Here is a 230,686-nt window from a genome sequence, read left to right as displayed (position 1 = left end):
GATCTGCACGATGCGGCCCTTCTGCATCACCGCGATGCGGTCGCTCATGGTCATGGCTTCGACCTGATCGTGGGTGACCAGGATGGTGGTGATGCCCAGCTCGCGCTGAATCGCCCGCAGTTCGATGTGCATCTCTTCGCGCAGCTTGGCGTCGAGGTTGGACATCGGCTCGTCGAGCAACAGCAGGTTCGGGCGGATCGCCAATGCGCGGGCGATCGCCACCCGCTGGCGCTGCCCGCCTGACAAGGCTTTCGGATAACGCTCACCGAGGCCGGCGAGGCGTACCAGATCCAGCGCTTCATCGACGCGCTTGCCGCGCTCGGCCCTGGGCACGCCGCGCATCTCCAGGCCGAAGCTGATGTTCTGCGCCACGGTCATGTGCGGAAACAGCGCATAGCTCTGAAAGACGATGCCCAGCCCGCGCTGTTCGGGGCGCACGTGGGTAATGTCGCGGCCGTCCAGAACGATACGACCTTCCGTGGGCTGCACGAATCCGGCGATGGATTGCAGGGTGGTGGTCTTGCCGCACCCGGACGGGCCGAGCAAGGCGATGAACTCGCCGTGCCGGACTTCCAGGTTCAAACCGTCAATGGCCCTGAACGTGCCGTAGGTCTTGACGATGCCTTCGAGGGTGAGAAATGCCATGGGCGTGCCACGCAGGCGGACCTGCGTCTCCAGAAGGGTGCTGGGGAAGATCGGCGTGTACGTCGATCAGCGACTGTCGATCAGCGAGAGCAATCGGTGACGCTAGCGCTCGACGGTGCGGTTCCAGCGCGTGGTCCACTCGCTGCGCTGCTGGTTGATGGTTTCCCAATCGACCTTGATCAGCGCGTTGACCTTCTCCGGCCCGTACGGCATGCGCGCGGCGACATCATCCGGCAGCTTGACGGTCTGGTTCACCGGCGCGAAGCCGTTCTCCCGCGCCTGGATTTCCTGCACTTCAGGGGACAGCACGTACTGAATGAACGCCTGGGCGAGTTCGGATTGCGCGTTGGGGGTCACGCTGCACGCGGCGACCTGCAAGGCGATGCCGCCTTCCTTCGGGTAGATGAATTTGAGCGGAAAGCCGGTGCCCTGCAACGCCACGGCCCGACCGCTGCCGTACACCGCCATGACGATGTCGCCGTTCTGCATCATCCCGTCCATCTCGCCCGGCGCCGACACCCAAGCGAGCACGTTAGGACCGATTTCGTCCTTCAGCGCCTTGAAGCCGGGGTCGATGTTTTTCTCGCCGCCGCCCCTCAGCCGGGCCATTTCCACCAGCGTGTGCAGGCCATAGGTGTTGGTCACCGGCGGCATGCCGAGCAATTGTTTGAAGCGTGGGTCAGTGAGGTTTTCCCAGGAATCCGGTGCCGCCCAGCCGCGCTTCTTGAACGCCTCTTCGTTGTAGCCGATGCCGGTGGCCACCACGCCGATCCCCGTGGCTTCAGGGCTCAGCCGTGCCAGCGGATAGAGGTCCTTGTAGATCGGCGCATCGCTGAGCTTTTCGCACAGGCCCATCTGCAACGCCTGGTACATCGGGCCGTCGTCCATCATCGCGACGTTGATCTGCTGACGACCTTTCTGCGCCTGGAGCTTGGCCAGGGTTTCCGTGGAGTTGCCGGCGACGTAGACGACTTTGACGTTGTGTTGTTTTTCGAAGGCGGGAATGACGCGGTTCTTGTACATCTGCTCGGTGGAGCCGCCGACGCCGGCCACGTACAGCGTGGTCTCGGCGAAGACGGGTGTGCTGCCAACGGCGGCAAGCGTCAGGGCAACGGCCATGGCACTGCGGTGGAAGGGACGAAACGGTCGTGCTGCTGAGGAAAGGTCGAGGCTATTCACAGACTATCTCCGAAGTGCATGGGGGCAGATCGAACAATGCGTCAGTCGCTTCGGTGTGAACCGAAGCCATGCATGCAGCGTGCATGGTCCCGGCGAATCCATCGCGGGGTGGCGCATCTTCATGTGCGCTATGGGTGGCTGGTTCGAGTATTGCGACGGGGCGTCCATATGGTCAAATACGGATATAGGCCTTAGTTATTCATATTTGATATGGAGCGCGACATGAACCTGAGACAGATCGAAGCCTTCCGCAGCGTCATGCGCCTGGGTTCCATGACCGCTGCCGCCGAGGTGCTGTTTACCTCGCAGCCCAACATCAGCCGGCTGATTGCCCAACTGGAACTCAGCACCGGGTTGACCCTGTTCAAGCGCGCCGGCGTCAGGCTGATGCCGACTCAGGAGGGTCAGGCCTTCTTTCAGGAAGTCGAGCGCGCCTACGTCGGGCTGGACAGCCTCAAGTTGTCGGCGAAGAACATCCGCAATCTGGGCACGGGCCGCTTGCGGGTGGCGGCAGTACCTTCCACCGGCATGAGCATGATGCCCCGGGTGCTCAAGGCGTTTACCGAGACGCGACCGGAGCTGACGGTGTCTCTGCACGTGAACTCCTCGCCCACCGTCGAGCAGTGGGTAAAGTCGCAGTTCTGTGATGTGGGGATTGTGGTGCACCCCGGCGATGTCGACAGTCAGCAGATCGAGTTGCTCAGCGAAGTGGCAGCGGTGTGCGTGTTGCCGGCGTCCCATCCCTTGGCAAGCCGAACGCAGATCACCTTCACCGATCTGGAGGGAGAGACCTTTGTGTCGCTGTGCCACGGCGACGGCACCCGGGCGCTGGTGGACGGTCTGTTCGAGCAGGCCGGCGTGGAGCGGGTTATGACCGTGGAGGCGCAGTACAGCGCCATCAATTGCGAGATGGTGGCGCTGGGCATGGGCATCACCCTCGCCCACCCGCTGGTGGCCCGGGATTATCGCCACCGCGATATCGTCATCCGCCCGTTTGTGCCGCAGATCCTCTTCCCCACCTACGTCATGTGGGCACCGGCCCAAGTGCGGACGAAATTGTCCGAAGAGTTCGTTGACACGCTGAAAGCGTTCTACCGGGACATCGTTTTTTAGGGCTGAATGCGGCTGCATGGCGCGAGCGCCACTGCTCGGTGATGCGACATATGCAGCATGGTAGGACCGCATACCCCTAGTAGGACCGGCTTCAGCCGGGAAAAGGCCAATGTGAGCGGCACATATTCAGCGGTGTGACATCCGCCGCCTTCCCGGCTAAAGCCAGTCCTACAGGGTGACCGCATACCGATAGTGGGACCGGCTTCAGCCGGGAAGACGCCGGTGTGAGCACCCTCGAATGTGCGGGATGCCATCACAAAAAAGGCCGTGACGCACAACGGCGTCACGGCCTTTTCCACACGTCAATCAATCAATCCAGACGGAACGCGATCACGCTGTCGCCCAACGTGGTGCCGAGCGAGCCGTGCCCGCCGGCGGAGATGACGACGTACTGCTTGCCGTCGCTGCCCATGTAGGTCGAAGGCGTCGCCTGACCGCCCGCCGGCAGCTCCTTCTCCCAGAGCACGTCACCGGTGTTGATGTCGTACGCGCGGATGAAGTTGTCCGCCGTGGCGCCATGGAACACCACGCCCCCCGCCGTCACCAGCGGACCGCCGTGGGCGACCATGCCCATCGGGAAGCCGATCGGGAAGCGGCCCGGCAGGAAGCTGGTTTTGAGGTTCTGGGTGGTGCCGGTGCGGCGCATCCACGCGGTTTTGCCGGTGGTCAGGTCCACCCCGACCATGCGGCCCCACGGCGGCGCAATGCACGGCACCCCCAGCGCCGAAGCGAACTGCTTGATCCGAATCGCGTAGTCGCCGTTGAAGTTCTCGTTCCAGTACGGCGTACCGTCCTGGGTGAACAGCCGCTTCTCGGCGGTTTCCGGGGTGCGCTTGATCAGGTGATAGGTGTAGGCCAGGCGTACTGGTGCGGCGATCAGAATCTGGCGATCCGGATCCACCGCCACCGAGCCCCAGTTGAACGCCCCGATGTTGCCGGGGAAAATCAACGAACCCTGCTCGGTGCTCGGCGTCCACGGGTTGCCGTCGTAGCGCAGCGTGTTGTAGGTCGTGCGGCAGGCCATCTGATCGAAGGGCGTCAGGCCCCACATCGATTTCTCGCTCAGGGGTTCCGGGATGAAGTTGATCTTCGACACCGGCTGGGTCGGCGCGAAATGCTCGCCCGGCACGCCGCCCTGGGTCGACACATTGACCTGATCGACCGGGACAATCGGTTCCCCGGTCAGGCGGTTGAGCACGAAAATATTGCCCACTTTGGTTGGCAACAGCAGCGCCGGTTGCTGGATGCCCTCTTTGCCCACGTCCATCAGGGTCGGCTGCGACGGGTTATCGCGGTCCCACAGGTCGTTGTTCGAGGACTGGAATTTCCACTTGAACGCACCGGTGTTCAGGTCCAGCGCCACCAGCGTGTCACGGAATTTTTCCGTGTTGCTGTTCGGGTCGCGGTTGATGCCCAGCTCGTCTGGCGAGGCATTGCCGAACGGCACGAACACCAAGCCGTTTTTCATGTCGGCGCTCAACGTGCCCCACGCCACGGGTGTGTCCTGCGGGTAGGTCTGTTCGGCGGCAATGGGCTGGGTCAAGTCTGGGTTGGCCGGGTCGAAGTTCCACACCAGCGTGCCGGTCACAGCGTTGTAGGCGCGGATCACACCCGACGGGTTGCCATCGTTGTAGCCGTTGTCCATCACCGAACCACCGACGATGACCAGATCACCGGCGATCAGCGGCGCAGCGGTCTGCATCAGCGCATGGGGACGGATCTCGCCCATATTGGTGCTGAGATCGATCACCCCGTTGTCGCCGAAATCGCTGCACAGCGTGCCGGTGTCAGCGTCCAGGGCCACCAGTTTTGCGTCCGCAGTGGCCGTGATGATGCGCTTGGCGCACTGGCTCGATGGGGTGGCTACACCGGTTGCGGCCGGCGCGTAGTAACTGACGCCACGGCAGGTCTGATGCTGCTGCAGGTACGAACGGTTTTTCTCCGGCGCCCACTTCCAGTCCGGCTTGCCGGTTTCGGGGTTCAGCGCGTGCACTTCGTTGTGCGCCGTGCAGACGTACACCCGGTTGTTGACCTTCAACGGCGTGGCTTCGAAGGTGTACTCGCCGGCGTCTTTGGCGGCATCGCGCAGATCGCCGGTGTGGTATTCCCACGCCACGGTCAGTTTCTTCACGTTGCCGGCATTGATCTGGTCAAGGCTGGAGAAACGCTGACCGCTGTTGGTGCCGCCATAGGCCACCCAGTCATTACCGGCTTCACCCGTGCTGCGGGTCGCCAGCGGGGTTTCGATCTTGCCGGCCACCGGGTAAGGGTCGTAGAACATCACCGCCAGCACGATCAGCATCATCACGCCGACGGTGCCGCCCAGAAACGGATGGAAGCGGCGGGTATCGCCCGGGTTCTGCGCCTTGTACAGCGGGCGCACCACCCACGGCAGCGCCAGCCACAGACCCAGCAGCGCGAACAGGTCGCCGCGCGGAATCCACTGCCATTTGTCGAAGCCGACCTCGTAGACGATCCAGATCAGAATCGCCCACATCAGCAGCGCATACACCGTCAGCGCCGACTGCTTTTTCAGGATCAGCAGCACCGCCGAGGCCAATACCGCGAGGGCGATCATCGAGTACGCCGCCGAGCCGCCGGCGGCCACCAGTTGCGCACCCATGTACAGCAGGGCAATGGCGAAAATCGCCATCACCGCCCCAGTCACTCTCAAGATCATTGTTGGTTTTCCGTGTTGGGGCCGGTGATGGCTCCCGAGTGGGAAGTGGGCGAAAGCGGGAGGTCCGAGCCGCCCGTTCGCAAGCGTTCCCGACCATACTAGCGCCCACACCCTGCGCCACAAAAACTTTGTGCCCCCTTTCCGAATGTCTGACGCAGGGCTTTTAGCGTTAGGGGTGGTTGCGGGTGTAAAGGGACGACGGCACTGGCGTGCTTATTAACTCATGAGAGAGGCGCACTTTTACATCGCTCACGGTTCAGCGGTCGCCAGTATTTCTCCAGAGACTCCTGATCAGTTCAAATTAAACTTTGGGCGCAGTCACTCACATAATGAGCGACACATAAGTGCTATTAACCGCCAAAGATGACGAATATGTATCCGCAACTAAGGCGGCTATGCAGTCGTCTGAATGGTCGAGGATTCCTCAGCGCGGAGAGAGCTTACCAGCAACCTAAACCTAATAGCAATTAGGTTTTCGATGCAGCAATTCACGCTATGGTTTTGCTCTGTTATTGGCATTAATCATCTCTTTAATTCGTTTAAAGGGGCGTTTTATTGCCGTGAATCAAGATTATCTGTCTTCAGCTCATCACTGCACCGCCTTCGGAAACCTTCCTGAAAGCCCCTTTTCGATCACCGCTCGTCTAATTAAAAATTAATCTTGCAAACGCTGAACTAATCAGTAGATTCCGCAGACTTAACGTTCGTCCTGTTCTCACAGGGCGGGTTTGCGCGTTCATTTAATTTCCACACCCCATCAATCGAGAAACAATCGATGAATAGAACCATGCTGTCTGTGTGCAGCGTCGTGCTTTTCGGCGCCTGCAGTTTTGCTGCTGTTGCGGCGGACTCCACGTCCACTCAAAACGCAACTTCTGCAGAAACAATTCGCGCCCAAGTTGAGAAACAGCGCGACCAGCTTTCCGGCGTTGACAAGGTTGCCGTGCCAGCTACCCAGACTTCGTCCGCCGTGCTCGATGCGCCGGTCGACACCGGTGACGCGCCGGTACTGGTGCAGAAGCCATGACCGAACCACGCACCCCGCCGTCCGGCCACCGTCAGCAACCCGTGAGCGCATTCCCGATGTCAGCTTTCAAACACACCCTGGCCTTGAGCCTGTTGTCCCTTGGCGTGCTGCAAGCCAACCTGGCCCTGGCGGATGTCACGCCGGCCACCGGCAACGCCGTCGAAGCCCGAGTCAGTTCGATCCTTGACAACATGAGCCAGTCCGAGAAGATCAACTTCACCCGCGTCAACGACGGCCACATGATCCCGTCTTTGCTCAAATGGGGCATCAAGGGCACCGTGGCCTACGACTCCTCCATGGGCGTGCACGTCAACAACGCCACATTCGGCGCGCAGTACCCGTCACAGTCCGCTCTCGCGGCGACCTGGAGCATCAACCGCGCCAAGGAATTCGGCCTGGCAATCGCCTACGAGACGCGGATCTCCGGTGGTCAGCAAATGCTCTCCCCGGGCGTTAACCTGTACCGCACGCCGTACAACGGGCGCTCGGCGGAATACGCCAGCGGCGAAGACCCGTTCATCGGCGCCGTACTGGCGCCGGCCGTGGTCAACGGCATTCAGGCACAGGGCATTCAGGCGAGCGGCAAGCACTACCTGGCCAACGAACAGGAAGCCAACCGTCAGGCGCTGAATGTCGTGGTGGACGAGCGCACCCTGCGTGAGCTGTATCTGCCGGGCTTTGAGTCGATGGTGAAGAACGCCAATGTCGCCTCGATCATGTGCGGCTTCAACAAGATCAATGGCGATTACGCCTGCGAAAACCATCACCTGATTACTGAAGTGCTCAAGGGTGAATGGGGCTATCAGGGCACCGTGATCAGTGACTTCAACGCGATCCATGACGCGTTCAAAGGCGCATGGGCCGGCACCGACATCGACATGCCGTCGGGCCTGCAATTCACTGAAGCCAACCTGATGCCCTATGTCTGGAGCGGCCAGCTGAGCCAGAACGTCATCGACGACAAGGTCAAACGCAACCTGCGCGCCATCGTCAGCTATGACTTCCAGGAAAACCTCAACACCGCCAAGACCCTGGACCACCCCGAGTACGGCCAGCGCGCTTCGCTGAACACGGCGCGTGAGTCGATCGTGCTCCTGCGCAACGAGAACACCGCAGCGGGCAAACCGCTGCTGCCGCTGGCCCGAGACGCCAAGATCGCGGTCATCGGTGACTGGGCCTATCAGGCGCCGGCCTCGCCGTTCGGCACCGCGAACTCGCCGCCCAACAGCTACGTCACCGAGCTGAGCGGCCTGCAGCAACTGGCATCCAGCAGCGCCAACGTCACCTACCTGCCCGAGCTGAGCCTGAACCCCAAAGCCTCGGCCTGGTTTCAGCCCGCGGTGGGCAGCAATAACGTCAACAATGCCGGCGTGAAGGCGGAATACTTCGCCAACACCAGCTTCTCCGGCAGCCCGGCCGTGACCCGCGTCGAACCTGGCGTGAACCTCAACTGGACCACCGGCACCAACGAAACCAACGCCGGCACCACCGCGGTGTCCGGTTTCAGCCCGACCCCAGGCGCATTCTCGGCACGCTACACCGCCACCATCAAGCCGAGCGTTTCCGGCGCCCAGGTGTTCAAGGTGCGTGCGGACGGCCCGTACAAATTGTGGGTCAACGACGAGCTGGTCCTGCAGAGCGACGGCGCGCCGTACTCCGGCGACGTGGTCAACGCGCTGACAACGTCAGGCAAAACCGCCGCGCTGGTGGCCGGCAAGTCGTACTCGGTGAAGCTTGAGTACCAACGCATTCAGGGCAACTTCATCCCTGCGCTGGGTGGCGTGACCGGCGTGCAGATGAGCTGGGCCGCGCTGCGTCCGCCGAAGGACCTGTCCAAGTACGACGCGGTCGTTATTGCAACAGGCTCCAACTACGAGCACGAAGGCGAAGGCTCCGACCACGGTTTCGAACTGCCTGACCAGCAAGCAGAGCTGATCAGCTTCGTCACCAAGGCCAACCCCAACACCATCGTGGTCATGCACGGCGGCGGTTCGGCGGACATGCAGCCGTGGGCGAGCAAGGTCGGCGCATCGCTGCAAGCCTGGTTCCCGGGTCAGCAAGGCGGCCAGGCCCTGGCCGAGATTCTGTTCGGCAAGGTCAACCCGTCGGGCAAGCTGCCGATCACCATCGACAAGAAGATCGAGGACAACCCGAGCTACGCGTCGTACCCGGATCCGGCTGCCTACCGTGGCGACAACGCGCTGACCGAAATGACCTACAGCGAAGGCCTGTACATGGGTTATCGCGGTTATGACAAGAAGCACGCCAAGCCGCTGTATCCGTTCGGTTACGGCCTGTCCTACACCACGTTTGGTTACAGCGACCTGAAGCTGTCGACCAACGTCATGGCGCCGGGCAGCACGGTCGATGTCACCTTCAAAGTGACCAACACCGGTGACAAAGCGGGCTTCGAAGTGGCGCAGCTGTACGTTCACCCGAACAACCCGGCGGTCGACCGTCCCGAGAAAGAGCTGAAGGGCTTCACCAAGGTTTACCTGCAACCGGGTGAAAGCAAGACCGTGAGTATCCCGATCGATTCGCGCTCCCTGGCGTACTACGTCGAGAAGACCGACAGCTGGGATGTGGACGCCGGCAAGTTCAAGATCCTCGTAGGGCCTGATTCCGAAGACCTGCCGCTGGATCGCACCTTGATCACGCTGTTCCCGGAACACCTGACCACCCGAGACAGCAACCCGCTGCCGCTGCCACTGCGCAAGGCAGTGCAGGTCAGCGCGTCGCAAACCTACTGAGTGGGTAACCCGGTCGGGTTTCCGGTCGGGGTTTAAACAGTCACTTCAAGCTCAGGGACGGGCTTGAAGGTCGGCTTTCAAACGGCGCAGGTAGCCCTCGAACACCGCCATCACGTCCACATCTTCCGGGGCCCTGAGCCACTGAATCTGCACACCGTCCATGACCGAGAAGATCTCCTGAGCGAGTGCCTTCACGTCGATGTCCGGCCGCACCTCCCCCGCCTCGATCAACGCCTGCAGATGCCCGCGCGCATGCTCGTGGGTGATGTGAAAGCGCGTCTTGTACCAGTCGAAGGCCGGATGCGCCTCTGACAGGCTTTCCGTATTGAGCACCATCGCCGCCTGACACTCGGCAGCGTCCTGGACGCTGAAACCCATGCTCATCCGCACGAATTTGATGAACCCCTCCAGCGTCATCTCCATGGTCAGTTCACTGAACCGCGACACCACTCGCTGATCTCGCCGCTCCAGCAGCGCATTGAGCAGCGCCTCCTTGTTCGGAAAGTGATGCAGCAGGCCGACGGTGGTGATGCCGGCGAGCTGCGCGACATCTTTCATCGACGCACTGGAATAACCATTGCGGGCGAAGATCAGCGTCGCCGCGTCGAGCAAGGCGGCACGACGCATTTCACCCTTGGGTGCACGCCGCCGCTTCGGCGAGGCCATCTCGGGCGAGTCATTCCCTGATTCGTCGTCTGTCATAAGCCCTTGTCTCGCAGATTCAAATAAAGCCCGACCGAGCACGGCAACTGCCTGCTCACGCCACGGCCTGCGCGGCGCCCCGGCGCTGAAAAAACCGCCTGGCCGTCAGGGACGCGATTGTAATCGAAGTCACGGCAATCAATGCGTTACCGGTGAGCATGGCCGGGAACGCACCGGCCGCACCGAACAGGTGAATCCCGCCCAGCACGAACGGCACGGTCCCCAGCGTTGCCCGCAGCCAGGCGAACAGCGCCACCAGCCACGGCCGGCCCAGGGTCACAAACATCGCGATGGCGACGAAATCCAGCCCGATCAGCGCCCACAGCCCGCCGCCGATGTGGCAGAACGCTAAAAAGATCGCCCGCCCGGCGCCTTCGAGTTCGTAGGTGTCAGCCAGCGGAGTGGCCACCAGCAGCAGCACGGCCCAGACCAGCAGGCCATAGACGATCACCAGCCTGCGGCTGAACACGATGGCTGAGGCGACGCGAGCATCGCGATGGGCGCCGATGTTCTGCCCCAGCACCGGCGCCAGCGCGCTGGGCAGGGAGAAGAACACGCAGTAGGCAAACTGCATCACGCGGTCCATCACCGCCATGGCCGCCAGCGCCGACGTGCCATAGGCGCCGATCGACGAGACCAGATAGGTGAGGCCCACGGGCGTCGCCAGGTTGCCGACCATGGCGGGCAAGCCGACCTGCATGACCTTGCGCGTGTGCAGGCGCAGCAGGCGCCAGCGGAGGGTAAACGGCATCCCCAGCCGCGCCCGCAGCCAGTAAATGCCCAGTCCCAGGGACACCAGCGCCGACAGCGCATAGGAAATCCCCGCGCCTTCGAGCCCGAGGCCAAAGCCGAAAATGAACAAGGGGTCAGCCAGCGCCAGGGTCGCCGCACCTGACAATACGACCCACAGGGCGCGGCGGCTGTCGCCGGCGGTTCGCAGGATTTGCGCCGACATCTGCATGGCCGACTGCAACACGCTGAACGGCAGGGTCAGCCAGATGAAAATTCGCGCGGCTTCGTAGGTGCTGGCGTCCGCGCCGAGCCAATGGGTGAGCGGTACTAGCAGCGCCAGTTGCAACGCCGCCGCTGCGCCCGACGCGATCACCACCATCACCATCAAGTGGGTGACCAGACGCGATGACGCCTTCGCGGCGCGATGGCCGATCCGCTCCGACAGCACCGTTGCGGCGGCAATGATCAGCCCGCTGGACACGGCACTGTTGAGGAAGATCAACACCTTCGCCACCCCCGTCGCGGCGAGCAGCAACGGGTCGTGAAGCATCGAGACGTAGAGCAGCGTGAAGATGTCCACCAGGAACACCGCGAGCAGGCTCAAGGCGCTGGTGCTCGACATCACCAGCACGTGCCGGGCCACCGAGCCTTCGGTGAAAACAGCGCGCGGGTGAGTCATGAACACTCCAGAACTAAACAGTGGCCAGATGCGGCAACGGGTGTGATGGATGGAAGGCGCTGCCGGGACAGCGCGCGCACTTTATACGTTTGTGCCCAGCGCCGCCGTATTTCTCGCCGCCAGCAGCGCGTGAAAGTCCGAGGTGGTCAGCGGGAGACTGAGGAAATAGCCCTGCCCCTCCTCGCACTGCACTGACTTGAGCAATTGCAGATCCTCGGCGGTTTCGATGCCCTCGGCCGTAACCGTGAGTGACAGCGCCCGGCCCAACCCGACGATGGCCTGCACGATGGAGCGATCGCCCTCGCTTTCGCTGAGGCGGGTCAGGAAGCTGCGGTCGATCTTCAGCCCGTCGAAGGGGAAGGTGCGCAAGTAACTCAACGACGAATACCCTGTGCCGAAGTCGTCCATGGCGATGCGCACCCCCAGCTGCTTGAGCGTTTGCATGACATCGAGCGCCCCGACGGCGTCATCGATCATCACCCCTTCGGTGATCTCCAGTTCGACCCGCGACGGCTCGATCCCGGTGGCCTTGAGGGCGGCCTGAATGCGCGCCGGCAGGTTGCCGCGCTTGAATTCGGCCGGCGACAGGTTGATGGAAATGAACAGGTGCTTCGGCCAGCCCGCGGCTTCACTGCAGGCCTGGGCCATGACCCAGTCGCCGAGGGGGATGATCAGCCCGCTTTCCTCGGCGATGGGGATGAAGGTGTCCGGGGGAATCAGGCCGCGCTGGGGATGCTGCCAACGCACCAGCGCTTCGGCGCCGACCATTTCCCCGTCGGAAATACGGAAGCGCGGCTGGAAATGCAGGCGCAGTTCATCGTGTTTGATGGCATAGCGCAGGTCACTCTCCAGCCGACGGCGCTCGATGATCTTCGCGTTCATGTCGCCTGCGTAAAACCGCCAGGTGCCGCGACCGCTGGCCTTGGCCTCGTACAGCGCAATGTCGGCGTACCGCAGCAGCTCGGCGGCCTCGCGCGCATCGGTGGGCGCCATGGCGACGCCGATGCTGGCGCTGACGAATATTTCCTGGTCGTCGATCTGCACCGGGCGTTCGATCGACTCGATCAGCCGTCGGCACAACGCCTCGACTTCGTCCTGGGTCTGGGGGTCGCTGAGGATCAGCACGAATTCGTCGCCGCCCACCCGCGCGACCAGATCGCCGTGGCGCACGCAATCGGACAGCCGACTGGACACGTCGTTGAGCACGCGGTCGCCGGCGGCGTGGCCGAGCAGGTCATTGACCGGTTTGAAGCGGTCCAGGTCAATGCTCAGCATCACCAGTGGCTGATCGAGGGTCGGCAACGCTTTCAGCTTGCCGTCCAGAAACTCCTGCAAGCGGACCCGATTGGGCAGCCCGGTCAGGGCGTCATGCTGGGAGAGAAACTCAATGCGCCGACGGGCTTCCACTTCTTCGGTGACATCGGTGGCCGTACCGCGGAATCCGCCGACCGCCATCGACCGCGCTGACAAGCGGCTGATGCGCTCGCGCCCGCAGGTCTCCAGGTAGCGGCACTGAATGGTGATGTCGGGGCGACGGTTGGGGATCGCCAGCCACTGCGACACCTGGCCGAGCTCGGTTTGCAGCAGATCGTCCATCAAGGCGCCGACCCACTGGGCGCGGTTCAGTCCGGTCACGATTTCAAAGCGGTCCGAAAGGTAAGTGAACCGCCCTGCGCTGTCGATTTCCCAGACCCAGTCCGAGCTGGCTTCCACCACGTCACGAAAGCGCGCTTCACTGGTGGCCAATGCGCTTTCACTTTTTTGCAGGGACGCGTAGCTGTCATCCAGGGAGCGCGCGGCGGCGGTGGCGCGACGCAGGATAGCCCAGGTCATCAGGCACACCAGCGCGGCGGCCAGACCGATCAGCGGCAGGCCGAGGGTCAGCAGGCGCAGGCCTGGCTTGGGGGGCGTCCAGTGCAGGGCGCCGGCAGTACCGCCTTCGCCCAGTGGAAAGATCGAGACTTGGTTGAGCTCGTCGGGCGTTGCAATGTGCAGGCCGTCTACGCCGTATTCCTTGCCCAGAACGGCCAGCTTGGCGTCGTCCAGCACGTCGACGAAGATCAGCACCGAAGGCGCCCGGCCATCGGCGGTCACACCCGGGTCGGTGCCAGGGGTGATAGCGGCTGCGGCAACCAGCGCGGGTGTGCCGTTCAGGTCGACGAAGGCGGTGACCGGCGTGCCTGTCTCGGCCCCTTCCCTAGCCTTGGCCAGCAGCCGGTCCTTGGCCTGTCCCAGCCACGGATCGGCATCGACCTTTTGCATCTGTCCTGCGATCACCGCATACACCGTACGACCGGCGTCATTGATGACGAACAAACCCTTAAACCCGAAATCGCTGTACAGCGTAGGTCCGATGTTCTGGCGGACGAACGCCCATTCCGTGTCCACCTGCAAATGCAGGTAGCGGTAGGCATCGCCCCAGTAGGCGTAGTCCCTGACCGTGACGGACAGCGATTTTTGAAGAGAGCGCATTGCCTTCTCGGTGTAGAACGCGCTTTCGATCTCCTCGTTGTGATCGAGGTCATGGGCGAGGAAGGCCAACAGATAGGCGGCCAGCAGAAAGACGCCTGCCAGCAGGAACACGAACTTGAACAACGAACCCCGCGCCAGGGCGACGGTCGAGGGGCTGGCGGGTTTGATGACATTGGGGATGGGCTGGTGTGACATGGCTTTCCGCAAGCTGAAGACCGGTGGGTCGCTTAGGTCTGTATCGGCGGCGCCGTGGCAATAATGAGCTGCACCTCAGCGCGCAGGCTTTCGTTGTCTTCGCTCAACACAGCCACACGCTGATTGGCCTGTGCCAGTTGCTCGTTGGCCTGTGACACCGCTTTCGCCAGGGATTTACTGTCCGCTTTTATAGCCATCAGTTGCTCTTGAAGCTGCTCACGGGCGCCGTCGGCTTTGGCGGTGGCCATCTGCGCGCTGCGAAGTTCTGTGGTGAGGCGCTGCGCCTGGTCTTGCTGATCGGACAACGCCCGGGCCTGTTGACGCATCTCGCCGAGCAAACGCTCGTTGTCGCGATTCAGGCGCGTGGATTCATCCTGCTTGACCACCAGCGTCTCCTGAAGCTTTCGCTGCTCCAGCTGGATCTGCTGAAGCTGCGCTTCGTGGCGACGCTGATCCTGCTCGCGCTGCTCCTTGATGGCCTCGCGGTAATGCTCCAGCGCGGCGCGGGCGTGCACGTGCTTTTCTTCGAGGGACTGAATTTGCACGTCCTTGTCCTGCACGCGCCTTTCAAGGTCCTGGCACTGCTGGCTCAGACCGGCGTTGCGCGTCAGTTCCGACTGCCAGGAGGAGTGGGTGGTGTGCAACTGGGCGCCCTGTTCGGTCAGCGCGGCGTGTTGCGATTCGCACTGGTGCCGGGCTGACTTCAGCTCCAGCTCAAGGGCTTCCAGCCGGGCTTCCCATGCTGATCGTTGTTGATCGAACGCCGCCTGCGCCTGGGCAACGACCTGCGCGCCCTCCTCCGTCAGCCGATCAAGCAGCCTTTCAACCAGCGCCTTCAGCTCCTCACTCATGCGCTCCCGCGACGACACCTCGGCCGGCGCCTGGGCGTCCAGTTCCTTCAAGTACCGCGCAATCGTGGTTTTCGACCCGGTGTTACCCAGTTCCACCCGTACCGCGTCGATGCTGGGGTAGGCGCCCTTGCTCAGCAACGCCTGTCGTGCGCGTTCTACCACCGCCTTGTTAATGCCTCCGCGTGCCATGTCCACTCCTACTATTTCGTACCGTGTTACGTAACACGTTATTACAGGCTACATTAGCAGCTAAAACCTTGTGTGGAAATGTTTCTGCCAGCAGCCGATAATAGTGCTTTATCGCTTTTCAGACGGGTGAAAGGCGATCCCAGCCAGCAAAGCGCCCGTGTCACGCCGCCGAGGGACGTATGGAAAAGGCAGATCGATACCTGTCAGCAGGCACCCGCGCCAATACGCGGCGGAGCTATCGCGCCGCGATCGAGCATTTCGAAGTGGTCTGGGGCGGTTACTTGCCCACCACAGGCGACGGCATCGTGCGCTACCTCGCCGAGTACGCTGACAAGCACGCCATCAGTACGCTGAAGCAGCGGCTGGCGGCGCTGGCCCAGTGGCACGTCACCCAGGGGTTTCCGGACCCGACCAAAACACCCACCGTGCGGCAACTGCTCAAGGGCATTCGCGTCGTCCACCCGGCGCAGGCCAAACAGGCGGCGCCGTTGCTGTTGCGTCACCTCGAGCAAGCGGTGGCATGGCTGGAGAATGAGGCGAACGCCGCCTGGGCACGGGGCGACCACAAGACACTGATGCGTCATCGTCGCTCCATCGCGCTGGTGCTGATCGGCTTCTGGCGAGGGTTTCGCGGCGACGAACTGGCCCGGCTGGACATCGGCAACACCCAGGCCCAGGCCGGCGAAGGCATCAGCTTTTATCTGCCGTACACCAAAGGCGACCGCCAGCATGAGGGCACCACCTTTCGCACCCCGGCGCTGAAGACCCTCTGCCCGGTCAATGCGTACATCAACTGGATCACCGTGGCCGGGCTGACCCAGGGGCCGGTGTTCCGCCGGATAGACCGCTGGGGCAACCTGTCCATGGACGCCATCAACGCCCACAGCCTGGTGCCGATGTTGCGGCGCATCTTTAAAGACGCCGGGCTGCCCGACGACCTCTACAGCAGTCACTCGATGCGCCGAGGATTTGCAACGTGGGCGTCAGGCAACGGCTGGGATATTAAAAGCCTGATGAATTACGTCGGCTGGAAAGACATTAAATCAGCGCTGCGTTATGTAGACCCGACCACCTCGTTTGGCGGCCTGGCATTGAAACCCGCTTTGAACACAGCGTTGCAGCCTGCAGCGCTCGACAACAGCTGACAGGCGTGCATGTTTTAAACCTCACCACAGCGCGTGAACTGGCAACCTTGCAGTCAAGGCAGAAAAGTTTGCTGTTAGTACTGGCATCCATGCACCCACTCGCACTACAGTGTCCACGGTTACACCAGTAATCACCGTGCGCTCCAATGTTCGCCAGTGCTAACGCCGCACGTCAGTATCAACAAACCGAAACATGGAGTTCCAATGTCTAAACTTGCTGAATACCGCCAACTCGAACGTCACCTTGCCGATCAGCTCGCTGCCCTCGAGGCCATGAAAGGCGATAAAGGCCTGGAACAGGAAATCGAATTCGAAGGCAAATTGCGTACGCTGCTCGGCGAATACAATAAGAGCCTTAAAGATATTATTTCGATTCTGGATCACCCGACCGGATCCAAACAGGGCAAGAACGCCAGCGCCCCCGAGAAAACCACTCGCAAAGCCCGCGCCGTTAAAGTGTATAAAAACCCGCACACCGGTGAAGTCGTTGAAACCAAAGGTGGCAACCACAAAACCTTGAAAGAATGGAAAGCCGAACACGGTTCCGACACGGTCGAATCCTGGGTTTCCTGATCGGCCTGTCTAGGGAGCTGGCTCACTGACCACTGCCCCATTGCCGATCTCCCGATGCATGCGCCCACGGCGCTGCATCGGTGATTCAAACGCTGCTCCCGTATTGATTTACGCTTCGCCGTCGCACACGCTCATCAGATAGATCCTCCCTTATTTCAGCCCGGCATGTCCTCAGGGCTTCGCTACTACCTGTCTGTCGGAGCCATCCCGTGAAGAACATCGTTGCCGGCGTGCTGAATGTTTCATACCGCGACGTGGGCCCCAGCGACGGGCCTGTCGTGATAGTGCTCCACGGATTCCCCTATGACATCCACTCCTATGACGAGGTGTCGGCGCGACTGGTTCAGGCTGGCTGCCGCTGCATCGTGCCTTATCTGAGGGGATACGGTCCCACCCGATTTGTCGATGCCGCCACACCCCGCTCGGGCGAGCAGGCGGCACTGGGCGCCGACCTCCTGGCACTCATGAACGCGCTGAACATTCCTCACGCCATTCTCGCCGGTTACGACTGGGGCGGACGCGCCGCATGTGTGGTCGCTGCGCTGTGGCCGGAACGGGTAACGGGACTGGTCAGTTGCGACCCCGGCTACAACATTCAGGACATCGCTGCTGCAAACACACCCGCCTCCCCCGAAACGGAACGGCGCCTGTGGTACCAGTATTACCTTCACGGCGAGCGCGGACGGGCAGGCCTTGCGGCCAATCGAACGGAGTTCTGCCGTTTGCTGTGGACGCTCTGGTCACCGACATGGGGATTCTCCGAATCCACGTTCACTGACACCGCTCAGTCGTTTGAAAACCCGGACTTTGTCGAGGTCGTGGTGCATTCCTACCGTCATCGGTACGGATTGGTGCCGGGCGATCCCGCCTATGCCTTTATTCAAGAGAAGCTCGCGCAAACGCCACCGATCAGCGTTCCGGCGGTGATCCTCGCTGGGGCAGACGATGGCGTCTCTTCAAAACGTGAGGGCGTTGCGGCGGTGCGGGGATTTGCAGGGCAAGTGCGGCGGCAGGTGATAGAGGGAGTGGGCCACAATGTGCCGCAAGAAGCACCGGCAGAGTTTACCGATGCAATATTGAGCCTCTTGGACGATCATTGAGTGCATATAAACTGAGCCACTACCGACTCAGGACTGCTCGGCATTGCTTAGCTCGACGGCTGACTTGGCCGCTTCAACTTCATCTTCAAAGTACAGTTCGGCGCCCCCCTCATCCTTGACGCGGAAGACGGCGGTTGCACCGGACTGCCGGTGTTCAAGTGGGATGTCTTCACCTTCCAGTCTGACGACGGCCACGGCCATTATGATTCTCCTGCGGGCAACACCGACAATCAACCGAGCTGTTCACACTGGAACCTGCTCACATTGATGATCAGTTTGAACATTCAAAGGCATGGTCATTACGCACGATAATCAGCGTGGAACCGAGTGTTGTGTGTGGGTACGTGGGGTGCTGAAGATTTGTGCACTTTGCAGCGTGACAGGCAGCGGGCTGTATTCAAGGTTGATCAGGCGGACCCCGTTGATGTGAGGCTGCCCACAAGGAAGTGCACCAAAGGCAGTGGCCAGCACCATCTGGTCGTGCTCAAACAAAACGATGGTTTCCGCGGTCACGGCGTCCATGTACAGCGAATAAGGGCACGACGCATCGGGACAAATCTGATGGCGAAGTTCGTTTAACACGCGCAGGCGGCGGTAGACAACGGTGCCTTCACCCAACGATTTGCTGTACCAGGTATTCATTGCGCTGCCCATCTTGTAAGCGTTATCAGTATCGACCCTGCCCTGATCCGATTCGTTCAACGGTAATAACGATCGAGGGAGGCCAACTTATGAACGGGCTTACAGGCGGGCTTGAAACAGAGCGTGGATCTTGCCGATGACCTGATCGATGTCGAAGGGCTTTTCAATCACCTCATCAAACAAATCCGGCCGCTCGGTCCCCATATAGGCCTGCGCGCCACTCATGAGCATGATCGGCGTCGCCATGTGCACTTGACGGGACTTGATTGTCTGGGCAAGTTCCAGACCGGTCATGCCCGGCATCATGAAATCGGTGATGATCAGGTCGGGGCGCTCGCGGTCAAGAATGGCCAGCGCTTTGCTTCCGCTGCCGGCGACGACCGTATGAAAGCCTTCGTCCTCCAGCGCAAAGCTGAGGATGTCGGCAATCAGGTATTCGTCGTCGATGATCAGAATGGTCGGCATCAGAGGGTCACTTCCCACGACGTCGCGAGGGTCTGGCGCCTGGTCAGGCAACTCAACGGCTCTGGCCACCCCCACGTTGCGAATCGCATATCTCAGACCTTCTTCATGGTGATTCCAGCGTTGCTCATCACGACTTCAAGTGGCGAGGGATCGTAGGCATTGTCTCTGATCTTCAGAATAGAAACCTGCCGCTGAAGTTCAGTCCGATGCTGCACGAATTGGACGAGCAGCAGGTTATCCACCACGCCGGAGACATCCGGTGTCGGGAGGTTTGCACGCTCGTCGAACAACCGATGGGCTTCCCATGCCGCCATCACCGTAACGCCCCGGCCGCGAAGTTCGCTGAGCAAGGTGTCCAGAACGTCCAGCACACGACTCTGATCGGCGGCCGTGCGGCTCAGGGCATTCAGGCTGTCGATGAACACACGCTTGATCTGCAGCCGCTCTACCCGGTCGAGCAAGTCGTAACAGACCCGATCAATCAGACCCGAAGAGGCCGGCGTCCAGACGATGTGCAGCGCCCCCGACGCTTCCAGCGCGGCGAAGTCCTTTCCGAGAGAACGCGCTTTGCTCATGGCCCGCTGCGGCGACTCGTGAAAGCCGAAGTACAGCCCGGGCTCCTGTGCCGAGCAGCCGCCCAGAAACTGAATGCCCAGGGACGTCTTTCCCGCGCCAGAAGGGCCCATGATCAGGGTCACCGAAGAGCGGACCAGACCGCCACCGATGTGGGCGTCCAGCCCGTCGATGCCGCTGCTCAGTAGGGAATGGGGATGTTCGGGCATGGCGCCGGTGCGGGTGAGCATGCATTCCAGGCGCGGGTAAATGGAAATGCCCTGCTCGTTGATCTCGAATTCATGGGCACCAGGGATCGCGCCACTGCCCCGGGTCTTGCGCATCTTGATCCGCCGCACCGTGCGCGAGCCGACCATGTCTTCGCCCATCTCGATCACGCCGTCGACCATGGTGTGCTCGGGACTGCCATCGTCGAGTTGCGAACTGGTGAGGAACAGCACCGTGCAACCGGCGAATGCGGCATGCCCCTGCAGCTCGGAGATGAACTGCTTGGTGTCCAGCGGCGTTTCTGCCCTGGAGCGCGCGTTGAGCAGCCCGTCCAGTATCAGCAGGCTGGAATGCTGGCGGCTGATCTCGCGGCGCAGCAACTTGACCACTTCGTGCAGCCCATCGTTCTCGAGGGTGTCGAACGCGCTGACGAACTGGATACTCTGGCCTACCGCGCCGCGATCAAAGAAGCTCAGGGTCGAGAGGAAATGAAACAGCCGGTCGTGGGGTTCGGCGAGCAACGTTGCGAACAGCACGCGGCCGTTTTGGCGGACGTGGTTGAACCCCACCTGGTTGGCGAGAATCGTCTTGCCCGACCCCGGCCGTCCTTGAATGATGTATGACGCGCCCGCAACAAGGCCTCCTTTGAGCACTGCGTCGAAGCCCTTGATCCCGCTTTCAAGGCGTTTTAGCTGATTCAAATCTGCTCCCTCTCCTGATGTGCATCAGGCCTGAAAATACGCATTGCTCACGCGCGAAGGCCAATACAGTGGCGTGTAATCGCGGATCAGTCCAGCCCGTCGCAACGTTGCGGATTGCGCGGCGTGCAGTTGCTGAGCAGGTATCCCATTCGGTCCCCTCGGCAGCGACAAAAAAAAGCCCGCTTTCGCGGGCAAAATCGATGGAGTTATAGCGAGATGGAACCGTCCAGCCAGCGGATGGTTCTGCGAAACCACCCACAGAAACCCCGAGCGTTAATGAAGTCTCTCAACCCCTTTGACGGATTTGGGCAGCAGTCCCGCCTTGAATTGCTGAACAAACAACGCCGTTCTGAACCCGCGCCCCAGCGTTGCCGCTTCTGCTTCAAAACGGGTTACACATGACGTGAAGTCGAGCTTGGCGTTGTCGTTGAACAACTCGCTGGGTTCGTTGAGGGTTGAATCTTCCAATGGCTTGTTCATCAGAGACCTCCATGCTGTACCTGGCATTGATGACACTGTCGGGCGGGGCCGCTACGTACCGGCCCAGCCCGTCTCGGTTTACTCGGCTTTGCCCTGAGCCAGGCCCGACCCGAGGTCAGCACCGGTCATAGGGTCGGCTTCCAGATCGGACTTCAGCCGCTCTTTCATCATGGTCAGCGTCACCGAATCGTCCTCGCTCAACGTGACAGAAGCGGTACCGTCGCCCCCATCGACTGCCGGCTTTGGATTCTCGACGTATTCGAAATCAGCGTCGCTGTTCCACGGCCCACGCACGTTCGGCTCGCCGTTGGACATGCTGAAGTAAGTCCGGGAGAACTCTGGCATGCCTGGCAGCTTGCCTTGGGGGAAGTTCGGCTGAATCGAATGCAACGCTTTCTCGAAGGAAATCTGATGCGCGATTTCACGGGTCATCAGGAAGCCCAGGGCGTCCTTGATGCCTGGATCGGTGGTCACGTTCATCAGGCGTTCGTAGACGATCTTCGCCCGTGCTTCGGCGGCGATGTTCGAACGGAAGTCCGCCGTCGGTTCACCGATGGTATCGATGTAGGCGGCTGTCCATGGCACGCCCGCGGAGTTGACCAGCGGAGCACCACCGCCGTACAGCAGGCTGGTGATGTGCGAATCATTGCCGGCACCGTTGATGTCACGGTACAGCTCGCCTTCGGCTTGCACGCCTTCGGCCAGTTTGCCTTTGGCGCCTTTGTTGAGCATCACGATGATCGAGCCAATGATCTCAAGGTGGCTCAATTCCTCGGTGGCGATGTCCAGCAACAGGTCCTTGCGACCTGGATCTTCTTCGGCCAATGCTTGAGTGAAGTAACGAGTGGCCGCGGCCAGCTCGCCCTGGGCGCCACCGAACTGCTCCAGAAGCAGATTGGCCAGACCCGGGTTAGGCTCGGCGACGCGAACCGTGTATTGGAGACGTTTATTGTGCAGGAACATAGTGTTACTCCCTTCTCAGGCTATTTTGATATCAGGATGTTTAACGACAAGTTCAGCTTTTTTAGTACGGCGATCGGTCAACTAAGCAGAACGCACAGATATAAAGAGAGATCGGGGGTGGTGTAATTCAGGAAAGCGAAAATAGGCCCGACCAATGGTGTGGCGCTTAAAGTTTAATAACGGTGGGCGTGTCCCGACAGGTGGTCTGTTATTTAAACGACAGCGGAACGAATTGAATTTCGCGACCCTAAGCGATCTGAATGGAGAGTTGTCAGGAGTTGGATGGACGGCATTGCACCGTCGATGACCATGAAGATTTTTCGTGGGGACATGGAGCGGGTCGCGCAGGTGGATTATCAGCTGATAACGGCGGCTCTCGGTCCACTGGCGATCAGGGCCGCACCACAGGCGGTCTTCATGCCGTCCAGCGCAACCGGGACTCCATCCACGGCGTACGTGCTGCTGCCTTCGGCGATGGGGAAAATTCCCTTGCATAACGGGCAGCTGACGTTGTGCCCTACCCCAGCGATGGGCTTGCCGTTGAGGTTAGTCTGCGGGAAGGCTTCAAGCACCACGCCGCCGTGAGTGGTGAGGTCGCCTAGGCGGATGATGTCTTTCATAGTTGTGAAGTCTCTCGGTTAGTTTGATTGAGTCACTATCTGTTTACGATGAGTGCTTATAAGCGGCTGGGAACTGCTCACTCCTCGGAAGTGCCTTCGGGTGTAGGAGCTTGTTTGCTGGCGAACGCGCTGTATCAGGCAACAGAATTGTTGTGCCATTTGACGGCCCGCACGACTCAACTGGAAATCGGCGCACATCGAACTTTGGCAGTTGAAATTACCAACTTCCATACGGAATGCCGTGTTGGTCGACGTAGGCTTTGTTCTCAGGTTCGAGATCGATGTACTTGCCCTTGCTTGCGCCACGGTACGGGCCGAGCGGCTCGACTTCGGCTTGGTAGCGGCCAACTTCTTTGAAGCTCAGGCATGGCCCACCGACCCACACTTTGACGATACCTCCCGGAGCCATTCCCAACGTAATCGCGAAACGGTAGTCGTTCATCCATTCTTTTGAACTGCGGCAATACACGCGCTGTGGCGTCACCATCTCATCGCGTACCCACTGCGGTATCCGGATGCTGATTTTGTAAGCCTGAGGCTCCACTAGTGACTGCCAGCGCAGAAGAAGTTGGTCTGGTAAGTCAACGTTGTTGATGGGTTTTCCGCCAGATGTGCCCTTGTGCCAGCCCTCGGGCTTTCGCGTGTAACCGGCGACTCCGGCATGTACGTTAAAAAAAACGTATCCCCGCTGATCGAGCACATCGACGCTTTCAACCCACACTTCCATGTGTTTGGGCGCGGCGAAGCCGATATACCACGCCGGATATGGCAGCTTGACAGGTGGGGGTACTGAGCCACCCGTGGCACAGGCACTCAAGCTGAGTAGGAATCCGACTGCAAAACCCAGGCACCTCATTCCGGATAACCTTCTTGCGGACTATTGAGGTGCACGTTCCTGCGATTCAGCGGCGCCGGCTTGCTGAATAGAAAGGGACCCTCAGGGGTCCAGTGCGCGGACATGTGGATGTAACGCGCTCGCAGCAACGCCTCTTGAGCCGGCTCAAGGCGTACGAGCCGGTCCATCATTATCTGCTGCAAGATTCGATTCGCGATAGGCATGAGCTCATCCGGCATTGCGAGTTCAGGCCGCTCCTCCAGACCCTTGAATGGAACGCCGTGACGTATCCCCAGCTCACGCATGACACGCAATGCAATCAGGCTCAGTTCGCCATGCACGGGGCGTTCGAGCAGCACGGTTATCCAGTAGTCCTGCATGACCGGCTCAGCTTTGCCGCGAGGGTTAGTTGCTGCAGGCCAGGCCTTCACGGCAACGTAGCCATCGCGAGCCACGCCTGATTCGCGCAATACGTTGGCGTCCGCCTCTGCACGGGTCCACGCGGCATGGAATTCAACCTTTTGACCGGTCGGAACGCTGGCCTTGCAGGGCTGCGTCATCCACAACTTTTCTCGTGCTCGTGGGAGATAGCCCCCGCCGACATCGGAGTGAGCGCCGCACTGGATTCTGAGACGTTCATTTGTGCGGTGGCGCGATGGGTGCGGGGCCGCAGCAGCATTACCAGCTGCCATAGGGAATGCCGTGCTGGTCGATGTAGGCTTTGTTTTCAGGTTCGAGTGGGATGTACTTGCCCTTGCTCGCCCCACGATAGGGTCCGAGCGGTTCGATTTCAGCCTGAAAGCGGCCGACCTCCTTATGCTCTAAACACCCCGATCCGACCCAGACCTTTGCGATGCCTCCGGGCGCCATGCCCAGGCTTATGGTGTCCCGATATAGAGTGACAACTTCCTGATCCCAGCTACAAAACTCCCGCTGTGGCTTGATCATTTCATCGCGTACCCATTGGGGTATTTTGATCAAAACTTTATAGGTTTGTGGTTCAACTAAGGATTGCCAGCGCAGAAAAATTTGATCTGGTAAATCGACGTTATTGATGGGCTTGGACTTGCCTCCTCCTTCGTGCCAGCCATCCGGCTGACCCGTGTAGCTGGCGACGCCACCGTGCACGCGAAAAAAAGCAAGGCCGCGCTGATCCAGCACATCAACCGTCTCCACCCACACCTCCATATTTTGGGGCGCTGCCAACCCTACGTACCACGCCGGATACGGCAGCTCGGGCCTCGCTGGAAGTGGAGAGTTCGCTGCACAGGCACTCAGGCTGATTAGCAATCCCAGTGCATACGCCAAGCGCCTCATTCGGGATAACCTTCTTGCGGACGATTGAGGTGCACGTTCCTACGATTCAGCGGTGCCGGTTTGCTAAGTAAGAAGGGACCTTCAGGGGTCCAGTGCGCTGATATGTGGATGTAACGCGATCGTAGCAATGCCTCTTGCGCAGGTTCCAGGCGTACGAGCCGGTCCGTCATTACCTGCTGCAAGATTCGCTTAGCGATAGGCATAAGCTCCTCTGGCACTGCGAGTTCAGGCCGCGCTTCCAGACCCTTGAAGGGAACGCCGTGACGTATCCCCAGTTCACGCATAACACGCAGTGCAATCAAGCTCAGTTCGCCATGTACAGGGCGTTCGAGCAGTACGGTTATCCAGTAGTACTCCATGGCCGACGCAGCTTTGCCGCGAGAGTTAGTTGCTGCAGGCCAGGCTTTCACCGCAACGTAGCCATCGCGAGCCACGCCTGATTCGCGCAATACCTTGGCGTCCGCCTCCGCACGGGCCCAACCGGCATGGGACTCAACTCTTTGACCCGACGGAACGCTGGCCTTGCAGGGCTGCGTCATCCACAACTTTTCTCGTGCTCGTGGGAGATAGCCCCCGCCGACATCCGAATGCGCGCCCGGCAGTCCGATTTGGAGGTGCGTGTGGTGGACGTTATTAAGAGAAAAGTCGGCGCGGTACTCGTCGAGCGCTTGAAGGTGAATGACCTGCCGCGCGCAGTCGGGTGGCAGATAGAGATTGACGCCCTGATTCAGGTCGTTGCCAGGACTGAAGTCCCCATTTAGAGGGTCTGAGATGGCCGCAACCGTATCGAACAGGCCAATCAGATTGATGCAAACATCAGCGGCGTTATCAAAGCTTTTCAGCAGACCGCCCCTCCCCCTTGCGAACATCTCGCTGAATATCCCGCGTCCGGGTTTAAGGACTTCGTTTGCGCAATGTCGTGCAGCAGCAGCTCCACGGCTGAAACCAAAGACGTCAAATTCGACTTTGCTTATCGCCACACTAGGATTTTTGGTAATGAATGCACGCAGGCGCTGCCTGATTGAGTCGGGTGCTTGTCTCACCCGCGCCACCACCCCAGTTTCACCCTGCCCGAGTCCTTGGCCGATCAGTCTGTCATCTTTGCCGCCACTACGTGTGCCGATGCCTTCCATGTAGACGGATAGGTAGGCGATCTTTTGGTCTTTATTAAGCGGCGTGGTGCTGTTATCCGGATACAAGTCATACAAATACGCCACATTGCTCGGCGCATTCCCGTAACTGTTGTTCGGCGCGCTGTTAAACGCACTCCCGTCAAACTCCCCAAACCCATACTGCTTGCACGTCGCTGCAATGCTCTCAAGCTCTTCAGCGCTAAAGCTGTCCAAGTCCTGCCGTCGGCACCGTTCAGTCGCCGCCGCATTGCTCTGGTTATTACCGGTCCCGTCAAAGAACAGCCCGATGCGCAGGGTGATGCCTTCGGTGGTTTCCTCTTCCTCTTCTTCCTCCTCAAGCTCAGGCGTGGGACGCGGTGTCAGCCATTCTTCAGGCTGAGGAAAGTCGATCGCGATGTTTCCAGGCAAAATCGTGTGGACGGGCATGGTCTTGCCGTCCTTGTCGGTCACGCCGTTGAACACTTCGCCGTTCTGCGTGGTGATCCGGTAACGGACGAAACGGGCAGCGGCCTGTTGCGCGTCGACCAGGGTGTACCCCGCCCCATAGCCATAAGGTATTGGCGTCACCGGGGTGGTCAGCGTGGTGGCACCGCCCTTTAGCACGTAAACGGCACGGTGATAGATATTCCCCGGCGCGCCCAGCTCGATCTCGCCATCCTTGATACGGATGAATGCGCCGCCGCAACTGAGGACGAGTTCCTTCGGCGCGCTGATTTCGATCCGGCCGGCCAGGCTTTCAATCTTGATGTCGTCTTGGGCGAGCGCGTGCAGTGCGGCACTTTGGGCGTGAAGCTTGACGTCGCCCTGAACCGCTTTTACTTGCAGACCCTTGGTGACGGCACACAGGCTGATCGCACCTTCGGCGGTGCCGGTGATGTTGCGTCCGGCGCTGAGGTCGGTTGAGCGTGATGAGGTGATGGCGACGCTTTCGCGACCGGAGGAAACGCAGATCGCTTCGGGGCTGACCATGCCGATGCCGGCCGGTGCGTGCAGCAGAAGCCCGGGCTCGCTGAGGTGAGTCAGCGCGTCGTTTAGTTGCGAGTGGCTGCGGGTGTCTGCGGCGATAGCACCCGCACTTCGCGCGGCCTGGGCCATGGTGCGGGCCAAGGAAAGCGCGGTTTCAAGCTGGTCGATCGCCGCGTCCATGTCGAGCTGCTGACCGTGGGCTTTGGTCTGTTCATCCGCACCGATAAACAGCCCGCGCCCCGCCCGAATCGCGCCCCAACGGTCCGTTCGCAACTCGAACCCTTCGCCGCGCTTATCCTTCTCGTTGTCGACCAGATGCCCAAGGTTTAGCTGGCTCTTGCCGCTGTGTTCGGTGCTGAGTTTGATGTGCTCGTTGCCGCGATCATCTTCCATGCGCAGCTTGTTATTGGCTGGCGTGCGCAGGACATTGCGTTTGTAATCGCTGCGCAGCAGCGTCACATGGTCGGGATGGCGACTGTCGTGCAGGGCATGGGCGATGTAAGGCCGATCAGGGTCGCCTTGCTCAAAGGCAATCGCCACTTCGGTCCCGCAGATCAGCGGCAAGTGCAGGCCGTGGGTATCCCCGGCATAGGGGCGGGCCAGCCTCAGCCAAAGGCTTTCTTGACCCAGCTTCCAGCTGTCGCGGTCAAACAGAAAGCTGACCTTGTAACGGCCTTCGCGGTCAATGTGGCTGTATGGATCGTTGGCCAGCGAGCTGGTGACACGGGCCGGAACAGTGCCGGCTATCTTAGGCTTGGCCAGCAACGGCGGCCGAAAGCAAACGCTCTCAGAATAAGGAATCGCCTCGAAGCTCAGCTCGAAACTGCGATCCCGCGCTGCACGCAAATGCAATCGCGTGATCACAGCACCCGGCTCAAATGCCTGCGGCGCACCACCGGAAATCGCCAGCACCTCCGCCAATCCCAACGTAGCGCTGCTGCTCACGCCACTTAAGCGAGTCTGATTATTCAGATACCGCTCATGCCGCAACCGCCCATAGAAAAACCCGCTTTCACCCAGCAGATCCTCATCCTGATCCAGCTTGTCGCCCAATACGCGATACGGCTCGGCATAGTGATACGCCTCACCGTAAGTGGTGGAATCCCCACGCGTCTGATCAACATCCCCATCGAGCCATGCGTTCGCATCCCGATGGTGATAAGCCCGAAAGTGTACGTTCTTCTCCACCACCTCATGACTGACCTGCAGCCCCCAAACCCCGTCCTGACCACTGCTGCCCAACCCCGACCGCGGCCGAAACGGCAAGCTCACACGCGGCCGAACGTAATGCCGCTGGTCATCATGAAACTCAACGACCGCAATCCCCAATCGCTCATCGTTAGTGAAGCGGAACCAGATCCCCACCTCGGCTAATAAGCGTGAAATAAACGCCAGATCGCTCTCGCCGTACTGCATCACCTGCTCGCGCTTGGGATATTCCCGCACCAGCGTGAACAGAAAATCCTGCCCCTCAAAGTCATGGCGAGTACGCAGAATGCTCTCGACAATCTGCGGCACCGATTGATGCTGATAAATCCGGAACTGCCGCCCACGCCTCAGCAACGCAAGGCGCGGCTCAAGCGTCACTTCATAACGCGCCTCGTCAGCCGAACCAGAGAGCCGTTTAAACCCCGTCACAACCCCATGCAAAGTTCGCAACAGTTTAACCGGAGGCACCGGCAAACCACGAATCGCCATCGGCACCGTATGCGCCGCAGCATGCAGACTGAACTGCGCATCCTGCCCCAGCATCCGCTCAGCGCCGATGTCCGGCTCAGCGGAAGTGAATTCCACCCGGTAACGAAACGGCTGACTCAGCTGTTCCTCGCCCTCGAAGGCAAGAACATCGAGTTCAATGGGCAGACGATGAACAACAAGCTTATGGCGACTGTGGTCGAAGAAAGGCGGCAACACGGTGAGCATGAATGAGCGTCCCTGGCAGGAAAAATCCCCCCTGAGCAGCGCGTAAAGATCTGATCAACTCGTCCATGAGAGAGGGCTGAGGCCGGCGAAGATGAGGCATTTCAAAGTGTGACTCCAGAGGGCGAGACACGAAGGAGACGGTTCCAGCGGCATTTACGGACTAATCCTACAATCCGTAAATCGACAGCAAGCCCCCCCGCCAATCTCTGGCACAATCCCCTCTTTTTTTCGAGCAGGACAGGCCAGCACATGGATCTGAATAACGTTTTTCAGCGCTTGAACACCGGCAGCAAAAAGTGGAGCCAGTACCCTGAAGACGTGCTGCCGATGTGGGTGGCGGACATGGATTTCCCGGTGGCCGCGCCCATTGTGCAGGCGCTGAAGAGCCGTCTGGAGCATCCGCTGCTGGGCTATTCCGTGCCCCAGCAGGCGCTGCGTGAGACCCTGGTCAAGCATCTCGCCGAGCGTTACGGCTGGGAGATCGACGCGCAGGACCTGGTGTTTCTGCCCGGGGTCGAGCCCGGCGTGAACATGGCGCTCCACGCGCTGGTCTCGCCGGCCAGCGCGGTGCTGGTGCAGACGCCCAACTACTCGCCGCTTCTGCACGCGCCGGCCAACTGGAAGCTGCCGCGCATCGATCTGCCCTTCCGTGCCAACGCCCAGGGCGAATACCCCACCGACATTGCGGCGCTGGAACGCGCCCTGCCTGACCATGGCGCGCTGTTGCTGAGCAATCCGCACAACCCGCTGGGCAAGGTCTTCGAACGCGACGAACTGCTCGCCATCGGCGAAGCCTGCGTACGACGGGATGCGCTGATCATTTCCGATGAAATCCACGCCGACCTGCTGTTCGACGGCCGTCAGCACACGCCGATCGCTTCCCTGAGCCCGGAGATCGCGGCGCGCAGCGTGACGCTGATGTCGGCGAGCAAAGCGTGGAACATTGCCGGTCTGAAAACCGCGTTCGCCGTGGTGCAGAACGCCGAACTTCGCCAGCGTTTCAATGCCGGGCGGCTGGGGCTGGTCGACAGCGTGAACGCCCTGGGCCTGGAGGCGACTGAAGTGGCCTATCGCGAGGGCGGCTCGTGGCTGGCACAGGTAGTGGCGTATCTGCAGGACAACCGTGATTACCTCGCCGAGGCGATCAACACCCGTTTTCCGGGGATCACGATGCATTTGCCCCATAGCACGTATCTGGCGTGGCTGGATTGCTCGGGCCTGGGACTAAAAAATCCACAGCAGTTCTTCCTCGAACACGCCAAAGTCGCGCTCAGCGACGGGCTGGAATTCGGCGACGACTGCGGCCAGTTCGTGCGCCTGAACTTCGGCTGCCCGCGAGCGATGCTGGAAGAAGGCCTGGCGCGCATGGAACGCAGCCTGCGCGACGCCTGACGCCTTCCCGGCTAAAGCCGGTCCTACATGGCCTTGCTCAGAAATACTTCAGCCAGGCGATGTCCCGACGTCGCGCCTTGAGCGCCGCGAACCAGCTGACCGCCGGCCATAGCACAACGGTCAGCACCGCAGCGCAACCCCACAGGCCCAGTACCGAGGTGAAGCCGAAGTACTGGCCTTGGGTGGTGCCCCAGATCGCCACCGCGCCGACATACAGCAGCTTCAGCACGTACAAGTGGAGCAGGTAGAAAAACATCGGCGCCGCGCCAAAGGTCACCAGCGGTCGCAGCCATGCCCGCCCCTGTTGACGCTCAAGCCAGGCCAGCACCAGCAAGCCGACGCCCAGGGTCAGACTGATAAACAGCAACGACGGCGGGTACTTGGTGACGTTGAGGACGCTCATCAGCGTCTGCGTGGTGGTGTCACCCTCCACCCACGGCTTCTCGCCATAGCCGTTGATGCCGCGCAACGCGAGAAACAGCGTCAACGCGCCAAAACCCCAGGCAATCAGGTTGATCTCGCGCTTTTCCCCATTCGCGCCTCGCCCAAACCACGGCCCGGCGGCGTAACCCACGGCGATCACGCCGATCCACGGCAGCAGCGGGTACGAGGTGCGCAGGCGCAAACTGTCGCCGACCTCGATCCAGCCGCGGTCATGGAGAATCGCCCACGGGATGTGCAAAGCCGAGCCCGTGGCAAAATGCACGCTGTCCAGCAGGTTGTGCCCGGCGATGATTGCCAGCCCCAGCGCCGCCAATACGCCGCGCGGCAATGCGACCATCGCTGACAGCGCGATCATGCTCAGGCCAATCGCCCAGATGACCTGTAAATAGATCACCGTCGGCGGAAACTGGAACGTCCAGGCGAAATTCACCAGCGTCAGTTCCAGCGCGATCAGCACCAGCCCGCGCTTGAACAGAAAGCCCGCCACCGCGCCCTTGCCCGCATGCCGTTCGCCGTACAGCCAGGCGGAAAGCCCCGTCAGAAACACGAACAGCGGCGCGCAGAAATGCGCGAGGGTGCGGCTGATGAACAGGTCAACGCTGGTGTGAGCGACATCCATCGGGTCGCTGACCTGATGGTGCAGAAAGAAGGTCTCGCGCACGTGATCCAGCAGCATGAAGATGATGATCAGCCCACGCAGGGCATCGATCGATTGCAGGCGGCCGGGATGGGCGATGGGCGTGGCGGGAGATTGCAGAGGGACAGACAGGGTTTGCATACGCGGTGGACTCTCGAAGCGCGATAACCGACAGGCCCGTGATCGACCTGAAAACCGGGTTATAACATAACACTTCAGAGCGCCCTGTGCGCAACCTGAATCACGCGCAGGGGCTGGCTTGGGATGCGCTAAACCCTCCCGTCACCGGACAAGAGCACCCTGCCCCGTCCGATGAAGTCCGCTCCCTGGTGAATCAATAGCCCAAGGACAACCCCGTGCTACGACGCGGATCGTTGGCCCCGTAAAACCGGTTATTGCCCACCGGCTTGCCGCCCAGCGAAGGTGCGCCAACGAGGATCGCGGCCAGGTGGTTGGCGTCCTGGGGACCGGCAAACGTGTGACCCCAGCTTTCCAGGATCTTCCGTGTGTCAGGGCTGACGGCGAAGGCTTCCAGGTTGGTGGTTTCCGGCATCCACTGCTGGTGGAAGCGTGGCGCATCGACCGCTTCCTGAATATTCATGCCGTAGTCGATAACGTTGAGCATGGTCAGCAAGGTCGCGGTGATGATGCGGCTACCGCCAGGCGTGCCGACGACCATTACCGTCTTGCCGTCCTTGGTGACGATGGTCGGACTCATCGATGACAACGGCGACTTGCCCGGTGCGATGGCGTTGGCTTCGCCCTGAATCAGGCCGTACATGTTCGGCACGCCGACCTTGGAGGTGAAGTCGTCCATCTCGTCGTTGAGGATCACGCCGGTGCTGCTCGCCATCACGCCAGCGCCGAACCAGTCGTTGAGGGTGTAGGTGACGGATACGGCGTTGCCCCATTTGTCGACGATGGAATAGTGCGTGGTGTTGTTGCCTTCGTGGGGCGCGACGCCGGGTTTGATATTCTGGGAGATCCCGGCTTTCTGCGGTTCGATGGCGGCGCGCAGCTTGGCCGCGTAGTCGCGGTCGAGCAGATGGCTGATCGGGTTTTTGACGAAATCCGGATCGCCCAGGTAGCTGTTGCGGTCGACGTAGGCGTGACGCATGGCCTCGATCTGGTAATGCAGCCCCTGGGCGGAGTGATAGCCCAGTTCCTGCATCGGGTAGCCTTCGAGGATGTTCATGATCTCGCAAATCACTACCCCGCCGGAACTCGGCGGCGGCGCCGAGACCACGTGGTAGCCGCGGTAATCACACTCGATCGGCGCCAGCTCTCGGGTTGCGTATTTGTCAAGATCCGCCTGGGTGATGATGCCCTTCCCTGCCTGGCTCGAATCGACGATCGCCTTGGCCACCCAGCCTTTGTAGAAGCCGTCGCGGCCTTTGGCGGAGATTTCCTTGAGGGTTTTGGCCAGGTCTTTCTGCACCAGGGTGTCACCCACTTGCAGCGGCTGGCCCTTGTTCAGAAAGATCGTGCCCAGGTCCTTCGCATCTGCCTTGAACTCGTCGGTGGCGGTGCCGAGCAGGTCGACATCGCCTTGCTCCAGGACGAAACCGCTTTCAGCGAGTTTGATCGCCGGCGCAATGACTTCGGCGCGTTTTTGGGTGCCGTATTTGCTGAGCGCCATTTCCATCCCGGACACCGTGCCGGGCACGCCGACGGCCAGGTGCCCCTTGGCACTCAGGTCCGGCACGACGTTGCCGTCCTTGTCCAGGTACATGTTGGCGGTGGCCGCCAGGGGCGCTTTTTCGCGGAAGTCGAGGAAGGTCTTCCGCCCGTCTGCCAGCTGGATCGTCATGAAACCACCGCCGCCCAAGTTGCCGGCGGCCGGATAGACCACGGCCAGCGCGTAGCCCACGGCAACGGCCGCATCCACTGCATTGCCACCGGACTTGAGCACGTCGACACCGACATGGGTCGCCAGGTGCTGGGCGGTAACGACCATGCCGTTTTCAGCGGCGGCCGGGGCCACGGAGGCGGCGTGAGCGCAGGACAGACCAAGGATAAGCGCCGTCGCAACGAGAGGCTGGGCAAAGGGTTCGAACTTCATGGGCGGTTTCTCTTTTTCTTGTGAGGGAGGAACAGCGGCGGGCAGAAGGCGCCCCGCACTAAACTAGCGCATGGGGGGAAAGTTGCCAGTGAGGGTTAAAAACCCGGCATGGAGAATGCCGGGCTCGGTCCGTGTTTAGGCGGACGGCAGAACTGGGTTTGCTTCAGAACCAGCGATCGTTGCGCTTGCGGCCCTTGGTCAGGGACGGCAGGATCAGGCCCAGCAGCAAGCCGGCGCCGGCAATGCTGCCGCCGTACACCATGTAGCGCATCAGCACCTGATTGTTCTCGTCACCCAGCTTTGCCTGGGTGGTGCGCAAATCCGACTGGGCGCTGGCCAACTGCGCGTTCAGGTCCTTGGTCCGGGCTTCGAGCTCGTCGACCAGCTTCTTGCGCGATTCCAGGGTTTCCTGCATGCCCTGAACCTTGGTCTTCCAGTCATCGTCGATGGTCTTGAGTTGCGCGCTGAGGTCAGCGGCCTTCTGGGTCAATTGCGGCAAGCGCTCGGCCTGACCGGGCACTTCCTGCAGGTCAGCGGTGGGAATCCACACGTTGTCGCCGGCGCTGCCACGCACTTGGCTGTAATCGCCCTGGGTGTTGATCAGCTCGACCTTCTGGCCGGATTTCAGCGTGCCGACGATGCGGTAGCCATCGGTGGGGCCGCTGCGCACGTAGGTGCTGAGGGTATCGCTGACCCAGCGATCCTTGCTCGTGGTTTCGGCCAGTGCGAAGGGGCTGGCACAGCTCGCGGTTAAGACGGTAGTCAGCAGGCCGGCGTTGAGCAAACGGCGTCGAACGCCCGACACGGGGGTAAAGCGAAGGGAGGCATCGGAGGCAGAAATAGGCATGGATAATCTTCGACAAATTGAAAAGAAGGCCGATGGGCGGGCCGCATGCAAGGGAATCACGCCTGATCGGACAGCGACGAACAACGCGCTGCAACGGCTGGAAAAGGCATCTGGCGCGGGCGAAATTCAGCCGGACGCCGAAGGCCGTGACCCGGGCGTACTGCGCGCGCAGTGGTCAACAGACCGTTGAAAAGAGGTCAGGTTCACTGGGGAGGGATGACATTCGTCCGGGAAAGGTCCCACAACGCTTGTCGAAGTGACTGATACAACTGTGGGAGCGGGTCCGCTGGCGAATGCTTCATCAGGCGACGATGTCGACTGATGGAAAGCTATTCGCGAGCAAGCTCGCTCCCACAGGTTTTCCGCTGAGAGACTACTCGGCGAGTGCACCGCGGCTACGCGCGCACAACGCCAGAGCAGGAGGTATCAGACCTCGTGGTGCAGCTGCTCCACGGTCGGCTTGAGGATCACCACACCCAACGGCGGCAGGTTCAGGGACAGCGAGAACGCCTGGCCATGACTCTTGATCTCGTCGGTGCGCACGCCGCCGCCGTTGCCGAAGTTGGAACCGGCATAGATCCCCGCGTCGCTGTTGAACAGCTCGGCCCACTTGCCGCTGAACGGAACACCGACGCGATAGGCCTCACGCGGCACAGGCGTCAGGTTGGCGACCACCAGCAACGGCTCGCCCTCCTTGCTCCAGCGCAGGTAGGCATAGACGCTGTTGCCGGCATCGTCACCGATGACCCACTGGAAACCCTGGGGCTGGCAGTCTTGCTCGTACAGTGCCTTTTCGGTCCGATACAAACGGTTGAGGTCGCTGACCAGCGTGTGCACACCCTTGTGCTCGGCGTACTGCAGGAAATGCCAGTCCAGCTCGGTGTCGTGGTTCCACTCGCGCCACTGGCCGAACTCGCAGCCCATGAACAGCAGCTTCTTGCCCGGGTGGGTCCACATGAACGACAGGTACGCGCGCAGGTTGGCGAATTTCTGCCAGCGGTCGCCGGGCATCTTGTCGATCAGCGAATGCTTGCCGTGGACCACTTCGTCGTGGGAAATCGGGAGCACGAAACGCTCGGACCAGGCATAGACCAGACCGAAGCTCAGACGATCATGGTAATGCTGGCGATTGATCGGGTCCTGCTCGACGTACTTGAGCGTGTCGTGCATCCAGCCCATGTTCCACTTGTAGGAGAAACCCAGCCCGCCCTGTTGGGTCGGCTGGGAAACGCCAGGCCACGAGGTGGATTCCTCGGCGATGACCAGCGCCCCTGGCGCTTCGATCGCGACCACGTCATTGAGGTGACGCAAGAAGTCGATGGCTTCCAGGTTCTCGCGGCCGCCGTAACGGTTCGGCACCCACTCCCCGGCGTTGCGGGAATAGTCGCGATACAGCATCGACGCCACCGCATCCACGCGCAACGCATCGACGTGGAAGTTCTTCAGCCAGTGCAGCCCGGACGCGATCATGAAACCGTGGACTTCGGTGCGACCCAGGTTGTAGATCAGCGTGTTCCAGTCCTGATGGAAGCCTTCATGGGGGTTGGCGTATTCGTACAGCGCAGTGCCGTCGAATTGGGCCAGACCGTGTGCATCGGTCGGGAAGTGCGCAGGCACCCAGTCAAGAATCACGCCGATGTCGTTGCGGTGGCACGCGTCAACGAATGCGGCGAAATCCTCCGGTTTGCCGTAACGCGCACTTGGGGCGAATTGCGACAACACCTGATAGCCCCACGACCCGCCGAAGGGGTGTTCCATGATCGGCATCAGTTCGATGTGGGTGAAGCCCGTTTCCTTGATGTAAGGAATCAGATGCTCGGCCAGCTCGCGCCAGTTGTAAGGGCGATCGGGCTCATCATCGCCACCGTGGTGCCACTTCCACGACCCTGCGTGCAGCTCGTAGATCGACAGTGGCTGGTGGATGTCATGCTTCTCGCCCCGCGACTGCATCCAGTCGCTGTCCTGCCATTCGAAGGCGAGCGGCGCAGCGACTTTCGACGCCGTGGCCGGCGGCAGCTGGGTCGCCAGGGCCATCGGGTCGGCTTTCAGCGGCAAGACGCCGTGCTGGCCGAGGATCTCGTACTTATAGGCCTCGCCCGGGCCAATGCGCGGAATGAAGATTTCCCACACCCCGGTCGGGTGACGCAGGCGCATCGGATGACGACGGCCATCCCAGCTATTGAAGTCACCCACCACCGAGACGCGGCGGGCGTTCGGTGCCCACACCGAGAAACGCACACCGTCCAAGCCGTCGACGTTCTTCACCTGTGCGCCCAGCGCGCTGCTCAGGTCACGGTGGTTACCCTCGGCGAACAGGTACAAATCCATCTCGCCCAGCTGCTCGCCGAAGCTATACGGGTCTTCGGTGATTTGCTCACCGGTTGCCCAGGAAATTTTGAGCAGATAGGGTTCACGCACCGCAAAGTGCCCGGCAAAGAAGCCCGGCTTGTCGGTCATGCTCAGTTCGCCAAGGTCACGTTCGCCATCGCGAGCGAGCACGCGCACCGCCAGCGCATTGGGCAGATAGGCGCGGATCACCTGGCCTTCAGCGCCATCGCTGTGGGGGCCCAGCATCGAAAACGGGTCGCGGTGCTCCGCACGGATCAACGCGTCCATGTCAACGGCGCTTGGCAATGCTGCGTGGTTGCCATTACCGAATTGGTCAGAGGCACTCATTTTCATTCTCCATCAGACAGGTCTAGAAGCCCGCGCAAGCCTTGAAGCGGAACCGACAACCAAGTCGGCCGATTCTCGGCCTCGTAGGCCACTTCATAAGCGGCTTTTTCCAGGGTGAACAGCGCCAGCGCGGCCGCCTCACCTTTGGCATCTTTCCAGTCGTGACCCACCTCGACGGTGGCCTTGCGGTAGCCCTCCAGGAAGGCTTCCCGCGCCTGCAGCAAATACGTCTCGGCCACTTGCTGGCGGGCGGTGTCGGCCTGCACCGAGGTGTCGGCACTCTGCGCGTTGCGCATGGCCATCGCCGCAGCGTAGTCGAACGAACGCAGCACGCCGCTGACATCTTTGAACGGGCTGTATTTGGCCCGACGCTCCTGCAGGGGGCGCGCCGGCTCGCCTTCGAAGTCGATCAGGTAAGCATCGCCCTTCACCACCAGCATCTGGCCGAGGTGCAGGTCGCCATGGACACGCATTCTCAACCCGCCGACCGACTGCTTCGCCAGGGTTTTGACCTGAGCCAGCAGCGCTTTGCGCTTGCCCAGCAGTTCGGTGATGAGCTGCTGATCCTGGGCTTCCAGAGAGTCACGGTGCTGTTCAAGCAGCTGCAAGGCACGCTCGATCTGCGCCGAAACGCTCTTCGCCGAGGCCTCGCTGTCCTTGACGCTGGTCACTTCGGTCTTGAAGTCGGGGTTGTCCGTCGGCGCACCGAGGATCACGTGCATCTCGCCCAGACGCTGACCCAGCAAGCCGGCGAAGTCTTTCAGCTCGATCAGCGCGTTGGCTTGCTGCTCCAGCGCCGATTGCCCATGGGCCATGTGATCACGCACCGCGCGTTCGAGGTTGTTCTGCGTCCATTCCCACGCATCGCCCTGATTGCTCAGGTAACCTTGGGCGATCATCAGCAGGTTCTTCTCGCCCTGCCCGTCCACGCGCACCACCGCACCCAACAGCGGCGAGATGTGCGGGTAACCGGCTTCGGTGAGGTACGCGCCCATTTCCAGCTCAGGGTGAGTACCGGCCGCGACACGGCGAATCATTTTCAGCACCAGCTTCTTGCCGACCACCACCGAGCTGTTGGACTGCTCGGCCGAGAGGTAACGCACTTCTGCGTCTTCATTCAGGCCCAGCGGTGCCAGTTGCGAGGTGCTCTGGAATTGCAGCTCGCCATCCGGCGTCGCCAGCACGGTGTTTTCCTGCATGCCGCGGATGACGCTGCGAATGAACGGCTCAAGGGTGAAGGCATCGGTAATCAAACCGACCTGACGGCCGCGACGTACGCGGGACAGGGCCAGCTGTTGCGGCAAGGCGCTGCTGATGTCGTCTTCCGGCAACAGGCCGAACGGCAACTGGTAGCGCACCGTTTCGCCGCCGGAAGTGACTTCGATTTCGCTCAGCAACACCGGACGCACCGTGGTGCCGAAGCGCACGGCGTAGGCGATGTGGATGTTGTCGATGGCCGTACCTTTGCCAGCGAACCAGCGGCGTTTCGGCAGATAGACCGACAGTGACTGCTGCTCCATGGTCTGGCGCAGGGGTTCTTCGAGCAGTTCTTCCAGGCGCTGCTTGAGCACCAGGGTCGGGAAGTCCGGCATGCTCTGGGCCGGTTCAACGTGCCAACTGGGCATTTGATTCTCCGCGGCCAGCAAGAACCAGTAGAAGCCATAGGGAGGCAACGTCAGCAGGTAATTGAGCTGGCCAATAGGTGGAAAGGCGCTGCCGCCAAGCATCTCGACCGGAACGGTCCCGGCGTACGGGGCCAGTTCCAGCTCGGCGGCCTGGGAGGCGGCCGAAACGTTGGCGACACACAGGATGATTTCAGTCTTGCCGTCCGGGCCGGTGTACTCGCGGGTGTAGGCCAAGATGCGGCGGTTGCTCGGCGAGAGCATCTTCAGGGTGCCGCGGCCGAAGGCTTTCTGCTGACGACGCACGGCAAGCATGCGGCGGGTCCAGTTAAGCAACGAGTGCGGGTCATGGTCCTGCGCCTCGACGTTGACCGACTGATAACCGTACAGCGGGTCCATGATCGGCGGCAGCACCAGGCTCGCCGGGTTGGCGCGGGAAAAGCCGCCGTTGCGGTCGATCGACCACTGCATCGGCGTGCGCACACCGTCGCGGTCGCCGAGGTAAATGTTGTCGCCCATGCCGATTTCGTCGCCGTAATACAGGGTCGGCGTGCCGGGCATGGACAGCAGCATGCTGTTGAGCAGTTCAACGCGGCGGCGGTCACGTTCCAGCAACGGCGCCAGGCGACGACGGATGCCCAGGTTGATCCGCGCGCGACGGTCCGAAGCGTAGTAATTCCACAGGTAATCACGCTCGCGGTCGGTGACCATCTCCAGCGTCAGTTCATCGTGGTTACGCAGGAAGATCGCCCACTGGCAGTTTTCCGGGATTTCCGGGGTCTGGCGCAGGATGTCGGTAATCGGAAAACGGTCTTCCTGGGCCACCGCCATGTACATGCGCGGCATCAGCGGAAAGTGAAACGCCATGTGGCATTCGTCGCCGTCCTTGCCCTTGCGATCTCCGAAATACAGCTGGGTGTCTTCAGGCCACTGGTTTGCTTCGGCCAGCAGCATGCGATCGGGGTAGTTGGCATCGATTTCAGCGCGAATCTGCTTGAGGACCTGGTGGGTCTCCGGCAGGTTCTCGTTGTTGGTGCCGTCGCGCTCGATCAGATACGGAATTGCGTCCAGGCGCAGGCCGTCGATGCCCATGTCCAGCCAGTAGCGCATGACCTCGATGACCGCCTTCATCACCTGCGGATTGTCGAAGTTCAAGTCCGGCTGGTGGGAATAGAAACGGTGCCAGAAGTACTGCTCGGCGACCGGGTCCCAGGTCCAGTTGGACTTCTCGGTATCGAGAAAGATGATCCGGGTGCCGTCGTATTTCTGCGGGTCATCGGACCAGACGTAGAAATCCCGGGCCTTGGAGCCTTTCTTGGCATGCCGCGCGCGCTGGAACCACGCGTGCTGGTCCGAGGTGTGGTTGATGACCAGTTCGGTGATCACCCGCAGGCCGCGGTTGTGCGCCTCGGCGATGAATTTCTTGGCATCGGCCATGGTGCCGTAGTCGCTGTGCACACCCCGGTATTCGGAGATGTCATAGCCATCGTCGCGGCGGGGCGACGGGTAGAACGGCAGCAGCCAGATGGTGTTGACGCCCAGCTCGGCAATGTAATCGAGCTTGGCAATCAGCCCCGGGAAGTCACCGATGCCATCGTCGTTGGAATCGAAAAACGACTTAACGTGGACCTGGTAAATCACCGCATCCTTGTACCAGAGCGGGTCTTCGATAAAGGCAGCGTTGCGGGGTTTCTTTGCCATGACCACATCCTTTGAATTATTGGTTTGTGGCTTTGATGCGCCAGATGCCGAACGGCTGGTAAGACGGGTCCAGACGCATGAACTGGGTCTTGCCGTACCAGGTCCAGGAATGCCCGGTCATCAAATCTTCCCCCAACGTCGCGGCGTCATCCGACAGGCCCATTTCCCACAGCGGCAGTTCGAAATGCGCTTCCTGCGCGTTGCGCGGGTCAAGGTTCACGGCCACCAGAATGAAGTTGCTGCCATCCGCCGTGCGCTTGCCGAAGTACAGGATGTTGTCGTTGTACGCGGTGTAGATCTTCAGGCCCAAGTGCGTCTGCAGCGCCGGGTTCTGGCGACGGATGCGGTTGAGCTGGGCGATCTCGGCAATGATGTTGCCAGGCGCGGTGAAGTCCCGGGGACGGATCTCGTACTTCTCGGAATCCAGGTATTCCTCTTTGCCCGGTACCGGCGCCGATTCACACAGTTCGAAGCCCGAGTACATGCCCCACAGGCCCGAACCCATGGTCGCCAGCGCCGCGCGGATCAGGAAACCGGGGCGCCCTGAATCGTGCAGGAACGGCGGATTGATGTCCGGCGTGTTGACGAAGAAGTTCGGCCGGTAGCATTCACGCCACGGCGACTCGTTGAGCTGGGTGAAATACTCGCTCAGTTCGGCCTTGTTATTGCGCCAGGTGAAATAGGTGTAGCTCTGGGAATAACCGACCTTGCCCAGGCGCGCCATCATCGCCGGCTTGGTGAAGGCTTCGGCGAGGAACATGACTTCCGGGTGCTGGCTGCGCACGTCGGCAATCATCCACTGCCAGAACGGCAGCGGTTTGGTGTGCGGGTTGTCGACGCGGAAGATCTTCACGCCCTCTTTGACCCAGCCGAGGATCACGTCACGCAACTCGGTCCACAGGCCTGGAATGGCGTCCGGCGCATAGAAATCGACGTTGACGATGTCCTGGTATTTCTTCGGCGGGTTTTCCGCATAGCGGATGGTGCCGTCCGGACGCCAGGAGAACCAGCCCGGGTGCTCCTTGAGCCACAGGTGATCCTGGGAGCACTGGATGGCGAAATCGAGGGCGATTTCAAGGCCATGCTCAGCTGCGGCGGCGACCAGCTCGCGGAAGTCTTCACGGGTGCCCAGTTGCGGGTGAATGGCGTCATGCCCGCCTTCAGCGCTGCCGATGGCGTAAGGGCTGCCCACATCATCCGGGCCTGCGGTGAGGGAGTTGTTCGGGCCTTTGCGGTGCGCGCGGCCGATCGGGTGGATCGGCGGGAAGTACAGCACGTCGAAGCCCATGTCGCGGATCATCGGCAGGCGCGTGTGAACGTCCTTGAAGGTGCCATGGCGCTTTTTGTCATCGGTGATCGAACGCGGAAACAGCTCGTACCAGCTGGCGAACTGGGCCAGCTCACGCTCGACGTCCAGCGGGAATTCCAGGCTCCGACTGAGGAACGCGTGGTTGTCCGCCTTGGCCATGACGGCGGCAGTTTCGCTGTTCAGCAGCAGTGCGACCTTGGCCTCGTTTTCGGTGGCCTCGCCCAGGCGCTTGATCAGGCTGTCGAGCTGACCGCGCAATTCCAGGGTGCTGCGCTCGGCGGCGTGCACCAGGTGCAGGCGCCCTTCTTCCAGCTCCAGGTCGATCGTCACGCCGGCGGCGTACTTCTTTTCCAGCTCGTAGCGGTAGCTGCCGAACTGATCGATCCAGGCTTCGAGGCGGTAGATATAGCGGGTGAAGGTCGGCGGGGTGAATTCGCCAATCCAGCTGTCGTTGCCCAGCTCGCGCATGGGCACGGACTGCCATTGTTCATCGTCAGCGGCCCGGTAGACGATACGTACGGCCATCTTGTCGTGGCCGTCCGCGTAGATTTTGCTGGTGACCGTGACCGGCTGACCGACAACGGCCTTGGCAGCCAGCTGACCGTTATCGATCACCGGTTGGGTGTCCTCGATCACGATCCGCGGAAGCTGCAAGGCTTGGGTCAGGGGGATAGGGTGGATAGAGTGGAGAACATCGTTGGCCAGGGAATCCGGGCCGTACGGCTGATCAGCAGTATCATTCATCGAGCATCACTCCTCACGCCCAGGGACGCCCGCTGTGGGGCGCCCATTGCTTCAGCGTCTTTGTCCATAACATAAGAGAGAGCCACGGGATCAACGCATCCGGACGTGGCAGCATAGGTTCCGAACGCCAGCCTCGGGCAAAAGTTCAAAGAGCTTGCGTGACGGTTGATCAACTCAGCGCACGGCACGCGGACTGGTTTTGCTCAGCACCGGGAAGGCAGCAGCGCAACGGTTGCAGTGAATCATTGGCAACGGGGAGCGGTCGTAACCTGGGAGTGCTGCGGCGTTGATGAACAGCCGCTCGACACGCTTGCCTCGATAACCTCACGCATGCCTCGATAACCAAAGGAAGGTAACACCATGAGCATTCCCGTTCCCGCAGAAACGCCCGATCCGAACATCGATGACCCCGAGCTGCCGGTGCCCAAGCCGGAAGAGCCGCCTTCCCCGCTTATGCCCCCGGTGATCGAACCGCCGGCCGGTGACCCGCCGAGCAGCGAGCCGCCGGCGATTCTGGATGAGAAGTTCCCTGAGTGATTGAATGCCCTCTCCGGAGAAGCCGGTCCCTGCTGACGCAACACGTTTTGTGGGACCGGCTTTAGCCGGGAAGCTTTTAGCGGGCCAGCTGCGATTTTGAGGGTGCGCCGACTGGCCTCTTCCCGGCTGAAGCCGGTCCTACTGCGCGTGTTTTCCGTAGGACCGGCTGCGCATGTTTTCCGTAGCACCGACTGCGCATGTTTTCCGTAGGACCGGCTTCAGCCGGGAACGCGTCAGCAGCCCCACCACCGATGTTGCCGAATGACCCCAGGCTCACGGCTCCTGCGCTTCCCCACCTGTGCTGCGAGCCGGGTCCCTGGCGCGCTCTTCCGGCGATTCAAAGCGCCTCACAATTCGCGGCATCAGACTGAAAATGCCCAACGCAAGCACAGTACTCAGCACCGCCGTCATCTCCCTGCCCATTCCCGCCGCGATACCGATCGCCGCCGTCATCCACAGACCGGCTGCCGTAGTCAGGCCCTTCACTTGCGTCGCGTTGAGCGCATCGCCCTTGAGGATGGTCCCGGCGCCGAGAAAGCCGATCCCCGCCACAATGCCCTGCACCACCCGGCTGAGTGCAGCGTCGTCGGCACCGGCCATACGCGGCACCAGCACAAACAGCGCAGCGCCCATGCACACCAGCATGTGAGTTCGAACCCCGGCCGCCTTGCCTTTGTGTTCCCGCTCGAAGCCCAGAATCCCGCCCAGCAGCGCCGCAATCACCAGGCGTATGGTCACGCGGGTGATCTGCCCGGCATCGGTGATGTCAGAGAACTCGGCCTGCAGTGTTTCCACCACTTCTTCCCACCAGGCATTCATCAGTGCATTCCCCTCATTCAGCGTCAGTGCCGTATGGACCGCAGCAGGGGCCGAGAGTGCGGGAGGAGCCCGACGACCCTCACCCCTGATCCGGTTCTCGGGTGCATATCTGCATCTGTACTAATTCGCAGACGACGCGCATATTCCGCCTGCACCGGGTCACCCGCCCTTCCCGCCGGCCACCCACTGGCGGCTGCGTCCCAGACGCCCCTCAGCACGAGCCCCGCCATGAAGCGTTATGAAAAGTTTGCCGATGACATTGCCGAGCTGATCCGCACCGGGGTGCTTGCTGCGGGGCAGCGTGTGCCGTCGGTGCGCTACGCCAGCCAAACCCACGGCATCAGTCCGTCGACGGTGTTCCAGGCCTACTACTTGCTGGAACGTCGAGGCCTGATCCGGGCGCGGCCGCGCTCCGGCTACTTCGTCAACGACAGCATTCGCCTGCAAGGCCTGAGTGACAACGCCATCGAGCAGGATGCGCGCCCCGCGCCACAGCTGAGCGAATCCACCGAAGTCGACGTCAGCGAACTGGTGTTCTCGGTGCTGGAATCGATCAAGGACCCGAACACCGTGCCATTCGGCTCCGCCTTCCCCAGCGCCGCGCTGTTCCCGTTGCAGCGCCTGGCCCGCTCCCTCGCCAGTGCCACCCGCGACATGGACCCGCGCATGGTCGTCAGCGACCTCTCGCCCGGCAATCCAGCCCTGCGCCGGCAGATCGCCCTGCGTTACATGGTCGCCGGGCAGATGCTGCCCATGGACGAGCTGCTGATCACCAACGGCGCCCTTGAAGCCCTGAACCTATGCCTGCAAGCGGTGACCGAGCCCGGTGATCTGGTGGCCATCGAGGCACCGGCGTTCTACGCCTGCCTGCAGGTGCTCGAACGGCTGAAGCTCAAGGCGGTGGAAATCCCGGTGCACCCGCAACAGGGTATTGACCTGGCGGTGCTTGAGCAGGCGCTCGAGCGTTACCCAATCAAGGCCTGCTGGAGCATGACCAGCTTCCAGAACCCCACCGGCGCGACGGTGCCTGAGGCGCGCAAACGGGAGCTGGTGCAGCTGCTGCGCAAGCATGAGGTGCCGCTGATCGAGGATGACGTGTACGCCGAGCTGTATTACGGCCAGCACGCGCCGAAACCGGCGAAGGCGTTCGACACCGAAGGCCTGGTCTTGCATTGCGGCTCGTTCGCCAAGAGCCTGGCGCCCGGGTATCGGGTGGGCTGGGTCGCTGCCGGGCGTTATGCGCAGAAGGTCGAGCGGCTGAAGATCATGACCTCGCTGTGCGCCTCGATGCCGGCCCAGGCGGCCATTGCTGATTACCTGCAACACGGCGGCTACGACCGGCACCTGCGCAAGTTGCGCCACAGCCTGGAAGATCAGCAGCGTGCCATGCTCGGCGCCATCGCCCGGTATTTCCCCGCGCAGACCCGCGTCAGCCAGCCCACCGGCGGGTACTTCCTGTGGGTGGAGCTGCCGGAACAGATCGATTCGCTGAAAGTGTTCCAGGCCGCCCTCGCTCAGGGCATCAGCATCGCCCCCGGCCCGATGTTTTCGCCAACGCGGCGCTTCCAGCCCTTCATCCGCCTGAACTACGGCAGCCCGTGGGGTGAAGCGCCCGAGCAGGCGATGGAGACACTGGGGAAGATCATTCGCTCGATGATGGGTTAAAAAGTGCCGGGCGAAGGGGCAGCGCTGCAAATCTTAAGTGCCAGGACTGGCCCCTTCCCGGCTAAAGCCGGTCCTACAAGGGACCCCGTGCAGTCAGCGGAATTGACTGTGAACGCGGATGTAGGACCGGCTTCAGCCGGGAAGACGGCGGCACATTCAGCGGTGACTACCGACCGCCGCCCAGGTCAATGAACGACCCCGTCGAATAGGACGCCTTGTCCGACAGCAGCCACAGAATCGCTTCCGCCACTTCATCGGCCAGTCCGCCACGGCCCATGGGGATGGTCGGTTCCAGCTTGCTGACGCGGTGAGGGTCGCCGCTCAGGGCGTGGAATTCGGTGAAGATGTAACCGGGGCGCACGGCGTTGACCCGCACCCCCTCGCCCGCCACTTCCTTGGCCAGCCCGACGGTGAAGGTGTCCAGGGCGCCCTTGGACGCCGCGTAGTCGACGTATTCACCGGGTGATCCGAGCCGTGCCGCCACGGACGAGACATTGACGATGCTGCCGCCGCGCCCGCCATGACGGGGCAACATGCGCAGCAGCGCGTGCTTGCTGCAGAGCATGGGCCCGACTACGTTGCTCATCATGATCTTCAGCAGACGAAACTCGGACATCGTGTCCAGCCGCGAAGCCTCGCCCACCGTGCCGGCGTTGTTGACCAGCGCAGTGATTCGGCCCATGTCGGCATCGATCCGGGCAAAAAGACGAATGATCTCATCCTCGTTGCTGACGTCCGCCTGTACCGCAATGGCATGCCCGCCCGCCTCGCGAATCTGCCCGCACAACCGCTCGGCCGAAGCGTGATCGGACAGATAGTTGATGCACACGCGATATCCCTGCGCTGCGGCCAGCACCGCCGTGGCGGCCCCGATACCCCGGGAGCCGCCGGTGATGAGGAGATTTTTATCCATAAACGTTCCCAGTCGATCAATGCGTGGAGGTGGGGTGGGTGTTAACACTCACTCGGTGATTTCGCGGACACGACGCCGGGCAGCTTCAATGTCAGCCATGAAACCCTCGGCCGGCAATGGAGAACCCAGCAGGTTGCCCTGCAACGCGTCGCAGCCCAGCCGCGTCAGGAAACTCTGTTGGCTGGCGGTCTCGACCCCTTCGGCAACGATGCGCAGGTTCAGCGCCTGACCCAGCGCAACGATCGCCGACACGATGGCCGCATCGTCGCTGTCGGGCTCCAGGTCGCGCACGAAACCGCGGTCGATTTTCAATTCGTTGGCCGGCAGGCGTTTGAGGTACATCAGGCTGGAGTAGCCGGTGCCGAAGTCGTCGATGGACAGGTCCACGTCCATGTCAGAGAGCTTGCGCAGCACGGTCATGCTCGCGTCGGCATCGCTCATGGCGGTGGTTTCGGTGATTTCCAGGGTCAGGCAGTTGGGCGGCAGCCCGTGGGTCGTCAATGCATCCGCGACGGCTTCGATCAGCCCGACATGGCTGAATTGCAATGCCGACAGGTTCACGGCAACGCGCCAGTCAGTGTTGCCGGCGTCGTACCAGCACTTCATCTGCCGGCACGCCTCGCTCATTACCCATTCGCCGACCGGAATGATCAAGCCGGTTTTTTCCGCCAGACCGATGAAGGTATCCGGCATCAGCAGCCCGAGCTGCGGATGGTTCCAGCGCAACAGTGCTTCGGCACCGACCGGCCGGTGGGAGCTTGTGCTGAACTTGGGCTGGTAATGCAGGCAGAATTGCCCGTCACGCAGCGCAAGGCGCAGGTCCTGCTGCAACTGCAGCTTGTTGCGCGCATTGGTGTTCATCGACGCGTCGAAGAAGCTGTAGCCGTTCTTGCCGGCGTTCTTGGCGTGGTACATCGCGGCGTCGGCGTTCATCAGCAATTCCTGCTGGGTTCGGCCGTTCCCCGGGTACAGGCTGATGCCGATGCTCACTGTCACCTGCAGATCGTGTTCCTGCACGCTGAACGGCTGGTTCACCAGCGAGACCTGACGCGACGCCACGCTGACCGCCTCTTCGCCATCGTCGAGTTCGACCAGCAACACGAATTCATCGCCGCCGATGCGCGCCAGGGTGTCATGGCGATGGAAGTTCTCGCGCAATCGGAAGGCCACGGCCCGCAAGAGCTGGTCGCCGACGTGATGGCCGAACGCATCGTTCACCGGTTTGAAGCCATCCAGATCCAGAAACATCAGGGCGAACATGCCGCCCTGGGCATCGACCTTGCGCATGGCCTGATCGATACGATCGGCCAGCAACATGCGGTTGGGGAGCCCGGTCAGGTTGTCGTGCAGGGCCAGTTGCGTGAGCTCGCGGTTGGCCTCTTTCAACGACAGTGACAGTTGGGCGGTACGCGCCGCCATGCGCGCGTCCAGCACCGACGTCAGCAAGGTGATGCCCAGCACCGCCAGACTGGTGACCAGGACCACCTTGTCCAGACCGTCGGTGCGCAGGCCATTGGAAAGCGCGCCGCAGAAACTGCCCTGTGGAAAGTTGGCGGCGGTCATGGCGGTGTAGTGCATGCCCAGGATCGCAAACCCCATGACCACCGCCGCGCCCCCGCGTGCCAGGCGAACGTAAGGGGTTTCCTTGCGCAGCCGCACGGCGATGCTCAGCGCGACGGCGGACGCGGTGACGGCAATGACCAACGACAACCCGAACAAGGTGGGGTCGTAGTCTATGCCCGGCTGCATGCGCATCGCCGCCATGCCGGTGTAATGCATGGCGCAGCTGCCCAGGCCCATGACCAGTGCGCCGAACAGCATATTCGACAACGGGACGCGGTCGTGACTGACCAGCCACAAGGCAAAACCCGAGGAGAAAATGGTCATCAGCAACGAGAGCAGTGTCAGCGGTATGTCGTACGCCAGCTCGATGGGCAGCGTGAACGCAAGCATGCCGATGAAGTGCATCGACCAGATGCCGATGCCCATGGAGAGCGCGCCGCCGCACACCCACAGCATCCTCGCCCGACCGCGGGCCGACGCAATGCGCCCGGCCAGATCAAGGGTCGTGTAAGACGCGAGAATCGCTACGAGGACTGAAATCAGAACCAGCGAATTGGTGTAATGGCCGATCAACATGGCTGGCTCTTGGCTCAACGGAGTGCGGCCTTTCAGCCCTGATCAATTCGGCCGCGATTGTACCGAAATTCCTGTGAAAGTCCCGTCACTCCGTTGCGAAGGTGGCACATCGCTATTTAATTCACATCAGCGGTCGGAGACTTCGGCGCCCGCTTTCAGCCCGGTGGCAGCGTCCCAACCGCCGCCCAATGCCGCGATCAATTGGGCGCTGGCAACCAACCGGCTTTCCAGCACATTCAGCACACTGCGTTCGTTGCTCAGTGCGGTGGTCTGCACGTTGACCACGTCCAGGTAGCCGATCAGCCCTGCCTTGTACTGGTTGTTGGTCAGGCGCAGGGAGTCGCGCGCCGATTGCAGCGCCTCGTCGCGCACCCCGGATTCCTGCTCATAAACGCGCAACTGGGCCATGTAGTCTTCGACTTCCTTGAAGCCGTCGAGCACGGTCTGGCGGTACTGGGCGACGGTCTGGTCGTAGACCGCCTCGGTGCGGTCCACTTCGGCCGCACGCTGGCCACCGTCGAAGAGGGTCATCGCCAATTGCGGGCCGACCGACCAGAAGCGGTTGGGCAGGGAAATCCAGTTGCTGACGGTGCTGCTGCTGTAGCCGCCGCTCATGCTCAGGGTCAGGTCCGGGTAATACGCGGCCTTGGCCACGCCGATATTGGCGTTGGCGGTCATCACCGATCGCTCGGCTGCGGCGATGTCCGGGCGGCGTTCGAGCAATTGCGACGGCAGCTGCGCCGGAATCTGCGGCACCGCCGGAATTGAGGTGGTCGCCGCGAGGCTGAAGTCCGCCGGCGCCTGCCCCATCAGCACGGCAATCGCGTTTTCGAACTGCGCGCGCTGCCATTGCAGGTCGATCAGGTCGGCCTGGGTGCTCTTGAGTTGCGTCTGCGCCTGGGCCGTGGCATCGCGGCCGGAAATCCCGGCGCGGTACTGGTTCTGGGTCATGGTCAGCGAGCGCTGGTAGGCGTCGACGGTCGCTTCGAGCAAACGCTTCTGCTCATCGATCACCCGCAGTTGCAGGTAGTTCTGCACCAGCTGCGATTGCAGGCTCAGGCGCATCGACGCCAGGTCGGCGAGGCTGGCCTGGGCGCTGGCCTTGTCGGCTTCCAGCCCGCGGCGCAACTTGCCCCACACGTCGGCCTCCCAGCTCACGCCCAGTTGCGCGTTGTAGGTGTCGCGAATGCCGCTGCTGGAACTGCTCAGGCTGGAACTGCTGCTGCCGGTGCCCTGGCTCGAGCGGTTCTTGCTGGTGGTCAGGTCCAGCGTCGGGAAAAACGCGCCCCGCGCACTGCGCACCAACGCGGCGGCCTGCCGGTACTGCGCCTCGTACTGCGCCACGGTCTGGTTGGACGTATTGAGTGTTTCCACCAGCGCGTTGAGCTGGGCGTCGCCGTAGATTTCCCACCACGCGCCGCGCGCCATCGCATCGCTCGGGTTGGCCTGGGTCCAGCCTTCGGCCTGCTTGAAGTGCGCCGGGGTCGGCATGTCCGGTGTCTTGTAATCCGGGCCGACGGCGCAGGCACTGAGCAGCAGCGCACACAAGGCAACGCCGAAGGTCCTGTGAAACGGCAACGTCCGCTGTGGGCCAGGCGCTTTCATCGAGTCGTTCATAGCGGAGTGTCTAGGGCAGCATCCGTCTGCACACCGCGCCATTGGTTGAAACGATGGCGCAGACGGTCGAGATAAAGGTAAACCACGGGCGTGGTGTACAGCGTGAGGATCTGGCTGAGGATCAGGCCGCCGATGATGGTCAGGCCCAGTGGGCGACGCATTTCCGCCCCTTCGGCGCTGCTCAGCAGCAACGGCACGGCGCCGAGAATCGCCGCCAGCGTGGTCATCAGGATCGGTCGCAGGCGCTGCAGGCAGGCGTTGCGAATGGATTCCACCGGGGTCATGCCGCCCTGGCGTTCAAGCTGCAAGGCGAGGTCGATCATCAGAATCGCGTTCTTTTTCACCACGCCGATCAGCAGGAACAGCCCCAACAGCGAGATCAGGCTGAATTGCCCGCCGGTGAGGTAGATGCTCAACAGCGCGCCGACCCCCGCCGAGGGCAGCGTCGACAGTATGGTCAGTGGGTGGATGTAGCTTTCGTAGAGAATGCCCAGCACCAGGTACACCGCCACCAGCGCGCCAAGGATCATCCACGGCTGGCTCTTCTGGGTGGCGGCGAAAGCGTCGGAGGTCCCGGCCATCTTGGCGATCACGTCCTCGGGCAGGCCCACCGCCGCGACGGCGCGTTCAATGGCGGCGTTGGCCTGGTCGAGGGTGACGCCGTCGGACAGGTCAAAGGAGATGTTTTCCGAGGCGAACTGACCGTCGTGGCTGACCCGGTCGTCTTCCAGGCTGCGCTCGTAACGGGCAATGGTCGACAGCGGTACCCGCGCGCCGTCGGCAGTGATCACCTGGACCTGCTCCAGGGTGGTTGGGTCGAGGGCGTATTTCGGGTTGACCTCCATGACCACCTGATACTGGTTCAGGGGGTCATAGATGGTCGACACCTGACGCTGGCTGTAGGCGTTGTTCAACACGGTGGTGACCATGTTCATGTCGATGCCCAGGCGCTTGGCCGCATCGCGGTCGACGATCAGCGTCACCTGCTGGGTGCCGCCGCCATCGTTAGCGTCGATGGCAGTCAGCTCCTTGAGCGACTTCAGTGCCGCGACGACCTTCGGATACCACAGGCGCAGGGTTTCCAAGTCGCCACTTTGCAGGATGTACTGGTATTGCGAGGTGGTCTGCTCGCGGCCGCCGCCCAGTTGCAGGTCCTGATCCGGCTGGAGGAACAGGCGCCCGCCCGGCACCAGCGGCATTTCCTTGCGCAGCCGCTCGACCACTTCCATGGCGCCGATGTTGCGTTCCTTGATCGGCTTCAGGCGCACGATGATGAACGCGTTGCCGGTGCCGCCGTTGCCGCCAATGAAGCCCGCGACGCTCTCCACGGCCGGGTCCTTGAGGATCGCCGAGCGAAACGTGTCCATCTTCGGCTGCATCACGGAAAACGACAGGCCGTCATCCCCCCGTACAAACCCCATCAATTGGCCGGTGTCCTGCTGCGGCAGGAAGGTCTTGGGCACCACGACGTACAGGGCGATGTTGCCGACGATGGTCAGCAGCAGCGTCAGCAGGGTCAGGCGCCGATGGCGGAGCACCCAGCGCAGGCTGCGGTCATAACCGGCAACCATGCGGTCGTTGACGCGCTGACTCCAGCGCTGCAGGCGGTTTTCCGAGCCCGGCACATGGGGCTTGAGCCAGCGGGCGCACAGCATCGGCGTCAGGGTCAGCGAAACCACCAGGGAAACGACGATGGACACCGACAAGGTGATGGAGAACTCGCGGAACAGGCTCTCCACCAGCCCGCCCATGAACAGGATCGAGATGAACACCGCCACCAGCGACACGTTCATCGACAGCAGCGTGAAGCCGACTTCCTTGGCGCCGAGATAAGCCGCCTCCATGGGGGGTACGCCGTCGTCGATGTGCCGGGAAATGTTCTCCAGCACCACGATGGCATCGTCGACCACCAGGCCGGTGGCGAGAATCAGCGCCATCAGCGACAGGTTGTTCAGCGAGAACCCGTACAGGTACATGATCGCGAAGGTGCCCACCAGCGACACCGGCACGGCCAGGGTCGGAATCAGCGAGGCACGGAAATTCCCGAGAAACAGGAACACCACCAGAATCACCAGCACCACGGCGATCAGCAGGGTCATTTCGGCTTCGTGCAGGGTGGCCTTGATCACCGGCGAGCGGTCCATGGCCAGGTCGAGCTTGACGCTGGCGGGCAGCACGGCCTGCAACGCTGGCAACTGCGCCTTGATCGCCGCCACGGTTTCGATGATGTTGGCGCCGGCCTGGCGGTTGATCACCAGCAGCACGGCGGCCTTGTCATTGAAGAAGCCGCTGTTGTAGCGGTCTTCCACCGAATCCTTGACCTTGGCCACATCTTTGAGCCGCAACGCCGCGCCATTGGCGTAATGGATGATCAGCGATTCGTAATCCTTGGCCTTCTCCAGCTGGTCATTGGCCTGCACCTGCCAGTTGTGCTCGCTGTTCTCCACCGAGCCTTTCGGGCGGCGCACATTGGAATTGGAAATGGTCGTGCGCACTTCGTCCAGCGACACGCCGTACTGGGACAGCAGCTTGGGCTCCAGCTCCACGCGCACGGCGGGCAGCGAGCTGCCGCCGATCTGCACTTCGCCGACGCCGTTCACCTGGGACAGGCTCTGGGAAAGGATCGTCGACGCCATGTCGTACAGCTCGCCCTTCTCCAGCACGTCGGAGGTAAGCGACAGCACCATGATCGGCGCCTGGGACGGGTTGACCTTCTTGTAGGTCGGCATGCTGCGCATCCCGCTGGGCAGCAGGCTGCGCGACGCATTGATGGCCGCCTGGACTTCCCGGGCAGCACCGTTGATGTCGCGGTCCATGTCGAACTGCAGAATGATCCGCGTCGAGCCCTGACTCGATCGGCTGCTCATGGTATTGACCCCGGCGATCACCCCGAGGGAGCGCTCCAGCGGCGTCGCCACGCTCGACGCCATGATTTCCGGGCTGGCGCCGGGCAACGAAGCGCTGACCACGATCACCGGAAAATCCATGTTCGGCAGCGGCGACACCGGCAGCAGACCGAAGCTCATCCCGCCCAGCAGCATGATTGCCAGGCTCAAGAGCATGGTCGCTACGGGGCGTTTGATGAAGGGCCCGGACAGATTCATGGGCGGGAGCTCCAAGCGGCAAGCTTCAAGCTGCAAGGGAAGGCAAAAGCCCCGGCCTGCGCATGGCTGCTTCTAGCTTGCAGCTTGAAGCTTGAGGCTTGCAGCTGGCCGGTCATACCGCCACCTCGGTTTTCTCGTTGCGCTGGAACCGGCGCCCCAACCGATCAAAGTACAAATAGATGACCGGCGTGGTGAACAGCGTCAGGACCTGGCTGACCAGCAAGCCGCCGACCATCACCAGACCCAGGGGCTGGCGCAGCTCGGCCCCGGAGCCTGAGGCGAACATCAGCGGGATCGCACCGAACAGTGCCGCCAGGGTGGTCATCAGAATCGGGCGGAAACGCAGCAGGGCCGCTTCGTAGATCGCGGTCTCCGGGTCGATGCCGCGGTTGCGTTCGGCGTCGAGGGCGAAGTCGATCATCATGATCGCGTTCTTCTTGACGATGCCGATCAGCAGGATGATGCCGATGATGGCGATCATGCCCAGGTCATTGCCGCTGAGGATCAGCGCCAGCAGCGCACCGATGGCCGCCGACGGCAGGGTGGACAGAATGGTGATCGGGTGGATGTAGCTCTCATAGAGCACGCCCAGCACGATGTACATGGTGATCACCGCCGCCAGCACCAGCAGCAGCGTGCTGGACAGCGAGGCCTGGAAGGCTTCGGCTGCGCCCTGGAATTCCGTCTGCACGCCGATCGGCATGCCGATGTCTTTCTGCACCTGCTCGATGACTTCCACGGCCTTGCCCAGCGCGACGCCCGGCGCCAGGTTGAACGACATCATCACCGCCGGAAACTGGCCGATGTGGGCAATCGCCAACTGCGCCTGACGTTGTTCGACCCGGGCCAGGCTCGACAGCTTGACCTGCCCGCCGTCGGTGGTCTTGACGTGAATCTGTTCCAGCGCCTCGGGCCCCAGCTCACTGCGCGAGTCGGCCTGCAACACCACCCGGTACTGGCTGGCCTGGGTGTAGATGGTGGAAATCTGCCGCTGGCCGAAGGCGTCATACAGCGCGTCGGTGATGTTGGCGACGGTCACGCCCAGCCGACTGGCGGCATCGCGGTCGATGTTGAGAAACACCTGCAGACCCTTGTCCTGCAAGTCGCTGGCGACATCGGTCAACTCCGGCCGCTGAGCCAGCGCCTCCACCAGTTTGCCGCTCCACAGATTGAGCAGGTCGGCGTCCGGCGAGGACATGCTGAACTGGTACTGGGTGCGGCTGACCCGGTCCTCGATGGTGAGGTCCTGCACCGGCTGCATGAACAGGCGGATGTCCGACAGCTGATCGACTTCGGGCTGCAGGCGCTGGATCACTTCGGACGCCGTCACATCCCGCTCGCTATGGGGTTTGAGGTTGATCAGCATCCGACCGCTGTTGAGGGTCGCATTGTCACCGTCGACGCCGATGTACGACGACAGACTGGCGACCGCAGGGTCCTTCAGGATGATTTTCGCCAGGGCCTGCTGGCGCTGGCTCATGGAGGCGAACGACACCGACTGGGGCGCTTCGGAAATGCCCTGAATCACACCGGTGTCCTGCACCGGAAAGAAGCCCTTGGGCACGGCCAGATACAGCAATACCGTGATTCCAAGGGTGGCGATGGCGACCAGCAGGGTCAGCGGCTGATGCTTGAGCACCCACTGCAACTTGCGCCCGTAGGCGGCCACCAGCCAGTCGATCCACGCGCCGCTGGCCCGGTAAAAACGGCCCTGCTCTTCTTCTTTCGGCTCACGCTTGAGCAAGCGCGCGCACATCATCGGCGTCAGCGTCAGGGACACGACGAGGGAAATCAGGATCGCCACGGCCAGGGTGATGGCGAACTCGCGGAACAGCCGCCCGACCACATCGGCCATGAACAGCAGCGGAATAAGCACGGCAATCAGTGAGATGGTCAGCGAGATCAGCGTGAAACCAATCTGCCGGGCGCCCTTGAGCGCCGCCTGCAACGGCGTCTCGCCCTCCTCCAGGTGCCGGGAAATATTCTCCAGCATGACGATGGCGTCATCGACCACGAAACCGGTGGCAATGGTCATCGCCATCAACGTCAGGTTGTTGACCGAAAAGCCGGCCAGGTACATCACGCCGAAGGTGCCGATCAGCGACAGCGGCACGGCCACCGAGGGAATGATCGTCGCGCTGAAGCGCCGCAGAAACAGGAAGGTCACCAGCACCACCAGCACGATGGAAATCATCAACTCGTGCTGCACGTCGCTGACCGACGCGCGAATGGTCTGGGTGCGGTCGGTGAGCACGGTGACGTCAAGCCCGGCGGGCAGATTCTCGGTGATGCTGGGCAGCAGCGCCTTGATCCGGTCGACCACGTCGATCACGTTGGCGCCTGGCTGACGCTGGATGTTCAGCAGCACGGCCTGGTTCTCATTGGCCCACGCGGCAAGGCGATCGTTTTCGGCGCCGTCGACGATCTCGGCGACGTCCTTGAGTCGCAGCGGGCCGCCGTTGTTGTACGCCAGAATCAGGTTGGCGTATTCCTCGGGGGATTTGAGCTGGTCATTGGCGTCGAGCATCGACACCCGCGTCGGGCCGTCGAAATTACCCTTGGGCGTGTTGACGTTGGAGGCGCTGACCAGCGTCCGGACGTCCGCGAGGTTCAGGCCGTTGGCCGCCAGTGCGTCGGCGTTGACCTTGATCCGCACCGCCTGACGCTGGCCGCCGGCGATGGTGACCATGCCCACCCCGCTGATCTGCGCGATCTTCTGCGCCATGCGCGTGTCGACCAGATCATTGAGTTTGGGCAGCAGCATGGTTTTCGACGTAATGGCCAGGGTCAGCACCGGCGTGTCGGCCGGGTTGACCTTGTTATACGTCGGGGGCGCCGGCAGGTCGCTCGGCAGCAGGTTGGTCGCGCCGTTGATAGCCGCCTGCACCTCCTGCTCGGCGACGTCCATGTTGATGTCGAGGCTGAAACGCAGGGTGATGACCGAGGCCCCGCCGGAACTGGTCGAGGCCATCTGGGTCAGGCCCGGCATCTGCCCGAACTGGCGCTCAAGGGGCGCGGTCACGGCACTGGTCATCACTTGCGGACTCGCGCCGGGGTACAGCGTCATCACCCGAATGGTCGGGTAATCCACCTGCGGCAGCGCCGACACCGGCAGCAGCGTGTACGCGATCAGACCGGCCAGCACGATGGCGAGCATGCTCAGCGTGGTGGCGACCGGCCTGAGGATGAACAGGCGTGACAGGTTCATACGTTGCCTTTCTTCGCGGTCTCGGTACCCGCTGACTCACCGGGCTCCTTCGAGGGCTTGCCCTGCAACTGCTGACCCGGCGAGGCCGGCACGTCCTTGCTGTCGTTGACCACGTCCACCGCACTGCCGTCTTTCAGGCGGTCGGTGCCTTCGAGCACCACACGGTCGCCGGCCGCCAGACCTTCGGTAATCACCGTGGCGTTCTCGTCGCTTGGCCCGGTCTTGAGGGCGCGAATGCGCACGGTCTTGTCGCCGTCCATCACGTACACGAAGGTGCCGTTAACGCCGAACTGCACCGCGGCCGACGGCACCAGCACCACGTTTTTCAGGGTATTGGCCAGCAGGCGTGCGTTCACGAACTGATTGGGGAACAGCGCTTCGTTGTCGTTATCAAACCGCGCCTTGAACTTCAACGTGCCGGTGGTGATGTCGATCTGGTTATCGATGCTGGCGAGCACGCCGGTGGCCTGGAGCTTCAGGTCGCCACGGTCCCACGCCTCGACCGGCAACTTGCCGCCGCTGCGGTAACGGCTCAGCACCTCGGCGAGGTCTTTTTCCGGAAGCGTGAAGTTGACAGTGATCGGTTTGGTCTGGGTGATCACCGCCAGGGCGGTGGTGTCGTTGGCAGCGACCAGATTGCCGACGTCCAGCTGGCGCAGGCCGATGCGGCCCGAGATCGGCGCCCGGATCTGCGAGAACTCCAGGTTGAGCTTCGCGTCGCCCACGGCTGCCTGATTGGTCTTGATCGTCCCCTGGTACTGGCCGACCAGGGATTCGGCGGTGTCCAGGGTTTGCTTGGCGATGCTGTCTTCTTTGTACAGGCCCCGATAACGCTGTACGTCGAGTTGAGCATTCTTGAGCAGCGCCTGGTTCTGCATCAGCGTGCCTTCAGCCTGTTGCAGCGCGATCTGGTAGCTGCGCGGGTCGATCACCGCCAGCAAATCGCCGGCCTTGACCTGCTGGCCTTCCTGGAAATTGATCTTCATCAATTCGCCTGCCACGCGGCTGCGCACGTTGATCGTGTTCAGCGCGGTCACAGTGCCAAGGGCTTTGTAGTAAATGGGGAAGTCGCCGGTGTTCGCGACTGCGACCCGCACCGGTACCGGGGCGGTGGAGCCGCCGAACCCGGGACGCTTGGCCACCGCCTTGCCGTTGCCGCCGCTGCGGCTTGCGCTGGCCTGGGCCTGATCGCCTTTCTGCGCCGTGGCGTTCGGTTGCGACGCGGATCCCGGCCAGAAGCGCCAGCACAGGCCAGCGACGATCAACAGAACCAACAGGCTTATCAGCCAGCGACGGGAATTACGGGGGCCAGACAATTGCATGGATAAATCAACCAGTGTGCGCGTGAGCGTCTTCGGGAGGCTGAACAATAAGCATAGAGTCCGGCAAGGCAAAGGGGCTTTACCGGCAATTTACCTAGTGCTTACTCGGAATAAGGTGCTGACGTACCCATAAAAAACGGCCTGAGGGTGTCAGGCCGCCTGGATGTTGCCGGGTAATGCCGTCGACTGATGGCAATACGCCGCTTGCCAGCTTACTTCAATACGGCCAGCGCCGCGTCGTAGTTCGGCTCCTGGCCGATCTCCGGTACCAGTTCGCTGTGCAGCACCGTGTCGTTTTCGTCCAGCACCACGACAGCACGGGTGGTCAGCCCCACCATCGGCCCGTCGGCGATGGCAACGCCATAGTCCTGCATGAACTGCGCGCCGCGCATGGTCGACAGGTTCTTCACGTTTTCCAGACCTTCGGCGCCGCAGAAACGCGCCTGGGCAAACGGCAGGTCGGCGGAGATGCACAGCACAACGGCGTTGTTCAGCTCGTTGGCCTGGGCATTGAACGTGCGGATGGAGGTGGCGCAGGTCGGGGTGTCGACGCTCGGGAAGATGTTCAGCACCTTGCGCTTGCCGGCGAAGGTTTCCAGGGTTGCGTCGGACAGATCGGCCGCCACCAGTTTGAAGGCCGGCGCCTTGCTGCCGACGGTCGGCAGTTCGCCGCTGATCTGTACCGGAGAGCCTCTACGAGTCACTTGTGGCATGAGCTGAGTCCTTGTTTGAGTGGCATTCAAGGGCGGAAGTTAACCATGAAAAAGCGTGGCAACCTACCGCCAGAAACGATTTTATTGTCAGGAAACGGGGTGCATTACCGGTTTGTCCATCAGCCCCGGGCGGGCGCAGACGTCCACTACCCAGTCGACGAATACCCTCACCCGCCGCGACGTCTGCCGGTGTGCCGGGTACAGCGCGGTCAGGGGCAACAGCGGTTGTTCGACATCGCCCAGCACTTCGATCAGCTCGCCGCGGCGCAACGATTCGGCGACGTGGTAGTACGGCGTCTGCACCAGTCCGTACCCTGCTCTGCACGCCGCGAGGTAGCCATCGGCGCTGTTGGTCGCCAGGGCCTTGGGCAGGTCGGGCGCCTGAACTCGGCCATCAATGACGAACTCAAGCCCATAGCGTTTGTGGGTGGTGGAAGAGAAGTATTCGATGATCTGGTGGTGCTGCAGATCGGCCAGGGAGAGCGGCGTGCCCCTGCGCTGCAGATACCCGGGACTGGCGCACACCACCTGGCGCATGTGAGCGAGCGGTCGCGCCACCAGCGACTGATCGAGGGGCTCCCCGCCACGTATCACGCAGTCGTAGCCCTCCCGGATAAGGTCCACGGGACGATCGTTCATGCCCACTTCCATTGCCAGCCGGGGATAACGCTCGGTGAACTCTGGCAGCAGCGGCATGATGATCAGTCGGCCGATGCCCGACGGCATGTCGACTCGCAGCACGCCTTCCGGGTCCCGGGCCACCGAAGAGAACAACGATTCGGCCGCTTCAAGCTCGTTCAGCACGCTGACGCAGCGGTGGTAATAGGCCTGACCGTCCGGCGTCGGCGTCACCTGCCGCGTGGTGCGCATCAACAACTGCACGCCCAACTGTGCCTCCAGCTGCTTGATCAGAATGGTCACCGACGCCCGGGGCATGTGCAGGCTGTCGGCGGCCCTGGCGAAACCGCCCAGCTCGACAATGCGCGTGAAGGCCCGCATCGCGTTGAATTTATCCATGGCTTGTCACGGTTCCGCTGAGAGATTGTTTAGAAATTACCAATAGTGAAAGCACTTTTAGCCGGTTTATCCCGACGCTGTCGAGGCGCAAGAATGGTGGTCCTCTTGATCGACAAGGCATCCATCATGCAAACGCGTCAACTTGGCAAAAACGGCCCGCAGGTCTCGGCCCTGGGCCTGGGCTGCATGGGCATGACCGACTTCTATACGACGGGCGGCAACGCCGACGAAGCCATCGCCACCCTGCACCGGGCGCTGGAGAGGGGCGTCACCCTGCTGGACACCGCCGATATGTACGGCCCCCACACCAATGAGGAACTGCTGGGCAAGGCGCTGGCTGGCAAGCGGGATCAGGCGTTCATCGCCAGCAAGTTCGGCATCGTGCGTACGCCAGGCGACGCCGGCGCGCGCGGGGTCAATGGCAGTCCCGAATACATCCGCGCCGCGATCGATGACACGTTGCAGCGTCTGAAAATCGACACCCTGGATCTGTATTACCAGCACCGCATTGATCCCGGCGTGGCGATCGAAGAGTCCGTTGGCGCCATGGCCGAGCTGGTCAAGGCAGGCAAGGTGCGCTTTCTCGGCTTGAGCGAGGCGTCGGCAAGCACCCTCGAACGCGCGCACAAGGTTCATCCCATTGCCGCCCTGCAGACCGAATATTCACTGTGGAGCCGCGAGCCGGAAGAAAACGGCGCGCTCGACACGTGCCGCCGGCTGGGCATTGCGTTTGTGCCGTACAGCCCGTTGGGGCGCGGTTTTCTGACCGGCGCACTGAAGAGCCCGGACGACTTCGCCGCCGATGACTATCGCCGCAGCAGTCCGAGGTTCCAGGGCGAGAACTTCGCCAAAAACCTGCTGCTGGTGAAGAAGGTGGAACAACTGGCGGCAGAAAAAGGCATTACCGCCGGCCAGCTGGCGTTGGCCTGGGTCCTCGCCCAGGGCAATGACGTCATTCCGATTCCCGGCACCAAGCAGCGCAAATACCTGGAAGAGAACGTCGCTGCGCTGGACGTGACCCTCAGCGCAGCAGAGTTGCAGGCGCTGAAAGACCTGTTCCCGGTTAACGCTGTCGCAGGCGGCCGTTATCCCGATGCGGCGATGAAGCTGGTCAACGGGTAAGCGGGTAACGCTCTCCAATCATCGCTGCGTCTTCGATGAACCCCGGCCTGTTAGCGGCGACACTCCGCCGCCAGCAGGCCCTGTCCCGCCCCGTTTCGCCGGGTTGTCAGAAGTCCCGCTTGTAGAAGATGTCCAGCGAACTCGCCACACCGCCCGCGACCTCCAGGTACACCTTCTTGCTCAGCAGGTAGCGCAAGGTCAGGGTGTTGGCCGGCTCGAACACCCCCACGCCGTAACGCAGGCTGAGCTTGTCGGTGATCTTGCCGCTGGCGACCACCGCCGTTTTGTCGCCGCTGCCCGAGGTGTCCAGATCGAAATCCTGAATCCCCAGCCCGGACGCCAGCTTGCCCGCCGTCGACGAACCGCCCGCCAGGCCCAATGCCAGCGCCGCCTGGGCGACCATGTTGCTGTCTTCGCCGTTGGTGCTCAGCGGACGGCCCAGCACCAGATACGAGAGCGCCTGCTCCTGACTCATGGCCGGTTCGGAGAACACCGTGGTGGTCGGCTGTTCGGCGCTGCCGCTCAGGCGAATGCCGGCGATCACGTCGTCGGTCTGGCGGATGGCTTCGATGTCCAGATACGGCTGGTCGACCGGTCCTGCGAACAGCAGGCGCGCCTTGCGAATGGTCAGGCGCTGGCCGTAAGCGCGGTAGCGGCCTTCGTTGAGGTTCAGCTCGCCGCGGGTGTCCATGTTGTCGCCGATGTGCACGTGGCCGACCAGATTCGCAGTCAAACCGAAGCCGCTGAAACTCAAGGTCTCCTGGCCCACTTCGACGTTCACATCCATGGCGATGGCCAAGGGGGTTTTGCCCTGTTCGGTCTGCTGGCCCACGATCACGGTGTCATCAGAGACTTTCACCGTTGAAGGCGGCAGCTGGCGCACCGTGATCTCGCCTTTCGGGATCAGCACCTTGCCGGATACCGCGAGCCTGTCGCCCTGCAGGGTAATCTTCAGGTCCGGCGCCGCTTCCAGCTTTGCGTACGGTTCAACGGTGATCGGCAGGTGCGTGCCCTTCAGGTCAACGTCGACATCCAGCGCATTGGCCCAGGCCACATGCCCGCCAATGCTGCCTTGACCCGTCGTGCCGCTGCGCCAGTTGCCGGTCAGATCAACGCGCTCGCCGGCAATCAGGGCCTGCACATTGAGCTTTTCAAGACTCACCGGCAATTCGGGACCCGAGACTTCGGCGTCGTTGAGCGTCACGTTGCCGTTGACCTGAGGCGCCAGCAGGCCGCCCGAGATCCGCCCGCTGCCGTTGAGCTTGCCGTTGAGCTTTTCCACCATGGGCACAAACGGCCTTGCGACCGACACGTCCAGGCCGCTGAGGGTGAAGTCGCCGGTCACGGGCTTGTTCCTGGCGATCGGATCGATGCTCAGCCGCGCCAGCAGTTCACCGAGCTTGCCGCCACGAAAATCGAAGCTGGTGTCGACTTTCTTCGGGGTCAGGCTGCTGGTCAGCTTCAGCGTGTCGTAGGGGAAGTCCAGCCACTGGTTCTTGTCCTTGACCCGCAGCGTCCCGCCACTGGCGTCGATGACCACCTGGCCATTGGGGCCGGCAGCGGGAACGTCCAGCTGGATGTCGGCATTCAACGCGCCCTTCCAGGCGAAATCCTTGGGCAGCCACTGCGCCAGGCTTTCCAGCGGGAAGCGCTTGAGGTGGTAGCGCAGGCGCGGTTCGGGCATCAGGCGCTGATCTTCGCCGCACAGGCTCGCAGGCCCCGACACCCAGCAATGGGCACCGAAGTTGACCTTGCCGTCGGCCAGGCGCTCCAGCTTGGCCGGCTGTTGCAGCTTCCAGTCCTGCCCGCCGCTCTGGATGTCGCCGCTGGCAAGACGCCCGCGCCAATTACCTTTGTCCAGATTGCCATCCAGCGCCAGGGCCAGTTTGAGCAGCGGCCCTTTGAGATCGAGTTTGACTTGCTGACGCTTGATGTCGCCCTGGCCATTAACCGTCAGCGCGCCCAGCGCCGTGTCGCCGGCCTGAATGCCGGAGGTCTTCAGGTCGAGGGTGGCGCGCTGGGCGCTGTCGAGCCTGGCGGCCAAGGTCAAGCTCTGCAGCGTGTTCGCCTGGAACGCCAGTTGCGTGCCTTGCAAGGCCAGTTGCCCCTGGGGCGCCTGTACCGTACCGGCGACGTCGAGGCGCCCTTTCATCTGGCCTTGCAGGCCAGGCCATAGCTGACCCAGTCGCGCCAGGTTGATGTCCAGCTGGCCGGCGATTTTCTGCTGAAGGCTTCCTGTGCCCTGAATCCGGTTGTCGCCCAGGCGGATGTCCAGGGCGTTGAGGTTCCATTTGTTGTCGGCGCCATCGGCCTTGGCCTGCAGCACCGCGGGCTGACCGCGCAGGCGCCCCTTCAGGTCCAGATCGGCGTTCAGCGTGAGTTGCTCGTTGCGCATTGAACCCTTGCTGCGCAGCGGACCCGCCAGGGAGCCCGGCAATTCCGCGACCCAGTAAGCGGGATCGATGGCGCTGAGATCCAGTGCCGTGTCCCAGGCGATGCCGTCGGCAAATTGCAGATTCAGGTGACCGCTGGCCTTGCCCTGCCCGGCTGCCAGCTCAAGTTGAGGCAGGAAGATCTCCTGCAGATCGCCGCTGAAGGGGCTCTGCAACGTGAATGGACCCGCCGGGCCCTTGAAGTCGCCGGCGAAATGGCCGAGGTATTTGCCGTCGGTGTAGGACACTTCCCCGGTGAACGTATGCACGCTGACCTGGGGCTCGTCGATCAACGGGTACAGGCGATGCCAGGGAAAGTCGAGCCAGTCGATTTTCGCATCGGCGCGCAGGCCCTGTTGCCAGTCCAGCTTGCCGCTCGCCTTGAGGCGCTGGTTGTCGCTGGCGGTCAGATCGAGCGCCGCAATGTCCGCGCCCTTGGCGTCGACCCGGCCTTGTAATGCCAGCGCCACCGGGCCTTTTTCCGCCGGAAGGCTGGCGTTGCCGGTGATGGCGTAGCCTTGAACAAGATCGCCCTTGGCGTTGAGCATCAGATGATCGAGCTGCAACGTGTCCGGCAGATCAGCGCTGGGCTTGAAGTTGTCGCTGGTGATGGCGATGTCCGCCGGCAGGTTCTCCACCAGCGGTTGCAACTGCCCGACGAGCGTGGCGTCGATGTAGCCCTTGCTCTGCGCGTTGAGGGTCAAAGTCTTGAGCAGGTCCCCTTGAATGTTCAGCGCCAGTGACAACGGCTGACCACTGACGTCGGGTAGCTTCAGCTGTCCTTCGGCGGTCAACGGCCAGTTACCCTCGGGTTTGAGCAGGCCCGACAGGTCAAGGGCGATGTCATCACGACCGGCGTGCAGCCAATCGATCTTCAACCCTTCAGCGGTCCAGTGCGCCGCCAGCCGCACGTCGCGAACCTGTTCGGTGCCGTCCAGATGAAGACTGCCGATCTGCACGCGCCCCAGTTGCAGGGCCAGCGGCAGCTTGAGGTCCGGCAGCGTGATCGGGCCGCTGGCTGCCTCGTCGCTGGAGGGCGGAAACTGCAGCCTGATGTCGCCCGTCTGCAGGTTGTCGATGCACAGCGTCATGCGCGCGAGGCACGCGGGTGACCAGTCGAAAACCGGTGCGTCGACTTCGACCTTGCTCTGGCCTTGCTGCCAGACCAGGTGATCCGCCTGCCACGCGCCGCCCAGACGACCGGAAAACCCTTCGACCGTCAGGCCCGGCACCCACCCGAGGGCCCAACGGCTGCCGCTTTGCGTACCGAGGAGGATGGTGGCCGTCAGCACCATCAAAATGATCAGCGACAGCAGCGTAATCGCCGTGATTGCCGCGGTGCGTTTCAACAAAGCCAGCTTCGTCACAGTTCAGGTCCCATCGAGAAGTGCAGACGAATACCGCCGTCTTCATCCAGCGCGTGGGCGAGGTCGAGGCGCAGCGGCCCCACCGGCGACACCCAGCGCACGCCAATGCCGACGCCGGTTTTCAGGCTCGGCAGGTCCAGTGAATTGAACGAGTTGCCCTGATCGACGAACGCCGCCACCCGCCATTTTTCGGCGATCGAGTATTGGTACTCGGCGCTTCCGGCGATCATGTAACGGCCGCCGATCTTGTCACCGTCGGAGTTCTCCGGGGACAGCGATTGGTAGTCATAGCCGCGCACGCTCTGGTCGCCACCGGCAAAAAAGCGCAGGGATGGCGGGATCGACTTGTAGCCGTTGCTGGCGCTGCCGCCAACCTGCACACGCCCGAGGAAGCGGTGGTTCTGCGCCACGGTGGTCAGCCCTTTGAGCATCACCGTGCCGTGCAGCAGGTTGGCGTCAGAACCCAGCCCTTCCTTGGCGACCTGGGTGTCGAACCGCAGCCGGTAGCCGTTGTGCGGGTCGATGCGGTTGTCGCTGCGCAGGTACGAATAGCTGACGCCGGGCATGAGCAAGGTGCTGAGACCTTCGTCGTTGCCCAGCCGGTATTCTTCGCGTTGCCACTTCAGCGATATCACGCGCTCCCAGCCGCTGGGCAGTTTGCTGTGCCATTCGGGCCCGACGGTCAGCAGTTTGCTGAGGCTGTCGGTGTCGGCGATTTCTTCATATTGATAGCCACCGGCAAAACGCAATTTGTCGGTCAGGGGCGGGTCCAGCGGGATGTCGTAGAACAGGCCGACGTTCTGCCGAGGGGCGGAGATTTCCGCCTCGGCGCCATAACTGTGGCCCTGGGGATTGACCCAGTGGCGCGTCCAGTTGGCCTTTACCCGTGGGCCGACGTCGGTCGAATAGCCGACGCCCAGCCCCATGGTCCGCGGCTTGCGGGTCTGCAACTGCACGTCGACCGGAATGACCTGGGCCTGGGCATCGGTGGGCGATGCGTTGACCCGAACGCCTTCGAAATAGCCGCTCGACTGCATGGCCTGGTTGAGTTCGGCGATCAGTTCGGAGTCGTAGGGCGTGTCTTGTTTGAACGGCACCATGCGCCGCAGCAAGTCTTCATCGAATGGCGCGTCGCCGCTGAAGGTCACTTTGCCAAGGGAGAAACGCGGCCCGCTGTCGTAGACCAGTTCGATGTCGGCGACACCGGCGCGCGGGTCGACGGAAAGGCGCTGGGTCACGAACCGGCCCTTGAAAAAGCCGTAGCGCGCCGCCTGGGTTTCGATCAGGTGCTTGGCGTCCTCGTAGACACCATGGTTGAGCACCGCGCCGGGCTTCAGGGCGTCACCCTTCGGCACCCGGAAGCTTTTAAGCTGGGTCGCCTGCCCGGTCACGCGGATGGAAACGTTGCGCAGGTGCACAGGCTCGCCGGCCTGAACCTTCAACAGCAGTTGCAGGTTGTTGTCGACGTGGCGGACTTCGCTGTCAATCTGCGCCTGATAATAGCCAAGGGCCTGAGCGGCTTTTTGCGCCTGCTCGACGGCCCCGACGCTGAAGCGTTCGAGCGCTGGCTCGTCGCGCTCGCCGAGGCTGCCCACATACCCTTCGATGTTGGACTTGAGCGCGGCATTGGACGGCTTGACCCGGACTTCCAGCTGCGCATCGGCAAACGCCGCGCAACTGGACAACATCAGGAGAAAGCCACTGGTGTATCGATGGGGAAACTTCATAGGCGCGAATGCTACACGAGCGACGCGGGCTGCTGGAACCCGCGGAAATGGAGAAGCGTGCGCGGCTCAGGCCACAGAACCCAATGAAACCTGCGGATTTGGGTGGAAAAAGATGTGTTCGCGGACAGGTCCTACTGCCACCTCACCGATTTCCTCATAACCCTGTCGGTTATAGAACTCCAGATAATCGCCATTGCCGGTGTCGAGGACGATGCCCTGGGAATTTCTGTCCTGGGCACACCAGTCATGCAACGCCAGGAGCAACCGCTCGCCGTAGTGCCGCCCCTGGAAGTCGGGATGGACGCCGAACAACGGCAGGACATGCACCGCTTCCGAAGGCACGCAGGCCAGCACGGCGTGGTAGTACTCCAGATAGCGCTGGGTGCAGCGCAGGCCGGTGGTCATCAACATGCGAATGCGCCAGGCCCAGCTTTCGGTGATGCCCAGCCGCCGCTGCGGAGGCGCAATCAGGACAACGCCGACCAGGCGGTCCGCCACGAACAGCCCCAACGCCGGCAGGTCCTGCAGATAGTGCTGTTTGACCAGCGCACGAATGGTCGCCTTGACCCGATGGTCGTAGCCGGAGCGGCCGGATTCGAAGAGATAAGCAAAACTCGGCTCTTGGCGGTAGGCGAGGTACAGCAGCGCGCGGGTTTCGCGGGAGTAGCCGCTGTCGAGCTGACGGATCTCCGCCGTTTCGCTAGGCAGTTCAGGCATGGTGTGCGTCCTTTTGATGAGCCCCGGGGCGGCCGCTCGGGTGCTTGACTTCAAGGCTTCGAGTCGCCGCCCGCCAGCGCAGTTCCCGCGACGTGGCCGCCGATCAGAAATGCGCACAGCGCAACCGCCATCGCACACAGCGACTCTGACGCTGGCCGCGGCCGGGCAGGTCGGCTAGCATCGCCGTTTGTATTTGTAAGGAGCTGCCAGGAGCGCCGCCCATGAAAATTGTGTCTTTTAATATCAACGGCCTTCGCGCCCGACCGCATCAACTGGCGGCGTTGATCGAGAAACATCAGCCCGACGTCATTGGCCTGCAGGAAACCAAGGTCTCCGACGAGCAGTTTCCCCAGGCCGATATCGAAGCGCTGGGTTACCACGTGCACTTCCACGGTCAGAAAGGTCACTACGGCGTCGCCCTGCTCTCTCGTCAGCCGCCGCTGTCGATCCACAAGGGCTTCGACAACGACGACGAAGAGGCCCAGCGCCGTTTCATCTGGGGCGCATTCGCTGATCGCAACGGCAATCCGGTCACGGTCATGAACGGCTATTTCCCACAAGGCGAAAGCCGTGATCACCCGACCAAGTTCCCGGCCAAGCTGCGCTTCTATGCAGATCTGCAGAACCTGCTGGAAACGAAATTCAGCAACGACCAGCCGCTGGTGGTGATGGGCGACGTCAACATCTCCCCGGAGGACAGCGACATCGGCATTGGCGCCGACAACGCCAAGCGCTGGTTGAAAACCGGCAAGTGCAGCTTCCTTCCGGAAGAGCGCGAGTGGCTCGGCAAGCTGAAGAACTGGGGCCTGGTGGACAGCTTCCGTCACTTGTACCCGGAAGTGGTCGATCAGTTCAGCTGGTTCGACTATCGCAGCCGCGGCTTTGAAGACGAGCCCAAGCGTGGCCTGCGCATCGACCTGATCCTCACGTCCCATGGCCTGCAACCGCGCATCAAGGCGGCGGGCGTGGACTACCATTTGCGGTCGATGGACAAGCCTTCCGACCACGCGCCGATCTGGCTTGAGCTGGAATAATCGAGCCATCACAGGTGAGCCGCGCGGCGCCCTGCCCGCGGCTTCATCGTCCGAGGCGCTATAAGCCGCGGGCTGTCATCTGCGCGTCATTGGCCTGTCTTATTCTCCGGCCACCTCCACTCCTATAAAGATGCCGCACATGCTGCGCACCCGTGTTTTCATTTTGCTCGCTTCACTCTTCGCTTTTTCGGTAAATACACACGCCGCTGCCCTGCCCGCGCCCAGTGACGGCTCGCCGGCCTTGCGCATTCAGGGCTCGAACACGATTGGCGCGCAACTGGGGCCGGCGCTGGTCAAAGGCCTGCTGGCGCAGCAAGGCGCACAGTCCATTCAGGAACAAGCGGGCGCGCACCCCAACGAGCGGCGTATCACCGCCCAGTTGCCGTCCGGCCAGAATGTCAGCATCGACATTGCGGCACACGGATCGAGCACAGGTTTCGTGGCCCTGAAGGACGGCTTGGCAGATGTAGCAGCCTCCTCCCGCCCCATCAAAAACAGCGAAGCCATGGAGCTGTCAGCCTTGGGCGACTTGCGCAGCCATCAGGCCGAGCAGGTCATCGCCATCGACGGCGTTGCGGTGATTCTCCATCCCGGCAACCCGCTGCGAGAGCTGAGCACAGTGCAACTGGCGAAAATCTTTGCCGGGGAGGTCCGCGACTGGGAGCAATTGGGCGGCACTGCCGGGGCCATTCATTTATATGCGCGGGATCAGCAGTCGGGCACCTTCGACACCTTCAACGAGCTGGTGCTGGCCAAGTCCGGCAAGACGTTGTCGAAGGAGTCCCGGCGGTTCGAGTCCAGCGAGGAATTGTCCGATCAGGTCAGCCAGGACCGCCAGGGCATCGGTTTCATCGGCCTGCCCTACGTCCGGCAGGCCAAGGCCGTGGCGATCATCGATGGCGAGTCCAAACCGATGCTGCCCACGGTCAGCCTGATCGCCACCGAAGACTATCCGCTGTCACGCCGTCTGTATTTCTACCTGCCGCCTGAGGCGAAGCAGCGCTGGGCCAAGGCGCTGGTGCGGTTCGCCCAGAGTCCGCAGGGACAGTCCATCGTGGCGCAAAACGGGTTTGTGGCGCAGACGGTGCAGGCGGTAAAAGTGCGGGCGACGACGCAGATGCCGCTGGCGTATCAAAATCTGGCGCGGGAGGCCGAGCGGCTGTCGGTGAATTTCCGTTTCGCCCAGGGCAGCGCGACCCTCGACACCAAGGCCATGCTTGATCTCAAGCGCGTGGTCTACTACCTGAAGGCCCATGACAAGCTGGATCAGAAGGTCACGCTGGTGGGATTTGGCGATGCCAAGAGCGACCCGGCGCGAGCGCAGTTGCTGTCCAGACTGCGCGCGATGGCAGTGCGCCGGGAGTTGCTGAAACATCAGGTGGTGCTGCGTGAAGTGCGCGGCTTCGGCGACGAAATGCCGGTGGCGACCAATGACGGCGATGAAGGCCGGATCAAGAACCGCCGGGTGGAGGTGTGGGTGGAGTGATGCGGTTCAAGCCCGCCAGCACTGTACGGCTTACTGGCGACGTCGTGGTCGGTCACCGATGTTCGCTGCGCATCATCTCCTTGGGCACGTACTTGCCAATCTCGAATTTGCCGATCGCCGCGCGGTGGACTTCGTCCGGGCCGTCGGCCAGGCGCAGGGTGCGCTGCATGGCGTACATGTAGGCCAGCGGGAAATCGCCGGACACCCCCGCACCGCCATGCATCTGGATCGCCCTGTCGATCACCCGCAGAGCGACGTTCGGCGCGACCACTTTGATCTGCGCGATCTCGCTCTTCGCCACCTTGTTGCCTACGGTGTCCATCATGTAGGCCGCTTTCAGGGTCAGCAGCCGGGCCATGTCGATTTCCATGCGCGAGTCGGCGATCTTGTCGATATTGCCCCCCAGTCGCGCCAGCGGCCGGCCAAACGCAGTGCGCTGCACCGAGCGTTTGCACATCAGTTCCAGCGCGCGCTCCGCCATCCCGACCGAGCGCATGCAATGGTGAATTCTGCCCGGGCCAAGGCGACCCTGGGCGATCTCGAAACCACGTCCTTCACCCAGCAGGACGTTTTCGTACGGCACGCGCACGTTTTCGAACAGCACTTCGGCGTGACCGTGGGGCGCATCGTCGTAGCCGAACACCGGCAGCGGCCGCAGGATTTTTACCCCTGGCGTGTCAGTCGGCACCAGGATCATCGAATGCTGCTGATGACGCGGGCCGTCCGGGTTGCTCAGGCCCATGAACACCATGATCTTGCAGCGCGGGTCGCAGGCGCCGGAGGTCCACCATTTGCGGCCGTTGATGACCCACTCATCGCCATCACGCACTGCGGTCGCGGCCATGTTGGTGGCATCCGAGGACGCCACGTCGGGTTCGGTCATCGCAAACGCCGAGCGAATCTCGCCGCGCAGCAAAGGTTCCAGCCACCGTTCCTTCTGCGCCTCACTGGCGTAGCGCACCAGCACCTCCATGTTGCCGGTGTCCGGCGCCGAACAGTTGAACGGCTCCGGGCCGAGCAGCGAGCGGCCCATGATCTCCGCCAGCGGCGCGTACTCGAGATTCGACAGCCCTGCCCCGCATTCGGATTCCGGCAGGAACAGGTTCCACAGCCCCTCGGCCTTTGCCTTCGCCTTGAGCGCCTCCATGATCGCCGTCGGCTGCCAGCGGTCGCCTTCGGCCACTTGGCGCTCGAACACGGGCTCGGCCGGGTACACGTGAGTGTCCATGAAGGCCGTCACGCGCTCGCGCAGTGCCTGAACCTTGGGGGAGTAAGCGAAATCCATGGGGCGGCTGCCTTCTATGAGGTGTTGTCAGGTCGTGAGCCGATGCTAGATCAGCGCCCCCCATTTATCTAACCTATTCTCGGCGTGTATAAACATTCATAACCGATATATGATTCGGCGCATTCCAAACAACAAGAACTGCACGAGGCGCACAGCAATGAACCTGAGCAAGGTCGATCTCAATCTCTTTATTGTGTTTGACGCCATCTACACCGAAGCCAATCTGACCCGCGCCGGTCAGATCGTCGGCATCACCCAGCCTGCGGTGTCCAACGCCCTGTCGCGCCTTCGCGAAACCTTCAACGATCCACTGTTCGTGCGCACCGCCCAGGGCATGGTGCCCACCCCGATGGCGCAGAACATCATCGGCCCGGTGCGCAACGCCCTGTCGCTGCTGCGGGTGTCGGTGCAGGAGAGCCGGATTTTCAATCCGCTGCAGGCCAACAAGAATTACCGCATCAGCATGACCGACCTCACCGAAGCGGTGATTCTGCCGGCACTGTTCCAACGGCTGCGGCGCCTGGCGCCCGCCGTAACCATCGAAAGCTTTCTGTCCAAGCGCCGGGAGACGACCAAGGAACTCGCGGCGGGCCGACTGGATTTCGCCGTAGATGCGCCGTTGAATACCGACCCCCAGGTGCGCCACGTCAAGTTGATGGAAGACCGCTACGTGTGCGCCATGCGCCGTGGCCACCCGCTGGCGAACAAGGAGGCCATCAGCCTGGATGACTACCTCGGCGTCGCGCACATTCATATTTCCAGCCGGCGCAGTGGCTTGGGTTATGTGGATCTGGCGCTCGGAAAAATGGGTATCAAGCGTAAGGTGGCGTTGCGTTCGCAGCATTACCTGATGGCCTCGCAGGTGTTGCAGCAAACCGACATGGTGATGACCGTTCCCGAGCGCTTCGCCCGGCGCAATGACCTGCATTTCGTGCACCTGCCGGTCAACGACGTGCCGACCGTGGAAACCCACCTGTACTGGCACGAAAGCACCGATCAGGACCCCGCCAACCGCTGGATGCGTGAGCAGATCATCGAACTCTGCCAATTGGTGACTGCGCAGGAGCGCAAGTTGGGCAAGACCCTTGAAGCAGTGAAGTGAAGGTTCAGCGGCGCCTGCGGTCAACGTAGGACCGGCTTTAGCCGGGAAGAGGCCCCTGCGGACACCATCCATTGTGCGGTGTGGCTGCTGGCCCTTTCCCGGCTGAAGCCGGTCCTACATTCAAAACGCCGTCCTACGATTGGCAAAAGCTGTCCAGTGTTTGATAACGCCCTTGACGTTAACGTAAAGCCCCACTTACGTTACGCCCAGGCCTTCCGTATCGAGCACTGCCATGACCGCCACCACCTACAGCATTTCCGACCTCGCCCGCGAGCTGGACATCACCACCCGCACCATCCGCTTCTACGAAGAACAAGGCATGCTCAGCCCCGAACGCCGGGGGATGGAGCGGGTGTATTCGGCCCGTGACAAGGTCACCCTCAAACTCATTCTGCGCGGCAAGCGCATCGGCTTCTCTCTCGCCGAATGCCGCGACCTCATCGGTCTGTACGACCCCGACGGCGGCAACCACAAACAATTGAGCACCATGCTGGAAAAAATCGCCGAGCGTCGCGCGCAGCTGGATCAGCAGCTTCTGGACATTCAACAAATGCAACTAGAACTCGACACAGCAGAAGAACGCTGCAAGGCCGCACTGGAAATATCCAGCTGATTCAGTCCCATAGAACAACAACCTAAAGCCAAATCTTTCAGGAACGATGCCGCTATGTCTCTCCCTCAACGTGTGCGTCTGGTTGAAGTCGGCCCTCGGGATGGCCTGCAGAACGAATCCCGCCCGGTCAGCGTCAGCGACAAGCTGCAACTGGTGCACGACCTCGCCGATGCGGGCGTCAGCTATATCGAAGCGGGCAGTTTCGTGTCGCCGAAATGGGTGCCGCAGATGGCCGGCTCCGCTGAACTGTTCGCCGGCATCCAGCCGAAGGAAGGCGTGACCTACGCCGCGCTGGCACCCAACTTGCGCGGATTCGAAGACGCGCTGGCAGCGGGCGTGAAAGAGGTCGCGGTATTCGCCGCCGCCTCGGAATCGTTCTCCCAGCGCAACATCAACTGCTCGATCAGCGAGAGCCTGGACCGGTTTGTGCCGATCATGGAAGCCGCGCGCCTGCACGGCATCAGCGTTCGCGGCTACGTGTCGTGCGTACTGGGTTGCCCCTATGAAGGTGACATTTCACCGAAGCAAGTGGCGTCAGTCGCCAACGAGCTGTTCGCCATGGGCTGCTACGAGGTCTCCCTGGGCGACACCATCGGCACCGGCACGCCGGGCGCCACCCGCACGCTGTTCGACGTGGTCGCCGGACAAATCCCCCGGGGCAAGCTGGCCGGGCATTTCCACGACACCTACGGCCAGGCGTTGGCCAACCTCTACGCCAGCCTGCTGGAAGGCATTCACGTGTTCGACAGCTCCGTGGCCGGCCTCGGCGGGTGCCCCTACGCCAAAGGCGCGACCGGCAACGTGGCCAGCGAGGACGTGGTTTACCTGCTGAGCGGCCTCGGCATTGAGACGGGTATCGATCTGGACAAGCTGATTGCAGCCGGTCAGCGCATCAGCGACACCCTCGGTCGGGCAAATGGGTCACGGGTGGCGAAGGCACGCCTGTCGGCCTGATGTGCGACAACTTGTCACACAGTGTTACCCTGCCCGCCATCGTGTTCAGGGAAACGGGTAACACGGAAACACCTGGCGACAGATTCAGCAGTGAATCAAGGCCGGTGAAATCCGCAAAGCCCCGCAAACCGGGAACTCTGAAAAGTTGGCATGGCTTCTGCTATGTCTTACGTACAACAAAAATAACAAATGCAATGACCCAATAAAAACAAGACGTATCGGCTCTGACATAACAAGAACAACACGGACAGAGACGCAGCTAACTGATTTTTTTGGAGTGGATCGCTCTACTTGAGGCCTTGGCCTCACGACCGGACTGAGAACAATAAAACTGCGTTCAGGCAGCTACCAGACGAGTCGGATCAAAAGATCGAAGCGGATCAGCGCTCAAAAAAATACGTTTGCTCTTGGCCCCGCTTGGGGGTCGCTCAGAAAAGCAAAAGAAGCTGGCTGCCAAAAACAACAACAGGCCACTTACTAATAAAAACGAGCATGCAATCGAACTTGAAGGGGAGCCCAGGCTCCCCTTCGTGCTATTCGTCATTCGTAAACCTCCCCTCCCGATTATCCCCAGCGATAGCACTTCATCGTCGTTGACATCACCACGACTGCAGGCTTACGTTAACGTAAAGGTGACGCAGTTTCTTTTCCCCCTGTCAGCCCTCCAATAACAACACGGGATGCAGTCCATGAATTACCCCACGCTCAATTTCGGCCTCGGCGAAACCCTCGACATGCTGCGCGACCAGGTGCGCGCCTTCGTGGCCGCCGAGCTTGCCCCGCGTGCCGCACAGATCGACAAAGACAACCTCTTTCCCGCCGACATGTGGCGCAAGTTCGGCGACATGGGCCTGCTGGGCATCACCGTCGATGAGCAGTACGGCGGCGCAGGCCTGGGCTACCTGGCCCATGTCATCGCCATGGAAGAAATCAGCCGGGGTTCTGCCTCAGCGGCACTGTCCTACGGCGCGCATTCCAATCTCTGCGTCAACCAGATCAACCGCAACGGCACCCCCGAACAGAAAGCCCGCTACCTGCCCAAGCTGATCAGCGGCGAGCACGTGGGCGCCCTGGCGATGAGCGAACCCAACGCCGGCTCCGACGTGGTCTCGATGAAGCTGCGCGCCGACCGTCGGGGCGACCGCTTCGTGCTCAACGGCAGCAAGACCTGGATCACCAACGGCCCTGACGCCAACACTTACGTGATCTACGCCAAGACCGACCTGGAAAAAGGCGCCCACGGCATCAGCGCGTTCATCGTCGAACGCGACTGGCACGGCTTCTCCCGAGGCAACAAATTCGACAAGCTCGGCATGCGCGGCTCCAATACCTGCGAGCTGTTCTTCGATGACGTCGAAGTGCCGGAAGAAAACCTGCTCGGCGCGCTCAACGGCGGCGTGAAGGTGCTGATGAGCGGCCTGGATTACGAACGAGTCGTGCTCTCGGGCGGGCCGGTCGGGATCATGCAGGCGTGCATGGACGTCGTCCTGCCTTACATTCACGACCGCAAACAATTCGGCCAGAGCATCGGCGAGTTCCAGCTGATCCAGGGCAAGGTCGCCGACATGTACACCCAGCTCAACGCCAGCCGCGCCTACCTGTATGCGGTGGCCCAGGCCTGCGAGCGCGGCGAGACCACGCGCAAGGACGCCGCCGGGGTGATCCTCTACGCCGCCGAGCGCGCCACGCAATTTGCCCTGGACACCATCCAGATTCTCGGCGGCAACGGCTACATCAACGAATTCCCCGCCGGACGACTGCTGCGCGACGCCAAGCTCTACGAGATCGGCGCCGGGACCAGCGAAATCCGCCGCATGCTGATCGGGCGTGAGCTGTTCAACGAAACCCGCTGACAGCGCCGGAGGCCCCATGACCACTCTGCACACCCAGATCAACCCGCGTTCGCCGGAATTCGCCGCCAACAGCGAGGCCATGCGCAAGCAGCTCGACGCTCTGCACAACCTGCTCGACCACGTTCAGCGCGGCGGCGGTGCCAAGGCGCAGGAACGCCACACCTCCCGGGGCAAACTGCTGCCCCGGGAGCGGATCAACCGCCTGCTGGATCTCGGCTCGCCCTTCCTCGAACTCAGCCAGCTCGCCGCCCATGACGTGTACGGCGAAGACGTCCCGGCTGCTGGGCTGATCGCCGGGATCGGTCGGGTCGAAGGCGTCGAATGCATGATCATCGCCAACGACGCCACGGTGAAAGGCGGCACCTACTACCCGCTGACCGTGAAAAAACACCTGCGCGCCCAGACCATCGCCCAACAGAATCGCTTGCCGTGCATTTACCTGGTGGACTCCGGCGGCGCCAACCTGCCCCGCCAGGACGAGGTGTTCCCCGATCGCGAGCACTTCGGCAGGATCTTCTTCAATCAGGCCAACCTGAGCGCCGAGGGCATCGCCCAGATCGCCGTGGTCATGGGTTCCTGCACCGCCGGCGGCGCCTATGTGCCGGCCATGGCCGACGAAACCATCATGGTCCGCGAACAAGCGACCATCTTTCTCGCCGGGCCGCCGCTGGTGAAAGCCGCCACAGGCGAAGTGGTCAGCGCCGAAGACCTTGGCGGGGCCGATGTGCACTGCAAGGTCTCCGGGGTGGCCGATCACTACGCCGACAGCGATGACCACGCCTTGGCGCTGGCCCGGCGCTGCGTGGCCAACCTGAACTGGCGCAAGCTCGGCCAGTTGCAGACCCGCCAACCCCAGGCGCCGTTATATGGGGATGACGAGCTGTACGGCGTGATCCCGGCAGACGCCAAGCAGCCGTTCGACGTGCGCGAAGTCATCGCGCGGCTGGTGGACGGTTCGGTGTTCGATGAATTCAAGGCGCTGTTCGGCACCACGCTGGTGTGCGGCTTCGCCCATCTGCACGGCTACCCGATCGCCATCCTCGCCAACAACGGCATTCTCTTCGCTGAAGCCGCGCAGAAAGGCGCGCACTTCATCGAACTGGCCTGCCAGCGCGGCATTCCGCTGTTGTTTCTGCAGAACATCACCGGCTTCATGGTCGGCCAGAAGTACGAAGCCGGGGGCATCGCCAAGCACGGCGCCAAGTTGGTGACTGCCGTGGCGTGCGCGAACGTGCCGAAGTTTACGGTGATCATCGGCGGCAGTTTTGGCGCGGGCAACTACGGCATGTGCGGCCGCGCTTATGACCCGCGCTTTCTGTGGATGTGGCCCAACGCGCGGATCGGCGTCATGGGCGGCGAACAGGCCGCAGGCGTGCTGGTGCAGGTCAAGCGTGAACAGGCCGAACGCAGCGGCCAGACGTTCAGCGCCGAGGAGGAAGCGGCGTTGCGCCAGCCGATCCTCGATCAGTACGAGCATCAGGGCCATCCCTGGTATTCCAGCGCCCGGCTGTGGGACGACGGTGTCATTGACCCCGCCCAGACCCGCGACATTCTCGGCCTGGCCATCAGCGCCTCGCTCAACGCCGCCATCGAACCGACCCGCTTCGGCGTGTTCCGGATGTGACCCGAGAGAATCGCCCCATGAATGATTTCGCCACCCTCGACATCGCCCTCGACCCACGCGGGTTCGCCACGCTCTGGCTCAACCGGCCGGAGAAAAACAACGCCTTCAACGCGCAGATGATTCGCGAACTGATCATTGCCCTGGATCAGCTGCAGCGGGACGACAGCCTGCGGTTTCTGCTGGTGCGCGGACGCGGCCGACACTTCAGCGCCGGTGCCGATCTGGCCTGGATGCAGGAGTCCGCCAACCTCGACTACAACACCAACCTGGGCGACGCCCGCGAACTGGGCGAGTTGATGTACAACCTCGCCAAGTTCAAGGCGCCGACCCTCGCCGTCGTGCAAGGCGCGGCCTATGGCGGCGCACTGGGCCTGATCAGTTGCTGCGACATGGCCATCGGCGCCGATGACGCGCAGTTCTGCCTCTCGGAAGTGAAGATCGGCCTTGCTCCGGCGGTGATCAGCCCGTTCGTGGTGCAGGCGATTGGCGAACGTCACGCGCGACGCTACGCGCTGACCGCCGAACGTTTCGACGGCACCCGGGCGCGGCAGATCGGCCTGTTGGCCGAGTGTTACCCCGCTGCCGAGCTGGAACAGCACCTGGAACACTGGATCGCCAACCTGATGCTCAACAGCCCCCAGGCCATGCGCGTCAGCAAAGACCTGCTGCGCGAAGTCGCCGACGGTGAGCTGACCCCTGCCCTGCGCCGCTATTGCGAGAACGCCATTGCCCGCATTCGCGTCAGCGCCGAAGGCCAGGAAGGTCTGCGCGCGTTTCTGCAAAAGCGCGAACCGGCCTGGCGCGGCGAGCCGCGCACGCTATCCCAACCGCTGCAAGGCCCGCGGCCCCCACAAGGAGAGTCGCACTGATGAGCGTCCCGCACATGCAACCACTGAATTCGGTGCTGATCGCCAACCGTGGCGAAATCGCCTGCCGCGTCATGCGCACGGCCAAGGCCATGGGCCTGACCACCGTCGCCGTCCACAGCGCCACCGACAGCAACGCGCGGCACGTCCGTGAGGCGGACATCGCGGTGAACCTCGGGGGCAGCAAGCCCAGCGAAAGCTATCTGCAAATCGACAAGCTGATCGAAGCAGCCAAAGCCAGCGGCGCCCAGGCCATCCATCCCGGTTATGGGTTTCTCTCGGAAAACGCAGGTTTTGCCCGCGCGGTGGAACAGGCCGGCCTGATTTTCCTTGGCCCGCCCGCCTCGGCCATTGACGCCATGGGCAGCAAATCAGCGGCCAAGTCGCTGATGGAAACCGCTGGCGTGCCACTGGTGCCCGGCTATCACGGCGATGCTCAGGACGCCGCGACCTTCCGCGAAGCCGCCGCCCGGATCGGTTACCCGGTGCTGCTCAAGGCCACCGCCGGCGGTGGCGGCAAGGGCATGAAGGTGGTCGAGCGCGACGAGGATCTGGCCGAAGCGCTGGCGTCCGCGCAACGTGAGGCGCAGTCGTCGTTCGGCGACTCGCGCATGCTCGTCGAAAAGTACGTGCTCAAGCCGCGCCATGTGGAGATTCAGGTCTTTGCCGACCAGCACGGCCACTGCCTGTACCTCAACGAGCGCGACTGCTCGATTCAGCGCCGTCACCAGAAGGTCGTCGAAGAAGCCCCGGCGCCGGGCCTGACACCGCACATGCGTCAGGCGATGGGCGAAGCGGCGGTGCGCGCGGCACAGGCGATCGGCTACGTCGGCGCCGGCACGGTGGAGTTTCTGCTGGACGCCCGGGGCGATTTCTTCTTCATGGAAATGAACACGCGCCTGCAGGTCGAGCACCCGGTGACCGAGGCAATTACCGGGCTGGACCTGGTGGCCTGGCAGATTCGCGTGGCCCAGGGTGAGCCGCTGCCGATCACCCAGGCCGAAGTGCCGCTGAACGGCCACGCGATTGAGGTGCGGCTGTATGCGGAAGATCCGGCCAACGACTTTTTGCCCGCCACCGGGACGCTGACGCTGTATCGCGAATCATCTGCGGGGCCGGGGCGTCGCGTCGACAGCGGCGTGGCAGAAGGCGACGAGGTCTCGCCCTTCTATGACCCGATGCTCGGCAAACTGATCGCCTGGGGCCAGACCCGTGAACAAGCGCGCTTGCGATTGCTGGCGATGCTCGACGAATTTGCCATCGGCGGTTTGCGTACCAACCTCGGGTTTTTGCGCCGCATCATCGCCCACCCGGCCTTCGCCGACGCGGAACTGGACACCGGCTTTATCCCTCGCTATCAAGAGGATCTGCTGCCAGCGGCCGAGGGTTTGACAGAGGAATTCTGGCAGGTGGCGGCGCAGGCATACCTGAGCACCGCGCCAGTGACGGTCAGAGCCGACGACGCCCATTCGCCCTGGTCGGCCCGCACCGGGCTGCGCCTGGGCGGCCCAAGCGAAGTGACGTTGCACCTGGCGTGTGGCGCAGAGTCTCGAAGCATGGTGTTGCGAAGTGACTCCCAGCAGGGCGTTCGGCTGAACGGCGAGCATTTGCTGATCGAGCAGGACGGCGTGCGCCGGCAGACCCTTGCGATCCGCCGGGCTGACACGCTTTACCTGCAATGGCAGGGCGATGTGCATGGGATCCGCCCGGTTGACCCGATTGCCGACGTGGATTCAAACCACGGCCACCACGGCGGCCTCACCGCCCCCATGAACGGCAGCATCGTTCGGGTGTTGGTCGGCGTGGGCGAACAGGTGCAGGTCGGCACTCCGCTTGTGGTCCTGGAAGCGATGAAAATGGAACACAGCATCCGCGCGAACACCGCCGGCACCGTGACAGCGCTGTATTGCAGCGAAGGTGAGATGGTCAAGGAAGGGACAGTGCTGGTGGAGTTGGCCGCTGAATAAATGTCAAAACCCCGGTGGGATCGGGCGTGAACTCGAATGTAGGACCGGCTTCAGCCGGGGAGACGTCAGGTGGCGCACCGCAAAATCGATGGCGTTCACAATGGCCTCTTCCCGGCTAAAGCCGGTCCTACTGTTGCACCGCGTGCAGCCAGTGAGATTGTGTGGGTTTCACCCACGCATAGCGTGGCATGCAATGAGATCGAGCGTGAACTCGAATGTAGGACCGGCTTCAGCCGGGAAAGCGTCGGTCGTCACGCCGCGAAATCGAGCGTGGCAATTCCGGCCTCTTCCCGGCTAAAGCCGGTCCTACTATTGCACCGCGTGCAGCCAGTGAGATTGTGTGGGTTTCACCCACGCATCGCGTGGCATGCAATGAGATCGAGCGTGAACTCGAATGTAGGACCGGCTTTAGCCGGGAAGACGTCAGGTGGCGCACCGCAAAATCGATGGCGTTCACAATGGCCCCTTCCCGGCTAAAGCCGGTCCTACTAAAACAATGCGTCAGTGAGATCGGGTGCGAACTCGAATTGTAGGACCGGCTTCAGCCGGGAAAGCGTCGGTCGTCACGCCGCGAAATCGAGCGTGTCAATACCGGCCTCTTCCCGGCTAAAGCCGGTCCTAAGCGATGCATCCAGTTCGATGAGAGGAGGCCTGACCGGCTGCAGTGGTCTAATTTCCCCGGACACCTCGATAAGTGGAAAATACATTTATCGAGGAGTTCTACATGACCAGAAAACGCAACAGGTTTGATGACAGCTACAAACTGGAAGTCGTAAAGATGGTCAGGGATCAGGGGCTGACCGTTCCGCAGGTTTGCCAGGACCAGAATCTCGGTGAGACGGCCGTACGACGGTGGATCCGCCAATACGACGCCGAGCAGTTGGGCCAGGCCGGGATAGGAAACCCGCTGACGGCTGAGCAACAGCGCATTCGGCAGCTGGAGCAGGAAAACCGGCAGCTCAAGATGGACAACGACATCCTAAAAAAGGCTACCGCCTTCTTTGCCCGCGAACTGAAGTGACGTATCGGCTTGTTCGGCAACTGCAACAGAAGGCTTATCCGGTGGCGCATGTCTGTCGTCTGCTGAACGTCAGTCGATCAGGTTTTTACGAGGCCCGTAAGCGTGCACAAGCACCTGTTCGGCTCAGTTGTCCCATTGTCGCGCAGCTCAAGGCATCGTTTGCCGTGAGCGACGGCTGCTCCGGCAGCCGCTCTTTAACCAAGGCTCTGCGGGCCAAGGGCATGGAAATAGGCCGCTATAAAGTCCGCCGCCTGATGCGAGCCCATGGTTTGCGCTCGGCGTGGAAACCTAAGTTTGTGCATACGACCGACAGCAAGCATGACCTGCCAATCGCTGAAAATGTGTTGAACCGTCAGTTTGAACCGCAGGCTGTGAATACCGCCTGGGTCGCCGACATTACCTACATAGGAACGCGCAGCGGCTGGCTCTATCTGGCCGTGGTGCTGGACTTGTTCTCGCGCAAGATCGTGGGTTGGGCGATGGCCCCAAACATGCCTGCAGAGCTGGTGTGCAGCGCGATGCAGATGGCCGTCGCGCAGCGTCAACCGCCGCCTGGCCTGATCGCTCACTCCGATCGCGGCAGCCAATATGCGAGCGCAATCTACAGATCGCTGCTGGCCAGGCACGGCATGCAGCAAAGCATGAGCCGTAAGGGCAACTGCTGGGACAATGCGGTGATGGAACGCTTCTTCCTGAGCCTGAAAATGGAGCGGGTATGGCGGCGCAATTACGCCAACCATGGCGAAGCGGTACGCGACATCACTCAATATATCGTTGGTTATTACAACAACGAGCGGCTGCACTCAAAACTGGGGTATCTGCCACCGACCGTTTACGAACGGACGGTGGCCTTGAAACAACCTATCGAGGTGTCCGGAATTAGTTGACCACTACAGGCCTCCTCCGTGTCTTTACGCCGCTACTTCATACAACTTCAGCACTTCAACCTCACCACTGACCAGGCTCTGGCGCATCCGTGCCGCCTGCAGTGCCGCCGCTTTCATCGCGCTTTCCTTGACGTGACCATAACCGCGAATCCGCTCCGGCAGGCGCGCCAGATTCAGCGCGGTGTGCCGATTGCCGGCACTCAGGTGGCCAAGGATCAGCTCGATGTCGCCCACATAAGCATCAATCAACTCGCGCTCCTGTCGACGCTCGATGCTGCGGCCGAACGGATCGAGCACCGTGCCACGCAAGAATTTGAAGCGAGCCAGCACGTCGAACGCCTTCAGCATCCACGGCCCGAAACTGCGTTTGCGCGGCACGCCGTTGTTCGGGTCACGCTTGGCGAGCCAAGACGGCGCCAGATGAAACTCGATGCGGTAATCGCCTTCGAACTGCGCTTGCAGCTGACGGGTGAAATCGCCGTTGCTGTACAGCCGCGCCACTTCGTACTCGTCCTTGTAGGCCAGCAGCTTGAAGTAGTTAAACGCCACCGCCTCGGTCAACGCAGGCGGCTGGCCCGGGAACAGCCGCGCTTCGGCCTCCCGCACACGGTTCACCAGCGTCAGGTACCGCTCGCTGAGCGCACCATTCTGATAGGCGATCAAACCGTGAACATTGCGCGTGACACGCTCCTCCAGGGTCAGGTGCTCAGGGTCCGGCGTTGGCTGGGTCTGCGGATTGGCGGCCGCTTGCACCGCCGGGAGGTCAAACGCGGCACGACGCCCCCACAGGAACGCTTGCTGGTTCAGATTGACCGCCACGCCGTTAAGCTCGATGGCCTTTTCGATGGCTGCAGAGGTCAACGGAATCAGTCCCAGCTGGAAGGCATAGCCCAGCATGAAGAGGTTGCTGGCGATACTGTCACCCATCAGTTTGGTCGCCAGATCCGTCGCTTGCACGAAATGCGTTTTATCAGCGCCGACGGCTTCGCGGATGGTCTGCATCATCGCTTCGGCCGGAAATTCAGCGTCGGGATTGCGGGTGAATTCAGCCGTTGGCGTCTGCTGGCTATTGATCACCGCATGGCTTTTCGCGCTGTTGAGCTTGGCGATGGCATCAGGGCCCGACGCCACCAGCAGGTCACAACCCAGCAGCAGATGCGCCTCACCAGCGGCAATGCGCACGGCGAACAGATCTTCCTGCCGCGCGGCGATGCGAATGTGACTGACCACCGGCCCAAACTTCTGCGCCAGGCCGGCCTGGTCGAGGACGCTGCAGCCCTTGCCTTCCAGATTGGCCGCGTAACCCAGCATCGCGCCGACAGTGGTCACGCCCGTTCCGCCCACACCCGGCAGCAGAATGTTGTATGGCTGAGCGAGGCTCGGCAGCGTCGGCTGCGGCAGCTCCGCGAAGGCCTGGGCCTGCTTGGGCAACTGTGGCTTGCGCAGTTTGCCGCCGTGCACCGTCACGAAGCTGGGGCAAAAGCCCTCGACGCAGCTGAAATCCTTGTTGCACGCGCTCTGATCGATTTCGCGCTTGCGCCCTTCCGGTGTTTCCTTCGGCAGCACCGACAGGCAACCCGATTTGACGCCGCAATCGCCACAGCCTTCGCACACGGCCGGGTTGATAATGGCGCGTTTGTCCAGATCGACCATCGTGCCGCGTTTGCGGCGACGGCGTTTTTCCGTGGCGCAGGTCTGGTCGTAGATGATCACCGACACGCCCTTGAACTCACGCAGTTCGCGCTGCACGGCGTCCAGGTCGCTGCGGTGGTGGAAGGTGGTGATCGGTGCAAACTGCTCGCGGCTCGGGTATTTCTCCGGCTCATCCGAGACCAGCGCAATGCGCTGAACGCCTTCGTTGAACACCTGCCGGCTGAGCTGATCCACCCGCAACACGCCATCGATGGGCTGGCCACCGGTCATGGCGACGGCGTCGTTATAGAGAATCTTGTAGGTGATATTGACCTTCGACGCGACGGCCGCCCGCAGCGCCAGGTGCCCGGAGTGGAAGTACGTGCCGTCGCCAAGGTTCTGGAACACGTGGGGCGTTTCAGTGAAAGGCGCCTGGCCTATCCAGGTCACGCCCTCACCGCCCATCTGGGTGAACGTCTCGGTTTCCCGGTCCATCCAGATGGTCATGTAATGGCAGCCGATACCGGCCAGGGCGCGACTGCCCACGGGTACGCGGGTCGAGGTGTTGTGGGGGCAGCCGGAGCAGAAATGCGGGGTGCGCTGGGTGTTGAACAGCGGCGCGGCGAGGGCTTTTTCCTTGTCGGCCAGAAACTGCAGGCGTGCCTCGATTTTCGGGCTGCTGTAGATCGGCGCAAGGCGTTTGGCGATGACGCGGGCGATCATTGCCGGCGTCAGTTCAGCCAGGTTGGGCAACAGCGAGCGGCCTTCTTCATCGAACTCACCGACCACGCGAGGGCGCTGATCCACCGGCCAGTTGTACAGCTGACCGGTGAGCTGATCCTCGATCACGCTGCGTTTTTCCTCGACCACCAGGATTTCGTCCAGCCCTTCCGCGAAGCCGTGCACTGACACCGGTTCCAGCGGCCAGCTCATGCCGACCTTGAGCACGCGAATCCCCACCGAGGCGCAGAGGTCTTCGTCGATGCCCAGCTCTTCCAGGGCCTGACGTACGTCGAGGTACGACTTGCCGGTGGTGATGATGCCCAGCCGCGGCTGCGGCGAATCAATGACCACTTTGTTGAGGTGGTTGGCACGGGCGAACGCACGGGCGGCGTAGATTTTGTAGGTATTGAGCCGCGCCTCTTGAGCCAGCGGCGAGTCGGGCCAGCGAATGTGCAGGCCGCCTTCGGGAATCTGGAAGTCTTCGGGAATCTGGGTCTGGATGCGCAGCGGATCGACTTCGACCACGGCCGACGAATCGACGTTTTCGGCGATGGTTTTCATCGCCACCCAGCAACCGCTGTAGCGCGACAGCTCCCAGCCGATGATGCCGTAGTCGAGGATTTCCTGGACGTTGCTGGGGTTGAGCACCGGGATCATCGAGGCGATGAACGCGTGTTCACTCTGGTGCGCGATGGTCGACGATTTGCAGCCATGGTCGTCGCCAGCGAGGATCAGCACGCCACCCTTTTCGGCGACGCCGGCCGAGTTGCCGTGCTTGAACACGTCGCCGCAGCGGTCAACGCCCGGGCCCTTGCCGTACCAGAGGGCGAAGACGCCATCGTACTTGCCGTGGGGGAACAGATTGACTTGCTGACTGCCCCAGACCGCCGTCGCGGCGAGCTCTTCGTTGACGCCCGGCTGGAAATGAATGGCGTTCTGCTGGAGATAATCCTTGGCGTCCCAGAGGCTCTTGTCGAGGTTGCCCAACGGCGAGCCGCGATAGCCCGAGATAAACCCGGCGGTGTTGAGCCCGCGGGCTTCATCGCGCTGCTTCTGCAGCATCGGCAGGCGGGTCAGCGCCTGGGTTCCGGTCAGGTACAGATTGCCGGTTGCGAGTCGGTACTTATCGTCCAGACGAATATCAGCCAGGGACATTCAGGCACTCCTTTGTTTTTATTAGTGCGTTTTGAATGCGGCGCCAGTGGCGTGTGCAGCCTTGCCAGCGCCTCGCCGTCAGGACGGTTCAGCCCGACGGTCACAGACAAAATACTGCCTGCGCGGCAGAGGCTTTTTCTTCCTAAATCGACGCGAATCTGCTCATATCGTGCATGCCCGTTCCCGTTCAAGAATAAAAAAGGGTCAATTCATGCAGGTCAAGCTCAGCCCCATCGATCGCAAGATCCTCCGTCTGTTGCAGCACGACGCCAATCTGTCCGCCGCCGAGATCGCCGAGCGCGTCGAACTCTCGCAATCGCCCTGCTGGCGGCGCATCAATCGTCTGGAAGAAGAAGGCATCATCGAGCGTAAAGTCGCCCTGCTCAACCCGGCCAAACTCGGGCTGACCATGACCGTGTTCGTCGACGTCAAGCTGTCCGGGCACGGGCGCAAGTACCTGACGGAGTTCGAGGAGGCGATCACCGGGTTTCGAGAGGTGCTGGAGTGCTACACGATGGCCGGCGACATGGATTTCCTGCTCAAGGTGGTGGTGCAGGACATCGCCAGCTACGAGCGTTTTCTGCGCGACCACCTGCTGCAAAGCCCCCATGTGCAGGAAGCGCATTCGAACATCGCGATGAGTGTGGTGAAGCGTACGACAGAACTGCCGATCGACTGAGCTGCCGATTGACTGAGGCGCAGGCAACGAGCGCCCACGCAGAAAAACTCTTTTCACCGGGGCGCGAAAAAAGCATTGACTCTCAAATGGGAATGATTATTATTGAGCGCAACCAGTCGCGAGACTGGCTGGTAACCCAGAAGCCTTAGGTCGGCTTCCGGATTATCTCCTCATCAGGCTAATCACGGTTTTTGACCCGGCTTATAGCCGGGTCTTTTTTTTATGCCCTTTTCGGGTCTGGGTTCGGTCGGGTGTTGCGTCTTCAGGCTAATGAAGAGGGTTCGACAGTGATCTGTCTTTTCGATGGCGCGCATCATAGCAAATGGAGCGAGCAATGCACCGTTGCCGCTGTCAAAAACTGACACATTCAGTAAAAAACACCCGTTAAAGATCCGAACGCACTCCCGTTGTTTTCCGCGACCGCCGCTATTCAAACAGTGAGCAATACGCCATGACTCAGCCGTTCGATTCGTTGATGACCGCCTCCACCGTGCCGCCTGCCCTGGGCGCGAGGGCTGAAACCGACCTGTACCGACGCCGTCTTCAGCGGTTGCCGCGCAGGGTTCAGCAGGTGTTTCTGCTGAGCCGCCTCGACGACTTTTCCTACACCGACATCGCCCAACTGCTTGATATCGACGCCACCGCCGTCGAACGCTGCATGACCGCAGCGCTCGAACGTTGTGTCAGCGAATCCGCCGAACATGACCCGGCCCGAGCCATTTTGCTTCAGGCCCTGCGCTGGTACGTGCACCTGCAAAGCCCCCAGGCCACCGCCAGTCAGCGCATCGAATTCCGTCACTGGCTCGACGCCGATCCCCGACACCTGGCAGCCTTTCAAAACAGTGAGCAGTTCTGGCGCACGCTTCATGCACCCGCTGCGATTCTGGGCGCCAGTGGCTGGCATCGGCGCAAACCCCGCGCCTATGTCGGCTGGTTGCTGATGACGGTGCTGCTGTGCGGTCTGCTGGTGACTGCCGAGGCGTACAGCTGAGTCAGGCTCCGACCCTTTGGCGAACGATTCTGTCGCCGTGCCCCCGCTGGTTGCGTGTAAAGTAATTGTCATAACAGCCCAGTGAGGGAATCAGGCGCGGCCTGCATTACCTCCCGATGGCCCCGTAATGGCAGATCATGCAATCAGGACGCTCCCGTGACTCAAACCGCCCTTAATATCTCCGCCGATTTCGACAGCGGCAACATCGTCGTGCTCGACGCCAGCAACCCGAAAGCGGTGCAACTGGCGATTCGCCCTGACACCAAGAGCGCGCACTTCCAGTGGTTCCATTTCAAGGTCGACGGCCTGCAGATCGGCGAGCCCCACGGTTTCAGCCTGACCAATGCTGGCGAGTCGAGCTACAACGGCGCCTGGACCGGCTATAACGCGGTCGCCTCCTACGATCAGAAAACCTGGTTCCGCGTGCCGAGCCAGTTCGACGGCCGTGCGCTGAACTTCGAGCTGACGCCCAGCGAATCCCAGGTGTGGTTTGCCTACTTCGAACCCTACAGCCGCGAGCGCCACGACTGGCTGGTGAATGAAGCGCTGGACAAGGCCGGCACCGAGCTGCTGGCCACCGGCAAGAGCGTCGAAGGCCGGGACATCCCGCTGCTGCGCAAGGGCGACGGCGCGGCGGGCAAGCGCAACATCTGGATCATTGCGCAACAGCACCCCGGCGAGCACATGGCCGAGTGGTTCATGGAAGGCATTATCGACCGGCTGCAGGAAGACGACCCTGAACTGCAGGCGTTGCTGGCGTCGGCGAACCTGTACCTGGTGCCGCACATGAACCCGGACGGCTCATTCCACGGCCATCTGCGCACCAACGCTCAAGGCAAGGACCTCAACCGCGCCTGGCAGGACACGACCCCCGAGCTCAGCCCGGAAGTGTGCTTCGTCAAAACCCAGATGGAAAAATACGGCGTGGACATGTTCCTCGACGTCCACGGCGATGAAGAAATTCCCTATGTCTTCACCGCCGCCTGCGAAGGCAATCCGGGGTACACCGACCAGCAAGCCCGATTGGAAGCGGATTTCCGCGCCCGGTTGGGCGGCTTGACCCGGGACTTCCAGAGCAAATACGGCTATCCGAAATCGGCGCCGGGCCAGGCCAACATGAACCTGGCGTGCAACAGCGTCGGTGAGCGTTACAAGTGCCTGTCGCTGACGCTGGAAATGCCGTTCAAAGACAACGATGACGCACCGGATGTCATCACCGGCTGGTCGGGCCAGCGCTCGAAACAGCTCGCCCGCGATGTGCTGACCACGCTGGGGCAGATGGTGTCAGTGCTGCGCTGAGGCGTGAGCTGACTTTTATTACGGTCCAGAAACGCCATCGCCAGCGGGTTCGCGCCTGCTGGCGATGGCGTCAATCGCGGTGACGACAGGCATCAATCCCGCGATTTCCCCCTCAGCATGCTGTCCAGCACCTCATCCCTCCTCACCCAGCCGTGAAACAGTGCGGCAGCCAGATGCGCGAGAATCGTCAGGAAGAACAGGTACGCCAGGTAGGCGTGGGCCTTGCGCAGCAGCGCGAAGGTGTCCGGGTTGGCGGCAACGATGGACGGCAGCCGTACTGAACTGCCGAGCATGACCGGATCCCCGGCGGCGGAAATCATCGCCCAGCCAATCAGCGGCATCGCCAGCATCAGCGCATACAGCACGTAATGCGACAGCTTCGCCGCCAGCGCCTGCACGGCCGGCAAGTCAGCCGGTAACGGCGGCGTCACCGTGGTCACACGCACAATGATCCTGACGATGACCAGCAGCAGAATCGCAATGCCCAAAGGCTTATGCAGGTTCAGCAGCCATTCATGGCGCTCGGACACCGACGCGACCATGCCGGCGCCGATGAACAGCATGGCGATGACCATCAGCGCCATCACCCAGTGCAGCAGGCGCGCCAGTGGGGCGAAATGCTTGACGGGCGTGCTCATGGCTGTTTCTCCAGGGCGGGTTCGGCTTTCAACTGATCGACTTCACTGGTGCGGCGCATGTAGGACGCGGCGTAGGCCGCCGATCGCGCGGCGAGCAACGGGTCATCCGAGCCTTCGATGCCACTGGGCAAAATCAGCGGGTCGTAATTGATGTCGCGGCAGTCGCCGTTCAACTGCGAGCTGTCGGCGTTGACCACCAAGGTCCCGGCTTCCACTGTCTTGTGCTCGCCGGACCAGGCTTTGGATGCGTCGTTGGTCGGGTCCTGGGGGTTGGCCAGGGTCAGCACCAGCTTCCAGCGTTGTGGCCCGCTCGCCAGTCTTTCGTTGAGGTCCTTGTCCAGGTACTCCTTGGTATCCGGCGCCGGTGCCGCATCGGTCGCCTCCGGCACCAGACTCCAGCGCACCGGCTGACGCTTGCCATCGGCGTTCACCAGCACGAAGGCGTTGACGCTGTTGTAGGTCTCGGTGACGAAACTGGCCGACGGCTTGGCGGTCTTGACCCACGCCAGAAACGGCTGGGCTTCCGGGTGCGCGGCGAAGAACGCCGGGGGTTTCGCCGGGTCGGGCTTGCCGGTCTTGGGGTCAGGTCCGGTGGCGATTTGCAGATCGATGAAGGCCTCAGGCGTGCCGACCGGGAACACCGGCATGCTGTTCATGCCCGTGCGCCATTGCTGGCCGTTGGGCTGGGTGAACTGCAAGGCGAAACTGCGCAATGGCGCGGCGCTGTCGGGGGAATACGGATTGCCCGTGGGCACGGCCAGGCGGCCGATCACCGGGGTGCGCCCGCTGGCGAAGACTTCGGCTTTGGAGAGGCTGGCAGCGGCGCCGTTGCTCTCGAACACGCCGGCGACGCAGATGCCTTTCGGGTGGTTGCGACGGTAACCGGGATGCACACCGTTGTTGCGTTCGAAGACGTCAACCACCCGCGCCGGTGTCAGTCGCTGTGGGTCGAGGCTGCCATTGACGTAGGCAAACGCGCCGGCGGCGATCAGCACGATCAGGCCAATGCCGGCCAGACGCGCCAGTTTTTCGGGATTACTCAGCGGGGGCTTACGGGGATACGGTGGCTCACGGTCAATCATCGATAACACTCCGGGCTTCTAGCCTCTGGGGACAGCGGATGGTGTAGGACGAGCGCCTCATTGCTCTCCATTGTTTATAGGCAAGTTCTTGGCATCTATCGACGCCAGCGCCTTTTTTCTCAGTACCTCGGTATACCGGTGTGACGGCGGTTTCAGTTCGGTCCGCGTACCGGAAAGCTCTATTACCTCGATCCTGGTCCTACAAAATGAGCAAGGGACGCGCTACCGTTGGATCACAAACGGGAAGGATATTTTGAGCAAGATATAGCGAGCGCTCGGGGCAATGGCCCCACAGGCTAATGGGTGGAATAGTTCGAGAACATTACACTCGAAGTAGCTGAATCAAGCATTTAACAGCATCACCTAATTGCCGATGACACGGTGATCAAACGCCCACGCTGGTACTGAGTCAATCGCCAGCGATACCGGTTTCGACCCAAGTGCGCTACCCACCTGAACGTGGCTTTATTGAGGGGCAGGGCGAAAATATTTCTCTTGAGGGAGACCCCTGAATTCGAGCATACGTGTAAGTCCTCGATATTTGGCGCCCGATAGAAAAGGTTGAATAGGCTCCCCCAGCCGGTTAGCACGAGGCGCGCAGCACGTTTTTTTTGTATTCAGCGACCAGCCATGCGACGCATGTGCTCTTTTCATAAACGACGTCATCAATTTGGCTAACCTCGTTGATTTCCATGGCGGTGCCACATAGAAAGGCGCTGTCAAAGTGGCCCAGTTCCGAGCAGGAGATATCGCGTTGCACAACCTGCAAACCCAGTGCGGGAGACAGTTCTTCGATGATGACGCGACGGGTAATACCTGCCAAGGCCATTTCGGTGGTTGGCGTAATGAGTTGGTTTCCCTTCACAAAAAAGATGTTGGATCCACTCGACTCGCAGACGGTGTCAGTCGTCGAAAGGAACAGCACATCGTCGAATGCGTCACTTTTGTCACGAAAGCTCAAGAAGCTGAGCGCATACGTGGACGAGTTCTTCGCCTGATAGGGGTGACAGTGAGCGGGAGCTCGGCGCCAATTGGCAATCGTCAGACGGTAAGGTGTGGTGGCGGACTTGGGGGCGAATGGCAGGACAAATATCACCACTTTGGTGCGACAGCCACGCCCCATGAAGCTCACGTCGGCGTTGTCATAGAACACGACGATTTTGATATAAGCGTCTACAAGTTCGTTGCGCACCAGAAGTTCATTGCAAACGTCGGTCAGCGTGGCGTTACTGTAGCGCAACTCGTGTTTAAACAACTGCGCCGACTGTTGCAGTCGTTGCAGATGTTCCTCGCATTTGAAAATGTCTGCGCCGTAACTGCGCATGCCCTCGTACACCGATGAGGCATAAGAAAGCGAGTGAGTGTCGGGCGAAAAAGTCATCTGATCCGCCTGGAAGTATTGGCCGTCCAGCCACGCGATCGCCGTAGTCATGGTCCATTCCCTCGTTGATGATTAACGTAGTCTTTATGGCAGCGCGGGGATTCAGTGAGTGACGACTTCACGTGCAGTCAGTGCGTTGTAGAACTCGCCCTTGACCAAGCCTTCGCCTTCGTAACTGTTCGGACGTCCACCTTGAAGCTCAAGTTCTCTGAGGATGGACTCGTAGTCGTCAACGGGGAGAATCCTGAAGTCCATGCTCACGCGCGTCATGTTCTCAGTGTTCTCTGCGGTCCCGTGTAATACCCGAGGATCGAACATCAGACACTGGCCATAACGAAGGTTGACTGGCATTGCGTCCGTCTGAAGAGCTGAGATCAATTGTGGCCGTTGCTTTGCATAATCGAAAAAAGCGACCCGGCTGTCCTTATATTCGTCGTAGCTGTATTCCTGCGTTTGGGCGAAAGATTTCAGGGTGCGGATGCTGGCGTGCTTGGAGCAAACGCTGAGTGCCGCGGTATTCTTGACGTCGCAAAATGGCAACCACATGTTGATTTGCTGGAAGTAGTCACCCAACAGGGTGTCCGAGTGGTGGGTGAATAATTCACCGTCCGGAAGCCTGTAACGATCATCCAGTTTTCCGGGGATGTGGTACCGAACTAACGGGTTATGTTCGAACACGAAATCGAAACCCAGGTGTTGGCTAAGCCAATTAACAAATTTATAGTACGCTTCGATCATGGGCGCACCCAGTGTTTGTAGTGGGTCATGCCAATGGCCGGAGTCCTCCAGGTGCTGAACGATTTGTTCCCGACTAAGGCATTCATGAATCTTGTTCAGCAAAAAATCATTCCTGAGATTGTAGACATCGACCAGCGTCTGCTGAAGTGTGCCGGACAGGTCAAAGTTCGACGTTGGATAATCCAGTATCGTGATGCCATTCTCTATGACATGTTCGCTATCGAGCTGCCGACCTATATCGAAAAAAGACATAATAACTCCTTGTTAGCTGTCTCTCTTGGTTGAAAAATCATGCATTTTTTTTTGCTGACTTGTTCTGATGGGGATTAGCCAGTTTTCCAGGTTGACCACCCGGTTGGAACCCATACGTTTTTTTATATCAATGGCGCCGCGACCCAGACAACTGATTTTATATCCCAATTCGTCAGCCACTCGGTACAGCTGGTAGTAATCGCTGACATACAAGTTAATCCCCTGCGGCACATGGCTTCGATTTTGACCTTGCACCAATTGGGAAAAAACATTGGATCGCTCATCCGCGTAGCTTAGGGAGCCATAGACAGGCACATTGCTCACTTTTTCGTAGTTTATTTTTATGTAGTATTTTGAACCTTCTGTCGAGCGTGCCAACGCCTGCATCGCCTCGAGGGAGTATAAATTCCTGACGTGCTGATATTTTTCCACGTTGAACGACTGCAGCGTTGAAAAAACCTTCAGTACGTTGCTGTCTTCAAGCAACTCGCTAAGGCGATACACTTGCGTATGGCAAAATTCCTCAGCCCTCCGGGTCAGGCGTACCATTTCTTTATACGACTTTCTGCCCATAGTCGCGAGCAGGCAATCGTCAAGTTTCCCCTCAACGCGCAGATACGCGACTTGCATGAAGGGCACCGGAATGATGTCTGTTTCGTATTGCTGGCGCAGCGATCTGCCGGTCTTTTCCAAGGAGGGTACCAATAGCCAGTCGGCGGTATGTGCGTCTTGTATCAATCGGTTCAAGAACTCCGGCTCTGGCTGCGCGGTGACCGGCAGGTAAAAAAAACCGGGCGCCACATAGGCCTGTTCCTGATGCAGGGCGCTATGCTGATCCGCCGTCCCTTTAAGCGTTGCTTCCCAGTGGGCAATCTCGCTCAAGGGCAGTTGTGGGTGAGAGACGCCATAACTGATACAAAATGCATCCCGCTGCGCGTGCAGCTCCATAGTAACGATCCTTATCTAACGGCTTGTGGGGATGTGCTTATGCTATGTTTTCAACCATGCGCTTTTCATGGTTGAAATTGAAGTTCTTGTTTCCCAGCATGGAAAGTTCAGGGTTGTGCGTGATGATGAAAAATAAGGTTTGCGGCAGCGCAGTAATCACTTTCTTGATGAGTTGCAGTTCTTCGGTATTGCTTAGCTCCGATGTCGCCTCGTCGAGAATGGCAATGGTCGGGGTATTGATAGTCAGGTCAAGCAGCGCGAGTCGCTGAAGTTCCGACTTGCTCAGATGTATTTCACCACTCCAGGGAACCTGTTGATTGAAACCATCCGGCAAGCGCTCGATAATATCCGAAAGTCCAAGATACGCCACTCTCTGATCGAGCGCTTCACGTGACGGGCTATTGAAGTGTTCGACCAACAATCCCGGTTTGAATATCGGACTGGATGTCAGTAACTGCACCTCTTCGGTATGTTGTCGTGCCAGATACCCATCAGTGCCACCCAGTGTAGAGACCTCCCCCAGACTTGGCAGCAAGCTGCCCACCACAAGATTGGCAAAGGTTGACTTACCAACGCCGCTCGCCCCCGTGATCACAACCACATCATGCTTCTGAAATACCTGGTCGAATTGTTCGAGCACCGTTGTTCCGCTGCGCGGGTTAATAAAAGTGACGTTTGAAAACGACACCAGTGGCGCTTTTTTACCAGCCTGTTGGCGTTTTGGCGCTGTCGCCGGGAAGGCGCCAACCACCAGGCGATCGGCACTGTCGAGGACTTGCCGCAGTTCCACCGCACATCTGCCCAAGCGGGCAAAAATCGCAATCAGGCTGTAGGAGAGACTCACTGCCAGCACGTTAGCAATGGTGGTTGTGCCGGTGGTGTGAAAGTAAATCGTTGCAACCACGATACCGGACAGGAAAAAAAAACCCATCAGGTCCAGTTTGTAGCTGTACCAGCGCCGCGTTGCGGCGTTGTCCAAGGAAGCGAATGCCCGAGCGGACAGGCTGGCGCTCAACCAGGCGAGAATACTTGAGTTGCTCATGCTGCTTTCAAATCGGCCGCCATCCCAGTTCAGCGCTTGAACGCGTGAAAACAACACGGAGGTCGCGTCGATTTCCCGGATATTTGACCTTTCCAGCAACTCGCCGGAGCGTCTTGCCCCCCGCCAGTAACAAAGGCCGATTAGCGTCAACGGGAACAGTACGTAGATGCTGTTGAGGACGACGTAGCCCGTGGTAATGAAAAGCAAGGTTGCTGCGCTGATGGTTTCCAGTAACAGGACGGGCAACACTTCATCGACGCGCCGCTGGTCCCATGTCAACTTGTTTTGGCTGTCACGATTGATTTCCTGGCTCAGGCACTCATCCAGGCTAGGGTTCATAAGATGAGAAAAGTAGCGGATGCATTGTGCTGACGCCGCCTCAATACCTTTCCTGACCGTCATTAACGCACCGAAAATTGACAGTAATGCACTCGCAACTAAAACGCCGGACAGTCCGATCAACGATGCCTGCAGGTGAGTGCTCAGATGACCGCTGGCGATAAGGTAGTCGCCGGCAATGGTCAACACTTCCTTGAGCGCCAGCAAGGTGAAGGCAATCAGCGTAGTGATCCCGATACCAAAACCAATAAGGCTGCTCATCATTGACGTGGAGCTGACGTGAGGCTGCTCTGTCGGGTCGTTTGCCGTCGAGCTATTTGCCTGCGTCGCCGAACAGACAGAAACAGGAATTTCAGTCGATGCGGCGGCAAGTCGAGAGCACGGGGCCCCATGAGGGATTTGCACGCCCGTGATCATGCCGTCAGAGACAGTCCAGACTTCCTCGGCGGCGTATTTCTCTTCGGGTTTGTCCGTGACGAACATCACATTGGTGTCGCGCCACGGGCCTTGCAGCAGTGAACTCAACAATCCCGCAGCTAGCGCTTCGTCTAGCCCTGAGGTTGGCTGATCAATGTAGATCCAGTCTGGATGTGCCACCAAAGCTCGGACCAGTTCGATGCGTTTCCCCTGACCTCTCGAAACGTCCCAATGGGTATTCCTGCCATGGCTCCGTTCATTGAGGTAATCGAGGTAAAACTGCTCGGGCAAGCGTGCAAAGGCGATGGCGTTTCGTACTTCTTCGTCTGATAAGTCCCGGCGATACAGGCTCAAGTTTTCGCCAAGACCTCCGCCAAATATCCACGGCTCGTCCGGAATGAAGATTGCCTGGCCGGAAACCTCTGGAAAACGTTGCGCATATCTCCTCAGCACAGACGTCTTGCCACTGCCTGCGGCACCGACGATAGCGATATGTTTCGCCGTGGTGGAAGGCATGGTTGGCATTTCGGGAGGGGGTGTACCGGGCTCACTGCCATCAAGGTACTGCTCTATATGCCTGTGACCGACAAACCCTTGAGAGATGCTTTGCACAATGTCCGGGATGATATTGGCGACCGATCTTAGTCCACCGATCAGTGCGATGGCCGCAAGCACCCCTGGCGCATCGACGTGGCCCAGGTAGACCAGTTGCAACAGTGCCGAGCTCAACAGCGCGGCGATAGGCGTCATTGTCGAGATCAGGCTAATCCCTGCCACCAGACGGGCAGCATGTTTTAGCGAGGCTTCTTCAAGGTTTCGTTTGGCGGCATAGTCCCGAATGAGGTCGGCATTCCAGTTTTTCAGCCAGACCTGGCGCCGATTTTTTGTTGCGAATGCCCCTATTTCTATGCGCTGAGTGGAGTTCAACGACAGCTGTTCATAGGTCATGCTCAATCGCTGGGCAATCCAGAAAACGGTCAGTGAACTGCCGGCAATCACGGCCAACGCGGCCACTGCACTGACACCCAAGGCAAAAAAGAAAAACGTGGACGTGAAGATGACCGTTGCGAGCGCGAGGATGATCGTCACCAATCCTGACCATGATGATTCGACACGTGCCGCTTCACGATCAAACAACGTAGTAAGGCTGAGTGGGAAAGCGTCGTTCTGTGCGGCAGTCCTTTTTACTAAAATCCGTTGTTCCACATAAGAACGGCTGCCGACACCGACCAGCTCAGCCAGAAAGAATGTGTGGTTGAGTGCCAGCCAGGCGCAGTAAGTCAGCGCCAGGCAGGTGGCGCCCTGCGTGATGTTCGAAAGAGCCGGCGAGTCACTCTGCATGAGTTGCGTCAGCAGTGATTTGAGGGTGATTGCGGCGCCAAACGCCGCCGCGGTATGCACCCCGATCGCCAACAGTGCCAACATCACTTCCCGTTTGAGGGCTGCAAAAATCCTGGTATGCAGCCGTCCTTTTCTGCTTCCCCGCGCGTCATGTATGACCGCCTTGCACCAGCGTTGCCAGCGGTGAGCGTGAACGGAATGTGCACCTCGATTTAGTTCAGGCTCAGGTGTCCGAAACCACAGGATCGTCTTCAGGATTTCTGCAATCTTCATGAGGATCAGCTATATACCGGCACTGGTTGAAGAGCGGTAGGTGTTGCGCGCATCAGGTGATCCGAACAGGCGATATCGGCGAATCGATCGCACAGCAGGATGATCATGTTCCAACCCTCGCTCAGGGTTTCACGCAGCTCTTCTATTTCCGTTGGCGACGCCTGGTTCAACAGTTCCACGCCCATGCTGACGTGGCTCCCATCATCTTCACCGTGTTCCTGGAAGTGAGGCATGCTGGCGAATACCCTAGCGGCCTCGCTATGAAATATCTCACCGCTGCCTTCCAGCACTACATGCATCAACAGCGTCTTGACCATGTCGCTTTTGTAGAGCATCTGATGCCTGAACCATTCCATGATGGAATGAAAGGCGGCATCCGATACCGGCGAATGGTGGGTATCACGCTGATTGCGCAGGTTGTTGTTATGCCCTAGTTCTTCCACCAAATGTTCAATGGCGATTTTCTTGTGCGCAGGATCACGGGTCATCGCCACTCGGATATGCAGCAGGTCTTGAAACATGTCTGACCAGGTCTGCAGGCAATCGAGAAGTTTTTCGCGCACGTCGGGTTGATCGATCAAAGGCGAATTGACCAGCGACAACAGTCGGCTGATCTTAAAGCGTTCCAGATAAACCTCGTTATCGCGCATCAGCGCATCGGCGGGCTTCGCAGTATCTTTTTCCTGAGGTTTGAAGACGACGTTCGGTCGTGTGGTGTCTTCGTACAGGGCCTTGCCATTAAATTGGATGGACAGCGCCCAGAAACCCTCTAGAGTGCCTTTGAAACCATGCAATGAATGTGGCCGCACCAACACCATATCACCAGCTTCTATACCGCGTTCGGTCGCCCCCAGGGTCATCCCGGTACCGTCACAAATTAGAATCAGGCTCGCTTCGGGATGTTGATGAACCGACAGTTCCTGATCCTTCTCGAGCCGAACCCAACTAATAGCCAGCTCACTTTGGGACGGAATGAACTCAGCAAGCGCAGGATGCTGGGAGAGTATCTTTACAACGCCCAAATCGTGAGAGGTGCCATTCACCATAACGCTGTTGAGGGTTTCGATATCGTTGCGGGAAATGACTTCCATATCTGCTGCTCCATTTGTTAATAGTTAGCGTGCAAAACTTAGTTGATTCAGACGGTCGATAGCGGTGTAAAACTTTTTTCGGTCATGGCTGGCGATAACCACCAGTCCGACTTTGTCATCATTGGTGTGTGGCCTAACCAGCGGTGGATTGGCCTCGCCCATGACCAGCCTGATAATATCCACTTCCCGCAAGCAGTCCTTGAGAAGATCTGTATCCAGCGGCTCGTAAAAAAGATGAGAGCCAGCGAATTCGTAATGTACCGATTGTTCTAAACTGCTTTTTTCTACGGCACGGCTGTGGAACTGCAATGTTTCCCTGAACAGGTCAACGCCTGTCGTGAGTTCAACCAGCAGCCCAATGTAATCGCCACCCACTCGATTATTGATCTCTATCAGATGAAAATGCCCATCCGCGATGGTGACCTCAATATGGCAAGGACCGTGTGTATGGTTGATAGCCGTTAATAAGCGCTCACAATAACGACTCAGTTGCTTGAACGTGTCGCCGTCGAGATTGTCTGGCGAGATAATGTGCTGCTCTTCTGCAAGGGATGTTTGGTACAGCTGTTTGTTGGTGACCGCCAGGACACGGTGTTGCGAATCGATGGTCAGCGTTTCGACGCTCACTTCCCGACCTTTCAGAAACTCTTCCGCCAGCATGACAAAATTTTCTTGAGGCAGTTCTTCTAGCGTACGCCGTAGAGACACTGGGTCTTTAACGATGAAGACGTTTTCGCTCCCGGAACCTTTCGGGTCTTTCAGGACGATTGCGCCTGCGTGGCGGCTGAAAAAACGTTCGACGTCGGCGCGTGTTCGGCAGGTTTCACTATTGACAGCGAATTCGGTATTTTCAAGTCTGGTGCGCATCAAGGCCTTATCGATGCACGTTTCGCATGTGTCGAAATCCATGCCTGCAATCGCATAACGCTGGCTGGCGCGTGCCGCCGGCAGCAAACCGTCTTCGGTAAATGAAAAAATAAAATCAACGGGTTGAGTCGTTAAGATTTCATCCATTTTTTCGAGCACGGTGGCTTCGGAGAAATCACTGACAAGGTGAATCTTATCGGTCAGTGCCTTGAGGTTGGGACCCACGGAGTCAGCCAGTTGCAAGACGGTGAAATCAAAACCTAAGCCACCATAGTGCATAAAGGTTTCATCATGCCCGCCGATCATCACGATATTCTTCATATATACCTTCAATAGATCGCTCGCCCCAGAAGGGTCGAGCGTGCAAGGAATAGTGGTTACGCCCGTTAACGGCGCGCAGTTAATTGATGCGTCGATACAGATTCATATTGGCAAATAACGCCTGCGCGTATCGGCGACGATAACGAACGACTACAGGTACGCGCACAATATGAAAATTATGTGGTAGGTTTTTTTGATTGTATCGAGCGATCATCAGCCGACGAGGAATTGGCAGATGCCGAGGGCATAATGATAAATATCGTTTTAACCGTGTTGAGCGGAAAAAGATGAGGCGAGGAGTGATCTGAATGAAAATGGAGCGGAAAAGTACACGCACTCATAGCGGCGGTATAAAACATGACAATCCTTTGTGCATTTATATTTTATTGCCTGCAATGAGCAGGATCCTACCTGACGACTGATAATTTCACGGTCGTTTCTAAATGTCAACACAGTAAAAGATTTGAAGGTTATTGCTGGGGGGGCCAGACAGGATCAAGCGGTAAGTCGACACATCTGCAAGGATCAATTGCCCGCAGACAAGGAACGTCCCCGTCACGATTCCCAGGTTCAGCGCCTGCAACTCATATACGCCATGTGCAGCAGAACCTCTTGGTCAGGCGGGGCGATCTGAACCGACTGAACCGCGACTATAGCGACTATAGCGACTGGTCACCGAGGCAGAAACGCTACAAAAGGATCCGCCAGCCCCGCGACAGATGCTGCACCAATCACTATATATGCGGAATTTGAATTCTGAACGGTGCTCAGCGCACACTGGCTAATGCGGCTAGAGGTATATTCCCCGACTCTCCTTTATCTCGGCATCCCCTCTAGTGATCAACGGCATCAAAATGCAGGACCGGCTGTAGTGGAACGACCTCGGTAGTCATACTGCAATATTGCGGGTGTTCATGCCGGCCTCTTCCCCGCTGAACCCGGTTTGCCAAGACATCGCGTGCGCTCAGTGAAATGGGTGCGAACTCGACTGCAGGACCGGCTTCAGCCGGGAAAGCGCCGGATGGCGCGCTGCGAAACCGAGGGTGTACCGCTATCAGCCGTTCAGCTTCGACGGATCACTCTGCAACAGGACCTTGGCATGAATCCCGGCCAGGGTGTCTTTCAGGGTCGACGTGCCACGGCCCTGCTTCGCCTCTTTGTCCTGTTGCAAAGCCTGCTGCAGCACGCTGAGGAAATTCTGGGTCTTGGAGGTGGAGATCGGCGTGTGAGTGTCTTTTTCCAGGCGGCCCATCACGTACTTGGCAATGCGCGTCGACTGGCTGGCCGACTGGCTCAGCGTCGCATCGACCAGTTCGCCTTTTTTATAGCCAATGCTGGCTTTGCTGCTGGCCTGATCGCTGACCTGGTAATACAGGTAGTTCTGGCTCGCGGGATCGGTGCTCAACGACAGCTTCTGCCCGCCTGGCAGGGGCTTGTGATAACTGGCGGTGAGCTGAAATTGCTGGTCCTGGACGATGGTCCGGTTCATCTGGTCGCGTCCTTTGGACTGGGTCGTCTGCGACAGGGTGTAGGCGAAGGTGTCCAGTTCGCCGGGGCGTGCCGGGTTGCCTTCGACGCTCTTCTCGCTGACCGAGGCGCTGAAGTCGCCGAGGCCGGTCAACAGGCCGTGGTCGGTGTCGGTCAGTTCGATCGAATTGACCGTCTGCGGCGCTGTAGACACGCGGGTGTCAGGGTAATTGGAGTGCAGCGTTTTGAACGCGTCCTCGAACATCGACAGCAGCTGCGCGTCGCCGTCACCGCGTTTGCGCGCCGACTCGATCTGGCTGACATAGCCGTCCAGCGCTTTCGCCTGCTGAGCACTGTCACCCCGAATGGCCGCGTTTTTCAGATCCACCGACAGCTCAAGATTCCCCAGCGCGCCACTCATGCGCACCGAACGCTGGTCGGCATCGGCGTGCAGTTCAAGGGTCTGGGCGCTGCCGTCTTCGAGTTTCAAACTGGTTTTCAAATCAACGGAGGCAAAGGCCTTCGAATCGAAATGGGTCAAGGCGTCGAGCTTCAGGGTCGGCGGTTTGGCCGTCAGGCCGTCGATGGCCGACTGAAAACCGTCCGCCATGGCATTCAGCGCGTTGAGCTCGTCGTCGCTGAGGTCGCCCCCGCTCACCTGGGCCTGCACCGCCAGACCGTCGTCCTGACTGGAAAGGCTCAGCTCGATGGTTTTACCGCTGGCGGTTTTCAGCGTCAGGCTGATGCTGTTGGCCGGATGACTGTGCAGGCGGTCCTGGGCGGCAGCGAGCTCTGCAGGCTCCAATGCTTTGCCGGTCGTCGAGCGCAGCACCGATTGGGAAATGTTCTGGCCGGTCTGCGCCAATTGACTGAGCAGCGTCGCGCCCAGGCCCTGGAAGCGACCGGCTGTGGCGGAAGTGCTGAAATTGCCCATCATCGCCAGCGAGACCTTGTCCTGCCGGGTGTACTCCCAGGCGGGCGGTACGTTGGCATCAGGCATCAGGCCACGGACGTTGTAGACCAACGGGGCGCTGACCTTGTCGTCCTGGCCGAGCATGACGACGGACGACGGCGTGGCGCTGGTGGTGGCAGCAGCGGCGTTGTCATTCAGCGCGACGGTGGCCGCCGGTTTGACCACTGGCATCAACTGGGCGGATGAGGTGACCGAAGCAATCGCTGACATGGCACTTCCCTGTTCAAGTGAGTAATAGACTTCTTGAACAGGGTGTCGGCGCGGGCTTTTGTAACTTGAGCGATACAAACATGGGGCAGTCCGTTAAAAGCGATTACGGCAAGGGCTGCCATTTCACTATTTTGTTTCCGCTGGTGGGATCTGCGCCGTAACTCGGCCACAATACGCCCCGATCCCAGGCGCCAGGGCTTTATGCCTTTCGGTTCGCCGCACAACCCGCCACCCCAGGACTGAGCAATGCCCCAAGAGCGAATCGCTGCACTTCGGCTTCCCAAACCCATCCAGGGTGCGATTGACGATCTGGTGCGCGCGTTGAATGCCGCCACCACCAAGGAAGACCTCGAACGCGAGGCCTCCATGGAAATCAGTTTCATCCTCAGCCTGGAGACCAGCCGACGTCTTCGCCCGGCCGATGTAGAAACGCTGTACATGATCTTCGACGACGCCGTGCAAGAACGCCTCAGCCAATTGGGTCAAGACTGATCTGCACGCGCGCCGGATTTTTCCGGCGCATAAGCATCCAATGCCGAGACGGCCCCACGGCCCGCACTTCGAATGCTTTCAGCAAAGGACCCCCCATGACGTTTTACATCTTCCTCATCGCTTGCGCCGCGGCGGCCAGCACCGGCATCATTTTCAAACCGGGCAGCTGGTATGAATCGCTGCAAAAGCCACGCTTCACCCCGCCCAACTGGCTGTTTCCGGTGGCCTGGACGACGATTTATCTGCTGCTGGCCTGGGCCGGTTATCGCCTGACCCTGATCCCCGGCAGCGAAACCGTGCTGGCGTTATGGGCCGCTCAGATTGCCTTGAATACCCTGTGGACGCCGGTGTTCTTCGGCGCCCACCGCATCATGGCGGGCCTGATCATCATTTCGCTGCTGTGGCTGGTGGTAGCCGCCATGGTCGTGCTGGGGATCCAGCTGGACCTCATCACCGGGCTGATCCTGTTCCCGTACCTGGTCTGGCTGACCGTCGCTTCGGCGCTGAATTTTTCGATTCTGCGTCATAACCGGTAACACGGCTCAGGCGGCCCTGGCCCGGCCGGCCTGCTGAATCAGCAGACCGGCCAGCGCCGACACCGCCAGCAAGACTACGACCCCGCCGTAGACATTGGTGGTGGTCACCAAGCCCGCCGTCTTGATCGACACGCCGGCCAGCAGCGCCGGAATGCAGAACGCCAGATAACTCAAAGCCAGAAAGGCCGCCATCAATGCGCCCCGTTCGTGGGCTTGGGCCAGGGGCAGCAACAGCCTCAGGGCGCCGAGAAAACTCGCACCGAAGCCGATCCCCGCCACCACCGCGCCGGTGAAGAACAGCCACAACCAGCCCAGATTCACCGCCGCCAGAATCACTGAAACCCCGATTGCCAGAAAACTGCAGCCCACCAACAAGGCCAGCCGGGGCGCGCGCAAACGCAGGTTATGAATCGAAATCGCACCACTGATGGTCAGCGCTGCCACGGCAAAGCCGCCGTTGAGCACTGAGGTCGAGCCGGTCGCAGCAGTCAGCAGCGACGGTGCGAGGGACAGGAAAAATCCGCCCAGCGCCCAGGCGGCGATGTCCGCCGGCAGCACCAGCAGCAATGTCCCCCTGGCCTGTGCAGGTACGGCGAGCCGCGGTCGCAGGGTTTTCAGCACGCCCGGCTGCGGGGTCACCGTTTCAGCGACCCGCAACAGATACACCGCCTGACCCGCGAACGCCGCGAGGAGCAAGCCATAGGCCAGGCCCATGGGCAGCGGCGCGTACTGCACCAACGCACTGGTGCCGAGCGCCCCCAGTGCCATGCCGAACATCGGTGTGATGCTGTTGAGCAACGGCCCCTGCTGCGCATCGCTGTCGAGCATCGCGGCGCCCAACGCGCTGGTGGCAATGCCGGTCGCCACGCCCTGCAGCACCCGCGCAACGATCAGCCAACTGACGTCGGTGGCGGCGATGAACAGCAGCATCGCGACGATCTCCAGCAGCAGCCCGATGAATATCACCGGGCGTCGGCCGAGGTAATCCGACAGCGAGCCGAACACCAGCAGCGTCGCCAGCAGGCTCATGGCGTAAACGGCGAAAATCACCGTCAACAATACCGATGAGAAGCCCCACGCCTGTTGATAGAGGTGGTAAAGCGGCGTGGGCGCGCTGGACGCGGCGAAGAAACACAGCAGCACGAAAGCCAGAAAACCCAAGTGGCTCCGCCCCCGACCATCGACTTGCGGGTTCTGCAAAGAATCAGACACGAGTACACTCTCCCGAAAAAGCACGCCACAAAAGCTATTAATTAGCGTTAGGAGTGTGCGAGCAGCGTCTGCTTAAAGCAAATACTTTGTGTTAGGGTCCGCAGCATGGCTATCAAAGAAGGCATTCGCACCGGCGGCCGCAGTGCCCGGGTGCAGACATCGATTCACGCAGCCGTTCGCGATCTGCTCCAGGAGCAGGAGCGTTCAGCCCTCAGCGTGCCCATGATTGCAGCCCGTGCCGGTGTCACGCCGTCCACCATCTACCGGCGCTGGGGCGACTTGACCTCACTGCTGGCCGATGCCGCTGTCGAGCGTCTGCGCCCCGACGAGCCGGTGGATTGCGGCAACCTGCGCGATGACCTGCGCACCTGGGTCGAGGTCTACCTCGAAGAGACCAACTCGGCGCCCGGCCGCGAGATGATGCGCGACGTGGTCTCCAGCAGCGCGACCCTGTGCTCGGGCAAGTGCCTGAACATGGTTCGCGATCAGCTGCAGATCATCATCGACCGCGCCCGGGACCGCGGCGAACAGAGTCCTTCGGCTGATGAACTGGTGGATGCCGTTGTCGCGCCCATGGTCTACCGCATTCTGTACGCCGAATCGGCGCCGTCCCTTGAGCGCATGCACCAGTTGCTGGATCGCTGCCTGAGCTGAGCCTCTGCCCATGGTGCTTGCGGCCAAGCGAGCACAGGGCGCGACGACTGGGTATCATGGGCGCCCATTGACCACAGGCGCCCTTCCCCCCATGCACACCCTTGCAGACCTGCGTGCCGGCAAACTGGCAGGCATCACGCGGCTCAATCTCAGCGCAGACCTCGGCGAATTCCCTGAGGAGATTTTCAGCCTCGCCGATTCACTGGAAGTGCTGGACCTCAGCGGCAACCGGCTGACCGAATTGCCCGCCGACCTGCACCGGCTCAAGCGCCTGAAAATCCTGTTCTGCTCCAACAACCCGTTTACCCGCCTGCCGGAATGCCTGGGCCAGTGCGAGCAGCTGTTCTTCGTCGGTTTCAAGGCCTGCAAGATCGCTGATGTCCCGGCCATCGCATTGCCGCCCTCGCTGCGCTCGCTGGTGCTGACCGACAACCGCATCGAGACTCTGCCTGAAGCCATCGGCGACTGTGCGCAGCTGCAGAAGCTGATGCTCGCGGGTAACCGGCTGCGGCAATTGCCGGCATCACTGGCCCGCTGTCAGCGCCTGGAGCTGGTACGGATCGCGGTCAACGATTTCCATGAACTGCCGCGCTGGCTGCTGGAAATGCCCGCGCTGGCCTGGTTGGCGTTTGCCGGCAACCCGCTGAACGACATCCATACCGAAGAGCCGATCCGGCAGATTCCGTGGCCGCAACTGGCGCTGCAACAGGTGCTGGGCGAAGGCGCTTCAGGGGTGATTCAACAGGCGCAGTGGCGCGCGGATGCCGACGCGTCGGCGCTGGACGTTGCCGTGAAGCTGTACAAAGGTGATGTCACCAGCGACGGCTCGCCGTTGAACGAGATGCAGGCTTGCATTGCAGCCGGGCGGCATGCTCACCTGATTCCCGTGCTCGGGCAGATTCAGGATCACCCGCAGGGCGCTCGCGGTCTGGTGATGGAGCTGATTTCGCCGTCATTCGTGACCCTAGCGCGTCCTCCGACCCTGGAATCCTGCACCCGTGACACCTATGGCGGCACCCGGCTGAGCGTTTCGACCGTAAAGCGCATGGCCGCCGGGATCGCCGCAGCGTGCGCACATTTGCATGCCCACGGCATCAACCACGGCGATCTGTACGCCCACAACATCCTCTGGAACGAGGGTGGGGACAGCCTCCTGGGGGATTTCGGCGCAGCGGCGTTCTATCCGGATGAAGAAACGGGACAAAGGCTGGAACGCGTTGAAGTGCGGGCGTTCGGGATATTGCTGGGCGAATTGCTGGACGGTTGCGCAGAGAGCGATGCGCAGACTGCCCAGCTGCGAGAGCTGGAGCGGCGTTGCGTGCAGGCGGATGTGATGCAGCGGCCCGGATTTGCCGAGATTGTGCAGCAGTGTTGAACGCTGGCGTTTTGCAGTGCGGCCTCTGACGCATTCCCGGCTAAAGCCGGTCCCACTAAGCCTGCGGTGTGTCAGCGGGACTCAATCCAGAGGACGCCGCACAACTGTAGGACCGGCTTCAGCCGGGAAGAGGCCAGCATGGACACCGTCGATTTAGCGGTACGCCCACCGACGCCTTCCCGGCTAAAGCCGGTCCTACGATGTGCTCGCGATGATTCAGTAGGACCGGTTTCAGCCGGGAAGAGACCAGCATGGACACCGTCGATTTAGCGGTATGCCCACCGACGCCTTCCCGGCTAAAGCCGGTCCTACCATGTGTTCGGGATCATTCAGTGGGACCGAGTTCAGTCAGTTGGCCCAGCCAGCCAGTTGGCCCAGCCAGCGTTAGCCTGCCAAACCCACGTAGACGTTTTGCACGTCATCGTGGCTGTCGATCGCTTCGAGGAAGGCTTCGACCTCGGCCATCTGCTCTTCGCTCAGGCCTTCAACCGGGTTTTTCGGGCGGTAGCCGATCTTGGCGGACTCGACGGTGAAGCCGAACTCAGGCAGCGCCTTGCACACGGCGTCGAGGTCGGTGGTGTCGGTGTAAAACGTTGCAACGCCTTCGTCGCCCTGTTCAACGTCTTGAGCACCGGCTTCGATGGCGGCTTCGTCGGCGTCTGCATCGTCTTTGGCGGCGACGGCGTCAATCATGCCCAGGTGGTCGAAATCCCAGGTGATCGAACCCTCGGCACCCAGCTGGCCCTTGCGGAACAGCACGCGGATCTCGGACACGGTACGGTTGATGTTGTCAGTCAGGCACTCGACGATGACCGGGACTTTGTGCGGGGCGAAGCCTTCGTAGGTCAATTTTTCGAAGTGCACGTGCTCGCCGAGCAAACCGGCGCCTTTCTTGATGGCGCGTTCCAGGGTCTCGCGGGGCATGGAGGCTTTCTTGGCCTGCTCGACCACCAGTCGCAGGCGCGCGTTCATGTCGGGGTCAGGGCCGGAGCGCGCGGCAATCATGATTTCCTTGGACAGCTTGCCGAAAATACGCCCCTTGGCGTTGGCTGCCGCTTCTTTGTGTTTGACCTTCCACTGTGCGCCCATGATTGCTCTCTTGTTCCGGTGGCGATGAATCGCTCGGATCCGACGTGTCTTGCACGCCGGGCCCATGACGATAAACGCTGAAAATAGGGTGATCGATAATGACAGGCCGGGGGGTGAACCGCGGCGACCGGCGCATTTTATACACGCTGGCGCCAGAAGACACCCCTGAGACGCGCCGGCGCCCTGACCTGGATCAGCGATGCTTGAACACCGGCTCGCGCTTCTCGATGAACGCCGCCATGCCTTCCTTCTGGTCCTCGCTGGCAAACGCCGCATGGAACACCCGGCGTTCGAAACGAATCCCTTCGGCCAGGCTGACCTCAAAGGCGCGGTTCACGCTTTCCTTGACCATCATGGCTGCCGGCAGCGACTTCGCCGCGATACCGGCCGCGACGTTCATTGCCTCATCCAGCAGTTGGTCCTGCGGCACGATCCGCGCCACCAACCCGGCCCGCTCCGCTTCGACGGCGTCGATCAGGCGCCCGGTCAGGCACATTTCCATGGCCTTGGCCTTGCCCACCGCCCGGGTCAGACGCTGGGTGCCGCCCATGCCGGGCAGTACGCCCAGCTTGATTTCCGGCTGACCGAAGCGCGCGTTGTCGGCCGCCAGAATGAAGTCGCACATCAGCGCCAGTTCGCAGCCCCCACCGAGGGCAAACCCCGAGACGGCGGCGATGATCGGTTTGCGGCGATTGGCCACCCGATCGCTGTCGCTAAACAGGTCATCCAGATAGATCTGCGGGTATTTCAGCTCGGCCATCTCCTTGATATCAGCCCCGGCGGCAAACGCTTTTGCCGAGCCGGTCAGAACAATGCAGCCGATGCCGTGATCGCCCTCCAGCTCGTCGAGGGCGTGGTTGAGTTCGCTGATGAGCTGCGCATTCAAGGCGTTAAGCGCCTCTGGGCGATTGAGGGTCAAGAGTGCAACCCTACCTCGAACCTCTTTGAAGATAGTCATGTAATTCATTGTTTTATCGACCTTTTGTTATCGCGGAAGACAGTCAGCGGCTATCGTAGATTTAAGATGCGAAGTGCAGTACAAGACTTTGATATTAAAGAATAAGCTCAACGGCCATCGCGGTCGCTTCGCCGCCGCCGATGCAAATGGCTGCGACCCCTCGCTTAAGACCCCGCTGCTTCAACGCCGACAGCAACGTCACCAGAATTCTCGCCCCTGATGCGCCAATGGGATGGCCCAATGCGCAGGCGCCGCCATGCACGTTGACCTTGTGATGGGGCAGTTCCAGGCGGGCCATGGTGACAAGCGCGACGACCGCGAACGCTTCGTTGATCTCGAACAGGTCCACGTCTGCCAGGGACCAGCCGGTCTTGCTCATCAGCTTGTCGATGGCGCCTACCGGTGCGGTCGGAAATAACCCCGGCTCATTGGCATAAGCGGCGTGGCCATGGATGACCGCCAACGGCGTGATCCCACGTCGTTGTGCTTCGGACTGGCGCATCAGGGTCAGGGCTGCAGCGCCGTCGGAGATCGAGCTTGAGTTGGCTGCTGTCACGGTGCCGCCTTCGCGGAACGCCGGTTTGAGCAGCGGGATCTTGTCCAGCTTCGCTTTGGGTGGCTGCTCGTCCTGGCGAATGGTTTTGCGCTCCTTGCCCACCGTGACCTCCACCGGGACGATTTCAGCGTCGAACCCGCCGCGCGTCATGGCTTCCTGCGCCCGGGTCAGCGAGGCGACCGCAAAACCGTCCTGGGCCTCCCGACTGAAATTTTCCAGCCCGGCGCACTCCTCGGCGAAGGTGCCCATCAGTCGACCACGGTCGTAGGCATCTTCAAGGCCGTCGAGAAACATGTGGTCGATGATCTGGCCGTGGCCCATGCGGTAACCGCTGCGGGCCTTCTCCAGCAAATACGGCGCGTTGGACATGCTCTCCATGCCACCGGCGATGACCACATCGGCACTGCCGGCCAGCAGCATGTCGTGGCCGAGGATGGCCGCCTGCATGCCCGACCCGCACATCTTGTTCAAGGTGGTGCAGGTCGTGGCGTCGCTGAGCCCGGCGCCCAATGCCGCCTGACGCGCAGGCGCCTGGCCCAGCCCGGCCGGCAACACACAACCGAACAGCACTTCGTCGACCTGCGCTGCATCAATGCCCGCGCGCTCAACCGCGGCGCGGATTGCAGCGGCGCCCAATTGCGGCGCAGTCAGGCTTTTGAGATCACCCTGAAAGGCGCCCATGGGCGTGCGCGCAGCACTCACGATTACCACAGGGTCGTCGTTCAACGTCTGACGTTTGTTCAAAGACATGATGGAATTTCCTCGATTAGCGAGCCGCCATGCGCAAGGCGCCGTCCAGACGGATCACCTCGCCGTTGAGCATGCTGTTTTCGATGATGTGGCGTGCCAGCGCGGCGTATTCCTCGGGCTTGCCCAGGCGTGGCGGGAATGGCACGCCGGCGGACAGGCTCTCGCGCACCTGGGGGGTCATGCCGGCCATCATCGGCGTTTCGAAAATGCCCGGGGCGATGGTCATGACGCGGATGCCGTAACGCGCCAGTTCACGGGCGGCGGGCAGGGTCAGGCTGACAATGGCGCCCTTGGAGGCCGCATACGCCGCCTGGCCGATCTGGCCGTCATAGGCGGCGACCGATGCGGTGTTGATGATGACGCCACGCTCGCCGCCGGCGTCGGCCGTGCTTTCGGCGATGGCCACGGCAGCGAGGCGCAGCAGGTTGAAGCTGCCGATGAGGTTGACGTTGATCACCCGGCTGAAACTGTCGAGGCCGTGGGGGCCTTCTTTGCCAAGGATTTTCTCGGCGCCGACGATGCCGGCGCAGTTGATGACGCCATTGATCTGGCCAAACGCACTGAGCGCCGCATCCACTGCGGCCTGAACGTCGCTCTCCCGGGTGATGTCGCTGACGCTGGCCCGGGCCTTGCCGCCCAGTTTTTCCACGTGCGCCGCGAGCGCCTCGGCGTTGACGTCCACCAGCATCACGCTGGCCCCGGCGTCGATGAGCATCTGTGCGCTGGCCGCACCCAGCCCGGACGCGCCGCCACTGACCAGGAATACCTTGCCGTCGATCTGCATGATTGTGTCGTCCTTACACTTTTATTGTTGGAGGGGCGAAATACTCCGCTCTGCCGCGTGGATGGGCAATAGTCAAAGCGCGCAGAACGCGTGGTGGTTTTGGCCAGTGGCGATCAGCGCAGACTGGCGTCGCGGCATCGTTCGGGTCTTCAGGCCGGCGTGGCGTTGAACTCGCCCGTCACGGCAGCAGGTAACGCATCACCGAATCACAGATCATCGCTTTCTGCCGCGCCTTGACCCCTTCGTCCTCCAGGTCGATCTGGAAAATCTCGGCAAACGTGTGACGGTTGGACACGCGGTAGAAACAGAACGAGCTCATCAGCATGTGCAGGTCCACGGCCTGTACGCCTGGCCGGAAAACGCCGGCCTGCTCACCGCGCCGCAAGGTTTCGTCCAGCGCCTGCAAGACATTCCGGCTCAGCTCGCGGATGGTCGCGGACTGTTTGACGTTGGCGCCGTTGTGGATGTTTTCGATGCAGACGATGCGCACGAAATCGACGTTGCGGTCGTGGTGATCGAAGGTGAATTCCACCAGCCGCCTGATCGCTGCTTCCGGTGCGAGCACGTCCAGGTCAAGGCTGCTTTCCGTGGTGCGGATGTCGCCGTAAAGTTTCTCCAGCACCTCGGTGTACAGCTGCTCTTTGCTGTTGAAGTAGTAATAGATCATCCGCTTGGAGGTTTGCGTGCGCTCGGCAATCGCATCGACGCGTGCGCCGGAGAGGCCCTGGGCGACGAACTCGGCGACGGCCGCCTGAAGGATGCCGTCACGGGTTTTTTCCGGATTGTTCTTGCGGGACTTGCGCGGCGACTGAGCGCGTTCATCTGGGCGCGCTTCGGCGAGGCTGTCGTCAACGGTTTTCATGCGGGGCTCACGACCACGGTGGAATCGCGGGATTATGGGCCGCACCGGTGCGTTACGGAAGCGGCTCGTCACGAAGCGCCATGGGCGATCACGCCCGTGCCGAGCCGCTGCGGGCCCGGGCCACCGCCGCCAGGCGTACCGCGGCGTTTGCCTCGCCATTACCCGCATAGCCGTTGCTGCGCTGGAGGATTTCAAAGAAAAAACGCTCGTCGAACGCTTGAGTATAGGCGTGAAACAGCTCGCCACCGTCGGCGTCACGGTCATACAGCACGTGGTGCTGCGCCAGTTTGTCGAGGAACCCGTCGTCGAAACCGAAGCGCGCTCCCAGGTCGTCGTAGTAGTTCTGGGGAATATCCAGCCACTGCACGCCTGCCGCTTCGGCGCGGGCGACCTGGACAAAGATGTCGTCGCAGGCAAAGGCGACGTGATCAACGCCTGCGCCGCCGTGGCTCGCCAACCCGCGGGCGATGGCCGTGTCGCCATGATCCGGGGTGTTCAGCGACAGGCGCACGGTGCCGCAACGGCTGCGCAGCGCCCGGGTTTTCACCAGCCCGTAAGGGTCGGGCAGCAGCGCATCGGCATCGGCATCGGCCTCGAAATCCAGCACGGCTTTGTAGAACAGCACCGCGCTGTCGAGCCTGTCGGCAGGCAAGGCCATGGCAACGTGATCGATGCGCTGCAAACCGCTTGGCGTGAAGGGTTGCGGGCTCAGGGTAAAGTCGCTGTCCCAGCTCGATTGCCCCGGTGCGGCGGCCTCAATCAGATACATCAGGCTGCCGTCCGGCGCGCGCACTGCCGGGACCGCTCGACCATCAGGGCCCACCGGGCCGTCATGGGTATCGGCACTGAGCTGACTCGCCCGCTCCAGCGCAGCAGCGCTGTCGTTCACCCGCAACGCCATGGCGCGCAGCGACGCGCCGGGAGTTTCGAGGGCGGAGTTCATGAAAGAAGGGGCAGCGAAAGAAGCCGCAGCGGAAGGCATCGGAGGTGAGGAGAGGCGCTCGGCGTTCAACAGGATCTTGATATCGCCCTGCCCCAGCAGGGTCACGGCTTTGCTGCGGTGCTGACCCAAGGTGCCTAACCCCAGGCCATGCAGCCAGCTGCCCAGCCGTGCACCCTGGGCATCGTCCACGGCGAACTCGATAAACGCCACGCCGTTGCAGGCGCTGGGCGCCGGCGGATGGAACAACAATGACGGTGCAGCGGGTTGAGACTGCTGCTCCAGCAGCGCGCGGGTTTGCTCCTCCAGGTGCAGCAACGAACGCAGGCCATCGGCGGCGTTGGCCCGAGTGGGTGCGGCGCGAAACACGTCATTGAAAATCTCCAGCGACAGCGGGCCGGTGTAACCGCTGCGCAGGACCGCCGCGAGGAAACCCGCGCAATCGAATTCGCCCTGCCCCGGGAAACACCGGAAATGCCGACTCCACTCCAGCACGCCCATGTTCAGCAGCGGCGCGTCGGCCATTTGCACGAAGAAGATCTTGTCGCCGGGAATCTGCGCAATCCCGCTCGGATCTCCCTTGAGCGACAGCGTGTGAAAACTGTCGAGCAGCACACCGAGGGCCGGATGGTCGACCTGCCGGACCAGATCCCAGACCTGCTGCCAGGTGTTGACGTGACGTCCCCATGCCAGGCCCTCATAGCCCACCCGCAGTTGACGCGCACCTGCCCGCTCGGCGATCAACCCAAGGTCATCGAGCAGTACGTTTCGCTCGCCCAGTGAGTCGCTGGCGGTGTTGCTGCAGACCAGCACCAGGTCAGTGCCGAGTGCCTGCATCAGGTCGAATTTGCGTTCGGCGCGGTCGAGGTTGCGCTGCAGGTGCTCGCGGCGACAGCCTTCGAAGTCACTGAACGGTTGAAACAGGGTGATAGCGATGCCCAGATCTGCGCACAGCTGCCGCACCTGACGCGGGCTGCCGTTGTGATTGAGCAAGTCGTTTTCAAAGATTTCTACGCCATCGAAACCTGCTGCAGCAATGGCTTCGAGCTTTTCCGGCAGGGTGCCGCTCAAGGAAACAGTGGCGATCGAGCGCTGCATGCGGGGGGAATCTCCTGAATAATCACATGGCCACCTGGCGTCGATGAGGCTCGAACCTGTCGGGCGTTCGTGGGATTATTCGCGCCGTTGGACACGACATCAAATGAAATGAACCATACGGTTAGTTGTATGACGCTTTGCAGGGCCACTGCCCTGGCCGCGCGGACACCACCATAACAATTTCAAAACAGGCTTGATGCTTATGCGTTCCCCTTCTGCTTCGCCTGCCCCGGTCGCCTCCCGCCCTGCGCCGCCCCATGCCGGCATGAACGACAAGATTCGCGGCGCCCTGGCCGTCGGCAAAACCCGTTGGGGCATGCTGGCACTGGTGTTCTTCGCCACCACCCTGAACTACATCGACCGCGCGGCACTGGGCGTCATGCAGCCGATTCTGGCGGAGCAGATGAGCTGGACGGCGATGGATTACGCCAACATCAACTTCTGGTTTCAGGTCGGTTACGCCATCGGTTTTCTGCTGCAGGGGCGTTTCATTGATCGGGTCGGCGTCAAGCGCGCGTTCTTCCTCGCGGTGCTGCTGTGGAGTCTCGCCACGGGCGCCCACGGTCTGGCGACATCAGCGGCGGGCTTCATGGTCTGCCGGTTTATTCTGGGCCTGACCGAAGCCGCCAATTACCCGGCCTGCGTCAAGGTCACCCGTGTGTGGTTCCCGGCTGGAGAACGCGCCGTGGCCACCGGCATTTTCAACGCCGGCACCAACGTCGGCGCGATGGTCACGCCTGCCTTGTTGCCGCTCATCCTGACCGTGTGGGGCTGGCAGGCGGCGTTTATCTGCATGGGCTCGCTGGGGCTGGTCTGGGTCATCACCTGGCGGCTGACGTATTTCAATCCCCACGACCATCCGACGGTACGTGCCAGCGAGCGAGCCTACATCGACAGCGATGCCGACCCTGAAACGGAGCCTGAAGGGGAAAAGGTACCGCTCTCGCGCATCCTGAAAATGCGCGGCACGTGGGCCTTTGCCCTCGCCTACGCCCTCACCGCGCCGGTGTTCTGGTTTTACCTGTACTGGCTGCCGCCGTTTCTGAATCAGCAATACAACCTCGGCATCAGCGTGACGCAGATGGGCATCCCGCTGATGCTGATCTGGCTGACCGCCGACTTCGGCAGTGTCGGGGGCGGGATCCTGTCTTCGTGGCTGATCGGCCGGGGCATGCGGCCGATGACCGCACGCTTTCTGTCGATGCTGGTGTTCGCGCTGACGATCATTGGCGTGGTGTTCGCCGCCAACGCCAGCGGTCTGTGGGTGGCCGTCACGGCGATCGCCCTGGCGGTGGGTGCGCATCAGGCCTGGACGGCGAACATCTGGAGCCTGGTCATGGATTACACGCCCCGGCACATGATCAGCACGGTGTTCGGCTTCGGCGGCATGTGCGCGGCCATCGGCGGCATGTTCATGACGCAAATCGTCGGCGCGGTCCTCACCGCGACGCACAATAACTACAGCGTGCTGTTCACCCTGATCCCGGTGATGTACTTCATTGCGTTGATCTGGATGTATTTCATGGCGCCGCGCAGGTCATGAACCCGCCGTCGTCAACCGCCCTTCTTGCGCTGCTGCCACGCCGCCGCCAGGCCGCTGAGGCAGATGATCGCGATGCCGGCCTGGGCGACAAGGGATGGCGAATGGTTGAACACGATGTAGCCCCACAAGCCGGCGAAGACGATCTGACAGTACCCGAACGGCGCCAGCATGGCCGGTGCAGCGAAGCGGAAGGCCTGGGTCAGCATCAGGTGCGCAACCATGCCGCAGGTGCCCAGCGCCAGCATGAACGGAATGTGCTTCCACTCCGGTGACTGCCAGAAGAACGGCACGATGGCGCTCATCAACAGGCTGTTGAACAGACCGGCGAAGAAGTTGCTGGTGGTCGGGCTGTCGTGGGCCGCGACCAGACGGGTCAGCAACTGGTAGCAGGCGAAGCAGAACGCCGAGCCCAGCGGCAGTAACACCGCCGGCCGAAACAGCTCGCCGCCGGGGTGCACGATCACCAGTACCCCGCTGAAACCCACCAGCACCGCGATCCATTGACCGCGACTGACCGTCTCTTTGAGCAGCGGCACCGACAAGGCCGTCACCAGCAGCGGCGCGAGAAAGTTGACCGCCGTCGCTTCGGCGATCGGGATGAACATCAGGCCACTGGTGAACAACAAGCTTGTGCCCAGCAGGCACACCGCGCGCAACGCCTGCAGCCCCGGGCGCTTGGTACGTAGCACGCGCAGGCCCGCCGAGGGCATGAAAATGCACGCCATCAGCCCGGTGTGCACCACATAGCGCACCCAGACCACCATCATGATCGGGTAGATGCCGGAGAGGTATTTGGACAGCGTGTCATGACTGGAAAACAGAAAGGTCGCAAACAGAATCAGTGCGATGCCCTTCAATGGCTGGTTGACGCCGGAGAGCGGCGTGCTGGTGGTGCTCATCTGCGTTCCTTTGGCCGTGCGTGAATGCGGGTCTGTCCCTTGCCGTGTCGAGCGCCGGCTTTCGTTCGAGGCGTCCAGCGTCAGCAAGAATATAGAAGGCGTCGCCGGAGCACCAAGCAAACATGACCGCCCGGGTGTTTTTCTGACCGTCTGGATCAGGCCTTTCCGCTTGCCCGGATTTGCCGCAGACTGCCGCTCTCGTTGACTCGGAACGGACGCTCAGTGGACCGCATTCAGGAAATGACCCTTTTCGCCGCCGTTGCCGAAGGCCCCAGCTTCGCGGCGGTGTCGCGCAACCTGAACGTGTCCACGGCCACCGTCACCCGGGCCGTCGCGCAGCTGGAAGCACGGCTCGGCACCTTGCTGATCGTGCGCACCACCCGGCAGCTGCGCCTGACCGAAGCCGGCGTGCGTTTCGCCGACGATTGCCGGCGCTTGCTGGCCGATCTGCAGGAGGCCGAGAGCGCCGCCGCCGGCATCCATGGGACGCCGCGTGGGTTGCTGACCGTTACCGCGCCGCAAGTGTTCGGCGACCTGCACGTCACGCCGGTCATGACCGAGTACCTGAACCAGCATCCCCAGGTGCAGATCCGCGGCCTGTTAATGGACCGAATCGCCGGGCAGCTGGAAGAAGGCATCGACGTCTCGGTGCGCATCGGCGAGTTACCCGACTCGTCGATGACCGCCATTCAGGTCGGCAGCGTCCGGCGCATGGTCTGCGCCTCCCCCGCTTACCTCAAGGCCCATGGCACTCCCCGGCATCCCCACGAGCTCATCGAGCGCGAAACCGTTTCCGTGATGATTACCGGCCGCAGCCCCGCGTGGACCTTCCGCATCGACGGCCAGCACCAGGACGTGAAGGTGCAATCGCGGTTGGCAATGACCTCGTTCACGGCGTCCACTCATGCCGCCCTTGATGGCTGGGGCCTGACTCAGGTGCCGTCCTACCAGATTCGCCGACACCTGCAGGCGGGCACGTTGCGCGCCGTGCTCGAAGACTTCGAGGTCACGCCGATGCCGGTTTACGTGGTCTACGTCGAAGGCCGAAGAGGCTCATCCAAAGTGCGCTCGTTCGTTGATTTCTGCGTTCAGCGTCTGCGCGCGGACCTGGCGTACAGCGCCGGGCGAGTTTGAGTGCGGGCACAGGTCCGCAGCCCAGCCTCGGCCCACCGGCCGAAATAGGGTTAGAGTAGTCACGCTGGCTCCGCCGTCCCTCGCCTGACCGGCAACGGAATCGGGGCGCTTTCCATCAATTGTCTGAAGGAAGATCCGCGTGAATCCATCGTCTCACCCAGCGAACATTGCCCAATTGATCGTCGACGCCATGGGCGCCGGTCAGAAAATCACCGACATCCGCCCGGAGTACGTGCCCGCCGACGTGGCCGGTGCCTACGCGCTGCAACGCGAGATTCTGCGCCTGCGCGAGACCTCAGTGGGCGGCTGGAAGGTCGGCGCCAAATCGCCGACCGGGCCTATCAATGGCGCGCTGCTGCCGGACGACGGTATTTTTGCCAGCGGCAGCCAGGTGGAGTGCATCGACTATCCGTCGCCGATTCTGGAACTGGAGATCGCCTTTCGGCTGGGTCGCGAATTCGCTCCTCGCGATGAGGCGTATTCGGATGACGAAGTGCTGGGCAGCATCCAGACGATGGGCGCGACCATTGAAGTGGTGTCGAGCCGCTTTGACGCCTGGCCGAAGATCGAACCGCTGCTGGCGTTGGGCGACCTGCTCAACCACGGCGCGCTGATTGTTGGCGAATTTGTTGATTACGATGCCAGCTTCCCGTTTGTCGAGCCTGCGCTGAGCTTTACCTATGGCGACGAAGACATCGTGCCGGGGGACGGGGCGAATCCGGCCGGTGACCCTCGGCGCTTGCTGCCGTGGCTGGTCAATCACTACACGCAGAACGGGCTGAGCGTGACGCCGGAGATGGTGATCACGACCGGTTCCTATACCGGGATGTACAAGACCCGCGGGCCGGGTCTGGCGGTGGGCGAGATTCGCGGGCTGCCGGTGGTGTCGGTGGAGTTGATTTAGGTTCCTGGGTCGCCAATGGCAGGACCGGCTTCAGCCGGGAAGACGTCTGTGCATTCAACCTATCTTTAGCGCCAGTTACCGCCCCTTCCCGGCTGAAGCCGGTCCTACCAGAAATTTGCGTTACGGCACCTCGTTGCGTCGGGCGCGGAGTTGTAGGACCGGCTTTAGCCGGGAAGACGTCTGTGCATTCAACCTATCTTTAGCGCTAGTTACGGCCCCTTCCCGGCTGAAGCCGGTCCTACCAGAAATTTGCGTTACGGCACCTCGTTGCGTCGGGCGCGGAGTTGTAGGACCGGCTTCAGCCGGGAAGACGTCTGTGCATTCAACCTGTCTTTAGCGCCGGTTACGGCCCCTTCCCGGCGGAAGCCGGTCCTACCAGAAATTTGCGTTACGGCACCTCGTTGCGTCGGGCGCGGAGTTGTAGGACCGGCTTTAGCCGGGAAGCGTTTGATTGAGGTGCCAGGGGAATGACGGCTCACCCCTGCCGCCAATACCCCGGTCGGTTGTACACCTCTTTCAGAAACGCGATGAAAAACCGCACTTTCGCCGGCAGGTAATGCTGCTGCGGGTAAACGCCCTGGATGTCGTAACTGGGCAAGGCGAATTCATCCAGCACGGTGACCAGCGCGCCGCTCTCCACTGCGTTCTGAATCTCCCACGTCGAGCGCCAGCTCAGGCCCAGCCCGCGCTTGGCCCAGTCATACAACAGCTCGCCATCGTTGCAGTACAGATTGCCCGCGACCTTGATCGCCACCGGCCTGCCCTCGCGCTGGAAGGTCCAGCCGCGATGCTGCCCGCCCTGCAGGTTGAACGACAGGCAATTGTGCTGCGCCAGGTCCTCAAGCACCCGGGGGAATCCGTGCTCCGCGAAATAGGCCGGTGAGCCACAGACCACGCGTTTGTTGGCGTACAGCTTGATGGCGACGTAGTTGGGGTCGAGCACCTCGCCGATGCGGATGCTCATGTCATAACCCTCACGCACCAGATCCACCACGTTGTCAGTCAGGTTGAAGGACAGCTGCAAATCCGGAAACCGCGCCTGAAATTCCGGCGCATGGGGCGCGACGTGCTGGCGGCCAAACCCTGCCGGTGCCGAGACCACCAGATGCCCGCGCACGCTGCTTTCGTTCTCGCTGATGCTGGCGTCCAGTTCCTCGAATGATTGGAGCACCAGCTTGGCGTTCTCCAGGTACGACTCGCCCGCATCGGTCAGGGTCAGGCCCCGGGTCGAGCGATGAATCAGCTTCACGCCCAGCCGATCCTCCAGCGCACTCAGCCGCCGGCCCATGATCACCGGCGTCACGCCCTCCACCAGCGCAGCGGCGGCGAAACTGCCACGGGTGGCCACCAGGACGTAGCTGCGCAATTCCGTGTAGCGATCCATTCGATACTCCAGATACCGATAGAAGGGATAAAAACAGCCATTCACAAAACATCGGATTCAAATCAGGCTGTTTACGTACAAAAACTATCGAGTTCGGGAGACTAACAAATGACCGTCATGAGAGCCATCGAAGCCGCCGTTCTGGTGATGCGGCGCGAAGGCGTCGACACCGCCTTCGGAATTCCCGGCGCCGCGATCAACCCGCTGTACGCCGCCTTCAAGAAACTCGGCAGCATTGACCACGTGCTGGCGCGCCACGTCGAAGGCGCTTCGCACATGGCCGAGGGTTACACCCGTGCCATCGCCGGCAATATCGGCGTGTGCATCGGTACGTCGGGCCCGGCCGGCACCGACATGATCACCGGTCTCTATTCAGCCTCCGCCGACTCGATTCCGATTCTCTGCATCACCGGCCAGGCACCCCGTGCACGGATGCACAAGGAAGACTTCCAGGCCGTGGACATCGCCAGCATCGCAGCCCCGGTGGCCAAATGGGCAACCACCGTCATGGAACCCGGCCAGGTGCCGTATGTGTTCCAGAAAGCCTTCCAGTTGATGCGCAGCGGCCGGCCCGGCCCGGTATTGATCGACCTGCCCTTCGACGTGCAGATGGCCGAGATCGAATTCGACATCGACGCTTACGAACCGCTGCCGGTGGTCAAACCCCAGGCCAGCCGCAAGCAGATCGAAAAAGCCCTGGCGATGCTCAACGCGTCGGAGCGTCCGCTGATCGTCGCCGGTGGCGGCATTATCCACGCCGATGCGTCAGACGCGCTGGTGGAATTCGCCGAGCTGACCGGCATTCCGGTGATCCCGACGCTGATGGGCTGGGGCACGATCCCCGACGATCATCCGCAGATGGCCGGCATGGTCGGGCTGCAGACCTCCCACCGCTATGGCAACGCGACAATGCTGGCGTCCGATCTCGTCCTGGGCATCGGCAACCGCTGGGCCAACCGCCACACCGGCACCGTCTCGGTGTACAGCGAAGGGCGTACCTTCATCCACGTTGACATCGAGCCGACGCAGATCGGCCGCGTGCTGACGCCGGATCTGGGCATCGTTTCCGACGCCGGCGCAGCGCTGGCGATGTTCATCGAAGTGGCGCGCGAGTGGCACACCGCCGGCAAACTGAAGGACCGCAGCCACTGGCTCGCCAGCTGCCAGGAACGCAAGCGCACGCTGCAGCGCAAGACCCATTACGAGAACATCCCGGTCAAGCCCCAGCGCGTGTACGAGGAGATGAATCAGTACTTCGGCAAGGACACCTGCTACATCAGCACCATCGGCCTGTCGCAGATTGCCGGCGCGCAATTCCTCCACGTCTACAAGCCGCGTCACTGGATCAATTGCGGACAAGCCGGCCCCCTGGGCTGGACCCTTCCGGCGGCGCTGGGCGTGGTCAAGGCTGACCCGAATCGCCAGGTTGTCGCGCTGTCAGGGGACTACGACTTCCAGTTCATGATCGAAGAACTGGCCGTCGGTGCGCAGTTCAAGCTGCCGTACATCCATGTGGTGGTGAACAACTCCTACCTGGGCCTCATTCGTCAGGCCCAGCGCAACTTCGACATCGACTACTGCGTTCAGCTGGCGTTCGACAACATCAACGCGCCTGAGCTGGAAGGCTATGGCGTCGATCATGTTGCGGTTGCCGAAGGCCTGGGCTGCAAGGCGATCCGCGTGCTTGACCCGGCGCACCTGCAGGCCGCCTTCGCCGAGGCCACGAGGCTGATGCGGCAGCACCGCGTGCCGGTGGTGGTGGAGATCATTCTCGAGAGGGTCACCAACATTGCGATGGGCACCGAGATCAACGCTATCAACGAATTCGAGTCCCTGGCCGAAACCCGCGCCGACGCCCCTACCGCCATCAGCCTGCTGGATTGATCGCACCCGGTTATTCAAGAAACAGAGCCCAGCACAAGAAGGAGTACGTCATGCCACGTTTATGCGCCAACCTGTCGATGCTGTTCACCGAACTTGAGTTTCTGCACCGCTTCGAAGCCGCCGCCGACGCCGGTTTCAGGGGTGTCGAGTACCTGTTTCCCTATGACTTCAGCTCTGCGCAGATCAAGGCCGAGCTGGACCGCAACCGACTCACCCAAGTGCTGTTCAACCTGCCGGCCGGGGACTGGGGCAAGGGTGAGCGCGGCATCGCCTGTCACCCCGATCGGGTCGAGGAGTTTTACGCCGGCGTTGAGCTGGCGATCGCCTACGCCAAGGTCCTCGGCAACACCCAGATCAACTGCCTGGCGGGGATCAAGCCCCAGGGTTTCGACGACGGGCTGATCGAGAAGACTTTCGTCGACAACCTCAAGTACGCCGCCGACCGCCTGCAAGCCCAGGGCATCGATCTGGTCATGGAAATGATCAACACCCTGGACATCCCGGGGTTCTACCTGAACACCACCGCCCAGGCCCTGGCGATTCGCGAGAAGGTCGGCAGCCGCAATCTGTCGCTGCAATACGACATCTACCACATGCAAATCATGGAGGGCGACCTGGCCCGCACCCTCGAAAACCACCTGCCGGCGATCCGCCACGTGCAACTGGCGGACAACCCGGGCCGGCATGAACCGGGCACCGGCGAAATCAACTACGGCTTTCTGTTCAAGCACCTGGACCGGCTCGGCTATCGCGGCTGGATCGGCTGTGAATACACGCCGCTGACCACCACCGAAGCGGGGCTTGGGTGGCTGAAAACCCATAATTTGATCTGAAGTCAGCGGCAAGCTTCAAGCTTCACGCATTGCCAGCCGGACGAACGCAGTCAGGCTTCTAGCTTGCGGCTTGAAGCTTGCCGCTTGCCGCTTGCTCCCCAACAACAACCAGAGGCACCTTCTATGGCTAACATCGGATTCATCGGCACCGGCATCATGGGCCTGCCCATGGCAGAAAACCTGCAGAAAGCAGGTCATCAACTGATCCTTTCCCGGCATTTCAGTGCCCCGCCCGCGTCACTGGTGGACGGCGGCGCCACGGTGCTGGCCAACCCGCGGGAAGTGGCGCAAGAGGCGGAGTTCGTCATCGTCATGCTGCCGGACACGCCGCAGGTGAATGACGTGCTGTTCGGCGAAAACGGTCTGAGCGAAGGCACCGGAGCCGGCAAGGTGGTCATCGACATGAGTTCGATCTCACCTTCGGCGACCAAAGCGTTTGCCGAGAAAATCAACGCCACCGGCGCGCAGTACCTCGACGCGCCGGTGTCCGGCGGCGAAGTCGGCGCCAGGGCGGCCACGCTGAGTATCATGGTCGGCGGCGAGCAGGCGACCTTCGAACGCGCCCTGCCCCTGTTTCAGGCCATGGGCAAGAACATCACCCTGGTCGGTGGCAACGGTGACGGTCAGACCGCCAAGGTCGCCAACCAGATCATCGTCGCGCTGAACATTCAGGCGGTGGCTGAAGCCCTGCTGTTTGCGTCGAAAAACGGCGCTGATCCGGCCAAGGTGCGCGACGCATTGATGGGGGGCTTTGCCTCGTCGAAGATTCTGGAAGTCCATGGCGAGCGGATGATCAAAGGCACGTTCAACCCGGGTTTCAGGATTGCGTTGCATCAGAAGGATCTGAACCTGGCCCTGGAAGGCGCGCGGGAATTGGGGCTGAACCTGCCCAACACTGCCAATGCCCAGCAAGTGTTCAGCACCTGCGCGGCGCTGGGTGGGAGTGGCTGGGATCACTCGGGGCTGATCAAGGGCCTGGAGCACATGGCGAATTTTTCGATTCGCGGGGATCACAGGCCTGACTGACTGGCATCGAGGGGTGTGTTGGCCATACCGGCCCCTTCCCGGCTAAAGCCGGTCCTACGACGCACACGCCGCTGATTCTCGTACAGACTGTGTGAAAACCTAGCCAACCTGCCTCAGATCTAAGAAAATGCCCCGCATCGAAAGATGCGGGGCATTTTCTTATGGCGTACATCCAGGGCGAATCGCGCAACCAGACCAGCCTGTTTCCGGTTTCAATAGATGAGGTCATTCCCGAAGACCATCTTGTCCGAGTCATTGATGCCTATGTTTCGCGCCTGGATCTCAGGGTTCTGGGGTTCGATAAAGCTATTCCCAAGGGCAACGGACGTCCGCCCTACAACCCCGCCGACCTGCTCAAACTCTACATCTACGGCTACTTCCAGCGCATACGGTCTTCGCGCCGGCTTGAGGCTGAGTGCCAACGCAACATCGAAGTCATGTGGCTGCTCAACCGCCTCGCGCCGGACTTCAAAACCATCGCCGACTTCCGCAAAGATAACGCCACTGCGTTCTCCGCAACGTGCCGCGCGTTTGTTCAGTTCTGCCGTTCGGCAGGCCTGGTAAAAGGTGATCTGGTTGCTATTGATGGCAGCAAATTCAAGGCCGTAGCCTCGGCCCGTCGTCACATCAGCACCAAGCACCTCAAGCGCGATCAGGAAAAACTTGATCGCCGGATAGCGAAATATCTGGAGGATCTGGACAGCGCGGATCGCGACGAAAATGAAGAGGTGGTGGATCGAAGCGCTGTTAAAACGGTACTGGCAAAACTGACCGCCAAGCGGGACGACAACCTGACCTGCCAGGCACTGATGGACGAGCTGCAAATTACGCAATTCATCAGCACCGAAAGCGATGCGCGGATGATGCGAGCCCCGCAGGGCATGGCCGTTGCCTACAACGTGCAGACCGCAGTCGACGCTGAAAACAGCCTGATCGTGCACCACGAAGTCACTCAGGATAGCGACGATCGAAAGCAACTGGAGCCGATGGCAAAAGCGACTCAGGAAGTGCTGGAACAGCCGAATCTGACCGTCACGGCTGATGCTGGATACTCCAGCGGCAAGCACTTCCAAGCCTGCGACGACGCGGGCATCACAGCGTATGTACCGATCAATCGAACCATCAACAGCAAGGTCGAAGAGCCCTCGTTTTTCCGTCGGGAAGACTTCACCTATGATCGTGAAAATGATCGTTATCAATGCCCGACCGGCCATTTGCTGACGCTGGTTCAGTTGAACAAGGGAAAGCGTTTCTACCGCGCCAGCGCTGGCGCTTGTGGATCCTGCGCCCTTAAAAACCAATGCACCAAGACCAAATACCGCTCGATCACACGTCATGCCTATGAAGATGCATTTGAGCGAATGGCGCTGCGAATGCAGGCCCACCCGGAAATCGTCGAGGCTCGACGAAGCATCGTTGAGCACCCGTTTGGCAACCTCAAACAATGGATTTACGGCAATGGCCGGTTCCTGCTTCGCCAGCTCAAAGGTGCGCGAACGGAAATGGCGCTGGCGGTGAACGCCTACAACCTGAAAAGAGCGATCAACGTGCTGGGTGTGCGCCGAATGATGGAGTTACTGGCCTGAGGAAGGTCTTTTTCTTCTCTGTATAAATGGAAAATGCCCCGAGTTGATCGGGGCATTTTTTTTGGTTAGCTGCTGAGTAGCTGGTTTTCACACGGTCTGCGTAGGACCGGCTTTAGCCGGGAAGAGGCCCGCCCTGCTCACACATCCGGCGCGGCAAACACGTCAATAAAAAAAGCCAGGCCTCCTCTCGGACAGCCTGGCTTTCTTCTACAACGGAGCTTCTAAATCATCCTGCAAAGCGATCAGAAAATATTGATCGGATAATCCGCAATCAAACGAAATTCCTTCACGTCGCCATCGGGCTGGTCGCCGTTGGCGGTGTGCCAGGCCTGACGCATGCGCAAGGACAAGTCCTTGGCCGGGCCGGACTGCACGACATACTTCGCCTCCAGGTTGGTTTCGTGGTGGTCGCCGTCATCGCCATAACCGGTGTACGTGCTGTTCGACGGAATGTGGGACCCATCGATGTCATCACCGTGGATATAACGAACCATGAAGCTCAAACCCGGCGCACCGTAACTTGCCATGTTCAGGTCGTAGCGCGCCTGCCAGGACTTTTCACCCGGCCCGTTGAAGTCGGAGTACTGCACCGAGTTGGCCAACAGGATCGAATCGCCAGTGTCGCCCCCGCCGTTATTACCAAAGGCCACATAATCGAATGGTGTGTCGCCATGCACTTTCTGATACGCCAGCGTCACGGTATGAGCGGTCAGGAATGAATAAGCAGCCGCCAGCGACCAGGTCGTGTTGTTGATATCCCCCGCCTTGGCGGCACCGCTGTCGTTGGTGCGGTAGATATTGAAATCGACGTTCAACGACTGCTGATCAGAGATCGGCAAGGTGTAGTTGGCATTGGCGTAGTACTGATGCCAGACGTCCTTGAGGTCCGAACCGTAAAGGCTGACCGAAAGATTATCGCTGAGCGCATATTTACCGCCCGCGTAATCAATGCTGCTGGCTTCAACGTTGGCATACGCCGCCCAGATGCCGTGATCATTGTTGGTCGTGACCGGGCCGTTGCTGCTGGTGAAATGACCGGCATCGAGGTCCAGATTGGCGATATCACTGCTCAGCAGGTTAAAACCGGTCGCGGTCTGCGGGAACAGGCGTGACCCCCCTGCGGCAAACACCGGCGCCTCGGGCTGCAGGTTGCCGTAGCGCAATTCGGTCTTCGAGATGCGCATCTTCAGCGCACCGCCGGCGGTGCCGAATTCATCCTGCGGATTGCCGTGGCTGTCCACGGGCAGGTTGCCGGTGCCGGTGGTCCCGCCACCGCCATCGAGCTTCAGGCCCCAATAACCGTAGGCGTCAACGCCAAAACCAACGGTGCCCTGGGTGAAGCCGGAACTGAAATTACCCAGCACGCCCTGGGTCCAGTCCTTGCTGTCGTCCTTGCCGTTCTTGTTGTCCCGATTGAAATAGTAGTTCTTGAGATGAACAGTCAGACTGCTGTCGTCGACGAAGCCCTTGGCCTCCGATTGATCACTGACAACCGCTGCCGTTGCCAATTGACTGACACCCAGCGAAACCGCCAGCGTCATCAGATTCCATTTTACGAAAGTCATTGTTGTCCCCTGTCTCGATTAAAGCCCAGCGCGGGCGCCGCCTGGATGCGGGTCGCTGTTTGAAATTCATACGGTTCAGCGCTGGAGCGGGCGTTGCGGCAGATGGAAACGAAACACATATGCCAGTGACTGGACGGCTGTTCCAGCCAAAGGAGCACATTGATTATTGTCGACGCACATTCTACACACGGTAAAACACGCACTTGAAGGTCGAAAATCTTGTAGCACTATCCAACCGGCGGGGTTCCCAACCCGTCTTGATAGTCACTATCAACCTTCGTAATAGTCGAAAACTTTGAACGGATGTTACCGTCGTCGGCGATGAAGAACACGACTCGATTGCCGGATGACTCCGCAGCGTCAGGCAATCGAATCATGCTCCGCTTCATCATTCCTTTGGTAAGACTTTTAGCCACCTCACGCCAGTGCGGTGGCTTTTTTTATTCCTGGCGGGTCGAGCGTTCAAACAATTCGCCGGGAACATGAAGCGGTCGAAAAATTCCCTCTGAAAGTACCAACGGACACTATTGATTCGATAGGTAAATTCTCTAGGCAACGTCGTAGAAAGTCCGATATAAAGCGCACCAAGTAATGGCGTTCCAATATCATTAACGCCCCCCATTTCAGGTGCCTTTTATGTTCAAAAATCTTTCGATCGCCAAGCGCCTGGGATTGGGCTTCGGGCTTGTTCTCGCGCTGATGATTCTGGTCACGCTGGTTGGCGTTAACCGGGTCCGGCTAATGGAATCCGCACTGACCGACGTCAGTGAGGACGCCACCATCAAACAGCGCTACGCGATCAATTTCCGGGGCAGCGTCCATGACCGCGCCATTGCCCTGCGCGACGCCGTGCTGGTGCGCAACGACGCCGGGCTGGCCACGCATTTGCGTGACATCGAGCGCCTCGACGGCCTTTATCAGGCCTCCGCGGCGCCCATGGACCGCATCTACCAGACCAAAGGCGCGTCGCCCCGTGAGCAAGAGCTGCTGGCCAACATCAAAGCGGCCGAACGCACCTCCCTGAGCGCCACTGAAAAACTGCTGAAGCTGCGCCAGCAAGGTGAAATCGACCAGGCCCAGACGCTGCTGATGGAGCAAGTATCCGGCGCCTACGAGGACTGGCTCGCCCGCATCAACGCACTGATTGACCTCGAAGAAGCGGCTATCAGTGAACACATCACTTCGGTACGGGCCACCGCCTCGCAATTCGCTTCGCTGATGTTGCTGGCGACCGGCATCGCCGTGGTGTTGGGCATCATTGCCTCGCTGCTGATCATCCGCAGCCTCAAATCGACCCTGGGCGCAGAACCCCATCAAGTGGCGGCTTCGATCCGTCGTCTGGCGGCCGGCGAGCTGACCGACAAGATCGAAACGGCCTACCCCGACAGCGTCATGGGCGCGCTCAAGGCGACCAATGTGCACCTGTCGGCCACCATCACCGAAGTGCGTTCGGCTGCGGCGGCGTTGACCCACTCTTCCGCACAGCTGCTGTCCAGTTCCGACAGCAACAGCGAGCAGATGCGCCTCCAGGCCAGCGAAACCCAGCATATGGCCGCTGCAGTCAATCAGATGGCGACCACCGTAAAAGAAGTGGCGAGCTACGCCAATCAGGCCGCCAATGCTACCCAGACCGCCGATGACGAAGTCGAGAACGGCAAGCGCGTGGTCGAAGGCACCGCCCAGGCAATGGACCAACTGGCGCGCAAGCTGGAAAGCGCCGCTGACTCGGTCGGCCAGGTGTCCAGCGACAGCCGCGCCATCGAGAACGTGGTGGCGGTGATCAACTCTATCGCCGAACGCACCAACCTGCTGGCGCTTAACGCTGCCATCGAGGCCGCCCGCGCCGGTGAGGCAGGCCGCGGGTTTGCAGTGGTCGCCGACGAGGTTCGCTCCCTGGCCAACCGCACCCAGGAATCGACCCAGGAAATCCGCGACATGGTCGGCCAATTGCAAAACGGGGCGGTGAAGACCGCCGACCTGATGCGCGAAAGCCGCGAGATGGCCCAGCGCACGGTCGAGCAGACCCACGAAGCGCAAACCGCGCTGGTCAGGATCCGCCACGAAGTCGGAGCGCTCAACGACATGAACGCGCAGATCGCCAGCGCCGCCGCGCAGCAACAGGCGGTGGCCGACGACGTCAGCGTCAACATCAACCGCATCCACGATGCGGCGCTGGAAACCGCCGTCGGCTCCAATCAGGTGGCCCGCTCCAGCCGCGAGCTGTCGACCCTGGCCGACGTGCTCACCGACCGCGTGAGCTTCTTCAAGGTCTGACCGCCCAGGGCTGCGTCGCGCAGGCGGCGCAGCCCTTTGCTGCATGATCACTGCATCACTCGGCTCCCCTGCCTGCCCCCCTACGGCGTCTCGATCCTGACGGCGCACCCGGCTTAATCGCTGGAGTCCTTCTGCAGTTTCTGGTCTAGTAGCGATCCGATCATCCCGAGTCGACCGTCGTCGATTCCGTCATCCATTCGCTGCAACTGCCACCAAGCAAAGGTCCCGCCGATGTCTGCCCAACGTTTCAAACACGCCCTCTCCTGCCTGTCCCTGCTGGCCTGTCTGACCTCCACTGCAGCCTTCGCCCACGCCCATCTTGAAAGCCAGCAGCCCGCTGCCGACAGCGAAGTGAGCGCGCCCAAAGAGCTGCGCCTGGTCTTCTCCGAAGGCGTCGAAGCCACATTCACCAAAGTGGTCATCAGCCTGGACGCCCCTGATACGCCGACTGAAATCATCCAGACGCGTAACGTCGAAACCGATCCCAATAACCAGAAAGTGCTGATCGTGACCCCCGCCGTGCCGATGGTCCCGGGCAAATACAAGGTGGAATGGCACGCCGTGTCGGTGGACACCCACAAGAGCGAAGGCACCTACCGCTTTCAGGTGACGCCATAACCCCATGCACGAAGGACTGATCCTGTGCCGGTTCATCCACTTCGGCGCAGTGCTGTTGCTGTTCGGGGTCGGCGCGTTCCGCAGCCTGTTGTTTGGCCGGCATTTGCTGCCTTTTGAGGCCAGCCGGGCGGAACCTCGCCTGAGTCGACTGCTCGGCTGGCTCGCGGCCATCGCGCTGGTGAGCGCGATGGCCTGGTTGATGCTGACGGCTGCTTACCTGAGCAGCGACTGGAGCGGCGCGATCAATCCGTCCACCGTCGGGCTGGTGCTGGGCAATACCTGGTTCGGTCATGTGTGGGTCGTTCATCTGCTGCTGAACGTGCTGGTTGTCAGCCTCAATCGCCGGGTGAACCCGGGCGCGCTGCTGGTCCTCAACACGCTGTTGCTGCTAACCCTGGCGCCGGTGGGTCACGGCGCCATGTTCGACGGTCTGAAAGGCCAGCTGCTGATCCTCAACCAAATGCTGCACCTGCTCGGCGTCGGCACCTGGCTCGGCGGTCTGTTGATGCTGGCCCTGCTGCTGAGGGCTGATGGTGGTGTCGATATGGCCTTGGTGTTGCGGCGTTTCAGCGGCATCGGCTACGGGCTGGTGGCGGTGATCATCGCCACGGGCCTGATCAACGTTCGTGCCCTCAGCGGCGGGCTCTGGCCTGAACCGGCGTTTGCCGGGTTCGGCCTGGTGCTGGCCGTTAAAGTCACGATGGTTGCGGGGATGCTGGTGCTGGCAGCGCTGAATCGGCAGTTGGCCCAGGCCGCTGATTTGCCGGTGGCGCGCCTGCGGCTGAGCGTATTGCTGGAAGGCCTGTTTGGCGCGGGTGCGCTGGCGGCGGTCTCATTGCTGGGCACCTTGCCGCCGATGCTGGGCTGATTGAACAGGTTGGCCTGAAGGCAAAAGTTTGAACGCAAGACTCGGAGTGTCGCCTTCCATCACTGCGGCTAACGTACAGTCCAGTGAACCGTCAGAGAGCCGCCGAAATGAGCCCCCAGCCGAGTAATCCGTCCACCCAACCCGTCGAGCTCGACCCGCGCTGGAACGCCGTGGTGTCCCGGGACGTCAGCGCCGACGGGCAGTTCGTCTACGGTGTGCGTACTACGGGGGTGTACTGCCGCCCGAGCAGCAGCGCACGCTTGCCACGCCCGGAAAACGTGGTGTTCTTTGACAGTGCCACCGAGGCCGAAGCCGCCGGGTTTCGCCCCAGCAAGCGCGCCGCCGCCGACCGCACCGGCCTGGCTGAGCAGCACGCCGCCGTGGTCGCTGGCGCCTGTCGTCTGATCGCCGACGCGGAGTTGTTGCCGACCCTCGCCGAGCTCGCTGCCCACGCGTCCATGAGCCCCTGGCATTTCCACCGCGTCTTCAAAGCCGTCACCGGCCTGACACCCAAGGGCTACGCCAACGCCCACCGCGCCGACAAGGTACGCCACAAACTGACCGACAGCGGGCGTATCACCGACGCCCTGTACGATGCCGGTTTCAATTCCAACAGCCGTTTCTACGAGGCCAGCGCCGGACTGCTGGGCATGAGCCCCACCGACTACCGCAAGGGCGGCGCGGCGCTGGAGATCCGTTTTGCCGTCGGCGAGTGCTTTCTCGGTGCGATTCTGGTGGCTCAGAGCGCCAAGGGCGTGTGCGCCATTCTGCTCGGCGATGACCCCAATCGACTGGTGCAAGACCTGCAGGATCAGTTCCACAGCGCCACGCTGATCGGCGGCGACGCGGAGTTCGAGCGGCTGATGGCGGAGGTGGTGGGGTTTATCGAAGCGCCGAAGCTGGGCCTGAACCTGCCGCTGGATTTGCAAGGCACCGCTTTTCAGCAGCGGGTCTGGCAGGCCCTGGCGCAGATCCCGCCGGGCACGACCGCCAGCTACGCGCAGATCGCCCAACGGATCGGCGCGCCGACCGCCAGCCGCGCGGTCGCCCTGGCCTGCGGGGCAAACCGCATTGCCGTGGCGATTCCCTGCCATCGTGTGGTGCGCAGTGATGGCGCGTTGTCGGGCTATCGTTGGGGAGTGGAGCGCAAGCAGGCGTTGCTCACTCGTGAGGGTCAACAAAAGGAATCACAGTATTCACGCTGAGCTGTTTTGATCGGTTTCAGCCCAGCTCAAACGTCAGTTTCGCTGCTTTCGTAATGCTATCGATCCTCGCGGGTGTGCCACAGACGCAGCAAATAGATTGTGGAATTCGCTATCTCGTAGCGCATCTCGTAACAGCCGATCTGGATTCTGCGCACATCCCTCGGCTCAAATTCTTCCAAGCGTTCGCCTATGCGTGGGTTGGCGAGTAACGTAGTCGGTGCTGTCGTGAGTTGCTGCACGGTTCGTGCGGCGGCTGGCTGATTGACCGCTGCAAGAAACTCATACAGTCGGGCAATGTCGGAAAGCGCTTTGCTTGTCCACTTCAATTCCATCAGCGCGGGACCGGCAACGGCGTGTCGGTGCCAAGGCTATCAGCCCAGGCCTGAACGGCTTGGTGATCAATTACCCGGCCAGCATCAACGTCAGCCAATGCCTCGCGAGTCAGGCGACTCCGCTCTTCTTCCTGATCTATCCAGGCGGAAAGAGCCTGTTTGACGATCCAGTTTTTGGAGCGCTCCAGACGCTCTGCCATCAAATCGACTTTCTGTGCCAACGCCTCAGGAACGTGAGCCGTCACCGATCGGGTCTTTGCGGGGTTTGCCATGATGGGAGGGTCCTGACTAAAGAGTGATTCAAAGTTAATCATAGTGAGTCATTAAAAGTCGTCAAGAGTAGAGTCAGGTGTCGGAATGCGCTGTACGCCATCCGCTAGAAGCTTCCCGGCTAAAGCCGGTCCTACCACTGAAGCCGGGCATGCAAACGCCGGTAACAGCTTCTCGCTTGAGAAACCCTGACAGCGGCGTAAGGTCCCTGCACCGGATCTCACAAGGAGCATGGACGTGCCTTCGACTCTTCAAGCAGCGATAACCGACAACGCCCCCTCATTCTGGTTGATCGCCGACCAGCTCAATGCACGCAACGAAACCGAACGACTTGACTACATCCGCTCGGGCTTCCCGCCCGGCTGGGTCAAGGTGCTGCGCAATGCCTTCCGCCTCAGCAACAGTCAGCTCGAAGCCTTGCTGGCGACCTCGGTCTCGACCCTGGAACGCCGCCAGCGTCAGCAACGGCCGCTGGACATCGTCGGCTCCGAGCGCCTCGATCGGGTTGCCGCCCTCGCCACCCACGCCGCCGAACTCTTCGAAGACCAGAACACCGCCCGCCGCTGGATGGTTGCCTCCAACCGCGCACTCAACGGCCAGACACCCATCGCCCTCTGCGAAACCGAGATCGGCGCGCGCCAGGCACGCCGCGTGCTCAGCGCACTGCAGCATGGCGGGGTCGTCTGATGCAGGCCTGGAGGATCAGCAAGGACAGTGCCGCGAACGATCTGTCCGGCCTGGGCGCCGCGCAGTTCGGCGGGCGCTGGAATCACGCCGACCAGCCGACCGTTTACCTGGCGCTGAGCGCGTCAGGCTGCGCCCTGGACACGCTCATTCAATGTGCGAGCCTGCCGCAGCCGGGCTTTCAGCTCGTTCACTTGCAGTTGCCGGATGACCCGGGGCTGTATTGGCAGCCTGCCCTCGCCCAGCTGCCGCCCGGTTGGGACGTCACGCCGGCGGACCGCCCCAGCATGGATTTCGGCAGCGCCTGGCTGGAGCGGCGGGAGCAACTCGGGTTGATCGTGCCGTCCGCGACCATCACCCACACGCGCAACCTGCTGCTCAATCCTCGGCACCCCGCCATGGCGCAGGTCAGGGTGCTCGAGGTGCGCCCCTTCACCTGCGGCTGATCAGCGCTGGGTATCGACCACGATGCGCCCGCGCACCTGACCGTCCATGAGCCGGTGCGCGGCCTCAATCACCTCACCCAAGCCGATCTCGCGGCTGATCAGCGGCAGCAGCGACACATCAAGATCCCGGGCCAGACGCGCCCAGGCGTCAATGCGGTCCTGGCGCGGGCGCATGACGCTGTCGATGCCTGCGAGGGTCACGCCGCGCAGAATGAAGGGCGCCACCGACGCCGGAAAGTCCATCCCTTGGGCCAGACCGCAGGTCGCCACCGTGCCCCAATAGCGGGTGCTGGCGCAGATGTTGGCGAGGGTGTGGCTGCCCACCGAATCGATCGCCCCGGCCCAGCGCTCCTTGGCCAACGGGCGGCCGGGCTCGGCAAGGGTGGCGCGGTCGATGATTTCTGCGGCGCCGAGAGAGGTCAGGTAATCGCTCTCACTCAAGCGGCCGGTAGAAGCCACGACGCGATAGCCGAGTTTTGCCAGCAGCGCGATGGCGAAACTGCCGACACCCCCGTTGGCGCCAGTCACCAGCACATCGCCCTTGTCCGGCGTGACGCCGTTTTTCTCCAGCGCCATGATCGCCAGCATCGCCGTATAGCCCGCCGTGCCGATGGCCATGGCCTGTGCCGGCGTGAAGCCGCTTGGCAGCGGGATCAGCCATTTGCCCTGCAAGCGCGCCCTCTGCGCCAGCCCGCCCCAGTGCCCTTCGCCGACGCCCCAGCCATTGAGCAGCACCTGATCGCCCGGCTTGAAGTCCGGGTCGCTGCTGTCCTCGACCGTGCCGGCCAGGTCCACCCCGGGCACCATCGGAAACTGCCGCACGATCGGCCCTTTGCCGGTGATCGCCAGGCCGTCTTTGTAATTCAGCGTGCTGTGACTGACGCGCACGGTGACGTCGCCTTCAGGCAACTGACTGTCGTCGATGTCCGTCAGCTCGGCGCGGTAGCCGTTGTCGTCTTTATTGATCAGGATGCCTTTGAACATGCCGCACACTCCTATTTAGACCGCTCGTCTATAACCAGACCTGAAGACATCAGCGCGGCAACCCGCGCAGAAATCCGATGATGAAGGTATTGAGCGGCTGCTCGTTCTGCACCAGTCGAGCGCGTAACACGGCGCCCTCCCAGCCGATCCAGAAATACGCCGCCAGCTCTGAACAGTCGGTGCGCGCCGGCAGTTCCCCAGCCGCGATCGCCGCTTTGAAGCACCCTGTCAGGCGCGCCTGCCAGTCGAGGAAAACCTTCTCCAGCGCCTCACGGAAGCCCGCTGGCAGAACGCTCACTTCCTGGCCCATGTTGCCCACAAGGCAGCCCCGCCGAAAATCGTGGCGGGCGATATTGACCTTCGATGCCTGAACGAAGCCGGCCAGCCGTTCGAGCGGCGAGAGCGATTCATCCAGCAGCCAGCGGTCCAGGCGCCGGGCGAAGTAGCCGGCGTAGCTGTCGAGCACTGCGAGGCCGAACACCTCTTTGCTGGCGAAGTAATGATAGAAAGAGCCTTTGGGCACACCGACCCGCTTGAGGATGCCGTCGATGCCCGTGGCCATGAAGCCCTGCTCGGTCAGTACCTCAACGCCGCAACGGATCAGCGCCTCGCGGGTGTCGAAGTCATCGGGGCGTGTCACTTTCGGTGGACGGCCGGGGCGTCTGGGTTTTGCAATGATGTCGTTCATGGGGTTGCATATTAGACCGAGCGTCTATTAAATCAACCGCAACTTTGCATGCGCCGCTGTTCAGCGGCCTTTTCGCTACGGAGACTCTGCCGATGATCGCCTGGCCCGACACCCGCCTGCTCAAACTGCTGGACATCGAACTGCCCATCCTGCAAGCGCCCATGGCCGGTGCATCCGGCTCGGCGATGGCCGTCGCGGTGGGCAAAGCCGGAGGCCTGCCCTCGCTGCCCTGCGCCATGCTCACCCGCGCGCAGATTAGAGAGGAAGTCGCGCGGATACGCGCGGGTACCCATGCGCCGCTCAACCTGAATTTCTTCTGCCACTCGGCCCCGCCCGCCGACCCGCAGGCCGATGCAGACTGGAAACACCTGCTCAAGCCCTACTACGACGAACTGGGCGCCGACTTCGATGCGCCAACGCCCACGTCCAACCGGGCACCCTTCGACGAGGCCGCTTGCGCGCTGGTGGAGGAATTGAAACCTGAGGTGGTCAGCTTCCATTTCGGCCTGCCCGATCTCGCCTTGCTGGCGCGGGTTAAGGCCACCGGTGCGAAGGTGCTCTCCTCGGCGACCACCGTGGAAGAAGCCGTGTGGCTCGAGGCACGGGGTTGCGACGCGATTATCGCCATGGGCTACGAGGCCGGCGGCCATCGCGGGATGTTCCTCACCGATCAGTTGCACACCCAGGTCGGCACGATGGCGCTGGTGCCACAGATCGTCGATGCCGTGACGATTCCGGTCATCGCGGCCGGCGGCATTGCCGACAGTCGCGGGATCGCCGCCGCGTTCATGCTCGGCGCCTCCGCCGTGCTAGTGGGCACCGCCTACCTGTTCACCCCGGAAGCCAAGGCCTCGGCGCTGCATCAGGCGGCATTGAGCCGCGCCCGGGACAGCCAGACCGCCATCACCAACATTTTCACCGGTCGCCCGGCCCGGGGCATCGTCAACCGCATCATGAAAGATATCGGACCCATGGCCGCTGCCGCGCCGGCCTTCCCCACCGCGGGCGGCGCACTGATGCCCCTGCGCAGCAAAGCCGAAGCCCGTGGCGACGACGGCTTCATGAATCTTTGGGCGGGTCAGGCGGTGGGCATCAAGCACTCGCTGTCCGCAGAAGAACTCACCCGGACGCTGGCCATCGGCGCCCTTGAGCGGCTGGCCGGGCGCTGAGCCGATGATATAGACGTCGATTTAAAACGGAGCACGGCACGATCCCGCTTCCGCGCGGAGGAGACTCGCTATATATTTCGCTGCATAGCGTTTGACCGGCGTCCGGTTGGCGTTCCTCCTCATTCCGTTTGCTAGCCCGGAGCCTGTCCATGCGCGCAGTTTCAAACCGCTTCACCGTCACCGCCCTGGTCATCGCCTGTGCCGCGCTGTCATCGGGCACAGCGTTCGCCGATGAGGTCCAAGTGGCCGTTGCCGCCAACTTCACGGCGCCGATCCAGGCCATCGCCCAGGACTTCGAAAAAGACACCGGTCACAAGTTGGTCGCTTCTTTCGGCGCGACCGGCCAGTTCTACACCCAGATCAAAAATGGCGCGCCGTTCGAAGTGTTTCTCGCCGCCGATGACGCCACGCCCGCCAAACTTGAGAGCGAAAACGAGACCGTGAAAGGCTCGCGCTTTACCTACGCGGTGGGCACCTTGGCGCTGTGGTCGGCCAAAGACGGCTATGTGGACGACAAGGGTCAAGTGCTCAAGGACGGCAAATTCGAACACCTGTCCATTGCCAATCCGAAAGCCGCACCCTACGGCCTCGCCGCCACCCAGACACTCGACAAACTGGGCCTGACCGACGCAACCAAAAGCAAGGTCGTCGAAGGCCAGAGCATCGCCCAGGCCTATCAGTTCGTGCAGACTGGCAACGCCCAGCTGGGTTTCGTCGCCCTCTCCCAGGTGTTCAAGGACGGCAAGCTGACCGGTGGCTCGGCGTGGATCGTGCCGGCCAATTTGCATGAGCCGATCAAGCAGGACGCGGTGATCCTCAACAAGGGCAAAGACAACGCCGCCGCCCAGGCGCTGATGGACTACCTCAAAGGCCCGAAAGCCGCCGCCATCATCAAATCCTACGGGTACCAGCTGTAAATGCTGCTGGGCAGTGCAGACCTCGCGGCCATCTGGCTGACGCTGAAACTGGCGTCCCTGACCACTGTGATTCTGCTGATCGTCGGCACGCCCATCGCGCTGTGGTTGTCGCGCACCCGCTCTTGGCTGAAAGGCCCCATCGGCGCGATCGTGGCCCTGCCTCTGGTGCTGCCACCCACGGTGATCGGCTTTTATCTGCTGCTGTTGCTCGGGCCGAACGGCGCGGTCGGGGAGCTGACCCAGAGCCTGGGGCTCGGCACGTTAACCTTCAGTTTCAGCGGGTTGGTGATCGGCTCGGTGCTGTATTCCCTGCCGTTCGTGGTGCAGCCCTTGCAGAACGCCTTCGTCGCCATCGGTCCTCGCCCCCTTGAAGTGGCGGCCACGCTGCGCGCCGGTCCTTGGGACACGTTCTTCTCAGTGATTCTGCCGCTGGCGCGCCCCGGCTTTATCACCGGGGCGATTCTGGGTTTCGCCCACACCGTGGGTGAGTTTGGCGTGGTCCTGATGATTGGCGGCAACATCCCGGAAAGAACCCGGGTCGTGTCCACGCAGATCTACAACCACGTCGAAGCGATGGAGTACGCCCAGGCCCATTGGCTGGCCGGGGCGATGCTGGTGTTTTCCTTTGTGGTGTTGCTGGCGCTGTATTCCAGCGGCAAGGCCCGGTCGGCGTGGAGCGGCGCATGAGTGCGAAGATTGAAGTGCGGCTGCAGGTGAATTACGCCGAGTTCGTTCTCGACGTCGACCTCCACTTGCCCGGTCGCGGCGTCTCGGCGCTGTATGGCCATTCCGGCTCCGGCAAAACCACCTGCCTGCGTTGCATCGCCGGGCTGGAAAAGGCGGCCGACGGCTATATCCGCGTCAACGGCGAGGTCTGGCAGGACAGCGCCAACAACATCTTTCTGCCCCCGCACAAACGTCCATTGGGCTACGTGTTTCAGGAAGCCAGCCTTTTTCCGCACCTCGACGTCGAGGGCAATCTGCGCTTTGGCCTCAAGCGCATCCCCGAGCGCGACAGGCGTATTACGTTGCAGCAGGCGACCTCGCTGCTGGGCATCGATCATTTGCTCCAGCGCGCGCCCGATAGGCTGTCCGGCGGCGAGCGTCAACGGGTCGGGATCGCCCGCGCGTTGCTGACCAGCCCGCGCCTGCTGCTGATGGACGAACCCCTGGCGGCGCTGGATGCGCAACGCAAAAGCGAAATCCTGCCGTACCTAGAGCGCCTCCACGACGAGCTGGATATTCCGGTGATTTACGTGAGTCACGCTCAGGATGAAGTGGCGCGTCTGGCTGATCATCTGGTGCTGCTCAGCGATGGGAAAGCGCTGGCCAGCGGCCCCATCGGCGAAACACTGGCGCGGCTGGATCTGCCGCTGGCGATGGGCGACGACGCGGGCGTGGTGATCGAGGGAAGCGTGCAGGCGTACGATGCGGCCTATCAACTCATCACCGTCCGTTTGCCGCGGAGCGAACTGAGTATCCGCGTCGCCCATTCCGCGTTGCTGCCCGGCAAACCCCTGCGCCTCAAGGTGCAGGCGCGGGACGTGAGCCTGAGCCTGCAACCCGACGCTCAAAGCAGCATCCTCAATCGCCTGCCGGTGACCGTCATCGAAGAGATCGCCGCCGACAACACCGCCCATGTGCTGGTCCGCCTCGATGCCGACGGCTCGCCGCTGCTGGCGCGGATCACCCGCTACTCCAGGGATCAGCTGCAGCTGGCGCCTGGGCAACGACTGTGGGCGCAGATCAAATCAGTCGCGCTGCTGGCGTAGGCGAGCAATCACCCGTCCCATTCATCAGGTATGCAATTAGTCGGCACGACTGCGCAGCGCAACGGTCAATGCAAAAAGACCCGCATTCAGGACTGCCTTTCATGCCGGACACAATCCACAGCGAAGACCTGCCCAAAGATCTGCATTACGTCGACGACAGCCAGCCCGGATTTACCCGCAAGATTCTGCGCGGCAAGTTCGCCTACTTCGACACCGACGGCCAGCGCATCCGCGACGAGAACGTGATCAAACGCATCAACGCGCTGGTGATCCCACCGGCGTACACCGACGTGTGGATCTGTGCCGACCGCCAGGGCCATCTGCAAGCGACAGGCCGTGACGCTCGCGGACGCAAGCAGTACCGCTACCACCCGCGCTGGCGCGAGATTCGTGACGAGAACAAATACTCGCGGATGATTGCCTTCGGCCAGGCGTTGCCCAAGGTGCGCAAGCAGCTGGAAACGCAGCTGGCCAAACCCGGCATGGGCCGCGAGAAGGTCATGGCGGCGGTGCTGTCGTTGCTCGACCAGACGCTGATCCGCATCGGCAACAGCCAGTACGCCCGGGACAACCGCTCCTACGGCCTGACCACGCTGCGCAACAAACACGTCGACGTGAAGGGCAGCAAGATCTACTTCGAGTTTCGTGGCAAGAGCGGCGTCGAGCACCGGCTCAGCGTCACTGACCGGCGCTTGGCGAACATCATCAAGCGCTGCATGGAATTGCCCGGCCAGAACCTGTTCCAGTACCTGGATGACGACGGCCAGCGGCATACCGTGTCCTCCCACGACATCAACCAGTACTTGCACACCCTCACCGGCGCCGATTTCACAGCCAAGGACTACCGCACCTGGGCCGGCAGCGCGATGGCACTGGCGACCCTGCGCAAGCTGCACTGGGAGCCGGAGGCAGACGCGAAGAAACACGTCGTGTCCATGGTCAAGGAGGTCGCGCGGCTGCTGGGCAATACCCCAGCGGTCTGCCGCAAGTGCTACATCCACCCGGCCGTGCTGGAAGCCTTCGCGATGGGCGAACTGTCCAAGCTGCCGCGCATCCGCCAGCGCAAGGGCCTGCGTCTGGAGGAAGTGGCGCTGGCCGGCTTCCTCCAGGGCCTGCAGGCCGCCGAGGTCATTCGTGAAGCATCCGAAGAACTGACAGGAGAAACAGCATGACCACCCACAGCGCGCATATCCCCGGCGAAAAACTCAACGACCCGGACGCACGCCCGGCTGACGTCGCCGATGACCGCGAGCGCACCGACGACGTGCGTGAAGACGAGCCGCTGACCGGCGGTGATCACGACGACGCCGGGCACACCCCCAAAGTGCCCCTCGCCGAGTAAACCGCTCCCGCTTTCCAGGATTCAAAGGCCTCACCCATGACCACACCGCCGCACCTGCCAGACGACGCCCGCCCTTCTTCCTTCACCGTCGACGCCGACCGCCCCGGATTCGTCCGGGTTCGCGGCGCCCGAGAGCACAACCTCAAGGACGTGGACGTCGACATCCCCCGCGACGCACTGGTGGTGTTCACCGGCGTGTCGGGGTCAGGCAAATCATCGCTGGCCTTCTCCACCCTCTACGCCGAAGCCCAACGCCGCTATTTCGAATCCGTCGCGCCCTACGCCCGACGCCTCATCGATCAGGTGGGCGTGCCCGACGTTGACTCCATTGAGGGCCTGCCCCCGGCCGTCGCGCTGCAGCAGCAACGAGGGACGCCGAGTACGCGCTCATCGGTCGGCAGCGTGACCACTCTGTCCAGCCTGATCCGCATGCTCTATTCCCGCGCCGGCACCTATCCGCCGGGGCAACCGATGCTCTATGCCGAAGACTTTTCGCCCAACCTGCCCCAGGGCGCCTGCCCCGAGTGTCACGGCCTGGGCCGGGTCTATGAGATTCCTGAAGAACTGATGGTCCCGGACGACTCTTTGACCATCCGCCAACGCGCGATCGCGGCATGGCCCCTGGCATGGGGCGGCCAGAACCAGCGGGACATCCTCGTCACCCTGGGTTACGACGTCGACACCCCGTGGCGCGACCTGCCGAAAAAGGATCGCGACTGGATTCTGTTCACTGATGAGCAGCCTAACGTGCCGGTCTACGGAGGGCTGACCCCGGAAGAAACCCGTCTGGCGATCAAGCGCAAACTCGAACCCAGTTATCAGGGCACCTTCACCGGTGCCCGCCGCTACGTGCAGCACACCTTTGCCACCACCCAGAGCGCGTTGATGAAAAAACGCGTGTCGCGTTTCATGCGCGGCAGCCCCTGCCCGTTGTGCGATGGCAAACGCCTGAAGCGCGAGGCCCTGTCGGTGACGTTTGCCGGCCTCGATATCGGCGAATTGGCGCAGATGCCGCTGCTGCGGCTGGCTGAAGTCTTGCGTCCAGTGGCTGCGGGCGTTTTTGAAAATGAAGATCGCGGCAGCGCTGTGCTGGATCGCGAGCAGATGGCCAAGGCGAAAAAGAAGCGGGTCACTGCAGGCGGTTCGGCCCACGACGCAGCCCCCGATGTGCGCGCGACACCGAACCTGTCTGTCGAGAAGCGCCTCGCCGCCCAACGCATCGCCCAGGACTTGCTGGCGCGGGTCAGCACCCTCACCGAACTGGGGCTCGGCTACCTGGCGCTGGATCGCAGCACGCCGTCGCTGTCATCCGGTGAACTGCAGCGCCTGCGCCTGGCGACGCAATTGGGCTCGCAACTGTTCGGCGTGATCTACGTGCTGGACGAGCCTTCTGCCGGCTTGCACCCGGCGGACAGCGAAGCGCTGTTCACGGCGTTGCAGCAGCTGAAGGCTTCCGGCAACTCGCTGTTCGTCGTCGAGCATGACCTGGAAACCATGCGCCGCGCCGACTGGCTGATCGACGTCGGCCCTGCTGCCGGCGAGCATGGCGGGCACGTGCTGTACAGCGGCCCTCCCGCAGGTTTGGCCGAGATCGAATCCTCGCAAACGGGCCGTCATCTGTTCGCCGAGCATTCCGCGCTGAGTTCGGCAAGAAGACAGCCGACCGACTGGCTGCGCCTGGAAGGCATTACCCGCAACAACCTCAATTCACTGAGCGCTGAATTTCCGCTGGGCTGCTTCACCTCGGTGACCGGCATCTCCGGTTCGGGCAAATCCAGCCTCGTCAGCCAGGCATTGCTGGAGCTGGTGGGCGCCGAATTGGGACGCCCTGTTGCGGAGGCCGAGGCGGAAGAATCCAGCCTGGAAGACGATGCGCCGCAACCCACCGGCGGGCACATTGCGGGCGGAATGAGCGCGATCAAGCGGCTGGTGCAGGTTGACCAGAAACCCATCGGCCGCACCCCGCGTTCCAACCTGGCGACCTATACCGGCCTGTTCGACAACGTGCGCAAGCTGTTCGCCGCGACGCCCGACGCGCAGAAGGCCGGCTACGACGCCGGACAGTTCTCGTTCAACGTCGCCAAAGGCCGCTGCGCGGTGTGCGAGGGCGAAGGGTTTGTCAGCGTTGAATTGCTGTTCATGCCCAGCGTCTACGCGCCCTGCCCGACCTGCCATGGTGCGCGCTACAACCAGGACACCTTGGCGATCAAGTGGAATGGGTTGAGTATCGCCGACGTGTTGCAGCTGACGGTTGAACAGGCGGTGGATGTATTCGCCGATCAGCCGGGGGTTGTCCGCTCGCTGACGGTGCTGCGTGATATTGGTCTGGGCTATTTGCGTCTGGGTCAGCCTGCGACTGAGTTGTCCGGCGGTGAGGCTCAGCGCATCAAACTGGCGACGGAGCTACAGCGCAGTCAACGCGGCGCCACCTTGTATGTGCTCGATGAGCCGACCACGGGCCTGCACCCCACCGATGTGGATCGCCTGCTGACGCAGTTGAATGCGTTGGTGGATGCGGGGCACAGCGTGGTGGTGGTTGAGCATGAAATGCGCGTGGTGGCGCAGAGTGACTGGGTGATCGACATCGGCCCGGGCGCTGGGGACAAGGGTGGCAATGTTGTGGCGTGTGGGACGCCTGAGCAGGTTGCCGACGTGGAAGAGAGCCGGACGGCACCGTTTTTGCGCAAGGTGTTGCGGGGCTGAGGAAGTTCGGTTACAGCGCTGAAACGAAACAGGCACTTGGGGCTGCCCCAAGTGCCTCTCGCTGGCGCTCATACACTCCGGGCTATTTGTACCAGTGCCACGTAGTAGCGCCATTGAGTTCGTGCATCCTTCAACCCGACAGACACCGTATTAAGTATCTTGTCAGACCTTAAAGTGGCCTACTTGCCGCTGGAGTACGACCCCCAGCTCTGCCAGGTTATTACTCGAACTGGCCGTTCTCTCGCAAGATAAAGCTGAATCATCTGCAATATTACGAACCGACGTCACACTGCGGTTAATCTCCTCAGCGACACAGCTTTGCTCCTCACCGGCGGTTGCGATCTGCCTGACCATCTGCTGGATGTTATCAATCATCTCCACAATGGTTTCAACTGAATGCCCCGTGTTTGAAACCTGTATGACAGTTTCCTCCGTCAAACCACGGCAGACTTCCATCATCCCGGCAGCCTCTTCGGCTATTTTTTGCAGATTGGTGGTCAGCGCGCCAATTTCCAGGGTTGCGCCCTGTGTCCGTTTGGCAAGTGTTCTCACTTCATCCGCCACCACCGCAAATCCTCGACCCGCATCGCCCGCCCTTGCCGCTTCGATAGCAGCATTCAGCGCCAACAAGTTGGTTTGATCTGCAACGGACGTTATGACTTGCAACACCCCACCTATATTTAAGCTCTCTTTTTTTAGTTGTGCCATGGCGGCGGAAGACTTTGACACCTCCGTAGCCAGACGTTTCATTTGGGCTATTGCGTCTTTTGCCATAGTGCCGCCGGTTTTCGCCTGAGCATTAGCGCTGAGTGCCGCATGGGCTGCCTCTTCCGAGTTGCGCGCAACTTCAAGGGTCGTGGCTACCATTTCGTGGATGGCGGTGGCGACCTGGTCGATTTCGACTCTCTGATTGCCTACCCCGATGCGGGTCTGCTCTGTCGCAGCGGAAAGGTCCACTGCAGCAGCAGAGATCACCGCCGATGACGTGTTGACCTGGCTTATAAGCAGGCTCAGACGGGACTGCATCTCACTCAGGGAAGAGAGCACGCTACCGGCCACTGAGGTTTCTGCTCCGGGAATCGGGCGCAGGTCACCACTTGCAACGCGCTGAGCGATGGTTGACAAGAGGATGGGCTCTGCACCCAGGGCGCGTGACAGTCCCCGAACGATAAGAACGGTTAGCGCGACCCCTACGGCAATGGCCAATGCGCATATAAACATCAAGAACTGTTGATTGCTTCTATATTCGACCTGCGATTCATCAACGCTGGCCAGTGCAATCTTTGTATTAAAGCGTTTGTAATCAGTGACGCTGGCCACCAGCTTTTTCAAAAGCGGCAGGCATTCATTGTTCATCATAGTAATTGCGGTACTGCGATCACCACTCATGGCAAGCCGGGTAATCTCCAGGGCAACAGGACCATAGACTTTCTCGATCCCCTCAATCTCGGCAACCAACTTACGGGCATTATCGTTATCGGCGGAGGCTGGCAACGCGCTGACGCCAGCGACCAATGCTGAGAGCAGACTTTTCACCTTCTGATGCTCGGCATTCAAGATGTCCGCTTCAGACTGTCGATCAGTGTCGGAAATGACCAGCACAAGGTTGCGGGCTGAAATAGCGCGCTGCTGCGCGGAAAGCAGCAAACCATTCATCAGCCCCATGCGCTTATTCAACCCTTCGACATAGTTTGAGAAGCGCAGGTTCGACTCATTTAAACTAATAACGGATAACGCAGAAATCAGAAAGATAATTAGCACCATCGCGCCAAAACCCAGTACTAACTTTGCATTTACCGACAAGGAAGCTAACATGCAGAAACCCCTTTGACTTTCAATATTGTGCTGCACGGCCAAGAATGTGGCGCATTGACACTATGCGGCGAGCAACGACAATACTACAAGCAATAAATCACCACTTTTAAAGATATATAGGATCCAACTTACAACGGATTCAATCGAGTTGTTTGCGTAAGTTATTTTAATCTAAACGAATATTTAGGCTTTCGTCGCATACTAACTTTAGAGATGCGATTCTAAACGCGAAGCGTTCTGTACTTATTCCAACAGTCTTTAATCGGTCCGCGAGATGGGAGTTTCAACTGAAGGGAGGATCGGTATTGTGAAAAGCGGAGCTCCCGATAAGGGACACGCGTGCGTATGCTCGTGCCGGCAGTGCGGAAAGCAGCGCGATAGACCGCCGATGAACGACCCGCTTGGGCTTAGCGCTGTCGCCATGGGAGAACAACGCATCTGGGGACGGAGGGGCAAGGACCATTATGAACATCGCTCAACCCGCCATGCAGCTCCTCGTCCAGCAGGGCGCGTTTCTCGACCTGGCAGCCTTTTAGTTCGGTGGCAAGCTGAGCGTGTGCTGGCGCACCGAACATGCCCAGGCGGCGGAGCGTGGTCGGCTTCAGCGGAGGGCGCGGGTGGTATGAGTCAGTGCCAACCCCGCTTCATCTGCTCCCAGCCAGGGGAAACCGGTCGCGCTATCCAGAGCGCCCACCGCGCGCCGCCGACTTACAGAACGCCGCATGACCAAACGCTCACCGCGGATGGCTTCACCTGGAGTCGGGTGAAAGCGGCGTGAGACGAGTTTTCAAGACCCCGCAGCGCAACAAAAAAGCATCCCAACATCAACTCCCACCAAGCGGGCTTCGCGCCCAATCGGAGTAGCACGCACGTCCACTCCAACCGATACCGCCGAATTCCTCGAAAAACTCAACGGCGGCGCGTTCGCCAGCCAGATCGGTCACGCCCTGTCAGAGGTAGCCGCCGGCGTAGTTGACCACGGCAAGGCCGGAAAGGTCGTCATCACCCTCTACTTCAGCCAGATCGGCGAAGGCCAGATGGTGAAGATCAAACACAAGCTCGACTACAAAGTGCCGATCAAGCGCGGCACCCGTAGCGAGAACACCAGCCTCGACACACCGATGCATGTCGGCACCGGCGGCAAGATTTCGCTGTTCCAGGAAAAGCACGATCAGCTGTTCAGTCGTAACGAAGCACCCATCAAGCCCCGCACCTAACACCCCCTTCCCCCATACGAGACCTGTGAAATGTCCCTGAGCAAAGAAGCGATACAACTCATCACCGACACCGCGCTGGAAGCCACCGGCAAGGCACTGCCTACTGATACGCCCACTGCATTGCTGCCGGAAGGCACCAACGTTGTGGATCTGGAGAAATACCAGGCCGGCCGCAGCCGGTTCCGAGGCACCTACGCCACTCACTCGCTGGCGGACTTCAGCGCGTATGTCACCGACCGCGCCGAGGCTGGAGCTCGCGGTTTCATCCATCAGGAAGAGATGAGCTGCGTTCTGTTGTTCAACCTCGGCACCACATCAGCACCTGGCCATGCCGATGACCGCGCGGTGCTGAAGCTCAAGGCAACCGCCGGGTACACCGCCGCGCAGCAAATTCCGGGTAACCGTCTTGCGCAGAAGGACCTGAGCGACTGGATCGAGGACTGGCACCAGCACCTAACGCCGGTCGATGATGCAGGCACCGCGATCCCGATCGCCAAAGCCATTGCGGCGGTACGCACGATCACCATCAAGGCCACAAGCGAGTCGGAGACAACGGTCGGCGACACCAGCGCCAGCCGGAGTGCGATGGACCAGATCGAGGCACGCAGCAAAGAAACGCTGCCGGCGGCTCTGCAGTTCCACGTCGTGCCGTTTGAGGGGTTGACCGAGCAGCAGATCACGCTGCGCATTTCTGTGATTACCAGCGGATCGGTGCCGGTGCTGAAACTGCGCTGGGTTGGTGAGGAGGTGCAGCGCGAGGCCATTGCTCAAGAGTTTAAGTCAGTGCTGGAAGACAAGATTGGCTCGGCGGCGAAACTCGCGCTCGGCAGCTTTTCTTCCTAAAGATAGGCCCGCGCCATATAAGTCTTGGCGCGGGTTCTGTCCATTGATAGCACAGGTAAATTCCGGCGATGCGGCGATACCATTGACCTTAAAAACGCCAGCGGCGCTGTTGCAAACAGCTAGGGCGTAATAGTTCGCTCTTTAATGTCTAGAAATTTCTGAGTTTTCGTGTACCACAAGAACATGCCTACAACGCACAGAAACATGGAAGCGAATCCGAGTGTTCTGTACAGTTTCAGCAGCGAAGAAAGTTCATCTCTAGTCTCCTTAACAAACTCTATATTTTGCACGCTTTTAGCCTGTAACATGTCTATTTCGTCAAAGAGCGGCTGATTAGCTTCCCACCCATCACGGATTCCTTTCCAAGTCTCTAGGTCAGAATTATTCTTTTGTGCCTGGGCCGTTTTTTCGTCTAGACGATCTTGCTTCTTTTTTATTATTTCTATTTTGGCGGCAATTTCTGTAGCTTCCATTCTACGAATGTTAATAGTCTCCATGAGCGAATCGTAGCGTTTGTTATAGTCAAAATAAAAAAATATAGAACATATCAGGCCTGCAATGGCCATAAATTTGTAGAGATTGTCTGTCGGGGCCTGCATCTTTATAACCTACATGATCCGGCCACATGCCGGTCACCACTTATAAACCACCACCAACCTATTCGCCACCGGACTTTCGGAGGGCTTTCGCATGGAGCATCGATATGAGCCACAACTGCGCGGACGTGCGCCAGCACTACAACGTGCCGGCAGACGTCGGGCGCCGTGTCATCGCCAACGGTGAGCCGGGAATCATCCTCGCCGACAGAGGCAACTACATCGGCGTGGTGCTGGACAGCGACCCGAAGAAGCGAATACGCAACTACCATCCCACTTGGGAAGTCCAGTACGGCGACATGTCCGAGAAGCTGCCACTCAAAAAATGGGAGGTGTTGCCCTTCGCGTTCGACTGGGATGAGCTGGACTGGAGCCCCAGGGCGCGCGGCCATCTGACAGAGGTCTGGGCGGCAACTCGCAGCCAAGCGAAATACCTGGCCTACCGTGAGCTGGAAGAATCCTGCGTGGATGCCAGTGCGATGTGCTATTTCAAGGTGCGCCGCGCCTGATCAGTGGATCACCGGCAGCGCATCGCCCGGTGCCTCGATCGGCACTGTCGCCTAAGCCACGTCCGCTGGGTTGTAGAACTGCTCGCCGTACATCGACTGAATAGCCAATTCCGTGAGCTCGTCTATATCAACCCAGCATTCCTGCGCCGCGACCGGCACCGCCTTCAGCGCCATCCGCAGATCCCTTTCCCTGTCTTCACTCATGACCGTATCCCTTCCTGTGGAGCGGTAAGCGTAGGCGACTTTTACTAGCAAGCTAATGAGTCTTCCAACCATCAACCTTACGCGCAACGAAATAACTCTTTCCGAAAATAATTCTCAATAAACTCATTAGAGCCGTACACAACTGCCTGTTTAGTCGGAACACGAAGGACTAAAAATACAATCTCGCGGCAGATATTCATTAGCCCCTCGCTTATCTCTGGCGATGCTTCAATATCTGACTGCCTTATATGAGATCCATGCGTAACCTGAGAACGTATCGCATAGGCCTTTTTCATGAATTGATAGCGCCCCTCCATAGCCTCCGCTGATCCTCCTAGAAAGTGCGCCACCCGCTCTGAAAGCCGATGTGTCAACTCACCAGTGCTAGTAGAAAAGAGGCTTTCCAGTGCACTGCAAACTTGGGCAATCTTCAACGAAGGATAGGCGATCTTTCGCGAAGAAGTCATAAAACTAAGGAACCTATCAAAGCGCGAACTAGCCTTTGACACTGGCGACTGCTTAATGCTGAACCCTTTAGCATGAAGGTGCCCCCTTAGTTCTGAACTCACGTTGTTCCACATCAAAAGTTCAGATGCGTCAAACGTCGTCGGCACTAGGGCTTCACCATTGGCTTTAGACAGCGTGGAGTACAGTCCATTACTGGTCCAAAAAACTTTACCGTCATTTTTTAGATTGCAATGCGCGAGTTCGCATCCGATTGCGTTATCTTTAACTAACCACGAATCTTCAATAAGCCATCCAACCCAGACCAGCCATGCCAGAAGCAGAGGCTCGCTGTGATCATACCGGCTCCAAATCGGAGTGTCCTCCGGCCTGCATACGACCAAGTGATCAGAATCACGAAGATGTTGGTACTCAATCTGGCCCGCAAAATGTTTGAAAGAGACATCCAGCCAACCGTTTACAATTGCAGGCTCATTAACTATAGAAATTCCGGGCATCATTTCATATATACCCGGTTCAGCTTCTACTTTGAGCCAGCGTAAAGTTGAGATGATTTTCACGCTCACGTTCACGCTCACGTTCACTTTTGCTTTCATCGTCATCGTCATCGACTCGTAGCTTTAGTTATCGCCATTTAGCTTATCACCGCACTTACGCGGAATCGCCACAGAAATCGCTGCACCCTATCACAACCGAGCAAGACACCCTCGGGACCAACTCCCCACTCCCTCACACTCTCACGAATCACCCCACTGGCGAGGATCAGCCATGCCATCAGACAAACCACGCATCGTCTGCCAGTTCAGCTGCGGCGCCGCCTCGGCGGTGGCAACCAAGCTGACACTGGCCGACTACGGCAGCACGCATGACGTGCAGATCATCAACGCGTTCCTATCCAACGAGCACGAAGACAACCGGCGATTTCTTGCTAACTGTGAAGCCTGGTTCGGACGGCCCATAACCGTGCTACGTGATTCGAAATACGGGGCCGACATCATCGAAGTCTTCCGGCGCGAGCGTTATGTGAAAAATCAATTTGGAGCGCCCTGCACCAAATTGCTCAAGCGCCGGCTGCTGGACGCGTGGAAACAGCCAGGTGACCTCATGGTGTTCGGCTATACCGCAGAGGAGCAGAATCGACTGGACACCTTCCGAGAGCGCAACCCTGATCGCGCTGTGATAGCGCCGCTGATTGATCGCGGGCTGGGCAAGGAAGACTGCAAGGCGATGGTCGAACGAGCTGGCATCGAGCTGCCCTTCATGTACCGACTTGGCTACGACAATGCCAACTGCGTCGGCTGTGTAAAAGGCGGAGAAGGATATTTCCGAGCCATCCGTGAAGACTTCCCAGAACAGTTCGAATCGCTCTGCCAGGTGCAGGATCTGCTGGGCCCAGGCTCATACCTCCACAGGAACCGCACCACCAACGACCGTTACTCGCTGAGAGACCTGGGCGACGGCCCGGTGCGGCGGAACGAGAAGATCCCTTCCTGCTCGTTCTTCTGCGAGTTGGCTGAGGACGCCTATCGCGTCACGTCACCCGATCTGCCGTTACAGCAAGTTGTCGATGCAGTACGCGATGGCAGTTAGCGCAAAGGCACTGCAAATGGTCTAGCGTGGTCTTTTGGCCAGGGTTCATGTCGGCAATGTGGAAGGCATTGTGGTGAACCTCGATACAAGCATCCGCATAAACCCCGTAGGTCTCGAATGGCTCGAACTTACAGCCTTCGCAAAATAGCCGGCCGTGCTGTTTTCGGAACTCTGCCTTTTTTGCTTTGGCCAACCCCGCTGCACGCTCTCGGCGAAAATGGCTTACTAATCTAGGGGAGCCTTCCGCCCACTCTCGCTGCTCTTGCTCCGCGGGCACATCAATCGGCACCGGATCGCTGTCTTTAGGGACGATTCTGTAGCCGGCGTCTTCGAGGAGCTGAAAACAAACGGTGTTGGCGCCCGCGGTGAAGTGCAATGGCTTCACGCTAAATCCGAGGGCAGCCGATGCGGCAAGACCGAACACTTGCTTTGGAGCCAGTCTTACTCCGTCGTCAACCAGAAGATCGTAGTCAACAGACGCTCCAAAATCTTCGGCCTGACCACCCGCAAGTAAACCTTGGACAGCTTTCCAAATGTAGTCAGCGGTCACCTTCCGAAGCTCCTCCACTGGCAAGCCGCGGTCCCTGGCCGAACGCCCAGCCGGCAGTGTCGACGGTATGTATGCCCCATCAATTACCAGGCCAGTCACATCTTTGGAATTCAGAGAGCGATTGCTACTAGCGCCGCTCGGGAGCAAGCACCTGATGGAACTACCTGACTTGGCATGATGAGCAACATCTTCGTGACTAACTATTTTCAAATCGTTGTTTTTATTATTACCACCGTCTGGATAGACGCGGTATGAACCCTGACCAGTATCCCGATTTTTCTGAAAGATTGGACGAATTTCCGCTTGCCCAGCATCTATAAAATATACGCCGGAAGATACCTGCATTGACCGACCAATATCCATTGTTCGCGGGTGATTACTTGAAGAGTTGAAAAAAGCCGAAAGTTGCTCCGCCACAACAGCGACGTGAGCGATTTTTGAGAAGCCAACCCTGGGCCACTTATTGTTAGGGTCAATGTTCACCGGTTGTCCAGTGGCAGTTCTCATCTCATCCACCAGCGCCCTTGCGGCCGCGCCTGTCGTGGCAGCTCTTGCTGCCATCGACTGAATGTCAAAGGCGAGCTCCGCAAGATTGCCTGATGCGAGCATCTTTGAATAAAGCGTAACTCGACCTTTGGAGTCATTGACGCATCTTACGCCATTGCCGCTGCTCAACTTCTGCATCGCCCCATATATAGGGTAGAGAAGCTCCTGCGCCAAACTGAACAGACCCATATCCCTATCTCCAAAAAACTCGAACGCAATATACCGTTGAGGACTACGCATGTCTGCAATTCAGAAAAGCCACACCTTCGATTTCAAAACGCAGTACGGCCTCGGCTTCGACCCGCAAGACGATGAGCTCGTCGTAGACTTTTTCTGCGGCGGTGGCGGCGCCGGTACGGGCCTGGAAATGGGCCTCGGTCGCAAGGTCAGCGTGGCGAAGAATCACAGCGCTAAAGCGATCAGCATGCACACTATCAACCACCCGGGCGCCAGGCATTTCACCACCGACGTGTTCGACGGAAATCCGGACGCCGAGTGCGACGGAAAGGCGGTCGGCTGGTTTCACATGTCACCGGATTGCACCCACCACAGCCAGGCCGCCGGCGGACAGCCGCGCAAGCGCGAGATCCGCAACCTTTCGTGGATCGGGCTGAAGTGGGCAGGCAAGAAGAAGCCTCGAGTCATCAGCCTGGAAAACGTGAAGCAGATTTTGCAGTGGGGTCCGCTGATCGCCAAGCGCGACAAAGCGACCGGCCGCATCATCAAACTGGTGCCAGGCGTGAACAAAAAGGGCAAAGAAGTCCTGGTGAAGGTGGTTGCCGCGCCCAGCGAGATCGTTCCGGTGGACCAGCAGTTCCTCGTCCCAAACCCAAAGCGCAAAGGCAGCACCTGGAAACGTTTTGTGGAGCTGCTGGAGCAGCACGGTTACGTGGTCGAGTGGCGAGTGATCAAGGCGTGCGACTTCGGCGCGCCCACCAGCCGGGAACGCCTGTTCATGATCGCTCGCTGCGACGGACAGCCAATCGTGTGGCCGGAGCCGACCCACGCGAAGAAGCCCGGCAAGGGCCAGCTGAAGTATCGCACCGCCGCCGAGTGCATCGACTTCAGCGATTTGGGTAAGAGCATTTTCGGCCGCAAGGATGAGCTGGCCGACGCCACCAAACGCCGAATCGCCAAGGGCATGAGGAAGTTCGTCATCGACCACCCTGCCCCGTTTATTGTGCCGATCGCGAACTGGTCGACTGAGACGGTACAGTCGCTGAACGAGCCGCTGCGCACCGTGACGTCTTACCCGAAAGGCGGGGCGTTCTCGGTGGTGAGCCCAATCATCGCACCGGCCACGCATCAGGGCAGTGACCGTATCAACGATCCACTTGAGCCGCTGCCGACTGTGACCTGCGCCAAGCGCGGCGAACTGACATTGATCAGTCCTACGCTGGTTCAGACCGGCTACGGGGAGCGCGCGGGCCAGCAACCGCGCGTGCCGGGATTGGATCAGCCGCTGGGGACCGTCGTCGCTGGAGGCGTAAAGCACGCACTCGCTGCGGCGCACCTGGTGAAGTTCAGATTCAACGACGAGGGCAAATCGCTGGACGAACCGCTGCCAACCATCACTAGCGGCGGCAACTACCAGCGTCCTGCCGGCGCCGCGCACGCCATGGGCATCGCCACCGCGTTCATGGCGCAGATGAACGGCGGATTCAACACCACTGTCGCGAAAAGTCTTGAGGACCCGGTAACCACAGTAACGAACACTGGCAGCCAACAGCAGCTGGTGACGGCAACCCTGGTTACCAACACGACCGGCCACGCCCCGTCAGATATCGAGGGCCCGGTACCGACGCTCACGACAGGGCAACACCAGATGCTCGCCACGGCGCATCTTCTGCACCTGCGCGGCAACTGCGACGCCCGGGCCGCCGCCGATCCACTCCACACGGTCAGCGCCGGCGGGACTCATCACGGGCTCGTCACCGCTTTCATGGAGCGCCAGTTTGGCGCAAGCGTTGGACAGCACCTGGCCGAACCGGCGCCAACCATCACCGCCGGCGGGGGTGGCAAGAGTTCGCTGGTCAGCTTTGAGTTGTCTCCAGAGCATGAAGAAGGCGCGTTGCGTGTTGCTGCATTCCTGATCAGTTACTACGGCACGGAGAACATGAGCAGCTGCCACCAGCCTACTCCGACGATCACCACAAAGGATCGCCTCGGCCTGGTCACCGTGATGGTGAAGGGCATCCCGTACGTGATCGTCGACATCAGGCTGCGGATGCTGCAACCGGCTGAGCTGTACCGGGCGCAGGGCTTTCCAGCGGACTACATCATCACCCACGGCGCAGACGGCAAATGGTTCACGAAGACCGAGCAGGTCCATATGTGCGGCAACAGCGTCAGTCCTCCGCCGATGGCTGCGCTCGCTCGGGCGAATGATCCTTGGAAAATTCGCGAGCAGATGTCAGTCGCAGCGTAGTACGCGTCGCTGCGTCCTACCTCATCAGTCACAGCCTTACAAAGGACCAGCCTTCGTCAGCAGGTACTTGAAAAGCTCGGGGAGGTCTGCGAGGAGAAGGTCGCGAACGTCAGAGCGACACTTTGCTTTATGGCCAGCGGAGAGGTTTTGAGCCAACGCCCCAACGTGGGCCAACAACCGTTCCTTTCTAGGCCATTCGCCAGGGAAAGCTTCCAAGAAACCATCGAGCTGACGTCTCAGCTTTCCGACAATGGGTGACAACTCGTTTGCGTCGAGTACTTCCCACTGATCGAGGATCTCAATCGCTGTCGTGTTCGCCTCGAACCACGCTTCGAAATGACTGCTTCCTATCATTTACTCTCCTTGTAAAACAAGCGGCTTAAAAAGCGATTTAACCACAGCGCCATTTAGCGCTGTATCCCACGGCGGTCCATCGCCTAAGTCTTCGCCTCCCAACTCATCTTCCATAAAACCTAACAGACGCCTGCTGCAGTAAAGCGGGCGGGAGATACCTGCATGCTCATAAGTGCATCAACCAACCTGAGGAAATGCAATTCCCTCGGTGATCAAGTCCGTGTGAAAGCGCTTCGCCTAGGCGGCGGATGGGCCGAGGCCCGCGAGAACCTAGCGAGAGAAGCCGAACGCTGGTTCGGACGAGATCCAGTAGCAAATATTCAGGACTGGAGGGCCGTAACGAATGAAGTATTTAGATCCGACTGATTCATCCACTCAACCCCACATAAACCCCGGACGGAGTAGCCAACATGAACACAGCTCAAAAAGCCGAGCCTATCGAGTACATCCGCTTGCCAGAAGTGCGGCGCATCACCGGGCTTAGCACCGCAACCATTTATCGCATGGCCGTCGGCGGGAGATTCCCCCGCCAGGCAAAGGTCGGCGAACAGGCTGTTGCCTGGATACGCTCAGAGGTCGAGCAGTGGGCGGCGAGCAAGGCTGAGGCGCGCAAGCGCGTGCCTTAAATGGCCTCGACCTTGTCCAGGTAGTCAGCCCAGTTCTGCATCATCTCCCGCCGCTGTTCCACGTACTCGGCATGGTTGTACGTCTTCCGGATCTTGCTTGATCCGGCGTGCGACAGCTGGGCCTCGATCCAATCCTCGTTGTACCCCATCTCGTTCAGGGCAGTCGAAATCGTCGCGCGGATCCCGTGCCCGGTCAGTCGGCCCTCATATCCCATACGCTTCAACGCCATGTTGACCGTTCCGTCGCTTATCGGCTTTGCCGGGTCACTTCGGCCCGGCAGTAGCAGTGTGTAGGCGCCGGTCATTTCCATGACGTTACGTATCTCCTCCACCGCCTGCCGCGACAGCGGCACGAGATATGGCGGCACTTTCGCCCCATCCTTACCTCGTATCAACTTCTGCAACTGCTTCACGCCTGTCGGCGGAATCGTCCACAGACCGCCGTCGAGGTCGAACTGATCGCGGGTGGCGAAGCGAAGCTCGCCAGTGCGAACGCCGGTCAACAACAATATCCTAACCGCGCTGCGCGTGTACTCGGCGCCGGTGAATGTCCGCAGCGCATTGAGAAACTCGGGAAGCTCAGCCAGCCGAAGCATCGGGTTGTGCTTCTCGGGCGGCTCCTTCACCGCGACGATGTCCAGGTCGGACGCAGGGTTGTGCTCTATGTAGCCGGAAGCGATCGCGAACCGGAAGATCTCATTCAGCCATGAGCGGCACTTCCTCGCGACATTCAACGCGCCCCGGGCCTCGACTCTTCGCATGGTCGACAGCACATCGCTGCGACGGATGTCTGATATTGGCAACTTGCCTAGTGATGGAATGAGGTCTTTGTCCAGGTACATGCGCGATTGGGTCGCACCGCCCTTGCGGGCCGCCGTCATGCGCGGTGACTTGAAGGCATGCCATTCTTCAGCGACAACTTCGAAGGTTTTTACCGCACCGTTGCTGGCGGTCAGCTTTTCTTCACGCCGGGCCGATCGCGGGTCTACTCCTTTTGCTATGAGCGAGCGGGCCTGATCCCGGCGTTCGCGTGCTTGCTTGAGGCTGACTTCAGGGTAAGTGCCGAGGGATATGCGCGGTTGGCGGCCGTGCCAGGAGAACCTGAAATGCCACGACTTAGCGCCCTTGGCAGCAACGAAGAGCGACAGCCCGGCCGAGTCAGTGAGGGTGTAATCCTTGTCGCGGGGCTTTGCCTGCCGGACAGCCGTGTCAGTGAGGGGGATTAGTACATCACCAGATTAATCGAATTGAGAATGTGCTGGTAAATGTACTAAAAATGCTGAGCAGGCGTGAGAAGAGTTGCGGTAGCTTAATAACAAAAAACCCCGCGTAGCCTGGGCTAGCGGGGTCTTTTGAGCATGCCTGAGAGGGCATGAGAATCGAATATGGTGCCCCGAGCCGGAGTCGAACCGGCACATCCTTTCGGACGACGGATTTTAAGTCCGGTGTGTCTACCAATTTCACCATCAGGGCGGTAGCACATATCATCCTTGACCTTCGCGCGTCGTATCGCGAGGCCAGCTGACAAGAGTGGGGAATATATACACCCGCAGCCCTTGAGGCAAGTTCAAAGCTTTCGGATTCAATTGGTTACGTTTGTTTACCGTCGCAACCTCGATACCTTGTCTATGCTCTCTCCCTGCGAAGGGTGAAACGCTGTCGCAGCTGTCTTGCCCTTCTTTTGACAAACTGAATGAGGTGTCTATGAAATCCGCTTTGTGGCTGGCCCTGATTGGGGCATTTACGGTGAGCGCTCAAGCGGCGTCGCTTGATGTCCCCATGAACCTGGTGAGCGCTGATGGCGCCCCACAGCCCGTTGGCAACGTGACCATCAGCGAGACCGCTTACGGGCTGGTGTTCACCCCAGATCTGAAATCTTTACCCGCCGGGATTCACGGTTTGCATGTTCACGAAAAGGCGAGTTGCGATTCGGGCATGAAAGACGGCAAAAAAGTCGCGGCACTCGCAGCAGGCGGCCACTTCGACCCAGCGAAAACTGGCAAGCATCTGGGGCCCTATGGCGAAGGCCACTTAGGTGACCTGCCAGCGGTCTACGTCAACGCCGATGGAGTGGCCAATTACCCTGTGCTCGCACCACGCCTGAAGAACATTGCCGACATCAAAGGCCACGCGCTCATGATCCATGTGGGCGGCGACAACCATTCGGATATGCCAATGCCATTGGGCGGCGGCGGTGATCGGATGGCGTGCGGTGTTATCTGACGGCGCGCAAACCTGCCCAGGCTCAGATGAACCGGTGACAGAGATGAGTGGCTTGGTATCTGAGCTCTCGCTTCATCGCGTGTTGCGGAAGCGATAGCCAGAATTGCGGAAGTGATTCATTAAATGCCCCCCACAAAAAAGCCCGTAAGACGTTGATCTTACGGGCTTTAATAGTGGAGGCCGAGGTCGGAATCGAACCGGCGTAAGCGGATTTGCAATCCGCGGCATAACCATTTTGCTACTCGGCCTCAAACGCTCAACGATCCAACCACTACCGCTAAACGCATACAAACTGGAGCGGGAAACGAGACTCGAACTCGCGACCCCGACCTTGGCAAGGTCGTGCTCTACCAACTGAGCTATTCCCGCTTTGTGTGGGCGCCATTCTATACACTCAAATGACCCCGTCAACCCCTTGATTTAAAAATACTTATTTTTCATCTGTGGTCGTGCGCAGATGCGGCCATGCGGCGCGAAGGTATTGCACCATCGACCACAGCGTAAGGCCCGCCGCGATCATCAGCAGCACATAACCCAACACCACCCAGAAGGTAAACGCGGGGGGGTTGGCCAGCAGGATGACCAGCGCGAGCATCTGCGCAGCGGTTTTCCATTTGCCCAGGTTCGAGACGGCGACTTGGGCTCGTGCCCCCAGCTCCGCCATCCACTCGCGCAGCGCCGAGATAACGATCTCTCGACCGATGATTACGGCGGCCGGCAAGGTCAGCCAGAGGTTGGCGTGGGCCTGCACCAGCAACACCAGCGCAACGGCCACCATCAGTTTGTCAGCCACCGGGTCGAGAAAGGCCCCGAACGGTGTGCTTTGCTCCAGGCGTCTTGCCAGATATCCGTCCAGCCAGTCGGTCGCGGCTGCCAGGGCGAACACCGAACTGGCGGCCATGTAGCTCCAGTGGTACGGCAGATAGAACAACAGAATGAAGATCGGAATCAGCAGGACACGTAATACGGTGATCAGATTAGGGATATTCATCGGCACAACTGGCTACGAGGTGAGCGAGCATTCTACTCGCTGTGCAGGTTTGCATAAATCGACTCTGCGAGCTTTTTGCTGATTCCCGGCGCCTTGGCGATTTCTTCGATGCTGGCACGGGACAATTCCTGAAGGCCGCCGAAGTGCTTGAGCAGGTCGCGGCGCCGGGTCGGGCCCACCCCTGCCACCCCTTCCAGGGTTGACGTTCGACGGGTTTTACCGCGTCGCGCACGGTGCCCGGTGATGGCAAACCGGTGGGCTTCGTCGCGGATCTGCTGGATCAGGTGCAGCGCCGGAGAGTCGCCCTTGAGGGTGAACTCATGGGCCGCATCGTTCAAGTACAACGTCTCAAAACCGGCCTTGCGCGTAGCGCCCTTGGCGACGCCCAGCAAAATCAGGTCGGGGATCGCCAACTCGTTCATCACGTCGCGGGCCATGCTCAACTGGCCCTTGCCCCCGTCCACCAGCAAGATGTCCGGCAATTTACCCTCGCCGTCCTTGATTCGGCTGAAGCGACGTGTCAGCGCCTGGTGCATCGCGGCGTAGTCGTCCCCCGCCGTGATGCCTTCGATGTTGTAGCGGCGGTAATCGGACTTGATCGGGCCCTCGGGACCGAACACCACGCACGACGCCACCGTCGCTTCGCCACTGGAATGGCTGATGTCATAGCATTCCAGTCGCTGCGGCGGCTCATCGAGCTTGAGCACTTGCGCCAGCGCTTCAAAGCGCGCGGTAACGTGCTGACGGTTGGCGAGCCGCGCCATCAGTGCCTGCTCGGCATTGGTCACGGCCAGTTGCTGCCAGCGCGCACGGGTGCCACGCACCCGATGGCTTATGATGATTTCGCGGCCGCGTGAAGCATCGATCGCGTCGATCAGCGCGGGGAAATCCTCGCTGACCACGTTAACGATGACCTCCCCCGGCAGTTCGCGCTCGCCCCCGCCCAAAAAGTATTGGGCCAGGAAGGCTGACATGACTTCGCCCACCTCCTCCTCGATCCCGACCTGGGGGAAGAAATTCTTGCTGCCCAATACCCGCCCGCCACGCACGCTGATCAAGTGCACGCACGCGCCGCCCGGATTGACGAACGCCGCCACGACGTCGACGTCGCCAGTGCCGCCGTCCATGCTCTGCTGGTCCTGCACGCGGCGCAGCAGGCCGATCTGATCACGCAACTCGGCGGCGTGCTCGAAATCGAGGTTCATCGCCGACTTTTCCATCAGCGCGTTGAGCTCGTCAGTGAGGGCATTGCTGCGCCCCTCGAGGAACATCACCGAGTGACGCACATCCTCGTTGTAGATCTGCGGCTCGACCAGGTTCACACAGGGCGCCTTGCAGCGCTTGATCTGATACTGCAGGCAAGGCCGAGTGCGGTTTTTGTAGAAGCTGTCTTCGCACTGACGAACGTGGAAGGTCTTCTGCAGGATGCTCAGGCTTTCGCGGATCGCACCGGCGCTGGGGTAAGGCCCGAAATAGCGGCCCTTGGCCTTCTTGGCGCCGCGATGAATGCTCAGCCGGGGAAATTCGCCGTCGGACAGGTGCACATACGGGTAGGACTTGTCGTCGCGCAACAGGATGTTGTACGGCGGACGCGACTCCTTGATCAGGGTTTGCTCCAGCAGCAGCGCCTCGGTTTCATTGGCGGTGATGGTGGTTTCAACCTGAGCGATCCGCGCGACCAGCGCACCGGTTTTCGGTGCATGGCCGGTCTTGCGGAAATAGCTGGCGAGGCGCTTCTTTAAATTCTTGGCCTTGCCGACGTACAGCAGCTTGCCGTCGATATCGAACATCCGATAGACGCCGGGGCGGCCACTGCAGGTGGACAGAAAAGCACTGGGATCAAACGGTTGGGTCATTTATGCGCTGGCGTCGACCATGCCATGACGGACGGCCAGCAGGGCCAGCTCCACGTCACTGCTAATCGACAGCTTCTCGAATATGCGGTACCGGTAGGTATTCACGGTTTTGGGGGACAGGCAAAGCTTGTCGGAAATCGTCTGCACTTTCTGGCAGCCGACAATCATAAGGGCAATCTGGATTTCCCGCTCGGACAACAGGTCGAACGGCGAATTGCTGGTCTGGGGCTGGAAGGATTTGAGCGCCAGTTGCTGGGCGATCTGCGGGCTGATGTAGCGCTGCCCGGCGAACACCAGGCGAATGGCCTGAACCATCTCGGTCAGACCGGCGCCTTTGGTCATGTATCCCGCCGCGCCCGCTTGCAGCAGGCGCGTAGGGAACGGGTCTTCTTCGCACACCGTGACCGCCACCACCTTCATATCGGGATGGCTGCGGATGAGTTTGCGCGTGGCTTCCAGCCCGCCGATGCCAGGCATCTTGACGTCCATCAGCACGACGTCGGGTTTCAGCTCGCGGGCCTTCTGCAACGACTCTTCGCCGGACTCGGCCTGTCCCACCACCTGCAAGCCTTCGATGTCGGCCAACATGCGCGTGATACCTGTCCGAACCAGATCATGGTCATCGACAACCAGCACCCTAATCAAGCAGACACCTCACCGAACAATGCGTGGCGACGACCCGCCACGTTAGCGAAAAGAAAGTAAGCGACCTGCTCTGGAGCACTGCGAGTGCATGTGTACCAGATGATCTACAAAGAGGTTCACACGCTATCATCATCGACCGCAAAACTTGATAAAAATCTTCAAACGCCCGACCGTTGCATCGCCCGGATTGCCTTATAACTTCCTGTCCGGGGCGTAACTGCTCTGATATTCCGCCAGGGTCGTGGTTAACCGGCAGATGGCATCCTGTTCCTCCTTTCCCAGGCTGCGGTAACTCCCCACCATCCATTCTTCGTTCTCGCTCAGGCCGACAATGGGCACCGGAGTGCGGGAACCTGTCAGCACGTACAACACGTCGACACCGCGAGGGGCGACGCGGGCGAGATAATCGGCCTTGGGGGTGCGTTCACCGTTTTCGTACTTGCCCTGCGCGTTGGCTTCCACGCCACCGATCTCACCGAATGCGCGTTGTGAAAGCCCCAAGCGCTCGCGCTCTTCCCTAATTCGGGCACCTATTCCACTCATTTGGATGCATAGCCTTGTTGACATCACTCTTTTGAGTGATAGAATCGAAATAATTTGAACGAACTTGAACGGTTTTGAACTATGCCCGGAATCCGTACCGCCGCACAAGCCAAGGCTTGGCTGGAACAGCAAGGCAAATCGGTTCAAGAGTTTGCCAGGGAGCACAACGTGGACCCGGCGACGACCTATCAAGTGTTGTCCGGGCGAAAGAAGGGACGCCGGGGCGAGTCCCACAGAGTCGCGGTGCTGCTGGGAATGAAGATCGGCGTGATACCGACCGCCGGATCGTCGGAAGCACCCGAAGACTGATTCATTTTTTTGGCCGTGTTGTGGGTTGCTTAAAAGCAAGTTGTCCCCAATCAGCCCGATTGTAATTTCCAATTGAAGAACCCGATCGGTCTGAAGTAAGCTCGGCGGCATTCCACGGAGTCAGACCATGTTGCGTTCCCTTTCCTTACAGTTGTTCAGCGCCGCCGACAGTTCACGTCAGGCTGAGCGTGCGGCTGCCTGGAATGCGAACGCGTCTGCCGCTCCTGCATCTTATTTTTATGGGTATTGGTTTAGCCACTGGCGCGCCTGATACCCAAACGGCGCCCTGAACTTCGGGACGCCCACCAGAGATAACTCTCACCCCCGGTCGGCTTCCCGACCGGGGGTTTTGTTTTTCTGGGCCACACATTTCTGACTGATTGATTCAAGGAGCTGCACATGAACCACCACTATTACCGCCACGACACCGACTTCGCCTGGCGATTTAGCAACCTCCGTTCGGGACAGCCTGCCGCCTCCGATCGGTCACTGACAGGTGGCATCGCCCTGCTCACAGCCAACCCGGCCAATTGTCGAACACCCCAGTAGGTCCGCGCGGGCAAACCCGCCGACCAGGAAGCCAGCACATGAATTCGCCCGTCGTCAGCAACACCCTCATCGACTTGCCCTCCGGCGTCGTCACTCTGAATGACAGCCGCCCTGCCCCGACACGCTTGCCCACGCCCCTCCAGCTGAAACATCAGCTGCCGCTGGACGCTGCCCTGACCGCCCAGGTCGCCGCCCACCGCCAGTCGATTCGCGCCATTCTCAACGGTGAAGATTCGCGCCTGCTGGTCGTTGTCGGCCCGTGCTCGATCCACGATCCCCACGCCGCTGTGGAATACGCCGAACGCCTGGCGCATCTCGCCGCCGAAGTCAGCGACCAGATGCTGCTGGTGATGCGCGCCTACGTCGAGAAGCCGCGCACTACCGTCGGCTGGAAAGGCCTGGCGTACGATCCCGCGCTGGACGGCAGTGACAACATGGCCGAGGGCCTTGCCCTGTCGCGGCAGTTGATGCGTGAGATGGTCCGGCTCGGCTTGCCGATCGCCACGGAGTTGCTGCAGCCGATGGCGGCGAGTTACTTCGATGATGTGTTGAGCTGGGTCGCCATTGGCGCAAGAACCACCGAATCGCAGATCCATCGGGAGATGGCCAGCGGCCTCGGCGTGCCCACGGGTTTCAAGAACGGTACCGACGGCGGCATCTCCGTGGCCTGCGACGCCATTCGCTCGGCGGCCCACGCCCACCGGCATTTCGGTATGGACCCTCAGGGCCACCCGGCGATTATTGAGACGTCGGGCAATCCCGACACCCACATCGTGCTGCGCGGCGGCCACGGAGGGCCCAACTATGACGCCGCCAGCGTTGCAGCGGTGAATGCCAGCCTGGCGAAGCACCGCATGGCCGCGCGCATCATGGTCGATTGCAGTCACGCCAACAGCGGCAAGGATCCGCTGCGTCAGCCCGCCGTTTTCAACGACGTACTGCAGCAACGGCTGGCCGGTGACCGGACACTGATCGGCATGATGCTGGAGAGTCACCTGTTCGAAGGCTGCCAGCCGTTGAGTGCTCCCCTCAAATACGGCGTGTCGGTGACGGACGCGTGCCTGGGCTGGGAGTCAACGGAACGCCTGCTGCGCGATGGCGTGAACAAACTGCGCTACAGGTAACATTTGCAAACGGGAAGCCGGTCGCAGCCATGCGTCCGGCTTCCCGCAGAAGCGTCGTCGCCGTCAACTGCGGCCCGTGGCAGCGAAGACGCCCCTCGTGGGAAAGCGCCCCGCGCCTTCGGCGTATTTGCACCGTAACGCCCGCGTCTTTTCCAGCCTCTGCGGGACACAAGGTCTGGAGCGATGAAACGCTCGCCACGACCTGCACTAACCGGCGCATGGCCATACTCCGCTGCGCCCTCCGCCCATGACCTTCGCTGGTTAAGCTCAATCCTTCTTTTATATCGAAGGAATGATCGACATGTACAAGGAAGTCACCACCAAATACCCCATCTTGCTGGTCCACGGGCTGTTTGGCTTTGACCGGATCGGCAAGGTCGAAATGTTCCACGCCATCCCCCAGGCGCTCGAGCAAGCCGGATGCAGGGTCCACGTGCCGGCGCTGTCCGGCGTCCACGACAACGAAATTCGCGGGGAGCAGTTGATTGATCAGATCGAACGCTTCCTGCGCCGCACCGGTTACCTGAAGGTCAACCTGATCGGGCACAGCCAGGGCGCGCTGACCTCCCGCTATGCCGCTGCGATGCGTTCGGATATCGTGGCGTCGGTCACTTCCGTGAGCGGCCCCAATCACGGATCGGAGGTGGCCGACCGGGTACGTCGGGCGCTGACGCCCGGACAGATGCCTGAAGCGGTGGCGTCGCGGCTGACCGCAGGTTTTGCCCACTTCCTGGCGCTGCTGAGTGGTAACTCGGACCTTCCACAGGATCCGGTTCAGGCACTGGATGCGCTGACGACCGAGGGCGTCGCGGCCTTTAACCGCACGTATTCCCAGGGACTGCCCGCAACATGGGGCGGCGAAGGCGCCGAACGGGTCAACGGCGTTCATTATTACTCGTGGAGCGGGTGCATCGATGGCTCGCTGTTTTCCGAGGGCCGCAATGCCCTGGACCCGCTGCACCTGGCGCTGCGCAGTTATGCACTGCTGTTCGAAAAGGAGGCTGCGTCCAATGACGGCCTGGTCGGCCGCTTCAGCTCTCACCTGGGCAAGGTGATCCGCTCCGACTATCCGATGGACCACGTGGATTCGATCAACCAGAGTGCCGGTCTGGTCCGCAAGCAGGTGGACCCGGTGAAGCTGTACGTGGATCACGCCGCTCTGCTGTTCCGCAAGGGGCTTTGACCGGCGATGTCGTCTGTCACGGGCCGTCAAAGGCGCCTGAACTTTCTCGGGAAACGAGGCCCTTATTCCGGTACGCTTCGTTTCTTTTTTTTAAAGGAGTCACCCAAAATGGCCAAAGCCACTGCCCGCCACATCCTCGTTTCCAGCGAAGACAAGTGCAACGAACTCAAAACGCAGATCGAAGGCGGCGCTGATTTTGCTGAAGTCGCAAAATCCAATTCCAGCTGCCCGTCCAGCCGTCAAGGCGGCGACCTCGGCTCCTTCGGCCCGGGTCAAATGGTCAAGGAATTCGACACCGTGGTGTTCAGCGCGCCGCTGAACGTTGTTCAGGGCCCGGTGAAAACCCAGTTCGGTTATCACCTGCTGGAAGTGACCAGCCGCCAGGACTGATCCTCCGCGCTGCTGCACCAACGGCCCGCCCTTGAAAGCGGGCCGTTTGTTTATCCGATGCCCGCACCGCAATGCATTGTCCGGTTACAAAGACGCCGGCTTTGCGGTACCTTGCCTGCGGGGCAATCAATAAAAAACCGGACCGGCCACCCCGCGCCGTCATGACCTTCAACCCAGATATTGCTCGCCGATGTCAGTCAGGATTCGTGCAATGCGTTTTGTTTTGTCATCGCTGATGGTCGCAACACTCGTCCTCGTTTCTGGTTTTCAGGTTTTATCCGCCGCCCCTCAACACGCATTGACCGTTTACGGCGAGGCGCCGCGTTACCCGGCGAACTTCGGGCATTTCGATTACGTGAATGCCGACGCCCCCAAAGGCGGAAGCATGCGCCGCTCGGCTCAGGAAATCGGTCAGTTCGATCACATCATGCCGTACCTCGACAAAGGCACCGGCGTGGCCCAGGTCAACGGCTTGCTGTACTCGCCCCTGGCGGTCAGGTCGCTGGACGAGCCCTACACCGTTTATGGCCTGATCGCAGAGAAAATGGAACGCGCCCCCGACGGCCTGTCATTGCGTTTCTACCTGAGCCCCAAGGCCAAATTTTCCGACGGCTCGGCCATCACCGCCGAAGACGTGCGCTTCACCTACAACCTGCTGATGACCCAGGGCAGCCTGTCGTACCGCACCGAGTTTCAAGACGTCAAAGGCGTCGAAGTCGAGTCGCCGACGCAGATCCGCTTTGATTTCAAAAGCAGTGAGAGCCGCACTTTGCCCCTGGATCTGGCCTCGCTGCCGGTGTTTCCCGAGCATTGGTGGAAAGACCGCGACTTCGCCAACGGCGGCGGCTTCGAGATTCCGGTGGGCAGCGGCCCGTATCGCATCGGCAAGGTCGACCCCGGGCGCAGCATCACCTTCGAACGCAACCCGGACTGGTGGGGCAAGGACCTGCCGGTCAATCGCGGCCTGTACAACTTCGATCACTTCAGCGTCGAGTATTTCGGCGACACCGACGTCGCCCGCCAAGTGCTGCGCGGTGGCGGTTATGACTACAACCGCGAATATTCCGCCACGGGTTACTCCATCGGCTACGACAGCCCGGCGTTGACCGAAGGCCGCTTGCAGCGGGCGCACCTGGCCAAGGGCGCGGTGCAGAGCTCTCAGGGTTTCATCTTCAATCTGGACCGTCCGAAATTTCAGGATCGCCGCGTGCGTCAGGCGCTGGCGATGCTGTGGGACTTCGAGTGGACCAACAAGCAGATGATGCGCAACGTTTATGTGCGTCAGAACAGCTACTTCTCCAACAGTGATCTGGCGGCGACGGCGTTGCCCACCGCGTCCGAGCTGAAGATCCTCGAGCCGTTGCGCGGTCAGGTGCCGCCGGAAGTCTTCACCACGGTGTTCCAGACCCCGAAAACCGATGGCAGCGGCTTCATTCGCGACAAACAGCTGCAAGCCCTGGCGTTGCTTGAAGAAGCAGGCTGGATGCCCCAGGGTGACAAGCTGGTCAACGCCCAGGGCCAACCGTTGAGTTTTACCTTTCTCAACGGCCAGAGCGGCTTCGAGAAAATCCTGCTGCCGTATAAGCGCAATCTGGCGCAGATCGGCATCGACTTCGAAATCCGCCGCATCGATTCGGCGCAGTACCTGAACCGGGTCATGGCCCGGGATTACGACATGATCGTCACCGGCTACGGCGTCTCGACCTCCCCGGGCATGGAGCTGTACAACAACTTCGGCTCGAAGGTCGCCAACGATCCGGGGTCCAGCAACTACATGGTCTTGCGCGACCCGGCCGTTGACACCCTGATCGAGGGCCTGGCAAAAGCCGACAGCAAGCCGGCGATGATCGATTACGCCCATGCCCTGGACCGGGTGCTGCAGTGGGGCTTCTACTGGATTCCAAACTATTACCCGCCCGGCTCGTCCACGGTGTGGTGGAACCGTTTCGGCATTCCCAAGGTGCAGGCCAGCAACAGCGAAGCCATCGATACCTGGTGGGAAGTCAGCCCCCAGGCACTGACCAACGAACAGTTCGCCCAGCAACGGGGCGCTTCGGCCATTCCCTCGGAGGTCAAGTAATGCTCGGCTACCTGATGAGGCGCCTGCTGCTGATCATTCCGACGCTGCTGTGCATTCTGCTGGTCAACTTCTTCATCGTGCAGGCAGCGCCCGGCGGGCCCGTCGAGCAAGCCATCGCCAAGCTGCAAGGCGTCGCGGGCGGCACCATCGGCGCAGGCCACACCGAAACCATGAACGCCGGGCAGTCCCGGGCCAGTCGCGGGCTCGACCCCAAGCTGATCAAGGAAATCGAGCACCAGTACGGTTTTGACAAGCCTCTGCATGAGCGCCTGTGGCTGATGCTGAAGAACTACGCGCAACTGGATTTCGGCAACAGCTTCTTTCGCGGCGCCAAGGTCACGGACCTGATCCTGCAAAAGATGCCCGTCTCCATCTCGCTGGGGCTGTGGGCGACGCTGATCACCTACCTGGTGTCGATCCCCCTGGGCATCCGCAAGGCGGTCAAGCACGGCAGTCACTTTGATATCTGGAGCAGCACGGCCATCATCATCGGTTACGCGATGCCGGCCTTTCTGTTCGCCATGCTGCTGGTGGTGCTGTTTGCCGGCGGCACGTCGCTGAGCTGGTTCCCGGTCCGCGGGCTGGTGTCCGAGAACTTTGATCAACTGAGCACTCTGGGCAAGATCGCCGACTACTTCTGGCACTTGGTGTTGCCGGTCACGTCGCTGGTCATTGGCGGTTTTGCAACGCTGACCATTCTGACCAAAAACTCCTTCCTGAACGAAGTCACCCGCCAGTACGTGGTGACCGCCCGGGCCAAGGGGCTGAGTGAGCGACGGGTCCTCTACGGCCACGTGTTCCGCAACGCCATGTTGCTGATCGTGGCGGGCATTCCCCAGGCGTTTATCAGTGTGTTCTTTGCCGGTTCGTTGATGATCGAAGTGATCTTCTCCCTCGATGGCCTCGGCCGCATGAGTTACGAAGCCGCGGTGTCGCGGGACTACCCGGTGGTGTTCGGTTCGCTGTTCATCTTCACGCTGTTCGGGTTGCTGATAAAGCTGGTCGGGGACATCTGCTACACCCTGGTCGACCCCCGGATCGACTTCAGCGCGAGGAATGCGTGATGCGCAGACTGTCTCCGGTGGCACGCCGTCGCTTCGAGCGCTTTCGCAATAACCGCCGGGGCTGGTGGTCGCTGTGGCTGTTTTGCGGGCTGTTCGTGCTCAGCCTGTGCGGCGAGCTGATTGCCAACGACAAACCCCTGGTGCTGAGTTATCAGCACGAGCTGTACTTCCCCGCCTTCAAGCGCCACACCGAGCAGGAATTCGGCGGCCAACTGCCCTTTCAGCCGGACTACCGCAGCGACTACGTGCGCCAGTTGATCAGCAAGGGCGATGGCTGGATGCTGTTTCCGCCGATTCCGTTCAGCGATGACACACCCAACTATGACCTGAACAAACCGGCGCCGAGCCCGCCCTCTTCGATCAACTGGCTGGGCACCGACGATCAGGCCCGGGACGTGCTGGCCCGGGTCATTTTCGGCGCGCGGGTATCGATTCTGTTTGCCCTGGCGTTGACGTTCATCAGCGCGCTGATCGGCATCGCAGCCGGCGCGTTACAGGGCTATTACGGCGGCTGGGTGGATTTGATCGGACAGCGCCTGCTGGAAGTCTGGTCTGGCCTCCCGGTGCTGTACCTGCTGATCATCCTGTCGGGCTTCGTCGAGCCAAACTTCTGGTGGCTGCTGGGGATCATGGCGCTGTTTTCATGGCTGGCGCTGGTAGACGTGGTGCGCGCCGAATTCCTGCGCGGGCGCAATCTGGAATACGTCAAAGCGGCGCGGGCGCTGGGGCTGAGTGATCGCAAGGTGATCCTGCGGCACATTCTGCCCAACGCGATGAACGCCACCCTGAGCTATCTGCCGTTCATCCTCACCGGGGCGATTTCCACACTGACCGCGCTCGACTTCCTCGGCTTCGGCATGCCCGCCGGCAGCGCGTCACTGGGCGAGCTGATTGCCCAAGGCAAACAGAACCTGCAAGCGCCATGGCTCGGTTTCACGGCATTTTTCACACTGGCGCTGATACTGTCGCTGCTGGTGTTTATTGGCGAGGCCCTGCGGGATGCCTTCGACCCGAGGTCCTGAGATGTCCGAAAACCTGATCGAAATCCGCGACCTTTCGGTGTCGTTCAACGGGCACACCGTGGTCAAACACCTGAGCCTGGACATCCCGGCCGGCGAGTGCCTGGCACTGGTCGGCGAGTCGGGCTCGGGCAAATCGGTGACCGCCCATTCGATCCTGCAACTGCTGCCCCAGGCCGGCACGCTGAGCACCGGCAGCATTCGTTACCGCGGCAAAGAGTTGCTCGGCGCCGATGGCAACGTCATGCGCGAGCTGCGCGGCAATCAGATCGCGATGATCTTTCAGGAGCCAATGACCTCGCTGAACCCTCTGCAGACGGTGTCCCGGCAGATCGGCGAGACCTTGTTGCTGCACAAGGGCATGGCAGGCAAGGCGGCCCAGGCGCGGATCATCGAGCTGCTGGAGCTGGTCGGCATTCAGCACCCGAAAAAGCGCCTGAAGGCCTATCCCCACGAGTTGTCCGGCGGCCAGCGCCAGCGTGTGATGATCGCCATGGCGCTGGCCTGCGAGCCGGAACTGCTGATTGCCGATGAGCCCACCACGGCGCTGGATGTGACGGTGCAGCGCAAGATCCTGCTGCTGCTCAAACAGCTCCAGCAACGGCTGAACATGTCGCTGTTGCTGATCAGCCACGACCTGAATCTGGTCCACAGCATCGCCCAGCGGGTGTGCGTGATGCGCGCCGGGGAAATCGTCGAGCAGTCCAACTGCCAGTCGCTGTTCAAAAACCCGCAACATGCCTACAGCCGCTTGCTGCTGGACGCCGAACCGGCAGGCGAGCCGTTACCCCGGGACACCCGCGAGAAGGTGCTGGAGGTCGATAACCTGCGCGTCTGGTTCTCCCTCGGCGGCGGGATTTTCAACCGGCACCACGAATACCTGAAAGCGGTCGATGACATCAGCCTCAGCATCGAGCGCGGCAAAACCTTAGGGATCGTTGGCGAATCCGGCTCGGGCAAGTCGACACTCGGTCAGGCCATCCTGCGCTTGCTCGAGTCCCGTGGCAGTATCCGCTTCAAGGGTCACGCGCTGGACAGCCTGAATCAAAAGCAGATGCGCCCATGGCGCAAGCAGATGCAGGTGGTTTTCCAGGACCCTTACGGCAGCCTCAGCCCGCGCATGTCGGTGGCACAGATCATCAGCGAGGGCCTGGAAGTTCACAGCGACCTGGACCAGGCCAGCTGTGAGGCTGAAGTGATTCGCGCGCTGGAGGAAGTCGGCATCGACCCGTCGAGCCGGCACCGTTACCCCCACGAGTTTTCCGGTGGGCAGCGGCAGCGGATCGCCATTGCCCGCGCCCTGGTGCTCAAACCTGCCCTGATACTGCTCGACGAACCGACGTCTGCGCTGGACCGCACGGTGCAGAAGCAGGTCGTCGCGTTGTTGCGGCAATTGCAGGAGCGGCATGGCCTGACCTATCTGTTTATCAGCCACGACCTGGCCGTGGTCAAGGCGCTGGCCCATGACCTGATCGTGGTCAAGGACGGCAAAGTGGTCGAGCGCGGCGCGAGCCACGACGTGTTCGATGCGCCGCAGCACCCTTACACCCGGGAATTGCTGGCGGCGGCCCACCCCGGTTTCAATTGAAGCTCGCCCCAAACAGTAGTCTGTGCGGCCAGATGCCGAGGAACAGGATGGATGGAACCGCACATGAACGACAACGAAAGCCTGAAGGATTACCGGCGCGTTCGGCGGCTGGCGATCCGCTCGCTGTTTGAGATCATCGAGCAGTCCAGCGAGGGCACGGTCATCGTCGACCGCGACGCCCGCATCGTCTGGATCAACGAGCGCTACGCCCGCCGTTTTGGCCTCGAAGACCCCAGCCGCGCGGTGGGTCAGCCCTGTGAACAGGTGATTCCCGGCAGCCTGCTGCGTCAGGTGGCGAGCAACGGCCAACCGATTCTGCTGGACATGATGGACACGGCGAAGGACCCGCTGGTGGTCATGCGCCTGCCGATCCATGACGACGGCGGCGCGGTGATCGGCGCCATCGGCTTCGCACTGTTCGATGAGCTACAGGCCCTGTCGCCGCTGCTCAAGCGCTATTCGAGCATGCAGCAGGAGCTTGCCTCGACCCGCTCGCTGCTGCGCGCCCGGCAAGCTAAATACACCTTTACCCACTTTATCGGCACCAGCGCCGCCAGCCTGGAAGTCAAACGCCGCGCCCGTCGCAGTGCCAGTACCGATTCCCCGGTGTTGCTGCTTGGTGAGACCGGTACCGGCAAGGAGCTTCTGGCCCACGCCGTGCACAACAGTTCGCCACGGGCGCACAAACCCTTCATCAGCATCAACAGCGCTGCGATTCCCGAGGCGTTGCTGGAGGCGGAATTCTTCGGCACGGCCCCGGGCGCGTTTACCGGCGCCGATCGCAAGGGGCGCCACGGCAAATTGCACCTGGCCGAGGGCGGCACGCTGTTTCTCGACGAAATCGGCGACATGCCCCTGCCATTGCAAAGCAAGTTACTGCGGGTGCTGCAGGAGAAAGAATACGAGCCGGTGGGCTCCAACGCGATGATCAAAAGCGATGTGCGCGTGATCGCCGCGACCTCCACCGACCTTGAAGCGGCAATCAAGCGCGGCGAGTTTCGCGCCGACCTGTATTATCGGCTGAGCGTACTGCCCATAAAAGTGCCACCGTTGCGCGAACGTCTGGATGACATCCCAGCGCTGGCCGAGGCGATTCTTGAGGACCTTCACAGCCATCACGAACTGGCCCCCGCGGCCTTGGTGGCCCTCGCGCAGCACGCCTGGCCAGGCAATATCCGCGAGCTGCGCAACGTGCTCGAACGTGCTGCGCTGCTCAGCGACGATCTGCAGCTCAGCCCCGGTGACATTCGCGCCGCCATCGGTACGCTGGTGCCGGTCGCCAGCCCACCGGTGGCAGCGTGGTCCGCGTCCAATGACCAGACCTACAGCGAGGCGCGCCAGCATTTCGACCGGGAGCTGATTCAGGCAAAGCTGGCCCAGTGCGCGGGGGACGTGGTGCTCGCGGCACGGCAGCTAGGGTTGGGCCGTTCGACGCTGTACAAGAAGATGGCCGCGCTGGGCATCGCCGAGTCTCAATAAAGAGACTGGCTGTCTATCTTCCGGGATAACGGGCACGGCTCCCGCACCAGAGCGGCTGCCACCCCGACACGATCGCTTTGGCGGTCCCCGTTCCGGCCTTAACCGTCCCATTATCGGGACGCACAGGCCCCCCGCCATCACCCATTTCAGCTAAACCTCATAATAATCAGGGGCTTAGCGCGATGGCATGAATGTAGCTATACCTCCTGTTGCGCGGCCTCGCCGCACCCAAAACAAAAACAACAGGAGACACTCGATGAGTGTGATCATCGCTTTAGCGGCGCTTACGCTGCTGATGCTGGCTGCCTACCGGGGTTACAGCGTCATCCTCTTTGCCCCCATCGCGGCCCTCGGCGCCGTACTGCTCACCGAGCCGTCAGCCGTGGCCCCCGCCTTCACCGGCGTGTTCATGGACAAGATGGTCGGCTTCGTCAAACTCTACTTTCCGGTGTTTCTGCTCGGTGCCGTGTTCGGCAAGCTCATCGAGCTGTCGGGCTTTTCGCGCTCCATCGTGGCGGCTGCCATTCGCATGCTCGGCACCCGCCAGGCGATGCTGGTGATCGTGCTGGTCTGCGCGCTGCTGACCTACGGCGGCGTGTCGCTGTTCGTCGTGGTGTTTGCGGTGTACCCGTTCGCCGCCGAGATGTTCCGCCAGAGCAACATTCCCAAACGGCTGATTCCGGCGACCATCGCCCTGGGTGCGTTTTCGTTCACCATGGACGCCCTGCCCGGCACGCCGCAAATCCAGAACATCATCCCCTCGACCTTCTTCAACACCACGGCGTGGGCGGCGCCTTGGCTGGGGCTGATCGGCACGGCGTTCGTGTTCAGCGTCGGCATGCTGTTTCTGCAGCGCCAGCGCAACCGGGCCCAGCGTGCTGGTGAAGGCTACGGCACTGAGCTGCGCAATGAGCCGGACACACCGGCCGATATCGCGCTGCCAAACCCGTGGATCGCACTGGCGCCGCTGTTGCTGGTGGGGGTCATGAACCTGCTGTTCACCCAGTGGATTCCCCAGTCGTACGGCAAGACCCACACCCTGGCGCTGCCGGGCATGGCCACACCAGTGCAGACCGACATCGCCAAGATCACCGCGATCTGGGCCGTGGAAGCGGCGTTGCTGGTGGGCATTGTGTTTGTGCTGCTGTTCGCCTTCAGGACGGTGAAATCCAAGCTGGCCGAGGGCAGCAAGGGTGCAGTCAGTGGCGCACTCCTGGCGGCGATGAACACGGCGTCGGAATACGGTTTTGGCGCTGTGATTGCTTCGTTGCCCGGATTCCTCGTGCTGGCCGACGGACTGAAGATTATTCCCAATCCGCTGGTCAACGAAGCGATTACCGTGACGCTGCTGGCCGGGATCACCGGGTCGGCGTCCGGGGGCATGAGCATTGCCCTGGCGGCGATGTCCGATAGCTTTATCACGGCGGCCCATGCGGCGAACATTCCGCTGGAGGTGTTGCACCGCGTCGCGGCCATGGCCAGCGGCGGCATGGACACCCTGCCGCACAACGGCGCGGTCATCACCCTGCTGGCGGTCACCGGCCTGACCCACCGCGAGGCCTACAGGGACATCTTCGGCATCACGATTATCAAGACGCTGGCAGTGTTCGTGGTGATCGGCGTTTTCTATGCAACCGGCATCGTATGAGGAATTGAACATGAGTCTGCAAGGCAAAACCGCACTGGTCACCGGCTCTACCAGCGGCATCGGCCTGGGCATCGCGCTGACGCTGGCCAAGGCCGGCGCACATCTGGTGCTCAACGGCTTCGGCGATGCGTCGGCGGTGATCGAGCAGGTCAAGCAGTACGGCGGTAAGGTCGGCCACCACCCGGCGGACGTCAGCGATGTCGCGCAGATCGCCGACATGATTGCCTACGCCGAGCGCGAATTCGGCGGCGTCGACATTCTGGTCAACAACGCGGGCATTCAGCACGTCGACGCGGTGGAGGATTTCCCCGTCGAGAGCTGGGACAAGATTATCGCCATCAACCTGTCGTCGGTGTTTCACAGCACGCGGTTGTGCCTGCCGGGCATGCGTGCCAAGGGTTGGGGTCGGATCGTGAACATTGCCTCGGTGCATGGCCTTGTGGGTTCGACGGGCAAGGCGGCGTATGTGGCGGCCAAGCACGGCGTGATTGGCTTGACCAAGGTGGTCGGGCTGGAAACCGCGGCAAGCAATGTCACCTGCAACGCCATCTGCCCGGGCTGGGTGCTGACGCCGCTGGTGCAGAAGCAGATCGATGATCGCGCTGCCGTGACCGGTGACCTGGAACAGGCGAAGCATGACCTGCTGGCGGAAAAGCAGCCATCGCTGGAATTCGTGACGCCTTCGCAGTTGGGGGAACTGACGTTGTTTCTGTGCAGCGAAGCCGGGGCGCAGGTGCGTGGCGCGGCGTGGAATATCGATGGCGGGTGGCTGGCGCGATAAGGGCGGCAAGCCCTGTAGGACCGGCTTTAGCCGGGAAGACGTCGGTCGCTACACCTCAAATGTGTGGTGTTCATACCGGCCTCTTCCCGGCTGAAGCCGGTCCTACAAGGGAAAGCGTCAGTGATGACACCGCACAATCATCACTGAGGAAACCTCAATTCCCCGGCTCGTCCCGCTCGTCCACCAGCCCCCAATCCTTCACATTCACCTGCGCGGCAGGCTGGGGCGCACGGGGGGCGCTGGCGATGGTCGATGGCCCGTCCTCGCTGTGCAGTTTCAACCGCAGGCGCACGTTGTTGGCCGAGTCCGCGTTCTTCAGGGCTTCGTCTTCAGTGATTGCGCCTTCCACCGCCAGGTCATACAGCGCGTTGTCGAAGGTCTGCATGCCGAGGTTGGTGGACTTCTCCATGATGCCCTTAAGCTCGGTCAACTCGTTGCGGTGGATCAGGTCGCGAATCGTCGGCGTGCCCAGCATCACCTCCACTGCCGCACGGCGCTTGCCGTCAGTGGTCTTGACCAACCGCTGGGAGACGAACGCCTTGAGGTTGTTGCCCAAGTCATGCAACAGCTGGGGACGGCGTTCTTCAGGGAAGAAGTTGATGATGCGGTCCAGCGCCTGGTTGGCGTTGTTGGCGTGCAGCGTCGAAATCGCCAGGTGGCCGGTGTCGGCAAACGCCAGGGCGTGCTCCATGGTCTCGCGGTCGCGGATCTCGCCGATCAGAATCACGTCCGGCGCCTGACGCAGGGTGTTCTTCAACGCCGCATGGAAGCTGCGCGTGTCGACGCCCACTTCCCGCTGATTGATGATCGAGCGCTTGTGTTTGTGGATGAACTCCACCGGGTCTTCGATGGTGATGATGTGGCCGCTGGCGTGACGGTTGCGGTGGTCGATCAGTGCGGCCAGCGAGGTCGATTTACCCGAACCGGTGGCGCCGACGAACAGCACCAGGCCGTGCTTTTCCATGATCACATCGAGCAGGACCGGCGGCAGGTGCAGGTCTTCGAATTTGGGGATGTCGAGCTTGATGTTGCGCGCCACGATTGACACTTCGTTGCGCTGCTTGAAGATGTTGATTCGGAATCGCCCCACACCGGACAGGGAAAACGCCAGGTTCATTTCCAGGTCGCGTTCGAAATCCACGCGCTGTTCGGCGTCCATGATGCCGTTGGCAATCACCGCGACGTCACCGGGCTTGAACGCTTCGGTGCCCAGCGGCTTGAGCACGCCATTGAACTTGGCGCAGGGGGGCGCGCCCGTGGACAGGTAAAGGTCCGATCCATCCTGGGTGGCAAGCACCTTCAACAACGCCGGAAAATCCATAAGGCAACACCGCACATGAGGTTTGAGGAGACTGCAGGCCTACAGGTTGTGGACCTTCGACCGGTTTTAACGTTCGGGCTGTTTGCTGGCCGGGGCAAGGCACTTGAACAGCCGGGTCGGGGCCGTGTGAACAGCCGGGTCAGGCCTGTCTCAGCGCCGAGCCGCACGTTCGTCCGGTCAAGGTGTGGGAAATTACCCGAAATCGCGCAGCAAAGGCATAATGCGCGGCTTTTTTATCGAGACCTCCGGACCATCATGAAAGCCCACGCCCGCCACATTCTGGTCAAGACCGCTGAAGAAGCCGAGCAACTGAAACAGCGCATTGCCAAGGGCGAGGCGTTTGACGTGCTGGCGAAGAAGTATTCGACGTGCCCCAGCGGCAAGCGCGGCGGGGATCTGGGTGAAGTGCGACCGGGCCAGATGGTCGGCGCGATTGACCAGGTGATTTTCAAAAAACCGTTGCGGACCGTGCATGGTCCGGTCAAAAGCAAATTCGGGTATCACCTGGTGCAGGTGTTTTATCGGGATTGAGGGTTGGGGCCGGAATGTGTAGCGGTCGTTCTGGCCCCTTACCTTAGTAGGACTGGCTTTAGCCGGGAACAGGCCGGATTGAGCACTCTCGATTTTGCGGTGTGTCGCCTGGCCCCTTCCCGGCTGAAGCCGGCCTACAGGGTGTGCGCGGCCCTACGCAGGGTTCTCGGCCCTGCCTCAAATCGGCATCACACTGCGCGGGATCAACGCCCCCGGGTGCTGAATCACCAGGCTCGCCAACTGATGCCCGGCGTTGGCCGCATCTTTCGGACCGCCGCCGCGCAAACGCCGAGCCAGATAGGCCGCGCTGAAGGAATCCCCCGCCGCCGTTGTGTCGATGACTTTCTGCACGGCGTGCGCAGGCACTTCATAACGCCGGTCGTCGACGCTCACGAGACAGCTCTGCGCCCCGCGCTTGACCACCACTTCGCTGACACCCAGGTCGCGGTAGGTCTGCAAAATTTCCTCGCCGTCGGCGTAATCGAACAGCGCCTGCTCGTCCTCCTCGGTCAGCAGGGCCAGATCCACTTCGTGCATGACCGCGCGATACGCCTGCCGCGCTTGCTCGACACTGCGCCACAAGCGCGGCCGATAGTTGTTGTCGAACACCACCCGCGCGCCCCGGTCCCGGGCCTCGCCAAGGGTCGACAGTAGCCGCGCCCTGCCTGTTTCACCGAGCACGGCCAGGGTGATGCCGCTGAAATACAGCACGTCGTAATCCGGCAGCGCGGCCAGCACCGGCTCCGCCGCCGGCGTGGTGAAGCATTCGCGCACCGCCGCCTCGTTGCGCCAGTACAGGAAACGCCGCTCGCCGTTGGCGTCGGTCTGAATGCAATACAGACCCGGCAAACGCCCCGGCAGACGCTGTACCCGACTCAGGCCAATGCCCTCCTCCGTCCAGACCTGGCACATGGCGTCGCTGAAACTGTCATCGCCCAGCGCCGTGACGTAATCCACCTGCGCCGCCGAACCCAGCAGCCGCGACAGGTACACCGCCGTATTCAGCGTGTCGCCGCCGAAGCTCTGCTTGAGCGTGCCGTTGGCGTGCTGTTGCAACTCGATCATGCATTCGCCGATCAGGGCGACGCGCGGGTAGCTGTGACTGACCATTTCACTCATTGCAGACTCCTGTCAGAAGCAGGTATCAAAGGATTCGATGACGCGCAGGTCATCGCCGACCAGGCACCCCGTGCGCCATTTGTCGAAGGTCAGGCACGGGTGCGAGGTGCCAAACGAAACGATATCGCCGACCTTTAACTCGCAGCCCGGCGCGACGGTCATGAACGCATGCTGATCCATCACCGCCGTGACGGTGCAGGCGCTGACGTCCTCGCCAGTCGCCGGTACCGCCCCTGGCGCATAGCGCTTGATCGGGCTGGGCATGCCGGCGTCGAACGCCACGTCGCGCTTGCCCATGGCAATCACCGCAAAACCCGGCTCAGGCATCGACTGCACATGGGCCCAGACTTCCATCGCCGGCCGTAAGCCTTCGCTGAGGTCGTGGCGTCGGTCGAGCACGCAGCACTGCGCGTCTTTGTAGATGCCGTGGTCGTGGACCACGTAACTGCCGGGGCGCAGCACGCTGAGGAAACGCTCGCGCACCTGTTGCTTGTCGAATTCCTCGGCGATCAGGTCGTACCAGGCCGAACCCGAGGCTGTGACGATCGGGCGATCGAGGGCAAACGCGCCCTTGTCCTGCAGGGTCACGGCCAGCCGCACCAGCGATGTGGCGAACGCGCGAATGCCGCTCACCGCCTCGTCGCCATGGATCACGCCTTCGTAGCCCTCGATGCCGGTCAGCTTCAGCGCCGGTTGCGCCGCAATGGCGTCGGCCAGGGCCATGACCTCGGCTTCGCTGCGGCAGCCGCAACGCCCACCGACCACGCCGTACTCGATCATCACATTGAGGGTCAGGCCCTTGGCGGCGAAGAACTCGCCCAGCGCCTTGACGTTGTCCGGGTGGTCGACCATGCAATGAAAGTCGAACATCCCGTCCGTGAGCATCTCGGCGATGAGCGCCATGTTCGGCGCGCCGACCAACTGGTTAGCCATCAGCACCCGACGCACGCCGTGGGCATAGGCCGCGCGGGTCTGCACCGCCGTGGCGAGGGTCATGCCCCAGGCGCCGTGCTGCAACTGCCGCAGAAACAGCGCCGGCACCATGCTGGTCTTGCCGTGGGGCGCCAGTTCAGCGCCACTGTCGCTGACGAACTTCTGCATCCAGCGCAGGTTGTGCTCCAGCGCCGTGTCGTGGATGACCAGCGCGGGCAGGCTGACGTCCCGCACCAGGTGGTCGCCGGGTTGCGTGGCGCCTTTTTCAATCGCGGCAATGCTCATATGTTCTCCTGAATTTTTTGTTCGTGTGTGCGGCGACGCTATTCGATGACGCGCCGGGCCAGGCCGTTGGCGCTGTCGATCAACACGCGCCGGTAATGATCGTAGTGGGCCGTGGCGTCGGCCCGCGGGGCGACGATGCACAGGGTCGCGATGCAGATGCCCTGTCTGTCCCGCACGGGTGCGGCGAAGCAATGGGTGAAGGTGTCGGCGATGCTGTCGAAGGAAAAGAAGCCGTCGTCGTGGGCCTTGCGGATCTCGGCCAGAAACGTCTCGACCGGCAGGCGCGTGCCGTCCGGGAGGATGAAGTCCTCGTCGTCGATCAGGTCGATGATCGCCTGATCCGTGAGGTGCCCGAGCAGCAGGCGTCCCGAGGCGGTCCACGGGATCGGCGCGTCCTCACCGATGTCGGAGGAAATACGAAAATGCCGCGCGCCCTCCTTCATCAGCGCGACGGTGTATTTGCGGCCGTTGAGCAGGCACATCTGCGCGGTTTCCCGGGTCTGCTCGACGATTTCACCCAGGCTGACCTCGGCCTCGCGGGTGAAATCGAAATGGCGCAGATGCGCCTGCCCGAGGAAATACAACTGCCGCCCCAGGTAGACGTGGCCGTCCTTGCCGACGGTCTCGAGGACGCGTCGTTCTAGCAGCGAACTGACCAATTCGTACACCGTCGATTTCGGGCTGCCGATGCCGCTGGCGATCTCGTTGGGCCGCATCGGCGTACCGGTTTCCTTGAGGAAATCGAGAATATCGAACGCTCGGTCTAAACCACGGGCCCGGCGTTTGATGTCTTCGGTCATAAGAGCAACTCCAAGCTAAACGGCGCGGATGCAAAAAGCGCCTTCAGCCATTGAAATGGGGTAGGCAGTTGAGCTGCAAGCTTCAAGCTAAAGGCGCCAACCGTTGGATCACCGCTGTATCGACTTGCAGCTTGTAGCTTGCCGCTCACAGCTCGCCTCACTTCTGTTTATAGGCAATGCAATCGATCTCGACCTTGCAGTCGACCATCATGTTGGCCTGTACACAGGCGCGGGCCGGGGCGTGTTCCGGGGAGAAGTACTCGCCGAAGACCTTGTTGAAGCTCCAGAAATCACGCGGGTCTTCCAGCCACACGCCGACACGCACCACGTCTTCCAGGCCGTAACCGGCCTCGGTCAGGATCGCCACCAGGTTCTGCAGGGTCTTGTGGGTTTGCTCGACGATCCCGCCGTTGACGATCTCACCGTTTTCGGCCGGCACCTGACCCGACACATGCAGCCAGCCATCGGCTTCGACGGCGCGGGCGAATGGACGTGGCTGGCCGCCACCTGCGGTACTGCCGGCGCCGTAACGAGTAATGCTCATGAAAATCTCCTTTGAGTGAGCGTCTTAAAAACGAATGTTCTTGAGGAATTCAGCCAGACGCGCTGACTTGGGTTGTTCGAATAATGTCTTGGGCGGGCCCTGCTCTTCGATGCGGCCCTGATTCATGAACACGATCTGATCGGACACCTCGTAGGCGAAGCGCATCTCGTGGGTCACCAGCAGCATGGTCATGCCCTCTTCGGCCAGGCCCTTGATCACGCTGAGCACCTCGCCCACCAGCTCCGGGTCCAGCGCTGAGGTGACTTCATCGAACAGCATCAGGCTCGGGTTCATCGCAATGGCCCGGGCAATCGCCACGCGCTGCTGCTGACCGCCGGAGAGCTGGCCGGGAAAGTGATTGCGCCGCTCCAGCAGGCCAACGCGGTCCAGCCACTTTTCGGCCAGGGCGATGGCTTGGTCCTTGGGCAGCTTCTTCACTTTGAGCAAGCCGAGGGTGACGTTCTGCAGCGCGGTCAGGTGCGGAAACAGGTTGAACTGCTGAAACGCCATCCCGGTCATCGCGCGGTGCCGGGCGATGAGCTTTTCCGGGTGGCGCACGCGCTTGCCACTGACGTCGCTGTAGCCGATGTCCTGACCTTCGAGACGAATGTGCCCGCCCTGAAACTCTTCCAGCAGATTGACGCAACGCAGCAACGTGGTTTTGCCCGAGCCGCTGGAGCCGATCAGCGTGACCACATTGCCTTTGTTCATTTTCAGGTCAACGCCCTTGAGCACTTCGACCGGGCCATAGGATTTGTGCAGCCCTTCGATGCTCAACAGAGCCGGGGCGGCAGTCGCGGTGTGAGTCTGTGTCATGGCAAGGCCACCCGTTTTTCGATTTGCCGCCCGAGAAGCTCGATGGCGTAGTTGATGACAAAGAAGAGAAACCCCGCGAACAGGTAAAACTCAAGGGTCATGAAATTGCGCGCGATGACCTGCTGGGTGCTGAGCAGCAGCTCGGCCACGCCGATCACCGAGAGCAGGGTCGAGGCCTTGACGATCTCCGTCGACGAATTGACCCAGGTCGGCAAGATCTGCCGCAATGCCTGGGGCAGCAACACATAGCTGAGGGACTGGGGAAACGTCAGGCCGATGGCCTTGCCGGCTTCCAGCTGCCCGCGCGGGATGGCCTGCAAGGCACCGCGCACGATCTCGGCGACGTGGGAGCCGCAAAACAGCGTCAACCCCAGCGCACCGGCCTGAAACGCGCCGATCTGCCAGCCCAACGCTGGCGCCATGTAAAAGCAGGCCAGCACCAGCACAAACACGGGCGTGCCGCGAATCAGATCCACGTAGGCGCGAAACGGGAGGCGCGCCCACCATTTGCCGTAGGTCAGGATCAGCCCGGCAAATACGCCGATCACCGTCCCGAACACGATCGCCAGGCCCGCGCACTGGACACTGGTGAGAAACCCGGCCCACAGCGCTTCCCGCGCGACCCACAATTCATGCAACCAACTGGGTTGTTCGTACATGGTCCGGGCCTCCTAGCGGCGAATCGCCAGACGCTGCTCGAGGTAACGCAGCAGCATGGCAATGAGGTAACAGGCGGCGACGTACAGCGCCGTGGTCACCAGCCAGGTTTCAATCACCCGGTAGCTTTCGACGTTGATCTTGCGCGCGTAATAGGTCAGTTCCGGCACCGCGATGGCAGCGGCCAGCGACGTGTCCTTGAACAGCGAAATGAAGTTGTTCGACAGCGCCGGCAGCACGTTGCGCAACATCACCGGCACGACGATGTACGCGCGCACCTGCCATTCGCCGAGGCCGATCGCCAGCCCCGCTTCGCGCTGGCCCTTGTGGATGCTCAGCAGGCCAGCGCGGAAGACTTCGGTCAGATACGCCCCGGCATACAGCGACAGGGTGACGATGAACGACGGGATCTTGTCCAGACGAATGCCCAGGCTGGGCATGGCAAAGTAAATCAACAGGATCAGCACCAGAATCGGCGTGTTGCGCACCACGGTCACGTAAATCGACGCGACGATCCGCAGGGCGCGGTAGCGGGACAGCATCGCGAATGCTGCCAGCATGCCGATGACGCAACCGATGGCGATGGAAATCAGGGCCAGTTCCAGGCCGAGCCCCAGCCCTGCCAGCAGACTGGGGAAATCCCGCCAGACCGCTGCAAAATTCAGCTGATAATTCATGGTCAGCAGTACCTGGGGCGGGACGGCATCACGGCCGTCCCCGCCCCCTTCAGTGGGCGACGCGAGCGGCGCGGGTTATTTGTATTCCATCGGGAAACCGATCGCCGGGGTCGGCAGGTCCACGCCGAACCACTTCTTGAACGACTCGGCGTACATCGGGAATTCAACACCGGTCATGGCTTCATGCAGGGCGGTGTTGACGAAGTTCAGCCAGTCCTGATCGCCACGTTTGACGGCGCACGCGTAGGTTTGCGGGCTCCAGGCGAACGCGGGCGAACGATAGCGACCGGGGTTCTGCACCATCAGGTATTTCACCGACGACTGATCGGTGGCCGCCGCATCGGCGCGACCGGAGTTGATGGCCTGGTACATCAGGTCGACGCTGTCGTACTGGTCGACCTTCGCCTTGGGCAGCGCCTGATGCACCAGCTCTTCGGCGTAGACGTTCTGCAGCACGGCAACGGTGACGCCATCACCCGCGCCTTTCAGGTCGTCGATTTCCTTGTACTTGCTGTTGGTCGGCAGCAGCAGCGCCACGCCTTCGCGGTAATAAGGCAGCGTGAACGCCACCTGCTGGGCGCGGCTGGCAGTCACCGTGATGAACTGGCAGCTCATGTCGACTTTATCCGTCAGCAGGTTCGGGATTCGCGCGTCGGAGGACTGCACGACAAACTCGACCTTGCTCGGATCATTAAACAAGCCCTTGGCGACGATGCGCGCGATGTCGATATCAAAACCCTGCAACTTGCCGTCCGCACCCTGAAAGTGCCAAGGGGCATTGGTGCTCCCGGTACCCACGATGAGATGGCCGCGCTGCAGGACGTTGTCCAGCTTGCTGTCGGCGGCATATGCCGTCGTTGCCAACGTTGCTGCCGTTATCAGGGCCAATGCAAAAGCTTTCAAAGAAAGGGATCCGCGCCGCATGAGAGAAACTCCGCCGGTTGTATTTATTCCGCTATAGCGGAACCTTGTTTGCCACAACGGAATAGACAGCAGAAAGTGTGCCACAGAGTCAGGCGGTAAAAGAAGCGGCGAGAATCACCGGTGTTTTCAATCACATGGGTTGAAATCCAGGTGCGTGGAGGTCGAAACGCCACGCGGGCTGACCAGACTCCGCGCTACGGATCACCCCACACAGTGCGCAGTGGGCCCCATCGGCGTGCACTCCGCGCCAATAACGCCCATCACGGTTTGCGTGCCAAGACCGTTCATCGCGCCAAGGGCACGATCCGCCCGCCACAGAACCCAACCAGCGCGTTGGTTAAGTAGTGGCATTTTGGTTCATGTTGGCACCCCGCCCATCAGGCTGAACAAGACACCGTCTGGCTGGTTATCCCGACACACCCCTCAATCGAGCTATGGTTTTCTGAATACCGGCCGATTCAGGAGGATGAAGGGAACATTGGCACCGTTACTGCTTCAAACGTCTTTATGAAGCTTTTATGACAGCCGCGTGAATACCCAGGGACGGCGGCACTTTTACGGGTTGTACGGTGGAGGAACCCCCAATGAAACAGCGAGCCACAGTCATCTGCCGCAGGGACAACCAGATCCTTTACGTGCGCAAATCCAACGCCCGGTGGAACCTTCCCGGCGGCAAAGTCGAAGCTGATGAATCGCCTGCGCAGGCCGCTGCGCGCGAATTACGTGAAGAGACCGGTCTGATCCTGGAAGACCTGGCGTACATCACTCGCTATAAGGGCGGTGCCGTGTTGCATCACGTGTTCGAAGTGTCGGTGACGATGATCGCCACCCCTGCCCCCCACAACGAAATTGCCGACTGCAAGTGGTTCACCAGCAAAGAGCTGGGCGACCAGAAAGTCAGCCCAGCGGCGAAGTCCATCGTGAAGGCTTTTCTGACCAACGCCATTTATTAAGTGTTGTTGAGAGGCGTTCACAGGTTTTTCACATCGGGGGCGATACTCTTCACTTGCTCCTCCAAGACTGACTTTAAGCCCGCACCCCCCATCGCGGGCTTTTTCTTGCCCAAAATTCCTCCCGCCCCCCTCCTTTTCTCCCTGCCTGATCTATAAACATTCTGACGACCGGGCTTAATTTCGGCATCCGAACGCCGACAGTTAAGTGAGCATATCCAAGGAGCGGCAGATGTTTAATTCCAGAATCAAAAAGCAAATGTCCACTCTGAGCTCGGAGCTGGTCGCGCTGAAAAATTTTCACGACGCCCTCATGCAGCAAATGCTGTCGCTGACCGTGGATGCCGACCTGCGCATCACGGACGCAAACAGCAAATTCTGCGCAGCCATCGGTTACTCCCATGACGAGCTGGTTGGCCAGCCCATGGCGGCGTTCATTCCGACCTACGTCGCAACCATGCCGTGCTTCCGCGACTTCAAATTAGCGGCCGTCAACGGCACTGCGGTCACTGACGACTACCGCTTCATCAGCAAAGGCGGTTCGCTGATCTGGATTCACGCCACGTGGTCGCCGCTGAAGGATGATCAGGGCCGTGTGGCCGCCCTCAAATGTCTGGCCACCAACGTCACCGCCGAAGTCAACAAGGCCCGGGAAAACGAGTCGTTCATCAACGCCCTGCTGCGCTCGACAGCGGTCATCGAATTCGACCTCGGCGGTCACGTGCTGAAGGCTAACCAGTCCTTCCTCCAGGAAATGGGCTACAGCCAGGATCAGATTCTCGGCAAGCACCACAGCCTGTTCTGTGACCCGAAATTCGCCGCCACCGAAGACTACAAAGCGTTCTGGAAACGCCTGAACAACGGCGACTTCGTGGCCGACCGGTTCAAACGCATCAACAGCCGTGGCGAGGACGTGTGGCTGGAAGCGACCTACAACCCGGTCCACGACACCCAGGGCAAGCTTTACAAGGTGGTGAAATTCGCCACTGTCATTACCGATCAGGTACGTCGCGAAGCCGAAATCAGCGTCGCGGCCGGCACGGCCTTCGAGATCTCCCAGCGCACCGACGTCTCGGCGCAGCGCGGGGCAGCGGTGATCAACAACACCGTGGAAACCATGAACGGCATCGCCGACCAGATGCTCTCTGCCTCCCATGGCATGGAAGCGCTGGGCAAGCAGTCGTTGCTGATCAGCACCATCGTGCAAACCATCGGCGGCATCGCCCAACAGACCAACTTGCTCGCCCTCAACGCCGCCATCGAAGCCGCCCGTGCCGGCGAACAGGGCCGGGGGTTCGCCGTGGTGGCCGATGAAGTGCGTCAGCTGGCCGGACGCACCAGCACGGCGACCGAAGAGATTGTCGCGGTGGTGCAGCAGAACCAGAAACTGGTGGATGATGTGGTCAAGGACATGGGCAGCACCCGCGCCCAGGCGGAGCAAGGCCTGTCGCTGGCCAACCAGGCCGGCAGCGTGATCGTTGAGATCCAGGAAGGCGCGCGTCAGGTGGTGGGTGCCGTCCAGCGGTTCAACCACCAGCTCTGACAGCGGCCGCACCCGCCTTTAACTCGGGGTCCCCCATGACAAATGGTCGCAGCGCGCCGAGCGGGAGATACGCTTGCCCTACAAAATGCTAATCTGCGCCACATATGTGGCCCCATCCGGGTATGCCACCCCACGTTGACATGGAGCCGACAATGGCTTTGGATTCCCTGCTCTGCCCGGATTTGCTGACCATCGCAGAGCGTTCGGCGATCGCCGAGGTTGAAGCGACGACGAATATCCTCAGGCTCGTGACGCGGCTGACCGGCATGCGCTTTGCCGGTATTGCCAAGTTCACCGACTCCGAGTGGGTCGCCTGCGCGGTTTATGACGAGATTCACATCGGCATCCAGGAAGGCGAAGTGCTGGAGCTGGAAACCACGCTGTGCAACGAATTGATCGCAAACCCGAAAGCGCTGATCATCCCCAGCATCAGCCAGAGCGAGCGCTATGCGGGTCGCCCGGTGGTCAAGCAATACGCCATCGAGAGCTACATCGGCGTGCCGATCAGCCTGCCCGACGGCCAGCTGTTCGGCGCCTTGTGCCTGCTCGATTCCAAAGCCAGCACCTTCGAAAGCCCGGACCTCGTCGAAACCCTGGGCCTGTTCTCCCGGCTGATCGGCTGCATCGTGTTCTCCCATTACAGCACGGTGAACAAAGTAAGGACGCAGGTCGAGCACGCCTGATCCGGTGATCCTCACCGGCGAGCGGCGGTAGGTGGATAACCAAGACGGTGTTACACTGCCGCGCCTTGAATTCGCATGCGCCGCTTGAGCCTTTCACGGGGTCGCGGCGCGCGCCCCAGACCTGTGCGTCCTCCGGCGCACAGCAAGCGTGGTCGATGCAGGTCGGTCACCCGCTGAACCCGTATCGGACGCTGCTCCCGTTCACCCATCTTCATCAGGTCATGTCGCCGTCATCGGTGACGTGCAGGCTGCTGGTTGGATCACGAGCAATCGCCACCAGGCGTCGAAGGCCATCGCCAATCAGCCCCTTGTAAACAATCCAGGATAAGCAATTGATTTCCACAGCTAACATCACCATGCAGTTTGGCGCCAAGCCGCTGTTCGAGAACGTTTCGGTCAAATTCGGCGGTGGCAACCGCTATGGCCTCATCGGCGCCAATGGCTGTGGCAAGTCCACCTTCATGAAGATCCTCGGCGGCGATCTGGAGCCGTCCGGCGGCCAGGTGATGCTCGAGCCGAACGTGCGCCTGGGTAAATTGCGTCAGGACCAGTTCGCCTACGAAGACTTCTCTGTCATCGACACCGTGATCATGGGTCACGAAGAGCTGTGGAAGGTCAAGGCCGAGCGCGATCGCATCTATTCGCTGCCGGAAATGACCGAAGAAGACGGCATGGCCGTGGCCGAGCTGGAAACCGAATTTGCTGAAATGGACGGCTACACCGCCGAATCCCGCGCCGGCGAGCTGTTGCTCGGTCTGGGCATCGGCATCGAGCAGCACTTCGGCCCGATGAGCGAGGTCTCCCCTGGCTGGAAGCTGCGCGTATTGCTGGCCCAGGCGCTGTTCTCCGACCCCGAAGTGCTGTTGCTCGACGAACCGACCAACCACCTGGACATCAACACGATTCGCTGGCTGGAAAACATCCTGACCCAGCGCTCCAGCCTGATGATCATCATTTCTCACGACCGTCACTTCCTCAACAGCGTGTGCACCCACATGGCTGACCTGGATTACGGCGAGCTGCGCCTGTTCCCGGGCAACTACGACGAATACATGACCGTGGCGACCCAGTCCCGCGAGCAGTTGCTGTCGGACAACGCCAAGAAGAAAGCCCAGATTTCCGAGCTGCAGTCGTTCGTCAGCCGCTTCTCGGCCAACGCCTCGAAAGCCAAGCAGGCCACCTCCCGTGCCAAGGCGATCGACAAGATCCAGCTGGCCGAGGTCAAGCCTTCGAGTCGCGTCAGCCCGTTCATCCGCTTTGATCAGAACAAGAAGCTGCACCGTCAGGCGGTCATCATTGACCAAATGGCCAAAGGCTTCGACGGCAAGCCACTGTTCAAGAACTTCAGCTTCCAGGTTGAAGCCGGCGAGCGCGTTGCGATCATCGGCCCGAACGGGATCGGTAAAACCACCCTGCTGCGCACCTTGGTCAATGAACTGACCCCGGATGCCGGCACGATCAAGTGGACCGATGCCGCAGAGCTGGGTTACTACGCCCAGGACCACGCCCACGACTTCGAAGACGATGTCACCCTCTTCGACTGGATGGGCCAATGGACTCAAGGTGAACAAGTCATTCGTGGCACCCTGGGCCGGATGCTGTTCTCTAACGACGAGATCCTCAAGTCGGTCAAGGTGATCTCCGGTGGTGAGCAAGGCCGCATGCTGTTCGGCAAGCTGATCCTGCAGAAGCCGAACGTGCTGATCATGGACGAGCCGACCAACCACCTGGACATGGAGTCGATCGAGGCGCTGAACCTGGCGCTGGAGAACTACCCGGGAACGCTGATCTTCGTCAGCCACGACCGCGAGTTCGTATCGTCCCTGGCCACCCGCATCATCGAGTTGAGCCCAAGTGGCGTGACCGACTTCAGCGGCACCTACGACGATTACCTGCGCAGCCAGGGCGTCGCGTTCTGATCAGGGCAATCCGCTGACAGAGTGAAGCTGACACCAAGGAGCCCCGTCCACCGTGACGGGGCTTTTTTGTGACAGTGGGACCGGCGTTGGCCGGGAAGACGCCAGGCCAGGCGCCGCCAATCCTGCGGTGTGACCTCCGACGCGTTCCCGGCTAAAGCCGGTCCTACGAAGGCAAATGCGAACACTCGTAGGACCGGCTTTAGCCGGGAACGGGCAAGTCCGGCCGCCGTCTGACCCCGGATAAAAACCGTTAGCCAGCTTTCATTTCCCGACCCCACGGGCGATGATGCGGCACTCCCACCGCTCCAGCGAAGAGTCCCCATGTCTGCCGCCCAGCCGCCTGTTTCGCCTGTCAACACGCCTGCCAGCGACGCCAGTTCGATGGCGATCACCCTGCAAATCATCTCCATCGTCGTCTACACCTTCATTGCCTTCCTGTGCATCGGTCTGCCCATCGCGGTGATGCCCGGTTACGTGCACAACCAGCTGGGTTTCAGCGCGGTGGTCGCGGGGCTGGTGATCGGTGCGCAGTACCTGGCGACGCTGTTGAGTCGCCCGGTGGCCGGGCGTATCTGCGACACCATCGGCACCAAGCGCGCCATCGTTTACGGGCTGTCCGGCATCGCGTTGAGCGGCGTGCTGACCCTGGCGGCGATCCTCCTGGAGCGTTTCGCAGACGTCAGCCTGACAATCCTGATCATCGCCCGCCTGTTTCTCGGCGCGTCCCAGGGCTTGATCGGCGTGGGCACCATCAGCTGGTGCATCGGCCAGGTCGGTTCGGAGCACACCGCCCGCTCGATTTCCTGGAATGGCATTGCGTCATACGGCGCCATCGCCATTGGCGCTCCCCTTGGCGTGGTGATGGTCGGAGCGCTGGGCTTTGCCAGCCTGGGGTTGGTGCTGTTCGTCCTGGCGGCCGGGGCGTTGCTGTTGATCCGCAACAAAACGGCGATCCCGGTGGTGCGCGGCGAGCGCCTGCCGTTCTTCTCGGTGTTCGGTCGGGTGGCGCCGTTTGGCCTGAGCCTGACCCTGTCCTCCATCGGCTACGGCACGCTGACGACGTTCATCACGTTGTTTTACGTGGCCCGTGGCTGGGAAGGCGCGGCCTGGTGCCTGACGGTGTTCGGCATCTGTTTCATCGTCGCGCGTTTGCTGTTCATCAACGCGATCAACCGCTTTGGCGGCTTTCGCTCGGCGATCGTCTGCATCACCGTGGAAACCCTGGGTCTGTTGCTGCTCTGGCTGGCACCCGACACCACCTTCGCCCTGATCGGCGCAGGGCTGACCGGTTTTGGTCTGTCGCTGGTCTATCCTGCTCTGGGCGTGGAAGCCATCAAGCAGGTGCCCAACAGCAGTCGCGGTGCCGGGCTCAGCGCTTACGCGGTGTTCTTCGACCTCGCGCTGGCCATTGCCGGACCGCTGATGGGTGCCGTGGCGCTGGGCATGGGCTATGGCTGGATTTTTTTCTTCGCGGCGTTGTTGTCGGTGGCGGCATTGGCACTGGCGGTGGTGCTGTCGCGCAGGACGCCGGTCGATACGCGGGTGTAGCGCCCGGGCGGTGTAAAAGCTTCCCGGCTGAAGCCGGTCCCACTGGATCAAGGCATCCCGGCTAAAGCCGGTCCTACAGAGGGAAGCGGCCGGCGATCATGCCACTAAATGTCTGTTGAAATCCCCCGGCTAGAGCCGGTCCCACCTAAAAGCTGAACTGCCGCCTCGCGCCCCGGTCGGAATAGCACATCCCCCGAACAGGAGTGAGGGCGTGACCCACGACCCCTCTGGCTCGAACGCTACCCCTCCGGACCCGGCCACGTTGCGCGAAGTCCACAAACTGCGCGTGCTGACCGTGAACACCCACAAGGGCTTCACTGCACTGAACCGGCGTTTCATCCTGCCGGAATTGCGTGAGGCCGTGCGCAGCACCGGTGCCGATCTGGTGTTTCTCCAGGAAGTCCTCGGCGGCCATGACCGCCATGCCGCCAAGTACGAAGACTGGCCCGACACGCCGCACTACGAATTTCTCGCCGACAGCATGTGGACGGACTTCGCCTATGGCCGCAACGCGGTCTACCCCGACGGTCACCACGGCAACGCGCTGCTGTCCAAATACCCGATCCTCCATTACCGCAATCTGGACATTTCCATCACCGGGCCGGAGCGCCGCGGCCTCTTGCATTGCGTGCTGCAGGTGCCGGGGCATGCGGAAGTCCATGCGATTTGTGTGCACCTCAGCCTGTTGGAGAGCCATCGGCAATTGCAGCTGAACCTGCTCTGCGACCTGCTTGACTCCCTGCCCGAGGACGCCCCGGTGGTCATCGCCGGCGATTTCAACGACTGGCAGCTGCAGGGCAACAAGCGCCTGCAGCGCTGCGGCTACCTCCACGAAGCCTTCGAGCGCAGTCAGGGGCGGTTGGCGAAGACCTATCCGGCGCGCTTCCCGATGCTGCGCCTTGACCGTATCTATTTGCGCAACGCCACCAGCCACCATCCGAAAATCCTCGGCACGCGGCCGTGGACGCATTTGTCCGATCACCTGCCGCTGGCGGTCGAAGTGCATCTGTAATGAGTTGCTTCCTTATTTATCCGGATCAATCAGGGGAACCGTGGCGTCGCGATCAAACTGGGAACCCGGGTCTTCGTTACCCGGATCCATATCGGCATCGAGTTCCGTTTCCGGCTCATCGGGCTGATGCCCAGGGTGCGGTGCAAGCGGTGCAGCATCGGGGGAGTGAGATTGCATGGCAGTTTCCTCGTTTCGGTAGGTTTGCTGAAGACTCTATTCAATGCGTGGAGCTTAGCAGGCGCCTCAGGTGCAACAAGACCGGTCGACACTATCAAGAACACCTATGGCAATCAGCAGTCAGTAAACAAGCCTCGCCGCCTTCGTCGCGCTGTTCCTTATCGGGCGAAGACGGCGTCATGAGCCGCGCATCCAGACACGCCTCACCGCACAGGAAAAAATCCCCATGAGTCTGCACGACAAGATCATCGGCCGCCTCGGCTTTGGCTCCGCGCCCTTGGGCAATATGTTTCGCACCATTGACGAAGACGAAGCGGCAGCCACCGTTCAATCCGCCTGGGACCAGGGCATCCGCTATTTCGACACCGCACCCATCTACGGCGCCGGCCTGTCCGAGCAGCGTGTGGGCAAGGCACTGGCGGGCATCCCCCGCGACCAGTACACCTTGAGCACCAAAGTCGGCCGGCTGATTTCCGATGAGATCGACACCGAAACGCGCAGTGGTCCGTTCGCCGAAGGCCTGAAAAACAAGATTGTCACCGACTACTCCGCCGACGCCACGTTGCGTTCCATTGAAGCGAGCCTGAAACGGCTGAACACTGACCGACTGGATATCGTGTTTGTCCACGACGTCGCCCAGGACGCCCATGGCGATGCCTGGATCGAGCATTTCAACATCGCTCGCACCGGCGCTTTCCGCGCCCTCACCCGCCTGCGCGAGGAAGGGGTGATCAAGGCCTGGGGCCTGGGCGTCAACCGCGTCGAGCCGTGCGAACTGACCCTGGATCTGGAAGAAGCCCAGCCCGACGGCTTCCTGCTCGCCGGCCGTTATTCGCTGCTCGACCATGACCAGCCGCTGCAAAGGCTGTTCGACAAGGCCCGCCAGCACAACGCCGAGTTCGTCGTCGGCGGGCCTTACAGCTCCGGCGTGCTGGTGGGCGGCAAGCATTTCGAGTACCAGGAAGCGTCCCAGGCGATGCTCGACAAGGTCGCGCACATTCAGGAAATCGCTCGGCAGTATCAGGTCGACATCAAGTCCGCAGCGCTGCAGTTCGTTCTCGCCAACCCCCTGGTGGCGGCGGTGATTCCGGGCGCGAGCCGGCCGTCGCGGATCATCGAAGACGTTACTGCGCTCAACGCACAGGTGCCGGATGGTTTCTGGCAAGCCATGCGCGATCAGGGCTTCATTGCCCTGCAGGCGCCGGTCCCCGGCAAAGACTGATATCGTGGCCAATGACGCCGGGCCAGACGCCCGGCTTTGTTCCCTGCGCGAGATCTGTCCATGCGAATTCTGATCGTCAACGTCAACACCACCGCATCCATGACCGAGACCATCGCCGAGCAGGCCCGCAGCGTGGCCTCGCCCGGCACCGAGATCATTGGTCTGACCCCACGCTTCGGCGCCGAGTCGGTGGAAGGCAATTTTGAAAGTTACCTGGCGGCCATCGCAGTGATGGACCGGGTCATGTCCTACGAAGGGCCTTATGACGCGGTGATTCAGGCCGGTTATGGCGAGCATGGCCGCGAAGGTTTGCAGGAGCTGCTCGACGTGCCGGTGGTGGACATCACCGAAGCGGCGGCCAGCCTGGCGATGCTGCTGGGGCACAAATACGCGGTAGTCACCACGCTGGACCGCACCGTGCCGCTGATCGAAGACCGCCTGAAGCTGGCCGGGGTGTACGAGCGCTGCGCCTCGGTGCGGGCCAGCGGCATGAGCGTGCTGGAGCTGGAGGAATCGCCGGAGCGTGCGGTCGAGGCCATCGTCGAGCAGGCCATCGAAGCGGTGAAACGGGACAAGGCCGAGGTGATCTGCCTGGGCTGTGGCGGCATGGCCGGGCTGGATCAACTCATCCGCGAACGCGCGGGCGTGCCGGTGGTGGATGGGGTCACCGCAGCGGTGGCACTGGCGGAATCGCTGGTGCGTCTGGGATTGAAGACCTCCAAAGTGCGGACCTACGCCACGCCACGGCCGAAGAAGATCGTCGGTTGGCCGTTTAAGCTCTAAGCCGGTGGTGTTGAGCTCACGCCGATGGCGCTGCAAACACATACCTTGTGGGAGCGAGCTTGCTCGCGAAGACGGCATTCCAGCCGTTGAAGATCAAGTGAATGTACCGCCTCTTCGTGAGCAAGCTCACTCCCACAGGTGTTGCGTCCGTCCAGTTACTGCGAGGTGCCAATACATCTCCGGCACACCACCGCTGCATTCGCCTCCACCCGCCGAATCGTTTAGTATCCCCGCCGCCGGTTTCCACTCGGAATTAATAGGGAATCCCGGGCGCGTCATCGCGCTTAAACGGAACTGTCCCCGCAACTGTAGGCGCCGAGCCCTGCTTCCTGTTTGCCACTGGGTCACCCCGGGAAGGCCGAAGCATGGCAATGAAGCGCCAGTCAGGAGACCTGCCGGCCAGCATATTCATTCACCGGCGGGGTGTCCGGGGAAGGACTCCCGTTCGTGCGTCGTTTCGCGCACGCTGTGCGCGCCCCCACTTTCAGGGCGCCTGCCGGGATGGACTTTCCAGCGCCTGCTTCGCCAAGCAATCAGGCTTTCTGGAGATCGCTGTTCATGCCGCTGCGCCGCCTCGCCGCCCTGTTCGTCACGCTGACCTTGCCCACCGCCGCGCTCGCGGCGTCGACGGCCTACCCCTTGACCGTGGACAACTGTGGCGAAGCGCTGACGTTCAACCACGCGCCGCAGAAAACCGTGACCATCGGCCAGGCCGCCACCGAAATGCTCTATGCCCTTGGCCTGGGCCCGAAGGTCGTGGGCACGTCACTGTGGTTCAACCCCGTCCTGCCCCAGTACCAAGCCCTCAACGACGGCATCGAGCGCCTGGCCGACAATGCGCCGAGCTTCGAATCGGTGATCGGCAAACGCCCGGATTTCGTCCCGGTGCAGTTTGAGTGGATGGTCGGCCCACAGGGCGCGGTCGGCACCCGCGAGCAGTTTCGCGATTTAGGCATTCCTACCTACATCCTGCCCTCCGATTGCGAGGGCAAGAACAACCGGGTCGGCGCCGACGGCACGCGCCTCGAAGCCTTCCGCATCGAAACGCTGTACAAAAGCCTCGGTCAGCTGGCGCAGATCTTCGATGTGCAAGACCGTGGCGAGCACCTGATCGCGGATTATCAGGGGCGGCTGGCCAAAGCTGTGGCGCAGGCAAAAGCCCATGCCAACCCACCCGTCTCGGCGGTGTTCTGGTTTTCCAGCCCTGACATCAACGTCGATCCGTACGTGGCCGGGCGCAAGGGCATTCCCAACTTCATGCTCGACACCCTCGGCATGCGCAACGTCATCGACTCCGATGAGGAATGGCCGACCGTGGGCTGGGAAACCATCGCCAAGGCCAACCCGACCGTGCTGGTCATCGCGCGCATGGACCGCCGCCGCTTCCCGGCTGACGATCACGAGAAGAAGCTGGCCTTCCTCCGCTCTGATCCGGTCACCCGCAATATGGATGCAGTGAAAAACAATCGCATCGTGATCATGGACGCCAGCGCCATGGAGTCCAGCGTGCGGCTGTTTGACGGTATCGAACAGCTGGCCGGGGCCACTCTCGCGCCATGACGTCTGTCGGCATGCTCCGGTCGAGCGTCGTCCGCATCTTCGGGCATGGCGCTTGGGCCATCGCATTACTGGCGTTGGCGGTGCTCGCGGGCGTGGCGATCGGCGAGACGTCGATCAGCCTGCCGGTGATCATTCAGGTGCTGGCGAACAAGCTGTGGGCCGCGGGTTTTCCTCTGGACCCGATCGATGAGGGCATTGTCTGGAATTACCGGCTGACCCGGGCCATCGTTGCCGCCACCTGCGGCGCAGGGCTGGCGGTGTCGGGCGTGGTTTTGCAATCGCTGCTGCGCAACCCCCTGGCCGATCCCTACTTGCTGGGCATTTCTGCCGGTGCTTCAACCGGCGCGGTCTTGGTGGCGATCATCGGCATCGGTGCCGGGACGATCTCCCTGTCCACCGGCGCCTTTGCCGGGGCGATTGCCGCCTTTGCGCTGGTCGCCCTGCTCGCCCGCTCCTCTCGGGGCCAGACCGCTGCGGGCCAGATCATCCTGGCGGGCATTGCCGGGTCCCAGCTGTTCAACGCCCTGACGTCCTTCCTGATCACCAAGTCGGCCAATGCCGAGCAGGCCCGCGGGATCATGTTCTGGCTGCTGGGCAATCTCAGCGGCGTGCGCTGGTCGTCGGTGGCGCTGTCGGTGCCGGTCGTGGTCCTCGGTTTGCTGGTGTGCCTGTGGCATCGGCGCGCGCTGGATGCGTTCACGTTTGGCAGCGATTCGGCCGCGTCCCTGGGCATTCCGGTGCGCCGGGTGCAGGCGGTGCTGATCCTCACCGCCGCACTGATGACGGCGGTGATGGTGTCGATTGTCGGCTCCATCGGCTTCGTCGGTCTGGTGATTCCCCATGCGGTGCGCCTGGTGGCGGGTGTGCGCCATGCCCGGTTGCTGCCCTTGAGCGCCCTGATCGGCGCGCTGTTCATGATTGCCGCCGATGTGCTGTCGCGCACCTTGATCAAGGGTCAGGTGTTGCCGATCGGGGTCATCACGGCGCTGGTGGGCGCGCCGGTGTTTGCCATGATTCTGGTCCGCGGGAATCGTCCTCGATGAACGCCCGCCAGGAGGTGTCCGGCGCCATGCTCGAAGGCAGCGACCTGAGTTACTCGGTCAAGGGCGCGCCACTGCTCAGCGGGGTGAGCCTGGCGATTCGGCCGGGGGAAAACCTGGGGGTCGTCGGGCCGAATGGCTCGGGGAAGTCGACGCTGCTGAAGTTGCTGGCGGGGATTCAAACGCCGTCCCAGGGCGACGTTCGCCTGGGTGGTCAGCGCTTGTCGGCGTTGAGCCGGCGAGACATTGCGCGGCAGGTGGCGGTGGTGGAGCAGCATGCGCAGACGGGGGATTCGATCAGTCTGTTGCAGGCGGTTGAGCTGGGCCGTACGCCGTGGCTGTCAGCGCTGGCGCCGTGGGGTGAGGTTGATGACCGGATTGTGGCGCAGGCGTTGGCGGATGTGAGTGTGCAGCATCTGGCGCATCGGGCGTGGCATACGTTGTCGGGCGGGGAGCAGCAGCGCGGGCATATTGCGCGGGCGCTGGCGCAGCGGCCGCAGGTGTTGTTGCTGGATGAGCCGACGAATCATTTGGATATTCAGCAGCAGTTGTCGATTTTGCGGTTGGTTCAGCAGTTGCCGGTGACGACGGTGGTGGCGTTGCATGATTTGAATCAGGCGTTGGGGTGTGATCGTCTGGCGGTGATGGACGGGGGGCGTTTGGTGGCGCTGGGTTCGCCGTTTGATGTGTTGTCGCCGGAGCTGTTGGGTGAGGTTTTTGGGGTGCGGGGGCATTGGTTGGTTGATCCGTTTGATGGGGCACACGTGTTGAGGCTGAGGGCGCCAGGATCAACGGCGTCGGCCTAACGGCCTCGTTTTCGCCTTCGGCGAGTTACTTGGAAAAGCACCCCAAGTAACCAAGGGTGCTTGCTCCTGGTTGGGCCCTTCGTTCCTCAGGGTTCCCTCACTCCGGTCTCGCTCCGTGGGCCCGCGCCGAACGGGCATCCATGCCCTGACGGCGCTCTCGCCGCATCCATGCGGCTCGGCCCACTCCGCGAGACCTGCGTTCAGCCTGCACCCAAGTCGCGATTGGCGGTGACTGGGCTTTTTGTGCACGAAGATCACAAGCAGATCAAAAGCAGATCAAGAGCAGATCGAGGGCTTCCCGGCTGAAGCCGCTGCTACGGGCGCGTGCGGTCTGTTAGTGGGACCGGCTTTAGCCGGGAAGAGGCCGGTGACGGCAACGGAAATTTCGCTGCCCAACGCTGATCGTTCCCACGCTCTGCGTGGGGATACATCCGGCACTGGAGGATCTTCGGGTTTTTCCAAAGGGGACTGATTTATTTACAACGCTTTACCGTAAATTAATCTGTCCCCGGTCTGTCTGTGTTTGGTCTCGCTTGCGACCCGCCCTGGTACTGACTCCCTCCAACCTCAATACCGTGGCTTCACCGCCTTCCACTCCGGTTTGTATTTCTGCATCTGCCGGACATCGTCCCGCTGGCGAATGCCGCACGTTAGGTATTGGTCGTTGAGTTTGCCCAGCTGGTCGTAGTCCAGCTCCAGTCCCAACCCGGGCTCGCGGGTGAGGTGGACGCAGCCGTCGATGATGGGGAGTTTGCCGCCTTTGATGACTTCTTCGTCCGGTTCTTGCCACGGGTAGTGGGTGTCGCAGGCGAAGTCGAGGTTGGGGACGGCGGCGGCGACGTGGGTCATGGCCATGAGGCTGATACCCAGGTGGGAGTTGGAGTGCATGGAGACGCCGAGGCCGAAGGTGTCGCACATTTTTGCCAGCGCCTGGGTGTCGCGCAGGCCGCCCCAGTAATGGTGGTCGGCGAGGACGATCTGCACGCTGTTCAGCGCGACGCTGCGGCGGAATTCGTCGAAGTCGGTGACGACCATGTTGGTCGCCAGCGGCAGGCCGGTACGTTTATGCAGTTCGGCCATGCCGTCCAGCCCGGGGGTCGGGTCTTCGTAGTATTGCAGGTCGTCGCCGAGCAGTTCGGCCATGCGGATCGAGGTGTCCAGGGACCAGTTACCGTTGGGGTCGATGCGCAGCGGATAGCCCGGGAATGCCTTTTTCAGCGCCTTGATGCACGCCACTTCGTGTTCCGGGTCCAGCACGCCGGCTTTCAGTTTGATGCTTTTGAAACCGTAGGCGTCGATCATCCGCCGCGCCTGGGCGACGATCTGTTCTTCGCTCAGCGCTTCTCCCCAGCTGTCCGGCGCGTAGGGCGAGTCGGCGTGTTGGGCGTATTTGAAGAACAGGTACGCGCTGAACGGCACGCGGTCGCGAACGGCACCGCCCAGCAGGTCAACCAGCGGCAGATTCATGGAACGTGCCTGCACATCGAGAAACGCCACTTCGAACGCCGAATAGGCATTGCTCACCGCTTTGCTGGCGTGAGAACCCGGCGCCAGCTCGGCACCCGCCATTGAAGCAGGTTTGTTAGCCGCCACCGTAGCGTTGACCACCGCCCGCAAGTGGTTGAGGTTGAACGGGTCCATGCCGACCAACTGGCTTTGCAACTGCTGCTGGATCGCCAGGGCCGGCGCATCGCCGTAGCTTTCGCCGAGGCCGAGGTAGCCGTTGTCGGTTTCGACTTCGATGATCGAGCGCAGGGCGAAGGGCTCGTGGATGCCGCTGGCGTTGAGCAACGGCGGATCGCGGAAGGCAATCGGGGTGACGCTGACGCGTGTGATTTTCAAATGACTTCTCCCGGTCAATCAGGGTTCGAGGCTAGGGTTTAAGACTTGAATGGGGGCTGAGCGCGCTGGCTGCAGGCCGTGGCGCAGCGTCTTCCAGCTTTGGGCGGTATGGGTCGCCCTTCGGCGTGGTACGGGCGAAGAAGATCACCACGGCCGCTACCAGCGAGGTCAGTGCCAGGCCGTACATGCCGCCTTGAATAGAGCCGGTTTTCTGCTCCAGAAAGCCGAACGCGGTGGGCGCCACGAAGCCGCCGAGGTTGCCGATGGAATTGATCAGCGCGATCACGGCCGCAGCGATGCGCGCGTCCAGATAGCCTTGGGGAATGGGCCAGAACAGCGCCGACGCCGCCTTGAAACCGATGGCCGCAAAGCAGATGGCGACGAAGGCGAAAATCGGCCCGCCGACGGTGGACATGAACATCCCGCACGCGGCAATCACCAAGGTGACCGCGACCCACGCCTGTTGATGCTTGAAGCGTGCGGCCAGCGCCGCGAAGCCATACATGGCGACGATCGAGATGATCCACGGAATCGAGTTGAACAGGCCGACTTCGAAATCGCTGAGGCTGCCCATCTTCTTGATCATGCTCGGCAGCCAGAAGGTCGCGCCGTAGATGGTCAGGGCCACGGAAAAGTAGATGAAGCAAAACAGCATGATCTGCCGATCGGCGAGCAGCTTGAAGATCGACGGTTTGATCACTTGTGCCGCTTCCCGGGCGCGCTGTTCGGCGTCGATGGCGCTGATCAGTGCGCCCTTCTCTTCTTCGCTCAGCCACTTGGCGTCGCGGATATGGGACTGCAGCCAGAACCAGACGAAGCCGCACAAGGCGATGGAAGCAAAGCCTTCGATGATGAACATCCACTGCCAGCCGTGCAGGTTCAGACCGCTGACGCCGAGCAATGCACCGGACACCGGCCCGGAAATCACCGACGCAATGGCCGAGCCGCTGAGAAAGATGGCCATGGCCTTGCCGCGTTCGCTGGAAGGCAGCCATTGGGTGAAGTAATAAATGATGCCGGGAAAGAACCCCGCTTCCGCCGCGCCGAGGATGAAGCGCAACACGTAGAAACTGGTTTCGCCACGGACGAAGGCCATGGCCATTGCCGCAGCGCCCCAGGTGAACATGATGCGCGTCAGCCAGGCGCGGGCGCCGAACCGTTGCAGCAGCATGTTCGACGGGACTTCAAACAGCGCGTAGCCGACGAAAAACAGACCGGCGCCGAGCCCGTAGGCGGCGGCGCCGATGCCCAGGTCGGTTTCCATGTGGCTGCGGACGAAGCCGATGTTGACCCGGTCGATGTAGTTGACGATGAACATGATCACGAACAACGGCAACACATGACGCTTCACCTTCGTGGCCGCACGGGCCAGCACGATGGAATCGGCGCTGCTGAGGGGTGCAGGGGTGGGAACGGTGCGGTTCAAGGTGCGACTCCCGGTCTTTGTATTTTTTGTGGGATAGCGTGGAATGAACCGATCATGGACCGAGGCATTGTTCCCGTCTAATCTAGATTGACTGTTGATTGATACCTGGATTAGATCAATGTTCGAGCTCGCCCAGCTGCGCTGCTTCACCACCGTCGCCACCGAACTCAACTTCCGCCGGGCGGCCGAGCGGCTGAACATGACCCAGCCGCCCCTCAGTCGGCAGATCCAGTTGCTAGAGCATTCGCTGGGGGTTCAGCTGTTCAACCGCAACACCCGCAGCGTCGCGTTGACCGCGGCGGGCCGGGCGTTTTTCATCGAAGCGCAGACGCTGCTGGAGCGGGCGCATCAGGCGGCCATCGCGGCGCGGCGCTTTGCCGAAGGCGACATCGGCTCGGTCACTATCAGCTTCGTCGGCAGCGCGGTGTACGAGTTTCTGCCACGGGTCATCGCCGAAGCCCGGCAGAACCAGCCCCACGTGAAAATCTCCCTGACTGAACTCAACACGTACCAGCAACACGAAGCCCTGCGCGCCCGGCGCATCGACCTGGGCATCGTGCGGGCGCCGCTGCTGCAGCCCGGTTACGAGACCGAATGCCTGGTCCGCGAGCCGTTCGTGCTGGCGGTGCCCAGCAGTCATCCGCTGGCGAACGCCCGGAACATCAGCGTGCAGGACCTCGACGCCCAGCCCTTCCTCATGTACTCGCACTCGGCCTACCCGCCGTTCAACGAACTGCTCACCGGCATGTTTCGCTCGGCGCAAGTGGCGCCCGAGTACGTGCAGTGGCTGGGTTCGTCGCTGACCATTCTGGCGCTGGTGAATGCCGGCATGGGCCTGGCGCTGGTGCCGCGCTGCGCCGCCAACGTGGTGTTCAAGGGCGTGACGTTTCGCGACATCGATCTGGGTGAAGGGGTGCAGAGCGAGCTGCATCTGGTGTGGCGCTCGGACAACGACAACCCGGCGTGTCAGATGCTGCTGGAAGCGATTCGCGCCGCGGTGAAAGCCGAAGGGCGCACCGCGCAGTAGGACCGGCTAGAACGCCGACTTGTGGGACCGGCTTTAGCCGGGAAAGCGTCAGTGGGCACCCCGCAGAAGTGGTGCCCGCATCTGTTTCAACATTCAGGTGCGCTGGGCGACCGCCGACGCGTCCAGCGGCGCGGCATCCTCCGGCGTCGTGGAAAACGGCTCGATCTTGCCGACGATGAACAAATAGCTGAACGCCCCCAACAGGGCAAACGCCCCGGCGGTCATCAGCGGCGCGGTGAACGAGCCGTTGCCGATCACCAGCATGAAGCCGGTGAAGGTGGTGATGAAGATCCCGGCGGTGTTCGACGCGAAGTTCTGGATGCCGCCGATCGACGCTACGTGGGCAGGCGACGGCGCCACATCAGCCGGCAGGCACCAGATGCTCGCGCCGGCGAACGCCAGGCTGGCATAGGCCAGACTGAAAAAGCCGAGCATCGCCCAGGTGCTGTCAACGAACACCGACAGCGAAATGCTTGACGACATCAGCATGCCGCCGACGATGCAAGTCTTGCGCGCGGCGGTCAGGCTCCAGCCCCGGCGGTACAGCGCGTCGGACGTCAGTCCGCCGATCCAGCCACCGACGATGGACGCCACCGCCGGGATGGTGCCCAGCGTACCGAGGGATTTCAGCGAGAAACCGCGCTCGGTGACCAGGTAGGTCGGGAACCAGGTGATGAAGAAATAGATCACGAAGTTCAGGCAGAAGAAGCCCAGCATCATCCCCCACAGGGTGCGGTGGCGAAACAGCGACGCCCATTTCACTTTCGGCCGCGCGGCGAGGGTTGCCGCCTTGCCTGCCTCATGCTGCTCGATGGCCGCAACGGCTTGGGGCTCTTTGTAGATCAGAAACCAGCCCACGACCCAGATCAGGCCCACCGCGCCGGTGATGATGAACGACGCGCGCCAGCCCCACAGCTCGATGATCAGCGCCACCAGCGGGATCGACAGCGCCGAGCCGACCCGCGAACCGCTGTCGAAGATGCTGGTGGCAAAGCCGCGCTCCTTGACGTCGAACCACTGGCTGACGATTTTCGCGCAGGACGGATACGCCCCCGCCTCGCCCACGCCGAGCATCAGCCGGCAACCGAACATCGACGCCAGGCTGCTCGCCGCCGCCGTGGCCGCCGTGAACAGCGACCACCAGGCCACCGCGAGGGGCAGCGCGATGCGCGCGCCGACCTTGTCGACGAACCAGCCAAACGGCATTTGCATGAGTGCGTAGGTCCAGAAGAAGCCGCTGAGCAGCAGGCCCATTTGCCCTGAGCCCAAGGCGAGTTCTTTCTGGATGTAAGGGGCGGCAACCGCGAGGTTGGCCCTGTCGATGTAGTTGATGGCCACCGCGAGGAAGCACAGAAAAATTACCAACCAGCGCCCTTTCTGCATGGCGAGTCCTCCTAATTATTTTTATGAGTAAGACGTCGTTTGAGCTTCGCATAGCGCCCTGGCCTTGATTCACACGCTGCTCAACGAGGGATAAAGCACCCGTCGAGAACCGCGGAATTGGCCTGACCAAATATCCGAATGCAGCGGATACTAGACCCGCAAATCGGGTTAGGGAAATCAAAACGGCGATTTATTTGCGGCTTTATGGCTGGACGGTCGGAATTTGCATAATTTGGCCTGACCAATCTATTCTGCTGCGCAAGCCACCTCGGGCCGCTGGCGGCGACGCACTGGCGGTCTTGAGCGGACTGCCCCCCATAACAACAAGGACTGCGCAATGAAGATGACCTTCCGTTGGTACGGCGACAGCGATCCCGTCACCCTGCCCTACATCCGCCAGATCCCCGGCATGACCGGCGTGGTCTCGGCGATCTACGACATCCCGGTGGGCGAGGTCTGGCCGCTGGACAAGATCGCCGCCCTTAAAGCCACGGTGAATGCCCACGGCCTGGAGCTGGAGGTCATCGAGAGCGTGCCGGTCCACGAAGACATAAAGCGTGGCCTACCTTCCCGCGATCAGTTGATCGACAACTACGGCCAGACCCTGCGCAACCTGGCGGCCTGCGGGATCAAGGTGGTTTGCTACAACTTCATGCCGGTGTTCGACTGGACCCGCTCGACCCTGGCCATGGAGCTGCCCGACGGTTCGACCACCCTGGCGTTCGACGTGGCGGTGATCGAGCAGGCGAACCTGGACAACGGCATCAGCCTGCCCGGCTGGGACGTCAGCTATGAGCCGGAGGTCCTGCGCGAGTTGATCAACGAATACGCCCAGGTCGACGAAGCCACCCTGCGCGAACGGCTCGCGTACTTTCTGGAGCGCATCATCCCGGTTGCAAAAGACGCCGGCATCAAGATGGCCCTGCACCCGGACGACCCGCCGCGCTCGATGTTCGGCATGCCGCGGGTGGTGAAGAATCGCGAAGACCTCGCGCACATTTTGGCCATGGTCGATGACCCGGCTAACGGGTTGACCCTGTGTTCAGGCTCCCTCGGCGCCGATCTGGGCAATGACATCCCCTCGCTGGTGCGAGAATTCGGCGGTCAGGGTCGCATTCACTTCGCCCATCTGCGCAATGTGAAGGTCAACGAAGCCGGTGATTTTTTTGAGACCGCACACCGCTCGGAAGACGGCTCGCTGGACATGGCCGAGATCGTCAAGGCTTACGTCGAGACCGGCTTCGAGGGCTATTACCGCCCCGACCACGGACGGATGATCTGGGGCGAAACCGGCAAGCCGGGCTACGGCCTGTACGACCGGGCGCTGGGTGCGGTGTACCTGAATGGCTTGTGGGAAGGGATCCGCAAAACGATGGCGTGAGGCTGAGGATTTTTGAACAGCACCGCCTTGCGGCGGGCGCCTGTTAACGCAGCTCCGCATCCATGCCATCGAGCCAGCGCGCTTCGGAGCGGCGCAGGTGTTCGCGCATGGCGGTCTGGGCGCCAATCAGGTCGCGGGTCTGGACGGCGTGCAGAATGGCTTCGTGTTCGGCCACGGCCATGGCCCAGGTTTCGGTGGTTTCGGAGTGTTCGCTGACATGGGCGGTCAGCGGGCTGTACCGCTCTTCGAACAATGAGGTGATGATGCGCACCAGGGTCGAGTTGCCGCTCATTTTCGCCAGCCGCTGGTGGAACTTGCGGTCGTCGTCCAGCGCCGGCACGCCTTTGAGCGCCCCCTCGCGCATCTTCTCGATGCAACCCTGCAGGTAGCGAAAATCAGCCTTGCTGCCGTGCAGACAGGCCAGCATCACGCTCTCACCTTCGATCAGTGCTCTGGCCTGCATCAGCTCGGACGGGCTCTCGCCCAGCGTGCGGGTTTTGCCTTTGACCCCGAGCAGGTGCTCACAGACGTAGATACCGGAACCCATGCGGATTTCGACGCTGCCTTCGATTTCCAGGGCGATCAGGGCTTCGCGAAGGGATGGCCGGGAGACGCCGAGCAACTGCGCCAGATCGCGCTCGGGAGGCAGGCGCGCGCCAGGGGCGATGCCATGCTTGCGAATGTGCTCGCGCAATCGGTCGGCGGTAATCTGGTACAGGCGGCGTTCGGGTGCGGGGCTTGGCGCGGTCATCAATCACGTTCCATCAGGATGCGCCGGAGGATATCACAGGCGTCGGGGCGCCTTGTGGCGGGACCATGGACGCGGTCATCACTGGATGCACGCGATCTTTTAGTGTGACCGGCTTCAGCCGGGAAGAGGCCAGTGCGTTCACCCTCGATTTTGCGGTGTGCTAATTGACGCCTTCCCGGCTGAAGCCGGTCCCACTATGGAATCTTGGTGTGTCAGGCGGAAATCAATCGGCCAACGCGCCCTTGAGCAGCGGCTGCTCCAATCCCACAATCCCCCGTCCCATTTCAACCACCGGCCAGAACCTGCGGCGTTTCTTCTCTTCGTGGTTTTGCGCGATGTCGGCAATCCGGTGCTGCAGGAACGGGTTGAGAAAACGGTCGCGGACGCTGGCCAGATAGTTGTGCGCCTGATCCCCTTTGCCCTTCGCCGCAAACACGGGCAGCACCTCCCGCTCCCACAGATCCTCCAGGCTCCCGCGCAGCAGCGGGTCGTTCATGGCCTCAAACACCGTCTCGCCCTCAGGCCGGCCATCTTTCGACCAACGTTCGGCCAGCCAGGTGTGCCCCAAATTCAGCATGAACAGCTTGAGCTGCTCGTACTGCTCCAGCTCATCCGTCACCACCACACAAGGATGCCTACACGGCACCACCAGCCCAGGCTGACGCTCAATCGCCCAGATCGCGTACGGCTCGGCAATGGCGCCCACCGGCTGGATGGGCTGCGAGACGATGCGATCCACCAGGGAATTCGCCCAGCGGCAGGTGTCGCGCAGGTAGTGCGCAAACCCGGCGTCGATGCCCCACTCCACCGCCAGTTGAATGATCAGGTCGCGCAGCACATCGCCATTGCGTGACACCAGCTCACAGGGAAACAGCGACAGCGGCGCATCAGGATTCTCCAGCCAGCGGTCATGGAGCAACACCAGCAGTTTCGCCGGAAAACTCCGGGGCGTCGGCGCCTCAGCGGCCAGGCAAGACGCCGTGTCCGCCGCCTCCAGCACATAACCTTTGTCGCCAGTGTTGGAGATCACCACCTGCACGTCGTGCCGAATCGCCTGACGAATCACCGGCCAGTCAGGGCCGGCTTGCAGCGCGCCGGCAATGGAAGTGGACCAAAACTCCTCGTTCACCGTGCGACCGTTTTCTGCGCCCTGAATGCGCACCGGATAACCCGTGCCACCGGCCAGCGCCTGCACCCGCTGCGCGCTGTCGGCGCTGCCAGTGGTTTGCACGACGGTGATTCTGCCCAGCGCTTCGCCCTTCTCCAGGGCCTGGGAAATGAACAGATCGGCATGGGCCTGGAGAAAACGGCTGGTGCCGAACTGCAGGATGGGGGTGAACGGGGTTGCCTGCATGCCCGCGCCTCCTAGCATTCGACGATGGCTTTGACGACCCGCTGCGCAGGGTCGAGCAGCGTGGTGAAGCGCTCGGTCACTTCGCTCAGGGCCATGCGGTGGGTATTGAGCGCGGCGTCCGGGATCAAGCCGTCGCGCAGACATTGCTCGACGTAGCGGAAGTCTTCGACGGTGGCGTTGCGACTGCCCATGAGCGTCGCTTCGCGCTTGTGAAATTCAGGGTCGGAGAAGCTGATGGTGTCGCGGACGATGGACACCAGCACGTATTTGCCGCCGTGGGCGATGAATTCGAAACCGCGCTCCATGGCCTTGGCGTTGCCGGTGGCGTCGTAGACCACATCGAAGAATTCTCCCTGGGTCAGTTGCTCAAGTTGCTGCTTGTCGTCTTCGCCGATCAGCACGGCCGAGTCAATCTGCAGGTGCTGCTTGCAGAACGTCAGGCGGTCCTCGCGGGTGTCGAGCACCGTGACTTTCGCGCCCCGCAGACGTGAGAAAATTGCAACCGCCATGCCAATCGGGCCGGTGCCGACCACCAGCGCGCGCTGGCCGGCTTGCACGTCGGAGCGACGCACCGCATGGGCGCCAATGGACAGAAACTCGATCATGGCCGCCTGATCCAGCGTGACCCCGTCCGCCTTGAGCACGAAGTTGTGGGGCAGGCTCAGGTATTCGGTGAATGCGCCGTCGCGATGGACGCCCAGCACTTGAATGCGCACGCAGCAATTGGTCTTACCCTGGCGGCAGGCAATGCAGTCGCCACAGGATAGGTACGGCATTACATAGACCACGTCGCCCGGCTCAAGCCCGCTGCCCGCCTCGCTTTGCTCGACGATGCCGGAAAATTCGTGGCCCATGACCCGGGGGTATTCGAGGAACGGCTGGTTGCCGTTGAAGATATGCAGATCTGTGCCACAGACCCCGACCCGCTTGATGCGGACCAGCGTCTCGCCGGGTGCCCGTTCGGGTTTCGGACGGTCAAGGGCCAGCAGGGAACCGGGTTTTTCGCAGACGACGGTGAGCATTTTCTCTCTCCAGACCAGACACGCCGGCATCGCTGAAACGGCCAGAGCCGCAGGTTACCGGGCAGTGATCTTGTTGTTGTGAGGTGGCGGATGGATTCTGGAAGCGCGGGCCGCAAGTGCAGTGGCTGCAGCCATGACAAGCGCGGCGCTGCAGGAAAAAATGACACAGCCGCCTGACCATTGGCAAGACCAATTAATCTATTTAGGTATTGGCCTTACCAAATCAGCCATTTGAGTTTTCAGCGCGATCACCAGCGCTACGGCTGTAAATCCCAACAGCCCATGGTTATGATCGGAGCCCATGACTTCCCCATTGCCGATCCGCTCGCCCTGCCCGCCCGGCGCCTGTAAATGCGACCGCGACCGACTGTTGGATCTGGAGGGCGCGGACGTGCGCATCCTTCGCCTGACCCGTCAGGAAGAGAAACGTCTGCTTGAGCGTCTGGAAAATATCGCCACGCTGGAAGATCTGCAGCGCCTGCAAACGCGGATGTTCGACCAGTTGGGCATCCGCCTGGACATCGGCCCCGGCTTCAATGAAGTGCGCAGCATGCGTGGCATGGTCATCGACATCGCCGAACTGCCCGGCATGTGCCGCAAAACCCGCGCCGCCATTCCTGCCGCCATCCGCCGCGGCCTGGAAAAGAATCCCGAAATCGCCTGGCGCCTGCTGGACGCCCACGACTTGTTTCGGGATGCGTGAATGCGGTGAGGACCTGGTATTAGAAATACCAGACTCAGCGCGGCCTTACTCCTCCCAGTCCGCCTTGTCGATCTTCAACCCGTGCAAGCCGTTGTAGGCCGCTCGTTTTGGCTGCTCCCAGCCTTGCAGCAACGCCGCATCAATGTCGTAGATTTCTACACCCAGCGGCCGGCAAACGGTCAGCGGGTCCTGGGCATCCGGGCCCCACATCGGCAGGGAAAGGTCGCCGCCGGGACACGTCGACAGCGCACAGAGCAGGTCGATTTCGGCGAAGAATTCCAGGTAATCCCCCTGTTTGGCCGGGCAGGCTTTCATGAAGTACAGGTCGTCGTGATTCAAGCCGGTGCACTGGAAGATATTCAGCACGTCGTGCACGTCGAATTCGGTCAGGCCATGGGGCAACACGGCGCGAGTCAGATTCGAATGGCAGTGGTGGTGAAAGTCTTCGCCGGTGAGCATCTTGTTCACGTAGGGATCGCAGCGGGTGCCGAGCAGGTCATGCAGCCGACCGCCGTGCTCGTCGATGCCGTAACTGGCGAGGCTGTCGTCGGTGATGGTGATCATCGGCCGCAGGAACGGCAGGTTCGACCACAACCGGTCGTGGGTCGTGACATGGGCGCCCTGCAATTGCCGGGTGCGCGCCGCCCACAGGCGCTCGCGGGGATCATCGGCGCTCCAGACGTTGAAGTCGCCCACTTGCGGGCCCACCGGGGTGGTAACGCGGAACACCTGACCGGCCTTGACCTTCCACGCTCGCCCGGTGCGGATCGGCACTTCGAACTGCTCGACCAAGGTGCGACTGTCCTGCGCCTCGCGGATGCGTTGATAAAACGCCGTGTCGACTTGCAGCGCCGAGCCTTTGCTGACCTGATAAGCAGCGGGATAGTCTTTGAACATGGGTGCTCCTGGCGAATGATGGGGGTCGGACACACTGGTCACAGCACAGCCCGTGCCAAACGCGTTGAGTCGTTGAACACGCAAAACCACAACGCTTATTTGGAATTTAATTTCCATCTGTACAAGCAATAGAACTGCGATTAGCATTGCGACAGCCTCACCGAGGCCCCGAATCGACCTCAACAAGACCTCATCGAGAGGCTTCAGGGGATTCACATGCTCGACCGCGCCAGACGTTTTTCCATCAAGCAGATCGCGACTCAAGCCGGCGTGAGCAAGGCGACGGTCGATCGCGTGCTGCATCAGCGCGGCAGCGTGCATTACCAGACCCACCGCCGCATCCATCAAGCCCTCGAAGAGCTCGAAGCCCAGGAAAAGTCCGGGCCTGCGGTGGGCCGCACCTTTCATATCGACGTCATCCTGCACACGCCCAAGCGTTTCAGCGATGCCGTACAAGAGGCGGTTCTCGCCCAGCTCGGCAGTCTGGCGCCGTTTCGTATCTTTCCGCGCTTTCACCTCCATCAGGCCATCGGCCCGCAGCAGATGCACGACCTGATTCTGCGTTGCGTCGGCAAAGGCAGTCAGGGCCTGATCATCAAGGCCGCGGACGAGTTGCCGATCAACGAAGCGGTGAATCAGGCGACGGGGGCGGGTGTGCCGGTGGTGACGTTTGTTTCCGACCTGCCCCAGAGTGAGCGCATCGGTTACATCGGCATGGACAATCGCACGGCCGGGCAAACGGCGGCGTATCTGATGTCGCGCTGGCTGGCCGACGAGGCGCAAGACGTGGCCGTGGTGATCAGCAGCGAGCTGTTTCGTGGCGAGGAAGAGCGCGAGATGGGTTTTCGCACCTGGCTGCGCAGCCGTGCCGCCCATCTGCGCGTCGTTGACGTCACCGGAGGGTTCGGCGTGCATGAGCCGACCTTTGAAAAAGTGACCCGGGCGCTGCAGGACAATCCGTCGATCAAAGCCATTTACAGCGTTGGCGGCGGTAACCGCGCCATCGTCGAAGCCTTCGCCGCACTGGACCGCCCCCTGGAGGTGTTCATCGGCCACGACCTCGATCAGGAAAACCGGCAACTGCTGGCGGAAGAAAAGATTGCCGCGATCATCGATCACAACCTGCACGTAGATGCCCGCAATGCGTTTCTGCACATCCTGCAGTTCCATCGCCTGTGGAAGGCGGTGCCGATTCCCGTGTCCCACGTGCAGGTCGTCACGCCGTTCAACCTGATGCACTGATGTGCAGCCGCACCCGTTACGCCGATCACCCCATAACAACAATCCCGGAGATCCACCCATGCTAGGCATTGCTGTCCTCGGCGCAGGCCGTATCGCCAACATCCACGCGGCCAACGTGGCCGCCAATCCCGACGTGAAACTGGTGCTGATCGCTGACCCATGGCGCGAAGGCGTCGACGCCCTGGCCGGCAAGCTGGGTTGCGCCGCGGCCTACGATTGCGCCGACGCCATTGCCCGGGACGATGTGGACGCGATTGTCATCGGCACGCCGACCGACACCCACATCGACCTGATGCTGCGGGCGGTGAAACTGGGCAAACCGGTGCTGTGCGAGAAACCCATTGACCTGGATTTCGCCAAAGCCGCCCGCGCGGTGGAAGAGATCGAGCGCCTGAACGGCAAGGTGATGCTTGGGTTCAACCGCCGTTTTGACCCGGACACCCTGCAGATGCGCAAAGCCATTGCCCGTGGGGACGTCGGTGAGGTCCGCCAGGTGGTGATCACCAGCCGCGATCCAGGGCTGGCGCCGGTGGAGTACCTGACCCACTCCGGCGGCATCTTCCGTGACATGACCATCCATGATTTCGACACCGCACGGACGTTGCTCGGCGAAGAACCCATCGAAGTCATCGCCATCGCCAGCCGCCTCGTGGAACCCGCACTGGCGCAGATCGACGACTACGACAGCGTGATGGTGCTGCTGCGCACCGCCTCCGGTAAACAGTGCCACATCAACTGCTGCCGCGAGGCCGTGTACGGCTATGACCAGCGCCTGGAAGTGTTCGGCTCCAAGGGCATGATCCTCAACGACAACCATCGCCCGAGCACCGTGCGCAGCTACAGCGCCACGCAGACCGAAGTGCGCGAGCCGCTGGAGAACTTCTTCCTCGAGCGCTACGCCGCTTCCTACCGCATCGAGCTGAACCAGTTCATTGACGCGGTGCGCGGCAACCAGACCCTGCCGACCAACGCCCGGGATGGCTTGAGAGCGCTGCATCTGGCCAACTGCGCCATCGAGTCGATCAAGACCGGGCGAGCGGTGAAAGTGGACATGTGAATCCTGCGGTGCCCATCGCCCGTACTTGGGTGCGGGCATGATGAACGCCCGGCGGATCATTTGAAATCGCGACTGCGCACGTCGAGCCCGGTGAGCATCGGCGTGAGGTCGAACAATCGCTGGGCGATGACGTGGCGTACGCCCTTCTGGAATTCGAACTTGCCGAACACCTGCATCAACTGCGACCCTACCAGCACCTTGCGTTGACGCTCGGCCAGATCACGCCAGACCACCACGTTGATCATGCCGTGTTCGTCTTCCAGGGTCACGAAGGTCACGCCGCTGGCGGTGCCGGGCCGTTGTCGACCGACGACAAGCCCGGCGACGCTGAAGCTGCGGCCGTGTTCTTCATCCAGCAAATCCTTTGAACTGCGAAAACGCTTCGCCGCCAGCTTATGGCGCAGCAGGGCCAGCGGGTGCGGGCCGAGTGTGGTGCCGAGGGTGTCGTAATCGGCAGCAAGGTCCTGGGCGACACTGGGCAGCGGCAGCGCGACCTGGGCCTCTTCGCCAAAACAGTCGTCGCCGAACAACGGACGCTGCATCTCGACGCCGGCGATCTCCCAGCGCGCCCGGTGCCGATGCCCCACCAGCCCCCGCAGCGCACCGGAATCGGCCAGCGCAGCACGGGCGCGATTGTCCAGCTCGGCGCGGATGCACAGGTCGGCCACGTCCTTGAAAGCACGTACGCCGCGCGCCTGTTCAATACGCTTGGCGTCCTCCTCGCGAAAGCCGCGGATCATGCGCAGACCCATGCGGATCGCCAGGTTCTGGTTGTATTCCCGGCCGGCCACAGGCTCGAGTGAACAGTCCCAGTCGCTGTACCGCACGTCCACCGGGTGCACGTCGATCTGGTGGCGCCGTGCGTCCTGCAGCAGTTGATCCGGGCTGTAAAAGCCCATGGGCCAGCTGTTGATCAGCGCGCAGGTAAAGGCCGCCGGCTCGTGGCATTTCAGCCAGCAACTGGCGTAGGTCAGCAAGGCGAAGCTGGCGGCGTGGGATTCCGGGAAGCCGTAACTGCCGAAGCCCTTGATCTGCTCGAAAATCCGCTGGATGAACTCGTCGGGGTAGCCCTTTTCCTTCATGCGCTCGCTGAGGCGAATGCGATGGGGCTCGAGACCGCCATGGCGTTTCCAGGCCGCCATGGAACGGCGCAGTTGGTCCGCCTCGCCGGGCGAGTAATCCGCGGCGACGATCGCCAGTTGCATGACCTGCTCTTGAAACAGCGGCACACCCAACGTGCGCTCGAACACCGCTTTCAGTTCTTCGGACGGGTACGTCACGGCCTCTTCGCCGTTCTTGCGGCGCAAGTACGGATGCACCATGCCGCCCTGAATGGGCCCGGGCCGGACGATGGCCACCTCAATCACCAGGTCATAGAAAGTGTTGGGCTTCAGGCGCGGGAGCATGGACATCTGCGCCCGGGACTCGATCTGGAACACGCCGATGGTGTCGGCGCGGGTGATCATGTCGTAGGTCGGTTTGTCCTCGGCGGGGATGGTCGCGAGGGTCAGGTCGTAACCGCGATAACCCCTGACCAGGTCGAAGGTCCGGCGCAGTGCGCTGAGCATGCCCAAGGCCAGAATATCGACCTTGAGCAGGCCCACCAGATCGAGGTCATCCTTGTCCCACTGAATGATGGTGCGGTCCACCATGGCGGCGTTTTCCACGGGCACCAGGGTTTCCAGCGGATGCTCGGAAATCACAAAACCGCCGGGGTGCTGGGACAGATGCCGGGGGAAGCCGATCAGTTCGCCGGTCAACGTCAGCACACGTCGCAGAATCGGGCTGTCAGGCTCGAAACCGCATTCCCGGAGCCGTTCGGCGGGCGGCATGTTGTCGCTCCAGCGGCTGAAACAATCGGCCAACGCATTGATCTGGTCGGGCGGCAAACCGAGGACCCGCGCCACATCCCGGACGGCCCCCGCACCGTGGTAGGTACTGGCAACGGCGGTGAGCGCCGCTCTGCCCCGGCCGTATCGACGGAACACGTATTGCAGCACTTCCTCGCGCCGTTCATGCTCGAAATCGACGTCGATGTCCGGGGGCTCGTCTCGCTCTTCCGAGATGAAACGCTCGAACAGCAGGTTGCTTTTTGACGGGTCCAGCTCGGTGATGCCCAGGGCGAAACACACTGTGGAGTTAGCCGCCGAGCCACGGCCCTGGCAGAGGATGTGCTGACCGCGGGCGAAGCTGACGATGTCGTGCACCGTGAGGAAGTAACTCTCGTACCGCTTGGCCGCGATGACCTTCAGCTCTTTTTCGATGTTGCTGCGGGCGACCTCCGGCACGCCCTGAGGCCAGCGCCGACTGGCGCCCTGCTCGGTCAGGTGCCGCAACCAGCTGCTGGGGGACTGGTCAGGCGGCACCAGCTCATGGGGGTATTCGTAGCGCAATTCACTGAGGTCGAAGGTGCAACGCCGGGCGATGTTCAAGGTTTCAATCAGCAGGCTCGCCGGGTAAACCTCGCTCAATACCGAGAGCGGCCGCAGATGCCGCTCGCCGTTGGCAAACAGCCGATGCCCCGCTTCGGCCACGGTGGTGTGATGGCGGACGGCGCTCATGGTGTCCTGCAACGCCCGACGACCGCGGGCGTGCATGTGCACGTCTCCACTGGCGACGGCAGGAATCGCCATGGCACGCGCCATACCGAGCAAGGTGTTGAGGCGCTTTCGGTCATCCGGACCGCAATGCAGTTCGACGCTCAGCCACAGATTCTGCTGAAAGATCCCCCGCAGCCATTCGCCTTGCTCCCGTCGGGTCGGGATGTCCTGATCAAGATCCGGCAGCCACAGCGCCAGAAGCCCTGGGACCGGCTGCTGAAAGTCCGCGTGCAGCAGCCGGTATTCGCCCTTCTTGCTGCGGCGCCGCCCTTGGGTGATCAAGCGACACAAGGCCTGGTAGCCGGCGAGATTCTCCACCAGCAAGACGATTTTCGGCCCGTTCTCGATGGTGATTTCGCTGCCGATGATCAGTGGCAGCTCACATTCCTTTGCGGCCTGCCACCCACGCACGATGCCCGCCAGGGTGCATTCATCGGTGATCGCCAGCGCTTGATACCCATGCAGCTTTGCCCGCTCGAACAGCTCCTTAGCACTCGACGCCCCGCGCTGAAAGCTGAAATTCGACAGGCAATGCAGCTCGGCGTATCCCCCGCTCATGCGAACCAGCCGTGCAGCAACAGACTGATGTCGCCGACGCTGCGGTACGCCCAGCCACGCTGGCCGTTACGGGTTTCAACCAGGTAGTAGTCGCGGCGTACATCGCCGCCGTCCCACCAGCCCGACTCGATGCGCTCCGGCCCCGCCAGCACACGCAGGCCGGGCTCGGTCAGTAACTCGGGCTCCGGCAATAGCCAGCCGGGGCGCGGTACTTTGTGGAGCAGCGCCGGCGGTTTGCCCGGGCACGCGGGCGACGAAGCGCACTCGGGGCGATGGTCGGCTTGAAAGCCCAGACCGGCGACCGCTTCGTCCCCAAGCCGTGCGCGCAGGCGCTCGCGAAGCTGCTCCCAGGGCATGGTCTGCTGCGGACGGTCGTCGAACAGCTCGCGGTGGGTCGGCACGAACGCCGGCAGGTCCTTGGCCTGCAATCGCAACGCGCGGACCGGAGACGGCACTTCAATTTGTTCCAGACGACCCCGTGCCAGCTCGAACAGCATGTTGGCTTCGCGCTCGGCGCTGAGCAGGCCGACGGGAATTTGCGTGTCCGGCGCAACGCTACCCACGCTTGGCACGTGTTCCAGATGAATCACAAAACGTTGCACGCCGCTGTCGCGTCCGGCCAGAAAAACCGCCAGATCGGCAATCATGCGCTTGAGCGGGAACAGCAGCGCCTGATGGGATTCGACGTCGAAGTTGAGCTCGATGCGGGTATCGAAACGGTCAGGCGGCACATAACACTCCAGCCCCATGGGCCTGCGCCCGAACAGCGTATCGAGGTGTTGCAGCACGGCCGCCGGAAAACGCCGGGCCAGGGTGTCACGGGGCAAGCCATGAACCTGGCGCACGCGATGCAGGCCCATGCGCGCCAGTGCAGTGGCGACTTCGGTTGGCAGGCCGATGCGGTTGACCGGCATCTGTGCCAGCACCTCCTGCAGCGTGTCGGCATCGGTCACGGCCAGACCGTCATGGGCGTTGGCGAGCATGCGGGCCGCCAGCGGATTGGGCGCCGCGACGATGCGATGGGTGAAGCCCAGCTCGGTCAGCTCCTGACGCAGTCGCGCCTCGAACACCGGCCACGGACCGAACAGGCCGAAGCTGGATTCCACCTCCATCAACAGCACGCGCGGGTACTTGAGGCTGACATGGGAACTGAAACGGTAGGCCCAGGCCGCCAGCAAACGGTGCCAGCGCTCGGTTTCGTCCGGGTCGTATTCGACGGTGGCGAATTCCCGGGTCATGGCGTGGGCTGCGGTCAGAGACTGGCCGGCACGCAAGCCCATCGCGCGGGCGGCCGGGTTGACCGTCTGCAGCACCCGGCGCTGGGCCGTGCCGCTGATCAGAGCCAGCGGTTCTTCAGGGTTTTCGCGACGGCGCATGACGCCGTCCAGCGCCAGCTGCGGCAGGAGGACACAAGCCCAGAGCATGGCAACCTCAAGCGTCAGCGATGAACGGAACGGGGGAAGAAGGCGCCAGCCCGCCGCGACACTTGAGCACCCGCAACTGACTGGGGCGCGGGTCGATGGCAATGCGCAGCGCGGCCGGAGACGGATTGGCTGCCGCCTCATGCCCACGGCAGGCAAAGGCCAGGGTTTCACCGGTTTCGGCGGCCACCTGCAAACGACGCAAGGCACGGTCGTCGACCTTGGTCGGCCAGCACAGCACCGCGCCGCAACTGCCCGAACGCAGGCATTGCTCCACCGCCCACAGGGCATCGCGCTCGTTGGCGTGGATGATCGACAACTGCTTCAGGTCGATGCCCGCCATCTGCCACGCCTGGGCATAGGGCAAAAAAGGAGGCGCAACCAGCACGATGCGCTCGCCGCTGTCCGCCAGTCGCGCCAGGGTCGGCCACATCAGACGCAACTCGCCGCTGCCGTTGGCCGCCACCAGCACTTCAGTCATTGCTGCAGGCGGCCAGCCTCCCATGGGCAACGCAGCATCGAGGGCGGCATGGCCGGTAGGCTGGGCGGCAACCGAGGCAACGTGCTGACGCCCCTTCCAGACGCGTCGCTCGTCCAGCAGCGCGTCGAGGCTGACCACCGCGCCCATCATTCCCGGCGCACCAGGCCACAGAACACGCCTTCGATGGCGAAGTCCTGGTCGGGCCGCACGATGATCGGTTGATATGCCGGGTTGCGCGGCAGCAAGCGAAGCTGATCATCGCCGCGCTCAAGGCGCTTGATGGTCACTTCGCCGTCCAGCCGGGCGACGATGATCTGACCGTCGCGGGCCTCGGCGCTTTGCAGGATGCCCACCAGATCACCGTCGAAGATGCCGTCGTCGATCATTGAGTCCCCGCTCACCCGCAACAGGTAATCCGGGACGCGCATGAAGGTGCGGCTGTCGAGCGTGAAGGTGTCGTGATTGTCGAGGTCGGGCCCGATGGGCGCGCCGGCGGCCACCCGACCGAGTAGGGGAATGTCGAGCATCTGCGGCCGTGGCCCAGTGTCCAGCAGGCGGATGCCGCGGGCCTGATTGGCGACGACTTCGATCAAGCCGGCGTCGGTCAGGGCCACGATGTGCTTGCGCGCGACACTGCGGGAAGCAAAACCGAAGGCTTCGGAAATTTCAGCCAGGCTGGGAGGCTGGCCATTCTGGGCGATGCGATCTCGTATGAACGTGAGGATGGCAGCGCGTTTGGGGGATAGGGTCGTCATGGAGCACATTTGTACTCTTTTCGACTAATCCTGACCAGCGCCTCCTGTCGATCCCTTGGCAATTTTTGTAACAGAGCGGCGAATCCACAGAATCGCCACCCCTTATTTCATTTATTGCGATGGGTGCTATCTAGCGCTCAAACAACGCCTGGATCTGCGGGTAGGTCAGGCTGCCTTCGGTGACCGCTTCCGATCGCCCTTCCTGCAGAAAGCCCCGCGCCAGTTGCTCGGCCTGTCCCCATAAGGTCTGCGTGATGGTGGACCCGGCGCTCAAACGGTGCACGCCCAGCTGGGCCAGCGCGTCGGCGGCGGGCAGGCCCTGTCGCGCCAACAGATTGATGGGCAGGTCGATGCCTGCAACGACGGTCTTGATGTGCTCGACATCCACCAATGCCGCCACGAACAGGCCGTCTGCACCCGCTTCCCTGTAAAGCTGGCCGCGCTTCAGTGTTTCCTCCAGACGCAACTCTTCAGCGACCAGACTCGCCAGGTAAACGTCGGTGCGGGCGTTGATAAAGACGTCCAGCCCGTTGCGGGCCGCCATGCTTTTGATCGCCTCGATCTTGCGGGCCAGCAGCACCGGCGCGTCGGAAGCGTCCTCGATATTGATGCCGATCGCGCCGACGTCCAGCACCCGCTTGACGTTTTCCGCCACGGTTTGCGGGTCGTCCGAGTAGCCGTTTTCCATGTCCACCGACAGCGGCACGTTGATCAGCCGCGCGATGCTGGCCGCGACGGTTACCGCGATGTCCACCGGAAACACACGGCCATCGGCATAGCCCTGGGCCCAGGCGACCCCGGCGCTGGTGGTCGCGATGGCGGTGGCGCCGAGGCTTTCGAACAGCCGAGCGCTGCCGGCATCCCAGGCATTGGGCAGGCGCAAAACGGTGGACTGGTGGTGCAGTGAGCGAAACGTCTGAGCGGAACCGGGCATGATCATCTCCATTGATTCGGTTTCTGTGCGGGTTTTTACTGACAGGGTGTGCGTGTGTGTGGGGGCCAGTCTAGAACAGTGACGCCTGGGTCAAAGCCGCCGCCGTAATGCCCTTGCCACGCGACGCGGGCTGATACCCCTCAAGCGTCAGGAGCAGGTGCTTGGCGTAGAGGCCACCGGCAAAACCGGTGAGCGCGCCGGAACTGCCGATCACCCGGTGGCACGGGGCGATGATGGAAATCGGGTTCTTGCCATTGGCGGCACCGACGGCGCGCACGGCGGCGGGGTTGCCGATCTGCACGGCAATGTCGAGATAACTGCGGGTTTCGCGGAAAGGAATATTCAACAAGGCCTGCCAGACTTTCTGCTGAAATGCGGTGCCATGGAATTCGAGCTCAAGGTCGAAGCGCTGTCGGCGACCGGCAAAGTATTCGCCGAGCTGGCGCTCGGTCCGGTCCAGCATATCGCTGCCGGCATCTTCGCTCATCGGCCCGAGCAGCACGCGGTTGGGGCGGTCGTTTTCCCAGAGCACGGCGGCCAGACGCGGGCCCTTGGCGATCAACTTCAACTGACCGACCGGGGAATCGATGAAGCGGTAGGTGAAAATCATCGTCTGGCTCCTGCTCTGACTTGTGGCCTGGCTTGCGGTATTGCGCGTGTTGAGGATTTCGCACTGGATCGTGGTGCGCCTTGGTCATCCGCAATGACCCGACATGATCCGTGATCATCCGGCATGACCCAGACCGTCCGGGCGCCGGGTCGAATGCCGACATACTACTCGCGCGCCCGGTTCGAACCACCCGCTTCTTGCGCTCGAACTCACAGGTCAGCCGCCCTTCTGCTTGCCCGCCGCGTCTGCCGCGGAATTCCAGATGTGAATCGCGGCGTAGGCGCGCCAGGGTTTCCAGGCTTCGGCCCGCGCCTTGTGCTGCGGCAGGCGCAGCAGGGTCGGCTCCTGCAGGGTCATCAGATTCATCAGCACCAGATCGGCGGCAGGCCAGGCGTCCGGGTCACGCCAGGCGCGCATGGCGATGTATTCCACGGTCCAGGGGCCGATGCCGGGCATGGCCAGCAACTGTCGCCGTAAATCGCCAATGACGCCATGACGAACGTCAAGGGACAGCTCGCCACTGGCCACCGCCGCCGCGAGACGCTGCAGGGTCTCGACGCGCTTGCCGGGCATGCCGATCTTGTCCAGGTTGGCCTGCGCCAGGGCCTCAGGCGTCGGGAAGCGCCAGGCCAATTGTTCATGCAGCCCATCGTGGACCTGAACCCCGGCGCGCTGCACGAGGCGACCGATAATCGTCGTCGCACCCTTGACGCTGACCTGCTGCCCGACAATCGTGCGCACCGCCAGCTCGAACCCGGAAAACGCCCCCGGCACGCGCAGCCCCGGGCGACGCTGCACCAGCGAGGCCAGCCACGGGTCTTGCGAGAGAGCCTGGTCGATGATGGGCGGTTCGGCGTACAGATCGAACATGTGCGAAACCGGCACGATCAGCTCATCAATGTGCTGGCTGACCTCGCCATGGACGGTCGCCAGCAATTGCTGCCCGTCCGGCGCCAGTGCGACCGACAAGGCACCTTGGCTGCCCTTGAAGTCGATCGTGCGCATGTACACCCCATCGACCACCGCCTCCACGCCCGCCGTCATCCGCGCCGCAAAGAAATCGAGCATGCGCTGCCAGTCGAACGGCGGGTTGAAGGGGATCAGGCGCGAGGCGTGGGGCTGGAGAGGTCGAAGCATGGGGAATCGCCGGCAGTCAGGTCGGCTGACGCTAGCGTAATCGATGAAGGCGTACAAATTTTTTGGGCTCGAACACATCAGGCGGTGTCGACCCCAGGACCGGATCGCGCCCCGACTGTAGGACCGGCTTCAGCCGGTAACATGTCAGGTGTCACACCGCAGAATTGAGAGTGGGTACACCGGCCTCTTCCCGGCTGAAGCCGGTCCCACAATGGCATCGCGTTCTAACCGTAGGACCGGCTTCAGCCGGGAAAGCGTCAGGCGTCACACTGCAGAATTGAGGGTGAGTACACCGGCCTCTTCCCGGCTGAAGCCGGTCCCACAATGGCATCGCCTTCTAACCGTAGGACCGGCTTTAGCCGGGAAAACGTCAGGCGCCACACTGCAGAATTGAGGGTGAGTACACCGGCCTCTTCCCGGCTGAAGCCGGTCCTACAGTGGCATCGCGTTCTAACCGTAGGACCGGCTTTAGCCGGGAAACCATCAGGCGTCACACTGCAAAATGAGGGTGATCACACTGGCCTCTTCCCGGCTGAAGCCGGTCCTACAACGGATCGCGTCCTACGAGGGGATCCCATGCATTCCCGTCAGCTCGGGCAGCCCACTGCGCCGCCGTTGAGGTTCTGCTTGTAGTTTTCGTACTGCAGCGTGGCTTTGCCGTCGTTCCACTTGAGCGTCAGGACCAGCACGGAATCGAAGTCCTCGGCCACCCAGTCGTCGACCAGTTTGAGTTTCTCGCCCGATGCCTCCTCGGCGACTTTGTTGATCAGCTCCGGCAGGTAACCGTGGGACCAAGCCGTGTAGATAGTGGCGTCGTGGTATTTGTCGCGCATCAACTCATCGGCCAGATCACCGGTGTCGTTGGCAGCGAAGTCGATGTTCACCGGCAGGCCCAGCTTGATCGCGCTGGGGCCAACGGTCATGAGCGGGCGAAGGTAACTGTAGGAATGATCATGTTCGCCTTCTTCTACATGACGGCTGGGGTTCGCCGCGAAGATGAAGTCGGCCTTGCCGAAGGTGTTCGGCAGCACTGTGGACAGGTCGATAGCGCGATTAAGACCCTGACAATTGAGCTGACCCAGGCCGGTTTCGGGCTTCTCGGCGTGGCGTAGAAACACCAGCGTCTGAGTGCCGTTCTTGGACTCGGCGTGCACGCCTTTACCGGCGGCGAACCAGAAAATGGCGGACGCGATCAGCAGGGTCGGCAACAGAAAATAGGTCATGCGCTGCATTGCGCGGGACAACAGAGGAGGCGTTGAAAGGCTCATATCGGCATGGAATTCTGATGGTTCGTGATGGGCGTGACGCCCGATGCAACGTCCTTGTCAGCGTGTGGCTCGGCGCAGTATGGCGAGCGAATGTTTCCGTATAACGAATGCCCATCAGATGAGTAAATGCTCAAGAGGTTGCACGCAACCACCTGATTTCCCGAATTAATCGCCGAACGGTCAAATGGCGTTGTTTTGAGTCAACGGTGTGTAGCCGCTGCGGACCACCGCGCTGAGCAGTACAGCGACCTCCGCGGAGGTGCCAATTACCTTTGTTCGCCCAGCAACAGTCAATCAACAGACTGTTGTTTCAGAAACCCCGCTGCCTCTGTTCTACCCCGCAAATACGGCAAAAAGGCGGCCTCTGGCCAATGGCACAAAGCCTGCAATATTCCAATCAAGCAGACCGATTCGCTCCGACTGCTGATTTCGTCATAAGCAGCCGTGCGCAGCTTCCGCCCCTTGATTGGACACTTACCCATGACCCCATTTTCCCGTCTGCCGACTTTTTTCAAACTGCTCGCCGTTGCTCTTGCCCTGACGCTACTGCCGCAGGCCCAGGCTGCCGAGGCGCCACCTGCCGAGGTGCATCTCGATTACGCCTACTACTCGCCGGTCAGTCTGGTGCTCAAGCATTTTGGCTGGCTGGAAAAGGCGCTGCCACAGAGCAACGTCAGCTGGGTGTTCAGCCAGGGCAGCAACCGCTCGCTGGAATACCTCAACAGCGGTGGCGTCGACTTCGCTTCCTCCGCCAGTCTTTCAGCGGTACTGGCGCGGGCCAATGGCAGCCCGATCAAATCGGTTTATGTCTACAGCCGCGCCGAATGGACCGCCCTGGTGGTGCGCAAGGACTCGACGCTGCAGAGCGTTGCCGACCTGAAAGGCAAGAAAATTGCCGCCACCAAAGGCACCGACCCTTACCTGTTCACCCTGCGCGCCTTGCAGCAGGCGAAGCTGACCAAGGACGACGTCGAACTCTTGCATCTGCAGCACCCGGATGGCCGCATTGCGCTGGAGAAAGGCGACGTCGATGCCTGGGCGGGGCTCGATCCGCACATGGCGGCAAGCGAAATTCAGGCCGGCTCGCGCTTGCTGTACCGCAACAAGGACTTCAACAGCTTTGGCGTCGTCAGCGTGACCGAGCGCTATGCGAAGGAGCACCCGGAAGCGATCAAAACCGTCCTTGGCGCGTACGAAAAAGCCCGGGAGTGGTCGCTGAAACATCCGGACGAGCTGGCGCAATTGCTCGCCACCGAGTCAGGCCTGCCGCTGGATGTCGCCAAACTGCAATTGACCCGCACTGACCTCGGCAGCCCCCTGCTGACCGACAAGGACGTCACCGCGTCGAAGGCCGCCGCGCCGATTCTGGTGTCCGAAGCGCTGGTGCGCAAAGGCACGAACGTCGACCAGATCATCGACCAATTGATCGACCCTAGTTTCGGCAACGCGATCGACGTCCAGCCATGAGCAACACGCGGGGCAGCCAAGCCAGTGGCAGCAGTATCGGAAACAGCGTCAGCCCCAGGGCTCAGGCGTTGAAGGACGAGGCATCTGACGCGCCACCGGTTGTGCGGCAAGCCCATGGGAATTGGCGGACCCGCTTGAAGGGCCTTGCCGTGCCGGTGGCTATTTTGCTCTTGCTGGAAGTCGCCGTACGGGTGGGCTGGGTGCAGTCCTACCAGATGCCGGCCCCCAGCGAGATTGCAACGACCCTGACTGATCTGGCCGACGGCGCGCTGTGGAAACACATCGGCGCCAGCCTGACGCGGGTGCTGTCGGGGTTCGCGATCGGCGCGGGGCTGGGGCTGGTGTTTGCGGCGTGGGTCGGACTCAGCCGCGAGGCGGAAGCGTATCTGGAGCCGACGTTCGCCGGCCTGCGCTCCATCCCGAGCCTGGCTTGGGTGCCACTGTTGCTGTTGTGGCTGGGGATTGGTGAGACCTCCAAGATTGTGTTGATTGCCATTGGGGCGTTTTTCCCGGTGTACCTGAACGGCGTTGCGGCCATTCGCAATATTGATCGCAAGCTGGTGGAGGTGGGGAGGATGTATCGCTTCAGTCGGCGGCAGATGATCGTGCATGTGTTTTTGCCCGCCGCGCTGCCCGGTTTGTTCACCGGTTTGCGTTCGGGGTTGAGTCTGGCGTGGATGTTTCTGGTGGCGGCGGAATTGATCGCCGCGACGAAAGGGTTGGGTTATTTACTGAGTGACGGGCGCGAGACGTCACGGCCCGATATTGTGCTGGCGGCGATCATTGTGTTGGCGGTGTTGGGCAAGCTGACCGATGGGGTGCTGGCGATGCTGGAGCGGCGGTTCCTCGCCTGGCGGGATGCTTTTACAGGTTGAGATCAAGATCAAAATCTAAAGCGTCGGCCTAACGGCCTCGGTTTCGCCTTCGGCGAGTTACTTGGAAAAGCACCCCAAGTAACCAAGGGTGCTTGCTCTCGGTTGGGCCCTTCGTTCCTCAGGGTTCCTTCACTCCGGTCTCGCTCCGTGGGCCCGCTGCCATCCGCCATCCATGGCGGGGGGCAGCTCTCGCCGCATCCATGCGGCTAGGCCCACTCCACGAGACCTCCGTTCAGCCTGCACCAAAGTCGCGTTATGCGGTGCCTGAACTATCTCGGTTGAAGATCAAGATCAACAGCTTCCCGGCTGAAGCCGGTCCTACGTTTGGACCGCATACTCTCGCGCAATGAACGTGCCCACGCTCCGCGCGGGTATGCATCCCAGGACGCTCTGCGTCCATTCCCGGCTAAAGCCGGTCCCACTAAAGGCACCGCATACAACCTGTGGAATCGCCTCCAACGGTAGGACCGGCTTCAGCCGGGAAGCCCTTGATCTGCTTTTGATGTGCTTTTGATCTTCGTACACAAAATGCCCAGACACCGCGAATCGCGACTTGGGTGCAGGCTGAACGGAGGTCTCGTGGAGTGGGCCGAGCCGCATGGATGCGGCGAGAGCGCCGTCAGGACATGGATGTCCGTTCGGCGCGGGCCCACGGAGCGAGACCGGAGTGAAGGAACCCTGAGGAACGAAGGGCCAAACCGAGAGCAGGCACCCTTGGTTACTTGGGGTGCTTTTCCAAGTAACTCGCCGAAGGCGAAAAGTCTGCCCCCAGGCAGACGCTCTTGATCTAAAAAACACCAAAGACGAAATATCTGCCGTTAGGCAGATGCCTTTAACAGCGTATTGACGCCAACCCCGAATCTGGTGTCTCCTGAAACCGGTTTCAGAGCCAAAGAGCTCTCCCCATAAGCCTGCTGATAAATCCAATAAGGTCCAGGCCGTGAACAGCATCTCCACCCCGACGCGCACCCGCGTCACCATGAACGACGTCGCCGACCTCGCCGGCGTCTCCAAGGCCAGCGTCTCGCGCTTCATCGGCGATGACCGCCAACTGCTGTCCGACGCCATCGCCAAACGCATCGAACAGGCCATCGACACCCTCGGCTATCGCCCCAACCAAATGGCCCGCGGCCTCAAACGCGGCCGCACCCGCCTGATCGGCATGCTCGTCGCCGACATCCGCAACCCCTACTCCATCGCCGTCATGCACGGCGTCGAAACCGCCTGCCGCAAGCACGGCTACAGCCTCGTCGTCTGCAACACCGACCGCGACGACGAACAGGAACGCCTGCACCTCGCGGCACTGCGCTCCTACAACATCGAAGGCCTGATCGTGAACACCCTCGGCCATCACCTCGACGAACTGCGCGAACTGCACCGCGAACTGCCGATGGTGCTGGTGGACCGCAAAGTCGATGAACTGCGCAGCGATCTCGTCGGCCTCGACAACGTCGCGGCAGTCCGGCAAGCGCTGGATCATCTGCATGAAGCCGGATACCGCGACGTACTCATGGTCACCGAACCCCAGGACGGCACCAGTTCGCGGATCGAGCGGGTCGACGCCTTCAAACACCAAATCACTCAGCGCGCCGGCATGCGTGGCCAGGTCTGCGAAACCGGCGAACCACTGCGCGACCGGTTGCGCGACTTCCTCGCGCAGCAAGGCCCCGGCCCCAAGGCCCTGTTCACTGCCAACGGCGTCGCTACCCTGATCACCACCCGTCAACTGCATGAGCTGGGCTGCCACCTGTTCAACGACATCGGCCTGATCGCCCTCGACGAGCTGGACTGGTACCCACTCGTCGGCAGCGGCATCACCTCCCTGGCGCAGCCCACCCACGAAATGGGCATTACCGCCTTCGAGTGCCTGCTGAACCGACTGCGTGGCGACCAGGAGCCGGTGCGGCTGTACGACTTCCCTGCACAGTTGATCGCCCGCGGCTCGACCCGACGACAGACCTGACCGACCCAAACAGATACCGCAGGTCAACCCCTGCACGCCGACGCGAACTTTTACTCGGTTCGCTCGTTCGAACAAAAATGTAACCGGTTTCAGAGGACAATAATAATGACCCTACCATCCGTTGCCATCAGCCTCGGCGCCTTCGGTGCCGATCATGTACGCGGCCAAGGCCAGGCCAGTTTCATCCCGTTGCTGGTCAACGCTGGCGTCACGCGCATCGAGCTGCGGGAAGAGCTGTTCAGCCCCAGCGTCGACGACCAAGACCTCCCTGCCCTCGCCCGCGCCATCCAGACTCAAGGCCTGGAATGCCTGTACTCCGCTCCCCTTGAGTTGTGGCTCGAAGGCGACAGTCAGCCGAACCAAGAACTCATCCCGACCCTCGAACGCGCCACGGCGTGCGGTGCGTTCTGGCTCAAAGTATCGCTGGGGCATTTTGGCGAGCACTGCGACGTCGCTGCGCTGGCCGATCGTCTTGCACCCTATGACGTTCACTTGCTGGTGGAAAACGATCAGACCGAGCAAGGCGGCCGCATCGAGCCCTTCGTTCGGTTCTTCGCGCAGATCACCGCGCTGCAAATGCCCATCGGCATGACCTTCGACATCGGCAACTGGCGCTGGCAGGAACAGTCCGCCCGCGACGCCGCACAGCAGCTGGGGCGTTACGTCGAGTACCTGCACTGCAAGGCAATCACCCGGAACGGGGCAGACAAGCTCATCGCCGTACCGCCAGCGCCGGCCGATCTGCAAGCGTGGGAACAGCTCATCCAGTACATGCCGGTAAACCTGCCCCGCGCCGTCGAATACCCGCTGCAAGGCGATGACCTGCTGCAAGTGACCCGCGAACAGGTTGCCCTGCTCGGGCGCCTTGGCCTATCGCAGCCCACTCACTCCAACCCGAAGGAAACGGAGGCGCTGAGCCATGTCTGAGATCGATATTCTCTCGTTCGGTGAGACCATGACCATGCTGGTGGCCGAGCAAACCGGTGACTTGGCGCAGGTTCGCCACTTCGAGAAACGCATCGCCGGCGCCGACAGCAATGTGGCGATCGGGCTGTCCCGACTGGGCTTCAAAGTGGCGTGGCTAAGCCGGGTCGGCAACGATTCCATGGGCCGCTTCGTCACCGACAGCCTGCAACAGGAAGGCGTCGATTGCGGCCACGTTACCGTGGACGCCGCGCACTCCACCGGCTTTCAGTTCAAATCCCTGGAGCTGGAAGGCGCCGACCCTGTGGTCGAGTACTTCCGTCGCGGCTCGGCGGCCAGCCATTTGTCGGTCAACGACATCGTCCCCGAGCTGCTCAAGGCCCGGCATCTGCACGCCACGGGCATCCCGGCGGCGCTGTCCGACACCTGTCGGGAGCTTTCCCACGTGCTGATGACGCAAATGCGCGAGGCCGGCCGCAGCGTGTCGTTCGACCCCAATCTGCGGCCTTCGCTGTGGTCGAGCCAGGCGACGATGATCCGCGAAGTCAACCACCTTGCCAGCCACGCCCACTGGGTCATGCCGGGGCTGGCCGAGGGTGAATTGCTCACCGGTTTCGACACACCGGCGGACATCGCCCGTTTCTACCTGGACATGGGCGTCGAGGCGGTGATCATCAAACTCGGCGCCAAGGGTGCGTATTACCGAACCCAACTCAATGAGGCGTTCCTGCCCGGCGTGCCGGTGCCAAAGGTGGTCGACACCGTGGGCGCAGGCGACGGTTTTGCCGTCGGCGTGATCAGCGCGCTGCTGGAAAACCTCGGCTTCGAACAGGCCACTGCCCGGGGCAACTGGGTCGGCAGCCAGGCCGTGCAAAGCCGTGGCGACATGGAAGGCCTGCCTACCCGCGCCGCCCTCGATGCCGCCAACGTCTCGGCAGGCGCGCGACGACAGAGCGCCTGAACCTCGCGTTTACACACACCGAACCTCCATCACCTGCTGCGACAAAAACAACATGCTCAGGGAGCCTGAAATGGACAAGCTGCTCGAATCCGTGAAACACGCCGGCCTCAAACGTCGCTGGCTATTGATCATGCCCATCGTCTTCATCACCTACAGCCTGGCGTACCTGGACCGCGCCAACTATGGCTTCGCCGCTGCTTCGGGGATGGCCGAAGACCTGAATATCACCCCGGGCATGTCGTCCCTGTTGGGTGCGTTGTTTTTCCTCGGCTACTTCTTCTTCCAGGTGCCCGGCGCCATCTATGCCCAGAAAAAAAGCGTCAAGAAACTCATCTTCGTCAGCCTGATTCTGTGGGGCGGCCTGGCCACCCTGACCGGCATCGTCTCCAACGCTTACATGCTGATCGGCATCCGCTTCATGCTCGGTGTGGTCGAAGCGGCCGTCATGCCGGCGATGCTGGTGTACCTCTGCTACTGGTTCACGAAGGCCGAACGCTCGCGGGCCAATACCGTGCTGATTCTCGGCAACCCGGTGACGATGCTGTGGATGTCGGTGGTGTCCGGCTATCTGGTGGCGCACTTCAGCTGGCGCTGGATGTTCATCGTTGAAGGCCTGCCGGCGGTGATCTGGGCGTTTATCTGGTGGCGTCTGGTGGACGAGCGTCCGGCCCAGGCCAAGTGGCTGACCGCTGAAGAAAAGACCGAACTGCAAGCGCGCCTCGACGCCGAACAGGTCGGCATCAAGCCAGTAAAAAACTACGCCGAAGCCTTCCGCTCGCCACGCGTGCTGCTGCTGGCCGCGCAGTATTTCTGCTGGAGCATCGGCGTTTATGGCTTCGTGCTGTGGCTGCCGACGATCATCAAGAAAGGCATGCAGATGGACATGGTTGAAGCCGGCTGGCTTTCTGCCTTGCCGTATCTGGCGGCGGTGATCGGCATGGTGCTGGTGTCGTGGGCGTCCGATAAAACCCAGAAGCGCAAAGCGTTTGTCTGGCCGCCGCTGCTGCTGGCCGCCGTTGCGTTCTACGGCTCGTATGCGCTGGGCACCGAGCATTTCTGGTGGTCGTACTCGCTGCTGGTCATTGCCGGTGCCTGCATGTACGCGCCCTACGGTCCGTTCTTCGCCATCGTCCCGGAAATCCTCCCGGCCAACGTCGCGGGCGGCGCCATGGCCTTGATCAACAGCCTCGGCGCGCTGGGTTCCTTCGCCGGTTCCTACCTCGTCGGCTACCTCAACGGCGTCACCGGCACCTTGAGCGCGTCGTACCTGTTCATGAGCGGCGCGCTGCTGGTGTCGGTGGTGCTGACGCTGCTGCTCAAGCCGGACAGCAAGCCCCGCCCGCTGAGCGACAAGCCCGGCGTTGGTCCCGCGCCTGCCCATTCCTGATCCGGAGCCCTTCGATGACTCACCATGTTGTGCTGTACAAAAAACTCTCGGCGCCTTTGATGGAGCGCCTGCAAGCCCAGGCCGAGGTCACGCTGATCGACGATCCGAAATCCAGCGACGGCCTGGCCCGCCTGCGCGACGCCCTGCCCCGCGCCGATGCCCTGCTGGGCGCGAGCGTGAGGCTGGATGCCGAGCTGCTGGACCTGGCGCCGAAGCTCAAGGCGGTGTCCAGCGTCTCGGTGGGCGTCGACAATTACGATATCGAGTACCTGACCCGGCGCGGCATTCTGCTCACCAACACGCCGGATGTGCTGACCGAAACCACCGCCGACACCGGTTTCGCGCTGATCATGGCCACGGCCCGTCGGGTGGTGGAGCTGACGAATATGGTTCGCGATGGCCAGTGGAAGCAGAACATCGGGCCGAAGCATTTTGGTTCCGATGTGCATGGCAAGACGTTGGGGATCATCGGTATGGGCCGGATTGGCGAAGCGGTCGCGCAACGGGGTCATTTCGGTTTCGCGATGCCGGTGATCTATCACAGCCACTCACCGAAGCCGGCGGTGGAAGCGCGCTTTGAGGCCCGCTATCGCAGCCTGGAGGACCTGTTGCGCGAAGCTGATTTTGTCTGCCTGACCGTGCCGCTGACCGCTGAAACCGAGGGACTGATTGGCACGGAACAATTTGCGCAGATGCGCCCGGAGACGATCTTCATCAACATCGCCCGGGGCAAAGTGGTGGAGGAGCCGGCGCTGATTGCCGCGCTGCACAACGGCCAGATCCGCGCGGCAGGTCTGGACGTCTTTGAACAGGAGCCCGTGAGCCCGGACTCGCCGCTACTGAGGATGGACAACGTGGTGGCAACCCCCCACATGGGCTCGGCGACCCACGAAACCCGCGAGGCCATGGCCCGCTGTGCCGTGGACAACCTGCTGGCGGCCCTGGCAGGCGAGCGACCGAAGGATCTGGTCAATCCTGCTGCGTGGCATGGCTGACATCTACCCGGTGGGATCAGGTAATGCTCGCGAACTCAGCCCGTCGAGCAAGCTCGCTCCCACTCGATTCCGCCAGTCCTTGAGACCTGTGACCCTCACCAAATCAGCCGCTTAGACCACAAACTTCGCCACCATTGCTTTCAGGTCCACCGCCAGTCGTGACAGTTCATGGCTGGCCGCGCTGGTCTGGTTCGCGCCGGCCGCCGTCTGCGCGGCGAGGTCGCGGATGTTGACCAGATTGCGGTCGACTTCCCTGGACACCTGCGCCTGCTCTTCCGATGCGCTGGCGATCACCAGGTTGCGTTCGTTGATCTGGGCAATGGCTTCGGTGATCAGTTCCAGTGCATCACCCGCCGAACTGGCCAGGCTGAGCGTGGTGTGGGTGCTCTCGGTGTTGCGCGACATGGATTGCACAGCGTCGCCGGTGCGGGTCTGAATGCCGGCGACCATCTGTTCGATTTCCGTGGTCGATTGCGCGGTGCGGTGGGCCAGCGCGCGGACTTCGTCGGCGACCACGGCAAACCCGCGACCCGCCTCCCCTGCACGCGCGGCCTCGATGGCCGCGTTGAGGGCCAGCAGGTTGGTCTGCTCGGCAATCGAGCGAATCACGTCCAGCACCTTGCCGATGTCACGCCCCTGGGCAGCCAGGCCTTCGACCAGCCCGGAAGTGGCCTGGATCTGCTGGGCCATGTCCTGAATTGACCTAACCGTCTCGATGACCCGTTCACGGCCCTGACGCGCAGTCTGGTTGGACTGCTGTGACGCTTCGGACGTCGACACCGCGTTGCGCGCGACCTCCTCGACGGCGGCCGTCATCTCGTTGACCGCCGTTGCCGCCTGCTCGATCTCGTTGTTCTGCTGTTGCAAACCGCGCGAGGACTCTTCTGTCACCGCGCTCAGTTCCTCGGCCGCCGAGGCCAGTTGCGTGGACGAGCCGGAAATCAGCTCGATGGTCTGGCGCAGATTGCGCTGCATCGTTGCCAGGGCGCGCAACAGCAGGGTCGCTTCGTCCTTGCCGTCGACTTCGATGGACCGGGTCAGATCGCCCGATGAAATTTCTTCTGCGGCACGAACCGCTCGGCTCATCGGGTTGACGATACTTCGGGTGAGCACCCACGCCAACAGGATGGTGAGCAGGACGGCGACCGCTGACACCGCAATCATGCTCAGGTTGGCGCTTTCATATTCCTGTCTGGAAATCTCTCCCGCTTCCGTGGCGCTCTTCGTGTTCATGGCGATCAACTGGTTGATCTGCGCACCCATGAGATCAGTGGCTTCCTTCATGCGGGTGTTGATCAACGCGCGCATGTCATCAACCTTGTCTTGATGGGACAAATCCAGCACGTTGGCCTGAATGCCAAGGAACGTCGCCAGCGTCGCTTCAAACTGGTTGTAAAGCGCCAGCTCATCCGCCTCGGCCGGCAGTGCGGCGTAGGCTTTTTTGGCAGCCTGCAACTTACCGATCAGTTCAGCGATCCGTGCATCGGTTTCACGCAGCGACGCCGGTTCCCGGTTGACCAGCGTGCGAAACGAGGTGATGCGCAAGCGCAGGCTGTTCTCCAGCATCCCGGTTAAATGGCCGATACTCGGCAGTTGGTTGGACTCCATGTCAATGGTGGCCTGGCGAATCTGCGCCATCCGGTGGACCGAGAAAACGCTCAAGCCAATGACCAGCGCGGCAATGAAAGCGAATCCCAGGAATGCGCGAGGCGCAATGTTCATGTTTCTTATCGACATGGATGATCTCTCTGGAAGGCTGATACTGCATGGCGTCTTTTATTGTCACTCGTCCTGTTATCGGCAGCCCCTTAACTTTCATGCGAAGGCTTTAAACGTTTAGAGAGATATATTTATGGTAGCCAACTTTGTACGAGAGTTTTTAGATAGCTATAACGATTCAGCCTTTGTTTAAACATGCGCCTGGCTATAAACGTCACATGACAAAGATCAACTAAAGATGAAATTCCCCATCGGCCGGGATTTATTTACCGACACGGTCTAAACGCGGTGCTACCTTTACCTGACCCTTGGTCTGGGTGCCGGGCTTGGCCAAGCGACGTGTCGATCGCTACCGAAGCCTGGACAGACCTGCCGTTTTCCTACCCTGCGGAGCTTGTGAAGTGCTCGATAGAACGAGGTGGGTCCATGAACAAAGTCACGTTCCCGAACGCCTGCCAGCTGATGCGCTGGCATTTTCATCCGGTGGGCTTCGAAGCCAACATGGATGCACCCGGCAGTATGGTGGCCCGCCTGTTCGACCGGGCCAGCGGCGAGACGGTGATCGCCATCGCCGCGATCCCCTGCGCCACCGTGATGAATGCGACGGATGTCGAGCGCATCATCGAGGCCATCGAACTGGAGATCGAAACCTTCATTCCGAGACGCTCGCTGTACCTCAATCGGGCCTGAAGGCCTGGGCGTCATGCTCTATTCGACTGAAGTGCCGAGTGACGTGCTCAACGAAGTGCTGAGTGAAGCAGCGCCTCGGCGATCATCGAAAAACGGCTTGTCCCCTGCAACCCGCGCCGACGCGCGCGGGATGTTTGCATCGTCGTTACCTGCGGCGTCGATAAACCAGTAGCAGTGACGAACCGCGCGGGTGATGGCGACATAGGCCAGACGCAACACTTCATCTTTCTGCGCGTTGTCGAACGCTTCCAGATCCCCTTCCCGGCCCAGACCCGCCAGCTGATAGACCTGATTCTTGTACGGCGACTGCGTCAGATGCTGACAATCGCCGAGCAGAAACACGGCGTCGGCCTGCAGGCCCTTGGCGCTGTGGTAGGTCAGTTGCTTCAGGCGACGTTCCTGGGGTGGCAACCGGTAATCGGCATCGGCGAGGGCCTGCAAGGCTTCCGGCAAGCGGCTGCGTTCACTGCCTTTGCGGTACAGCAGCAGCACCGAGTCGCCGGCATTGTAATGTTCCGTCAGGCTGGCGAGCAGCCGGTCATCGTCGCGGTCCAGTACGGTCACCGGCAGCAGCGCCTGCTCGGCGCCGCTGGCGCGGGCCTTCTTGCCGCTGATGGCCGGCGCGGCGCGTACGATGTGTTCGGCGGCGTCGATAATGTGCTGGTGGCTGCGGAAGTTGTCGCTGAGCATGACCTTGGTGGTCGCGGGGGAGGAAAACTCCTTGGCAAACTCCATAAAAAATTTCGGCGAACTGCCGCGCCAGCCGTAGATCGATTGCCAGTCATCGCCCACGCACAGCAGCGATGAACGCTGGGCGCCACGCCCGACATGCAGCGCCGGACCACGACTGCGGATCTCGCGCAGGCTGGCGCGGATCCACGAGACGATCTGCGGCGAGACGTCCTGGAACTCATCGATCATCAAATGCGACAGCGGTCGCAGCCCCGCGTCACTGACCAGCTTGAGGTTTTCGGGCGAGTTTTCACCGAACAGCGAGAACATCCGGTTGTAGGTCATTACCGGCGGCGATTGATCCAGCAGGTGATTCTCGAAGGCCTTCCAGAACAGGCTGAGTGCTTCGAAGAAAAACCGGTCGGGGTCCTGATCCGAGAAGCTCATCTGCGCCACGGCGTCCGGGACGTCCAGCCCGAGGTTCTCGATGAAGCTGGCAGCGGCGACAAAACAGTCCAGCAG

General features: G+C 61.4%; 190 protein-coding genes, 3 tRNA genes, 4 pseudogenes and 1 riboswitch (2 of these 198 running past the window's edge). Of the genes and pseudogenes, 93 read left to right on the top strand and 104 right to left on the bottom strand.

The window, feature by feature from the left end; all coding sequences use genetic code 11:
* Both M1E04_RS12530 and M1E04_RS12525 read right to left on the bottom strand, forming a co-directional pair.
* On the bottom strand, positions 1 to 645 hold the 5' portion of the coding sequence (locus M1E04_RS12530) for an ABC transporter ATP-binding protein (protein ID WP_456293109.1). The gene continues 429 nt to the left of window position 1, outside the view; the window shows 645 of its 1,074 coding nt (coding positions 1-645); its start codon is at positions 643 to 645; its stop codon lies beyond the left edge, outside the window.
* Between the two features lie 102 nt (positions 646 to 747).
* The gene (locus tag M1E04_RS12525; protein WP_410930125.1) at positions 748 to 1,824 is read right to left on the bottom strand and encodes an ABC transporter substrate-binding protein; all 1,077 of its coding nucleotides are present in this window, start codon (positions 1,822 to 1,824) and stop codon (positions 748 to 750) included.
* Positions 1,825 to 2,046: 222 nt separating this feature from the next.
* Here M1E04_RS12525 and M1E04_RS12520 point away from each other — a divergent pair, with 222 nt between their 5' ends.
* Positions 2,047 to 2,937: a LysR substrate-binding domain-containing protein gene (locus M1E04_RS12520; protein WP_065990796.1), complete on the top strand. Its 891-nt coding sequence runs from the start codon at positions 2,047 to 2,049 to the stop codon at positions 2,935 to 2,937.
* Between the two features lie 310 nt (positions 2,938 to 3,247).
* Here M1E04_RS12520 and M1E04_RS12515 read toward each other — a convergent pair whose 3' ends face one another.
* Positions 3,248 to 5,617 (bottom strand): membrane-bound PQQ-dependent dehydrogenase, glucose/quinate/shikimate family, encoded by a 2,370-nt coding sequence (locus tag M1E04_RS12515; RefSeq protein ID WP_456293108.1) that lies wholly within the window; start codon positions 5,615 to 5,617, stop codon positions 3,248 to 3,250.
* Between the two features lie 775 nt (positions 5,618 to 6,392).
* Between M1E04_RS12515 and M1E04_RS12510 the strand changes: the two genes are divergently transcribed.
* Together M1E04_RS12510 and M1E04_RS12505 are read left to right on the top strand one after the other, a co-directional pair.
* On the top strand, positions 6,393 to 6,644 hold the full coding sequence (locus M1E04_RS12510; RefSeq protein ID WP_410930128.1) for a hypothetical protein: 252 nt from the start codon (positions 6,393 to 6,395) through the stop codon (positions 6,642 to 6,644).
* A 56-nt stretch (positions 6,645 to 6,700) separates the two neighbouring features.
* Complete coding sequence (locus M1E04_RS12505; protein ID WP_456293189.1) at positions 6,701 to 9,394, top strand: glycoside hydrolase family 3 protein; 2,694 nt, start codon at positions 6,701 to 6,703, stop codon at positions 9,392 to 9,394.
* A gap of 51 nt (positions 9,395 to 9,445) precedes the next feature.
* On the opposite strand, the gene M1E04_RS12500 is transcribed toward M1E04_RS12505, so the two are convergent.
* From M1E04_RS12500 to M1E04_RS12485, 4 genes are all read right to left on the bottom strand, one after another.
* Entirely contained in the window at positions 9,446 to 10,096 is a 651-nt protein-coding gene (locus M1E04_RS12500) for a TetR/AcrR family transcriptional regulator (protein WP_456293107.1), read from the bottom strand.
* Between the two features lie 55 nt (positions 10,097 to 10,151).
* Positions 10,152 to 11,507: an MATE family efflux transporter gene (locus tag M1E04_RS12495; RefSeq protein ID WP_192131709.1), complete on the bottom strand. Its 1,356-nt coding sequence runs from the start codon at positions 11,505 to 11,507 to the stop codon at positions 10,152 to 10,154.
* An 81-nt stretch (positions 11,508 to 11,588) separates the two neighbouring features.
* Positions 11,589 to 14,174 (bottom strand): bifunctional diguanylate cyclase/phosphodiesterase, encoded by a 2,586-nt coding sequence (locus M1E04_RS12490; RefSeq protein WP_456293106.1) that lies wholly within the window; start codon positions 14,172 to 14,174, stop codon positions 11,589 to 11,591.
* A 32-nt stretch (positions 14,175 to 14,206) separates the two neighbouring features.
* A complete protein-coding gene (locus M1E04_RS12485) occupies positions 14,207 to 15,214 on the bottom strand; it encodes a DNA-binding protein (protein ID WP_456293105.1) in 1,008 nt (335 codons plus the stop codon).
* A gap of 179 nt (positions 15,215 to 15,393) precedes the next feature.
* Between M1E04_RS12485 and M1E04_RS12480 the strand changes: the two genes are divergently transcribed.
* The 3 genes from M1E04_RS12480 (at position 15,394) to M1E04_RS12470 (ending at position 18,032) form a co-directional block, all read left to right on the top strand.
* Positions 15,394 to 16,359, top strand: coding sequence for a tyrosine-type recombinase/integrase (locus M1E04_RS12480; protein WP_369317862.1), 966 nt, complete (start codon positions 15,394 to 15,396; stop codon positions 16,357 to 16,359).
* Between the two features lie 204 nt (positions 16,360 to 16,563).
* Positions 16,564 to 16,932 (top strand): histone-like nucleoid-structuring protein, MvaT/MvaU family, encoded by a 369-nt coding sequence (locus M1E04_RS12475; RefSeq protein WP_065990779.1) that lies wholly within the window; start codon positions 16,564 to 16,566, stop codon positions 16,930 to 16,932.
* Between the two features lie 209 nt (positions 16,933 to 17,141).
* Positions 17,142 to 18,032 carry an alpha/beta fold hydrolase gene (locus M1E04_RS12470; RefSeq protein ID WP_456293104.1) on the top strand — a complete coding sequence of 297 codons (891 nt, stop codon included), beginning with the start codon at positions 17,142 to 17,144 and terminating at the stop codon, positions 18,030 to 18,032.
* Between the two features lie 27 nt (positions 18,033 to 18,059).
* Here the strand turns inward: M1E04_RS12470 and M1E04_RS12465 are convergent, their stop codons facing one another.
* The 12 genes and pseudogenes from M1E04_RS12465 to M1E04_RS12410 all read right to left on the bottom strand — a co-directional run.
* Positions 18,060 to 18,233 (bottom strand): hypothetical protein, encoded by a 174-nt coding sequence (locus M1E04_RS12465; RefSeq protein WP_410930131.1) that lies wholly within the window; start codon positions 18,231 to 18,233, stop codon positions 18,060 to 18,062.
* Positions 18,234 to 18,344: 111 nt separating this feature from the next.
* On the bottom strand, positions 18,345 to 18,674 hold the full coding sequence (locus M1E04_RS12460; RefSeq protein WP_456293103.1) for a hypothetical protein: 330 nt from the start codon (positions 18,672 to 18,674) through the stop codon (positions 18,345 to 18,347).
* Positions 18,675 to 18,773: 99 nt separating this feature from the next.
* Positions 18,774 to 19,139 carry a response regulator transcription factor gene (locus M1E04_RS12455; RefSeq protein WP_065990774.1) on the bottom strand — a complete coding sequence of 122 codons (366 nt, stop codon included), beginning with the start codon at positions 19,137 to 19,139 and terminating at the stop codon, positions 18,774 to 18,776.
* Between the two features lie 92 nt (positions 19,140 to 19,231).
* A complete protein-coding gene (locus tag M1E04_RS12450; protein WP_456293102.1) occupies positions 19,232 to 20,620 on the bottom strand; it encodes an RAD55 family ATPase in 1,389 nt (462 codons plus the stop codon).
* A 273-nt stretch (positions 20,621 to 20,893) separates the two neighbouring features.
* Positions 20,894 to 21,100, bottom strand: a complete 207-nt coding sequence (locus M1E04_RS12445; protein WP_192131723.1) for a hypothetical protein — start codon at positions 21,098 to 21,100, stop codon at positions 20,894 to 20,896.
* A 78-nt stretch (positions 21,101 to 21,178) separates the two neighbouring features.
* Positions 21,179 to 22,063 (bottom strand): manganese catalase family protein, encoded by an 885-nt coding sequence (locus M1E04_RS12440; RefSeq protein WP_192131726.1) that lies wholly within the window; start codon positions 22,061 to 22,063, stop codon positions 21,179 to 21,181.
* Between the two features lie 356 nt (positions 22,064 to 22,419).
* Entirely contained in the window at positions 22,420 to 22,683 is a 264-nt protein-coding gene (locus M1E04_RS12435; protein ID WP_369317858.1) for a PAAR domain-containing protein, read from the bottom strand.
* 217 nt (positions 22,684 to 22,900) lie between these two features.
* Entirely contained in the window at positions 22,901 to 23,410 is a 510-nt protein-coding gene (locus M1E04_RS12430) for a DUF2931 family protein (protein WP_456293101.1), read from the bottom strand.
* Positions 23,411 to 23,535: 125 nt separating this feature from the next.
* Entirely contained in the window at positions 23,536 to 24,078 is a 543-nt protein-coding gene (locus tag M1E04_RS12425) for a hypothetical protein (RefSeq protein ID WP_456293100.1), read from the bottom strand.
* Positions 24,079 to 24,196: 118 nt separating this feature from the next.
* Entirely contained in the window at positions 24,197 to 24,706 is a 510-nt protein-coding gene (locus M1E04_RS12420; protein WP_244160283.1) for a DUF2931 family protein, read from the bottom strand.
* A 125-nt stretch (positions 24,707 to 24,831) separates the two neighbouring features.
* Positions 24,832 to 25,704, bottom strand: a complete 873-nt coding sequence (locus M1E04_RS12415) for a phospholipase effector Tle1 domain-containing protein (protein ID WP_456293188.1) — start codon at positions 25,702 to 25,704, stop codon at positions 24,832 to 24,834.
* Between the two features lie 837 nt (positions 25,705 to 26,541).
* Positions 26,542 to 28,857: pseudogene (locus M1E04_RS12410) on the bottom strand (type VI secretion system Vgr family protein); the annotation flags it as partial.
* 249 nt (positions 28,858 to 29,106) lie between these two features.
* On the opposite strand from M1E04_RS12410, the gene M1E04_RS12405 reads away from it, so the two are divergent.
* Positions 29,107 to 30,249, top strand: coding sequence for a MalY/PatB family protein (locus tag M1E04_RS12405; protein ID WP_456293099.1), 1,143 nt, complete (start codon positions 29,107 to 29,109; stop codon positions 30,247 to 30,249).
* A 37-nt stretch (positions 30,250 to 30,286) separates the two neighbouring features.
* On the opposite strand, the gene M1E04_RS12400 is transcribed toward M1E04_RS12405, so the two are convergent.
* From M1E04_RS12400 to M1E04_RS12390, 3 genes are all read right to left on the bottom strand, one after another.
* On the bottom strand, positions 30,287 to 31,471 hold the full coding sequence (locus tag M1E04_RS12400; protein WP_456293098.1) for a DUF1624 domain-containing protein: 1,185 nt from the start codon (positions 31,469 to 31,471) through the stop codon (positions 30,287 to 30,289).
* A gap of 193 nt (positions 31,472 to 31,664) precedes the next feature.
* Positions 31,665 to 33,392, bottom strand: coding sequence for a gamma-glutamyltransferase (gene ggt, locus M1E04_RS12395; RefSeq protein WP_456293097.1), 1,728 nt, complete (start codon positions 33,390 to 33,392; stop codon positions 31,665 to 31,667).
* A 163-nt stretch (positions 33,393 to 33,555) separates the two neighbouring features.
* On the bottom strand, positions 33,556 to 34,239 hold the full coding sequence (locus tag M1E04_RS12390; RefSeq protein WP_065990627.1) for a TIGR04211 family SH3 domain-containing protein: 684 nt from the start codon (positions 34,237 to 34,239) through the stop codon (positions 33,556 to 33,558).
* Between M1E04_RS12390 and M1E04_RS12385 the strand changes: the two genes are divergently transcribed.
* Positions 34,238 to 34,429: a hypothetical protein gene (locus tag M1E04_RS12385; protein WP_065990625.1), complete on the top strand. Its 192-nt coding sequence runs from the start codon at positions 34,238 to 34,240 to the stop codon at positions 34,427 to 34,429. The two genes, M1E04_RS12390 and M1E04_RS12385, sit on opposite strands and share 2 nt — an antisense overlap.
* A gap of 236 nt (positions 34,430 to 34,665) precedes the next feature.
* Here M1E04_RS12385 and glgB read toward each other — a convergent pair whose 3' ends face one another.
* The 3 genes from glgB to M1E04_RS12370 are packed head-to-tail and all read right to left on the bottom strand — an operon-like array spanning position 34,666 to position 42,291.
* A complete protein-coding gene (gene glgB / locus M1E04_RS12380; protein ID WP_456293096.1) occupies positions 34,666 to 36,915 on the bottom strand; it encodes a 1,4-alpha-glucan branching protein GlgB in 2,250 nt (749 codons plus the stop codon).
* Between the two features lie 2 nt (positions 36,916 to 36,917).
* The gene (gene treS, locus M1E04_RS12375) at positions 36,918 to 40,238 is read right to left on the bottom strand and encodes a maltose alpha-D-glucosyltransferase (protein WP_192131744.1); all 3,321 of its coding nucleotides are present in this window, start codon (positions 40,236 to 40,238) and stop codon (positions 36,918 to 36,920) included.
* A 16-nt stretch (positions 40,239 to 40,254) separates the two neighbouring features.
* Entirely contained in the window at positions 40,255 to 42,291 is a 2,037-nt protein-coding gene (locus M1E04_RS12370) for an alpha-1,4-glucan--maltose-1-phosphate maltosyltransferase (RefSeq protein WP_192131746.1), read from the bottom strand.
* Positions 42,292 to 42,651: 360 nt separating this feature from the next.
* Between M1E04_RS12370 and M1E04_RS12365 the strand changes: the two genes are divergently transcribed.
* Positions 42,652 to 42,828, top strand: coding sequence for a hypothetical protein (locus tag M1E04_RS12365; protein ID WP_167355807.1), 177 nt, complete (start codon positions 42,652 to 42,654; stop codon positions 42,826 to 42,828).
* 273 nt (positions 42,829 to 43,101) lie between these two features.
* Here M1E04_RS12365 and M1E04_RS12360 read toward each other — a convergent pair whose 3' ends face one another.
* On the bottom strand, positions 43,102 to 43,647 hold the full coding sequence (locus tag M1E04_RS12360; RefSeq protein WP_065990617.1) for an MgtC/SapB family protein: 546 nt from the start codon (positions 43,645 to 43,647) through the stop codon (positions 43,102 to 43,104).
* 228 nt (positions 43,648 to 43,875) lie between these two features.
* On the opposite strand from M1E04_RS12360, the gene mapR reads away from it, so the two are divergent.
* Positions 43,876 to 45,312: a GntR family transcriptional regulator MpaR gene (mapR, locus tag M1E04_RS12355; RefSeq protein ID WP_192131748.1), complete on the top strand. Its 1,437-nt coding sequence runs from the start codon at positions 43,876 to 43,878 to the stop codon at positions 45,310 to 45,312.
* Between the two features lie 166 nt (positions 45,313 to 45,478).
* On the opposite strand, the gene M1E04_RS12350 is transcribed toward mapR, so the two are convergent.
* The 8 genes from M1E04_RS12350 to M1E04_RS12315 form a co-directional block, all read right to left on the bottom strand.
* Positions 45,479 to 46,225: an SDR family oxidoreductase gene (locus tag M1E04_RS12350; RefSeq protein WP_410930144.1), complete on the bottom strand. Its 747-nt coding sequence runs from the start codon at positions 46,223 to 46,225 to the stop codon at positions 45,479 to 45,481.
* A 48-nt stretch (positions 46,226 to 46,273) separates the two neighbouring features.
* Positions 46,274 to 48,364, bottom strand: coding sequence for a putative bifunctional diguanylate cyclase/phosphodiesterase (locus M1E04_RS12345; protein WP_456293095.1), 2,091 nt, complete (start codon positions 48,362 to 48,364; stop codon positions 46,274 to 46,276).
* Positions 48,365 to 48,490: 126 nt separating this feature from the next.
* Positions 48,491 to 49,969 carry an efflux transporter outer membrane subunit gene (locus M1E04_RS12340; protein WP_296306357.1) on the bottom strand — a complete coding sequence of 493 codons (1,479 nt, stop codon included), beginning with the start codon at positions 49,967 to 49,969 and terminating at the stop codon, positions 48,491 to 48,493.
* A gap of 8 nt (positions 49,970 to 49,977) precedes the next feature.
* Positions 49,978 to 53,085, bottom strand: a complete 3,108-nt coding sequence (locus M1E04_RS12335; protein ID WP_065990611.1) for an efflux RND transporter permease subunit — start codon at positions 53,083 to 53,085, stop codon at positions 49,978 to 49,980.
* A 112-nt stretch (positions 53,086 to 53,197) separates the two neighbouring features.
* Positions 53,198 to 56,293, bottom strand: a complete 3,096-nt coding sequence (locus tag M1E04_RS12330) for an MdtB/MuxB family multidrug efflux RND transporter permease subunit (protein WP_296306343.1) — start codon at positions 56,291 to 56,293, stop codon at positions 53,198 to 53,200.
* Positions 56,290 to 57,630: an MdtA/MuxA family multidrug efflux RND transporter periplasmic adaptor subunit gene (locus M1E04_RS12325; protein ID WP_192131994.1), complete on the bottom strand. Its 1,341-nt coding sequence runs from the start codon at positions 57,628 to 57,630 to the stop codon at positions 56,290 to 56,292. The genes M1E04_RS12330 and M1E04_RS12325 overlap by 4 nt, the downstream gene beginning before the upstream one ends.
* Positions 57,631 to 57,827: 197 nt before the next feature.
* Entirely contained in the window at positions 57,828 to 58,328 is a 501-nt protein-coding gene (gene tpx, locus M1E04_RS12320; protein ID WP_192131756.1) for a thiol peroxidase, read from the bottom strand.
* 87 nt (positions 58,329 to 58,415) lie between these two features.
* Complete coding sequence (locus M1E04_RS12315; RefSeq protein WP_296306340.1) at positions 58,416 to 59,345, bottom strand: LysR family transcriptional regulator; 930 nt, start codon at positions 59,343 to 59,345, stop codon at positions 58,416 to 58,418.
* Positions 59,346 to 59,471: 126 nt separating this feature from the next.
* Here M1E04_RS12315 and M1E04_RS12310 point away from each other — a divergent pair, with 126 nt between their 5' ends.
* Positions 59,472 to 60,467 (top strand): aldo/keto reductase, encoded by a 996-nt coding sequence (locus tag M1E04_RS12310; RefSeq protein ID WP_296306338.1) that lies wholly within the window; start codon positions 59,472 to 59,474, stop codon positions 60,465 to 60,467.
* A gap of 106 nt (positions 60,468 to 60,573) precedes the next feature.
* On the opposite strand, the gene M1E04_RS12305 is transcribed toward M1E04_RS12310, so the two are convergent.
* The 3 genes from M1E04_RS12305 to M1E04_RS12295 all read right to left on the bottom strand — a co-directional run bounded on the left by M1E04_RS12305 (position 60,574) and on the right by M1E04_RS12295 (position 66,710).
* Entirely contained in the window at positions 60,574 to 64,194 is a 3,621-nt protein-coding gene (locus M1E04_RS12305; protein ID WP_456293187.1) for a translocation/assembly module TamB domain-containing protein, read from the bottom strand.
* Between the two features lie 68 nt (positions 64,195 to 64,262).
* On the bottom strand, positions 64,263 to 65,993 hold the full coding sequence (locus M1E04_RS12300; protein ID WP_192131762.1) for an autotransporter assembly complex protein TamA: 1,731 nt from the start codon (positions 65,991 to 65,993) through the stop codon (positions 64,263 to 64,265).
* 66 nt (positions 65,994 to 66,059) lie between these two features.
* Positions 66,060 to 66,710, bottom strand: a complete 651-nt coding sequence (locus M1E04_RS12295) for a GNAT family N-acetyltransferase (RefSeq protein ID WP_456293094.1) — start codon at positions 66,708 to 66,710, stop codon at positions 66,060 to 66,062.
* Positions 66,711 to 66,931: 221 nt separating this feature from the next.
* Here M1E04_RS12295 and xthA point away from each other — a divergent pair, with 221 nt between their 5' ends.
* Both xthA and M1E04_RS12285 read left to right on the top strand, forming a co-directional pair.
* Positions 66,932 to 67,744: an exodeoxyribonuclease III gene (xthA, locus tag M1E04_RS12290; RefSeq protein ID WP_456293093.1), complete on the top strand. Its 813-nt coding sequence runs from the start codon at positions 66,932 to 66,934 to the stop codon at positions 67,742 to 67,744.
* Positions 67,745 to 67,883: 139 nt separating this feature from the next.
* On the top strand, positions 67,884 to 69,230 hold the full coding sequence (locus M1E04_RS12285) for a substrate-binding domain-containing protein (RefSeq protein WP_456293092.1): 1,347 nt from the start codon (positions 67,884 to 67,886) through the stop codon (positions 69,228 to 69,230).
* Between the two features lie 52 nt (positions 69,231 to 69,282).
* Here the strand turns inward: M1E04_RS12285 and M1E04_RS12280 are convergent, their stop codons facing one another.
* Positions 69,283 to 70,515, bottom strand: a complete 1,233-nt coding sequence (locus M1E04_RS12280; RefSeq protein WP_369317843.1) for an acyl-CoA dehydrogenase — start codon at positions 70,513 to 70,515, stop codon at positions 69,283 to 69,285.
* 157 nt (positions 70,516 to 70,672) lie between these two features.
* On the opposite strand from M1E04_RS12280, the gene M1E04_RS12275 reads away from it, so the two are divergent.
* The 8 genes from M1E04_RS12275 (at position 70,673) to M1E04_RS12240 (ending at position 81,402) form a co-directional block, all read left to right on the top strand.
* Positions 70,673 to 71,617, top strand: coding sequence for a LysR family transcriptional regulator (locus M1E04_RS12275; protein ID WP_456293091.1), 945 nt, complete (start codon positions 70,673 to 70,675; stop codon positions 71,615 to 71,617).
* A 232-nt stretch (positions 71,618 to 71,849) separates the two neighbouring features.
* Entirely contained in the window at positions 71,850 to 72,230 is a 381-nt protein-coding gene (locus M1E04_RS12270; protein ID WP_065990595.1) for a MerR family transcriptional regulator, read from the top strand.
* 54 nt (positions 72,231 to 72,284) lie between these two features.
* The gene (locus M1E04_RS12265) at positions 72,285 to 73,184 is read left to right on the top strand and encodes a hydroxymethylglutaryl-CoA lyase (protein WP_456293090.1); all 900 of its coding nucleotides are present in this window, start codon (positions 72,285 to 72,287) and stop codon (positions 73,182 to 73,184) included.
* A gap of 689 nt (positions 73,185 to 73,873) precedes the next feature.
* Positions 73,874 to 75,037: an isovaleryl-CoA dehydrogenase gene (locus M1E04_RS12260; protein ID WP_065990591.1), complete on the top strand. Its 1,164-nt coding sequence runs from the start codon at positions 73,874 to 73,876 to the stop codon at positions 75,035 to 75,037.
* A gap of 16 nt (positions 75,038 to 75,053) precedes the next feature.
* Positions 75,054 to 76,661: a carboxyl transferase domain-containing protein gene (locus tag M1E04_RS12255; protein ID WP_456293089.1), complete on the top strand. Its 1,608-nt coding sequence runs from the start codon at positions 75,054 to 75,056 to the stop codon at positions 76,659 to 76,661.
* Between the two features lie 17 nt (positions 76,662 to 76,678).
* Complete coding sequence (locus M1E04_RS12250) at positions 76,679 to 77,530, top strand: gamma-carboxygeranoyl-CoA hydratase (RefSeq protein WP_456293088.1); 852 nt, start codon at positions 76,679 to 76,681, stop codon at positions 77,528 to 77,530.
* A complete protein-coding gene (locus M1E04_RS12245) occupies positions 77,530 to 79,494 on the top strand; it encodes an acetyl/propionyl/methylcrotonyl-CoA carboxylase subunit alpha (protein ID WP_456293087.1) in 1,965 nt (654 codons plus the stop codon). Before M1E04_RS12250 ends, M1E04_RS12245 begins: the two co-directional genes overlap by 1 nt.
* Before the next feature lie 724 nt (positions 79,495 to 80,218).
* Positions 80,219 to 81,402 (top strand): IS3 family transposase gene (locus M1E04_RS12240; RefSeq protein WP_456291595.1). Its coding sequence is split into 2 segments (ribosomal slippage): positions 80,219 to 80,483 and positions 80,483 to 81,402, totalling 1,185 coding nucleotides; the frame shifts between segments, so codons are not numbered across the junction.
* Between the two features lie 24 nt (positions 81,403 to 81,426).
* Here the strand turns inward: M1E04_RS12240 and M1E04_RS12235 are convergent.
* Complete coding sequence (locus M1E04_RS12235) at positions 81,427 to 84,912, bottom strand: indolepyruvate ferredoxin oxidoreductase family protein (RefSeq protein WP_456293086.1); 3,486 nt, start codon at positions 84,910 to 84,912, stop codon at positions 81,427 to 81,429.
* 211 nt (positions 84,913 to 85,123) lie between these two features.
* Here M1E04_RS12235 and M1E04_RS12230 point away from each other — a divergent pair, with 211 nt between their 5' ends.
* The 3 genes from M1E04_RS12230 to M1E04_RS12220 all read left to right on the top strand — a co-directional run bounded on the left by M1E04_RS12230 (position 85,124) and on the right by M1E04_RS12220 (position 87,881).
* Positions 85,124 to 85,591 carry an Lrp/AsnC family transcriptional regulator gene (locus M1E04_RS12230; RefSeq protein ID WP_065990584.1) on the top strand — a complete coding sequence of 156 codons (468 nt, stop codon included), beginning with the start codon at positions 85,124 to 85,126 and terminating at the stop codon, positions 85,589 to 85,591.
* 475 nt (positions 85,592 to 86,066) lie between these two features.
* Positions 86,067 to 86,582 (top strand): DUF4880 domain-containing protein, encoded by a 516-nt coding sequence (locus M1E04_RS12225; protein WP_244656954.1) that lies wholly within the window; start codon positions 86,067 to 86,069, stop codon positions 86,580 to 86,582.
* Between the two features lie 156 nt (positions 86,583 to 86,738).
* Positions 86,739 to 87,881, top strand: a complete 1,143-nt coding sequence (locus M1E04_RS12220; RefSeq protein ID WP_456293085.1) for a M14 family metallopeptidase — start codon at positions 86,739 to 86,741, stop codon at positions 87,879 to 87,881.
* A gap of 92 nt (positions 87,882 to 87,973) precedes the next feature.
* On the opposite strand, the gene M1E04_RS12215 is transcribed toward M1E04_RS12220, so the two are convergent.
* From M1E04_RS12215 to M1E04_RS12175, 9 genes are all read right to left on the bottom strand, one after another.
* Positions 87,974 to 88,519 (bottom strand): cytochrome b, encoded by a 546-nt coding sequence (locus M1E04_RS12215; RefSeq protein WP_410933522.1) that lies wholly within the window; start codon positions 88,517 to 88,519, stop codon positions 87,974 to 87,976.
* Positions 88,516 to 89,601 carry a catalase family peroxidase gene (locus tag M1E04_RS12210; RefSeq protein ID WP_456293084.1) on the bottom strand — a complete coding sequence of 362 codons (1,086 nt, stop codon included), beginning with the start codon at positions 89,599 to 89,601 and terminating at the stop codon, positions 88,516 to 88,518. Before M1E04_RS12210 ends, M1E04_RS12215 begins: the two co-directional genes overlap by 4 nt.
* A 583-nt stretch (positions 89,602 to 90,184) precedes the next feature.
* Complete coding sequence (locus tag M1E04_RS12205) at positions 90,185 to 91,033, bottom strand: aminotransferase class IV (protein ID WP_456293083.1); 849 nt, start codon at positions 91,031 to 91,033, stop codon at positions 90,185 to 90,187.
* Between the two features lie 51 nt (positions 91,034 to 91,084).
* Positions 91,085 to 91,972, bottom strand: coding sequence for a phytanoyl-CoA dioxygenase family protein (locus M1E04_RS12200; RefSeq protein WP_456293082.1), 888 nt, complete (start codon positions 91,970 to 91,972; stop codon positions 91,085 to 91,087).
* Positions 91,973 to 91,984: 12 nt separating this feature from the next.
* Positions 91,985 to 92,920 carry a hypothetical protein gene (locus tag M1E04_RS12195; RefSeq protein WP_456293081.1) on the bottom strand — a complete coding sequence of 312 codons (936 nt, stop codon included), beginning with the start codon at positions 92,918 to 92,920 and terminating at the stop codon, positions 91,985 to 91,987.
* Between the two features lie 37 nt (positions 92,921 to 92,957).
* Positions 92,958 to 96,332, bottom strand: a complete 3,375-nt coding sequence (locus M1E04_RS12190) for an ATP-binding cassette domain-containing protein (RefSeq protein ID WP_369319059.1) — start codon at positions 96,330 to 96,332, stop codon at positions 92,958 to 92,960.
* Positions 96,333 to 96,337: 5 nt separating this feature from the next.
* Positions 96,338 to 97,423 (bottom strand): cupin domain-containing protein, encoded by a 1,086-nt coding sequence (locus M1E04_RS12185; RefSeq protein ID WP_456293080.1) that lies wholly within the window; start codon positions 97,421 to 97,423, stop codon positions 96,338 to 96,340.
* A 24-nt stretch (positions 97,424 to 97,447) separates the two neighbouring features.
* A complete protein-coding gene (locus tag M1E04_RS12180) occupies positions 97,448 to 98,611 on the bottom strand; it encodes an ATP-grasp domain-containing protein (RefSeq protein WP_456293079.1) in 1,164 nt (387 codons plus the stop codon).
* Between the two features lie 1,054 nt (positions 98,612 to 99,665).
* Complete coding sequence (locus M1E04_RS12175; protein ID WP_456293078.1) at positions 99,666 to 101,261, bottom strand: lactate dehydrogenase; 1,596 nt, start codon at positions 101,259 to 101,261, stop codon at positions 99,666 to 99,668.
* A gap of 246 nt (positions 101,262 to 101,507) precedes the next feature.
* Between M1E04_RS12175 and M1E04_RS12170 the strand changes: the two genes are divergently transcribed.
* Both M1E04_RS12170 and tspO read left to right on the top strand, forming a co-directional pair.
* Positions 101,508 to 101,753 carry a hypothetical protein gene (locus M1E04_RS12170; RefSeq protein WP_410930162.1) on the top strand — a complete coding sequence of 82 codons (246 nt, stop codon included), beginning with the start codon at positions 101,508 to 101,510 and terminating at the stop codon, positions 101,751 to 101,753.
* Between the two features lie 95 nt (positions 101,754 to 101,848).
* Positions 101,849 to 102,289 carry a tryptophan-rich sensory protein TspO gene (gene tspO / locus M1E04_RS12165; RefSeq protein WP_065990573.1) on the top strand — a complete coding sequence of 147 codons (441 nt, stop codon included), beginning with the start codon at positions 101,849 to 101,851 and terminating at the stop codon, positions 102,287 to 102,289.
* A gap of 6 nt (positions 102,290 to 102,295) precedes the next feature.
* On the opposite strand, the gene M1E04_RS12160 is transcribed toward tspO, so the two are convergent.
* On the bottom strand, positions 102,296 to 103,501 hold the full coding sequence (locus M1E04_RS12160) for an MFS transporter (RefSeq protein WP_456293077.1): 1,206 nt from the start codon (positions 103,499 to 103,501) through the stop codon (positions 102,296 to 102,298).
* A gap of 105 nt (positions 103,502 to 103,606) precedes the next feature.
* On the opposite strand from M1E04_RS12160, the gene M1E04_RS12155 reads away from it, so the two are divergent.
* Positions 103,607 to 104,155, top strand: coding sequence for a TetR/AcrR family transcriptional regulator (locus tag M1E04_RS12155; RefSeq protein WP_074883200.1), 549 nt, complete (start codon positions 103,607 to 103,609; stop codon positions 104,153 to 104,155).
* Positions 104,156 to 104,246: 91 nt separating this feature from the next.
* Positions 104,247 to 105,530 carry a leucine-rich repeat-containing protein kinase family protein gene (locus tag M1E04_RS12150; protein ID WP_456293076.1) on the top strand — a complete coding sequence of 428 codons (1,284 nt, stop codon included), beginning with the start codon at positions 104,247 to 104,249 and terminating at the stop codon, positions 105,528 to 105,530.
* A 384-nt stretch (positions 105,531 to 105,914) separates the two neighbouring features.
* Here the strand turns inward: M1E04_RS12150 and M1E04_RS12145 are convergent, their stop codons facing one another.
* From M1E04_RS12145 to M1E04_RS12120, 6 genes are all read right to left on the bottom strand, one after another.
* Entirely contained in the window at positions 105,915 to 106,619 is a 705-nt protein-coding gene (locus M1E04_RS12145) for a YebC/PmpR family DNA-binding transcriptional regulator (protein WP_065990568.1), read from the bottom strand.
* A 193-nt stretch (positions 106,620 to 106,812) separates the two neighbouring features.
* The gene (locus M1E04_RS12140) at positions 106,813 to 107,586 is read right to left on the bottom strand and encodes an enoyl-CoA hydratase (RefSeq protein ID WP_456293075.1); all 774 of its coding nucleotides are present in this window, start codon (positions 107,584 to 107,586) and stop codon (positions 106,813 to 106,815) included.
* A gap of 85 nt (positions 107,587 to 107,671) precedes the next feature.
* A complete protein-coding gene (locus M1E04_RS12135) occupies positions 107,672 to 108,883 on the bottom strand; it encodes an acetyl-CoA C-acyltransferase (RefSeq protein ID WP_456293074.1) in 1,212 nt (403 codons plus the stop codon).
* A 16-nt stretch (positions 108,884 to 108,899) separates the two neighbouring features.
* The gene (locus tag M1E04_RS12130; RefSeq protein ID WP_296310062.1) at positions 108,900 to 109,667 is read right to left on the bottom strand and encodes a 3-hydroxyacyl-CoA dehydrogenase; all 768 of its coding nucleotides are present in this window, start codon (positions 109,665 to 109,667) and stop codon (positions 108,900 to 108,902) included.
* A gap of 178 nt (positions 109,668 to 109,845) precedes the next feature.
* The gene (locus tag M1E04_RS12125) at positions 109,846 to 110,529 is read right to left on the bottom strand and encodes a TetR/AcrR family transcriptional regulator (RefSeq protein WP_192131804.1); all 684 of its coding nucleotides are present in this window, start codon (positions 110,527 to 110,529) and stop codon (positions 109,846 to 109,848) included.
* A gap of 88 nt (positions 110,530 to 110,617) precedes the next feature.
* Positions 110,618 to 112,567, bottom strand: a complete 1,950-nt coding sequence (locus M1E04_RS12120) for a bifunctional sugar phosphate isomerase/epimerase/4-hydroxyphenylpyruvate dioxygenase family protein (RefSeq protein WP_456293073.1) — start codon at positions 112,565 to 112,567, stop codon at positions 110,618 to 110,620.
* A gap of 265 nt (positions 112,568 to 112,832) precedes the next feature.
* Here M1E04_RS12120 and M1E04_RS12115 point away from each other — a divergent pair, with 265 nt between their 5' ends.
* Positions 112,833 to 114,110 (top strand): MFS transporter, encoded by a 1,278-nt coding sequence (locus M1E04_RS12115; RefSeq protein WP_192132000.1) that lies wholly within the window; start codon positions 112,833 to 112,835, stop codon positions 114,108 to 114,110.
* A gap of 11 nt (positions 114,111 to 114,121) precedes the next feature.
* Here the strand turns inward: M1E04_RS12115 and M1E04_RS12110 are convergent, their stop codons facing one another.
* The gene (locus tag M1E04_RS12110) at positions 114,122 to 115,009 is read right to left on the bottom strand and encodes a DMT family transporter (RefSeq protein WP_065990546.1); all 888 of its coding nucleotides are present in this window, start codon (positions 115,007 to 115,009) and stop codon (positions 114,122 to 114,124) included.
* Positions 115,010 to 115,231: 222 nt separating this feature from the next.
* On the opposite strand from M1E04_RS12110, the gene M1E04_RS12105 reads away from it, so the two are divergent.
* Entirely contained in the window at positions 115,232 to 116,143 is a 912-nt protein-coding gene (locus tag M1E04_RS12105) for a LysR family transcriptional regulator (RefSeq protein WP_065990540.1), read from the top strand.
* A gap of 139 nt (positions 116,144 to 116,282) precedes the next feature.
* Positions 116,283 to 117,047 carry a 2-keto-4-pentenoate hydratase gene (locus M1E04_RS12100; protein WP_456293072.1) on the top strand — a complete coding sequence of 255 codons (765 nt, stop codon included), beginning with the start codon at positions 116,283 to 116,285 and terminating at the stop codon, positions 117,045 to 117,047.
* Between the two features lie 475 nt (positions 117,048 to 117,522).
* Here the strand turns inward: M1E04_RS12100 and M1E04_RS12095 are convergent, their stop codons facing one another.
* Entirely contained in the window at positions 117,523 to 118,431 is a 909-nt protein-coding gene (locus M1E04_RS12095; protein ID WP_410933510.1) for a LysR family transcriptional regulator, read from the bottom strand.
* Between the two features lie 108 nt (positions 118,432 to 118,539).
* Between M1E04_RS12095 and gcl the strand changes: the two genes are divergently transcribed.
* The 4 genes from gcl (at position 118,540) to M1E04_RS12075 (ending at position 123,760) form a co-directional block, all read left to right on the top strand.
* Positions 118,540 to 120,315 (top strand): glyoxylate carboligase, encoded by a 1,776-nt coding sequence (gene gcl / locus M1E04_RS12090; RefSeq protein ID WP_456293071.1) that lies wholly within the window; start codon positions 118,540 to 118,542, stop codon positions 120,313 to 120,315.
* Between the two features lie 50 nt (positions 120,316 to 120,365).
* Entirely contained in the window at positions 120,366 to 121,148 is a 783-nt protein-coding gene (gene hyi / locus M1E04_RS12085; RefSeq protein ID WP_456293070.1) for a hydroxypyruvate isomerase, read from the top strand.
* 123 nt (positions 121,149 to 121,271) lie between these two features.
* Positions 121,272 to 122,174, top strand: coding sequence for a 2-hydroxy-3-oxopropionate reductase (locus M1E04_RS12080; RefSeq protein ID WP_192131818.1), 903 nt, complete (start codon positions 121,272 to 121,274; stop codon positions 122,172 to 122,174).
* Positions 122,175 to 122,335: 161 nt separating this feature from the next.
* Positions 122,336 to 123,760 carry an IS1182 family transposase gene (locus M1E04_RS12075; protein WP_456291445.1) on the top strand — a complete coding sequence of 475 codons (1,425 nt, stop codon included), beginning with the start codon at positions 122,336 to 122,338 and terminating at the stop codon, positions 123,758 to 123,760.
* A 242-nt stretch (positions 123,761 to 124,002) separates the two neighbouring features.
* On the opposite strand, the gene M1E04_RS12070 is transcribed toward M1E04_RS12075, so the two are convergent.
* Positions 124,003 to 125,325, bottom strand: coding sequence for an OprD family porin (locus M1E04_RS12070; protein ID WP_192131820.1), 1,323 nt, complete (start codon positions 125,323 to 125,325; stop codon positions 124,003 to 124,005).
* Between the two features lie 636 nt (positions 125,326 to 125,961).
* Here M1E04_RS12070 and M1E04_RS12065 point away from each other — a divergent pair.
* The 5 genes and pseudogenes from M1E04_RS12065 to ada form a co-directional block, all read left to right on the top strand.
* Positions 125,962 to 126,423 (top strand): annotated as a pseudogene (locus M1E04_RS12065) (MCP four helix bundle domain-containing protein); the annotation flags it as partial.
* The gene (locus M1E04_RS12060; protein ID WP_456293186.1) at positions 126,415 to 127,599 is read left to right on the top strand and encodes a methyl-accepting chemotaxis protein; all 1,185 of its coding nucleotides are present in this window, start codon (positions 126,415 to 126,417) and stop codon (positions 127,597 to 127,599) included. The pseudogene M1E04_RS12065 and the gene M1E04_RS12060, both read left to right, overlap by 9 nt.
* Positions 127,600 to 127,830: 231 nt before the next feature.
* Positions 127,831 to 128,217 (top strand): copper homeostasis periplasmic binding protein CopC, encoded by a 387-nt coding sequence (copC, locus tag M1E04_RS12055; RefSeq protein ID WP_065990527.1) that lies wholly within the window; start codon positions 127,831 to 127,833, stop codon positions 128,215 to 128,217.
* Between the two features lie 4 nt (positions 128,218 to 128,221).
* The gene (gene copD / locus M1E04_RS12050; RefSeq protein ID WP_456293069.1) at positions 128,222 to 129,085 is read left to right on the top strand and encodes a copper homeostasis membrane protein CopD; all 864 of its coding nucleotides are present in this window, start codon (positions 128,222 to 128,224) and stop codon (positions 129,083 to 129,085) included.
* Between the two features lie 107 nt (positions 129,086 to 129,192).
* On the top strand, positions 129,193 to 130,290 hold the full coding sequence (ada, locus tag M1E04_RS12045; RefSeq protein WP_456293068.1) for a bifunctional DNA-binding transcriptional regulator/O6-methylguanine-DNA methyltransferase Ada: 1,098 nt from the start codon (positions 129,193 to 129,195) through the stop codon (positions 130,288 to 130,290).
* A 56-nt stretch (positions 130,291 to 130,346) separates the two neighbouring features.
* Here ada and M1E04_RS12040 read toward each other — a convergent pair whose 3' ends face one another.
* Both M1E04_RS12040 and M1E04_RS12035 read right to left on the bottom strand, forming a co-directional pair.
* Complete coding sequence (locus tag M1E04_RS12040; protein ID WP_065990514.1) at positions 130,347 to 130,622, bottom strand: type II toxin-antitoxin system RelE/ParE family toxin; 276 nt, start codon at positions 130,620 to 130,622, stop codon at positions 130,347 to 130,349.
* The gene (locus M1E04_RS12035) at positions 130,622 to 130,894 is read right to left on the bottom strand and encodes a CopG family ribbon-helix-helix protein (protein ID WP_065990867.1); all 273 of its coding nucleotides are present in this window, start codon (positions 130,892 to 130,894) and stop codon (positions 130,622 to 130,624) included. The genes M1E04_RS12040 and M1E04_RS12035 overlap by 1 nt, the downstream gene beginning before the upstream one ends.
* A 235-nt stretch (positions 130,895 to 131,129) precedes the next feature.
* Here M1E04_RS12035 and parS point away from each other — a divergent pair, with 235 nt between their 5' ends.
* Together parS and M1E04_RS12025 are read left to right on the top strand one after the other, a co-directional pair.
* Positions 131,130 to 131,579, top strand: a complete 450-nt coding sequence (parS, locus tag M1E04_RS12030) for a type II RES/Xre toxin-antitoxin system antitoxin (RefSeq protein WP_244160384.1) — start codon at positions 131,130 to 131,132, stop codon at positions 131,577 to 131,579.
* Positions 131,579 to 132,022, top strand: a complete 444-nt coding sequence (locus M1E04_RS12025) for an RES family NAD+ phosphorylase (RefSeq protein ID WP_456293067.1) — start codon at positions 131,579 to 131,581, stop codon at positions 132,020 to 132,022. Before parS ends, M1E04_RS12025 begins: the two co-directional genes overlap by 1 nt.
* Here the strand turns inward: M1E04_RS12025 and acuI are convergent, their stop codons facing one another.
* Together acuI and acuR are read right to left on the bottom strand one after the other, a co-directional pair.
* The gene (acuI, locus tag M1E04_RS12020; protein WP_456293066.1) at positions 132,023 to 133,006 is read right to left on the bottom strand and encodes an acrylyl-CoA reductase (NADPH); all 984 of its coding nucleotides are present in this window, start codon (positions 133,004 to 133,006) and stop codon (positions 132,023 to 132,025) included.
* A gap of 49 nt (positions 133,007 to 133,055) precedes the next feature.
* Positions 133,056 to 133,694, bottom strand: coding sequence for an acrylate utilization transcriptional regulator AcuR (gene acuR / locus M1E04_RS12015; protein WP_456293065.1), 639 nt, complete (start codon positions 133,692 to 133,694; stop codon positions 133,056 to 133,058).
* A 92-nt stretch (positions 133,695 to 133,786) separates the two neighbouring features.
* Here acuR and M1E04_RS12010 point away from each other — a divergent pair, with 92 nt between their 5' ends.
* The 7 genes from M1E04_RS12010 to M1E04_RS11980 all read left to right on the top strand — a co-directional run bounded on the left by M1E04_RS12010 (position 133,787) and on the right by M1E04_RS11980 (position 141,597).
* Positions 133,787 to 134,863, top strand: coding sequence for an NAD(P)H-dependent flavin oxidoreductase (locus M1E04_RS12010; RefSeq protein ID WP_456293064.1), 1,077 nt, complete (start codon positions 133,787 to 133,789; stop codon positions 134,861 to 134,863).
* A gap of 149 nt (positions 134,864 to 135,012) precedes the next feature.
* On the top strand, positions 135,013 to 135,780 hold the full coding sequence (gene modA, locus M1E04_RS12005; RefSeq protein ID WP_456293063.1) for a molybdate ABC transporter substrate-binding protein: 768 nt from the start codon (positions 135,013 to 135,015) through the stop codon (positions 135,778 to 135,780).
* On the top strand, positions 135,781 to 136,467 hold the full coding sequence (modB, locus tag M1E04_RS12000; protein ID WP_065990502.1) for a molybdate ABC transporter permease subunit: 687 nt from the start codon (positions 135,781 to 135,783) through the stop codon (positions 136,465 to 136,467). It abuts the gene before it with no gap.
* Positions 136,464 to 137,552, top strand: a complete 1,089-nt coding sequence (gene modC, locus M1E04_RS11995) for a molybdenum ABC transporter ATP-binding protein (protein ID WP_192131839.1) — start codon at positions 136,464 to 136,466, stop codon at positions 137,550 to 137,552. Before modB ends, modC begins: the two co-directional genes overlap by 4 nt.
* A gap of 101 nt (positions 137,553 to 137,653) precedes the next feature.
* A complete protein-coding gene (locus tag M1E04_RS11990) occupies positions 137,654 to 138,724 on the top strand; it encodes a DNA topoisomerase IB (RefSeq protein WP_192131841.1) in 1,071 nt (356 codons plus the stop codon).
* Complete coding sequence (locus M1E04_RS11985) at positions 138,721 to 138,894, top strand: hypothetical protein (RefSeq protein WP_192131843.1); 174 nt, start codon at positions 138,721 to 138,723, stop codon at positions 138,892 to 138,894. The genes M1E04_RS11990 and M1E04_RS11985 overlap by 4 nt, the downstream gene beginning before the upstream one ends.
* 36 nt (positions 138,895 to 138,930) lie before the next feature.
* Positions 138,931 to 141,597, top strand: coding sequence for an excinuclease ABC subunit A (locus M1E04_RS11980; protein ID WP_456293062.1), 2,667 nt, complete (start codon positions 138,931 to 138,933; stop codon positions 141,595 to 141,597).
* A gap of 162 nt (positions 141,598 to 141,759) precedes the next feature.
* Here M1E04_RS11980 and M1E04_RS11975 read toward each other — a convergent pair whose 3' ends face one another.
* Entirely contained in the window at positions 141,760 to 143,412 is a 1,653-nt protein-coding gene (locus tag M1E04_RS11975) for a methyl-accepting chemotaxis protein (protein ID WP_456293061.1), read from the bottom strand.
* 854 nt (positions 143,413 to 144,266) lie between these two features.
* Here M1E04_RS11975 and M1E04_RS11970 point away from each other — a divergent pair.
* Positions 144,267 to 144,629 carry a hypothetical protein gene (locus M1E04_RS11970; protein WP_456293185.1) on the top strand — a complete coding sequence of 121 codons (363 nt, stop codon included), beginning with the start codon at positions 144,267 to 144,269 and terminating at the stop codon, positions 144,627 to 144,629.
* A gap of 30 nt (positions 144,630 to 144,659) precedes the next feature.
* Positions 144,660 to 145,472, top strand: a complete 813-nt coding sequence (locus M1E04_RS11965; RefSeq protein ID WP_456293060.1) for a DUF2303 family protein — start codon at positions 144,660 to 144,662, stop codon at positions 145,470 to 145,472.
* A gap of 119 nt (positions 145,473 to 145,591) precedes the next feature.
* Here M1E04_RS11965 and M1E04_RS11960 read toward each other — a convergent pair whose 3' ends face one another.
* The gene (locus M1E04_RS11960) at positions 145,592 to 146,071 is read right to left on the bottom strand and encodes a hypothetical protein (protein ID WP_456293059.1); all 480 of its coding nucleotides are present in this window, start codon (positions 146,069 to 146,071) and stop codon (positions 145,592 to 145,594) included.
* Between the two features lie 104 nt (positions 146,072 to 146,175).
* Here M1E04_RS11960 and M1E04_RS11955 point away from each other — a divergent pair, with 104 nt between their 5' ends.
* On the top strand, positions 146,176 to 146,577 hold the full coding sequence (locus M1E04_RS11955; protein WP_456293058.1) for a hypothetical protein: 402 nt from the start codon (positions 146,176 to 146,178) through the stop codon (positions 146,575 to 146,577).
* Positions 146,578 to 146,628: 51 nt separating this feature from the next.
* Here M1E04_RS11955 and M1E04_RS11950 read toward each other — a convergent pair whose 3' ends face one another.
* Both M1E04_RS11950 and M1E04_RS11945 read right to left on the bottom strand, forming a co-directional pair.
* Positions 146,629 to 146,781 (bottom strand): hypothetical protein, encoded by a 153-nt coding sequence (locus M1E04_RS11950; protein ID WP_456293057.1) that lies wholly within the window; start codon positions 146,779 to 146,781, stop codon positions 146,629 to 146,631.
* A gap of 77 nt (positions 146,782 to 146,858) precedes the next feature.
* Positions 146,859 to 147,848, bottom strand: coding sequence for a hypothetical protein (locus M1E04_RS11945; protein ID WP_456293056.1), 990 nt, complete (start codon positions 147,846 to 147,848; stop codon positions 146,859 to 146,861).
* A 166-nt stretch (positions 147,849 to 148,014) separates the two neighbouring features.
* Here M1E04_RS11945 and M1E04_RS11940 point away from each other — a divergent pair, with 166 nt between their 5' ends.
* Positions 148,015 to 148,836 (top strand): hypothetical protein, encoded by an 822-nt coding sequence (locus M1E04_RS11940; RefSeq protein WP_456293055.1) that lies wholly within the window; start codon positions 148,015 to 148,017, stop codon positions 148,834 to 148,836.
* On the opposite strand, the gene M1E04_RS11935 is transcribed toward M1E04_RS11940, so the two are convergent.
* Entirely contained in the window at positions 148,778 to 150,121 is a 1,344-nt protein-coding gene (locus M1E04_RS11935) for an HNH endonuclease (protein ID WP_456293054.1), read from the bottom strand. The two genes, M1E04_RS11940 and M1E04_RS11935, sit on opposite strands and share 59 nt — an antisense overlap.
* A 49-nt stretch (positions 150,122 to 150,170) precedes the next feature.
* Between M1E04_RS11935 and M1E04_RS11930 the strand changes: the two genes are divergently transcribed.
* Positions 150,171 to 152,360: a DNA cytosine methyltransferase gene (locus M1E04_RS11930; RefSeq protein WP_456293053.1), complete on the top strand. Its 2,190-nt coding sequence runs from the start codon at positions 150,171 to 150,173 to the stop codon at positions 152,358 to 152,360.
* Positions 152,361 to 152,396: 36 nt separating this feature from the next.
* Here the strand turns inward: M1E04_RS11930 and M1E04_RS11925 are convergent, their stop codons facing one another.
* Positions 152,397 to 152,714, bottom strand: a complete 318-nt coding sequence (locus M1E04_RS11925; protein ID WP_456293052.1) for a hypothetical protein — start codon at positions 152,712 to 152,714, stop codon at positions 152,397 to 152,399.
* 410 nt (positions 152,715 to 153,124) lie between these two features.
* Here M1E04_RS11925 and M1E04_RS11920 point away from each other — a divergent pair, with 410 nt between their 5' ends.
* A complete protein-coding gene (locus tag M1E04_RS11920; protein WP_456293051.1) occupies positions 153,125 to 153,340 on the top strand; it encodes a helix-turn-helix transcriptional regulator in 216 nt (71 codons plus the stop codon).
* On the opposite strand, the gene M1E04_RS11915 is transcribed toward M1E04_RS11920, so the two are convergent.
* Both M1E04_RS11915 and M1E04_RS11910 read right to left on the bottom strand, forming a co-directional pair.
* Positions 153,337 to 154,563 (bottom strand): tyrosine-type recombinase/integrase, encoded by a 1,227-nt coding sequence (locus tag M1E04_RS11915; protein ID WP_456293184.1) that lies wholly within the window; start codon positions 154,561 to 154,563, stop codon positions 153,337 to 153,339. The genes M1E04_RS11920 and M1E04_RS11915 overlap by 4 nt on opposite strands.
* A 163-nt stretch (positions 154,564 to 154,726) precedes the next feature.
* A tRNA-Leu gene (locus M1E04_RS11910) sits at positions 154,727 to 154,813 on the bottom strand.
* Between the two features lie 231 nt (positions 154,814 to 155,044).
* Here M1E04_RS11910 and sodC point away from each other — a divergent pair.
* Complete coding sequence (gene sodC / locus M1E04_RS11905; RefSeq protein ID WP_456293050.1) at positions 155,045 to 155,563, top strand: superoxide dismutase [Cu-Zn] SodC; 519 nt, start codon at positions 155,045 to 155,047, stop codon at positions 155,561 to 155,563.
* Positions 155,564 to 155,737: 174 nt separating this feature from the next.
* Here sodC and M1E04_RS11900 read toward each other — a convergent pair.
* From M1E04_RS11900 to M1E04_RS11875, 6 genes are all read right to left on the bottom strand, one after another.
* Positions 155,738 to 155,811, bottom strand: a tRNA-Cys gene (locus M1E04_RS11900).
* Positions 155,812 to 155,856: 45 nt separating this feature from the next.
* Positions 155,857 to 155,932, bottom strand: a tRNA-Gly gene (locus M1E04_RS11895).
* A gap of 61 nt (positions 155,933 to 155,993) precedes the next feature.
* The gene (gene pgsA, locus M1E04_RS11890; RefSeq protein ID WP_065990459.1) at positions 155,994 to 156,554 is read right to left on the bottom strand and encodes a CDP-diacylglycerol--glycerol-3-phosphate 3-phosphatidyltransferase; all 561 of its coding nucleotides are present in this window, start codon (positions 156,552 to 156,554) and stop codon (positions 155,994 to 155,996) included.
* A gap of 32 nt (positions 156,555 to 156,586) precedes the next feature.
* Positions 156,587 to 158,410, bottom strand: coding sequence for an excinuclease ABC subunit UvrC (gene uvrC, locus M1E04_RS11885; protein ID WP_296309801.1), 1,824 nt, complete (start codon positions 158,408 to 158,410; stop codon positions 156,587 to 156,589).
* Positions 158,411 to 159,055, bottom strand: a complete 645-nt coding sequence (gene gacA, locus M1E04_RS11880; protein WP_065990451.1) for a response regulator transcription factor GacA — start codon at positions 159,053 to 159,055, stop codon at positions 158,411 to 158,413.
* A gap of 192 nt (positions 159,056 to 159,247) precedes the next feature.
* Positions 159,248 to 159,598, bottom strand: coding sequence for a helix-turn-helix domain-containing protein (locus tag M1E04_RS11875; RefSeq protein ID WP_065990449.1), 351 nt, complete (start codon positions 159,596 to 159,598; stop codon positions 159,248 to 159,250).
* 81 nt (positions 159,599 to 159,679) lie between these two features.
* Here M1E04_RS11875 and M1E04_RS11870 point away from each other — a divergent pair, with 81 nt between their 5' ends.
* The 11 genes from M1E04_RS11870 to M1E04_RS11820 all read left to right on the top strand — a co-directional run bounded on the left by M1E04_RS11870 (position 159,680) and on the right by M1E04_RS11820 (position 172,812).
* On the top strand, positions 159,680 to 159,907 hold the full coding sequence (locus tag M1E04_RS11870) for a DNA-binding protein (RefSeq protein ID WP_296309797.1): 228 nt from the start codon (positions 159,680 to 159,682) through the stop codon (positions 159,905 to 159,907).
* A gap of 587 nt (positions 159,908 to 160,494) precedes the next feature.
* Positions 160,495 to 161,580, top strand: a complete 1,086-nt coding sequence (locus M1E04_RS11865) for a 3-deoxy-7-phosphoheptulonate synthase (protein ID WP_456293049.1) — start codon at positions 160,495 to 160,497, stop codon at positions 161,578 to 161,580.
* A gap of 301 nt (positions 161,581 to 161,881) precedes the next feature.
* A complete protein-coding gene (locus M1E04_RS11860; RefSeq protein ID WP_456293048.1) occupies positions 161,882 to 162,763 on the top strand; it encodes an esterase/lipase family protein in 882 nt (293 codons plus the stop codon).
* 108 nt (positions 162,764 to 162,871) lie between these two features.
* The gene (locus M1E04_RS11855) at positions 162,872 to 163,153 is read left to right on the top strand and encodes a peptidylprolyl isomerase (protein ID WP_065990442.1); all 282 of its coding nucleotides are present in this window, start codon (positions 162,872 to 162,874) and stop codon (positions 163,151 to 163,153) included.
* Positions 163,154 to 163,364: 211 nt separating this feature from the next.
* A complete protein-coding gene (locus M1E04_RS11850; RefSeq protein WP_456293047.1) occupies positions 163,365 to 165,233 on the top strand; it encodes an extracellular solute-binding protein in 1,869 nt (622 codons plus the stop codon).
* Entirely contained in the window at positions 165,233 to 166,297 is a 1,065-nt protein-coding gene (locus tag M1E04_RS11845) for a microcin C ABC transporter permease YejB (protein WP_192131888.1), read from the top strand. The genes M1E04_RS11850 and M1E04_RS11845 overlap by 1 nt, the downstream gene beginning before the upstream one ends.
* On the top strand, positions 166,297 to 167,319 hold the full coding sequence (locus tag M1E04_RS11840; RefSeq protein WP_065990436.1) for an ABC transporter permease: 1,023 nt from the start codon (positions 166,297 to 166,299) through the stop codon (positions 167,317 to 167,319). The genes M1E04_RS11845 and M1E04_RS11840 overlap by 1 nt, the downstream gene beginning before the upstream one ends.
* Position 167,320: 1 nt before the next feature.
* Positions 167,321 to 168,904, top strand: coding sequence for an ABC transporter ATP-binding protein (locus M1E04_RS11835; RefSeq protein ID WP_456293046.1), 1,584 nt, complete (start codon positions 167,321 to 167,323; stop codon positions 168,902 to 168,904).
* Between the two features lie 63 nt (positions 168,905 to 168,967).
* Positions 168,968 to 170,383, top strand: coding sequence for a sigma-54 interaction domain-containing protein (locus M1E04_RS11830; protein ID WP_456293045.1), 1,416 nt, complete (start codon positions 168,968 to 168,970; stop codon positions 170,381 to 170,383).
* Between the two features lie 256 nt (positions 170,384 to 170,639).
* Positions 170,640 to 172,031 (top strand): GntP family permease, encoded by a 1,392-nt coding sequence (locus tag M1E04_RS11825; protein WP_456293044.1) that lies wholly within the window; start codon positions 170,640 to 170,642, stop codon positions 172,029 to 172,031.
* Between the two features lie 10 nt (positions 172,032 to 172,041).
* Complete coding sequence (locus M1E04_RS11820) at positions 172,042 to 172,812, top strand: 3-hydroxybutyrate dehydrogenase (protein WP_296314754.1); 771 nt, start codon at positions 172,042 to 172,044, stop codon at positions 172,810 to 172,812.
* A gap of 154 nt (positions 172,813 to 172,966) precedes the next feature.
* Here the strand turns inward: M1E04_RS11820 and M1E04_RS11815 are convergent, their stop codons facing one another.
* On the bottom strand, positions 172,967 to 174,133 hold the full coding sequence (locus tag M1E04_RS11815) for a PilT/PilU family type 4a pilus ATPase (RefSeq protein ID WP_065990428.1): 1,167 nt from the start codon (positions 174,131 to 174,133) through the stop codon (positions 172,967 to 172,969).
* A gap of 255 nt (positions 174,134 to 174,388) precedes the next feature.
* Here M1E04_RS11815 and M1E04_RS11810 point away from each other — a divergent pair, with 255 nt between their 5' ends.
* Positions 174,389 to 174,664 carry a peptidylprolyl isomerase gene (locus M1E04_RS11810; RefSeq protein ID WP_456293043.1) on the top strand — a complete coding sequence of 92 codons (276 nt, stop codon included), beginning with the start codon at positions 174,389 to 174,391 and terminating at the stop codon, positions 174,662 to 174,664.
* A gap of 177 nt (positions 174,665 to 174,841) precedes the next feature.
* Here M1E04_RS11810 and kdgK read toward each other — a convergent pair whose 3' ends face one another.
* The 8 genes from kdgK to M1E04_RS11770 all read right to left on the bottom strand — a co-directional run bounded on the left by kdgK (position 174,842) and on the right by M1E04_RS11770 (position 181,419).
* On the bottom strand, positions 174,842 to 175,783 hold the full coding sequence (kdgK, locus tag M1E04_RS11805; protein ID WP_456293042.1) for a 2-dehydro-3-deoxygluconokinase: 942 nt from the start codon (positions 175,781 to 175,783) through the stop codon (positions 174,842 to 174,844).
* A 12-nt stretch (positions 175,784 to 175,795) separates the two neighbouring features.
* On the bottom strand, positions 175,796 to 177,001 hold the full coding sequence (locus tag M1E04_RS11800) for an amino acid deaminase (RefSeq protein ID WP_456293041.1): 1,206 nt from the start codon (positions 176,999 to 177,001) through the stop codon (positions 175,796 to 175,798).
* A gap of 38 nt (positions 177,002 to 177,039) precedes the next feature.
* A complete protein-coding gene (locus tag M1E04_RS11795) occupies positions 177,040 to 177,801 on the bottom strand; it encodes an IclR family transcriptional regulator (RefSeq protein WP_456293040.1) in 762 nt (253 codons plus the stop codon).
* 157 nt (positions 177,802 to 177,958) lie between these two features.
* Positions 177,959 to 178,345 (bottom strand): RidA family protein, encoded by a 387-nt coding sequence (locus M1E04_RS11790; RefSeq protein WP_456293039.1) that lies wholly within the window; start codon positions 178,343 to 178,345, stop codon positions 177,959 to 177,961.
* Between the two features lie 24 nt (positions 178,346 to 178,369).
* Positions 178,370 to 179,161 (bottom strand): amino acid ABC transporter ATP-binding protein, encoded by a 792-nt coding sequence (locus M1E04_RS11785; protein WP_456293038.1) that lies wholly within the window; start codon positions 179,159 to 179,161, stop codon positions 178,370 to 178,372.
* Positions 179,158 to 179,820 carry an amino acid ABC transporter permease gene (locus M1E04_RS11780; protein WP_065990416.1) on the bottom strand — a complete coding sequence of 221 codons (663 nt, stop codon included), beginning with the start codon at positions 179,818 to 179,820 and terminating at the stop codon, positions 179,158 to 179,160. The genes M1E04_RS11785 and M1E04_RS11780 overlap by 4 nt, the downstream gene beginning before the upstream one ends.
* Positions 179,821 to 179,832: 12 nt before the next feature.
* Complete coding sequence (locus tag M1E04_RS11775) at positions 179,833 to 180,495, bottom strand: amino acid ABC transporter permease (protein WP_065990414.1); 663 nt, start codon at positions 180,493 to 180,495, stop codon at positions 179,833 to 179,835.
* Between the two features lie 75 nt (positions 180,496 to 180,570).
* Positions 180,571 to 181,419, bottom strand: a complete 849-nt coding sequence (locus tag M1E04_RS11770; protein ID WP_192131899.1) for a transporter substrate-binding domain-containing protein — start codon at positions 181,417 to 181,419, stop codon at positions 180,571 to 180,573.
* Positions 181,420 to 182,003: 584 nt separating this feature from the next.
* On the opposite strand from M1E04_RS11770, the gene M1E04_RS11765 reads away from it, so the two are divergent.
* The 7 genes and pseudogenes from M1E04_RS11765 (at position 182,004) to M1E04_RS11735 (ending at position 189,074) form a co-directional block, all read left to right on the top strand.
* Positions 182,004 to 182,372 (top strand): NUDIX hydrolase, encoded by a 369-nt coding sequence (locus tag M1E04_RS11765; RefSeq protein ID WP_192131901.1) that lies wholly within the window; start codon positions 182,004 to 182,006, stop codon positions 182,370 to 182,372.
* A 229-nt stretch (positions 182,373 to 182,601) separates the two neighbouring features.
* Positions 182,602 to 183,330 (top strand): annotated as a pseudogene (locus tag M1E04_RS11760) (PAS domain-containing protein); the annotation flags it as partial.
* A gap of 9 nt (positions 183,331 to 183,339) precedes the next feature.
* Positions 183,340 to 183,912: a methyl-accepting chemotaxis protein gene (locus M1E04_RS11755; protein ID WP_244160392.1), complete on the top strand. Its 573-nt coding sequence runs from the start codon at positions 183,340 to 183,342 to the stop codon at positions 183,910 to 183,912.
* A 152-nt stretch (positions 183,913 to 184,064) separates the two neighbouring features.
* Complete coding sequence (locus M1E04_RS11750) at positions 184,065 to 184,595, top strand: GAF domain-containing protein (protein WP_065990408.1); 531 nt, start codon at positions 184,065 to 184,067, stop codon at positions 184,593 to 184,595.
* Positions 184,596 to 184,927: 332 nt separating this feature from the next.
* Positions 184,928 to 186,514 (top strand): ABC-F family ATPase, encoded by a 1,587-nt coding sequence (locus tag M1E04_RS11745; protein ID WP_074883050.1) that lies wholly within the window; start codon positions 184,928 to 184,930, stop codon positions 186,512 to 186,514.
* A 321-nt stretch (positions 186,515 to 186,835) separates the two neighbouring features.
* Entirely contained in the window at positions 186,836 to 188,062 is a 1,227-nt protein-coding gene (locus M1E04_RS11740; RefSeq protein ID WP_456293037.1) for an MFS transporter, read from the top strand.
* A gap of 262 nt (positions 188,063 to 188,324) precedes the next feature.
* On the top strand, positions 188,325 to 189,074 hold the full coding sequence (locus tag M1E04_RS11735; protein ID WP_296310054.1) for an endonuclease/exonuclease/phosphatase family protein: 750 nt from the start codon (positions 188,325 to 188,327) through the stop codon (positions 189,072 to 189,074).
* Between the two features lie 12 nt (positions 189,075 to 189,086).
* On the opposite strand, the gene M1E04_RS11730 is transcribed toward M1E04_RS11735, so the two are convergent.
* On the bottom strand, positions 189,087 to 189,251 hold the full coding sequence (locus tag M1E04_RS11730) for a hypothetical protein (RefSeq protein WP_167355805.1): 165 nt from the start codon (positions 189,249 to 189,251) through the stop codon (positions 189,087 to 189,089).
* Positions 189,252 to 189,477: 226 nt separating this feature from the next.
* Here M1E04_RS11730 and M1E04_RS11725 point away from each other — a divergent pair, with 226 nt between their 5' ends.
* The 5 genes from M1E04_RS11725 to M1E04_RS11705 all read left to right on the top strand — a co-directional run bounded on the left by M1E04_RS11725 (position 189,478) and on the right by M1E04_RS11705 (position 194,662).
* Positions 189,478 to 190,473 carry an aldo/keto reductase gene (locus tag M1E04_RS11725; protein WP_065990399.1) on the top strand — a complete coding sequence of 332 codons (996 nt, stop codon included), beginning with the start codon at positions 189,478 to 189,480 and terminating at the stop codon, positions 190,471 to 190,473.
* Between the two features lie 60 nt (positions 190,474 to 190,533).
* A complete protein-coding gene (locus M1E04_RS11720; RefSeq protein WP_456293036.1) occupies positions 190,534 to 191,256 on the top strand; it encodes an aspartate/glutamate racemase family protein in 723 nt (240 codons plus the stop codon).
* A 220-nt stretch (positions 191,257 to 191,476) separates the two neighbouring features.
* Positions 191,477 to 191,670: riboswitch (cobalamin riboswitch) on the top strand.
* 144 nt (positions 191,671 to 191,814) lie between these two features.
* A complete protein-coding gene (locus tag M1E04_RS11715; RefSeq protein ID WP_369319028.1) occupies positions 191,815 to 192,816 on the top strand; it encodes an ABC transporter substrate-binding protein in 1,002 nt (333 codons plus the stop codon).
* A gap of 11 nt (positions 192,817 to 192,827) precedes the next feature.
* Positions 192,828 to 193,859, top strand: a complete 1,032-nt coding sequence (locus M1E04_RS11710; protein WP_296310043.1) for a FecCD family ABC transporter permease — start codon at positions 192,828 to 192,830, stop codon at positions 193,857 to 193,859.
* Entirely contained in the window at positions 193,856 to 194,662 is an 807-nt protein-coding gene (locus M1E04_RS11705) for an ABC transporter ATP-binding protein (protein ID WP_456293035.1), read from the top strand. Before M1E04_RS11710 ends, M1E04_RS11705 begins: the two co-directional genes overlap by 4 nt.
* A 567-nt stretch (positions 194,663 to 195,229) precedes the next feature.
* Here M1E04_RS11705 and M1E04_RS11700 read toward each other — a convergent pair.
* Both M1E04_RS11700 and M1E04_RS11695 read right to left on the bottom strand, forming a co-directional pair.
* Entirely contained in the window at positions 195,230 to 196,504 is a 1,275-nt protein-coding gene (locus M1E04_RS11700) for a glucarate dehydratase family protein (RefSeq protein WP_456293034.1), read from the bottom strand.
* Positions 196,505 to 196,535: 31 nt separating this feature from the next.
* Positions 196,536 to 197,879 (bottom strand): MFS transporter, encoded by a 1,344-nt coding sequence (locus tag M1E04_RS11695; protein WP_456293183.1) that lies wholly within the window; start codon positions 197,877 to 197,879, stop codon positions 196,536 to 196,538.
* Between the two features lie 169 nt (positions 197,880 to 198,048).
* Here M1E04_RS11695 and M1E04_RS11690 point away from each other — a divergent pair, with 169 nt between their 5' ends.
* Positions 198,049 to 198,957, top strand: a complete 909-nt coding sequence (locus M1E04_RS11690; RefSeq protein WP_456293033.1) for a LysR substrate-binding domain-containing protein — start codon at positions 198,049 to 198,051, stop codon at positions 198,955 to 198,957.
* Between the two features lie 93 nt (positions 198,958 to 199,050).
* Here the strand turns inward: M1E04_RS11690 and M1E04_RS11685 are convergent, their stop codons facing one another.
* The gene (locus M1E04_RS11685; RefSeq protein ID WP_065990385.1) at positions 199,051 to 200,340 is read right to left on the bottom strand and encodes an MFS transporter; all 1,290 of its coding nucleotides are present in this window, start codon (positions 200,338 to 200,340) and stop codon (positions 199,051 to 199,053) included.
* A gap of 337 nt (positions 200,341 to 200,677) precedes the next feature.
* Here M1E04_RS11685 and uxuA point away from each other — a divergent pair, with 337 nt between their 5' ends.
* A complete protein-coding gene (gene uxuA / locus M1E04_RS11680; RefSeq protein ID WP_456293032.1) occupies positions 200,678 to 201,721 on the top strand; it encodes a mannonate dehydratase in 1,044 nt (347 codons plus the stop codon).
* A 43-nt stretch (positions 201,722 to 201,764) separates the two neighbouring features.
* Here the strand turns inward: uxuA and M1E04_RS11675 are convergent, their stop codons facing one another.
* The 3 genes from M1E04_RS11675 to M1E04_RS11665 form a co-directional block, all read right to left on the bottom strand.
* Positions 201,765 to 202,472, bottom strand: coding sequence for a FadR/GntR family transcriptional regulator (locus M1E04_RS11675; protein ID WP_456293031.1), 708 nt, complete (start codon positions 202,470 to 202,472; stop codon positions 201,765 to 201,767).
* A 223-nt stretch (positions 202,473 to 202,695) separates the two neighbouring features.
* Positions 202,696 to 203,826 (bottom strand): mannitol dehydrogenase family protein, encoded by a 1,131-nt coding sequence (locus M1E04_RS11670; protein ID WP_456293030.1) that lies wholly within the window; start codon positions 203,824 to 203,826, stop codon positions 202,696 to 202,698.
* Between the two features lie 11 nt (positions 203,827 to 203,837).
* Positions 203,838 to 204,848, bottom strand: a complete 1,011-nt coding sequence (locus tag M1E04_RS11665) for a zinc-binding alcohol dehydrogenase family protein (RefSeq protein WP_456293029.1) — start codon at positions 204,846 to 204,848, stop codon at positions 203,838 to 203,840.
* Between the two features lie 301 nt (positions 204,849 to 205,149).
* Here M1E04_RS11665 and M1E04_RS11660 point away from each other — a divergent pair, with 301 nt between their 5' ends.
* Positions 205,150 to 205,551, top strand: a complete 402-nt coding sequence (locus M1E04_RS11660; protein WP_456293028.1) for a hypothetical protein — start codon at positions 205,150 to 205,152, stop codon at positions 205,549 to 205,551.
* Positions 205,552 to 205,596: 45 nt separating this feature from the next.
* Here M1E04_RS11660 and M1E04_RS11655 read toward each other — a convergent pair whose 3' ends face one another.
* A complete protein-coding gene (locus tag M1E04_RS11655; protein WP_296307139.1) occupies positions 205,597 to 206,448 on the bottom strand; it encodes an urea carboxylase-associated family protein in 852 nt (283 codons plus the stop codon).
* 216 nt (positions 206,449 to 206,664) lie between these two features.
* On the opposite strand from M1E04_RS11655, the gene M1E04_RS11650 reads away from it, so the two are divergent.
* Entirely contained in the window at positions 206,665 to 207,690 is a 1,026-nt protein-coding gene (locus M1E04_RS11650; protein ID WP_456293027.1) for a LacI family DNA-binding transcriptional regulator, read from the top strand.
* A gap of 58 nt (positions 207,691 to 207,748) precedes the next feature.
* Positions 207,749 to 208,747 (top strand): inositol 2-dehydrogenase, encoded by a 999-nt coding sequence (gene iolG, locus M1E04_RS11645; RefSeq protein ID WP_456293026.1) that lies wholly within the window; start codon positions 207,749 to 207,751, stop codon positions 208,745 to 208,747.
* Positions 208,748 to 208,803: 56 nt separating this feature from the next.
* On the opposite strand, the gene M1E04_RS11640 is transcribed toward iolG, so the two are convergent.
* From M1E04_RS11640 to M1E04_RS11605, 8 genes are all read right to left on the bottom strand, one after another.
* Entirely contained in the window at positions 208,804 to 211,905 is a 3,102-nt protein-coding gene (locus M1E04_RS11640; RefSeq protein ID WP_456293025.1) for an error-prone DNA polymerase, read from the bottom strand.
* A complete protein-coding gene (locus tag M1E04_RS11635) occupies positions 211,902 to 213,329 on the bottom strand; it encodes a Y-family DNA polymerase (RefSeq protein ID WP_456293024.1) in 1,428 nt (475 codons plus the stop codon). The genes M1E04_RS11640 and M1E04_RS11635 overlap by 4 nt, the downstream gene beginning before the upstream one ends.
* Before the next feature lie 7 nt (positions 213,330 to 213,336).
* Complete coding sequence (gene imuA / locus M1E04_RS11630) at positions 213,337 to 213,954, bottom strand: translesion DNA synthesis-associated protein ImuA (protein WP_456293182.1); 618 nt, start codon at positions 213,952 to 213,954, stop codon at positions 213,337 to 213,339.
* The gene (gene lexA, locus M1E04_RS11625; protein WP_456293023.1) at positions 213,954 to 214,571 is read right to left on the bottom strand and encodes a transcriptional repressor LexA; all 618 of its coding nucleotides are present in this window, start codon (positions 214,569 to 214,571) and stop codon (positions 213,954 to 213,956) included. Before lexA ends, imuA begins: the two co-directional genes overlap by 1 nt.
* Before the next feature lie 121 nt (positions 214,572 to 214,692).
* Positions 214,693 to 215,496, bottom strand: coding sequence for an isocitrate lyase/PEP mutase family protein (locus tag M1E04_RS11620; RefSeq protein ID WP_369319018.1), 804 nt, complete (start codon positions 215,494 to 215,496; stop codon positions 214,693 to 214,695).
* A 70-nt stretch (positions 215,497 to 215,566) separates the two neighbouring features.
* Positions 215,567 to 216,106, bottom strand: coding sequence for a methylated-DNA--[protein]-cysteine S-methyltransferase (locus tag M1E04_RS11615; RefSeq protein ID WP_456293022.1), 540 nt, complete (start codon positions 216,104 to 216,106; stop codon positions 215,567 to 215,569).
* Between the two features lie 216 nt (positions 216,107 to 216,322).
* The gene (locus M1E04_RS11610) at positions 216,323 to 217,243 is read right to left on the bottom strand and encodes a DNA-3-methyladenine glycosylase family protein (protein WP_192136025.1); all 921 of its coding nucleotides are present in this window, start codon (positions 217,241 to 217,243) and stop codon (positions 216,323 to 216,325) included.
* 587 nt (positions 217,244 to 217,830) lie between these two features.
* Positions 217,831 to 218,475 (bottom strand): hypothetical protein, encoded by a 645-nt coding sequence (locus tag M1E04_RS11605; RefSeq protein ID WP_432213758.1) that lies wholly within the window; start codon positions 218,473 to 218,475, stop codon positions 217,831 to 217,833.
* 516 nt (positions 218,476 to 218,991) lie between these two features.
* Between M1E04_RS11605 and M1E04_RS11600 the strand changes: the two genes are divergently transcribed.
* The 7 genes from M1E04_RS11600 (at position 218,992) to M1E04_RS11570 (ending at position 227,083) form a co-directional block, all read left to right on the top strand.
* Positions 218,992 to 219,978: an aliphatic sulfonate ABC transporter substrate-binding protein gene (locus tag M1E04_RS11600; RefSeq protein WP_456293021.1), complete on the top strand. Its 987-nt coding sequence runs from the start codon at positions 218,992 to 218,994 to the stop codon at positions 219,976 to 219,978.
* Positions 219,975 to 220,853, top strand: a complete 879-nt coding sequence (locus tag M1E04_RS11595) for an ABC transporter permease (protein WP_192136019.1) — start codon at positions 219,975 to 219,977, stop codon at positions 220,851 to 220,853. Before M1E04_RS11600 ends, M1E04_RS11595 begins: the two co-directional genes overlap by 4 nt.
* Positions 220,854 to 221,832: 979 nt before the next feature.
* Positions 221,833 to 222,816 carry a LacI family DNA-binding transcriptional regulator gene (locus M1E04_RS11590; protein WP_369319070.1) on the top strand — a complete coding sequence of 328 codons (984 nt, stop codon included), beginning with the start codon at positions 221,833 to 221,835 and terminating at the stop codon, positions 222,814 to 222,816.
* Between the two features lie 105 nt (positions 222,817 to 222,921).
* Positions 222,922 to 223,743, top strand: coding sequence for a sugar phosphate isomerase/epimerase family protein (locus tag M1E04_RS11585; RefSeq protein WP_456293020.1), 822 nt, complete (start codon positions 222,922 to 222,924; stop codon positions 223,741 to 223,743).
* On the top strand, positions 223,736 to 224,701 hold the full coding sequence (locus M1E04_RS11580; protein WP_456293019.1) for a sugar kinase: 966 nt from the start codon (positions 223,736 to 223,738) through the stop codon (positions 224,699 to 224,701). The genes M1E04_RS11585 and M1E04_RS11580 overlap by 8 nt, the downstream gene beginning before the upstream one ends.
* Before the next feature lie 70 nt (positions 224,702 to 224,771).
* Positions 224,772 to 226,088: an MFS transporter gene (locus M1E04_RS11575; protein WP_065990347.1), complete on the top strand. Its 1,317-nt coding sequence runs from the start codon at positions 224,772 to 224,774 to the stop codon at positions 226,086 to 226,088.
* Between the two features lie 14 nt (positions 226,089 to 226,102).
* A complete protein-coding gene (locus tag M1E04_RS11570; protein WP_456293018.1) occupies positions 226,103 to 227,083 on the top strand; it encodes a 2-hydroxyacid dehydrogenase in 981 nt (326 codons plus the stop codon).
* Positions 227,084 to 227,194: 111 nt separating this feature from the next.
* On the opposite strand, the gene M1E04_RS11565 is transcribed toward M1E04_RS11570, so the two are convergent.
* Positions 227,195 to 228,238, bottom strand: coding sequence for a methyl-accepting chemotaxis protein (locus tag M1E04_RS11565; protein ID WP_456293181.1), 1,044 nt, complete (start codon positions 228,236 to 228,238; stop codon positions 227,195 to 227,197).
* 93 nt (positions 228,239 to 228,331) lie between these two features.
* A pseudogene (locus M1E04_RS11560) lies at positions 228,332 to 228,805 on the bottom strand (MCP four helix bundle domain-containing protein); the annotation flags it as partial.
* Between the two features lie 423 nt (positions 228,806 to 229,228).
* Between M1E04_RS11560 and M1E04_RS11555 the strand changes: the two are divergent.
* Positions 229,229 to 229,492: a DUF1652 domain-containing protein gene (locus M1E04_RS11555; RefSeq protein WP_455914918.1), complete on the top strand. Its 264-nt coding sequence runs from the start codon at positions 229,229 to 229,231 to the stop codon at positions 229,490 to 229,492.
* 18 nt (positions 229,493 to 229,510) lie between these two features.
* On the opposite strand, the gene M1E04_RS11550 is transcribed toward M1E04_RS11555, so the two are convergent.
* On the bottom strand, positions 229,511 to 230,686 hold the 3' end of the coding sequence (locus M1E04_RS11550; protein ID WP_456293180.1) for a UvrD-helicase domain-containing protein. 1,266 nt of this gene lie beyond the right edge of the window; the window shows 1,176 of its 2,442 coding nt (coding positions 1,267-2,442); the start codon falls outside the window, past its right edge; its stop codon occupies positions 229,511 to 229,513.

Source organism: Pseudomonas sp. AK106 (assembly GCF_053903055.1).
This window is presented reverse-complemented; position numbering and strand designations above follow the sequence as displayed.

Excerpts from the sequence above, each read along its gene's own strand:
- M1E04_RS12520 (WP_065990796.1), top strand. The coding sequence starts at position 2,047 with ATGAACCTGAGACAGATCGAAGCCTTCCGCAGCGTCATGCGCCTGGGT.
- M1E04_RS12515 (WP_456293108.1), bottom strand. The coding sequence starts at position 5,617 with ATGATCTTGAGAGTGACTGGGGCGGTGATGGCGATTTTCGCCATTGCC.
- M1E04_RS12510 (WP_410930128.1), top strand. The coding sequence starts at position 6,393 with ATGAATAGAACCATGCTGTCTGTGTGCAGCGTCGTGCTTTTCGGCGCC.
- M1E04_RS12505 (WP_456293189.1), top strand. The coding sequence starts at position 6,701 with ATGTCAGCTTTCAAACACACCCTGGCCTTGAGCCTGTTGTCCCTTGGC.
- M1E04_RS12500 (WP_456293107.1), bottom strand. The coding sequence starts at position 10,096 with ATGACAGACGACGAATCAGGGAATGACTCGCCCGAGATGGCCTCGCCG.
- M1E04_RS12495 (WP_192131709.1), bottom strand. The coding sequence starts at position 11,507 with ATGACTCACCCGCGCGCTGTTTTCACCGAAGGCTCGGTGGCCCGGCAC.
- M1E04_RS12490 (WP_456293106.1), bottom strand. The coding sequence starts at position 14,174 with ATGTCACACCAGCCCATCCCCAATGTCATCAAACCCGCCAGCCCCTCG.
- M1E04_RS12485 (WP_456293105.1), bottom strand. The coding sequence starts at position 15,214 with ATGGCACGCGGAGGCATTAACAAGGCGGTGGTAGAACGCGCACGACAG.
- M1E04_RS12480 (WP_369317862.1), top strand. The coding sequence starts at position 15,394 with ATGGAAAAGGCAGATCGATACCTGTCAGCAGGCACCCGCGCCAATACG.
- M1E04_RS12475 (WP_065990779.1), top strand. The coding sequence starts at position 16,564 with ATGTCTAAACTTGCTGAATACCGCCAACTCGAACGTCACCTTGCCGAT.
- M1E04_RS12465 (WP_410930131.1), bottom strand. The coding sequence starts at position 18,233 with ATGGCCGTGGCCGTCGTCAGACTGGAAGGTGAAGACATCCCACTTGAA.
- M1E04_RS12460 (WP_456293103.1), bottom strand. The coding sequence starts at position 18,674 with ATGAATACCTGGTACAGCAAATCGTTGGGTGAAGGCACCGTTGTCTAC.
- M1E04_RS12455 (WP_065990774.1), bottom strand. The coding sequence starts at position 19,139 with ATGCCGACCATTCTGATCATCGACGACGAATACCTGATTGCCGACATC.
- M1E04_RS12445 (WP_192131723.1), bottom strand. The coding sequence starts at position 21,100 with ATGAACAAGCCATTGGAAGATTCAACCCTCAACGAACCCAGCGAGTTG.
- M1E04_RS12440 (WP_192131726.1), bottom strand. The coding sequence starts at position 22,063 with ATGTTCCTGCACAATAAACGTCTCCAATACACGGTTCGCGTCGCCGAG.
- M1E04_RS12435 (WP_369317858.1), bottom strand. The coding sequence starts at position 22,683 with ATGAAAGACATCATCCGCCTAGGCGACCTCACCACTCACGGCGGCGTG.
- M1E04_RS12430 (WP_456293101.1), bottom strand. The coding sequence starts at position 23,410 with ATGGAAGTGTGGGTTGAAAGCGTCGATGTGCTCGATCAGCGGGGATAC.
- M1E04_RS12425 (WP_456293100.1), bottom strand. The coding sequence starts at position 24,078 with ATGACGCAGCCCTGCAAGGCCAGCGTTCCGACCGGTCAAAAGGTTGAA.
- M1E04_RS12420 (WP_244160283.1), bottom strand. The coding sequence starts at position 24,706 with ATGGAGGTGTGGGTGGAGACGGTTGATGTGCTGGATCAGCGCGGCCTT.
- M1E04_RS12415 (WP_456293188.1), bottom strand. The coding sequence starts at position 25,704 with ATGTTCGCAAGGGGGAGGGGCGGTCTGCTGAAAAGCTTTGATAACGCC.
- M1E04_RS12405 (WP_456293099.1), top strand. The coding sequence starts at position 29,107 with ATGGATCTGAATAACGTTTTTCAGCGCTTGAACACCGGCAGCAAAAAG.
- M1E04_RS12400 (WP_456293098.1), bottom strand. The coding sequence starts at position 31,471 with ATGCAAACCCTGTCTGTCCCTCTGCAATCTCCCGCCACGCCCATCGCC.
- ggt (WP_456293097.1), bottom strand. The coding sequence starts at position 33,392 with ATGAAGTTCGAACCCTTTGCCCAGCCTCTCGTTGCGACGGCGCTTATC.
- M1E04_RS12385 (WP_065990625.1), top strand. The coding sequence starts at position 34,238 with ATGGATAATCTTCGACAAATTGAAAAGAAGGCCGATGGGCGGGCCGCA.
- M1E04_RS12390 (WP_065990627.1), bottom strand. The coding sequence starts at position 34,239 with ATGCCTATTTCTGCCTCCGATGCCTCCCTTCGCTTTACCCCCGTGTCG.
- glgB (WP_456293096.1), bottom strand. The coding sequence starts at position 36,915 with ATGAGTGCCTCTGACCAATTCGGTAATGGCAACCACGCAGCATTGCCA.
- treS (WP_192131744.1), bottom strand. The coding sequence starts at position 40,238 with ATGGCAAAGAAACCCCGCAACGCTGCCTTTATCGAAGACCCGCTCTGG.
- M1E04_RS12370 (WP_192131746.1), bottom strand. The coding sequence starts at position 42,291 with ATGAATGATACTGCTGATCAGCCGTACGGCCCGGATTCCCTGGCCAAC.
- M1E04_RS12365 (WP_167355807.1), top strand. The coding sequence starts at position 42,652 with ATGAGCATTCCCGTTCCCGCAGAAACGCCCGATCCGAACATCGATGAC.
- M1E04_RS12360 (WP_065990617.1), bottom strand. The coding sequence starts at position 43,647 with ATGAATGCCTGGTGGGAAGAAGTGGTGGAAACACTGCAGGCCGAGTTC.
- mapR (WP_192131748.1), top strand. The coding sequence starts at position 43,876 with ATGAAGCGTTATGAAAAGTTTGCCGATGACATTGCCGAGCTGATCCGC.
- M1E04_RS12350 (WP_410930144.1), bottom strand. The coding sequence starts at position 46,225 with ATGGATAAAAATCTCCTCATCACCGGCGGCTCCCGGGGTATCGGGGCC.
- M1E04_RS12345 (WP_456293095.1), bottom strand. The coding sequence starts at position 48,364 with ATGTTGATCGGCCATTACACCAATTCGCTGGTTCTGATTTCAGTCCTC.
- M1E04_RS12340 (WP_296306357.1), bottom strand. The coding sequence starts at position 49,969 with ATGAAAGCGCCTGGCCCACAGCGGACGTTGCCGTTTCACAGGACCTTC.
- M1E04_RS12335 (WP_065990611.1), bottom strand. The coding sequence starts at position 53,085 with ATGAATCTGTCCGGGCCCTTCATCAAACGCCCCGTAGCGACCATGCTC.
- M1E04_RS12330 (WP_296306343.1), bottom strand. The coding sequence starts at position 56,293 with ATGAACCTGTCACGCCTGTTCATCCTCAGGCCGGTCGCCACCACGCTG.
- tpx (WP_192131756.1), bottom strand. The coding sequence starts at position 58,328 with ATGCCACAAGTGACTCGTAGAGGCTCTCCGGTACAGATCAGCGGCGAA.
- M1E04_RS12315 (WP_296306340.1), bottom strand. The coding sequence starts at position 59,345 with ATGGATAAATTCAACGCGATGCGGGCCTTCACGCGCATTGTCGAGCTG.
- M1E04_RS12310 (WP_296306338.1), top strand. The coding sequence starts at position 59,472 with ATGCAAACGCGTCAACTTGGCAAAAACGGCCCGCAGGTCTCGGCCCTG.
- M1E04_RS12305 (WP_456293187.1), bottom strand. The coding sequence starts at position 64,194 with ATGGTGCTGACGGCCACCATCCTCCTCGGTACGCAAAGCGGCAGCCGT.
- M1E04_RS12300 (WP_192131762.1), bottom strand. The coding sequence starts at position 65,993 with ATGAAGTTTCCCCATCGATACACCAGTGGCTTTCTCCTGATGTTGTCC.
- M1E04_RS12295 (WP_456293094.1), bottom strand. The coding sequence starts at position 66,710 with ATGCCTGAACTGCCTAGCGAAACGGCGGAGATCCGTCAGCTCGACAGC.
- xthA (WP_456293093.1), top strand. The coding sequence starts at position 66,932 with ATGAAAATTGTGTCTTTTAATATCAACGGCCTTCGCGCCCGACCGCAT.
- M1E04_RS12285 (WP_456293092.1), top strand. The coding sequence starts at position 67,884 with ATGCTGCGCACCCGTGTTTTCATTTTGCTCGCTTCACTCTTCGCTTTT.
- M1E04_RS12280 (WP_369317843.1), bottom strand. The coding sequence starts at position 70,515 with ATGGATTTCGCTTACTCCCCCAAGGTTCAGGCACTGCGCGAGCGCGTG.
- M1E04_RS12275 (WP_456293091.1), top strand. The coding sequence starts at position 70,673 with ATGAACCTGAGCAAGGTCGATCTCAATCTCTTTATTGTGTTTGACGCC.
- M1E04_RS12270 (WP_065990595.1), top strand. The coding sequence starts at position 71,850 with ATGACCGCCACCACCTACAGCATTTCCGACCTCGCCCGCGAGCTGGAC.
- M1E04_RS12265 (WP_456293090.1), top strand. The coding sequence starts at position 72,285 with ATGTCTCTCCCTCAACGTGTGCGTCTGGTTGAAGTCGGCCCTCGGGAT.
- M1E04_RS12260 (WP_065990591.1), top strand. The coding sequence starts at position 73,874 with ATGAATTACCCCACGCTCAATTTCGGCCTCGGCGAAACCCTCGACATG.
- M1E04_RS12255 (WP_456293089.1), top strand. The coding sequence starts at position 75,054 with ATGACCACTCTGCACACCCAGATCAACCCGCGTTCGCCGGAATTCGCC.
- M1E04_RS12250 (WP_456293088.1), top strand. The coding sequence starts at position 76,679 with ATGAATGATTTCGCCACCCTCGACATCGCCCTCGACCCACGCGGGTTC.
- M1E04_RS12245 (WP_456293087.1), top strand. The coding sequence starts at position 77,530 with ATGAGCGTCCCGCACATGCAACCACTGAATTCGGTGCTGATCGCCAAC.
- M1E04_RS12235 (WP_456293086.1), bottom strand. The coding sequence starts at position 84,912 with ATGTCCCTGGCTGATATTCGTCTGGACGATAAGTACCGACTCGCAACC.
- M1E04_RS12230 (WP_065990584.1), top strand. The coding sequence starts at position 85,124 with ATGCAGGTCAAGCTCAGCCCCATCGATCGCAAGATCCTCCGTCTGTTG.
- M1E04_RS12225 (WP_244656954.1), top strand. The coding sequence starts at position 86,067 with ATGACCGCCTCCACCGTGCCGCCTGCCCTGGGCGCGAGGGCTGAAACC.
- M1E04_RS12215 (WP_410933522.1), bottom strand. The coding sequence starts at position 88,519 with ATGAGCACGCCCGTCAAGCATTTCGCCCCACTGGCGCGCCTGCTGCAC.
- M1E04_RS12210 (WP_456293084.1), bottom strand. The coding sequence starts at position 89,601 with ATGATTGACCGTGAGCCACCGTATCCCCGTAAGCCCCCGCTGAGTAAT.
- M1E04_RS12205 (WP_456293083.1), bottom strand. The coding sequence starts at position 91,033 with ATGACTACGGCGATCGCGTGGCTGGACGGCCAATACTTCCAGGCGGAT.
- M1E04_RS12200 (WP_456293082.1), bottom strand. The coding sequence starts at position 91,972 with ATGTCTTTTTTCGATATAGGTCGGCAGCTCGATAGCGAACATGTCATA.
- M1E04_RS12195 (WP_456293081.1), bottom strand. The coding sequence starts at position 92,920 with ATGGAGCTGCACGCGCAGCGGGATGCATTTTGTATCAGTTATGGCGTC.
- M1E04_RS12190 (WP_369319059.1), bottom strand. The coding sequence starts at position 96,332 with ATGAAGATTGCAGAAATCCTGAAGACGATCCTGTGGTTTCGGACACCT.
- M1E04_RS12185 (WP_456293080.1), bottom strand. The coding sequence starts at position 97,423 with ATGGAAGTCATTTCCCGCAACGATATCGAAACCCTCAACAGCGTTATG.
- M1E04_RS12180 (WP_456293079.1), bottom strand. The coding sequence starts at position 98,611 with ATGAAGAATATCGTGATGATCGGCGGGCATGATGAAACCTTTATGCAC.
- M1E04_RS12175 (WP_456293078.1), bottom strand. The coding sequence starts at position 101,261 with ATGTCAGCGATTGCTTCGGTCACCTCATCCGCCCAGTTGATGCCAGTG.
- M1E04_RS12170 (WP_410930162.1), top strand. The coding sequence starts at position 101,508 with ATGCCCCAAGAGCGAATCGCTGCACTTCGGCTTCCCAAACCCATCCAG.
- tspO (WP_065990573.1), top strand. The coding sequence starts at position 101,849 with ATGACGTTTTACATCTTCCTCATCGCTTGCGCCGCGGCGGCCAGCACC.
- M1E04_RS12155 (WP_074883200.1), top strand. The coding sequence starts at position 103,607 with ATGGCTATCAAAGAAGGCATTCGCACCGGCGGCCGCAGTGCCCGGGTG.
- M1E04_RS12150 (WP_456293076.1), top strand. The coding sequence starts at position 104,247 with ATGCACACCCTTGCAGACCTGCGTGCCGGCAAACTGGCAGGCATCACG.
- M1E04_RS12145 (WP_065990568.1), bottom strand. The coding sequence starts at position 106,619 with ATGGGCGCACAGTGGAAGGTCAAACACAAAGAAGCGGCAGCCAACGCC.
- M1E04_RS12140 (WP_456293075.1), bottom strand. The coding sequence starts at position 107,586 with ATGAATTACATGACTATCTTCAAAGAGGTTCGAGGTAGGGTTGCACTC.
- M1E04_RS12135 (WP_456293074.1), bottom strand. The coding sequence starts at position 108,883 with ATGTCTTTGAACAAACGTCAGACGTTGAACGACGACCCTGTGGTAATC.
- M1E04_RS12130 (WP_296310062.1), bottom strand. The coding sequence starts at position 109,667 with ATGCAGATCGACGGCAAGGTATTCCTGGTCAGTGGCGGCGCGTCCGGG.
- M1E04_RS12125 (WP_192131804.1), bottom strand. The coding sequence starts at position 110,529 with ATGAAAACCGTTGACGACAGCCTCGCCGAAGCGCGCCCAGATGAACGC.
- M1E04_RS12120 (WP_456293073.1), bottom strand. The coding sequence starts at position 112,567 with ATGCAGCGCTCGATCGCCACTGTTTCCTTGAGCGGCACCCTGCCGGAA.
- M1E04_RS12115 (WP_192132000.1), top strand. The coding sequence starts at position 112,833 with ATGAACGACAAGATTCGCGGCGCCCTGGCCGTCGGCAAAACCCGTTGG.
- M1E04_RS12110 (WP_065990546.1), bottom strand. The coding sequence starts at position 115,009 with ATGAGCACCACCAGCACGCCGCTCTCCGGCGTCAACCAGCCATTGAAG.
- M1E04_RS12095 (WP_410933510.1), bottom strand. The coding sequence starts at position 118,431 with ATGGATCGCTACACGGAATTGCGCAGCTACGTCCTGGTGGCCACCCGT.
- gcl (WP_456293071.1), top strand. The coding sequence starts at position 118,540 with ATGACCGTCATGAGAGCCATCGAAGCCGCCGTTCTGGTGATGCGGCGC.
- hyi (WP_456293070.1), top strand. The coding sequence starts at position 120,366 with ATGCCACGTTTATGCGCCAACCTGTCGATGCTGTTCACCGAACTTGAG.
- M1E04_RS12080 (WP_192131818.1), top strand. The coding sequence starts at position 121,272 with ATGGCTAACATCGGATTCATCGGCACCGGCATCATGGGCCTGCCCATG.
- M1E04_RS12075 (WP_456291445.1), top strand. The coding sequence starts at position 122,336 with ATGGCGTACATCCAGGGCGAATCGCGCAACCAGACCAGCCTGTTTCCG.
- M1E04_RS12070 (WP_192131820.1), bottom strand. The coding sequence starts at position 125,325 with ATGACTTTCGTAAAATGGAATCTGATGACGCTGGCGGTTTCGCTGGGT.
- M1E04_RS12060 (WP_456293186.1), top strand. The coding sequence starts at position 126,415 with ATGGAGCAAGTATCCGGCGCCTACGAGGACTGGCTCGCCCGCATCAAC.
- copC (WP_065990527.1), top strand. The coding sequence starts at position 127,831 with ATGTCTGCCCAACGTTTCAAACACGCCCTCTCCTGCCTGTCCCTGCTG.
- copD (WP_456293069.1), top strand. The coding sequence starts at position 128,222 with ATGCACGAAGGACTGATCCTGTGCCGGTTCATCCACTTCGGCGCAGTG.
- ada (WP_456293068.1), top strand. The coding sequence starts at position 129,193 with ATGAGCCCCCAGCCGAGTAATCCGTCCACCCAACCCGTCGAGCTCGAC.
- M1E04_RS12040 (WP_065990514.1), bottom strand. The coding sequence starts at position 130,622 with ATGGAATTGAAGTGGACAAGCAAAGCGCTTTCCGACATTGCCCGACTG.
- M1E04_RS12035 (WP_065990867.1), bottom strand. The coding sequence starts at position 130,894 with ATGGCAAACCCCGCAAAGACCCGATCGGTGACGGCTCACGTTCCTGAG.
- M1E04_RS12025 (WP_456293067.1), top strand. The coding sequence starts at position 131,579 with ATGCAGGCCTGGAGGATCAGCAAGGACAGTGCCGCGAACGATCTGTCC.
- acuI (WP_456293066.1), bottom strand. The coding sequence starts at position 133,006 with ATGTTCAAAGGCATCCTGATCAATAAAGACGACAACGGCTACCGCGCC.
- acuR (WP_456293065.1), bottom strand. The coding sequence starts at position 133,694 with ATGAACGACATCATTGCAAAACCCAGACGCCCCGGCCGTCCACCGAAA.
- M1E04_RS12010 (WP_456293064.1), top strand. The coding sequence starts at position 133,787 with ATGATCGCCTGGCCCGACACCCGCCTGCTCAAACTGCTGGACATCGAA.
- modA (WP_456293063.1), top strand. The coding sequence starts at position 135,013 with ATGCGCGCAGTTTCAAACCGCTTCACCGTCACCGCCCTGGTCATCGCC.
- modB (WP_065990502.1), top strand. The coding sequence starts at position 135,781 with ATGCTGCTGGGCAGTGCAGACCTCGCGGCCATCTGGCTGACGCTGAAA.
- modC (WP_192131839.1), top strand. The coding sequence starts at position 136,464 with ATGAGTGCGAAGATTGAAGTGCGGCTGCAGGTGAATTACGCCGAGTTC.
- M1E04_RS11990 (WP_192131841.1), top strand. The coding sequence starts at position 137,654 with ATGCCGGACACAATCCACAGCGAAGACCTGCCCAAAGATCTGCATTAC.
- M1E04_RS11985 (WP_192131843.1), top strand. The coding sequence starts at position 138,721 with ATGACCACCCACAGCGCGCATATCCCCGGCGAAAAACTCAACGACCCG.
- M1E04_RS11980 (WP_456293062.1), top strand. The coding sequence starts at position 138,931 with ATGACCACACCGCCGCACCTGCCAGACGACGCCCGCCCTTCTTCCTTC.
- M1E04_RS11975 (WP_456293061.1), bottom strand. The coding sequence starts at position 143,412 with ATGTTAGCTTCCTTGTCGGTAAATGCAAAGTTAGTACTGGGTTTTGGC.
- M1E04_RS11965 (WP_456293060.1), top strand. The coding sequence starts at position 144,660 with ATGTCCCTGAGCAAAGAAGCGATACAACTCATCACCGACACCGCGCTG.
- M1E04_RS11960 (WP_456293059.1), bottom strand. The coding sequence starts at position 146,071 with ATGCAGGCCCCGACAGACAATCTCTACAAATTTATGGCCATTGCAGGC.
- M1E04_RS11955 (WP_456293058.1), top strand. The coding sequence starts at position 146,176 with ATGAGCCACAACTGCGCGGACGTGCGCCAGCACTACAACGTGCCGGCA.
- M1E04_RS11950 (WP_456293057.1), bottom strand. The coding sequence starts at position 146,781 with ATGAGTGAAGACAGGGAAAGGGATCTGCGGATGGCGCTGAAGGCGGTG.
- M1E04_RS11945 (WP_456293056.1), bottom strand. The coding sequence starts at position 147,848 with ATGACGATGAAAGCAAAAGTGAACGTGAGCGTGAACGTGAGCGTGAAA.
- M1E04_RS11940 (WP_456293055.1), top strand. The coding sequence starts at position 148,015 with ATGCCATCAGACAAACCACGCATCGTCTGCCAGTTCAGCTGCGGCGCC.
- M1E04_RS11935 (WP_456293054.1), bottom strand. The coding sequence starts at position 150,121 with ATGGGTCTGTTCAGTTTGGCGCAGGAGCTTCTCTACCCTATATATGGG.
- M1E04_RS11930 (WP_456293053.1), top strand. The coding sequence starts at position 150,171 with ATGTCTGCAATTCAGAAAAGCCACACCTTCGATTTCAAAACGCAGTAC.
- M1E04_RS11925 (WP_456293052.1), bottom strand. The coding sequence starts at position 152,714 with ATGATAGGAAGCAGTCATTTCGAAGCGTGGTTCGAGGCGAACACGACA.
- M1E04_RS11920 (WP_456293051.1), top strand. The coding sequence starts at position 153,125 with ATGAACACAGCTCAAAAAGCCGAGCCTATCGAGTACATCCGCTTGCCA.
- sodC (WP_456293050.1), top strand. The coding sequence starts at position 155,045 with ATGAAATCCGCTTTGTGGCTGGCCCTGATTGGGGCATTTACGGTGAGC.
- pgsA (WP_065990459.1), bottom strand. The coding sequence starts at position 156,554 with ATGAATATCCCTAATCTGATCACCGTATTACGTGTCCTGCTGATTCCG.
- uvrC (WP_296309801.1), bottom strand. The coding sequence starts at position 158,410 with ATGACCCAACCGTTTGATCCCAGTGCTTTTCTGTCCACCTGCAGTGGC.
- M1E04_RS11875 (WP_065990449.1), bottom strand. The coding sequence starts at position 159,598 with ATGAGTGGAATAGGTGCCCGAATTAGGGAAGAGCGCGAGCGCTTGGGG.
- M1E04_RS11870 (WP_296309797.1), top strand. The coding sequence starts at position 159,680 with ATGCCCGGAATCCGTACCGCCGCACAAGCCAAGGCTTGGCTGGAACAG.
- M1E04_RS11865 (WP_456293049.1), top strand. The coding sequence starts at position 160,495 with ATGAATTCGCCCGTCGTCAGCAACACCCTCATCGACTTGCCCTCCGGC.
- M1E04_RS11860 (WP_456293048.1), top strand. The coding sequence starts at position 161,882 with ATGTACAAGGAAGTCACCACCAAATACCCCATCTTGCTGGTCCACGGG.
- M1E04_RS11855 (WP_065990442.1), top strand. The coding sequence starts at position 162,872 with ATGGCCAAAGCCACTGCCCGCCACATCCTCGTTTCCAGCGAAGACAAG.
- M1E04_RS11850 (WP_456293047.1), top strand. The coding sequence starts at position 163,365 with ATGCGTTTTGTTTTGTCATCGCTGATGGTCGCAACACTCGTCCTCGTT.
- M1E04_RS11845 (WP_192131888.1), top strand. The coding sequence starts at position 165,233 with ATGCTCGGCTACCTGATGAGGCGCCTGCTGCTGATCATTCCGACGCTG.
- M1E04_RS11840 (WP_065990436.1), top strand. The coding sequence starts at position 166,297 with ATGCGCAGACTGTCTCCGGTGGCACGCCGTCGCTTCGAGCGCTTTCGC.
- M1E04_RS11835 (WP_456293046.1), top strand. The coding sequence starts at position 167,321 with ATGTCCGAAAACCTGATCGAAATCCGCGACCTTTCGGTGTCGTTCAAC.
- M1E04_RS11830 (WP_456293045.1), top strand. The coding sequence starts at position 168,968 with ATGAACGACAACGAAAGCCTGAAGGATTACCGGCGCGTTCGGCGGCTG.
- M1E04_RS11825 (WP_456293044.1), top strand. The coding sequence starts at position 170,640 with ATGAGTGTGATCATCGCTTTAGCGGCGCTTACGCTGCTGATGCTGGCT.
- M1E04_RS11820 (WP_296314754.1), top strand. The coding sequence starts at position 172,042 with ATGAGTCTGCAAGGCAAAACCGCACTGGTCACCGGCTCTACCAGCGGC.
- M1E04_RS11815 (WP_065990428.1), bottom strand. The coding sequence starts at position 174,133 with ATGGATTTTCCGGCGTTGTTGAAGGTGCTTGCCACCCAGGATGGATCG.
- M1E04_RS11810 (WP_456293043.1), top strand. The coding sequence starts at position 174,389 with ATGAAAGCCCACGCCCGCCACATTCTGGTCAAGACCGCTGAAGAAGCC.
- kdgK (WP_456293042.1), bottom strand. The coding sequence starts at position 175,783 with ATGAGTGAAATGGTCAGTCACAGCTACCCGCGCGTCGCCCTGATCGGC.
- M1E04_RS11800 (WP_456293041.1), bottom strand. The coding sequence starts at position 177,001 with ATGAGCATTGCCGCGATTGAAAAAGGCGCCACGCAACCCGGCGACCAC.
- M1E04_RS11795 (WP_456293040.1), bottom strand. The coding sequence starts at position 177,801 with ATGACCGAAGACATCAAACGCCGGGCCCGTGGTTTAGACCGAGCGTTC.
- M1E04_RS11790 (WP_456293039.1), bottom strand. The coding sequence starts at position 178,345 with ATGAGCATTACTCGTTACGGCGCCGGCAGTACCGCAGGTGGCGGCCAG.
- M1E04_RS11785 (WP_456293038.1), bottom strand. The coding sequence starts at position 179,161 with ATGACACAGACTCACACCGCGACTGCCGCCCCGGCTCTGTTGAGCATC.
- M1E04_RS11780 (WP_065990416.1), bottom strand. The coding sequence starts at position 179,820 with ATGTACGAACAACCCAGTTGGTTGCATGAATTGTGGGTCGCGCGGGAA.
- M1E04_RS11775 (WP_065990414.1), bottom strand. The coding sequence starts at position 180,495 with ATGAATTATCAGCTGAATTTTGCAGCGGTCTGGCGGGATTTCCCCAGT.
- M1E04_RS11770 (WP_192131899.1), bottom strand. The coding sequence starts at position 181,419 with ATGCGGCGCGGATCCCTTTCTTTGAAAGCTTTTGCATTGGCCCTGATA.
- M1E04_RS11765 (WP_192131901.1), top strand. The coding sequence starts at position 182,004 with ATGAAACAGCGAGCCACAGTCATCTGCCGCAGGGACAACCAGATCCTT.
- M1E04_RS11750 (WP_065990408.1), top strand. The coding sequence starts at position 184,065 with ATGGCTTTGGATTCCCTGCTCTGCCCGGATTTGCTGACCATCGCAGAG.
- M1E04_RS11740 (WP_456293037.1), top strand. The coding sequence starts at position 186,836 with ATGTCTGCCGCCCAGCCGCCTGTTTCGCCTGTCAACACGCCTGCCAGC.
- M1E04_RS11730 (WP_167355805.1), bottom strand. The coding sequence starts at position 189,251 with ATGCAATCTCACTCCCCCGATGCTGCACCGCTTGCACCGCACCCTGGG.
- M1E04_RS11725 (WP_065990399.1), top strand. The coding sequence starts at position 189,478 with ATGAGTCTGCACGACAAGATCATCGGCCGCCTCGGCTTTGGCTCCGCG.
- M1E04_RS11720 (WP_456293036.1), top strand. The coding sequence starts at position 190,534 with ATGCGAATTCTGATCGTCAACGTCAACACCACCGCATCCATGACCGAG.
- M1E04_RS11715 (WP_369319028.1), top strand. The coding sequence starts at position 191,815 with ATGCCGCTGCGCCGCCTCGCCGCCCTGTTCGTCACGCTGACCTTGCCC.
- M1E04_RS11710 (WP_296310043.1), top strand. The coding sequence starts at position 192,828 with ATGCTCCGGTCGAGCGTCGTCCGCATCTTCGGGCATGGCGCTTGGGCC.
- M1E04_RS11705 (WP_456293035.1), top strand. The coding sequence starts at position 193,856 with ATGAACGCCCGCCAGGAGGTGTCCGGCGCCATGCTCGAAGGCAGCGAC.
- M1E04_RS11690 (WP_456293033.1), top strand. The coding sequence starts at position 198,049 with ATGTTCGAGCTCGCCCAGCTGCGCTGCTTCACCACCGTCGCCACCGAA.
- M1E04_RS11685 (WP_065990385.1), bottom strand. The coding sequence starts at position 200,340 with ATGCAGAAAGGGCGCTGGTTGGTAATTTTTCTGTGCTTCCTCGCGGTG.
- uxuA (WP_456293032.1), top strand. The coding sequence starts at position 200,678 with ATGAAGATGACCTTCCGTTGGTACGGCGACAGCGATCCCGTCACCCTG.
- M1E04_RS11675 (WP_456293031.1), bottom strand. The coding sequence starts at position 202,472 with ATGACCGCGCCAAGCCCCGCACCCGAACGCCGCCTGTACCAGATTACC.
- M1E04_RS11670 (WP_456293030.1), bottom strand. The coding sequence starts at position 203,826 with ATGCAGGCAACCCCGTTCACCCCCATCCTGCAGTTCGGCACCAGCCGT.
- M1E04_RS11665 (WP_456293029.1), bottom strand. The coding sequence starts at position 204,848 with ATGCTCACCGTCGTCTGCGAAAAACCCGGTTCCCTGCTGGCCCTTGAC.
- M1E04_RS11660 (WP_456293028.1), top strand. The coding sequence starts at position 205,150 with ATGACTTCCCCATTGCCGATCCGCTCGCCCTGCCCGCCCGGCGCCTGT.
- M1E04_RS11655 (WP_296307139.1), bottom strand. The coding sequence starts at position 206,448 with ATGTTCAAAGACTATCCCGCTGCTTATCAGGTCAGCAAAGGCTCGGCG.
- M1E04_RS11650 (WP_456293027.1), top strand. The coding sequence starts at position 206,665 with ATGCTCGACCGCGCCAGACGTTTTTCCATCAAGCAGATCGCGACTCAA.
- iolG (WP_456293026.1), top strand. The coding sequence starts at position 207,749 with ATGCTAGGCATTGCTGTCCTCGGCGCAGGCCGTATCGCCAACATCCAC.
- M1E04_RS11640 (WP_456293025.1), bottom strand. The coding sequence starts at position 211,905 with ATGAGCGGGGGATACGCCGAGCTGCATTGCCTGTCGAATTTCAGCTTT.
- M1E04_RS11635 (WP_456293024.1), bottom strand. The coding sequence starts at position 213,329 with ATGCTCTGGGCTTGTGTCCTCCTGCCGCAGCTGGCGCTGGACGGCGTC.
- imuA (WP_456293182.1), bottom strand. The coding sequence starts at position 213,954 with ATGGGCGCGGTGGTCAGCCTCGACGCGCTGCTGGACGAGCGACGCGTC.
- lexA (WP_456293023.1), bottom strand. The coding sequence starts at position 214,571 with ATGTGCTCCATGACGACCCTATCCCCCAAACGCGCTGCCATCCTCACG.
- M1E04_RS11620 (WP_369319018.1), bottom strand. The coding sequence starts at position 215,496 with ATGCCCGGTTCCGCTCAGACGTTTCGCTCACTGCACCACCAGTCCACC.
- M1E04_RS11615 (WP_456293022.1), bottom strand. The coding sequence starts at position 216,106 with ATGATTTTCACCTACCGCTTCATCGATTCCCCGGTCGGTCAGTTGAAG.
- M1E04_RS11610 (WP_192136025.1), bottom strand. The coding sequence starts at position 217,243 with ATGCTTCGACCTCTCCAGCCCCACGCCTCGCGCCTGATCCCCTTCAAC.
- M1E04_RS11605 (WP_432213758.1), bottom strand. The coding sequence starts at position 218,475 with ATGCAGCGCATGACCTATTTTCTGTTGCCGACCCTGCTGATCGCGTCC.
- M1E04_RS11600 (WP_456293021.1), top strand. The coding sequence starts at position 218,992 with ATGACCCCATTTTCCCGTCTGCCGACTTTTTTCAAACTGCTCGCCGTT.
- M1E04_RS11595 (WP_192136019.1), top strand. The coding sequence starts at position 219,975 with ATGAGCAACACGCGGGGCAGCCAAGCCAGTGGCAGCAGTATCGGAAAC.
- M1E04_RS11590 (WP_369319070.1), top strand. The coding sequence starts at position 221,833 with ATGAACGACGTCGCCGACCTCGCCGGCGTCTCCAAGGCCAGCGTCTCG.
- M1E04_RS11585 (WP_456293020.1), top strand. The coding sequence starts at position 222,922 with ATGACCCTACCATCCGTTGCCATCAGCCTCGGCGCCTTCGGTGCCGAT.
- M1E04_RS11580 (WP_456293019.1), top strand. The coding sequence starts at position 223,736 with ATGTCTGAGATCGATATTCTCTCGTTCGGTGAGACCATGACCATGCTG.
- M1E04_RS11575 (WP_065990347.1), top strand. The coding sequence starts at position 224,772 with ATGGACAAGCTGCTCGAATCCGTGAAACACGCCGGCCTCAAACGTCGC.
- M1E04_RS11570 (WP_456293018.1), top strand. The coding sequence starts at position 226,103 with ATGACTCACCATGTTGTGCTGTACAAAAAACTCTCGGCGCCTTTGATG.
- M1E04_RS11555 (WP_455914918.1), top strand. The coding sequence starts at position 229,229 with ATGAACAAAGTCACGTTCCCGAACGCCTGCCAGCTGATGCGCTGGCAT.